The organism is Haladaptatus cibarius D43 (genome assembly GCF_000710615.1).
Taxonomy (GTDB): domain Archaea; phylum Halobacteriota; class Halobacteria; order Halobacteriales; family Haladaptataceae; genus Haladaptatus; species Haladaptatus cibarius.
This window is the reverse complement of the sequence record NZ_JDTH01000001.1, coordinates 668,083-886,329: the sequence shown is the minus strand read 5'-3', so window position 1 is coordinate 886,329 and position 218,247 is coordinate 668,083. Positions and strand designations below refer to the sequence as shown.

Here is a 218,247-nt window from a genome sequence, read left to right as displayed (position 1 = left end):
GTGGCGCGTGCGTCAGCAGGGCTGAGGGTTCCGAAGCCTTGCTGACTATCGCGCAAGCGATGAGTATCGCAGGGAGCGGAGCGACCGAGAACCGCAGTCGGTTGGGAGGGTGTGGCTGTGGCGGTTTCTTGGCGGATGAAGGGCGAGCGAAGCGAGGGCTTCGTTTGTTGTCGTGATTTGCTTCGACATAGTCTTCTCAAACAGGAGTGAGCAAATCACGACAATAATGAAAACCGCCACCGCACACCAACCGCACCACGTCCTCCCCAACCGATTCGCTCACTCGCTACGTTCGTTCACTCATCCCTCGCGCGTTATTCGCGCGCCGAGCAATTAGTACAGATTCAGTATGTCACAGACACCATAGCAATTGCGCTGCTTTCGACGTAACTCCGTCTCGAAAATCAAATCAGGTGGAGTCAGGTAGTCCGTGAAATCGAGCGGCGCGGGGTTAACTCTTGAACACGCGCCGAAGTTTGCTCACGATACGTCGCCTGAACCGTCGTGGCAGGCGTCGCCACGTAAACATTGCTTTTCGGAACTTGCCCATGGTCAAACACCTCGGTTACCGCTCATCCCCTGTAAGGGGGAGTAAAAATAGGCCGCGAACAGTCTTAACCGTGATGGCTGCTGGCGCGAAAGCCGGGACATACAAACCGACGGCGCGTGGATAATGTGATATGAACCTCGCCGAACTCACCGAGGAGTACGACGACCGACTCCGGACGAGCGATTTCGCGGACGTGGACGCGAGCGCGAACGGATTACAGGTCGGCCCGGACGAAAAAGAAGTAGAGCGCGTTGCCTTCGCCGTGGACGCCGCGGAGAAGACCATCGAGGATGCCGCGAAGTGGGATGCAGACACGCTGGTCGTCCACCACGGCCTGTCGTGGGGCGGCATCGAGCGCGTGACGGGGCGCGACTACGACCGAATCGCATCGCTCATCGAAAGCGACGTGGCGCTGTACGTTTCGCACCTGCCGCTGGATTCGCACCCGGAACTCGGCAATGCGGCGGGAATCGCCGACCTCCTCGAACTCGATTCCAGAGAACCCTTCGGGAGCATGGGGCCGGAGCACATCGGCCAGCGTGGACGCGGCAAACTGACGGTCGAGGAAATCCGGGAGCGATTGGCCGACGAACTCGACACCGGGGGACAAGCGATTCAGGTGTTCGATTTCGGCCCCGAAACAGTCGAGGACGTGGCCATCGTCACCGGAAGCGGCGTGGATTGGCTGGACGAAGCCATCGACGTGGGGGCTGACGCGCTGATTACCGGCGAAGGAAAACAGAAGGTGTACCACGAGGCGCGAGAGGCCGGGCTCAACGTCTTCCTCGCGGGACACTACGCAACCGAGACGTTCGGCGTGCAGTCGCTCCAGTCGCTCGCGGAGGAATGGGGGCTGAAAACGACGTTCATCGACGAACCGACGGGACTGTGACTGCGAATCGATCGGAACATCTCCACTGCACTCCCGAGAATGACTTCCATACAATGACCACCACAGCGCCATAGAATGACCGCCGTAGAATCGTGACTGAACTACTGTACGATGGTGACTGAACTACCTGATTTTTCATCCTGATTTTTCGAAAATCGTCATACGATTTCGTGGAAACAGATGGTATTAAAAGGGGGGACGACGAGAGTTTGGACGTGTCCTGCGGGTTTCAACGGTTCGAGAGAACCGCCGGGACTATCGGAGTCACGTCCCGGTCTTGCAGGAGACGGGCCGCCGCCGACCGGCCCCGACAGCCGAGCCTTCGGGTTGCGGCTAATCGAAGCGTCTCTGGCGTCTGACTTCGCGTCACGCGCGCCCTTCGTGGCAGTCGGCAACACAGTTTCTCAAGCGATAACGGCGTGAAAAGAGCTAGCATACAGCTCGAAATTGGGATTATGCAGGAAGACAGACTAGCGTATTCGAATGAGTTTCATCGTCGAAATCGAAATCCCAGTGGACGAATTTCCGTTAGGAGAACTCGTCCAACGGTATCCGGACGCACATATCGAACTCGAACAGTTCGTCCCCGCGGACGACGGCTTGCTCCCGTTTTTCTGGATTCGAAACGTCAGTGCGGGCGAAATCGCCGAAACCGAGGAAGAAGAGCCCGCACTCGAATCCGTCACCGTCCTCGACGATACTGGCGAGGGGTTGCTCTGCCGAATGACTTGGAATCGCGACCAACCCGGATTACAGGACATCATCGTGGATGGGCAGACGACGCTCCTCGGGGGCTGTGGGTCGTCCGACGGCTGGTATTTCCAGTTCCGATTTACTACCCACGCCGCCGCGAGTCGGTTGCGTGAGAAACTTTCGGCGCGGTCGATTCCCTTCGAAGTGATGCGCGTTTATTCGGTACAGGAGATGCGCGAACGACAGTACGACCTCACGTCCGAGCAGTACGACGCGCTGGTTTCGACGCATCAAGCGGGCTTCTTTAGAACACCACGTCAAGCGACGTTGGCGGAGGTCGCACAGGAACTCGACATCACCCCACAGGCGTTGTCGGCCCGGTATCGGCGCGGATTGGATTCGCTGCTCGAAAGTACGCTGTACGAAATCGATGATGACTCTGCATCGGACGTATAAACCCCCCGAACTCAGTAACCCAAAGCGACTGGTGTTCGGCTATCTCGGTCACGACGTGACCGTAGAGCGCGACGGGCGCGTCATCGTGGAATAATCGCGGCGTTCAAGCCGATATCTCACACAGGGTGGGACATAAGCGACCACGGCGACGATTACGCTTCCACTCGTGGTTGCGGCGGCACGCGAGCGAATCGAGTAAGTTGGTAAGAAGACGCTGACAAGTAGTTCAGTACCGCGTGAACGTTCCCGACCCGATTTCGATTTTGACGAGCGTATTGTCGGGATAGGCGGTTTCGCTTGCTCCGTAGCGAGGATTGATTTTGGCGGACGCTTCGTGGGTTTCTTCTTCGTCCTCGATTACGGTGGCTGTGCCCTGCACGGTCGCCATCCACTCCGCGTTTCCGTCGGTGTCCTGTTGGAACGAGACGGCGACTCGCGGGTTGTTCCTGATGTTCCCCAGTTTTCGGCCGCCCGTGAGAATCGAAATGACTCCGTCGTCGTAGTGGTACCAGACCGGCGCGACGTGTGGCCGGTCGTCGGAACTGGTTGCGAGATGGGCCATGACGGATTCTTCGGTGAGAAGGGTTTCCGCTTCGTCGGGGAGTGGGTTTGACATGGGAGATAGAAGGTGGCTGGCGGCAAGTGTTTTGGCGTGACTTTTTGCCCTCCGGTGTGTAGCGTGGCATGGCCGATGACGAAAACAGGCGTTCCGAGCTAGTCTGGCGGCTGGTGGTGACGAACCCTATGAGTGCCGAGGCCACCCGATTACGAAAGCACGAGACTATCGTTTCGAAGCTGGTCAGTAGTGAGAAACAAGAACATGGCACAGTATCGAGATGAAAGCTGTGGATAGTACGGAATTTTCCCTTCGTTGTGTCGGATAGAGCAGTATATCAACGTAAAACCTCTCAATGATAACCAAATGGCCATCCAAAGCCCATTAATCAGTACATTCGTACAGTAAAAATCCTGTTTTGAAAACGAATGCGGAACCCTTAACCGTGTCCCTCATCAGTATTTGATTGTAATGGCAAACGGTAAAGTTGATTTCTTCAACGACACAGGCGGCTACGGTTTCATTTCGACTGAGGATGCTGACGACGACGTGTTCTTCCACATGGAAGACGTTGGCGGTGAGGATCTGACGGAAGGTACGGAAATCGAATTCGATATCGAACAGGCACCAAAAGGACCACGCGCGACGAACGTCGTTCGTAGCTAAAATTTCGCACAGGCGATATAGCGTCACCTTATTTCTTTCAGCGTACTACGTCTCCGAAAGCCATGGCTCCGGGATACAACCGACAGTATAGACAACTGAAGCAGATGGTCGATTTACGGAGTTCATGTTCACCGTGTTCAGGCCGGTTATGCAGTGGCTGATGGCGCGACAACTTCGGAAGGAACTACGCGAACTGAAATCGGTGCTGGAGGCGGATGAAGAACCGATTTCGGAAGTGAATCAGGCAGGGCCTTCCGGGGTGTGAATAGTGTGCAATAGAACTGCCTGAACTGCGCTTGTACGGCAAAAATCCACAAATGTTTACTCACTTCCGAAATCCAAAATCCGCTAAAAAGCGTGTTATGACACCACTAAGGCCGGTGTAAACCGTGCATAATTATGGTCGTCTATGCCGGCCTCATTAGTACGATGTCAGACAGTGGGCAGGCAGTCCGACCCCTGAAAGAGACGCTCCCTAATCCGGTAGAGGCAGACAATGTCATCTACAATCCGTCACTTGAAGAGCTACGCGAATTTTCGCGCGAGCTCGAAACCACGGCGGAGTTCGGTTCCCCGTCCTACGTGAGCAGAGAACGCTCGCGCAATTCGGATAAAACGAAAAACGCGATAGACAATGGATTTGGTTCAGAGGATTACGGACATATACAAGACGCACTCGACTACGCACAGGAAGAAGAAATCCTCTGTATCGACCGGCAGATGGGCCGCCATGCCGAGCACTCCTACCGATGCAGATTGTACGTTCCGAAGGAGTACGGTCGCATCGCCCTCGCATGGGCGAAATTGTTCGAACCCGCTGAGGGAGAGGGCGAACCGGATTTCGTCACCGTCCAGATTCCGGAATGGAACGAAATCGCGGTTCGAATCCTTCCCGAAGAAGGTCTCACTGCGGTTCTCGGAAGCGATTACACCGGCGAGGCGAAAAAGTCGTTCCTCCGTTTGTTCATGTTCCACGCCAAGCAAAAGGGCGGCCTCGGCCTCCACGCGGGAAGCAAGCGTGTCACGCTCCGCGACGACGACGGCGAGCAAACAAACGTCGGACAGGCGTTCCTCGGCCTCTCCGCGACCGGCAAATCGACGCTGACCGCTCACGGCCTCTGGCTCAACGAGGACGAGGGCGAGACGGCGACGATGCTTCAAGACGACGTGTGCGCCCTCCTCCCCGACGGCTCCATCGCGGGCAGTGAAGGCAACGGTCTGTACGTCAAAACTATCGGACTCGATGCAGAGGAACAGCCTGCCATGTACGACGCCGTGACCCACGACTCCGCAGTCCTCGAAAACGTGGACGTGGCGGACGACGGCACCGTGGACTTTGACAGCGACCGCCACACCTCGAACGGTCGGGCAATCATCCTCCGCGACTATCTCTCGTCTTCGGGTGAGGACATCGACCTTGATGGGGTTGACCAAGTGTTCTTCATCACCCGCAATCCCGTCATGCCGCCGGTCGCCAAACTCACCTCGAAAGAGGCCGCCGTGGCGTTCATGCTCGGTGAATCCATCGAAACCAGCGCTGGCGACCCGTCGAAGGCTGGCGAATCCATCCGCGTGGTCGGCACCAACCCGTTCATCGTCGGGTCGAAAGGCGAGGAAGGAAACCGCTTCCGAAACCTCATCGACGACCTCGGCGTAGACTGTTTCGTCCTCAACACGGGCCACCTCGGCGGCAAGGACATTGGCGTCACCGAATCGGTAACCCTGCTACGAGAAATCGCCCGTGACACCGTCGAATGGACGACGGACGACGCGACGGGGCTTACGGTTCCGAGTTCGGTGCCCGGCATCGACATCGAAGAGTTTGGCGTTGCCGACAACGTCACCGACTACGAGGCCGAACTGGAGAACCTCCGCACCGAACGGCAGGTACATCTCGATACGTTCGACGACTTGGACGAAGACATCAGAGACTCGGTCTACTGAACTGCCCATTCACGAGGTTTCGAGCTGAAATCGGTTTTCGGTTGCTTTTGAGAATAAAAAGTCGTATGTAACTGTTGTGCCGGACGACTGACCATCCGAGAATCGACTATCGTCTTCCACCCCGTCTATAGCATGTGAACGTCCATTTCGAGGATGCCACCTTCGACTACCAGACGCTCAGGGCGATGAGTTACGCCACTTACGGCGGGGCCGAATCGGGCGAATGTCTGACTACGGTCGAAAACATCGGCGAGGGAAATTTCGAGGAGTGGTTTATCGAATGACGGCGAACCGCCGACCGAGTCGCCGAAACGGCCCGTGATGCACTCGACGGAGAACACCACGAAACCGCGCGAGGGGCATTCTTCCGAGCGCACAACTACTATCGAACCGCGGAGTTTTTCCTCGGTTCGGACGACCCGAGACGGCGTCCGACGTACGAGCGGAGCAGGGAGACGTTTACGAGTGCGCTCGACCTGCTCGACAGAATTGTCGAGCAGGTCGAAATCCCCTACGAAGACACCGCCCTTCCGGGCTACTGGTTCGCTCCCGAAACGGGCGGTGATGACGACGATGATTCCGAACAATCGTTTCCGACCGTCGTCTGCCTCGGCGGGTTCGACTCGATTGCCGAGGAACTGTATTTCCTCTGTGGCGTCCCGACGGCGCTCTCGCGGCTATGCCTGTCTCGTCTTCGACGGGGCGGGACAAGGTGCACCCCTTCGACTCGAAGGACGTCGGGCACGCCCGGACTGGGAAGCAGTCGTCGGCCCTGTCCTCGATTTTCTCGGGGAACGACCGTCAATCGGCGTTTGCCTCCCGAACAAGTGCGTCGAGTGACGGTAACACGTCGAGTTGCTGTAACAGGCCGACCGTGTCGTAGTTCGTCCACATCTCGGCGATTTTCCCGTCCTCAACGCGATACATCTCCATTCCGGAGACGGTTACCCGCTCGCCGGTCGGTTCGATATCCATGAGTTCGCCCTCGTGGGTGCCGCGAGCCGTGTACCGAACCGATACGAAATCGTCTTCGGCAACCTCCTTTTCGACCGTGTACTCGGCGTCGGGAAAGGCCCGGCGGTACGTTTCCACGTACTTACGGTAGTCATCCCGTCCCCTTCTTCGCCCGGTGACGACGGGTCGTGAAGAACCAAATCCTTATCGAATATCTCGTTGATGACTTCGGTGTTCCCCTCCGACCAGATTTCCTCAGCGTCGCGCCGGACGAGTTCCGTGTTCGATTTCGTGGACATTCTATCCCCTTCCAGAATCGACGGGCAGTCTAATCAAATGTCGAGCCGATGCACACCGGGCACGGGTTCGGCGGCCATACAGGTCGCGCGACCGAAACGTTCTTATCAGTGGTCGAATAAGTTCGCGCTCCCGTTCGAAGATGGCAGATACAACAAACGCGATGAACAGAATCGTGGTTCTCGGCCCGCCGGGTGCAGGGAAATCCACGTTCGCCGCCCGGTTGGGTGAAATCCTAAACAGACCGGTTACGCACCTCGACACCCACTTTTGGGAACCGGGGTGGGAAAAACCGGATAGCGACGACTGGGAGAAAACGCACCGAACTCTCATCGAACGACCGAACTGGATACTCGACGGAAATTACGGAAGCACCATCGACGCGCGACTCGACGCCGCGGACACCGTGATTTTGCTGTCCGTCTCGCGGTACGTCTGTCTCTACCGAGTCATCAAACGATGGCTCGGAAATTACGGCCAGACGCGCCCCGATATGGCCGAGGGGTGCGAGGAGAAAGTCGATATGGCGTTTCTCCGCTACATCTGGAACTTTCCCGCGGAAAAGATTCCGGCGATGGAACGGAAATTCACGGAGTTGGACGAGGAAACGACGGTAATCAGACTGGATTCGAATGCGCAACGGGATGCGTTTCTCGCGCAACTCGGCAAGAAATGAACTGAAACGACGGGCTACACGATTCGATTGACCATCTCGTCCACCCTGTCCGACGCAAGTACCTCGTAGTTTTCCACGATGATGTCTCGCCAGCGTTCCGCTTTGTGCGGCGTCGAACCGGCCATGTGTGGGGTGAGCACCGCGTTCGAGAGATTCCACAGTGGCGAATCGGACGGAAGCGGTTCCGTCGAAAACACGTCAAGTCCGGCACCGCGAATCAGGCGGTACTGGAGCGCGCGTATCAGGGCGTCCTCGTCAACCACGTCGCCGCGGGCGATGTTGACGAGGACAGCGTCGGGAAGCAGTTCGAACGTTTCTTCCGGTGTTCGCGCCCGAGCGAGGGCACCGTCGGGAAGGTGGTCGTCGAGTTCAGCCTGGAGATCGGACGCGATGTCGGGTGTGAGGCGATGCGTCAGTAGGAGCGTGGGTGTGGACATACTGCTCACGACGGAGGCCTGCGTGGTAGTGTTTTACCTCGCGGAAGTCCGGATAAAGCGACCGTTATGAACGTCGTAACCGGATTTTTGTTGAGGATAGGTCGAAATTCGCGGTCGGATCGCCTCAGTTCAGCGCCTCCACTTCGTTCGTCAAATCCCGCGGTTCATCGACTGGGCCGTTGATAAACAGGCCGTGGCCGATAATGGCGGACGCAACGAGTCCCGCGCCGATAATCGCCACCGGGAGCGAAACCGAGGTGAGAAATCCGACACCCGCCCCGACCGACATACTGACGGCGATACCGAGCAGGACGAGGTCGTAATACTGCCATTCGTATGCCATACGATACTGTTGTTCGTCCAGCCACGAAAATGTGTGGCAAATAGTCGGAAAATAGACAAAGAGCTATTTCGCAAACGGATTTGCCGGGTTCGGGTTACGTCGGCACTGTTCCGCGTAAAACTCCAAATCGAACGAGACGGAATCGCTTTGGATTTCGTTGTCCACCGTCTCCGGCACCCACCAGCGGAACCCGACGTAGTACGTTCGCCCGGGCTGAAGGCCGCTTGTTCCGGGCGTTTTCGGCGCATCGTCAAGCAAGTGGCCGCCCGAAGTCGAGGCGAGCACGTCGCAGAGCCTTCCCTGCGCGAACGGTTCGAACTCGCCGTGCGGCGAGTTCTCCGGCGTCGAATCGCGGACGAACGTCCGGGCCTCGGCTTCCGTCTTTCCATCGCAGTTATCACAGTCTCCCAGCGGGAACAGCGTAAACTGAATCGCGTCCGCGAGTTCACCGTGGCCCTTTCCGAGACGGCCGTCGGTTTCCACTTCGGCCTCCGGTTCCGGTTGGTTATTTCGTCGTTAGCGAGAAGCGACCCGCTCAACCACACCCGCGCGGGCGATCCGCGGAGGTGAATCCCGATGCATCCCCCGCCGTAATCGCCGGATTTGAGGTCTGCGAGGGTAATCATCGGGCCGGAGTTATCGGACGCTGGCTGTTCATCTTCGGTCAGACAGCGACCGCGATAGAAGACCCACCAGTCGAGTGCGAGGTCGAGTTCGTCCGCGGTGAACCCGGCACCGGTTTTTGCGGCTCGGTCGTCGGTTCGGGCCTGTATGCCCGAAATGTTTAGCACGCCACCGACACCCAGTGCGCCGCCGAACCCGAGGGTGGCCAGCGAGGCGAGCACGCTCCGACGCGTCGGGTGCGGTTCGTGTGACATGAGTAAGCAGGATACTTTGTGAAGGCGGTGATGGGCGAACCTCGTGAGCGACGAAATCCGCCCTCGACGGACACCGCCCGCTATCGCGGTAGTTCAGTTCTCCGATTTCCACGGATTCTTCGGACGTTCGTTGTGGCGGTACTGCTCCGCGTAGAAGTCCAAATCGAACGAGACGGAGTCGGTCTGGATTTCGTTGCCGACGCCCTTCGGAATCTTCCAGCAGAAGCCGTAGAAGCACGTGTGGTTTTTGTCGTGCCGACCGAGGTTGACGCCGCCTCCCAACCCGTCGATTGCCTGCGCGAGCGTTCCCTTGGAGAAGCAGTAACGGCGACCCGACGTTTTCGCTTCAGACTCGCTCGTCGTCCACTCGTCCAAATCGACCGGTTGTTCCCTGTGGTCGCCGAGGGCGCGAATGGAGTCGTCTTCGTCCGTTTCGCGTTTCTTGAGACAGCCGAGTGGAGCGGCAATCCAGTGGATGCTGTCGTCGAGTTCGCCCGTTCCGTCGGCGTCTTTTCCTTCGGCTTTCAGCTCCGGTTCGTTCTGTCCGTTTTCTTTGTCCATCGCGTTGCTCAGTCGGAACCAGACGTGTGCGGGATTGTCGTGGACGTGGACGCTGATGACGCCACAGCCGTAGTCACCGGGTTTCACGTCGCCCAACTGAATCATGGGGCCGTCGAAGTTGTCGTCATCGTCGAGCGGTTGGTAGTCCGTTTCCCATTTTCGCCCTTTGTAGAACCACGCCCAGTCGAGTTTGAGGTCGAGTTCGCCAGCCGTAATCATATTTTCCTCGATGGATTCGGGGTCGTTGAGCCACGCCATCGTGCCCGCGCCGCCGAGTGCGGCACCGGCACCGATGCCGCCGAGTCCGAGAAGCGCTTTTCGCCGAGTCAGGTTGTACGTTTTGTCAGACATGATTGGTTCGTAATCCTCGTGCCCGACGACTTCGCCCAGAAGCCCGTGTCGGCCGAGGACAACGAATCATCATTCAGCGGTAGGGGGCGTATATATACACTCGCTGATGGTTCCATAGACGACGTATTCGGGAGCCATAGAGAGAGTATATGTGTTTTCTGGCCCTCAACGACCGGTTCTCAGGGTTGATAGCAAACGATTTCACTCGGCCATGGGGCGATTGCACTCGAATTATGGCGAATACGTTTCCGTTGGGAAAAAACGAAACCGTCTCCGGCAGGGACAGACCACCGTCGGCCACGACGAGAAAACGGATTAGAGAGCGTATAGCTAATGTCCTGTTCACCCATCCACGTGTGTGACTATTGAATGAACAACCATGATAAAACGGGCTGGAACGGACATAGAGAGCGATGAGCGCGACTGCCGTTCAGCAGGCGCACTCGCCATCGCTCGACGGTGATTCGACCGACTTGACGCAGGATGTCGCGTTCCGGGTGTTGAGTTGCCAGCGACGGCGATACGTCATGCATTACCTCCTCCAGCAGGGCAGTTCCGTCTCCCTCCACGAGTTGTCGAAACAGCTCGCGGCGTGGGAAAACGACGTTCCGGTGGCGGAAGTCACGTACAAACAGCGAATCCGGGTGTACACGGCGATTCGACAGTCGCATCTCCCGAAGATGCACGACAGCGGCGTCGTGGCATTCGACGCCAACGCGGGCACGGTGTGTCTCACGGACGATGCGACGAAACTGGAAGTCTACTTGGACATCGTTCCGCACGACGGGATTCCGTGGAGTAGCTACTATCTCGGCCTCGGCGCGCTCTCCGCGAGCCTCGTGGCGATTGCCGGGGTCGGGCTGTTTCCGTTCACGCTCCTGCCGGACATCGCGTGGGGACTCATCGTCACGACGCTGTTCGTCGCGTCCGCAATCGCGCACAAACGCCACGATACGCGGAACCGACTCGGCAGGGAGGGAAAACCACCGGTATGAACCCCATCGCTAATCCGGAGATACGCCGGGCCGCCAACGTCGGTGGGTTGACACTGCTCGCCGTTGCAGTGCTTTCGATGGCCATCGTCGCGTTTCCGCAAGCTATCGGCGCGAACCACAGCTACGTCGTCGTTTCGGGGAGCATGAATCCGACTATCGACGCAGGGGATGTCGTCATCGTCCGTGATGTCGCCCCCGAATTCATCGAATCGGGAGACGTCATCACCTTCCAGCGCGAACAGGATTCGGTTCCGACGACCCACCGCGTGGTCGAGGTGATTCACGCTGACGGCGAACCGCAGTTTCAAACCCAAGGTGACGCCAACGAGGAACCCGACCAGCAGTTAGTGTCGGCAGGCGAGGTCACCGGAGCGGTCTGGTTCCACATCCCCCTCGTCGGCCACTTGCTGAGCTTTGCCCAGTCGAAACTCGGCATTCTCGCGCTCATCATCGTCCCGGCGGTGCTCCTCGTGATTTCTGAGTCACACTCGCTTCTCGGGGTCGTGAACGAGTCAAAAGAGGAGGGAACTGAGACGCCGGACGAAATCGAATCGGAACCCGTGGAGGGGACTCGATGAGCCAAAAAACAAAATTCGCCGTTCTCGTGTTAGCGGTACTGCTCGCGCTTGGAGCCTCGACAGTCGATATGTCACTCGGTGTGTTCTCCGACAGCGAAACGCTCGATTCCGGCGACATCGGTGCCGGAACGTGGACGAGTACCGAATCGGCCACCGAAGTCGTCGCCGCGAACCCGACCGCGACTTCGGAAAAAGGGAATTCGACTGTGGAAAATGCGACGACGACGGAGAGTGTGAAGAATACGACGGCGACGACAGAGAGTACGACGACTATCGAAAGGACGAATTCGAGTGCGGCGCACTCGTCCGCCAAGAGCTAGTATCACGAGATTCGGCTCTGTTGAAATCCTCTGTCTATGATACGAATGATGTGCTGAATACAGAAGAAGAGTTCAACAGGCTGTATCCGAGGCCGAGTAGTAAATCGCTGGCTGCTCACGTCAATATCAACACAAAACTGATACAGATTGAATAGTACGTTCAGCTATGGACATTCGACCTATTGCCCGCGGATTAGCGTTTTATACTGTACTTGCGGGAGCTATCACGGTCGGTGGCGTCTATTTCCTGACTTACTCGGGACTCTACACGTTAGTTGTCACGGGTGTCGGTTTGCTTTTCATAGTGCTCGGAGGCGCAGCGAGCGGGCCAGTGGGTGCATCCGCTGTCGAGACAGGAGACGCAGAAATTAGCGGGATGATGGTCGAGGATACGCAATTGCTTCCGTCTCCGGGGGAATTTGGCGCTCGTGCGATTCTGCTTTTCTATGGGGCAGGACTGGTTCTGTGGTCAGTTATTGTTCTCACCTTCTTTCAGTCGGGATTACAGTAAGAGAAGTACACGACCGACCGACTATTTGTCCCAGACAGACCGGAGAACAGTGACTGTTTGCTGAATCCGCGCGATGTATTCAGCAAAGCACCAAAATCATATCTCTATTTGAGACTCTCGACGAGTCCCGAGATTTCCGTCTCTTCAAATCTGGCAAAAATCCCCGAAATCACCCTCGGAGCAGTTCCCGAATTTCCCGAAGCCCCTGCACCTCATACGTTGGGTCAACCGAAAGGTCGTACTCGGAACGATGCGGTCTGCGAATGAATACCGAATCGAGGTCGGCGTTGTGGGCCGCGACCACGTCGCTTTCGCTGTCACCGACGAAGAGGGCGGAGTCCACACCGAGGTCGGCGAGGGCTTGTTCCAAGAAATACGGTTCGGGCTTTTTTCGGTGGAAGGCGTCCAGCGTCGGCGGTCTACCGTAGTACGTTTCGAAATGGCGACCGAGGTCGAAGTGGTCGAGCATGAACTCGATAGTCGCGTGCTGGTTCGAGCTGACGATTCCCATCGGGCGGGGAAACGACTTCAGCGCGTCCACGTCGTCGTAGGTCGTGGTACGGCCCGCCTTGAGTTCGCGCAGTTGCGCGTTGGAGGCCGCGGTGTCGCGGGCTTCCCAGAATTCGGCCGGGGCGAAATCGTAGGCGTCACACACCCGTTTCAGGTCGTCGGGAGTAACGCTGCGCGAGACGGCAGCCAAATGGTCGTCGTCGGGTTCGACGCCGAACTCGGCAAACGCGGACAGCGCGGCCTCGCGGAGGGCGGTTCCGTTCGGCGGTTTCACTAACACACCGTCGTTGTCGAACAACACCGCATCGTAGCTCATTTTCGAAGCGATTGCACGGAGAAAAGTTATCGCTGGTGGTTTCGATATTGGGGTACGGATTTCGGCTGTCTTTTCATTCGACCGACACGACATTCCACTCGTCGTCGGTGAGGCGCTGTTCTGCGAGCGTTTCGCCGTCGCCGAGCAGGCGGAACGAAAACCCTTCGCCGTTCCGTTCGGTTTGGAGTCGAGTCGTCATCACGTCGGCCGTAACTTCGGTTCGCCGGTCGTCCGGAATCCAGTCGTCGCGTACCGCGGTCAGTCCGTAATCAGCGTACGCGACACTGGTCGATTCCTCGATTGTGCCGTCGCTTCTGACCTCCGCGACGATTTCCTCGGCCGGTTCGGTTTCCCGAATGACGAGCGTGTAGGTCGTTCGTGACATACGAACTGCTTTCGTGCAGTCGTCTATCCGCGTCGGGGTTGCATTCGCAGGTCGTTTTTATTCCACTCGTTCGAGGACGATTCCGTTGGAAAACCCGCCGCGCTCGTCGGCTTTCTCGGCCCGAAGTCGTTCCAGTTCGTCGGGCGAAACATCCACACAGTCGGCCAGCGCGTACACCACTTCGAGTACGTCCGCCAGTTCTTCCGGGTCACCTGATTCGTGGAACTCCGCGACTTCTTCGTCCAACTTTTCGTCGAGTCTGCGCTCGTACTCATCGTTATCCACGACGTGCGTTTTCGGCGTATCTCCGTTTTCCTCGATTATTTCGGGGATTCGGTCGCGGACGAGTTTGTCGTAGTTCATGTGAAAAGTAGCTGAACGAACGATAAAAATCCCCTACCGTTCCACACCATCGTCCGCTATCGTTGCGGTTCGAAGGCGTAGAAACTGTCGTCGTCGCTACCGGTGTAGACGCGCTCGTGGCTTGCGGCAGGACGTGTTCTTACTGCAGCCATCGTTTCGAAACGGCTTCGTTCCGTTCCGTGCGTCGAATCCAGCAGGTAGACGCGGCCGTCACTCGCACCGACGTACACCGTTCCGACGACGGCCGTCGGTTGTGTGAGCAGGCTTTCGGTCTCGGCGGTGAACGTATCCGGTTGGAACACCCATTCCATCGTTCCATCCCACGGCGACAGCTTTCTGAGTCGCTGGCCACGGGTTTCGGGGTGGCCGTATCGAGTGTCGCAGACGGCGTAGAGCGAGGCGTTCGTCACGGTGAGATGTACAACTGCTTCGTCACCACGGGTTCGAGTTTGCCAGAGGACGCTCCCGTCCATGCCGAGAGCGTGGAGATTGTACCCGGCGCAGGCGGATTCGGTGCCACTGCCGACGTACAGGCGACCGGTTTCGAACGCGAGCGATTCGACGCCGCAACCGGGGTCGAACGACCATTCGAGGTGACCCGATTCGCCGTCGAGTGCCCACACCCGGCCGTCGCCAGCAGCGTAGGCCCGCAGTTCGCTGGCCACGACAGTCGAGCAGGCCGGGCCGTGGAACCGCCAGCGTTCGTTGCCGGACTCGCTGTCGAGGGCGACCAAACCGGTTTCCGTGCCGACGTAGGCCGTTTCGCCGACGATGGTCGGACTGGTCGTCGTGGAACTATCGAGCACGGTTTCCCAGCGTCGTTCTCCCGTCTCCGAATCGAGAGCGAACACGCGGTCGTCACTGACGACATACAGGTCGTTACGGAAAACGAGGTCTTCCGTAACAGTTCCATCTGCGTGATGCCGCCAGCGGAGCTGTCCGTCTTCGAACGCGGAGATTCGTCCATCTTCGTTCGCGGCGTACACCACATCGTCGGTTCCGACTGTGGGTGCGGCGGTAACCGGACTGCCCGTATCGAAGCACCACGTCGGTGCGGAGAGTGTCGAACGAGAGGAAGAGACGACTTCCGAGATACCGGCGACGCCGACCGTGTCGAGAAATGACTTTTGAGTATTATGAGACATGCTACCAACTAAAAATTGGTTTGACTCGAAGCTACTTTATTATCGCATGCCAAAACGAGATTATACGGCGGTTAAACGGATTATTTGACAGTCAAATCGGTTATTCGGCGTTCGACCCTTCGAACTCCGCTTCGGCATCGTCCGCGGCAATCACCCTGAACTGGAGTTTGAACACCGCGCCGTCGTCGCTGTTTTCGACCCAGATGTCGCCGCCGTACTTCTCCAGCAGACGGTCGACGAAAAAGAGGTCGAGGCCCTGTCCGTGGTGAAGTGGGCTGATTTCCTCCCGACCGAAAATCAGGTCGCGTTCGTCCGCCGAAATTCCCGGGCCGTCGTCAGCAACCGTCAGTGTGGCGGCCGACTCGTCGCCGTCGAGTTGGACTGAAACGGTTGGTACTGACGAATCGTTGTGTTCGACGGCGTTTTCGAACACGGCCTCGATTGCAGTTCCGATGGCAGCATCGGCGGCGACGAAGACGGGAGCGGAACCCAGTTCGGCAGCGAACTCGGCCTCCGGATACCGTTTCCGCGCGGCACGGAGTTCGGCTCGGAGGAGTTCGTCAAGGCGAATGGGCGTAAGCGATGGGTCAGTTCGCTCGGAGAGCAGTTCATCCAGATTTCGGGCGGTTTCCGCGTACTTGACGATGGAATCGATACGTTTGCGGGCGGTCGAAAGGGATTCCACTAATTCCTCGTCCTCCAGTTCGTCGGCCACTATATCCACGTGTCCGAGGACGACGTTCGCATCGTTTCGTAGGTTGTGCCGGAGGACGCGGTTCAGGATTCGCAAGCTCTGTTCGTACTGGCGGCGCTCGGTGAGGTCTGTGAAGAATCCGGCGTATCCACGCAGTTCGCCACCAGTGTGAATCGGGACGCACGACCCTCGACCGTAAATCATCCGTCCGTCTTTCATCGTCGTCTCGAATCCACCGACCCACGGTTCGCCCTTCGACAACGATTCTATCATTGCTTCGTACACGGCTGGTTCGCTAAACAGACTCATCGGCGTGTCCCCGACGAGTTCGTCCCTGCTGTAGCCGGTGAAATCGACGCAGGCCTCATTTACATCCTGTATGACGAAATTCGCGTCGGTGATGACGGCGGGATTTCTCGTCTCCCGAAACGCGGTCTTGTAGATGGCTGGGTCGGAGGACACCATGTCTCGATAAACAGTCGAGAGGCTGACCATATATTTGTACCGAGAGTAGGCATCTTTTAGACAATTCTTAGAAAATGTAGCAGAAGTGTTTTTATTATCCATACAGTAAAGAAGACACGAGAATGCCCCGCCAACAGCTCATCGACGAGCTACCAATTCCTTCAAACCATCTGACTGAGATTGCGGCGGTGACGCTTCCCGAGCCGATTGCGGCGCTATCGAAGGAATACGACACTATCGTTGGTGACCGAGACGAGTTCCTCTGGCAATGGATATACACGCTGTTTCCATCGTTTACCCTTTCGTCCGTTCCGGCGGAATACGCGGAGACGGCCCGGACGCAGAAGACAATTCTGACGATGTTCGTGACCCTATTGGACGACCTCGCGGAGAAGGGCAACGACCGAGAAACCTTCGAAGAGGCGTGTCAGATTCCGTATCGTCCCGAAACTGTGAACCCCGGCAGAGAGGGGGTAAAAACGGAGCAGTTACGGTTCATCAAACGCGTTTGGGCGGCGTTCGAAGAAGGTATCGAAGTTGCACCAAAACACGACGAGCACAGGGACATTTTCGACTGCGACCTCCGCCAAACACTGACTGCTATCGACTACTCTCGCGTGTTGAACGACCACGTCGAAATCGCCAACATGGCGGGAATAGAGCATTATGATCCGCACAACATGTTGATGTTTCCGTACGCTGGCGTCGATTTGATGTTCTCGCCGTCGTTCGACGCGAACGACCTTTCCACACTGCGGTCGGTCATCTGGGAGTTACAGCGGATGGCCCGAATCGGCAACTGGACGACGACGTGGGAGCGCGAACTCGGCGAGGGAGATTACACGGCCGGGCCAGTCATCTACAGTCTGCAAGAGGGTTTCATCTCGTTGGAAGATTTAGATGCCACCGACGACGACGCCATCGAACGAGTGACCGAACAGATTCGGTCACACGACATCGAAGACCAGTTTATAAACGAATGGGAACGGCGATACGAGGCTGTGCGGGAGCGACAGGAACAGGCGGACAGCATCGACCTCAATGCATTCGTCGATGGGATGCGGACGGTGCTGGCGTACCAACTCGCGGCGCGCGGTCGAAAGTAAGAAGAACAGCAGTTCACGCGTCTGTCACGCTGTTTCACTGCGAAACCATCGTACCGCGTACCACGGTTTTGGTTTGAGCATACTTTGTTATCTTTTACTGAACTCCCTTTTTCACTGCGCGTTGATTCGGTCGTTATTTCAATTTGTTGAATAAAATTGGTAAGTTTGACATGAATAATTGTTTTTAACCATGCCCTGTGTACGCAATTGGCATGGCATCGGAATTTGGAGCACTGTCGCTGGTACCGCCGCTACTTGCCATCGTACTGGCCGTCGTCACGCGCCGAGCGATGCTGTCGCTGTTCATCGGCATCTGGGTCGGCGCCATCATCATAGTCAACGAAGTCAGCTTCGTCGGTGGTTTCCATTTCGAACCCACAAGTCCGGGGGTCGCGCAGATGTTCGATTGGGTTATCAATTCGATCGGCAATAGTACGTTCAACGCGAAAATTCTCGTCTTTACCCTGCTGATAGGGGCCGGGATTGCACTTATCTGGCAATTGGGTGGTGCGTTTGCCATCACGCGATTCGCCACTCGGCGAATCGACTCGCATCGTAGGGCGGGAATTACGACGTGGCTCCTCGGCCTTCTTTGGAACTTCGACGATTACGCCAACAACGCCATCGTCGGCAGTTCGATGAAGGACATCGCAGACGAGATGAAGATGTCTCGCGAGAAATTGGCGTACATCCTCGATTCGACCGCCGCGCCGATGGCGACCATCGGACTTTCCAGTTGGGTGGCGTTCGAAATCGGACTGATACACACCCAGTACGAGGAACTCGGCATTCAGGGAGAGACACCCACCGCGGCCACGACGTTCCTCCAGAGCATCCCCTTCAATATGTACGCGATTCTCGCGCTGGCGATGGTCGGTATCATCGTCATCACACAGCGCGATTTCGGCGAGATGCTCACCGCCGAAAACCGCGCTCAGCAAACTGGAAACGTCATTCGCGAAGACGCCCAGCCACTGCAAAGCATCAAGGAGGATTTGGGCGAACCCGCACTCGAAAACGCACCCCTCAGGATGTTCGTTTTGCCGGTCTTTGCGCTCGTCAGCGTCGTCATCGCTGGAGCCGTGATAACGGGATACGCCCCCGGGCGGACACCGGTCGAGATGTTCGAAAACACGGACGTCGCTGGCGCGCTCGTCTGGGGTTCGTTCGCCATGGTCGCGACGGGCATCGTCCTGTCGCAGGTTCACGGCGCGATGAGTTTAGACGAGACGATGGAAACCGTTCTCGACGGATTCGGGACGATGCTTCCGGCAGTCAGTATCCTCGTGTTGGCGTGGTCGATTGGTTCTGTCGCCACCGCGCTGGAAACCGGCGCGTATGTCACGGCATACGCGGAAGGAGTCGTCTCGCCGCTCATGCTTCCGGTCGTCATCTTCCTCATCTCCGCGTTCATCTCCCTCGCAATCGGTACGTCGTGGGGAACGATGTCGATAATGACGCCAATCGTGGTTCCGATGGCGTGGAGCATCGGCGGCGAGTCGTCGCAACTCATCGCAATGGCCGTGGGTGCGATGTTCAGCGGCGCTATTTTCGGCGACAACTGCTCGCCCATTTCCGACACCACTGTTCTCGCATCGACGTTCTCCGGGTCTGACCACATCGACCACGTTCGTACCCAGATGTACTACGCGGGAACCGTCCTCATCGCAACGGCGGTCATGTACCTGTTGTACGGACTCACGAACATCAATCCGCTCATCCTGCTTCCGGTCGGTGTCGTGGTGCTGGTCGCACTGGTCTACCTGTTTTCGGAGTGGGACGCAAAGCGCAAGAACGTCCCGTCGAAACCGGCGGCAAAGCGACAGTCGAGGCCGGACGTGACCAGCGACGACTAGGCTGGTTCACTCCGCAGTTCGGAGTGACAGTTTATCTGAAAGTTGTTTGCTCACTCCCGAGAGATACGCCGTACCCCAGACAGCGACGACGAGCGCCCCCATCGTGTTGTAGAACAAATCGAGGACGGTGTCGTCCAATCCGTACTGGGTGAGGATTTTGCCGATAGCGAGCAGACGCCCGATTTCACCGACGAAGAACTCGATGAGTTCCCAAACGACACCGAACGCCATGACGAAGAGCAGCAGGTAGACGAACATGAATTGCGGCGTCAGGTTCAGTCCCTCGGTGTATCCGTCGATTGCTCTGGCCGTAGCGTAGGCAGTCGCCGCAACGAGCGAGGACGACAGGGCGTGTGTCATATGGTCCCACCACCAGAGCGATTTGTACGGGCTCAGGTCGATGATTCCGGGAATTTGGAGCGTTCCGAATGCGTGGAGGAACATCGCAGTCGTAATCCATAGCACAAGACCAACGTCCATCGTGATGCCGTAGTCGCGCTTGAGCAGGGCGGGCAGTTGTGTGACCACTAACCCGACGAATGCGTTGACGATGATTCCGGTATTCCTCTCCCAAAGTCCGGCGATGAAGATGGCGACGAGTCCAACCTGCATCACACGAACCAGTTGGGACTGTCGTTTCTTCGAGAGGTGGAGATGGTCGCGGATTTTCATGCGTACTTCGCCTCCTCTGCGAATCGGGCATCCGCACGCTCGCGCCGCCGGAAGTACCAGCGGAAAACCCCGCCAGCGACGAGTCCGCCCGCAGTCGCAGCGATGAAGACGTACATCAACTGCGTATTCGTCCGGACGAACGGCGTTCCCCACATGCCGTGAGCAAACCCGGCTCCGACGGCCCAGAAGCCCGCGACTGCCATCGTCGTGATGACGACGAAAAACACCGCGAACCACGGCGTCATTCGAACTTCGGTGAGCAGATGCAGGTCAACGACGAGGAGCAGTGCCAGCGTTGCGATTGACAGCGCAGAGACGAACTCCGTGGCGAAATCCGGTTGAAAAACGCTGACCGCGAGCGGAAGCGCGGCAACCAGCAGGAACGGAAACGGAAGCATCTCCCGCCACGACCTGCCCGAAAGTATCGGTGCGATTCCGACTCCAACAACCGCGATTGCGAATCCCGCGGTGACCAGTTGCTCAAACACGATGCTCGTGATGGCAAACGAAATGACGATTCCCAACAATAACCACGCCAGCGCGGCGTTCGTTGCCGTATCCCGGACAAACCAGTTCTCCAATTGTGTCATCTTTTCCCCCAAACAAGGATAGCTACACCGCTCGGCGGATTCTGTACCCTTCCGGAGAAACACGACGAGTGAACGTATAAATCGAATGTCACTCGATTAGTGAGGTTGCTCGGATGCGATATTCCGTGTCGGCAGCGAAAAGAGACAGAGACGAAAATCGAGAGCGTGTAACTAACCCAGCAACACGTCGAGAACGAGCATCACGACGATGCCGAACATCATCCCGAGGGTGGCCGCACGCTCGTTTCCGCGAGCGTGCGTTTCGGGGACGATTTCGTCGCTGATGACGAACAGCATGCCGCCTGCGGCGAACCCCATCGCGTAGGGAAGCATCGGCGTGGCGACCTGTACCGCGAAGGCACCGAAAACGGCTAGCGGAATCTCGACCAGTCCGGTTCGGATGCCCGCGATTGCGGCGTAAAAGAGCGACTCGAATCCGGCGTTTCGCGCCGCGACGGAGACGGCCAACCCCTCCGGAACGTTCTGAATCCCGATTGCCAGCGTCAGCGCGAGTGCATCGCCGAGATTGCCCGCACCGAAGCCGACACCGACTGGAAACACGCCACCAATCTCGATGCCGGGGAGGATGAGGCTCGTGAAACTCGCGGAGAGTATGACCCCCGCGGCGAATCCGAGCGCCGAATCCAGCGAGCGTTCCGAGGGGTTTTGCCAGACCAGAACGAGCAGTGCACCGAGCGTGTTGAGCGCCGCGATAATGAGGCCACCAGCGAGTCCCCACAGGACACGGTTTTGCCCCAGGATTCGAACGAACAGCTCTTCCAGCATAGCGCAACTCGTCCTGTCAGACGAATCGAAAAAAACAAAAAGCCGCGGTCGAAACGCCGCCATTTCGGGCGTGGACGGGCAGGGGGATTGAAATTCACCGAGGTTGACGGGCGTGTATGGGATTTTGTGACATCTGCGAAAAACGTAAATCGAAGGGGACGCAGTTGGTCGGGCGAACAGGGGAGTTGTGGGTGTGTCGCGGCTGTATGATGCGGGCCGTCACCGGCAAGAAAGAGGAACTGTCGTTCATGCACTAAGCCGAGTTTTATGTCGTTCGTCACCGTGGTGAAACGCAATGACGAGCACACGGGCACGCGGGACGTTCGAGGAGTCGTCGGAGGAACCCGAACTGTCGCGGTTGCGGTACGCGAAGAACGACGCCGATTTCGAGAGCGAGGGAACGCGCTGTGCCGGATGGCTGTACACGCCGGAAGGTGAAACGAAACCGCCGGTTATCCTGATGGCCCCCGGGTTTGGCGCGGAACGGACGTTCGGCTTGCCGGAAATCGCAAAGCGGTTCGTCGCCCGCGGATTTGCAGTGTTTCTGTTCGACTACCGAAATTTCGGCGACAGCGACGGCGAACCGAGAACCCTCGTGCACTCCTCCCGACATGTCGAAGATTGGGAAGCGGCCATCGACCACGTCCGGGGACTCGACGCCATCGACCGGCGGAAAATCGCACTGTGGGGAACGTCGTACAGCGGTGGCCACGTCATCGAAGCGGCGGCGGACGACCACCGAATTTCCGCCGTCGTCGCGCAGACTCCCTTCCTCGACGGGCGAGCAGTGACGCGGTCGGCAGGAATCAAGAAGTCGCTTTCAGGGACGATTTCGGGAGTGCGCGACCTCGTCCGAAAGTACACGTTCCGGAGCCCGCGAACCGTCCCAATCGTCGGCGACCCTGACGAGTTTGCAGTAATAAACGCGCCGGGTGCAAAAGCGGGATACATGGACATTGTCCCCGACCCGCCGGTGTGGGAAAACGAGGTTCCGGCGCGCGTGTTCCTCGATATTCCGCGTTACCGCCCGATTTCGGTTATCGAGGATGTGCCATGTCCACTATTCTTGCTGGCGGGGCGGGACGATGAAGTCGTCTCCGCCTCCTCGGTACAAGAAGCCGCGGAGAAAGCCGACGCGACCTACGTCGAACTTCCAATCGGTCATTTCGACGTGTACGATTCGGCGTCGGAGGAGGTTCTGGGCTACGAAATGGCGTTTCTCGACCAACATCTTCGTGATTGACAACGCGGGTGACTTTCTCCGGGAAAAATAGATTGATTTTATATCGTATGGTGTTGTCTTGGATAATACCCGACAATGCAGATATCAGGCTCACTAAACAACTGTGAAACGGTGGATGGACAAATCCTCTCGGTGGAACATATCTTCGACGTTCTCACTGCTCCGGAACGGCGCGCAGTGCTGTACGTCCTGTGCAAACGAGAGAACACCATGAGTGTAGACGATTTGAGTAGTTACGTGGCGTCGGACGAAATCGATTTCATACAGGATTCGTCGGAACAAATCGCTACGTCCCTTCATCACCTCCATCTGCCAAAGCTCGAACAGTTTTCGCTCGTCGAGTATGACCGCGATTCGAACACGGTGACGGCAAATGGACTACCACGGCGACTCAAGCGGTATCTTCAAATCACGGCGGCGGACGAAATGGAAGCGTGTTCAGAAGACGCAACTACGTCGGAGCGGACTGCTTAGCCGACGATAGCCCCTCGATTCTTCCTCGTCCCGACATCCCTCAGCCGAAAGCGTGGCCGAGGAACCACGCGCCAGTGATGATGACGGTTCCGCCCGCGAACAGCAGGTAGTTCGCCTTCGTGTCGCTGGCCAGCGTGATGTCGAGCGTGAAATGCCTGTCCGAAACCGGCCAGAACGGGCGAATCCCCATCGGCGTCAGCACGTCCGCGAGGAGGTGGGAAACGATGGCGAGCGTCCCGACCAACAGTCCGAATCCGGCAAACCACAGTCCGGCAGAAGCACCAGCCTCGATTCCAGCGAGAACGCCCGCCACAGCACCCAAGAGTAATCCGACGAGGAGCGCGAACGGAATCGAATGTGTGGGGCCGCGATGTTGGAGTCTGCTCGTCTTCGAATCGAGGTCGGGAAGCATCGCCAGCGAAAGAGAGAGGCAGACACCCAAAAACGCGTGGTTTGGCAGTCCGGCGGCGACAAGAACACCGCCAATCGGCGCGTAGAGCGCGAGTGCGACGCCGAAATGACCCGGTTGGTACATAGTTTTTGCAGGTACCGAGCAGGGTTAACTCCGACGGAAACCGGTTTCACGAACCCACTCGTCAGACCCAGCATGGACGGATTGACGGCGGTCGTCACGGGCGGGACACGAGGAATCGGTCGGCAGGTTGCACGCACATTTGCGGACGAAGGTGCGAACGTCGCCCTCTGTGGGCGCGAGGCGGATGCAGTGGACGAAACCGTCGCCGACATCGAAGACGCGGGCGGGAGCGCCGTCGGCCTCCGGGCCGACGTGCGCGACGAGTTCGACGTGGAGCGACTGATGGAAACCGCGGCCAGATTCGAAAACGACGGTATCGACATCGTCGTGGCGAACGCCGGAATTTACCACGGAGCGCCGGGTGAGACGCCGCTCACCGCCGAACCCTACGCCGCGTTCGACGACACGTTCCGGACGAACTGCCGGGGCGTGTTCACCACGATTCGGGAGTCGCTCCCCCATCTCACCGAAAACGCCAGAATCGTCGTTCCGACTGGCGGAATTGGCCACAAAACGGAGGCCGGATACGGTTCTTACGCTGTCTCAAAAGCCGGGGCAGAGGCAGTTGTTCGCGGGTTTTCCGCGGAAATCGACCAGCCAGTCATGGGACTCGACCCCGGTGTCGTCGCCACGAAAATGATGCACGGAGAGGGCCGCGACCCCGAGGAAATCACGGGGATGTTCGTCTGGGCAGCAACGGACGTGGAGGACGTGACCGGCGAAATCGTCGGGCTGAAACAGTGGCGAGAAGCGACGAGATAGGGGAACCGGACGAACGAGAGCCGAGGAAATCGGAGATTTTCACAGGTGAACAAACGCTTTGCGTTTGCGAGTTACGGAAACCAAGGATTGTCAGGTACCGCGAAACTTCTTCTTTCGGAGGCGTGGCCTGCGCCTAACAGTAGTAATCAGTACAGTAGCAAGCCAACCTCTGCACCGAGTTATCGACACCGTCGTTCTTCGTTGCCCCATTACAACCACGCAAATGGCAGAATAGTTCCTTAATTTGCATTCGGTCACATCATTCAGAGCCGAAACGTTAAGTCAGCAGTGTGAGAAATAGTGTCTACCTGATGGCGAGTGAAGATGTGGGGAAGACGCACACGCCGGAGTTGCCCGATTCGGTAACTCGGTGGCTGGACGAGAAAGCCGACGAACTCGACATTTCGCGCCAGCAACTGCTCTCGGAACTGCTTACTGCACATCGCGCTCTGGACGAGGACGACGATATTGACGGCGAACTCGACACTCTTCGCGAGGAGTTCATGTCGAAACTGGCCGACGTGCGAGAGCGCGTCGTGCAGGTCAAACGCGAAACGGACAGGAAAGCATCCGCCGACCACGACCATCCCGACCTGCGAAACGAACTGGCCGACATTCAGCGCGCGGCCGAGGAACTTGACGCCCTGCGCGAGCGCGTTGCGGAGAACCGCGAGCGCACGGACGACGGGTTCGAGAACTACGAATCGGTGCTGGAGTACCTCACCGAGACGACCGACGAGTTGGAAAACCGTCTCGACGTGCTCGCTCGCGCGCTTGTCTCCGTCCGCGGTCAGACGCGCACGCTCGCCACGCAAAACGCGACACGGGCCGCGACCGCGGAACTCGCTCGCACGGCGAACCGAAACGGCATCACGAGCGCCAAATGCGGCGAGTGTGGGACGGGCGTCACCATCTCGCTTTTAACCGAACCGTCCTGTCCCCACTGTAGCGTGACGTTCGAGGACGTCGAACCGAAACAGGGCTTTTTCGGGTCGAATCGACTCGTCGTCGGTCGGCCGCCTGCAATCGAAGGGGACACGCTCGATTCCGACGTGGACGAACTGGTGGATGAAGTCGAGGCGATGAGAGACGCCGAAGAAATGAGCGAGGACGAATAGATGACGGACAGAGGGCCTCCGGAAGACGAAACGAGCAAGCGGGACGAACCACTCTCTGACCTCGCTGAACGAGTAGAGTCGCGCCGGAATCGAAATCCGGGCCGCGACCGCGGCGAGTTGGACGACGCGTTCACCCAAGAGAGCGTCGGCGACGTGGACGTGGGCGACATCTGGGCCGACTTAGAGGCCGAGGACAGCGGCGAACTCGTCGTTTCCGCATCGCAGGAAGAGAGCGAGGACGACCGCGACGTTCGCACGATTCCGAAATCAACCTGCCACGGCTGTCCGAATTTCGGCGACCCGCCGAGCGTCCACTGCACGCACGAGGGAACGAACGTCCTCACGATGGTCGATACGGAACAGTTCCGCGTAGCCGACTGCCCCATGGTCGTGGACGAAGAAACCCCACTTACCGAATGAGTGGACTCACCGAAACGGCTCTGTCGCTCATCCAGCAGTACGGCTTCCTCGCCGTCTTCGTGTTCGCGTTTTTAGAATCCTCGATGCTGTTTCCGCTCTTCCCGAGCGAATTTGTCGTTCCAACGGCGGCGGGACTGCTCGTCCGCGACCCGGTTTTGTTCGCCCTGTTCGTCATCGCGATGACGGTCGGAACGGTCGTCGGCAGTCTATTGCCGTACTTCGTCGGCCACGAGGGCCACGACGCGATAGACAAGTACGGTCGCTATCCGTGTTTCGCCGGACGAAACCGACCGTGCGAGTCGCTGGTTCCGTAGATGGGGCAAACACTCCGTCCTGTGGGGGCGACTTCTGCCCGTTTTGCGCTCCGTCATCTCGATTCCCGCCGGATTCGCGGAGATGGAGTTCCGGAAGTTCGTCGTCTACACGACGGTTGGCGCGCTCGCGTTCAATTTGCTGGTCACGGGATTGGTGTACGTTGGCCGGGACGACCTCCTGCATCTGCTTTCGGTGCTTCCGTAGGCTGCCTGTTTCCAGCGATTTCACACTCCCGCAGTACGTGGCGCTTTTGAACCTCCACGCGCTACTCCGGGGTATGCAATTCTGCGACGACTGCGGCTCCATGATGAAATCCATGGGGTCGAAGATGGTCTGTGCGAACAGCGACTGTCAGGCGACCACCGCAAAGGACGAAGAGCGCGCGAAGGAGTTCGTCTCCACGGAAGAACAGGGCGATTCGGAAATCATCGAAACGGAAGAGGGCGCGGATTTTGAGGGCAAACCGACCGCCACGGACATCACCTGTGACAAATGCGGCCACGGCGAAGCGTGGTACACCATCAAACAGACCGCCTCCGCCGACGAACCGCCGACGCGATTTTTCAAATGTAAGGAGTGTGGCTATCGCTGGCGGGGATACAACTAACTTGCACAGTTCTCGCAGTTTTTGACTCCAGACCGACGTTTTAGGTATTGCCACGACGACGGTATGGTATGCGATTACATACCCGCGACGTTAGCCAAGACGTACGCGAACTCGGCGGTTTGCTCGGTGACGTGCTTTCTCGGCTTGGCTCGGAGGAAGCGTTCGAGTCGGTCGAAACCCTGCGAACCGAATCAATCGACTACCGGCGTGGGGAAACCGATTCCCGCGATGCGGTTCGGGGCGAAATCAGTGGGCTGTCGCCGGAACTGTCGGGGCACGTCGCCCGTTCGTTTGCGACCTACTTCGAACTCATCAACCTCGCGGAGGAGCGCCAGCGAGTCCGCGCGATTCGGGAGGGAACGCAGGAAGGCACCTTGGATGATAGCCTTCGGGCGACCGCCGAAACGCTGGCCGAGGAGGATGCCGACCCGGAAACCGTCCAGCGGGTGCTTGCGGACGTAGCGGTCGTTCCGACGTTTACCGCCCATCCGACGGAAGCGCGCCGGAAGACGGTGAAGGCGAAACTGCGGTCGGTTGCGAGCCTGCTGTCCGAGTTGGACGAGCGCAGACTGACCGACAGGGAGCAGGCGAAACTGGAGCGACAGTTGGAAAGCGAAGTGACCGGACTGTGGGAAACCCGCCAAGTGAGAAAGCGCAGGCCGGATGTGACCGACGAAGCGCGAAACGTGCTCTGGTATCTCGAAAACGTCCTGTTCGACATCGTCGGTGAGGTGTACGACGAACTCGATCGCACGGTCGGCGAGGAGTTCGACACCGACGTTCCGGAGCTATTTTCGTTCCGCTCGTGGGCCGGGAGCGACCGCGACGGCAACCCCTACGTCACGCCCGAAATCACGGCGGAGACGCTTGCCAACCAGCGCGAGGTCGTGCTGGAACGCTACCGCGACGAACTGAAACGACTTTCTGGGGTGCTAAGTCAGGACGGTGACCGAGCCCGGACGAGCAATGAGTTCAAATCGAGCCTCGAAAGCGACCGGGAGCGATTTCCCGCCATCGCCGAGCGGGCGACCGACCGCTATCCCGACGAACCCTACCGCCAGAAACTCGCCCTGATGCGGGTTCGAATCGACCGCGTGGGCGACGTGCGACCCGGTGGCTACGCCGACGCCGAGGAACTGCTGACCGACGTGACCGTCATCGCGGACAGCCTCCGCGAAAACGGCGGAGAGGCGGTCGTCGAGACGGAAGTTGACCCACTCTTGCGGCAGGTCGAAACCTTCGATTTCTCTCTCGCCTCGCTGGATTTGCGCGACCATCAGGAAAACCACACAACGGCGATTGCGGAGGCGCTGGCCCGCAAGGGCTTCGACTACGATTCGATGAACGAGGAGGAGCGCGTCGAATTGCTCACGGACGCGATTTTGCAGGACGAACCGATTATCAGCCTCGACCCGGAGGGGCTTTCGGAGACGGCTGGTCGGGTGCTGACGCTGTTTTCGGAAACCGCGAACTGGCAGAAGGAGTACGGACAAACGGCAATCGACACCTACTGCATCAGCATGACCGAAGAGGCGAGCCACGTCCTCGAAGTGCTGTTTCTGGCAGACCAAGCCGGAATCGTTGATTTGCCCGGCTACTCCGGACTGGACGTGGTTCCCCTGCTCGAAACCGAGTACGCCCTCTCGGGTGCCCGGCGTATCATCGGGACGCTGTTCGAAAACGAAGCCTACGCCGCGGCATTGGAGGCCCGCGGCGGCAGTCAGGAAATCATGCTCGGCTACTCCGATTCGAACAAGGAAAACGGCTTTTTGGCGGCGAACTGGAGCCTCTACAAGAATCAGAAGCGACTCGCCGAAATCGCCGAGGAGTACGACGTGACCCTTCGCCTGTTCCACGGGCGCGGCGGGTCGATTTCCCGCGGCGGCGGGCCGATGAACGAAGCCCTGCTCGCGCTTCCGCGTGAAACTGTCTCCGGACAGGTGAAGTTCACCGAGCAAGGCGAGGCCATCGCCGAGAAGTACGCCAATCCTGCGATTGCCGAGCGCAACGTCGAACAGATGTTGGACGCCCAGATTCGCGCGCGCTACGACGCGATAGACGAAGGCTCCGAATCGCTTCCCGAGGAGTGGACGGAAACGATGGACGTGGCGGCGGATACGGCCCGTGACGCCTACCGCGACCTGCTCGAATCGGAGGGATTCGTCTCCTACTTCGAGCAGACGACGCCGATTCAGGTCATCGAAGACCTGAATCTCGGGTCGCGCCCCGCCTCCCGTTCCGGCGAGCGAACCGTGGAAGACCTCCGGGCGATTCCGTGGGTGTTCTCGTGGACGCAATCGCGCTGTATCCTGCCGGGGTGGTACGCCCTCGCGGCCGGATTGGACTCCGTCATCGAGGACGGAAAGATGGACACTCTGAAAGAAATGTACGAGGAGTGGCCCTTCTTCCGCACGACGCTGGACAACGCCACGTTGGCGCTCGCCCGCACCGACCTCGAAATTTCGGCGGAGTACGCGACCCTCGCGGAGGACGACCTGCGCGAGGAGTTCTTCCCGCGATTGGAGGCGGAACACGAGCGTTGTGTCGAGCTCGTTACGGAAATCACAGGCCGGGACGAACTGCTCGAACGAGAGTGGCTTCAAAACAGCCTCGAACGGCGAAATCCCTACGTTGACCCGCTCAACCTGCTTCAAGTGAACCTCCTTCGTCAAACCCACCTTACCGAGACGGAGCGTCGGGCGCTCCGTCTCACGGTAACCGGCGTTGCAGCGGGGATGAAAAACACAGGATAGTTGGAGGAAAGAAAATAAAATTGTAGCCACCTCGAATATGGCCGTTTCAATCGGTGCTATCGAGGTTACACTCTATTGATGTCGCTATCGCTTTCACCGAGATAGGTGACGATTTCGTCCAGTTCCTTGATGGTCATCGCCTGTTCCTCGTTCGTGCCCGCGATGGACGATACCTCGTTCGACACGCGAGTCGCCGTCTCTGAGGCATCGTCTATCATCGTTGCAACCTCTTGCGTACTCGATGCCTGTTCGTCCGTCGCGGCGGTTATCTCTTCCATGCCGATTGCGGTTTCGGTGGCCGAATCCACGATTCGTTCGAGTTTTTGGCTGGTTTGCCGGACGGCGGTGACCGTTTCGCTGATACTGGTTTCGCTTTCGGCGAGACTGTCGAGCGTGCTTGCGGTTCGGGATTCGATGCGTTCGACCATCGATTCGATTTCCGAGGCGCGAACTTTCGACTCCTCGGCGAGCGATTTGACCTCTTCCGCGACGACGGCGAACCCGTTGCCCGCTTCTCCGGCGCGAGCGGCCTCGATGGACGCGTTGAGCGCGAGGAGGTTCGTCTGGTCGGCCACGTCGTTTATCATATCGACCGCGTCACCGATTTCGTGAACGGCATTCTGGAGTTCCTCGGCATCGACGACCATGCTCTCGCGGGCGTCGTCGGTGGCTTTCGACGCGCCGATGGCCTGCTGACCGAGTTCTTGGCCCTCCTCGGCGAGTGACTGGGATTCTCGGCTCTGCTTTTCCACTTCGTTCGCGCTGGCCGCGATTTCCTCGACCGTCGCGCTCTGAGTGGACACTTCGCTGGCGATTCGCTCCATGTTGTCTGACATCTCGTCGGTGAGCAGGCTGATTTCTGCCGAACTCTCCGCGACTTCTCCGGCGGATTCGTGCGCATCCATGACGTGGTTTTCGGTCGATTGCCTGAGTCCACGGGAGCGTTCGATTTCCCGCTTCATCTGCTGGCTATGGGAATGAACGTAGGTGTCTGCCGTGATTTGCATGTCGAGATTGAGAACCCGGAGGACGGACAGCACGTCCTCGAAACTGTCCTGTACGGCGTCTTGCACCGAAGACACCAGTTCGTCAACGTCGTTTTTCGGTTTGGCAAGTTGTCCGCCGTCGGTCGCCGCGGGCGACACTCGGTCACGAATCAGAGATTCCATGTCGTCTTCCAGTCGCTCGCTCAACACGGAGGAAATGAGGTCGTAGTAGACGCCGTACTGGCCGAGATAGAAGTTGAGCGGCATATCCAGCATGTCGTGGAGTTTGCCGATTCGCGCCCGGTTTTTCACGTACTCCTCACCGTAGGTACCGTCCGCGAGCGTGACGAGGTACTCGCTTTGGGTCGCTTTCAGCGACTCGATGTCTCGCGTAGAATCAGCAAGAATCTCGCTCGTCTCCTCGTGTTTCAGTACGTTTTCGTAGAACCGGTCGGCGATTTCCTCGCGGTTGGCTTCAAACGCCGGGCGAAGCGACGTGAGTCGCTCCGCGTCTTCGCCGTCGAAATCCAGCAACGATTTTCGTCGGTCGATTTCCGCCGCATCGATACCCATTTCGGCGAGTTGCGCGTCCATGTCCACCTGTGCGCCGAGTTCCGAATTGCCAAATATTTCGTCCGTGTCGTCCATGTTCGAAATTCGGTCGAACGTCTTTAAGTTACTACCGTTCTCATCAATGAAAATTACGGGGCAAACGTTAGGGGTGTTCGTGCCGTGCGCTGGTTCGGGAAAGTATGGACGGAGTCAACAGACGACGATTTCTCGAACTAGCGGCAGGAACGGTCGGACTCGCTGGCACTTCACACGGAGCGACCCAAGGGGCGTTCCGGTTCAATCGGAGAATGGTGTTCGAAGACCCTGACGTGCTGTCGGATGCGTATTTAAACCGCATCGTTCTCGTCACGGATACGTCGGAAGCCGAAGCGAACGTGCCATCCGTCGGTAGGTGCGGATTCGACGACCCGTGGCCGCCGGAGAACGTGGACGCATTTCAGGGCCTGGTAGTGGAGTGGCGAAATCGGGACACGGCCAGATTGTTCGGGACGGATAGACGAGTTCGGGCGGAAAAACTCGTTCGACGCCACCTCTTTGTCGAACGCCGAGAAACGCCGGTCGAACTCGGCACGCCGTTCATCATCAGCAACGTCGTTCGCTGTCCAGATGGGTTGGTGGGCGTCGAAGCGAATCAGATTCCGGGGATTCGAATCGAGACGCCTTCCGGCAACGAGGAGGGCGTGGGATGAAAGAGTTGTTTCCCTGAAAGTATTTATCCGATGGCGCGCGAAACGACGTGTGAAACGCCGTCGTTTGCTCTCCAGTGCCGCATTCGCACTCTCCGGTTGCGCCAGTCTGTCGACCGACAGGAAAGCGACGGGAACCACACGGACGACGAATACGACCCCCAAACCGAATACGGTAACGAACACGACGAAGGAGACAGAAACGACGATTTCTAAATCGTTCAGTCGAACTGTCGGCGAGACGATTTCCGCGGAATCCGGACTGAAACTCACGATTTCTGACTGCTGGATACAGCACTCGCTCATCTGGGCAAACTTCCCCGACGCACTGACGGTTACTGCACACGAGGGGAAGCAGTTCGTTTTCGTCCTCGTTTCGGGGACGGGCGACGTGCCACCGCCACGGTCTGCGTTCACTCTTTCACTCGACGGGACGACCTACTGGCCGAAATCGGAGTTCGAAAACGAACCCCTCGAACTGGTCGATTCCGACCACGACGAGAAACCGTATCAGACGCAAAATGAAAGGCAGAGTAGCTACGGCAACGGATGGCTCCTGTTCGAAATTCCCGACGAGACAGCGGGAGAGATGGCGATTGGATGGGAGGGTGAGGATGCCACCGCCGAATGGTCGCTAACCGACAATCAGGTTTCCGCATTCACCGCACCGCGTCCGAAGTTCGAAATCGTCTCGTTCGACGTGCCGGGGCGCGCCGAATCCATCCCGTTCGAAATGAGCGTAACTGTTCGGAACGTCGGTGACGGAGACGGGTCGTTTCGGGGCGTGTTGAATCAGCGCGGCAACATGGTACTGACGTGGTTTACGCTTTCTGTGCCCGCCGGAGAAACCCGAACGTGGCGGTACGATTATCGTCACCATGCCGAAAAACTGGCTCTCGTGTGGGAAGATGGAACTATCGACCGCGATGTCGAAATCGGATAGAAAACAGATACGGTTTAGGGCTGTGCGATGGTTAACCAGAAGACGAAGACGACCACGCCGCCGAGCGTCGTGCTGGCGACGGCGTGGGTACGAAGTTTGTCGAGCAGGTGGTGTGCGTCGTCAGAGAGTTGTGCAACTTCGTACACCTCGCCGCCGAGTTCACAGCGCGGAAGGAAGTCCATCGCAACGTGGAGGAAGACGCCCGCGGCGAAGCCGAAGACGATGCCGTTGACCGCGTCGCTGGACGGAACGTTGAGAAGCGCAGAAAGGATTGCCGTGATGCCGACGCCCGCCGCGGGGAGCAGGAGAACCGAGACGGGTTTGCCAGCGCGCTGGAGGCGGTGGGCCGCGACGTAGCCTGCCGGGCCTTTGTGGGAGACGATGGCGAGTCCGAGCAGGAGGCCGAGGCTCGGCATGTTGCCGTACACGAGTCCGATGATGGCCCCTGCGGTGAGCGAATGGGCAGTCAGTTCGAGCGCGGCGTGGTCGAAGGGAACGTCCAAGTGCATCAGTCGATGGCCGATGGTGTGCGCGCCGAAGCCGGTCAAAATACCGAAGGCGATACCGAACCCGCCGAACTGTGGATGGTGGCCGATTGCGTTGGGAACGAGGAACACCGCGGCGCTAGTTATCATCGCGCCGCTGGCTAGACCGAACGCCCAGACGAGTTTTCTCGCGTGCGTAGACTCGCCCGAACGCGACCCGAGCGCGGCGGCCCCTGCCATCGCGGCGAACGCGACCCACGCGATTGCGAGCACCTTGTCCAACTCCGCGGACACAGCAAAGCCCGACAGCACGACGAGGGCGAGAAATCCGAGGAGTCCGATTCGAGACAGCCGTGACATGGTTATTAATCTTTGACTGAATCTTATTACACCGTCGGTTTTCGGCCACAACACTAATTTATTGTGACATACTCGGCACGAGTAATGCAGACGAAGACGGTTCGAAACACCCTTCCCCTTCCTGCCGGTCGTGCAGTGCAGGTGCTTGTCATGGTCGCCCTGTTCGCGGTGACGATGCCCTTCGCGGACGCAGTCGTGTCCGGAACGCTCTCGCGCCTCGGATTCTCCGTGGCTGGCACTGGTTCGCTTCAGGCACTCCAACTGCTGTTCATCGGGGGAATGTCCGCCAGCGTCGCGCTCTGCTGTTTCGCCTGCTGGCGCGTCGTGCGGTCGTAAGGTCATGCGTGCGTTCCAGTTTACGTGGCAGGATTGCCTGTTCGTCCACTGGCCGGTCGAACGAGATGCGCTTCGAACCGTCGTCCCGGATTCTCTGGCGCTCGATACCGACGAGGGACAGGCGTGGGTCAGCGTCCTCGCTTCCACCATCGAAAACGCCAGACCGCCGGGTGTGCCAACCAGATTCGGAATGACGTTCCCGCAGGTCAACTTCCGAACCTACGTCCGCCTCGGTCAGACGGCAGGCGTCTATTTTCTGAGCCTCGACACCAGCAGTCGCCTCGCGGTTCGTGTCGCCCGGTCACTCTACCGACTGCCGTACTACTACGCGGACACCGTCGTGGATTCCGGGTCACGCCACCGATTTCGGAGTCGGCGCATGCAACGCAGCGCACCCCCAGTCGAGTTCGAAGCGACCTACGAACCGGAAGGGTCTGCAAAGACGCCGGAATCGGGGACGCTCTCCGCGTTCCTCTCGGAACGCTATCGTCTGTTCGTCCCGCAGGCGGGACTCACGACCAGAATCGAGCACGACCCGTGGTATCTGTATCCCGCGACTGCCGACGTGAGCGCGGAATCGCTGTTCGAAGCGGTTGGACTGTCCGAACCGAACCGGGAACCCCGAGTTCGGTACTGTCCACGAATGGAGTTTCAGGTTCGGACACCGACGCGAATCGAGAAGTAAGTTGGAGTAAAAACAGGGTTCGGGATACGTGTCAAAGCGTTCTCAAAAGTCGTCTTCGACCGACTCTTCTTTTTTACCAAGAAACTTCGAACGTTCGCTCGGTCGCCGTCTCGTCCTCTTCGACTTGGACGAACGCGCCGCTGTCATTGAACTTCTTGACGATTCCTTCGACGATTCCTTGATCCATCGACGCTGGATATGGCGTTTCGCACACCATTCGGCCGCTGGTTTCGCCGGTTTTCTCGAAGTCGTAATGACCGACATCGCCTCGGTGGTGCATCTGGTACACGTCGTCGAGCGCCGTCAAGGCGGTTTCGACGTTGTCGATTGCTGGCGGCCATTCGACGGTTTCCGGAATCTCTTTGCCAATCGTTTTCACGGTTCGCGGGCCAATCGCGTCCACGAGTTCATCGAGCGCGTCAATCGCGTCTTCGAGGGAGTACCACTCGCCTTGCTGTGGTTCCGGAATTCCGTGACTGTCGAGTACGTCGATAACGCGCTTTCGATACGCGTCCGATAGTCGTGAGACGCCCTCCACGAGGGATGAGAGTGAATCACCTTGTACTTCTGTACCTGCTGTTGCCATCTGAGCCATAAAAAACCTGTCTCGCACGTATATTAAATAGGTTACTATTATCAGTTTAAATAATTGGAGAAGGAGTTAATAGATTGGCGGGAAAATACCAGAGGTAGACGACGACACCGTCGTATATCCGCCAGAAATGTTTAGTTAGTTATTGGTAAATCGTGTCGTATGTTACCACCCATAAGTTTATTATTTTTAAACTATTGCATCTAAATATGAGCGTCGAAGACAAATCTTCCGAATCCGAAACAGCGCACGAAACCTACGAAATCGAGGATGTGGCTTTCATCGGTCGCACACTCGAAGAGTACGTGCGTATGTTCGACCTCGACTTAGCGGAACTCGATGACGCCGCGATTCTCGACTGTCCGTCGGGTGCCTGCGCGTTCGTCGCCGAGGCGACCAAACGCGGCATTTCCGCGGTCGGCGCGGACGTGATGTATCAGTCCGACTACGGCGACCTCGACGAACGCGGCGAGGTGGATATCGAAATGGCGCTCGACGGCTTCGACGGCGTCGAAGACCTCTTCGAATGGGAGTTCTACGGCGACGTGGATGGTGTTCGAGAACACTGGACGAACGCTTACGAAACGTTCCTCGGTGACTACTCCGCAGGGCTTTCCTCTGGTCGGTACGTCCCCGCGAAACTTCCGAACCTCCCCTTCGAGGACGACGAGTTCACCCTCACGCTTTCGGCACACTTGCTGTTCCTGTACGCCGGGCGACTCAGCCACGAGTTCCACGTCGAATCCCTGCGCGAACTCGCTCGGGTCACCGAGGACGAAGTCCGCGTTTACCCCCTCGCAGACTTCGAAGGCACGCCGTATCCGCGACTGGACGAGATTCTCGAAACACTCGCAGAAGACGGTCACGGCGTCGAAATCGAATCCGTCCCGTTCGAGTTCCAGCGCGGTGCCAGCGACATCCTCGTCATCGACTGCGCTTGAGTTCAGTTACTCGTCTTTCGACTGGTTCCCGTTGACGCACTCGCCTCCATCCCCCATCGATTCTATTGTCTACTATTTATCCACTGCAATCATAAAATCCAAATATACTTGCCGCGGCACCGTAGAGAGTTTTCCATGAGTCGGACCGTCGCCGTCGCACATTATCCGGAGGGTGCTGGTCACGCGACCCGGATGCTCGCCGTGGCACAAGCACTGGAAGGGCCGGAAACAGATGTCGTCCTTGCCGGTGGGGGTCCCGGGTCGCAGTTCATCGAATACAACGGCTACGAGGCCTACCACCCCGCGACAGTCGATTACATCGGTGATTACCAAGGAGGCTCTCTTTTCGACGTGCTTACACGGAGCGTTCCGAACAGCGCGAAACGGGTGTTCGATTTCGCTCGATGGCTTCGACGAGAAGACCCCGCCGCGCTCATTACGGACGACATGTTCGCCGCGATGGCCGCCCAACTGACCGATACGCCACTGTACGTGCTCACCCACAACGCCGCGTCCTACTACGACGCCGCGGTCGAACAGGCGTTCACGTGGTTGCTCAACCGATACCAACTGTCGGTGGCCCATGCGTTCCTCTATCCTGCAGTTTGGCCGCCAGACAGGGGCGACCCACCGGGCGTCGTCCACATCCCTCCAATCGCGCTCGAACCGAACGGCGCTGAGGCACCGGACGACGTGGGCGTCCTCGTGGTTCCCAGTACGTACTCAACGAACTTCGACGAACTCGCGCGAACGCTTCGGGCGGAAGGCCACACCGTCACGCTCGTCGGCGACGACAACTGGGAGTGCGCCGCCTCGCTCCTGCCGTGGATTCGGTCGGCCGACGTGGTCGTCTGTTCGGGCTACTCCACCGTGATGGAGGCCGCCGTGGGCGGAACGCCCTGTATCATCTATCCCTTCACGGACGAACAGCACGGCGTTTCGCGCGTCATCGAGCGCAGAGGGCTTCGCGGGTTCCAAGTCGAACACTCGATTCCGCACGTCGTCCGTGCTGTGCGCCACCCGCCGGAATCGCCCAGCCACGAAAACGGAGCGGAACGGGCCGCGGAGTTCGTCCTCGACCATATGGAACGAGAAACGGCCCCGATACCGCGGTAATTTGCCACTGCCGAAATCGGCTTTTTTGCCACCACTGACCTGTACGTATGGCACAGGTGACGGTTGGCGCGCGACTCCACTTCGGATTTCAGAACCTCTCGCTCGCCTACGAGCGACTGTACGGCGGGCTTGGAGTCGCACTCGAATCGCCGACCGTCTCGGTCGAAGCCCTGCCCGCGGACGAAATACGATGCGAGGATTTTCGCGAGAGAGAGTACGCACGCTGTGCGACGGATATTTTGGGCGTTCCGGGTATCGACCTGCAAGTCCGAGAAACCCTCCCGGGTCACGTCGGACTCGGAAGCGGAACGCAACTCGCGCTTACCGTTCTCGCCGCAACTGCGCGAGCATACGATTGCCGACCCGAAATCCGCGACAACGCGCCCGCACTCGACCGCGGCGGGAGAAGCGGTGTCGGCGTTTCGACGTTCGAGCGGGGCGGATTCGTGGTCGATGCAGGACACCCTACCGAACGGTTCACCACCGACCGTCCCTCCCGCGGCGAGTGGTCGGTTCCGCCCGTCGTGGCCCAGCACACGATTCCCGAGGCGTGGCGCTTCGTGGTCGTGCTTCCGGAGGCGGAACCCGGACGAAGCGGCGACAACGAGGACGAAAGTATGCGAACGGTGGTCGAACGAGCAGACCCCGCGATTGCGGACGATATTTCGGCCGTACTGCTCCGTCAGGTGCTTCCGGCAATCGCGGGAGATGACCCGGAGACATTCGGGGGCGGAGTCGCCGAAATCGGGCGATTGAACGGCGCGTGGTACGCAGACGAGCAGGGAGGCGTCTATCGACCGCCAGTCGGCGAACTCGTGACCGAAATGGAAAAATCACCCGCAATTTTCGGCGCAGGGCAATCTTCGTGGGGGCCTGCCGTGTACGGCGTAACGACGAAAAAAGACGCAGACAGCGCGGTTGAGGCGGCGGAAATGGCGCTCGATTCCGCGAGCGTCGGCGGTGACGTGTTGGTCGCTCGGCCGAGAAACACGGGTGCGAGCGTAAACGGTAAGCAGTAGGCCCGAGTGTCACCGATATGAACCGAATCCCGTTCGGCGTCTCCCAGTTCGATTCCCTTATCGGCGGCGGCTCCCCGCCGGGGAGCGTCGTCCTGCTGGCGGGCGACGCCGGGGCGGGTGCGCGCGAGTTCGCGTACACCAGCGCGACGATAAACGCTCTCGGACACGCCGACACCGACCAGTTCGACCTGCACTACGGCGAAGTTGATTCCCGTGCGAACCTTCCCGAGGAGATTCATTACGTGTCGTTCACCGCCAGCGCAGAGGAAATCCACGCCGAAATCACGCACGCCATCGACGAGGAACTGGTGTCGCCAGCATCGGAACTGATGGCGTTCGAAGACCTCTCGACCGAATACTTCCAGTTGAGTCCGATTCCCCACGACTGGTACGTCGAAAAGCGAAGAACCATCACCGACCTCGGGCAGAGTCACAGTCGTCGGGACATCCTCGAAGCCCTCGGAGAGTACCTCACCGACCACGCCTCGGGTAACCTCGTCGTCATCGACTCGCTCACCGACCTCATCTCTCTGCCAGACGAACAGGCGGACTGGCACGAAATCTCGATGTTGTTGAAAGGGATGAAAAAAGCATCCCAATCGTGGGGCGGGCTGATTCTCGCCCTCGTAGACCAAGAGAGCATCACGGACACGCAAATGGGAGAACTGATGGGCGCGACGGATGGTACCATCAGCTTCGAGTGGGAAAGCGGCGGCAACGAGCGCGCCCGAACCATGTTCGTCCGGGAGTTCCGGGGCGTCCTCTCGCGCATCGAAGACGAGAACATCATCCGCTTCGAAATCGAGATTCAAGGCGACGGGTTGGACATCAGCAACGTCCGAAAGATTCGATAGTTCGTTTTCGAGGTGGGAGACGGGATTTGCTATCGCAGATTCGACCTCAGCGCGGCGACGTGTACTCCATGCCGAGGAACTCCCGCGCTTCGTCGGGGTCGGTGATGACTCGCCGACCGAGCATCTCCGCGAACTCCACGGCGAGTTCGATGACCTCGGAGTTCTTCTGAATCACCTCGTCGCGGTGCGGATACTTCCAGTAGGCGTCCTCGATACCGACGCGGACGACGTTTGCGCCAGCGAGCAGGCCGAGAATGAGCGTCGGAAGCCAGTTTCTCCCGCCGGGGTTGACGCCGACGATGGAGTCCTCAATGGTTTCGCGGGTGTTGTAGATAGAGGAGATGACGTTGAGATACGACCACGGGTCGTTGTTCGTCGTCTGCGCGTGATGCGCGCCGAGGTAGAGGTTGAGCATGTGCGAATCTTCGTTCATCTCCTCTTTGTCGAACAGTCGGTGTTTCAAATCGTAGAGAACGTGCGTATCGTACAGTTGGAACACCGGTTTGATACCGTTCTCCCCGAAGAATCTGACCCCTTCCTTGATGGACGACGGAGAGTGGTAGGTGCCAGCACCGAACAGTCCTATCGGGAGGACGACCGACCCTTGACAGTATTTGTTGCCCTCGCCCAGTCGGAGCAGTTTCTCCGTCGCCGTGACGTAGTCGGCGTGCGGCCCGGTCGTCCACGTCTGACTCGTCGTGACGACTTCGCCGCATTCCTCGAACACGGGGTCTAAAATCTCGGCGAGCAGTTCCGGGTCTTCCCACTGCGGGCGTCGTGCTTCGTTTCGTGGGTGGACGTGTACCGCCGCGGCACCCGCTTCCACGCTTTCGACGAGTTCCACACTCTGTTCTTCTTTGGTGTCCGGCACCGCCGGATAGTGGTCGCCACCTGCCTGCCACCCGGGATAGGCGCATTCGATGATGACCGGACCGTCCATCGTGTCGATGGAATCTTCGCGGTGAACCGGGAAGAACTCCTTCGCCATTTCCGGCGTGAACGTCGAGGAGGATTCCAGTTCGTTGAACGCGAGGTCGTCGTAGAGATTCTGATGGAGAGCGTCGCGCCGACCGGCGTTTTCGGCCGTCTTCGCAGTTTTATTTCCAGACATAAATACTAAAAAAGAGCACCATTACTTCAACCTTTGTTTTAAATTATAACTTTTGAATATCTGCCCACACAAAACATGAAGGTTAACGAATTATTTATTAATTGTTTTCAACAGAGTCGTACATCGTGGCGCGATTTTATCCACAGATGCGTGGTTCTCATTGGGTTTGCCACGTTCGGTGTTCGACTGATTTTTCTCTTCATGTCCGTTCACCGTGACTTCGCACGCTCGTCACGAGAGTTCACTCACTACGTTCGCAAACCCGTCGCAAAATCATGGGACTACCGGAAGACGACCGACGCTGACCAGCGTCGGTCGTCTTCCGTCATCCATTTTACTTCGTAAAAGTGGGACTACCGGAAGACTCGCTTCGCTCGCCATCCATACTCCCATTTTTGCTCCGCAAAAAGTGGAACCGCCGAGAGTCGAACACCGTCGTTCCGCTTCGCTCCACGACGAGCTTCGGACTCGCTACGCTCGTCCGACATCGCGCAAGCGCGAATGCGACGCTCGGCGCTCGACTGATTTTTCTCCTCACGTCCGTTCGTCGTAAAATCATGGGACCGCCGAGAGTCGAACTCGAGTCCTACGGACCCCATCCGCAGAGGATACCACTACCCCACGGTCCCGCGCATTTCGGAAAAGGCGAGTGCGTGAGTTAAGCCCTTCGTTTCACTCCTGTTCTCGCGGGACGACGAGGTCGCCGTCGTCCCGCACCGCGAGGCTGGCCAGCGGGTCGTTTTCGTAGGCCGAAACGCCGTGATAGCGCCCGACCACGTAGCCGTCGTGGTCGCTCTCGACCGTCGCCTTTTCCTCGCCGTGTGGCGTTACGATGTCCGCGATAACGTCACCCTGCTCGAAGGTGTCGCCAGCCTCGACGCGATGGCGGACGATTCCTGCCGTGTCGGTGTGTGGATGAACCGCGCGCTTGACCGGGAAATCGACGGGCGCGGAGAGACCGGTCGGTTCGGGGTCGCCGGGGAGCATATCCAATTCGCGCATGACGTTCAGCAGGCCGATAACACCCTTCTCGCGGGTATCCTCCTCGACCACTTCGAAGCCGCCGAGTTCGACCGTGAACGCGGGGATTCCGGCGTTGTTCAGCGCGGCCCCGGCGGTCGAACGCTGGAGGTTCTGCTCGACGTACTCCTCGGCGGCGTACTCGTTGATGAACGGGAAGTCGTAGGCATCCACCAATCGTTCGAGTTCGTCCGCGAGTGCGTTGGCTTCCGCCTCGGTTCGCTCGCTTCCGTAGAGCACTCTGTCCCGAATCACGAACGGAATCGACCCGACCTGTGCGGTGTGGAGGTCAACGAGCGCGTCTGCGGAGTCTTCGAAGGCGTCGTAAATCCTCCCGTCGATGAGTTCTTGCACGCGCGGCGGACGCGACCCGTCTGCGTCCGGGTCGGGAAAATATCGATTCGGGTCGTCGCCGTGGTAGTAGGAGGTTCGGGACGTTTGGCGCAGACCGGCGGGGTTCAAGTTCGGAAGACAAACTACGGAACCCCGAATTTCGGATTCGAGGTTCTCCTGCATCACGTCCTGTGCGGTGGCGAGGGCGGTGACCTCGTTACCGTGAATCGACGCCGTAATCCAGAGCGTCGGGCCGTCTTCTTTGCCTTCCGCGATGAGGACGGGGAGTCGTTCGGGAGTGCCAGTCGGGAGGTCGGTTACGTCGAACCACCCGGTGACGAGTTCGCCGGGGACGGATTCTGCAGTGCCGAGTTTCATACCGAGAGGTGTTCGGCAGGTGGTAAAAACTCGCGTGTATCAGCAATGTGTCGAAGCCAACTCGCCACGATTCGAAACGAGTGGAGCCACGAGTTCGACATCGTGGATTTCGAAGGGGGGTCTCTACGTAGTGTCCATCTCCGACCCCGTCGTGGAATCGAGACACGACGCCTGTGTCGTCGAGAGACTCGACCGAATCGCTCCGTAATCGAACATGCCGATTTGTGTTTGAGACTGGTCACAGTCGAACAGTTGCGACGGAACCGAAAGCGAATCCTCCGCACCCGTGTCCCACACTCGAATAGACAGGTCGTATGTGGACGGTTCGTAGAACGCGATGTCCACCACCGAATCCGTCGGAAACTCGAACGTCCTGTCGAGCACCATTTCGTCGGTTTCGAGGTCGGTGACCACGATGACGGCGGTTCGAAATCGGATTCCCGCGTTCCAAATACTCACTGTGTGAGGTGGAGAGTCGCCGTCAAATCGCCCGATTTCCACGGGTCGAAGCGACATTCCCGGGTCGTACTTCCCGAGGTTACCTCTGGCAATCGACGGGGTTTGATGGTCGGTGGTCGCCGCGGTGAGGGCACCGACGCTAAAACAACCGACAATCGTCGTCACCACGGCGGGAAGTCCGGCGAGGAATGTCCGACGATTCATACTACCATAAATAATATACATAGATAAGCCGCTTTTGGCGGATTGAGACAGCGTTTATCAGTGTAGTACGCCATTCAATGACAGAGTATTCTCATTCAGAACGAGGAACAATACCGCAAGAGCGGTTGTGAGAAGAGGAGAACTCGTGCCGCGAAGAGACATCAACTGTGAACGTGTCGAATCCAGAAATCAGACCAGTACGCGTTCCAACGAAACGACTTTGCCAGTTTCCGCATCCGAATCGCCGACCATCTTTCCGAGACAGGCCGCCGACCCGTTCGGCGTGAAGCAGGCGACGAGCTGATTTTTCTCTGCCTCTTCCGCGTCAATGACGCCGGGAGCGTACACCGGCGCACCGTTTGCCACTTGTTCGGCCGCGTTCGGTGCGATGGTGACCCTCGGAAGGTGTGTCAGTGCGCGTTCCGCTGGCTGGACGATTTCGCGCAGCCAGTCGTCGTTGTCCTCTTCGCGCCATCTCCCAAGAGCATCCGAGAGGTCGTGTAAGGTGACGAGGTCGGTGTCGTCGAAGGGGTCGGTTCCGGTTCGACGGAGATGACCCATGTGCGCGCCGGTTCCCAGCGCGAGTCCGAGGTCGTGACAGAGCTTTCTGATGTAGGTGCCGCTCTCACAGCGAATCCGGAGAAGCGCCTGTCTGTCCCGGACTTCGAGCACGTCCAATTCGTAAATCTCGCGGACGCGAAGGCGGCGCGAAACCGCGCTCTTTCGCGGCGGTTTCTGGTACAACGGCGCTTCGAATTCGGAGACGATTGCTTCGATGTCCCCCGGCGGTTCGTCGTGGAGTTCCAAAACGGAGACGTACTCCTTCGACCCTTCGAGAAACACCTGCGAGAGGCGGGTGGCCGTGCCGGTCAGCGTCGGCAGACAGCCAGTGACTTTCGGGTCGAGGGTTCCCGCGTGGGCCGCCTGCTCGACTCCACAGAGGTCACGAACCCACGCCGCGACTTGGTGGGCCGATGGGCCGGGCGATTTGTCGAGGTTGATGACGCCAAATTCGAGCAGTTCGTCGGGCGAACGCTCGTCTGGTGGGCCGCGAAGCGTCATCAGAAATCGTATGAGACGCCGGTAATCGGATACTTGCCCTCGTCGGCTTCCGGGTCGTAATCCTCGACGGCCGTCGTCAGCATGTCGAGTACGTCCTCGGGATTCCACCGCGCCGTGTTGACGCTCAGGTCGTAGATGGTGAGGTCGGTGATGTCGATGCCGTAGTACTCCTCGTACCGCTGGGCCTCACTGCCTGCTCGGGCGCGGGTTTCCGTCGCGGCTTGTTTCACCGTCTTTTCCTCGCGGTCGGCGATTCGGGCCGCACGAACGTCGAGTGGAGCGTCTAACCAAATTCTGAAATCGGCGTGCTCACCGGCAAGCCATCCCGCGAGGCGGGATTCGAGGACGAGGTCGTCCCGTTCGACGGCGATTTCGCGGAGTCGCCTGTCCAAATCGCGGTCGATTTCCTCGTCTTCCTCGGCGAGTTTGTTGAACTCAAGCGGCGTCAAATCGCGCTCCGCGGCGAGTTCGCGGAAGATGTCGCCGCCGCTCACGTGTTCCAATCCGAAAATATCGGCGAGTCCCTCGGCAGTCGTACTCTTTCCACTCCCCGGTGGACCGGAGACTGTCAGTAACATATTCCCTCTCGAACGGGCACCAAGAAAGAGGTTTTGAACTTACGTCGGCGTCGTCTGGATGTTCAGCGCCTTGCGGATGAGTTGCGTGAACGCCATCGAGCAGAGGAAATACCAGATGATCCACGCCTGCATCGGGCCGAGGATGCCCTCTTGCCATGCGAGTGGGCCGCCAGCCATCGGAATGATGATTTCCTGCGGGACGACTGCACCGGTACCGATTCGCCAGTACATCCAGAGGAAGACTGGGATGGTCAGGAACATCGTCCAGACCATCGGACGGAACTGCTCTTTGAACATGCCCATCTGGTCGCCCATCGCGTCCATCTGCTCTTCGCGGATGCGCTCCATCTCCTGCTCGTCGCCCTTCTCGCGGGCTTCCTTCTGACGCTTCTGGATGTCCTTCATCCGCTGTTGGTACGCACCCATTTTGTCCATATCCATCAGGTTGTCCTGCAAGAGCGTGGAGTACAGTCCCGTCAGCATCGCGAGAATCATGATGACGACGTAAAACGGAACCGCCGATTCTATCGGGCCGATGAATACGTCCACGGCCCCGCCGACGACACTGCGAACCGATTTGATGGAGTACCCTGCGAACAGGCCGATGCTGGCCACTGCCGCGAGTTTGTCCCATTTCGACCACGTCGTGCCATCCACGTCGTCCACGTCGGCGGACGAGGTCGCGGCAGTGGTACCCGTCGAATCGTCGAGCGCGCTCTCGACTGCATCGGGGTTGGCGAGTTCGAATCCGTGAATCCCGTCCACAAGGATACCCTTCTCTATCATGCGACCCCACTGTCCGCTCGTGATGTCGTCGCTTACGTCACCCCACTCGACCTCGTCCGACCCTTCGTCGGTTCGTTCGTAGACGACCGAGAGAGCGTCGGCCATCGCCGAATCCTCGGCGATAAGCGATTCCACTTTCTGCGCTGTCCGTGCCATTACGTCGAATTTGACGTTCGCCATTAATCAACCTTCGCCATCGACACGAGGAGACTGGAAGTTGTGATTTTGGCGGCGAGGAACAGCAGACCAGGTACATAACTGATTGTGAGAGAAAATGAATCGTGAGGAAATCACGACTTCAATGAAACCGCACGCCCCGCACCCACCCGCACCCACCCGCACCCACCCACACACCTCCCCAACCGACTCGCTTCGCTCATCCCTCGCGCGAAAACTGGCAGGCCTTCGGAAGTGAACTCCTCAGGCCTGCCGACGCACGCGCCACGAGGGTTTGTGTCGGTTTCGGAATCCGAGAAATCCATATGGCGCGCGAAGGCGGCCGTCAGGTCGCCCGCGCGAGGGATGGGCGAACGAGCGCCAGCGAGTGAGCGAATCGGTTAGGAGGGGTGGCGAACGAGATTTCTCCGAAATCTCGATGGCGAGCGGCACCGCCGGGAGCGCGGCGGGGGTATATGTTGTCGTGATTCGTCCACAGAAATCCATTCAAACGCAACTGCACCATCCAGATGTTACCGAAATCCACACGCAATCCCGAATCGTTGGTAACCAAAACTTTTTGTCGAATTCACATTAACTGTACGACATGAGCGGTACGTTGAACCAACTGCTTCCCGAAGACGACTTCTGGCGGACGGCGACGTTCTGCGTCTTCCTCGTCTTTCTCGTCCCCCTCGTTGCGATTACGGGTGCCTTGGCACCGGAAGCACTCGTCTTGGGTGTCTTTCTCGCATTCGTGGCGTGGGTGGTCGGTCAGTGGAGCGACTCCGCCGACGAGACGGCGCAAATAGAAGACGAACAGGAGTTGGACGCACTCGAAACACTGCGGAAGCGCTACGCCAACGGCGACATCGGCGAGGCCGAGTTCGAACAACGACTGGATAGACTCATCGAAACGGAATCACCTGTGCCGCGCGAAAAAGAACTGTCGTTCGAATAGCAAACCGCTTTTGCTTCGTCAGGCTTCGCGTTCGACCGTCTCCTTAATCTCGTCCCACACTTCGTCAGGCGTCTGCTCACCGTCGATGCGGACGAGTTCGCCCGTCTCTTCGTAGTGGTCGATGACGGATTCGGTGTTTTCGCGGTAGACGCGCAGTCGTTCTCGAACCGTCTCCTCGTCGTCGTCGTCACGCTGGATGAGTCGTGCTTCGACTTCCTCGTCTTCCGGTGGGTTGTACTCCACGTGGTAGACGTCGCCCGTTTCGGGGTCAAGTCGGCGGCCCGTCAGTCGGTGGACGAGTTCCTCCTCGTTTACGTCCAAGTACAGGACGACGTCGAGGTCTGTGATGTCGTCCAGATACTTTGCCTGCGAGATGTTTCGTGGGTAGCCGTCGAGGACGTAGCCGTCGGCCTCCGAGAGTGCGGCGTTGACGATTTCGTTGACCACTGGGTCAGGGACGAGTTCCCCGGCGTCCATGAAACTCGCGGGAGTTCCGTGTTCCGTCTCCATGTGTTTGTTCTCGCGGAGCGCGTCGCCCGTTGTGACGTGTTCGACACCGAACTCGTCGGCGAGTCGCACGCTCTGAGTTCCTTTCCCGGCACCGGGCGCACCCAGAATCAGGATATTCGGATTCATGCTCACACCTCCATCGCCATCGCATAAAGGCTTAAAGAAACCGTCCGAGCGTTCGGGTTTTTGGTGTCGGGTCACGAACTCCCGATATGAGCAGATTCAGCGCCGACACGCCGAAAGAACGCCGAAAGCTCGTTATGGATGCCATCACCGCCCACCGAGAGCGCGGCAGTCCGTTCTGCACGCTGTTGGCCGAATACGATTTCGAACCCGCCGAAATGGAAGGCGAACCGGAAAGTGACGATGAGTGGGAAGGTGAAGATGAACGGGACAGTGAAGACGACGCCGAAGTCGAGGAGGCCCCGCCGTGGATACAGTTCGGCGACCAAACGCTCAATCTCGATTGCACCGACGAGGAACTCGACCGTCTCAAAAACCTCCTGCGCGAGTTCCCGGCGTTCAAAATCGAGCAGTTGGAAAGTCCGGAAGAGGCGGAGGGAACGAACGTCCGCATCAGCGCGAAGGCCGACGTGAACAGAATTGCACAGTTCGTGGAACAATCACTCCAAACGGTGTACGAATGTCCAAAATCAACGACGGTTTGGGCGGTCGAGGTGTAACGAACCGCCACGATTTTCGTAGCTGTTATGAATATCGGACGCAACTACTGCGCCACATGACGCACAGACACGCCATTAGAGATTCCCTTGACAGAGAACGATGGACGGATGCGATTCAGCGGCATACAGGACAGATAATCGACACTGGGTGGTACGTCACATGAGCCTGTTAGAGCGCGTCGTTATCCCAGTCGCCAGCGAGAAAGACGCCGAATCTACCTGCGATGCCGCACTGGAGCGAGTCGAGTCGGCAGGCGGTCGGGTTATCGCCCTCCACGTCGTCGAAAAAGCGGGCGGTGCACCGGACAAGGCGTCCGTCGAACAGCGCGAAGAACAGGCGGACGAGATTTTCGAAATCGTTACGGAACGCTGTGATGCGCTCGGCGTTCCGGTCGAGACGAAAATCGCATACAGCACTAACGTGGCGGACGCTATTTTCGAAACTGCCGACGAGGTCGAGGCTACGGCAATTGCATTCACGCCTCGCGGCGGTAGTCGCTGGATGAAACTCCTCACCGGGGACGTGGCACTCTCGCTCGCCACGAAGACGAATCGGCCAGTCGTTATTCTTCCGGACGGAGAGGACGACTGATGGCGGACGAGGAACTCGCCAAAGACCTCGGCCCGCTGGCCGCCCTGACAATCGGTATCGGGACGATGATTGGTGCGGGGATTTTCGTCCTCCCCGGCGAGGCCGCGCAGATGGCCGGGCCTGCAGTCGCCCTGTCGTTCGTCATCGGCGGCGTCATTTCGCTGTTTACCGCGCTCTCGGCCAGCGAACTCGGGACGGCAATGCCGAAAGCCGGTGGTGCATACTACTACATCAATCACGCGCTCGGCCCGCTGTTCGGTTCCATCGCCGGACTCGGCAACTGGATAGGACTCGCCTTCGCCTCGGCGTTCTACATGCTCGGTTTCGGGGATTACGTGAAAACGCTCATCGCAGTGCCATCACTGTGGATTCTCACTCCCGACCAAGTGGGTGCACTTATCGCTGGCGCGCTGTTCGTCCTCGTCAACTACGTCGGTGCGAAGGAGACGGGACGACTCCAGAACATCATCGTCATCACGCTCGTCGGTATCCTCACCGTGTTCTCGATACTCGGCATCACGCAGGGCGATCTTTCGACGCTCCAACCGTTCGCCCCGCGAGGAACTGACCAAATCATGCCCGCGACTGCGCTCATCTTCGTCTCGTATCTCGGCTTCGTCCAGATTACGACTGTCGGCGAAGAAATCAAAAATCCGGGACGAAACCTCCCGCTCGCCGTCGTGGGAAGCGTCGTCATCGTGACTATCATCTACGCCATCGTGATGGTGGTGCTGATGAGCATCGTCAACTGGACGGAACTCGTTCCGGACGTGACCGGAACCCCGGTTATCGACGTAGCCGAAATCGCCTTCGGCACCGTCGGGCTTGCCGCCCTCGGTGCCGGACTCATCACGTTCGGTGGCCTGTTGGCGACGGCGTCCAGCGCGAACGCCTCGATTCTGGCGTCCTCGCGCATCAACTTCGCCATGGGTCGTGACAAACTCGTCACCCCGTGGCTGAACGAGATTCACGAAAACTTCGGAACGCCGTACCGTTCCATCGCGGTGACGGGTGGCATCATCCTCGCGCTCATCCTCATCGGGAACGTGACGCTGCTCGCAAACATCGGGAGCATCCTGCATCTCATCGTTTACGGCCTGCTCAACATCGCCCTCATCGTGATGCGCGAGGCAGACGTGGACGAGTACGAACCCTCTTTCCGGGTGCCCCTCTATCCGATAACGCCGATTCTGGGCGCCATCCTCTCGTTCGCGCTCATCGGGTTCAACGACAGGGATGTCGTCATCCTCGCACTCGCGTCGATTCCGGTCGGAATGCTCTGGTACTTCTTCTACGCCAGAGAGAAAACCGACAAACAGGGCATCCTTAGCAAGTACATCCTTAGCCGTTCCGAACAGATGCCGGAACCCGCAGTGTCCGCGGCATCGTCGGTCAAACCGGACGGCGGCGACTACCGCGTGATGGTTCCGCTGGCGAATCCGAAAAACGAAAAAGACCTGATTTCGCTCGCCAGCGCGGTTGCGAGCCAACGCGGCGGCACCGTCGTTGCAACCCACATCGTGCAAGTGCCAGACCAGACGCCGCTTGCGAGCGGTGCCGAACACGTCGAGAAACTCGATTCAGAGTCCAAGGAACTGCTCGAAAGCGCCCGCGAGGACGCCGAAACGTTCGGCGTTCCGGTCGAAACTCACACCATCCTCTCACACCGCTCGTTCGAAGAAATCTTCGACGCCGCCCGAAGCCACGATGCAGACCTCGTGGTCATGGGTTGGGGCAAAGACAGTCACGGGTCGCCCGGACGTGCAGAAAGCGCCATGGACGAACTGACGAACGACCTGCCCTGCGACGTGGTTGTCTACCGCGACCGCGGATTCGACCCCAGCAGGGTGCTCGTTCCGACCGCCGGTGGGCCGGACTCCGCCCTCAGCGCCGCAATCGCGCGAATGCTCCGGTCGGAGTACGACTCCGAAGTGTCGCTTCTCTACGTCGCCGACGACGGCGAAGAAGACGGCGAGCAGTTCCTCGCCGACTGGGCCGACGAACACGAATTGGCCGACGCGAACCTCATCGTCGAATCCGGCGATGTGGAAGCAGCAATCGAACGGGCCGCGCAGGACTGTTCGATGCTCATCATCGGCGCAACCGAGGAAGGACTGCTCTCGCGCCTCGTCCGCGGGTCGCTCGCGCTCGACGTGGTCAACGACGTGGACTGTTCCGTTCTCCTCGCCGAGAAAGCACACTCGCGGTCGCTCCGAGAGCGACTGTTCGGCTAAGCAACCGAACGGTTTTCTGTCGAACCACTTTCTCCGTCGAGATCCACGGACGCCATTTTTGACCGACTCAATTACTCGTCGGCGAGTTGGTTTGCGCGAACGATGACGTAGATGAGAACGATTCCAGTTCCGACCGCGAGGATGAACTGTGTCGCAAGCGTGAACAGGAGTCCGAACACCGGAACTAGTCCGAATACCTCAATCAGAAAGAATTGCAAAAGCATTGGTATAAGGGCAGCCACGCCAACCGCTCCGATGAGTTTTGCAAGCGGGAGTGCTTCATTGAGTATCTGCGCTGTATCGAGTTCATCCGGGGAAAACGTGAAAAACGGTCGAGACGACATTATCAGATGGTGTACTTTCTCTCGTATTGACTTTTGTGTGTCGTTGCTCGAAACTGTCTCGGTCGAATGATCACAGATTTCGACCGAGTCGAAACCGGCTCACGACCGCCAGTAGGCGGGCGTCAGCAGAACCAACACCGGCAGGATTTCGAGTCGGCCAATCCACATCAGCGCGACCATGAACAGTTTCGAGGTGTCCGAAAACGGCAGATAGCTGTTCATCGGGCCGAGCAGTTGGAAGCCGGGACCGACGTTGCCGAGCGTGGCGGCAACCGCGGACAGCGCCTCCAACGTGTTCAGATTCGGCCCGCCAGCGCGCTCCGCGTTGAGAAACAAGAGGAGTGCACTGACGAAGAAGATGACCATGTAGAGCAGAGTGAAGACGTAAATGCCGCGGACTGCGCGTTCGTCCAGCGCGCGTCCGCCGAGACGGAGCGGTCGAACCGCTTCGGGATGAACCGTCGTAAACAGTTCCCGGCGAAGAGATTTCAGAATCACGTACCAGCGAACGATTTTGATTGCGCCGCCGGTCGAACCGGCGCTCCCGCCGATGAGCATCGCCGCGAACAGGAGGTACTGCGCGGAACTATTCCACGTGTTGAAGTCCATGCTCGCGTATCCCGTCGTCGTGACGATGGAAGCGATTTGGAAGGCGGCGTGTCGAAGCGACGATTCGAAGTTACCTGCGACGGGCGCACCGCCGGGGACGAACACCAATTCCTGATGCGTGAAGAGCAGGGCGGTCAAAATCGCGGAGAGGACGGCCATCACGCCGACGTAAAATCTGAACTCTGCGTCACGAATCAATTTTCGCGGGTCGCCGCTCAAAACGTGCCAGAACAGCGCGAAGTTCGTCCCCGCCGCGACCATGAAGGGGATGATGAGCCACTGCACCACTGCGGAGAACGCCTCGATGCTTCTCGCCTCCGGCGAGAAGCCGCCGGTAGACATCGTCGTAAAGCCGTGCGCGACGGCGTTGTAAAGCGTCATGTTGGGCGCGAGGGGTTGTCCGACGAGTGGGCCGAGAAGATGGAGTCCGTACAGCAGGACGATTTCCAGCGCCGTGATACCGAGATACGCTTTCCAGAGCGCGCGCGCGGTTTCCGCGATTTTCGGCGTGAGCTTCTGGATGCCCGGGCCGGGCGCTTCCGCCTCCATCAACTGCGCGCCACCGACCGACAACTCCGGGAGGATGGCGACGGCGAGAACGACGATTCCCATCCCGCCGAGCCACTGGGTCAACTGCCGCCACATCAGCAGTGCGCGTGAGTGTGTTTCGAAGGAGATGTCGCCCATAACGGTCGCTCCGCTGGTCGAAAAGCCGCTCATGCTCTCGAACAGCGCGTTGACTGGATCTGCGAGCGTCGAGGGGCTGGAGACGACGTTGATGAACGGGAACTGCCCGAGAAGGGTGATTTGGTTCCCAGCGATGACGTAGGGAAGGCCACCGACGATGGACACTGCGAACCACGTCAGCGCGACCATCAGGAAACCCTCGCGTGCACCGAGGTCGGGGTCTGGTTCGAGACGTTCGAGCGAACTGCCGACCACCAGTGCAATGACGATGGTCGTCACGAAGGTTCGAATCGCATCCAACTCGCCGTAGTAGGCCGCGATGATGAGCGGAAACAGAAGCGGTACCGAGAGCCATTTGACGACGGTGCCGACGAGGCTCACGCTGGCCCGCCAGTTGACGCGGAGATTCATATCACGTCGTTTACTTCGTTCAGGACGTTCGTATCGACGAACAGCACGATGTGGTCGTTTTCCTGCACGACCGTATCACCGCGGGGAACGACGAACTTCCCGTTCCGCGTAATCGCGCCGATAACGACGCCCGAGGGAAGGTCTGCGACCGCCTCGTGAATAGGGCGGCCGGTGAGGACGCTGTCGGCGTCGATTTCGATTTCCAACACCTCCGCGCGGTCGTTCTCGATGAGTGCGATGTTTTCGGCACCGTCTTCGCGGGTGAAGCGCGTGATTTCTTCGGCGGTTACCTCGCGGGGGTTGATTGCCACGTCGATGCCGACCGCCTCGAACAACGAGACGTATTCGGCGTCCTCGACGATTGCAATCGAGCGTTCGGCACCGAGTTGCTTTGCCAGCACCGAGACGAGGAGATTTTTCTCGTCGTTTTCCAAGGCGGCGACGACCACGTCCGCCTCGTCCACGTGTTCGCGGGCGAGGAACTCCGCATCGGTCGCGTCGCTCGCCATGACCATGGTTTTCGGGAGGTCTTCGGCCAATTCCCGCGCGCGCTCTTCGTCTTGTTCGATGAGTCGTGGGCGCAAATCTCGCTGTTCGAGCAGTCGAGCAGTGTGAAAGCCGATTTCGCTCCCGCCGATGACGACCAGTTCCTTGTCTGCGTCCGGCGTTTCATCGGGCGCGACTTCGAGCGCGAACTGCTGGACGCTTTCCGGACTGCCGATGACGACGACCTTGTCGTCGGCCTGAATCACGGTTTCTCCGCCCGGAATGTCCACGTCGCCGTTTCGGATAATCGCGGCGAAGGTGAGCGATTCGAAGCGGTCTGCTTCCCGCACTGTCTGATTTGCCACTGGACTCTCGGCCCGAACTTCGAACTCGGCCATCTGCACTTCGCCACCTGCGAAGGGGTCTACGTCGCGCGCCGCAGGCAGGCCGATGACGCGGACGATGTCCATCGCGGTGAGAAGATTCGTACAGACCATGAAATCGACGCCGAACGCGCCCTGTTCTGCGTGTTCCCACGTATCGAGGTAATCCACCTTCTTTGCCCGTGCGATGGTGAACGGGTCGTCTATGGTTTTCGCCGTCCCGCAGATGACGAGGTTCGTCTCGTCGTCGTCAGTGCTGGCGATGACCATGTCCGCTTCTTCGATGCCCGCCTCTTGGAGCGTGGCGAGCGAAGTCCCGTCGCCCTCGATTGCGAGGACGTCGATGGAGTACGTGAGCGAGTCCACACGCTCTCCGTCTCGGTCTATCACGATCACTTCGTGGGAGTCGGCGAGACTTTGAGCGATGGACGAACCGACCTCACCGGCACCGACGATGATGACGCGCATGCGTTACCCTCCGTATCATTCTTGTCGAGGTGTTTTCACCCACAGCGTAAGGATATTTCTCTTTGGAAGGAGCCAGAGTCACTTTTCAGCAATTCGACCCAGAGAACGGCGATAGCTCGGTTTTGCTGTTCATCGGGTAACAGTGCCGGGTATGGTCGGGTAACAGTATTGGGTACGGTTGCTTGCACATTCAGCTCCAACCCTTCTCCACCTCGGAACGGTACGATTCCGGATATGGCAGAGCATACCCGCACGTTGGGGTTCCGTGTTGCTTTCGCACTGGGATTAGGGACGATGATTGCCGCGGGTATCTTCTCGCTCTCGGGAACTGCAATCGCCCAAGTCGGTAGTAACGCAGTTATCTCGTTCGTCATCACGGCGGCGATTGGGGGCGTAACTGCGGCCTCTTACTCCGAATTTGCATCGATTTACGCGGAAAACGGCGGCGGCTACCTCTTTTCCTCGCGGACGTTCGAGGACGACCGCCTGCTCGACACCCTCGGCGAGGCGAACCTCGACGTGGACTACACCGTCGAAGGACACATCTGTCGGAGCGTTTCCTTCGACATTCTGAACACTACTCGTGAGGACGAGGCCGACCTCATCCTAATGGGGTATCCGAAAGAACACGAGGACATCGCGGAGGCCGTGGAGTACGACTCGCCCTGCGACGTGCTGTTCGTGGACGGATTCGGCGAAGAAGCGCCGACCCTCGACAGCGTCACGGTCGGAACCGGCGGTGGGCCACACCACCAATCCGCGCTCTCGCTCGTGAACGAACTCGGACGAAGCGGTTCCGAGGTTCACGTCACCAACGTGACCCCGGGAGGTGAGGGTGGGACGGCGGAAGACCTTGACGGGACGCTGTCGGAACTCGGGGACGTTCCGGCCGTGGAGACACACGATAGGCAGGCCGACACAGTCGCCGAGGGGTTGGTCGACGCCGCCGACGAACACGACAGCGTGTTGGTCATCGGCGCGTCCCGAACCCGCCTGCTGAAACGTCGGGTGTTCGGCAGTACGCCCGACCGCGTCGTCTCCTACGCTAAACTCGCGGGCGTTCCGGTCATCGTCTGTTCGCACCCGACTGGCGTTTCGGGACGACTGGAGGACGCGCTGTTCCCGGTCTATCGAACGCTCAAAAAATTCCGCCGTGGTCACGCACCGAAACCGAGTTCGAACTGAAAACGGAGTTCGAATCGGTTTTCGTTTCGATTCGAGCGAATCGGGTCGAGATTCGGCTTAAATTTCCTCGTGAATCCAGTAGTGGGCGATGTGGCTCGCGTCCACCCAGTGAACCTCGTCGTCGGCCTCGATTTTGATGTACGGGTCTTCCTCGAACTCAACGTTGTGGGTGTGGAGTTCGAGTTCCTCACCACCAGCCGTCTTCACCATGATTTCGCCCTTTTCTTTCAGCTCCGACTCCAACCGCTGGTAGATTTCCGTCATTCCAGTGGAATCAACGGGGGGATAAGCGAAATATTTTGTTGCCAACGAGATACGGAGAATGGAGAAACGAGATTGTTCAACTGGGGAGAATGTAGTCATGCATGACGAGTGGGACAGAAACAATTCGGCGCGCGCTGGTGCGAGCCGAAGGGCATCTCGCCCGGAGGCTTGCACTGACAGCGTGCGAGGGATGACCGACTGAGTGTCAGCGAGTGAGGAAATCGGTTGGGGAGGCGTGTGGCCGGTTGCGGTGCGGAGGTGGTGGCGGTTTTCAGTGGTGTCGTGATTTGCTGAAACACAATCTAGTCAAATGGGAAGAAGCAAATCACAACTCCAAACGAAGCCACCGGAAGAGCTTTGCTCTTCCGAGGCACCGGAAAACCGCCGGTTTTCCGTGGCTCGCAAACGCTTCGCGTTTGCTCACCCGTGAAAATCTTCGATTTTCTCCATCCCTCGCTTCGCTCGCCCTTCATCCACCGAGGAACCGCAACTGACCACGCCCTCCGACTCGCATCAAGTGTGCGCCACATGGTGCTCGTAAATCTCCAAAAATCCGATTTCCATCAAATTTCTACAACACACCAGTATCCCGAAGCAAGTCAGCAAGAATGTGAAAGTAGAGGACGACAGCCGAAAACACCGCGACTGCTGGCGAAACGAAGACCAAGAGTGCCACCAGAACACCCCCGAGGAGAACGTGCGACAAGATACGTTCGTGCTCTAAATCCGTGCTATCCACGTCCTCGAACACCCAGTCTTGGTCACCGAAGGCGGCGACCGGGTTTTTCAGGCAGGCCGCGAGATGTCGCCAACTCCCGGTTCGAATCCGGGTGAGGACGAAGTGGTCTAAATCGATGAAAACGGAAAGAAGGACGCCGTAGACGAATAGTCCGGCGAGAAGCGTGGTTCCGAACCGCTCCGAAAGGGGTACGAGGAGAGGGCCCGACACAACTACGCCGATGAGGAAATGCTCCCGCGAGTACATCTATCGAATCCGATACGGCGACGGGAGTAAAAGGTAGCGTCCCGCCGCGAATTCGGGACGGTTTTCTCCCCCCTGTTCACTTTCACCAGATGGCTCGGATTTTTATACTAAATCTATCGATTCGTTCGTTACCCCGAACACCTTGCGTGTGAATCACTTTCGAAGTTCGGTACGTTCATACTGCCTCCACCGCAGTAGTTTACGCGATGGCAGGACACAGCGCGGAACGCGTACCGCTCGCTCGACTCCCTTCCGGCGTCGAACTCGAAACGACGGTTCACACCTACGATGGCGCGGACGACGGCCCGACCCTGTACGTGCAGGCGGCACAGCACGGCCGGGAAATCAACGGGAGTGAGGTGCTTCGGCGCTTCCACGAAGCAATCGACCCCGACGAACTCGCCGGAAAAATCGTCGCAGTCCCGGTCGCAGACCCCCTCACGTTCGACCGCGTGTCCTACACCACGCCCGAGCAGTTAGACAGCATCAATCCGAACATGAACCGGGTCTGGCCGGGTGACGAGGAAGGCACTCTCCACGAGCGCATGGCAGCAACCCTCTGGGAGTACGCGACGGGAGCGGACGCCATCGTAGACCTCCACACGGGCAGTCCGAACATGATGCCTCACGTCGTGTTCATGGAGGACGACGCGGAATCGCGTGCGCTGGCGGAAGCGTTCGGTACCGACCTCCTCCTGTCGGAGCAGGCGGGCGACGACGCCGACGTAGAGTGGAGCGAGCGCGATTTCGGCGGAAAGTTCCGCGTCGCGGCCACCCGCGAAGGAATCCCCTCGATTACGCCGGAACTCGCGCACAACAAGGAAATCGTGGAGGATGCGGTCGAAACCGGTCTGACCGGCCTGCTGAACGTCTGCCGAGAACTCGGTATGTTCCAGCGGTCGCCCGTCGAAAACGGTGATTGGGAACTCGCGCGAAACCACCTCGGTCGGGTGGATGCCACCGATTCGGGCCTGTTCGTGGTCGAATCGAATCACGAACTTGGCGACGAAGTGGCCGCCGGGGAACGAATCGGAACCCTCTACGACCCGGCGACGTACGAGGTGTTGCAGGAAGTCGAAACCGACCGCGCTGGCGTGTTGTACGCGCTGACCCGCGAAGCGACGGTTTGCGGCGGCGGCAAACTGCTGAGCGTTGCCTTACTCCGGGACTGAGTGGCGAGCGTTGGGTGTTCCAAGGCTTCTGGAGATTCCGGAGAAAGGAATCCCGGCGCGACAAAGCCCGGTACTATCTGTTTGATTTTTCCGAGTCCGGGAATTCGGGTGACGGCGACGCCGACAATCCATTGGGGACGCACCGGTTTCGAAATCGTGACCGCTTGGTCGTAGTAGCCGTTAGCGTCGCCTTTCGTGATGAATCCGGAATGTGGTGCCGGGCAGTTTCTCAGTTCGGCGCAGTTGTCCGCCTGCGCGAGATATGCCGGATTCGCCTTCCCGTACCAGTTTTCGCCCCTTTCGACCCAAAATCGGGCGCGATGAAGAATCGGTATCGCGGAATCGTCGCCGTTCGGTTGGAAGACGAGCACGTCGCCCGAATCGCCGAGCGAGCGGTAACTTTGGTTCCTGCCAGCACGAGCGGAAACGACGCCGGAGCGACTCCCGGGCGGCGTCACCCGATGTTCTTCCATGACGACGACGACGTCCGTCTGTTCGATGTTCGGGGCCATGCTCCCGCTAATGACCGTGTAGGCTGGCGGCCAGACACCCATCATCGCCACGACTAACAGGCTAACGACGAGGACGACGGTAATCGTGTGCGCGACCAATCTTCGGAACCTGAACACGACCCATCGAAACGGAGTGTGTCGGCTTTGTTATCGACCGCCTGTGAACTGGAAAGCACTGCTTTCCTGCGGATTCGGTGCCGAACAGTGGATTCGTACCAACCGTTTTGCTCTGTCAGGTTCGACAAAAATCCGCGCTTGTGTAGGAGAAATTTTAGACGACGGGTTACCTAGTCCTCCACGAGGCCTGCGAACTCCTCCACGGGCACGATTTCCATCGTTTGCGTGTCGAGGCCCTGATTCTCGATGGCTATCGACGCCCGGAACGCGGCGTTTCTGTCCGGCGCGTCGAAGACGACCATGAAGTCGTACTCGCCGAGAATCGCGTAACTCGCGTCGATTTCTGCCTCGTACTCCTCGACTTCGCTGGCGAGGTTTCCAAGCGACGAGGCCAATTTCTGGGCGTTCTGTACGGAACCGCGGATTTTCACCAGTGAAACGTATTTTGCCATCGAACGAGTGACGGGGGTCACCGGCAAAGCCGTTGTGGCAACTACGTTACCCCTGGCGGAGAACTTACACACCATCGCTTTTTATACGGAGACGAATCAGTCCCGGTATGACCAAAGACGACCTCCGCGAACGAATCTGGACGCAGTTGGAAGACGAGGGTGTCGCGCGATTTCCGTTTCCGCCACACGGTCGAATTCCGAACTTCGCAGGTGCGAAGGAGGCAGCGGAGCGACTCGCTGAACTGCCGGAGTGGAGGGAGGCGAGCGTGATAAAAGCAAATCCGGATTCGCCACAACTCCCCGTCCGGCGGCGCGCGCTCCGCGAAGGAAAAGTCGTCTACATGGCTCAGCCGCGACTGCGGGACGAAAAACCGTTCATGAAACTCGACCCGGCGGAAATCGAGGACACCGATTCTGCCGCCACGGTTTCGAAGATGGACGACTACGCCGAACCAGTCGCCCCGGAGGAGATGCCGTCAATCGATTTCGTCGTTTCGGGAAGCGTCGCAGTGACGGACGACGGCGCGCGAGTCGGGAAGGGAGAAGGGTACAGCGACCTCGAATACGCGGTTTTACACGAGATGGGATTGGTGGACGAGCAAACGACGATTGCCTCGACGGTTCACGAGATGCAGGTGGTCGAAGACGAGATTCGACTCGAACCCCACGACGTGCCGATGGACGTACTCGTCACACCTGACCGAGAAATCCGCACGGAAACGCCGTTTCCGCGTCCGTCGGGAATCGACTGGGAGTCGATTCCCAAGGAGAAAATCGAGGAAATTCCGCTTCTCGGGCGACTGCAATCGTAAGCAGACGGCGACTACTTGGGGGCGACAACCGCGGAAACGCAAACGTATCCCCCGACAATCGAGAATACCGACACGATTGGGGCGAATAACGAACTGCGAGGGTCACGAGAACCGAAGCATGCGAACAGTTTGGGTCGTCCTTTCGGTCGTGCTGGCGTTCACACTGGTTCCGGGTATCGGCGGGACAACGGGCCAACAGGCCGCTGTCCCGCAGCACGCCGACTCCGTGCGCGAGCACGGAGCGCAAACTGGTGACTCGGTCACCGCAATCGATTCCTGCACGACGATTTCGAATCCGGGTCGCTACGCCCTGACGAGCGACGTGACGAACGCGACGGTGGACACCTGTATCCGCATCACGGCGAACGACGTGGTGTTCGACGGGCGAGGAAACGACATTGACGGCGTCGGCGCGTTCGGTTCCGCTGGTGTCCTCGTCACGAGCGGCGAAAACGTGACCGTTCGGAACGCGACCGCGACCGACTGGGACGACGGGATTCGATTCACGGGAATACAGAACGCGACCGTCCGGGATACCACGACGGCCCGAAACCGCGTCGGCCTCTCACTGGTTTCGCTTCGCGGCGGAACCGTCCTGAACAACACCGCCCGAGAAAACGCAGTGGCTGGCGTCTTCCTCGTCGGTGCGAGCGAGAACAACACGCTCCGGAACACGACGGCGAACGAGAACGCGCTGGTCGGCGTGCAACTCGTCGAAGCGCAGGGGAACAGCATCGTCGATACGGTCGCCCGCGGCAACGAGTTCGGAGTTGCCCTGCTCGGTGCGAGCGAGAACACGGTTCGCGGAAGCGTGGCGAGCGAAAACGAAATCGCGGGACTGTGGCTTTCGGCCGCCGCCGACAACCGCATTCGCAACAATCGAGTGACGAACCGATTTTACGGAATTTATCTCGCGGACAACGCGCGAAACAACACGGTCGAATCGAACACCGCACTGGGGAACTCCGTAGGCGTTCGCCTCCGGGCGAGCGACGAAAACGCCGTCCTCCGCAACCGCGTTTCGAACAGCAGCGACACGGGAATCCTGCTCATTTCGAGCAACAACAATCGCGTCGTCGGCAACACCGGAGCGAACAACCGACGGGACATCATCGTCTCGGAGTCGTCGCAGGGTAACACCCTCTTGAACAATTCGGTGGGGGAACAGGGATAACTCGCCGTAGAAGCGGGACTCACACCCGAGGGGCGTATTCGCGGGCGAACACCGTGACGAGGGAGCGAAATACGCCGAGAACGATTGGGCCGAAAAAGAGGCCCATGAAGCCGAACGCGTAGACGCCGCCGAAGATGCCGACGACGAGTAGGCCGGGATTCAGTCGCGCCTCGCGGCCGCTGACCACGGGGCGCAGATAGTTGTCGGAGAGACTGATGACGAGCGTTCCGTAGACGAACAGAAACAGGGCGGGTATCGGGCGGTTCACGACGAACAGATACCCCGACGCCGGAAGCCAGACGACGGACGCGCCGATAATCGGAAGGAGCGAGAGAAGCGTCGTGACGACCGTCCAAAACACGACGCCCGGAACCCCCGCGATGGCGAGGCCGATACCCGTCAGCACGCCTTGCACGACCGCCACGAGGACGTTGCCGACCAGCACGCCCCACATGACCTGATTCATCTCGCCGTACAGTTCGTCCTGTACCGACGCCGGAAGCGGCGTGCTTCGGCGAATCCAGCGGAGCAAGGTTTCACCGTCTACGAGGAGGTAGTACAGGAGAAACGCCAGAATCGTGATTCCGATGAGGGCGTCCGAAATCCCGCCGAAGATACTCATCGCGTTGTCCACGATTTGGGACGTGCTATCCTCCGGAATGAACTCCCGAATGTTTCGCCCTTCGATGGTGATACCGGTGTACCGTTCGAAGAGGTCGAGCAGTTCGAAGACCTGCGGGTCGCCGCGGAGGATTGCCTGAAGAATCGTTGCCGCTTGCTGGGCGGCGATAGCGAAGAACGTCGCGATGGGGACGAGTATCACGAGCGTGGTCGTGACGAGAAGCAACAGCGCCGAAATCCGCGGGCCGATTCGTGGCGCGAGCCGTTTTTGGAGCGGATAGAGAACGTAGCTCAGGAGAATTGCGGCCAGTACGAACTGGAGAAACGGCTTGATGAGGAGTCCGGCGAGGAGGCCGAACACGGCGATGAGGAACAGCAAAAACCCACGTTCCCTGTTCATAGGAGTACGACAGCGCGATGGCGCATAAATCGACGCCCTCGAATTTTGATGCGACCTACTCGTTCCGTCCCCGAGTGTCGCCGAATGCCACCTCGATACCGCTCTCTAACTCGTCTACGTTCCGAATCAGTGCGGCCACTTCCTGTCCTTTCTTCCGCCGCGTCGATTTGAGCGTTCGTGCGATTTCGCGTATTTCACCGTTGTCGAGGTCGAAATCGAGGGCGGACGCGACGACGTTATCGATGTCGTCGCGTCCACGTTCGTCGCCACCTGCCAGCGTTTCGAATCCGTTCCGAACGGTCTCCTTTTGCTCGTCGGTCAAGCTGTCCGGGTCAACGACGCGAAGTGTGCGAAGGTCGGAACTTGAGAGGTTTATCGCGCCGCCGCCGGTAACCCTGCCGTGGCTTTCGATGACGATTTTCGAGAGACTGGCGTTCAGCAGTCCGAGGAGGAGCGTCGAATCGACCGTCGTCGGTCGCACCAACAGAAACCGGTTGCTGGCGACGATTTTCTCGTCGGTTCGGGCGAAAAACCGGTGCGTGTCCATCGCCTGCGGACAGACGATTGGGGCGGTGTTGTCGTCCAACGAACCCATATCGAACCACGGGTCGTTGAGGTTCACCGACTTGTTCGACCGAGCAGGATGTGTCTCTGCCCAGCGAAGATACGACAGCACGCCGTCGTAGCCGTCGCGCTGTAGTGCAGACACGACGTTTTCTGCGAGGTCGTTCGTGGTTTCTCCCGCCGATTCGGCCGTGGCTTCAATATCGGATTCGACCGCCGAAACGTACTCGCTCATGTCGAGCATCCACTGTTCTGCCTCCGTTGCCGTCTGTTCGTACCCATCGACCTCCTTCACGCTCTTTACGGCGGGCCGCAGGAATCGGTCGTCGATGGTTCGCGCACGAGTGGTTTCCGCATCGAGGATGAAAATCGGGTTCGCACCCGTTTTCTTCCCGCGCGTTATCGTAGCGACGTCGGACAGCGAAACCGTATTGTCGTGTTCCAAAACCGCCGTGTAAAGCGTCGGGGCAGTGATGTACTGCTGGAGTTTCGCTTCGGGATAGTTCGCCAGATACGACTGTGAGATAGTAATCGTTCGATACGCCGAATCCCCTCGAATCGTCATGTAACTCCCGTCCGGAACGTCCTCGGTTCTGTCGATGAGTGCCAACACATCGTCTTCGTCCATCCGTTCGTTAAGGCGGATGAACTTCGTCTGCGTGTTTCTGCGCGCCGTCGCGTCGTCCGTTCGCTCCATCAGCAACAACACCGTATCGACCAATGCGTCCTCGAAGAGGCGGTTTCGGAACCCGACCACCGCTTCGACTTTGTACTGGTCGTAGAGAAATCGACGGAGCGACGGGCCGTAATCCGCGGACATCCACTTCGTCGGAATGACCCACGCCAATCGCGCCCCTTCGCGGAGAAATCGGGTGACGTTCGTGAGGAAGTAGCAGTAGAGGTCGCTTCGCCCGTCGATTGCTCTCTCGCCGTCGGAGTAGTTTCGCGCCGAATCCGGTTCGAACCGTTTCAGATGGTCGCGGAAATGGTCGCGGTTCGGGTACAGAAACTCCTGTCGGACGTAGGGTGGATTTGCCACCGTCGCGTCGAACGTCCCGATCGGGTCGCCCGCCGTGGGTTCTTCCTCGTTTTCCGTCGCTCCTCTCCCCCTCTCCACTGTATTCGACCGGCTCGCACCCGGTTCGAGGTCGAAGAAGTCGGCGTGGTACGCAAATCGTTCCGTCGTCGGTTCGCGGACGTTCCGAGTCGCGAGGTTGAGCGCGGTGAGATGGAGCGGAAATTCGTTTATATCGACCGCCGTGATACGCCGGAGAATCTCCTGATGGGAAAGAGTTCCCAACTCGTCCAGTCGTTTGTACGCCTCTATCGCAATCGCTCCGGAGCCACTGGCCGGGTCGAGAAATCGGTCGTCGGGTGACCGAATCGCCCACCGAGAAAGCAGTCGCCCGATTGCATCCGGCGTGTAGAACTGCCCCAATGTTTTGCGCTCCTCGACTGGAATGAGTTGCTGGTACAACTGCCCGACGACATCGGTGTCGATGGCCGAAAACGGCTCTTCTTCGATACTGTTGATGAAGTCGAACAACCGTTCCCGCGTTCGGTCGTCGTTCGGAATCGCGGCGAAAAATTCGCTATCGGTCTCGAAAAGTGGGTCGAAGCCGTGTTCGCCACCCGCTGACTGAACGCACCCCGAAACCCGTTGGTCGAGGGACTGCATCGATACATCCGGCGCTCGGTTATCGCCGAACTCGGCCGCACGGCCGAGTTCGGCGAACACGGTTCGGTTCAGCAGCAGATACGCGTACTGCTGGGCGGCGATTCGGAACGTCTGGTTCAGGTCGGGAAATTCGAACGGATAGTCGTTTTTCCGCGCCCACTCGACCAACAACTCCCGAAATCGGTCGCAGTCATCGAATTTCTCGCGGATGAGCGATTCGTACAGCGGAAATATGCTAGTGTGAAAACTCCGGAGACGGAGGACGACGATATCGTCGAATGTGGTGGAAACTTCGGAACCGTCCTGCAGTTCGACGACGTCTGCAATGAATTTCCCGACGAACTCCTCCACGGATTGGGTGCGAAGGTCGTAATGTCGTCGGGCAAATTCAGTTTCGTCGGTAGTAGATTCGACACCATCCGTCGCGGATTCGGTTCGCCGAAACAGGAACGCGTCGTGTTCGTTCGCCGTGACGAACAGGCTCGCACCGTTTTTTCGGGCGTATCGGTCACCCCGTCGTCGCACGTCCACAGAGTGCGGGTCTACAGTTTTGTCAGTAATCTCGATAGGGATGCCATCGCGCGAGGTGGAGGGAACGAAGATGCCAGTTGCGTCGTTTGGTTCTTTCTCTCTGCCGGGCGTCTCGAAGTGAGTGTCGTGTGTAGAGACGTGTTGCTCTATCGCCGAACAAAGACGTGCGTGGAAGGAGGACTTCGACGGCATATTCCGTGGCTCAAAGGTCTCACTCAAGACCCTTCTGTGATTCGGATAGCACGACCGCGAAAAAGGAACGAGTGTGTTTCGTGGAGATTATCCGCCGAACATCTCGCGCATCATCGGATGCATCTCCATCAACTGCTCTTCTGCGATTTCCTCGTAGAGCTTGTACGTGATGGACACTGTCAGCAGGAGTCCGGTACCGGACACTGCGCCGATGGTGCCGAGCATGTTCGCCATGACGGCCAGCAGGCCGACCAGCGCGCCGCCGAGGACGGTGACTTGCGGAATGTACCGCTCCATCACTTTCTCGATGACGCCAGTGTTCTGACGGAAGCCGGGTATCTGCATCCCGGAGTTCTGAATCTGTTTTGCGGTCGCCTCCGGCCCCATGTCCGTCGTCTCGACCCAGAAGATGGCGAAGATTGCGCCACCGACGACCATGAAGCCGAGGTCAACCGCGACGCGGAGGAGCACTTGCCACGCCTCGTGTGTCGCAGCGGGACCACCAGCCCACCACATCCAATCGCCCGGTTGCTGGATGGGTGCGAGATAGTAGAAGAACCCACTCGTGGGTTGTCCGTTGGTGTAACTGCCGAGCCATGCTGGAAGACTACCGAGTTGATTGTAGAGGATGCGCCCGAGGAACTGGATGTTCGCTTGCAGGGCGCGGACGAGGATCATCGGCAGGACGCTCGCGTAGATGAGCTTCACGGGGAAGCGACCGCGGGCACCCTTCACTCGCGCGTGGCTAAGCGGAATCTCGACGCGCACGCTTTCTGCGTACACGACGATGGCGAAGATGAACAGCGTCGTCGCGAGGGCGAGCAGACTGCCGCCGCCGAACAGGAGATACTGGATACCTTCACCCGTCAACAGCGACGGAATGTTCTGCGCGCTGCCGGTGATGATGGCAATCCACTGCGGGATGATACCCGTCTGTCCCTCCATTCCGGGCGAGATGAATCCGCCGACGAGGCTCTGGCTGACTCCGGCGATGATGAACAGCCCGATACCGCTCCCGACGCCCCATTTGCTCACGATTTCGTCCATGAACAGGATGAGAATCGCGCCGACGAATATCTGCCCGAAGATGAGCCACTGCACGGCCATCGTGGAGCCAAATGCGGCGACGAGCGCTTCCTGTGGCTGGAAGAACCCGCCGACGAACACCATCGGCAGGCCGGTCAAACAGATCATCACGATCACCAGCAGCTTCTGGAGGCCCTGATACAGTACTTGGTCGCGCGGGTCGTTCGTATCGAGTCCGAGGAGGTCGGCACCGCCGAGCAGTTGGAGGACGATGCTCGCGGTGACTATCGGCCCGATACCGAGGTGTAACACAGACCCCTGTGCGCCCGCGAGTAGCGAGCGGAACTGACCGAAGAGGTCTGTACTCGTATCCACTCCATACAGAGTGACGTTCGTCAAGAAGAAATACAACACGAGAACGCCTGCCGTCCACGTTAGCTTGCGCTTGAAGGGGACGTGCCCCTCCGGGCGCTGGACGGTGGGCATCCGTGTTAAAACCGGTTCTGCGGTTTCTTTCCAACCCATTGACTATGCCTCTGACTTCATCACACGTATCTCCTTCGACTTCGCAATGTGACAGTCAGCGGAGTTTCCCCTGTTTTCTCGCGTCGAGCGAACGTTGTCCAACCGGGAACGGAAAATCAAAATCGGAATCACGGGAACGTTTCAGTCGTCCTCGACCAGTCGAGGACGACCGTCGAATCGATATGTGTCCGTCAGTCACATACTATCCTTTTCAATGACAGTACAATTTGTCAGTTCGAACAAGACAGCAGAGTAAACAAACCAGTCGGTAGCAAAGAAATCGGCGTCAAGAAACGGAATATGTTCGGGGAAGATTACTCGGCTTCGTCTTCGTCGTCCGACTCGTCTTCTTCTGCTTCGGCGCGGTCGCTAAGGACGGCGTCGCCGTCCGCTTCCTCGATGAGTTCGACTGCGGATGCCGAAAAGGCGTCCGCGGTCACGTCGAGGCTGTTGCGAACCTGACCGCCGCCGAGCACCTTGACGGCGTCGGCGTCCCAGCCGTCATCGACGACGTCGCGTGCGTCGATTTCGTAGCCGTCGTCGGTTTCCTCGGCAATGCCCTCTGCCGCGAAGAGCATGGCGTCTTCGTCGAGTTTCTGCACGGACACGGTGAGCACCGTCTCCTTTGCGTCTTCGGGTCGTTTGAACCCGTGCTTTCCGAGCGGTTCGTAGTTGTGGAACTCGTGTTTGGCGCGGCCTGCGCGTCCGCGTCCACCGCGGTTACCCGCACCGCGGCGGTTCTTGTGCGTCCCGCCGCCGTGCGTGCGCGAGCCACGTTGGCGTCGTTTCTTACTCATGGTTATCGCATCGACTTGAGGAGTTCGTTGATTTCCTCAGTCGTGTGTTTGCCGAGTTGGCCGCCCTCTTTCGTGGGGTGTTTGATGCCGTCGTGACCACCGCGTGGCGGGTGGAGTCGAAGGACGGGCGTCAGTCCCTGTTCTCGGAGCGTCGTCTCCTCGTCGAGGAGCGCCTCCGCGAGTTCGGCGAAGTCGGCGTACTCTGTGTTCTCTGCGAGCCATTCCTCGTCAACGTCCTCGTTTCCGTCGAGCACTCGTGCGCGCTTCGACAGAACCGTCTCGAGAACGTCCCGTTCTGGTTCGCCGTGTGCGACCCAGTCGTTGACCTTCGTCACCATGCCGCGGTAGGTTTCCGTCTCCGGAACCAGCGCGCAGTGGTTGACCTTGTGGAGGTTGAGCATGCTCAGCGTGTCACGGACACCCTGCGTCATGTCTACCTCGCCGCGAATCTGGACGACTGCTTTCATCAGTCGGCCACCTCCGGCTCTTCATCGGGGCGGGCGCGCGGGCCGCGTGCCTGCGATGCGTTCTCCAAGGCGTTGTACGTCGCCTTGGCGAGGTTGAGCGTCGTTCGCGTGTTGCCGTGGCTCTTCGTCCATGCGTTCTCGATACCCGAGAGTTCGAGGATTTTACGCACGGTGTCGGTCGCCGCAAGCCCCAATCCGGCCGGTGCCGGAATGAGTTCAACTTCCACACTGCCCGCCTTGCCGGTCGTCCGGTGGGTGAGCGAGTGCGGTCGGTCGCTGCGGTCTTCCCACGAGCCTGCGCCGCGAGGAACGTTGACGATGTTCAGCTTCGCAATCTCGATTGCTTTCTGGATTGCGCCGCCGACTTGGTCGTCTCGTCCTTCTGCGTAGCCGACGAACCCGTCGCGGTTGCCGATTGCACAGACACAGCGGAACTTGACACGCCGCCCGGAGTCAGTCATGCGCTGAACCATGTTGATGTCCAGCACTTCGTCTTCGAGTCCGGGAAGGAGCTGGTCAACGAGTTCCGGCTCCTTCAGCGGGAGTCCGGAATTGAGGGCGCCTTCCATCGTGTCGATTTCGCCCTCGGCGACCTTACGGCCGAGACGGGTCTGGGGTTCCCAGCCGTCGTTGTAGTTTGCACACATATTATTCGTCCTCCTGGAGGGTAGAGAGCACTTCGTCGAAGTGCTCAGGTAGTTCGGTGGCGTCGAAATCGCCGCCGTACAGCGAGTCGTCTAGCTGTTCTGCGTACTCGGCGATGTGTTCGCCGCGGTTACGCGACCAGTCAGCCAGCACGCTGTCGTTGTGCGGGATGTCGAGGCCAGCGTCGATTGCACCTTCCTGTACTGCGAATGCCTTGCTACCGGGGGTTGCCGTGTTGAGGCCGATGTCGAGGACTGCTTCCTCGTAGTCGGCGTCAAGTGCGCGTTTGCCGAGCAGGTATCCAGTGAGGTACGCGCTGGGGAGGTTGCCCGTCGGGGCTTCCCAGCCGTACTCCTCCAGATCGCCGGAGAACGCACTTGCAACCGTATTGTCGCCGTCGGGACCCATCGTGACCAGCTGCGCCCTGACGTGCTGGTTGCTCTTCCGAGCGACCAGGCGGGGCTTGCCCGATTTCAGCAGGCGCAACCTCTGATGGTAGTCAGTTCGGACCTCGCGGCGTCGGCGCATCGGCACCTTGTATCGTGGTCCAGTTGCCATTGTTAGTAGTTGTTCTCGATGTAGTTGAGCAGATACTGCACGCTACGGAACTCGCCACCCTTGGACTTGTCGTAGAGGTCGCGGTACTGCGACTTCGTGATTTCGCCCTCGGAACGGAGTTCACGCAGTTTGCGTCTCTGCGCGCGGATTTGGTTCTGCCACTCCTCTTTGGAGTCCTTGCGGCCGCCCTTCTTCCCCTTCCGGGTGCCCGGTCCCTTGCGGTGACCGTATTTGCGCTTCGCTTTGCGCTCGCGGGCGCGGCCGCGGGAGTTGCTCTTTGCGTCTTTCGCCTGAATCGACCCGTCGTCGACGAGTTCGCGGATGTCTTCGCGGGTAATCGCGTCCGCGATGGCACCCTGCGCGTCGGGGTCGAACCAAACGCGGTTCTTCCCGACGTCGAGCACGTCAGCGGCGAGTCGCTTCTGTGCACTCAGGTCACTCATTCTTCTACCTCCACTTCGACGTAGGTCGGGTTGAGGACACGAATGCCCTCTTCCTCGGCGACTTCCTCGATACGCTCGCGTTTGCGAGCACCGACTTTCGAGGCGATACGAACCGCTTCCGTGTCGCCGTCCACGCCGTCTAAGTCGTCGACGTTGTGGACGTGAACCTCGTCGAATCCGCTCGGGTGTTTGCCCCGGACGGATTTCGGCGTGCGGTAGCCCGCCTCGACCATGTCGCCTTTGCCCTTGATGCCGCGGCGTTGCTTGCTCAGCGCACCGCGGGGCTTGCGCCACGATTTGGGCGTCCGCTTTTTCTTGTGGTAGTCCTGTCGATTGAACTGCGGTTTGCCTTCGCGTTTGCGCTGTTGGAGAAGTCGCGCTTCCTCGTCTTCGAGGCTTGGCGTCTTCTCGGTCAGGCCGCGTGGTTGCAGTTCGGTTTCGACATCTTCGTCCGGTTCCTCTTCCTCTGCCTCGTCGTCCTCGATTTCGGCTTCGGTTTCCTCTTCGACTTCGAGGGCACCGACGTCCGCTTTGATACGGGCGGCGAGTGCGTTGCCGATTCCATCGACTTCGGCGAGGTCGTCCTGACTGGCACTGGCGATGTCCTTGACGGACTCGTAGCCCGCGTCGCGGAGCGACTCGGCCTTGCTATCGCCAACACCGCTGACGTCTTCTATCTGTTCTGGTTCGTCTGCCATCTATCAGGCACCTCCTGTAGACGGCTTTTCCGTGATGTAGACGCCGTCTTGGAACACGCGCGTGTCTTTGCCGCTCACGCGAGTGAGTTGTTCGATGTCCGCGGCGGTCTGGCCCACGTCTTCGATGCTGGGGCCGCGCAGGGAGAGTTCCTCGTCGCTGACTTCAACGGTGGTGTCCCCGTGGATGTTCGTCTTACGGGGCGCTTTCTCACCGAGGAAGTTCTCGATGACGACTGCGTCGCCCTCGGAACGAACCTGCATCGGGAAGTGAGAGTAGAAGACTTCCATCTTGTACTCCCACTCCTCGGACACGCCGTGAATCATGTTTCGTGCGTGGCTCTCGAACGTTCCCATCGTCGCCTTCGTTTTGGCGTCGGTGGAATCGCTCTCGATGACTACTGCGTTGTCCTCAACGCTGACAGTGATGTCTGGGTACCAGAGCCGTCGCGTAACGGTTCCTTCCGGTCCATCAACGGTCAGGTCGAGGTGGTCTACGTCAGCGGTCACCTCGTCCGGAATTTCGATTTCTACTCGTGGCATGGTTCTAGTAGACGTAGGCGATGACTTGGCCACCGATTCCCTGTTCGCGGGCCTCGTAGTGGCTCATGACGCCGTGGCTGGTCGTGACGACGAGTGACCCGTAATCTTGGGCCGGGAGGAATCGTTTCTCCCACTTCTCGAAGTCGTCTTTGCCCGCGGAGTACCGGGGCTTGACCGCGCCACATTCGTTGATTGCGCCTTTTAGTTCGACCTCGAAGTGACCGGCTTTGCCGTCGTCGACGAACTCGAAGCCGTCGATGTACCCGTGGTCGTAAAAGACCTCAAGTACGCTGCCGATCTCGTTCGAGGCGGGCTGTACCGTGTGGGACAGATGACCGACACTCTCGGCATTGTCCACGCCTGAGAGTGCGTTGCTGAGTGGGTCGTTTCCTGCCATGGTTATCGGTACTTCTTGAATCCCATGTCGCGTGCAATCTCGCGGAAGCACTGGCGACACAGATTGATGTCGTATTTTCCGACCAGACCTTGCTTTCGACCGCAGCGCTGGCACGTTTCGATTTGTCCAGTGCGTTTGGCCGTCTGCTCGCCGGTCGCGTCGTTCTCACTTTCGCTCATTCGTCCACCTCAACGTCGAAGTTGGCTTCGATGAACGCCGTTGCGTCCTCAGCCGTCAGTCGGTGGTTCGACGGAATCTGGCGGGACACCTTGTCGCGCTTTGCGACGCGGTAGCCCGGTCGGACGAGGTTGACGGTCACGTCAAGCCCGTAGATTCCGACGTTCGGATCGTATTCCTGACTCGGGAACTCGGTGTGTTCATCGACACCGAAGCTGAAGTTCCCTGTCTCGTCGAACTGCGATTTCGAGAGACTGGAAAGCGGCAGTGCAGTGTCGAGGAACTCGTGTGCGGTTTCGCCACGAAGCGTGACCTTCGCACCGATTGGGTCGCCCTGACGGATGCCGAAGTCCGGAAGCGTGGAGTTCGCCAGCGTGCGGACGCTCTCCTGTTCGGTCACGTCTTCTAAGATTTCCTCGGCGTTGGCGAGTTCTCGACCACCTTCACCGACGCCCATGTGGACGACGACTTTCTCCACTTTCGGCTCTCGCATCTCGTGGAAGTCGGCCTCGGCTTCGCTCATTCGTCATCACCCGTGAAGTTCTCGTCGATGACGACGAGGTACTCTTCGACGGTTTCGAACGTGGCGTCGTCACCGTCGACGGTGACGGTGTTCGAACCGCTTCCGGGCGTCACCGTGATGTCGGTGACTTCGCCGATTTCGCCCGCGTGCTGACCGCGGACGGCAGTGACGAGACAGCCTTCCTCGTATGGGAAGTGAGCGAGAATGTCTTTCTCCTCGGTTCCCACGACGATGGAGTCTTTCGTGCTGTAGTCGTCGGCGTCGTCCACGCGGAGATTGCTTCCGTCGTGGAGGTTGAGTTGCGTTTCGCCACCGGACACCTGCGTCTTGTCGTCGATTTTCGCCAGTCGGCCGTCCGCCGCATCTGCGTCGATGGGGGTCAGCGCGAGGCGTCCACCTTCGTCGGGGAAGACGCGGTAGTACTCTTCGCGTTCGGTGAACGCGATGATGTCGAACATGCCGATGGGTCGCTGTTCGTCGCTGATTGCCTCGCCGTTCACGAGAACGGAATCCTGGTTGAGCGCGTAGCGGGCTTCCTTCTTCGAGTTCGTGTAGCCCAGTACGTCCCGCAGAATGATGAGGAGCGGGACACCGTCACGCCCGTGCGGGCCAGCGCCGGCCTTCACGGTGAACGTGGCGGTCTTTCGTTCGACCGGCCAGGAGTTCGGAACGGAGAGTCGTTTCTGATGGTTGCTCATTCGGTATCACCTTCCAGACGCGCCTCGCGGCGGTCGTCTTCGAGGTTGAGGTCGGTCACGCGAACGTTGCTCGTGTCGAGCGGACGCGGAACGTCCTCGCCGTCTGCTTTTTCGAGGATGACTTCCTCGACGTGGATGACTGAATTCTTCATATCCACTTCGAGCACTTCGCCCTCTTCGCCGGCGAAATCGCCGCGCATGACCTCGACCGTGTCGCCCGCGTTGACGCGGACGCTTCGCTGACCGTACTCCTCGCGGAGGTCGTCGGACAGCGTCGCTTTGACCTGCTGATGCCGCTGGTGAAGCGGGGCGCGTTCGGTCTGGTTTCGCTGTTTGCGTGGTTGTCGGGTCATACTATCATCGTAGCTGTGCTTGCAATACTTCCGAACCGCTCGGCGACTTCTTGCGCGATGGGACCTTTGATCTCCGTCCCTCGCGGCTCTTCGACGTCGTCGATAACGACGGCAGCGTTGTCTTCAAATTTGACACGCGTGCCGTCCGGTCGGCGGATGGATTTGCGCTGTCGAATGATGACGGCTTCCAGCACCTGACGCCGCATCTCGGGCGTCCCCTTCGTGACGGACACGGTGATTTTGTCACCGATGCCTGCCTTCGGGTGGCGGCTCTTCGTGCCGTGGTAGCCGGAGACGCTGATGACTTTCAGCTCGCGTGCGCCGGTGTTGTCGGCACAGTTGAGCAGGGAGCCTTTCTCGACGCCCTGCGTCACGTCAGCTTTCAGCGCTTCCATTAGTTGTCACCTCCCTCCGTGGCGTCGTCCGCCACGGTCTCGATGACGACGTGTGATTTCGTCTTCGAGAGCGGTCGGGTTTCTGCGATACGAACCGTTTCGCCGACTTCGAGAGTCAGGCACTCCGGCGCGTGGGCCGGAACGCGGGAGCGACGTTTCATTTGCCGGTCGTATTTCGGCACTGTAACGTCGTACTCTCGCTCGACGACAACGGTCTTTTCCATGTCGGTGGAGGCGACCTCTCCTTCGAGAATCTGTCCGCGCACGGAAAGCGTTCCGTGGAACGGGCAGTCCTCGTCGGAGCATGTCTCCTCCGGTTCTGGTACGTTCAATCCTAACGCCATTTCGAATTACCTCCTGCTTCGGTACGCAATGCGGGTCGTGAGAGCAGTGTGAATCCATCCACCGTAACGTAGGCTCCGCCCTCGCAGAAGCCAGACTGACCGGAGTTCCCTCCGGCAGTTTCCGACTCCCGTTTGGACGGAGTCCCCGTTCCTTCGCAGGAAACGGCGGCTTCATCTGTGAGTCTGAACTCGAATCTCGTGCCCTGCTTTGGTACCTGCCACGACCGAGACGCAGACTCGACGGTAAGCGTGCGCATCGTTTCGGACACGACCTGACCCTCGATACCTTCGAGAGCGGGATTCGTGGCTGAAACGACTCGCACGGGTAGACCGGCGAGTTCGTGTTTCGTGAGCGTCTCGGCTGTCAGTGGCATGGTTACTCTTCCGTAGAGTCCCCTTCTTCTTGCTGAATCGTCTTGATTCGAGCGATAGTTCGGCGAAGTTCCTTGATGCGACCCGGATTTTCGGGTGCACCACCCGCGGCCTTGACTGCCTTCGTGTTGAGCAGTTCCGTCTCGAGTTCTTCGAGTTCTGCTTCACGCTCGGCAGGCGTCATGTCGCGGATTTCTCCAGTGTGAAGAATCGCCATTATTCTTCACTCTCCTCGTCTTCCATCTCTTCGAGCAGTTCCTCGGCTTCGGCTTCGACTTCCTCTTCGAGTTCGTCGAGTTCTTCTTCGACGGACTCGGGTTCGGAGTCGTCTGCCTCTGCCGACTCTTCCTCGATGACTTCTTCGACGATTTCTTCGTCAACTTCGGTTTCGCCGGGTTCCGGCGATTCCTCGTCGGCTTCGAGTTCTTCGAGGGTTTCCTCGTCGGGTTCCTCGATGAGAGTCGCTTGTTCGTTTGCCTCGACGGCTTCCGGGACGAGTTCTTCTGGGTTCGCACCCTCCTCGATGTGGAAGTCGTCGGGCAGGTTGGCTCCCGGCGGGATGATTTTGACGTCCACGCCGATGGTGCCGAGTTTCATCACTGCGACGCCCTGACCGTGGTCGACGATTTCCTGTGCGGGTTCACCGTTGTGTTTGATGTAGCCACGGTTGAACTTCTCCACGCGCGAACGTGCGCCCGTGACTTTCCCGGACAGGACGATTTCGGCACCAAGTGCGCCGGAATCCATGATACGGTCGATGGTCGTGTGACCTGCCTTCCGGAAGTACCAACCGCGTTCGAGCGCGTTGGCGAGTCGGTCGGCGACGATTCGGGCGTTCAGATCCGGTTCGTCAACCTCTTGAACGTCGATCTGCGGGTCGTCGAGATTGAACCGCTCGCCGAGTTCTCGGGTGATCTTCCGGATGTTCTTTCCGCCCTTTCCGATAACCATACCGGGCTTTTCGGCCTTGAGAACGATCTGTGTCCCCATCGGCGTCTTGGCGACATCCATGCCGCCGTAGCCCGCGCGACCGAGTTCTTCCGAGAAGAACTCGTCTATCTGCGAGCGCTGAAGCCCGTCTTCGATGAATTGATGTTCGTCTGCCATTATTCTTCGACCTCCTCAAGGATGAGTTCGACATCCACTTCAGGGGTGTTCCAGGCGCTTGCACGGCCGAATGCGCGAGGCTTTCGGCCCTGCACTTCGCCGACCTTATGGGCGGCGACGTGCATGATTTCCATCGACTCGCCGTCGAAGCCCTGCGCATCCGCGTTGGCGGTGACGTTGTCGAGGAGTTCGATGAACGCCTTGCTCGCCTTCTCTGGGTAGCGACCTGCGTCCCAGCCGTCGATGTCCGAGCGATGGCCGACGCCGCTGTTGTGCTGCTTAAACGGCACCGACCGCTCCTCGTTCACGACCTGCTGGAGGTACGCTTTCGCGTCCTCGGCAGTTTTGCCCTTGATTTCGCGGGCAATCGCCTTGCTGTGCTTGTGGCTCATATGCCGCTCCCGAAGCATCCCTTTCGCGGTGGTGTCCGGGTCGGCATCGACGCTGTAGCTGATTCCCATGGTTTATTTGAGTGGCACGAACTTCGAGGAGCGGGTCGCACCGATTCCTGCTTGTCCGTGTTCAACTGAATTGCGGGTCAGCTGGAACTCGCCGAGGTAGTGGCCCAACATCTCCGGCTCGATGCGGACACGTTCGAACTCACTGCCGTTGTAGACGGCGAACGTCTTGTCAACGAACGATGGAAGCACCGGCATGTCGCGCAGATGCGTCCGAATCGGGCTGTTTGCCGATTCTTCCTCGGTTTTGTTCCGGGCCTTTTCGAGCAATTTCTCCTGCTCGACGGTCAACCCGCGAAGGATGCTTCGCCGCTTGCGTGCGGGGAGCAGTTCTGCGACTTCCTCCAGGCTCATGTCCTGCAGTTCGTCAAGGTCGTAGCCGCGATAGGTGAACTCACCTTCGCGTCCGGTTCGGTATTCGTTTCCGCTCATTTGTTACCTCCACGTCCGGTTCGTTTGGACGCGATGTCTCCGACCTTTCGTCCCGGCGGGGCATCCCGCGAAACGCTTTTCGGTCGGCCGGGGTGCTGGCGGCCACCGCCACCGAATGGGTGGTCAACGGCGTTCATCGCCACACCACGCACGTTCGGCCACTTCGTGCCGCGTGCTCGCATTTTGTGATGTTTGTTACCGGCCTTGACCATCGGTTTCTCCGTTCGTCCGCCACCGGCGACGACGCCGATGGTGGCGCGGCAATCAGGCGACAAGCGCTTGATTTCGCCGCTCGGGAGTTCGACGACTGCGGCCTCTCGGTCGTGCGTGATGAGATCCGCGCTGACGCCGGAGGCGCGCGCGAACTTTCCGCCGTCACCGGGCTGGCGCTCGACGTTGCACACCGGAACCCCTTCCGGGATTTCGGCGAGCGGGAGCGTGTTGCCGGGCTTGATTTCGGCGGAGACGCCGACCTGAATCTCCTCGCCCACTCCGACGCCTTCCGGCGCGAGGACGAGTCGCTGGTCGCCATCGTCGAATTCGATGGCCGCGACTGGGGCACTGCGAGCAGGGTCGTGTTCGATGCCGACGACCGTGCCAGTGACCAAGTCGTTGTCTTCGTTCTGCTTGTGGCTCAGTTCAGCCTTGTATCGGTGCGACGGTGCGCGGAAAGTCGGTCCACCGCGACCACGTCGCTGTCCCTGAATCCTTCGTCCCATTGTCAGAACACCCCGATTCGGGAGGCGACGTCCTGCGCGTCGTCATCGTCCGACAGCGCGACGGTCGCCTTCTTTTTCCCTTTCATCGTCACTTGGGTGTTGATTTTCTCGATGGTGACTTCGTAGCGCTCTTCGACTTCGTCTCGAATCTCTGGCTTCGTGGCGTCGAGCGAAACGATAAACTGGAGCTTGTTGTCGAAGTCCATCTTGTTCATCGCCTTCTCCGTAACCCACGGATACTCTATTACGCTCATCGGTCAGCCACCTCTTCGAGTGCGCTCTCCGTCCAGACGGTGAGTCGTCCTGCTTGCGTGCCGGGTGCGAGGTCTTCCGCGTTGACCTCACGCGCCGTCGCAACGTCAGCGCCAGCGAGGTTGCGCGCCGCGCGCGATGGTTCTTCGCTGGTGACGAACAGAATCGACTTCGGCGTCTTGTACTTGCGGCCACGGGTCGTCCCGCGCCCTGCGCGAATCGTCTTGTTTTCTTCCGCGCGCGTGACGTCGGCATCAATGCCGACCGCTTCGAGGAAGGAAACGACTTCCTGCGTCTTGACGAGGTCTTCGAACTCATCGCTCACGACGAGCGGCAGTTCGGTGTCCTCGTCGAAGCGGTGTCCGCGCTCGGAGACGCGCTCTGCATCCGTCGTCGCCGCGATGGCGCCTCGGATTGCCTGCTTTCGCTCTTTCTTGTTGATGGAGAGCGTTCGGTCTTTCTCCGCCTTTGGCGGGTGTGCGACACGCCCGCCCACGGTGAATGGAACGCGAGCGGCCTTTCCGTTCGTTCGCGGGACGTGGGCCATACCGCGGCCACTGCCCGGCGACTCGGCGGAGGTCCGCATTCCGGCGTGCGGGTCGGTGCCGTAGTCTTGTTTCCGGTTTGCCTGTGCGGCGAGCACTGCACGCTTGATGAGATCCGTCCGGACAGTCGTGTCGAACACGTCCGGAAGGTCAACCGTGTCAGCTTCCTCGCCATTCAGGTCACGTACTGTTGCCTGCATGGGTTATCCCTGGTTAGACTCCGTGCTTACGTAGCGCACCTCGGGGTCGAGGCGCGGTTGGTCAGTCGGTCGAATCGCAGGGCGGAAGCGCACGAGGCGCTTGTTCGGCCCCGGAACCGAACCCTTGATGAGCGCGTACGAGCCATCGACCTCGCCGTAGTTGACGAATCCGCCGTCGACGGAGGCTTCGTCGTCGTCGCCGAGGGAGATGAGGCGCTTGTTAAGTTCGGTGCGCTGGTGGTAGCCCATCTGACCCAGCTGTGGAACCGTCGAGCGAACGCGCGACGGATTCCACGGGCCGAGGTTCCCGATGCGGCGTCTCCAGCCTTGGCGGGCGTGTTTGCCCTTCCGCTTCTGGACGCCCCATCGTTTGACGGGACCCTGCGTTCCTTTACCTTTCGTGACGCCACCGATGTCGAGGTACTCGCCTGCGCGGAACACGTCAGTGATGTCGTGTTCCCCGCCGTCTTCGAGTACGTCGAGCGCAAAGTCGGCGCGCTCCGTGAGGGAGCCGCCGCCGATGCGCGTTTCCATGACGTCCGGTCGTTTCTTCGGTACGTTCTTCAGCTCGCTTGGGACGGTGTGGGTGATGACCCGGAGGTCTGCCACGTCGCCTGCCTCGATGGCGGTGCGGAGTTCGTCCTCCGCGGAGTCGGCGTCGTGGTTTTCCGGCACGTTGAGCGTGCGGTCGAGTTCGTCGTGGAACTCGCTTCCCCACACTTCCGTCAGCGGCTTCTTCCCGTATGGCGTGTCTTCGTAGGCTCGGAGAGCGACGGCCCGCATTGGGGGCGTCTCGACGATGGTGACGGGAACGGTTTCCTCCATCCCTTCGCGGGGGGAGTTTGCTTCGTCGTTAACCATCACCACGTGGGTCATTCCTGCCTTGTAGCCCGCAAAGCCTTGGAGCGACGGCTGACCGTCGCTGTCGGGCCATGAGTTGAAGCGTGGAACCTCGCTGGTTGCACGCTTACGGGGGCCGAAGCCCAGCGAACCTTTTCGTGGTCTGCTTGTTTGTGGCATCGTATCACTCGCTGTTGAGGTTGAGGCAGGCGAGGGAAGCGAACATCGCTTCTTCAGTTCGTATGACCTCGCTGCCTTGGTTCGGAACCGTATTCAGCCAGAGGTCGAACCGGGCTGGTACGCCGGATTCGACCGCGGAGATACGCTCGGGTTCAACCCCGAGTATCTCCGGCAGTCCCCGACCGGGCGAGCCGAACACGACGGTCATGCCGTCGCGTTCGGTTTGCGCAACGATTTCGTCGAGTCGCGCCACGGAGAGCGATTCTCCGAAGCGAGACGTGGCGATTCGAACGCCAGCATCGTCGCGGTCGAGGGCCGCCGAGAGGTTCATGCGCATCACTGTGTAGCCCGACTGCGGGGCGTCCACGAGCTTCGCACGAACCGGTCTTCTCGAAGAGATCCTGACGGTAACGCGCTCCCCCTCGCCGACCGTCATTTGCGACGGGACGACGAGCGAAATCGGGTGTTGCAATCCGCAATTGACCCGGACGCGCCCTTCAGGTCCGACCTCGGTCACGATTCCCTGTCTTAACGACCCCGAATCGTCGGATTCGGAGCCGGTCTGCGATGGTGCGCGGAGCGGCGGTAGGACGCCAACATACTCCAACTCGTCTTGCTTCCCGAACGCCTCCTTTCGGAGGTATGGCGGGGTTGCGGCGTACCGGAGTACGGTTTCGACGAATCCGCCGCCCCATTTTCGCTCGCCTTCCGAATCGGGGAAGACGATGAGGTTATCTGCCCGGAAGATGGTCGCCGCGCGGGCGACGTAGCCGATTTTGCGAGTTGCCTCGCGTTTGTCTTCGGCTTCCCGGACGAGGGACGACGGGACGAGTATATTGACGGTCATACCGTGACGCTTCGACGCCTCATCACTAGACTGTAGCGAAATTTTCTCAGTGATGGTTAAAAGGGTGACGCTTCCGATTCGGGAGCGTGACGTATTCACACGCCTGAAACCCTCCGAATCAAGAGAAGTGAGAGAGTGATTCCCACACGAAGGCATTCTGACTCGCAAGTCTTATACTGTAGTCGGGAATACGAGGAAGTGCAAGCAACCTGCGCTGGTAGTGTAGTGGTATCACGTGACCTTGCCATGGTCACAACCTGGGTTCAAATCCCAGCCAGCGCATTTCTCACTGACGCAAACTCATGAGCGACGCCGCTAAGTGTCGTTCGCTACTCGCGTCAGTGGAAATCGTCCTGTGGATTTGAGCAGACAAGTCACAGCCCGCGCAGGCGAACGAAGTGAGCCGAGCAGGAATGTCTTGACGAGTTCAAATCCCTGCCAGCGCACTTTTCCCGAACATAAACCGTTGAGCGACGGCTGACCGTCGCTCGACTTCGTGTGATAATCATCCTACAGTCACCCGCGCGCGAGAACAATTAAATTTATTCTCGGCTTGCTCTCGCCACCCCGCTTGCGTAATACATTTATACCCAGCCGTGGCAAGATTGTATTGTCGAAAAACACCACGCGCTGGTAGTGTAGTGGTATCACGTGACCTTGCCATGGTCACAACCTGGGTTCAAATCCCAGCCAGCGCATTTTTGCGAACTCACAACGGCGAGCGAAGCGAGTTGTCTGTGCGCATTTCTCAACGGGACAAGTTCGTGAGCGACGCCGGTCTGCGTCGCTCACGAAACGGTTTTTCGCCACGAAAATCACCCAACATCATCCAGAACACATCCTGAAACGCACCGATTCGTTTTCTATCGGCGCGTCGTACAGCCATTTATGCAGGGGCTTCGGTGGGTGCAGATGACGGACGAAGCGGTGAACGACTTTCTCGGCGACGGCGGCACGGGCGTCATCTCGTTTTCGACGCCCGCAGACGACCCGCCGTTTACGCTCCCGGTGTCGTATGGCTACTACGAGGACACGAGCAGTTTCTACTTCCGACTCGCGTTTCCGGAGGGAAGCGGGAAGGAAGCCCTGCTCGACGACCCGATTTCGTTTGTCGTCCACGAAAAAACGGACGCAGGCTATCGGAGCGTCGTGGCGAGTGGCCAACTCGAATTGGTAGACGAGTTGCCATACGACTCCGCCGCCGCACAGCGGCTATGGGGTGTTCAAATTCCGGTGGTGGATATATTCGACCAACCGCCGGAGGACGTTCCATTTCGGCATTTTCGACTCGTTCCGGACGAACTGAGTGGCCGGAAGGAAGTGCAGTCGAACGACTGAATTGTGGTGGCAGTTACGCGTATCCACGTCCCCCACGACCCGCCCGTGACTTGTCGGGACTGCCGCCCGCATTCGTGTTGACCGCGAATTATGGCTTCTTGCGCGACGAAGGACGACAACGAGGGTGACGATGTGGTTCGTCCGCCGAAATCCTCTTGCCGGAATCCGCCGTCCAGAGCATGAGGTGGGGAGAATGAGCCGACCAGAAAACCGACCGGAGAGAAGATCGAATCGACGCGAGAATCGAGCAGACAACCAGACTGCCCGGATGTTTTTTACGCAGAACGACGTTCCCGACGACGACAGACGGGCACTCGTAGAACTACTGAATCAGGAACTCGCGGATACGACCGACTTGCTGACCCAGACGAAGTACGCACATTGGAACGTCAAGGGGATGCAGTTTTACCAACTGCATCTGCTGTTCGACGAGTTCGCAGACGTGCTGTTCGAACACGGCGACGAACTCGGCGAACGAGTGGCCGCACTCGGCGGCGAAGCGCGGGGAACGGTTCGGATGTCGTCCGCGAACTCCCGGATTCCCGAGATTCGAACCGACGTGGTCATCAGCCCGCAGTACGTCGAAGCGCTGGCCAACAACGTGTCGATTCACGCCGCGAACCTGCGTGGGGGCATCGACGCCGCGGAGACACACAACGACCAAGACACGGCCGACCTGCTCACGGAGTTATCCCGCGAAGTAGACCAGTACCTCTGGTTCCTCGAAGCGCACCTCCAGCGGGAGCCGATTCAACCCGCGGCCGAGGAGCGCGGCGGCAGGTCGGAAAGAGAGACGACACAGAACCACGGCGAACGACCGCAACGGTATCAACAGGGGACGACGCCGACGCGACAGCAGTGAACAATCCGACAGAAACCACCCACGCTTAGGTAACCGACAACCGACGAGGAGAGTATGACAGTAATCGCGCTCCTTTCAGTCGCGCCGGTCACCGAGGACAGCATGGCGGGCGAAGTCGCAAAGGCGGTGGAAGCACTGGACGAGTTCGACGTGTCCTACGAGACGAATCCGATGGGGACGGTCATCGAAGCCGATTCCACCGACGAACTGTTCGCCGCCGCACAGGCCGCACACGAGGCGGTCGATGGCGACCGGGTGAGTACGGTGTTGAAAATCGACGACAAGCGCACGAGCAACCAGCGCGCGCAGGAAAAAGTCGATGCCGTCGAGGACGTACTGGGGCGGGAAGCGAAACGCGAGCAGTGAGCGGAGACGGATCGGTTCGGCCGTCTGTGAGGGCCAACCTGTGACAATCGGCCCGAGTAGTCGGGTGTCTGCGACAACCGACTCACCCGACCCAACCGACCGTCTTCACGTTCGCCAGTAGGCAGGGGTGAGCAGGACGAGCACCGGAAGTATCTCGATTCGCCCGACCCACATCAACACGACCATCACGAGTTTTGCGGAATCCGAGAACGGCTCGTAACTCCCGAACGGCCCGGCGACACCGAATCCGGGGCCGATGTTGAGGAAGGTGGCTGCCGCCGCACCCATCGCGTCGAACTCGCCGATGTCGGGGCCGACGCGGGATGCGTCCAGCACCAAGAAAACCGTCGCGGCGGCGAAGATGACGAGAGAAATGAGCGTGTAGGCGTAGATACTGCGAACGGTCTCCTCGTCAACTGCATCGCCGCTGAGCCATACGGGACGAATCACGGATGGATGCGTCGCGGTGAACAAGTCCCGTCGAAATGCCTTTATCACGACTAGCCAGCGCAACGTCTTGATGGAACAGGTAGTGCTCCCGGCCATCCCGCCGATGAACATACAGATGAACAGCATGTGTTTCGCGGCGGCAGACCACACGTTGAAATCCACCGTCGCGTATCCCGTCGTGGTCATGATGGAGACGACCTGAAACGCGGCGTGGCGAAGTGTTGCTTCGATAGTACCGTCGAAGTCGGGGTCGTTGACGAGCAAGACACTAACGACCACGGTGAAGAGGCCGAGCAAGAAAACGTAAAATCGGAACTCCTCGCTTTGGCGGAGACGGCTAGTATCGCCCTGTAGGGTGAAATACAGCAGAATGAAACTGGTCGCACCGAGCGCCATGAACGGAATCGTCACCCACTGAATCACTGGTGAAAACGCGCCAATACTCAGCGGTTGCGGCGAAAATCCGCTCGTAGATACCGTCGTCAGCGGATGGGCGACCGCGTCGAAAAGCGTCATGTCGGGTGCGAGACCGACGATGTGGAGGCCGTAAAAGAGCGCCATCTGAAGGACGGTCAGTCCGACGTACAGCGACGACAGCAGTCGGGCGGTTTCCTCGATTCGAGGGGTCAGTTTGTGAACGTCGCGGGTTCGCGTCTCGGTTTCCATCAACTGTGCGCCACCGACGCCGAGTTCGGACAGCACCGCAGTCGCAAGGACGAGGATTCCCAATCCGCCGAGCCACTGGATGAGTTGCCGCCAGAGCATAATCGACTGTGCGTGAATCTCGAAGTCGGTGATAACCGTCGCTCCCGTCGTCGTAATTCCGCTGGTACTCTCGAACAGCGCGTTCACCGGGTTGGCGAGCGCGCCTTCACCCGCCGCGATGAACGGAATCGCCCCGATGAGCGCGATGGAAAACCACGTCAACGCGACCATCAGAAACGCTTCCCGGTGGCCGAGTGTTCGCTCCTCGGTGAGGTTTTCGAGTCCAATGCCGAGAACGAACGTGACCCCAATAGCGAGCAAGAACGGAACGAGCGATTCAGCGTACAATAGCGCGACGACGGCGGGAAGACAGAGCGGCACGGACAACCATTTCAGTATCGTTCCGACGAAACTGCAACTCGATCGCCAATCGACCCGCACCCGTACCATCGAGTTCGCGTTATCAACCCAGCATGAAAAACAATCCGAGATGCGTTCAAGCGAGCGGGCGGAGAACCGATAAACGGTTTACCGGATGCCGACCAACTCGGAGGCATGGACAGTCTCAATCGAATGGCACTCGAACTCGTGGACGAGGCCATCGACTTCGCGGGGGAACTGAACGTCGCCGCCTACGAACTGGACAACGAGGCGACCGTCCTCGATTTCGGTATCAACGCGGACGGCGGAACGGAGGCCGGACTCCTCCTCGTGGAACTCCAGACCGCCGGATTAGCCACGGTACAGACCAAGATGGGCGACGTTGCGGGCGCACCGTTTCCTTACGTCGAACTATCGACCGACCAACCCGCGCTCGCGCTTCTCTGTTCGCAAAAAGCGGGGTGGGAACTCACCGTCGATGAGTTCGACGGACTGGGAAGCGGCCCTGCGCGCGCGCTGGTCGCGGAGGAAGACGAATACCAGCGCATCGGCTACGCCGACTCGTTCGAGTTCGCCGTCCTCGCCGTCGAATCCGACCGACTTCCGGACGAGAAGGTCACGGAACACGTCGCCGACCTCGCGGGCGTCGAACCGAACGCGGTGTTCCTGCCGACGTTCGCCACGGGAAGCGTCACCGGCAGTGTCAGCGTCGCATCACGCGCCGCCGAACTCGCCGTTTTCCGACTCAGCGAACTCGGATACGACCCGTTAGACATCCTCTCCGTAAGAGGGTCGGCCCCGGTTGCGCCGGTCAGTCACGACGAAGCGACCGCCATCGGGCGGACGAACGACGCGCTGGCCTACGGCGGTCGGGTGCATCTCACCGTCCGCGAGGAGTTCGACCGATTCGACGAGCTCCCATCGACCGCGAGCGACGAGTACGGGACGACGTTCCAGACGTTCTTCGACGACGCGGAGTGGGATTTCGAGGCGATTCCCGAGAGCGTCTTCGCTCCGGCGCAGGTGACCGTTGATGTCGTAGACGGCCCGACGCACGTCCTCGGCGAGACGAATCACGACCTACTGGCGGACAGTTTCGACCTGTGAAATTCAAACTCGTTCCCGAAGCGCCCGCGGAGTTCGATTTCGTGGCGGACGCACAGAAAGCGGTGCCGCTGGTTCCCGGCACGGAGGACGACTGCTGTGCCCGCCTGATGACCCGACTCGGCTTTCAGAGTCGGGATGTCGCCCGGACGTGGCTCACCTTCCTCCGGGCGCTCGAACTGGCCGAAGAGACGCAGTCGGGATTCGCCCGACTGCGTCGTGACCCGAACCGGGACGAACTGGCCAAATCGTTCGAATCGCGGGTGTACGGCGTTTCGATTGTCCTGTCCGTGCTGGACGAACACGGCCCGCTTTCAGAGCAGGCCGTGTTCGAGAAGTTCCGCGAAGAGATTCCAACGTGGGAGCGCCACAAAGACCCGAGCAGGGTCGAGGACGTGTGGCGTGAGCGAGTCGAAAATATGCTGGACTGGGCGGTGCTGTTGGGCTTGGCGGAGCAGGTGGATGGCGATTATCGGCGGGTGTAGTACTGTCAGGTACGACCGATCGGTTTCGCCGACCGGTCGGAGTGGTGGAGCGCATCGAACCGAATTGGTTCTATCTTCGAATATAAACGCTCACCGACGCATGATTTTTGTCAGCACAACTCTTTTTTGTGCGATGGATATCGACACGGTTCTCTTCGACTTGGACGACACACTCTTGGAGTACGAACAGGATTCGCGGGACGTGCTTTCGTCATCGTTCGACCGGGTCGGCGTCGAACCGTTCTTCGACATCCCGGCGTACCACGCCCGATACGACGAGTTTCTGGAGCGCGGAAAAAGCGTGGACGAACAGCGGTCGAACTGCTTTGCGGCGATTGCACGCGACACAGAGTACGACCCGAACGTAGGTCGGACGGTCGCAGAGGCCTTCGCCGAGATTCGTGACCAGTCGCGGGTGCGCTACCTTCCGGGCGCATCCGCGACGCTCGAAGCCCTCGCGCGCGCCAAACCACATCCGGAACCGTTCGAATCGGTACTGGCGGAACTCGATTCGACAGCAGACAGGGCAGTTCACGTCGGTAATTCGCTCACCACGGACATTCCCGGCGCGAAGGCCGCGGGACTCGGTGCGGTGTGAGTGCCCGCAAATCCCGAAATCACGCCCGACCCGGCCCCGGATTTCGCCTTCGAAACACTCCATCCGCTCGCCGAGCGTCCGTGGCCGAGCGCGTAGATTCATACGTCAAAAGGAAGCAAGTTCGGTGCGATGCGTGAACTCGTCGCTTCGATTGCTCGCTGGCTTGTAGCCTGCGTTTCCGCTCACTCTCCTGCCTGCATGTACTGATACCCTTGGAGAACGAGCATCACCGACCCTGCTACGCCCAGCATCAGGGAAAACTGGTCGCCACCAGCAAGGAAGTAGTTCGTCAGCGACCAGACGACGATACCACTGAAAAACGCCACTCTCCACCGAGCAGTTTGCGTAATATCGCGGAAGACGCCGATAAAGAGGACGCCGACGAGGTACAGGATAGCAAGGCCTTCCAGCAATCCACCAACTCCTTGTTCGAAAACCAACCTAACGACCGAGACGAGTGCGACCAGCAGAAGAAGCGCGGTGAACGCCTTCGTCCCGGTGGTCGCATCGAATCGCAGTTTCGACATGGGCGAAACTGCGGGCGAGGGGAAAATAAACCTACTCGACTGACGTTGCGTCGGTGACGGTGCCGACGCCCTTGCTCTGGCCCTCGCGGAAGACGAACCGAGGGAAGCGATCGGTGTCGATTGTGAGTAATTGTACTACTATTCTAAACACACAGCAATAAACAGACCTGGTGAATCGGCATTGACTTATGCCTTATCCACTTTGCTGGGGGAGAGTGAATACTGTGGGATGTCCATATGTGTAAATTGTAGTAGATAGTAAGTACCATCTCTCTCTACATACCGGTCACCAAAGTCAAATTCCCATAGATTGCCACCAGTTAACTCAAAGGATCCATTTTCAAGCGCATAATCGAAGATCTGTTGCGCAACTGCTGGTAGTCGGCTATACGACGAGACAGCATCGGATTCGATGTCACCCTCGGTCTGGATCTCCATCGGGCGAATGCGGTTTTTGTGAATATCACGGTACTCGAAGTTGAGTGCGTATATCTCCCCACCAGATTGTACATATTGATTTGTGCGGAGTGGTTTTGGAAGTGACCGTCGCTGGGTGTATGAACCCTGCAACAACGAAGTTTCGAGGATGTTCTTTGACTTCTCGGAGAGTTCAGAGGTATTTACAGTATTTTCTTCTCGCGGTTCAGACGAGGAGGCTGCGCTCACGCGCGTAGCTCCGAATCCGAACAGCGATACCGACAGGCCTAGTGATTGCAATACTTTTCTTCGGTTGAGTTCTGCATTTATATGTTTTTTATACATTATGATCACTGATCCGTAAGGTATCCCTGTGCGCAGCCGTAGTACGTCAGATCCCACCATGTATTGCCCTGATATGAACCGTTGTGCCATAGGCCACACACTGTCGTTGAACCGTATTTCGTCTGCGCAGGTGTTCGATGGTATTCGTTGTTATTGTCCTCCCAATACTGACCGATGCAAGAAGACCCAGTCGGTGCATCAAGGGCGTGGCTTAGTTCGTGCAGTCCGTTGTAAATATCGTGATAGTGTTCCGACTTCCCTTCGGTTTGAGTACCTTGGATTCCAAGCAGGTCTTCGGCACCGAGAAGAGTCATGCAACCGTCAGTCGTTGTATTTGGGTTACGACCACTTCCAAATGTTACTCCACCTTTATCAAACATAAGAAGAATGTTTGAATCTTCGACATATGCGTTGTTGTCATTGAGCCACTTATCCCACGCATCAGAGTTTTCGCTATCGTACAAGTTGATGGGTTTAGGCATATCCGGTATCTCACTCGTGATTATACTCACATCATGTGACATACTTGCGTCATCTAATGCTTGTTCAATGTGATTTCGAACTGCCACCATACTATCTTGCCAATCACTAGTGGCTTCTGTGTACGAATACTCACACCATATTTTTATCTTTACAGTCATTACAATATATATTTTTGCAGGCCGGTTGTAAATGTTTTTTAAATCCGCATATTCAGAAAGTATTTAACATCCCATTCATCAAGGAAGGAACAATGAGAGTGAAAGTCATTAGTATACTACTGGTACTAATGGTAGCGATTTCTGGGTGTGCGAGTATGCAGTCTGATAATGGCAACTCTAGCACACCGAAGGAGACAACAGTCCCAGATAGTACGGCACAGCAAACAACATCAACTAGCAGTCAGGAAACCACACAGAAAGGGGCAGACCTCCTGTCCGTCTCTAAGATTAGTGCAGATACAGCTTCAAAATATAATGAAAGCAGACGGATCTCATTTGGGAATCTTTCTGAGAAGCAAACGGAGGTATTTACTAAAGCACTCCAATGTGACTGCAACGTGAACCAAGATGTATTCAGATTCAACGATGAAGACAGAATGAAAGTTGTTGAGTATAACGACAGATTCTATTATCTTCGCGTTTCGGCTGTATGAGTGCTACTCGACTCGCCGTACCGCGGTCACGGTGCCGACGCCCTTGCTCTGGCCCTCGCGGAAGACGAATCGCTGACCTTCTTCGACGAGGTAGGGTCGGAACTTGAACCTGACACTCGTCGTCCCCTTGTCGCCGGGCAGGAGACGGCCTCCCTCGGGTTCGAAGACGGCGGTTTCGCTGATGGTTTCGAGGTGAACGACGGGTTCGTAGCCGGTGCCGATGTTGGTCGGATGGTTCAACACCATCACTTCGGCGTCGAACTCCCAGACCGCGTTCGGTTCTGCTCCCGGTGGAACCAGAACCATCCCGCGTTCGATGTCTGCCTCTCGAACACCCTTCAGCGCGATGCCGACGATTCGGCCCGCCTTCGCCTCATCGACGCGGTGATAATGCATCTCGATGGAGCGAACCTCCACCTCGCGGAACTCGCCGTCCGGCATCGGCCCGAGGAGGAGGTCGTCGCCGGCCTCCACCTCGCCCGAATTTATCGTCCCGCTGGCGACTGGGCCGACGCCAGTCACGCTGTAACTGCGGTCGATGTACATCCGGAACTCGCCGCTGTCAGCGGTCGTTTTTGGCAACTGCTCGAACATCGTGTCCAAAGCGTCCAGCCCTTCCATCGTGACCGCGCTGGTCATGAGGATGGGGACGACGTTCGTGTCCACCTCTTCGATGGCAACTTCGACGCCGTGGCGTTCGACCCGGAGCGGTGTCTTGCCGACTTCGCGGAGCAGTTGCTCGACTTCGCGTTCGACCTCCATCGCGCGCGCTTCGTCCACCATATCGGTTTTCGTAATGGCGACGATAGTCGGCAGTTCGGTGGCCAGCAGGATGCCGAGGTGTTCGCGCGTCGTCCTCGTCGGGCCGTCGTCCGCGGCGACGGTCAGCAGGCCGTAGTCGAGTTTCTGCCCGACGAGGCCGCGAATCGTCGTCCGAAGCCACGGTTCGTGACCGACGGTGTCCACAAAGGAGACGAGTCGGTCGCTCTCCTCCACGATTCGCGCCCGGTCGGTCTTTCGATGGGGGTTGTCCATGTGAACCGGGCCGTCGTCGTCGAACCCGTACACTGCGTAGGAGAGGTCAGCGCTGAGGCCGCGCTGAACCTCGTGCGGTTGCACGTCCAGATAGCCCCGGGTTCCGCCTTCGCCGTCGTCAGACTGGCCGGTGACGAGACTGCCGACGAGCGTGCTCTTTCCGTGGTCTACGTGTCCCGCGGTTCCGACGACGATGTGTTCGCTGTCGGTTTCGAGGACGGCACCCTCGCGGATGGTGGCGACGCCGACGATGCCGCCGTTTCCGTTTCGGGTCGAAGCGCGCGTGCTCGTCTCCGTGGCGTCGATACCCCACGTCTGTACGTCTTCGATGTGCGCGCCTGCTTCCTCGGCGAGAAACGAAAGTACGTCCATCGATTCCGAAAAGAGTTCGGGGTTGATTCCCGCCAGTCCGCCGTCGTCGGTGACGCCGACCACATAGGTCGCCTCGCCGTCCCCCGAGAGGACACGGTGGCGTAACTGCGCGGCCAGACTCTCCATTCGCCCTTCGGCAAGGTGGATTTCCTTCGTCAGTCGTTCCTTGAACTCCACGCTACCGCCTTCCTGCTCTCCCCGGTCGAGAGCCTGCTGTAAGGCGGCGCGGTCAGCGCTCATAAACGCGAGTTAGGGACGGTCAGTCAAAAGGTTTGCCCGCGTTACAAGACTGTTAATAGCGGTCAGGTATAGTGATCTCCGGACTACTATTTACGGTTCGACGACCAAATTTGAATCCTTCTCGAACGTCATCGAAATCCCGCCGTGTTTCGCGCGGTCACTCACGACGAGAGTTGCGTCGGTGGCGTCAGCATCGATCGAAACCAGCGTACTGAAGCTTTCCGTCTGGCCCTCTTCGATGACCATCGGGCTGAAATCGGTCACGTTAGTCAGCGGTTGATAGCCGTAGAGCGTTCCGTTCGAGCGAACGCCGAAATCCTCTGGTTTGAGTCCGACCGAATCGTTGCCCTCGTTCGTGACGTTCATCGTAACGAGGAGGAACTGTTTGCCCTCGTCCGGTTTGTACACGCCGGGGTCGCCGGAGTCGAGCGAATCCGAGTCGAGTTTCGAAATGCGCTTTGCGTTCCATTGCACTGCCAGCGAGTCGGTGGAATTGTTTGCGGCCGTGGACTGTGCGGTCACGTTCCAGTCCTGCGTTTCGACCTGCCCGCCGGTTCCGAGAATCATCGGCGCGACCACGGCCGCCCCGACGAGTCCGAGAAGGAGCACGACGACACCGGCCACGAGTTTCGGCTGGACGGGAAGCGAGTCCGGCACTGAATCCGGAAGCGAAAACGGGAGGGAAAAGCCGTCTTCGTCGGAATCGACCGATTCCGACGCGGCCGTTCCATCCCCATCGCCGTCGCCATTCGCGTACTGCCCGACGAGGTCGTGGAGTTCGCGCGCTTCGATGATGGTTTTTAGTTTCTCGCCATCGACCACCTGCACGCCCGCCTGCGAACCGATTTTTGCCGCGTCCTCGGAGAACGTCCCCGAGGTGACGACTGCGCCCTCGCCGACGCCGTACTGCTTGCACAGCATGACGAACTGCTGGAGTTCCTTGCCGCTGACGCCCTCACCCGTCGCTGGTCGCGCCCAAATTAAGCCCTCCGCGCCCTCTCGCTGAAGCGTAACAAACGATTTTCCTTTCTTCGTCGTCACCTGCGTTTGCCAACCCTGTTTCGTCCAAAGGGCGGCGACGAACTCGGCGAACTGGGACTGTTCCATTTTTCGTATCATGGTCTGTGTGGGGGAGAGGGCGATCCGTTCGTGCTGGTATCTTCACTCATCCTATAAAAATTATCGCACATATTCATCGTGAGCGGCGGGCGACGAGGAGCGCGGTGGCGAGAAGCGCCACGAGCGCGACGATTACGTTGAACCCGGGCAGACCACCCTCCGAGACGGTCTGCGCTGAAATCGGCTGTTCGGTCGGAATCGGTGTCGGCGGTGCTGTGGTGGTCGTCGTTGTCGTGGTGGTTGTCGTCGTGGTGGTTGTCGTCGTGGTGGTTGTCGTCGTGGTCGTGGTGGTTGTCGTCGTCTCCGGCCTCTCCGGTTCAAGCGTCGGCGCGACGATGCCGCGAATCTCCTTTTCTTGGTCACGGAGTTCGACCATGAACTCGGTGCCCGACGCGAGGTCGCTGAAATCGAACGTCGCGCTGAACGTTCGGTTGTCCGTGACGACCGGCGCGGGGTCTGCGTGCCAGATGAACGGGTTCGTTCCTTTGTCGAACACGCTCACGTTGATGGTCGTGCCCGGCGCGAGCGTCGTGTCGCTCCCGATGGTCGTCTCGTTTGCCACGACCATCACGTCGCCGGTGTAATCGACAGACACCCGTCGTTCGACCACCGAAAGGCTCGTTTCCGCGATTTCGGATTTCGAAACCATCGGGTTGTCCGCGCCGATTTCGAACGTCACGTCGTACTCCTCGCCGACTTCGATGTCGTGGCTCGCCGTGTCAGAAATTAGATAGAGCGTATCAGTCTCTTCGTCAAGCAGTAGACGGTCTGCACTGCTTGCAGTTACGTCCTCGCCGGTGAACTCCTTCGGGGTCGTGTTCCGGCCGTTGTTCGACTCCCGGAACGTGACGGATACGTCCTCGGCTCCATCAGCCAGATTTGCGTTTTCGACAAACCCGCCGAGTCCGGAGGCGTTGAGTGCGAAGACGAACTGGTCGCCGCGCGCAATCGTTCCGTTGGCGTCGGTCATCGACGCGGCCTCCCGCAGGTCGGCCGCCGGGTCGTCCGCCGATTGGATTTCCGAAAGGTCAGTGTCGGCGGGAAGAACCATCGTGCGTGCATCGCGCGTCTCGCGCTCTTTCACCGTGAACGTCCCCACGTCCTGCCTGACGCCATCGACCGTGACGTTCATCTCGTACTCGCCGGTTTGGAGCGGGCCGGTTTTCGACGGCACGATTGCGTTTGGAGTACCTCTGAGACTTCCCTCGGCCAGCGAAACCGAGTCGTTCTCGTCGGCCCGGTAGGTGTTGACGGCGAGGGTCGTCGTTCCTTTCGTCACGTTCGCCTGCACCCAGAATCCGTTGGCTTCCGACCCGATGTTGACCGTCGCGGCGTCGTTCGTTGTCACCGTTATCTCGATAATGTCGCCGCGGTGGTCGCTCACCGTCGCATCCTCGAACGATGCACTCTTTCCGCTTGCGATACCTCCCGAAATAATCGGCGTGGCAACGGTCGAACAGAGGAGAATCACAACGAATACCACGGTCGATTTCCTACCACGTCTCATTGATTGACACATTTCTGATAGTATTGGGAGACCGATTCCTGAAACCGAATATTCCGCACTATCTGGGCGTCGATAGCCGGGGGCGATACTGTCGGCATGAGTTACTAAGAAGAATGTTATGAACCGACTGTAATAAATTCGTCCGTCAGTACCGCGACTGATAATCGGAGTCAGAGTCGGAATCGAAATTCAGCGGTCGCTCCGAACCCGTTCGTATGCGCGATTGACGCGCTTGAACGCCTCTTCGTTTCCGTTGGCCCGGTCTGGGTGAACGTCTTTTACCTTTTCGCGGTACGCCTCCCGAACCGCCTCGTCGTCAGCACCGGCATCGAGGCCGAGGATTCGGTAGGCTTCCGCCGGACTCGGGCCTGACGAACCGTTGACGGTCGCCCGTCTGCGGTCGCCCTCCCGCGCGTCCCACCGGGCCTGTTCGCGCGCCTGCCATCGCGCTCGTTCCCGGGCGCGGGAACTCGTTCCCGAGCGTGACTGACCGCGGGTTCGCTGTCGCGTCCGCCGTCGGCTCCCACCGCGAGGCGACCCGAACCCACGATTCGGGTCGCGGTAGGCGGCCTCTCGCTCGACTTTCTTCTGGAGTCGGCCCGTCGCGTGGTACCAGAGGATAGCCGTCGTGATACCGAACGGTATCGCAAAGATCACCAAAAACAGGTTGTACCAGAGCCCGAGAATGGTGAGGGAAACCGTAATCCCGGCGAAAACCGCGGAAAGACCGAGCAAGAGGCGCGACCTGAGCACGTTCTGCGCTACGGGAGGATGGGTGTTAAGCCTCTCGCCGCCCACAGACTGATAGCCGTCGGCGATAAACGAGAAGACATGAGCGTCACTGGCCTGTGTCAAATCTGTGAGACGGCGAAAGCGACGCACGACTGCGACCGCTGTGGTGCCCTCGTCTGTGACGACGACTGGAATCGGGACACCGGTTTCTGCGTCGAATGTGCGGCGGAAATCGGTGGCGGGAGCGGCGACGGAAAACGAACGCCGGAGGGCCCGGGAAGCGAGGACATTCGACCGCCGGACACCGACGACGAGACGCATCAGTTGTAGACGGCGACCGCTTTCTGGGAACGATTTCGCCCTACAGATACTGATTCAACTGCTTTTTCAGTTGCTTCGCCGCCTGTCCGGAGGCTTTGTGGAAATCCTCGCCAGCATCCTCGCCCGCGAAGATGATTCCCCGCGAGGAGTTGACCAGACCGGCACCGCGCGCGGTGGCGTAGGTCGCCGCCGCTTCCGCGTCGCCACCCTGTGCGCCGACGCCGGGAACGAGGAACGGGAGGTCGGGGACGCGCTCACGGACTTCCTCCAGTTCGTCGGGCGTCGTCGCGCCGACCACCAGTCCGACGTTTTCGTTCGCGTTCCAGAGGTCTGCGAGCGAAGCGACCCACTCGTACAGCGATTCGCCGGAAGCGAGTTCGAGGTCTTGGATGTCGGTGCCGCCGGGGTTCGAGGTTCGACAGAGGACGAACACGCCCTTGTCCTCGCGCGAGAGGAACGGGTCGAGCGAATCGCGACCCATGTACGGATTGACGGTAATCGCGTCGGCCATGTCGAGTAGGTTCGCGTACTTCCGGGCCGTGTTGCCGATGTCGCCTCGCTTCGCGTCCAGTAAGACGGGGACATCCTTTCCGTGCGCATACGCGATGGTTTCTTTGAGCGCAGCCCAGCCGTCCCCGTCCTCGTAAAACGCGACGTTCGGCTTGTACGCCGCGGCGTGTTCGTGGGTCGCGTCGATGATTCGGCGGTTGAACGCCCAACGGGGCAAATCGTGGTCGTGGAGGTGGTCGGGGATTCGGTCTACGTCGGCGTCGAGTCCGACCGAGACGATGCTGTCGATGGCCGCGATTCGTTCCCCGAGGCGGTCGAAGAAGTTCATACTGCGAACTTTTCGCGGTGGGTCATGGATGTATCGAACTGATAAAGAGCACTCGGCTCGTAGACGTATCAAATGCGCGTGACCGCTGTGGGTTTTGACCTCGACGATACGCTTGCGGTGACTGACCGACCGCGAGCGACGCTTCTCTCGGACGCGACAGAAGCGGTGAGCGCCCCGTCGCTCTCGCGCGAAGACTATCTCGCTGCCCACAGTCGGCATCTCGCAACCGAAACGCGGGAGCCGATTTTCGCGGACTTGCTTCCGGAGGAGAGCGAAATTTCGTCCGAGACGCTGACGGAAGCCTACCGGAACGCGATTCTCGACGCGCTTACGCCGCTCACTGGTATCCCGAACATGCTCGATACGCTCCGGCAAAACTACCGCGTCGGCCTGCTCACGAACGGCCCGGTCGTCGCCCAGCGCGGAAAAATCGCACAACTCGGTTGGGAACCGTATTTCGATACGACCATCGTCACGGGCGAACTCGACGCGGGCAAACCCGACAGTCGGGCGTTCGACGCACTCTGCTCCGAACTCGGATCGCCACCGGAAGAAACCGTCTACGTCGGCGACAAGCCCGAAATGGACGTTTTGGGTGCGAACAATGCTGGAATGATGACCGTGCAAGTCCTGTATCCCGACGGCCCGGAACCGGAACCGGTGGCCGACGCCTACATCGACCGCGACGAACTCGTGTTAGGGCTTCCCGATTTGATTTCCTCACTGTAACCGTCTAACTGCTGTCGAGTCCGGCAATCAGCGCGTCAACGGCGCGTTTGACGTGTGCACCCTGCTCCACGAAAATGAGAACGCGGGGCGGTTCGACCGCTTTCGGGCGAACAAGCAAATCAGCTTTGCGAGCGGTTTTTTCCGCCGATTCGATTCCCTCCGTGAGTTCCATCCGAATTCGGTCGGGGTGGACGAACACGCTCGCCACTCGCTCATTGCCCCCCTGCTCACTCCGCTCGACTTCGTAGGCCAGCGTCCCGTCTTCGCTGGGTTCTACGTCGCGGTTCGCATTTATCACGGCAAGCGAATCGAGCGGCGGGTCTTCGCGCCCGTCGAGTTCCGAAGAGAGAAGTTGTGCGATGCGCACGCCGTCGGTGGTTCTGTCCTCGACCATATCCGGATTTTGGCGAAGCGCGGGTTTACGCTTTGAGGTCTTCGAGTGCTTCCTCGGCTTCACCGCTCACGTCGATTCCCTTCCGGCGCGCGTAGACGATGGCGGCGGCTTCGACGGAGATACCCGCCTCCTGTTGCAGTTCGTTGATTTCGGCGACCGCGGTCTGTTTCGTCGTGCCGTGCGCGACCAGTTTGTCGAGCACCTTCTCGAACGTCGATTGCTCCTGTAGTAGACTTTCGTCCGGTTGGAACTCGTCCGGAATTTCGATGGTGGCGGGGTCGAACTCCGCAACGAGCGTTTCGTCTTCGTGCGAGAGGAGTCCCTGTCCGCTGGCGACATCGACGAGGCGCTTCGCTTGGTCGGGGGAAAACCAGTCTCGGTCGAGCGAGAGCGCGACGACGAACTCGCTTTCACGCATTCTCTCGCGTCCGTTTTGCTGGAACGGCGCGGCGACGGCTATCCGCAAACTCATGGTCAAGCAGAACTGGATGTGGCGGCCTAAATCTGCCGATGTCGAACCACGAATCGAGCCATTGAAGTATTTCGTGGGCGACCCTCACGATATGAAAGACCAAGGACGCTCCACCCGAAAGCGAACCGGCGGCCGACTGAAGCCCCTCCGAAAGAAAAAGAAGCACGAACTCGGCCGTCAACCGACCGAAACGCAGGTCGGCGAACCGCGCTTCCGCACCACGGACGCCCGTGGCCGCAACGCGAAGATTCGCGCGCTCACCACCGACGCCGCCAACGTGACGACGGGCGACGAAACCGTCAGCGCGACGATTCAGGACGTGCTCGAAAACGGCGCGAACCCGAACTACGCCCGCCGAAACATCATCACGAAGGGCGCGGTCATCGTCACGACCGAAGGCAAAGCGCGCGTGACCTCCCGTCCGGGTCAGACCGGTCAGGTCAACGCCGTCCTCGTGGACGACGAATAATCGAATCTCGATTTTCGATTCGCCGATTTTGCGGAGCGACAAGCTTATCAGACAAATTCATATTTTTTAATATATGTCAGAGAAGTCCGCCCAAACCTCCCTCCACGATGTCGGATACAGACGAAGCATCCTCGCCCTCGGTGCCTGTTGGGGTGCGGCCCCGGCACTGAGTTACGGATGGAATTCGCTCTCCCTGCTGTCGTCTTCGCACGAGATGGTTGCCGTCGGCACGCTCATGATGCTTTCGCTCGGCGTCGTGTACGAACTCGACAGCCGGACGCTCGACCGACACGGCAGTGGTGTCCCGCTGGCGTGGTCGTACGCACTCGTCGTCCCGATTTCAGTAGTCGGATGGGAGATTTTTGGCCCGCTGTTGGGACGAACGCCGTTCGGTTTGTTGGGAATCCTCGTCGGGGCGCCAGCGTCGGCACTGCTCTACGTCTGGCAACGCGGCCGATGCGCAAGCGTCAGCGAACCCGACAGCAAGTGAAAAATCGGTTCGTTCGGTTTCAGGGTCGCGGTGCGGCCTTCTGGAGCGCTGTCTCGGCGATGTTGCCGCCGTAGTCGGCACATCGGGAGAGCGAGTCAACGACGAGGCCGAGCGACTGGGCCTGCTGTGGGTCTTGTTCGCGGAGCAACTTGTCGATGGAACGCGCGTGTTCGTCGATTTCTAAAATCGCCTGCCGTGCTTCGTTTGCGAGTTCGGTCGCTTCGTCGTTGTCGGCGGAAAAGAGGGCATCCATCGAGGTGTCGATAACGTCGGTGGCGTCGTCGTGGAGTTCTTCGAGGCTCTCCATCACTGCCTCGGGAGGTGCCGACGACGTCTGAAGCGTGAGCCGACCGATTTTGGCGGCGTGGTCGGCGATGCGTTCGAGTTGGCGCGCACTGGAGTGGTAGTCGAAACACACCTCGCGGGACATGCCGAGTTCTTCCGTCGCTTTCGCGGTGCGAAGTGCGGCCCGGAAGATTCGGGAGACGACGTACCACAGACGATCAACGTCCTCGTCGCGGGTGATAACGTCGCGCGCGATGTCCTCGTCGTTCTCGGCGAGGGCGGTGATTGCGTCGTCCAGCATCGAGAGCGCGATGAGGCGCATGCGCGTGACCGCGTTGTGAATCGACAACTCGGAGGAGTCGAGGAGGTCTTGGATGACGACCTTGTTTCCGGTTTCTTCCAACACTTCGAGTCCGACCAGCCCTTGCGTCGCCGAACTGATGGTTCTTCGCTGTTCGGTCGTGATGCGATTGGCTTCGAGCGTGATGATGTCGAATCCGCTCACGTACATCGTCATGACCGCGCGATTCAACTCCTCATCCTGTAGGTCGCGGATGTCGAGCGTTCCTTCCAGTTGGTCGCGTTCGTCCTTCGGGGTGAGTAGTAGCGAATCCGATTCCGGATAAAATTCGACGACGCTTCCGGCTTCGATGCCGTTGTCGGTTGCCCACGTTTTCGGGAGCGAAACGGTGTACGTCGAACCGCCAGTGACCTGCACCTTGCGCGTCTCCATGTGTTCGTATGGTTCCGATTATACTATAAATCCACCTATCTCTATATACGTTTTCGTGAAAACCACTATCCTCGCGGATAGTATGGTTCTCGCTCATATGAGCGATGGAGATGCAAAATATGGCTTCGAGAAAGGGGGAAATTAGGCGGAGAATACGTCGGATAAATTGAAGCGTATCGCCCCAGCTCCGCTACAGAGGATATTTAGCGCCGTACAAACACCGGATGCCACACATGACCAAACGTAGAACAATAGCATATTTAGGAATATATAGAAATAATAGCAACGTATTATTACGTTCTGTCCCTCGAATTTGATGATGTCTGGTAAGTCGTCAAGCGGCGTTTCGCGGCGGAAATTCCTCATGGGAGCAGGTACATCGGGAGCAATCGCGCTCGCGGGTTGTACGAAGAATCCCGCGGCGGGTGGCGGTTCCGGAGGTGGCGGCGGCGATGGCGGTGGACTGAGCGGGTCGATTAGCATCTCCGGTAGTTCGACGGTGTTCCCGCTGGCGCAGGCGATTCAAGAGGAATTCAATAAAGAATACGAGGACGTGAGCATTCCCATCAAATCGACCGGAAGCGGTGGCGGGTTTGCAAACCACTTCTGTCCGGGCAAAACCGATTTCAACAACGCGTCTCGACCGATACGGGAGGAGGAGGTGGCGGCGTGTGAGAACAACGACATCACACCCGTCGAACTACAAGTGGCGACGGACGCGGTTACAGTCGTCGTCAATAACAACAATGACTTCGTCGACTGCATGACCGTCGATGAACTCAAACAGATTTGGCAGGGTGGCAGCGACAAAGTCACCAACTGGAGCGATGTGAACTCCGACTGGCCGGACGAGAAAATTCAGCTCTACGGCCCAACGGAAGCCTCCGGAACGCTCGATTACATGCATGAGGCCGTCGTCGGCGAGGACAACGAACACCGGATGGATCATCAGGCGAGCGAGAAAGACCAGAATATCATCAACGGTGTCAAGGATAGCAAGTTCGCGCTCGGATACCTCGGCTTCTCCTACTACAGCGAATCCACAGACGAGGTAAAAGCACTGGGCATCGACAACGGCAACGGCTGTGTCAAGCCGTCGCTCGAAACCGCCAAATCCGGCGAGTACAAACCGCTTTCGCGGCCGCTGTTCACCTATCCGGCACAGTCGGCGTTGAGCGAAGACCATGTCGCCGAATTTGCGAAGTTCTGGGTAGAAAGCACCACGAGCAAGGAACTCGTGGCGAACCGCGTCGGATACGTCCCACTTGACGATTCGCAGAAAGAAGAGCAGATGAACACACTCGAAGAAGCCATCGAGAAGGCGAACGGTAACTGAAGCGACTGAATCGGTAAACGAAGGCCTTTTCGAATACGACTGAGGAATACGAACAATGAGTACTGATCGGATAACACAAAATCTTACAAGACGAACAGGCAATTCGTCGCGGGAGCTGTTAGCGCGTCTATTCTTCTTCACGTGCGCGCTCCTGTCGATAATGACGACCGTCGGTATCATACTGTTATTAGTCAACGAATCGCTACGGTTTTTCAGCGAAACAGCAGGACTGTTGGGGGTCAGCGGGGAAACAGCGTCTATTCTTGACTTCTTCACTCATACGACATGGCGGCCCAGCAACGGCGAGTTCGGCGTTTTGGCACCGCTGACCGGGACGCTCATGGTGACGATTGGGTCGGCAATCATTGCGTTACCACTCGGCGTCGCAACCGCACTCTATCTCAGCGAGTACGCGAGTTCGCGCACGCGGTCAGTGTTGAAGCCAGCACTCGAAATCCTCGCAGGAGTGCCGACCATCGTGTACGGGTTTTTCGCACTCATCTACATCACACCGTTCCTCGACATCTTCATCGACATGCAGTTTTTCAACATGATGTCGGCAAGCATCGTCGTCGGTATCATGATTATCCCGATGGTCGCGTCTATCAGTGAGGACGCGATGAGTGCTGTTCCCGACGAACTCCGTCAGGCAGGATACGGCATGGGTGCGACGAAGTTCGACGTTTCTGTCGGCATCGTCATTCCTGCGGCGATTTCGGGGATTTTCTCGTCGTTCATCCTCGCACTGTCGCGTGCAATCGGTGAAACGATGGCGGTGACTATCGCGGCAGGGAGCGTGGCGTTCCTACGGAACCCACTCAACCCAATGGAGTACACCAATGCAAACATGCCGATGACGGCGGCAATCGTGAACAATCTCACAGGTGACTTCGCCGGTGGCGGACTCGCATACCGGAGCGCGTTCGCCCTCGGTCTTACCTTGTTCGTCATCACGCTCGTGATGAACGTCATCAGCGACCTCATCGCGGAACACTACCGGGAGGAATACTAAGATGGCAACAGACACCGGCGGACTCGAATCGACGGAGCAGTTTTCACGGATTAGCCGAACCACTGGAACGATATTCAAGTACACTCTGTTGGCCGGAACCCTCGTCGGAATCGTCGCGCTCGGCATCCTACTGTTGTACGTGGCGAACGACGCCATCCAACCGCTCACCGCCGACCCGGGCTGGTATCTCGTCTTCTTCGCAACCTTCGTCCTGCCCACCGTCGCCGTCGGTTGGTATCTGAACCAAACTAGCGGAGTCGCATTTTCGACGGGGATAACCACAATCGGGATGCTCCTCGTCGGGACGATATTCGCGGCGGGTATCTCGACCGTCTTCATCGACGTGGTGTACCCGCTCATGTGGTTCGCGTACTTCGTCGCGTTCGCCGTCCCCATCGCGTTCGCCATCGGATTGAGCAGAAGCGATTTCGAAATCCCGTTCCTCGGCTGGTTAGGTATCACGGTGCTCACCTTTGGCGCATCGTTGGTACTCGTGCCATACGGCATCCTTCGTCTGCTCTACATCCCGACGAACGGCATGTCGATTGCACTCACCTTCGGTTCGGTGGCTGCACTCGCCGGAAGAAGCTACGTTAGCAAACGGTGGGACGAGGAACGAACCGCGAATATCGCGGCCGGAATCATCCTCCTCGTGACGATACTGTCGCCGTTTGTCGGTGCTTTCACCGGCATTGGGGCGGTTCCCGCACCGATTCTGACGACAATGGCCCTTGTCCCGGTCGGACTCTACGTCGCCGACACGGTCGCTCATCGACCGGAAAACAATGTCGGGCTCGCATTACCAGTCGCCATCATCGGCGGTGCGCTCCTCGGGGCGTTCCTCGTTGACGTGCTTTCGTTCGCCGGGCCGCAGTCGTGGCTCGATTGGGGATTCGTCACGGGCAACAGTTCAAGCACTGCCGCAGACGCGGGTTTATATCCCGCAATCGTCGGTTCGGTGCTGTTGATGTTCGTAGTCTCCCTCGTATCGTTCCCGCTCGGCGTCGGTGCCGCGGTGTACCTCGAAGAGTACGCCCCGGATAATAAGCTAACGAGAATCGTCACAATCAACGTCTCGAATCTGGCGGGCGTTCCAAGTGTCGTATACGGCCTACTCGGCGCGGGTGTCTTCGTCACGTATCTTGGCCCCGGTATTCCAGTGCTTCCCCCAGCGATTGCGAACCCGCTCGGTCTTACACCGATATACGTCGCCGGGAACCTGTTCGGTTCCGGAACAATCGTCGTGGGGGGATTGGCGCTCTCGCTACTCATCCTTCCCATCATCATCATCTCGTCGCAGGAGGCGATTCGAGCGGTGCCGAACAACATGCGACAGGCGTCGTACGGTATGGGAGCGACCCAGTGGCAAACGGTGAAAAACGTCGTTCTGCCCCGAGCGTTCCCCGGCATCCTCACCGGAACGATTCTCGGACTGGGACGTGCAGTCGGTGAAACTGCACCCCTCATCATGATTGGTGCGGCGGCCATCGCCCCTGTCCCGCGCACGTTCGAGTCGGTCGTCGCCGCAATGCCGATGCAAATCTACGTGTGGGCAGGGGAGTTCGCCACGCCGGAGTTCTTCAACCGAGTCGTTCCGGCGGGTGTCATCGTCCTGCTCGTCGCCATGCTGGCGATGAACTCGGTGGCGATTGCACTGCGGAACAAGTATCAGAAGGAGGGATAAACTATGAGTCAAGAAAACATGCAGAACGAGGAAACGAGTGACAGAGCGCATGCGGAAGAGCCATCAAATTCGATGTCAGACGACATGGTAATCGACACCGACGTCGATTCGGGAAGCGTCAATCGTGCAGACACGCAACCAATCATCACGTCGAAGGACGTGAAGGTCTGGTACGACGGCGACCAAGCACTCCAAGGAATCGACATGGAGATTCCGAAAAACCGCGTCACCGCGATGATTGGCCCGTCTGGTTGCGGGAAATCCACGTTCCTCCGGTGTATCAACCGGATGAACGACCTCATCGATGCCGCAACTGTCGAAGGCGAACTCTCCCTGCGCGGGAAGAACGTCTACGACAACGACGTTGACCCGGTGGCGCTCCGTCGCCGCGTCGGAATGGTGTTCCAGAAGCCGAATCCGTTCCCGAAGAGCATCTACGACAACGTCGCCTACGGACTCAACATTCAGGACAAAGACGGCGATTACGACGAAATCGTCGAAGAGTCGCTGAAGCGCGCCGCGCTGTGGGACGAGGTAAAAGACCGACTGGACGAATCCGGCCTCGAACTCTCCGGCGGACAACAACAGCGTCTCTGCATCGCCCGCGCCATCGCACCCGACCCGGAAGTCCTGTTGATGGACGAACCCGCGAGCGCGCTCGACCCCGTCGCAACCTCGAAGGTCGAAGACCTCATCGCCGAACTGGCGGAAGATTACACCGTCGTCATCGTCACCCACAACATGCAGCAGGCGGCGCGTATCAGCGACAAAACCGCCGTCTTTCTGACGGGCGGCGAACTCGTGGAGTTCGACGACACGCAGAAAATCTTCGAGAATCCCGAACACGAACGCGTCGAAGATTACATCACCGGCAAGTTCGGATAAGATTCATACCGACGACTCTCGAACACACAACTACCTCAGATTCAACTTATGGCACGCAAAAGTTACCAACAACAGTTGGCCGACCTCCGTGAGAACGTTCTTTACATGAGCGAAGTCGTGATGGAGCGACTTCGTCTCGGACTCAACGCACTCGAACAGAAAGACCGCGAACTCGCCAACGAAGTCATCGAGGGCGACGACGAGGTGAACGAACTGTACCTCGACTTAGAACAGGACTGCATCGACCTGCTTGCGCTCCAGCAACCGGTCGCAAGCGACCTCCGGATGATTGCCGCGTCGTTCAAAATTATCACCGACCTCGAACGAATCGGCGACCTCGCGGTGAATCTCGGCGAGTACACGCTCCAAGCCGACCACGACGTGTTCCCCGAAGTCGATATTCAAGAACTCGGAAACGTCACTCTCGACATGCTGGAGGAGACAATGGACGCCTACGACGAGGACGACACCGACGCCTGTTACGCCGTCGCCGACCAAGACGACGATTTGGACGACCTCTGTGAGCGCGCCAGCGCGCTCGTCGTCCGCGACCTCATCGAGACAGAACTCGAAGAGAACACGGAACAGGAAATCGAGCGTCTGCTCCAAGACGTTTCCCGCCTGCTGCTCACCATCCGCGACTTGGAGCGTATCGGCGACCACGCAGTCAACATCGCCGCCCGCACGTTCTACATGGTCGAGAACGACGACGAACTTATTTACTAGCACCTTTTTCTGCGGTCGGGAGCCGGGACGAACGCCGCGCGGCGTTCGTCTCGGCCTACCTCCCTGGAAAAATCTGCACCAAAAGCACTGCGTCACCCCCTCCGTCGCGTCGAAAACTCGCGGTGCTCGTTTTCTTGCTCCGTCGAAGGTTTCTTGGCCCGGAAAATCGGAGATTTTCCGGAGAGTAAACTGGCCGCCAGCGGTTGTGTAGTTTGCTGATTTTTGCCGGTTGTGTCACCGGCCTATCGCTCGGGTTGCTCGCTATCCTACGCTAGTGACCGAAGCTCTCATAAGCGACCATCGGGAGCGATAGGCAGGCCTACTTTTCACAGCGACAAGCACACCCTCCGCGAACGAATGGCTCGTCAGAGCTTGCCTCTGACGGTGCTTTTGGTCCAGCTTTTACAGGGAATGCGAGATAGCGAAGCTATCTCGTTCCTTCACGGGCGACGCCCGTGAAGAAGCCAGCAAACGAGACGACGGCTGCCGTCATCTCGCTTGCCTGCGACCGTCGTAAAAGCTGGTAGCTAAAACGTTCTATTGGAAACCGATTCTGCCGCCAGTCTGGCGCTGTGGGCCGGACGACCCACCCTTGAAGTCCTGTTCGATTTGCGTGTAGTAGTCGAGCAGGTCTTCGGTGATGGTGGCGCGCACGCCCTCCATCGCCGCGCGGAAGTGGCGCATCTCGACCTCTTCTGCGTCGTCGTCCTCGCGCAGGGCCTCGATTGCGGCCTCGCGTGCGATGGATTCCAAGTCGCTGCCGACGTAGCCGTCGGTCATCTCCGCGAGTTCGCGCAAGCTCACGTCGGGCGCGAGCGGAGTTTCCTCGGTGTGGATTTTGAGGATTTGCTCGCGGCCTTCCTCGTCGGGTTGGCCGATCATGACGAGGCGGTCGAAGCGACCCGAGCGGATGAGCGCCGGGTCTATCATGTCGGGGCGGTTGGTCGCGCCGATGACCATCACGTCGCCCTTTTCTTCGAGACCATCGAGTTCCGTGAGCAGTTGGTTGACTACGCGCTCGGAGACGTTGCTGCCGACCTCCTGACTTCGGCCGGGGGCGAGGCTGTCCAACTCGTCGAAGAAGATGACCGTCGGACTGACCTGCCGCGCTTTGCGGAAGGTCTGACGGATGGCCTTCTCGGATTCGCCGACCCACTTCGACAGCAGTTGCGGGCCGCGAACGCTGATGAAGTTGGCGTTCGTCTCGTTGGCGACTGCCTTCGCCATCAGCGTCTTCCCGGTTCCGGGCGGGCCGTAGAGCAGGACGCCGGACGGCGGGTCGATACCCATTCGGTCGAACTTCTCGGGGGAGGTAAGCGGCCATTCGACGCTCTCTTTGACCTGACTTTTGGGGTCTTCGAGGCCACCGACATCGTCCCACGAAATCTTCGGCAGTTCGACAAGCACCTCGCGCATGGCCGAGGGTTCGACCTCGTTCAGCGCACCCTTGAAGTCCTTCCGCTTCACAATCATCCGGTCGATGAGCGACGGCGGGATGGACTCCTCGTCCAAGTCGATTTCCGGCAGGTAGCGCCGGAGTGCCTTCATCGCGGCCTCCTTGGTCAGACTCTCGATGTCTGCCCCGACGAAGCCGTGGGTGTCGTTCGACAGGTTCGGCAGGTTCACGTCGTCCGAAAGCGGCATTCCGCGGGTGTGAATCTGGAGGATCTCCGTGCGGCCTTCCTCGTCCGGCACACCGATTTCGATTTCGCGGTCGAACCGTCCGGGGCGTCGAAGCGCGGGGTCAACCGAATCGACACGATTCGTCGCCGCGATGACGATGACCTGTCCGCGCGCTTCGAGGCCGTCCATCATCGTCAGCAGTTGCGCGACGACGCGGCGCTCGACTTCGCCGGTTACGTCCTCGCGTTTGGGCGCAATGGAGTCGAGTTCGTCGATGAAGATGATAGATGGCGACTCCTCGGCGGCGTCCTCGAAGATTTCACGGAGTTGCTGTTCGGACTCGCCGTAGTATTTCGAGATAATCTCCGGGCCAGCGATGGAGAAGAAACTTGCGCTGGTTTCGTTGGCGACTGCCTTCGCCAGTAAGGTTTTTCCGGTACCCGGCGGCCCGTGCAGAAGCACCCCTTGTGGCGGCTCGATGCCGAGTTTTTGGAAGATTTGTGGATGCTTCATTGGGAGTTCGACCATCTCCCGCACGCGCTGGATTTCGTTCTGCAGACCGCCGATGTCCTCGTAGGTGATTCCGCCGCCGGTCTTCTCGAAGCCGGAAATCGGCTCCTCGCGCAGTTCGACTTCCGTATCCTCGGTGATGAGACAGACGCCTTGCGGATCCGTCTCCACCGCAATCAGCGGGATTGCCTGTCCGGGCGAACGCATGAACGGATGGTTCGTACTCGACATGACGGGCACGATGTCGCGCTCGACCACGGGACGTTTCAGAATCTGGCGCTTGACCATTCCTGCGGCGTCGCTTCCGAACTGGACGCTCGCCTCCTCGGGGGGAGCGAGCACCAGTTTGTCGGCCTTTTCGGCTTCGGCCTTGCGGATTTCGACGCGTTCGCCGATGCCGACATCGGCGTTCTGGCGCGTGAAACCGTCGATGCGGACTGTATCGGTGTTCCAGTCCTGCCGATCGGCGCGCCAGACTTTCGCCGCCGTCGTGTCGCCGCCTTCGATTTCGATGATGTCTCCGGGGCTCAGCTTCAGATGCAAGAGCGTGTCCGGGTCGAGACGGGCGATGCCGCGTCCCGAATCGTTCGGATACGCTTTCGCGACCTCCAGTTGCACTTCGTTCATGATTGTTCAGTCACGGGGATGGTTATGGGTGATAGTTCGCGGGGCATAAGTCCTTTGCTACCGGGGTTTTCGGCCACGCTGTCTGCCGATATTGTAGGGCGGTGCCCGCGTGCGATGGTTGACACTACGGGATAACAGTACAAAGGGATAGTGGTGCCGACACGACCGGTGGGATTTTCGCGTTCCGGCCCTCCTTGGGACGTATGAGGACGCTTGCGTTCGACGGACGAATGGGGGCCAGCGGCGATATGATTCTCGGGGCACTGCTCGATGCCGGAGCAGACCGAAGCGCGCTCGAACCAGTGGAAAGCGCGCTCGACGTGGAGTATTCGGTCGAAGAAGCGGTGAAAAACGGTATTTCTGCGGCGCGGGTTCGCGTGCTGTTGACCGGCGATTCGTCGGACGACGGGGACGAAGACGATCATCACCACGATGACGAAGACGGTCACGAACATGCTCACGAACATGGACATCAACACGATCACGAGCACAAACACCACCACGACCATTCTCATGCCCATCAGCACGCGGAAGGTTCCGGCCCGGCGCGAACCTACCGAGAAGTAATCGACCTGCTGGAGTCGTTGGAACTCGACACCGCGGTCGAATCCGACGCGAAAGCCGTCTTCCGGATTCTGGGCGAAGCGGAGGCGAGCGTCCACGACACCGACCTCGATTCGACGCATTTCCACGAAGTCGGCGCGGACGACGCCATCGCGGACGTGGTCGGTTCCTGCCTGCTGTTCGCCGACTTGGAGGCAAAACGAGTCGTGACGACCCCACTCGCAACCGGCGGCGGACAGGTCGAGATGAGCCACGGAACCTACCCGATTCCGGCCCCCGCCGTGGTCGAAGTTGCGACGCAGGCCGACTGGTCGCTCGCTGGTGGGCCTATCGAGGCCGAACTGCTAACACCGACGGGAGCCGCGATTCTCGCACACTTCGCAGACGGGGTCGAAACGGTTCCAACGCTGAACGTCGAACAATTGGGCTACGGCGCAGGAGGATTCGACTTCCCCGAACATCCGAACGTTCTCCGCGTCCTTGCTGGCGAATCTGGGGAGGGCGGCGGTCTTATCCGCGACGACATCACGGTTCTCGAAACGAATCTGGACGACGCGCCGCCGGAAGTTCTCGGCGGCCTTCAGGATACTCTCGCGGATGCGGGCGCGAGAGACGTGACGATTCTTCCGGCGACGATGAAGAAATCGCGTCCGGGCCATCTTGTGAAGGTCATCACGAAACCGGAGGATGCGGAGCGAGTCGCCCGGAAATTGGCCGAGGAAACCGGAACCCTCGGCGTTCGCACGTCGGGCGCGAGTCATCGTTGGATTGCCCGTCGGGAGTTCGAGACGGTGACGCTGGAAATCGATGAATCGGAGTACGACGTGACCGTCAAGATTGCGAGCGACGACTCCGGGTCGGCGTACGATGTGAGTACCGAATTTGACGACGCACTTGCTGTGGCACAGGAAACCGGGATTGCGGTTCGTGAGGTGATGCGGCGGGCGGAAAGGACGATACACGAAAATCTATAACTATCGACAAATCGTAGGAGAAATATGGTTCTCGTCCGCGTTCAATGCCCCTTCGACGGCTGTGACGGAATGGGTGAGTTCGAAACCGACCCCGAGGGCGAAATCGTCGCCCGCGAGAAGGGGTACGTCGAACTCGATAAATTTCAGAAAGTCGGCAAACAACTGATGACCGGGTCGATTGTCAAGGAAGAACATCTCCAGTGCCCAGTGGACGAGATGCACCAGTACACCGTGCTGGTCGAACTGTAGCCGGGCAATCGCCGCTGTGTCCTACTCCTCACGATGTTCAGCGAGCGCCTCCTCGATGGTCAACTCGCCCGCCGCGACACGGCGGGCGAGTTCCTCGTCGATTTCGCGATTGTCTTCCGACCGCTCGCGCGACCGACGTTTGATGACGCCGAGTTCGCCCTGCGTCGGTTCAATGTCGCGTTCTTCTACGACTTCGCCCTCCAGTCGCGCGATGTTGACCGCCGCGAGCACGTCGCCCATGCCGCGTGCGCCGGTGCCGAGGTAGGGCGTCGTTCCGGTTTCGTCCACGAGTTCAATCAGTACGTCTTCGAGTTCGCGGATGAGATGTGCGCCTTGTAAGCGCGCGCCGTCACCGATTCGAACCACGGGGTCGATGGCGTCTTCGACCTCCTCGCGGACGACTTCGGCGGCGTCGGCAAGTGGGACGTGAAACGCAGAGATGACGAAGTCACCCGAGAGAACCGCGATACCGGGGCGGGTTCCGGGGTCGATGCCAATAATGGTTCTCCCAGATTCACCGCGAAGGATGGCGAGCGCCTCCTCGACCGCTTTTCGAGGATGTTCCGAATCCGCGACGACGACGGGAAGGTCGGCCTCCGGATTGATGTCGTCCCCTTCTCCCCGAATGCAGATTCGGGCGTGTTCCGGAAGGTCGTCGCCCGGTTCGATAGTCGTGAACCGGACGCCCCTGTCGCGCAGTTCGTTCACCACGTCGTGATACACTTCGAAATCCGCTGTCGCAACGACGACTGTCACTGTGTTCCCTTCGCAGGGGTGGAACAAAATCGCCACGGTCGAAAACGCATCACAGTCGGGCTAAAACCGGAACTTTTTGCGTGAGAAGGGCCAAGACCGCATGTGACCGACGCCGAGAAACTGACGACCGGGTGTCCGCCCGTGGACGACCTACTCGGAGGGGGAGTTGAACGAGGAACCGTGACGCAGGTGTACGGGCCGCCCGCGGCAGGAAAGACGAACGTTGCGCTTGGAACCGCAGTCGAAACCGCGCGGGACGGCGGCACCGTCGTCTACATCGACACCGAGGGCCTCTCAGTCGAGCGATTCGAGCAAGTCGCCGAGGCGAGGGTGAGCGACGTGGACGAGGTCGCGTCCCGAATCATCATCAAGGAAGCCCTCGATTTCGCGGAACAGGAGGCCGCAGTCAAGGACGTGAGCGAGTTCGCCGACCGCGCTGACCTCGTCGTCCTCGACAGCGCGACCGGATTTTATCGCCTCGAACGAAGCGAGGACACGAAGGGCGGGGAAGCACTCAGAAGCGTGGCCCGGCAAGTAACCCATCTACTTTCGTTGGCGCGAAAGCACGACCTCGGCGTTCTCCTGACGAATCAGGTGTACACCGACCCGGATTCGGACGGCACCCGACCCCTCGGCGGACACACGCTGGAACACTGGACTGGCGTCGTCCTCCGGGTAGACCGATTCCGCGGCGGTAACCGCCGGGCGACCCTCGAAAAACACCGGTCGAAATCCGCCGGAGAACGCGCCCAGTTCCGAATTACGGACTCCGGATTGGAAGGCATGGAAGAGACGGTTTGAGGGTGAATTTAGGGATTCATTTTTCGGTTCGGAATTGCTGTGACTGCTGTGCTGTGTTCTCGAACGACGATTGTTGTACAATCACTTTGCGGGCGAGTGCACCGCACTCGCCCGCCTCCGAGTTCGCAACGATGTCCCATTCTCCAGTTCGAAACTCACGGAGTTACGCAAGATAGTTGAATCCGCTCCCCCGAAACACGGGTATGACCGACTATTTCGAGGTTCACGACCGGGATGGGGCGGCCCGAATTGGGGAACTCCGCCTTTCCGAATCCGTGACCACGCCCGGACTCGCTGGCGATGTCGTCTCCGACGCGGGAAGCCTCTGGTTCAAAGAGCGCGAGATGCCCGCGGGTGACGAGTCGCAGTTGACCGTTCTCCCCCATCGCGCATTTCCGCGCGGCACCGACGAAGAAGTGATGGAATCCTTTGCGGTGGACTATCCCGACGTGGAGTTCCCGAGTGCTGCCGTAATCGCACCCGAAACAGCGGAGGATTTCGGCACCGACGCCTACATCCTTTCTGGCGCGCAAGGCGTCGTCGGCCACGGAGCGGGGTTCAAAGAGGCAATCATCGAAACGCGCGAGGCGATTCCGTCCGACAGCGCGCTCTTTTTGTCCGGTGTCGCCACGCCGAAAAACGTCGCTACGCTCGTTTATTCGGGGGTTGACCTCGTGGACGCAGACTGCGCCGTCGTCAAGGGAACGCAAGGAAAATACCTGACCACCGAGGGAGAATACTATCTCGAAGACCTCCAGGAACTCCCGTGTTCCTGTCCGGCCTGCCAGCGTCCAGTGGAGAAGTTCACCCGCGAGGACTGCGTTGCCCACAACGTGAACGCACTCCGGGCCGAATTGGCAGTCGTCCGCCAACGAATCCGTGCGGGCCGACTTCGGGATTACATCGAGGGACAGACCCGCCACGAACAGTGGCTTACCGCCGCGTTCCGCGAGTTCGACCAACAGTGGAGTTACGTGGCGGAACGAACGCCGGTTCTCCGGAACACGGAACTTGCCGCCGCAACTTCCGACTCCCTGCGCAGGGTCGAGATTCAGCGGTTCGCAGACCGCGTGACCACGCGCTATCAAGGTCGGTTCGACAATCCATTGGTTCTGCTTCCCTGCTCCGCGAAAAAGCCCTACAGCGAATCCCAAAGCCACGGCCAATATCACGACGCGATTCAGTTCCGCGCGCACAAGGTATCGATGACGAGTCCCATCGGCGTCGTACCGCAGGAACTCGAACTGACCTATCCCGCCCAGCATTACGATTCCGTCGTCACGGGTCGCTGGAGCGAGGACGAAAAGCAGTTCGTCGCCGAAGTTCTCCGGCGGTATCTGGAGCGAAACGAGTATCCCCGCGTCATCGCACACGTTCCGGAGGAAGGCTACCGCGACGTGTGCGAACGAGTCGAGGACGCCCTCGACATGGAGTTCGAGTACACCGTGGAAGGACACCCGACCAGCACGGAATCGCTCGCCAACCTCGCCAGCACGCTCTCGGGCGAACTGAAATACGGCAAGCGTGAGCGTCAGCACAACACGGTTCGCGGCATCGCTGACTACCAGTTCGGCGAGGGTGCGGGCAACGACCTCTTTTCATCCATCAACATTGAGAGTCGCTACCCGAAACTCCGGGTTCACGACGATGACGGCGAGCAGTTGGCCGCGATGGTTCCGCAGTACGGGATGCTCTCGCTCACCCTCGCCGGGGCGCGCCAGTGGGTCGAAAGTGACGTACCCGAAAAACGAATCGAAATCGACGCCTTCGCGCCGCACGGAAGCGTCCTCGCGCCGGGTATCGTGGACGCGGACGACGACATCCGCGTCGGCGACGAAGTCGTCATCGAAGGGCCGAAAGCGTTCGCCATCGGCCGCGCCGAGATGTCCGGCCCGGAGATGGTGGAATCGACGCGCGGCGTCTCCGCGGACGTGCGACACGTCGAAGAGAAGTGATCTGCTGAATTACCCACCCGATAAATTCGAAATCCGCAGTCGCTCTGCCGTGGGGCGAAATTAGGCGATAAATAATAACCTTCTCCGCGTTGGTAGACTCCAGTATGGGAGTACCCGCTACCATCGAGTTCGACGACGCGATTCAACAACGCATCTACGACGAAGTCGAACGCAACGGTTCCGTCTCCGTCGAGGAAGTTCGCGACCAAGTCAGAATCGACTCACCGTCCGGGTCGAAACCGGCCCGCTCAGGAACCGCGGAACCGCAAGTCCGGATTCCGCCGGAAGAGTTCCAGCAGTACGTCTCCGCGCTGTTGGACGCGGGGCACCTCATCGAAGAAGAAGGAGAACTCCACCTCGCGCTCGACAACGACGTGGAGGAGTACGAAGAAGAGGGGCTTTCGTACCGAATTCGGCAAGCCCACCAGTTCGACCGCCGGGGCATCGAAACCGCGATTCGTGAAGTCGCCGACGAGGGGGCGTCGATTTCCGCGGAGCGAGTCGCCGCCGACATCGACGACGAGGGGGCCCTGCTCCGCAACAACGACCGACGTTCGCGGATGTTCTACGTGGCAACCGTGAGCAGTGGCGAGAACGAGGGGGAAGTCGTCGGATGGGTTCACCTCGATGCACCGGAACTCGACAAACTGCGCCACACCGCCGAACTGACCGTGGGCGTCCGCGGCCCGTACCGCAAACACGGCATCGGAAGCCGACTGCTGGAACGCGCGATGGCGTGGGCGAACGACGCCGGATACCAGAAAGTATACCAGAGCCTTCCCGCGACGAACGAGACAGCAATCGACCTCCTCGAAGATTTCAGTTGGGAAACCGAAGCGGTGCGAAACGACCACTATCTCGTCAGCGACGAGTTCGTTGACGAAGTGATGATGGCTCGAAAGCTCTAACGGGAGGGTTTGAGGTTTGATTTTCTGGGCCTGCGAATCAGTATCATAGCGATCGTTTGATAAAACCGTGCTGAATACCGGGCGCGTATCGATCACGGACTGAGGCAAAATTTGTCCGGTCTAAAAGACGTAGCTCACAGATTGATATTTCTCAACTATTTCGATATGCACCATATCTGAGTACCGGAGACGTTTTATAGCGATAGCAGAAAGAGGAAGAAGACGGCATGGTCAGGCAGCTACCTTTCAACTCACGTGGTTTCCACGTGTAGTTACCGCTGGCTGGCCTACCCCGTCTCTATAACAACGACGAGCGACTGCTATTTCATAACCAGAAGATACCGAACCGAGAGCGTGAGGTTCGCACGTCTATCGATCTGGAATTTCGTAACTGATGAGGGTGGTGAATACACCTTCTCCGTTCAGCACGCCATTCTTGTCGATTTGTAATATCTTCAATAAAGCCATTTTTCGTATCTTTTCCGCCGAAACCGATTTCTGGGACGTGCTGACTGGCGGTTTCGGCCGTGACGTGGAGTCGGCAACCGGAATCAGAGTAACATCCTCGACCAAAAACCCCCTTCGTCACTCCCTTCCACGTCGTCCGCGAATTAGCGACCACATCGCGTTCAGCAGCAAGCCGCCGAGAAACAACAAGAGAAGCGGCCAGAGGACGACCGGGCCAGCAACCGCAATCGGTGCGACGACTGCCAGTTTTCCCGCGATAGTCATCGACGCACCTCTGTCGGCGCGTCGATGGCAATCCACTGGTCTGTACGCTCCGGATTCCGGAGTTCGACCCACCCATTCGGACAGAGTATCGTCTCGCACTGCCCCCGTGCGTTCGTCATCACTCGGGACGGTCGTCCGTGTCCATTCACCTCACCAGTCCGATTGCTAGATGCGTCCTTAGTTATCCGCGCCGTAGCCGGAATAAGACCGGCCTGACTACCGCGCCAGTGGGAGACTATAGCTCTTCTCACGCTCCATGACGGCTTCCCACGTGTGCTCGCACTCGCAGGTCACTTCGTCGAACACGGAGGGGTCTTGCCGGAGGTCGAAATCCTTGATGGCCTTCTGGGCGAGGTCGTCGCAGTCGCCGCAGTTGTGCGCGCCGCGGTCGGAGCCGTGGCCGACCGGGTCGGAAATGACGATTGCAGGCGCGTCAGCCGTCTCCTGTAGCACTTCACAGACGCTCCAGAGCCACGGCGGTCGGTAGCCGTTTCGGAAGTAGAGGTCGTCTACCATGGTGTATCGCTGAACGTTCGTCGGGTTCATCGACACCGTGTGGGCGTACTCGGCGCACTTCCGAATCGACTCCTTCATGTCCTGCACCGCATCGGCCTCCGAGAGGAACGGCGGTTTCATCAGCAGGTAGGCTTTGATGCCCGCGCCGACCGATTCGGCGTGTTCGCTGGCTTCGATGAACTGCTCGAAGTCGAAGTATTTGTTCACGCAGTCCTTTCGAACGCGGTCGTTCGCCGTCTCAAGTCCGATTGCCACGTCGGTTTCCAGACCGACGCCGGTGAAGTCCTCCAACTTTTCCTGTTCCACGAAATCCGGCAGGCTCTCGACGACGATTCGGTCACGGTCGGAAAACGTCTCTGCGATGGCTCGTCGGGTTTCGGCACCGACTTCGCGCTCGTCCAAAAACGACCCGGAGGTGTAGATTTTGATGAGGCCGCTCGTTTCCTCTGCGTTCTCGCGCTCGTGGTCGAGACAGACCTCGATTTGGTCCATCAGGGCCTCGTGGGCGACGCTTCCACCCTCGACGGATTCGGCGACGTAGCCACACATCGTACAGCCACCGGCCCGCGCCCAGCGACAGCCACCCGTGTTGAGAATGATCGTGAGACTCTGGTAGACGCCATCCGGCGTGTTATCCTCGTCCAACCACACACGCGTCGGTTCGTGTGGGTCGTAATGCTTCTCCTTTTTCGCGCGAATATCGCGCATCACGGAGTTGTGGGCATCCATCCCCTTGCCCTGTTCGTAGCTCTCGGGAGTCGGCGTACTCATTATCGAGAAGAGCGGTTACGCGCGTAAATCGCCTTCGTCTCGTCCGGCGACGAGCCGCCACGTCGTGACCCCAACCGTTGCCCCGAATGCGTTCGCAGTCGCGTCCCCGATTCCGCCGTGGCGAACCGGAACAAACGTCTGGGCGATTTCCATTAGGATTCCGAAACCGGTCGCTCCTGCGATGGCCACCAGCGCGATTACGATCGCGCTGGTGGCTTTATCGGCCTCCCCGTCCCCACTCGACAGCGCGATTGCGAGCAACACGCCGAAAACGCCGTAGCCAATCCCGTGATACCACTTGTCCATTCCGACGAGTCCGAGCGGGGCGAAAGAGGAAACACCAGCGTCGGGAGTCGAGAATACCGAAAAGTAACAGATACCGACCGCGAAGGCGAGGACGGCGGCCCAGTTTCGCATGGTCGGTTTGTCGAGGGGAGCGGACATTCGTTCGCCAAATAGTAACAGGCAGTGTAAAGGACGACGATTACCGATTGTTTGATAGACGGTATATGCAGTATCATGAATCTTTCCGACCGAATATAATTCTACGAAATACAGTACAGAATCTACTCATTAATTGATTTATTATCTGATAAATAGAGGTCTGAAATCCATCTTCGGGGGTTGCTATAGCGATATTGGTCGATTGGACGTGATGTAGTATTTCTTACCTATAAAATCACGAAAAACGACTGAAAAGAATGTTATGAAGCCGATAGTGAATATAACTGTGTCACATTTTCCTTCTGCATGTCGAAGAATACACGCAGAACGTTCCTGAAGACGGTCGGCCTCGCGGTCGGTACCGCTGGTGTCGTCGGTGCGACCACGGCCACGAAAAACCGTGACGAACCTCACGCAGTACAAAACGAAGTTGCGGACACGGATTCCGTGGAAACACACGCAACTGGCTGGACATTCGGACCGGTCGGGAGAATGAGTTCCTCTCCAGCGGTCAGCGATGGACTGGTCTACATCGGGCCGGACGATGGTACACTCCGTGCTATCGACTGTTCGACCGGAACCCTCACATGGGAGAACGATTCCGCCGGAACAAAAGACCATCTCGGTCTTACCTACTCGGACGGCTCCGTGTACGTCGGTGGAGAATACGACGATGACGAGTTCCGACTGTCCAGTTACATGGGTGAAACCGGCGAACTCGATAACCAGAAGCTAGTTCAAAACGAACCGGTACAGACACCGGTTGTCGCCGACGGAACCGCCTATTACCCGACCGAGAATCAAGCCTCGCCGACAATCCTGTACGCTGTCGATACTGAAACGGGTGAGACGAAATGGACATTTAGTGGCGAGGACTGTGGCACCGGCGCAACCAAAGCTATCGCGGAAAAAGATGGTCACATCTTCATCGCTCAAGATCGGACGATTTGGTCACTCGACGCGGAAACCGGTGACGTGCAGTGGTCGTACGAAGACACCAACTATTCAGCCATCAGCGACCTCTCGGCTCACAACGATATCCTTTACGTCGGCCTGTCACGCGATGAAACCGACCCCGAATCGCCGAACATCCTCGCGCTCGACACCGAAGATGGAGACACCCTTTGGTGTGAACCGATAGGCTACCACGAGAATGCCCAACACGTGACTGCGACCGACGACCACCTCTTCGCCAGTATGTACTCCGATGGGAGTTTCTATCTCACCGCAATCAGGACGCACGACGCACACGAAGAATGGGAGTTCAGAGCCGAGGACGGCAACTTCGTGCCAGAATCGACCGCCAAAGACGGAGTCGTGTACGCCGGACACGGTTCGCAGGTCACTGCCTTCGATGGCGCTACTGGTACCAAACGGAAAACGTGGCAGACAACTGGTGACGCCTACGGTGCACCCGTCGTCACCGACAACGCACTCTATCAAAACACGAGAGACGGCTACGTTCACAAGTTCGACCGTGACGAGTAGGTCGTCAAAGCTCGTTTTTTGCGGAGCGCGGCGACAAGCAGCCCATTCCGAAGCATTATTACTATTCGACACATGCCAATAATGGCCGATGCGATACGCTCCAGCAGGCGATGATGGAACTATTTACTCTGGAAGCGGAAACAACGTGCAGTCGTTCGGCCGAACTCGGTAGCGTCCTCTTTCGATTTTTTGGCGAACCGTGCTGATTCCACTTACGTAACCAAAATAAGTTACATCTTTGTGGCAACGGCTAACACGATAGCGACCTAATATAAACGTTGGAACTTACCATGACCGATTTAGGCGGTTTTCATGACCACGTCGCTCGCGTCGATCTCTCGGACGGTTCGGTGAACTACGAGGGCGTCGATGACGACGACGCGAAGAAATATATCGGGGCGCGGGGCCTCGGCGTAAAGTACGTGTTCGACCAAGGGGCGGACGTTGACCCGCTCGGGCCAGACAACCTCTTGGCGTTCATGAACGGGCCGCTCACGGGGACGCAGGTCACGATGAGCGGGCGAATCGCTGTCTGTACCAAGTCGCCGCTGACCAACACCGTGACGGACTCGCATCACGGCGGCTGGTCGGGGGCACGACTGAAATGGGCCGGGTTCGACGGCCTGCTGTTCGAAGGCAAATCCGACGACCCGGTTATCGCCGTGGTCGAAGACGGCGAAATCGAACTCCGCGATGCATCACACCTCTGGGGCAAGGGCGTCCACGAAACCCGCGACACCTTGGAGGAGGAAATCGACGGTGCCTACGGCAAGAACCTCTCGATGATGGCAATCGGACAGGCGGGCGAAAACGAAGTTCGCTACGCTTGCATCATCAACGAAGACGACCGAGCATCTGGCCGTGGTGGCACTGGTGCCGTGATGGGGTCGAAGGGTCTCAAAGCAATCGTCATCAAATCCACGACGAAGATGCAGAAGCCTGCCGACCAAGAGACGTTCCAACAGGGCCACAAGCAGGCGATGCAGGCGATTCAGGAATCCGACGTGACGGCACCGAACGAAGGTGGCCTGTCGCTGTACGGCACGAACGTCCTGATGAACGTCACCGAGGAGATGGACGGGCTCCCGACGCGGAACGCACAGCACACCAGCACGAGCAGCGAGGCTGAGGCGGGACACTCACAACCGAAAATCGACGCCGAAAACGTCTCCGGCGAGAACGTCCGTGAGAACATCCTCGTGGACGAACCGACTTGCCACTCCTGCCCGGTTGCCTGTAAGAAGGAAGTTGAGGTACAAGTCCACCACAAAGGCGACGACATGAACGTTCGGATGGAGTCCTACGAGTACGAATCGGCGTGGGCGCTCGGCCCAAACTCGATGACCGACGACCGGGACAAGGTCGCGCTGATGATAGACCGCTGTAACGACGTTGCCCTCGACACCATCGAGATGGGCAACACCATGGCGATGGCGATGGAAGCCACCGAGGAAGGCCGATTGGACGAGGGCCTCGAATGGGGCGACGTGGACACGATGGTCGATATGATAGACCGCGTGGCTCACCGCGAAGATGAACTCGCCGACCTGCTCGCGGAGGGCGCGGCTCGCGCCGCAACCGAACTCGGTGACGAGGAGATGGCGCTGGACGTTAAAGGCCAGACGATGGCCGCATACGACCCGCGAGCGATGAAAGGAATGGCAATCGGCTACGCGACCAGCAACCGCGGTGCCTGCCACCTGCGCGGTTACACCCCTGCCGCGGAACTCCTCGGCATTCCGGAAAAGGTTGACCCGGCAGACTGGGAAGGCAAAGGCGAACTCTGTGCCACCTTCCAAGACATGCACGCCATCAGCGACTCCTTCGACATCTGCAAGTTCAACGCCTTCGCGGAGGGCGTCGAGGAGTACGTCCTCCAGTACAACGGCATGACCGGTCTCGACGTGTCCGAAGACGAACTGATGGAAGCGGGCGAACGAATTTACAACCTCGAACGCTACTACAACAACCTCGTCGGCTTCGACGGCGACGACGACAGCCTGCCCGCGCGATTCGTTGAGGGCCACCCCGACGCAATCCCCGGTGAGGGCGGCTCGGAAGGCCAACTCGCGGAACTCGACAAACTCAAAGCAGAGTACTACGAGGTGCGCGACTGGGAAGACGGCGTCGTTCCGGACGAAAAACTGGACGATCTCGGCATCGACATCGGGCCGGGAACCGGCGTGAGTTCCGGCAGTGCCGCGGCATCGGGTGACGACTAAGCTAGCGTTTCGCGGTTGCGTTTCGTATTTTTCGGTGGGGGCTGCGAGAATTTGTGGACAGTTGTAGAGAGGCTTGAGTATGTTCAACAGTACTGCTAGATACTTCCGACAACACATGACCGCCACCGCCCACACGCCACCCCAACCGACTCCCCCACTCACTGGCGCTCGTGTCGGTCGCCCCTCGCGCGCTTCACCGACAAGCCTCCGGGCGAGATGCCCTTTGGCTTGTGTCAGCACGCGTTACATTCCTAATTCAGGTTCGTGAACAGACACAAACGCTCCGGCGCGTGCGTTGGCAGGCCTGAGGGCGTCCCGAAGGCCTGCTGAGTATCACGCGAGGGATGACTGAGCGCCAATAGGCGCGAAGGAATCGGCTGGGGAGGTGTGTGGGCGGGTACGAGATTTCAGAGAAATCTCGATTGCGAGCGGTGCAACCGCGAGCATGCCGAGCGGTGGCGGGTTCATTGGGATCGGCTACTGAAATAATCTCATAGGAACACCAAAAGTCGAGAACCGAACAAAGCTCTCATGTTCAAAGCCGATTCGAAAAACGATCCGCAAAAAGCGTCTATGGCGCGAGTGTGAATCGCTTCGTACCGGTCGTCCCCTCACCGTCGTCCAGATAGTAATCGACGACGAACGTCACACCTTCATCAACCATGTCCACGGCGACACCGTCGTCCTCGAACTGGTAGAGGTAGACCCACGCGGTCGTTCCGGAGGAAAGGACGGCCCAACGTTTGTCGCTCTCGGAGTGGCCGTCGTTTTTCAGGTCGATGGAACCCGGCAGAGTGAGGCCGTCGTTTACGTCCACCGCGCTGTCTTGGAGGTCGGCATCGACGTACAGTTCACTCTTCCATTTCCCCTCCTCCATCGTGTGGTCGGAGAGTTCGTTGATGGCCGGATTCGCCGTTTCGATGGTCACGTCCGTGATGTTCAGGGTGACGCCGTAATCGTTAGTCACGCTGAACTCGATTGCTGACTGTTCCCCATTTGAATCGACCGAGGCATCCACGGCGGTCGCATTACCATCATAACTAAGGTTGCTGCCGTCGCTCGGCGCGCCGACGCCTGCTGGCGGTTCCGACTGGCCGTAGTGGTTGTCGTACACGTCGGTCGTTCCCCAGTCCGCCGTCACTTGATTGATGGCGGTTCCCTGTTCTCCGGTCGTGTGACTGCTGTCCTCGGCCGTGTAATCGTTGTGGAACCAGTTGTGATGAATGTCACAGTCGTATTCGGGCATGCCGCGGATGCCGATGGACGAAGAACGCTCGCCGTCCTTGTCCCGATAGACGTATTTGAAGGTGTTGTTGTGGATTCTGAGGGTGCCACCGGCGGTACCGCCCGTTCCGCCGGAACCGGTTCCGTGCATGTCGAAGGTGTACAGATAGTTATCCGGGCCTTGAATGTTGTAGCAGGCGGTGTAGTTCGACTTCGCACTGCCGTTGCCCGCGATGGAGTGGCGGTTTCGGTTGAAGTAGTTGTACTCGATGAGACAGCCGACCCTGCCGTGATAGCTCGACAAATCGGTGTTGACGGTGGCCCACCCGACGACGACGCCGTAGCCGAGTTGTTGCATCGCGTTGTGGTGGAACGAGCAGTGATGGATGTGCGTGTTCACCGTCCGTACTTCGTTGTTGAGGTGGCCGACGCGAACGCCCGCGTTCGTGAATCCCCAAAACTCGCAGTTGTCGATTTCGACGCCGGTTCCCTCGACGAACACGCCGACGACTGCGTCCGTCCAGAGGTCGTTCGGGCTATAATGCTCGATGGACGGCCCTTCGAACTGGACGCCGGTGATGCGCACGTTGTCCAGCGCTTGGAGGACGCCGACCGCAGATGTTTCTGCGCCAATCAGAATCTTCCCACCGCGAGAACCATCCCGTCCGCGGTCGCTGGCAATCGTCACACCCGCGGGAACGTTTTTGGCGTACACGTCGGTGATGTCGGCGGTCACGCCGGAGTCTATCCAGATGATGTCGGAGGGAGATGCGTTGTCGATGTGATTTTCGAGTTCGTTTCCGGCCGTTACCGGGTCACTCGACGTGACGTAGCGGTTCGCGTCGCTTCGCGTCACTTTGTTGGTGTATGATTCGCCCCCGCCGACTTCCGACCGTGCTGGTGACGGGTCACCGGGATCGGTGGATGCGGCTTGCGTTGTTTCCGAAAGCGCACCCGTCCCGAGTGTCGATGCACCCACAACGCCCATCGCACTGGCTTTCAGCCACGCTCGCCGACTGACTTTGCTTTTCGTAGTGTTTTTTGCCGACTCATCGGCCATCTCATTTCGATTCTGTTGCGACATCGGGATGTGATTTCAACAGTTTATAAAAATATTTTTTGCTGGATGAAGTTTAATAATATCAGATACTATTTTCCTAGTCTGATATTTGTTATCATTCAAACTACACTAGTTCCATTCGATCGCCCCTTTCTGCTCCGCGCGCGAGCGAAACAGCGTCCAATACCCATCGTCACCGTCCTGAGTTTAGCCAAAACACGTTTGAAAAATTTCATTCGGATGCTTCACAATAATTTCCCGCCGAACACCATTCTTTCGGCGCATGGCAACGCCTGCCGCATCGAAAGTTTCTAACTATCCTCATCGAACGTGAAGATGGCATGACTGACCGCCCCGGCGACACAGACAAATTCGAAACGATGGCCGTGACCCACGCGGAGCAACCATCGCACGACGACCGAACGGGCGACGTGACGATGCCGATTCACCTCGCATCCACCTACGAGGTCGGCGGCATCGACCCCGATATTTCCCTCGAAGAGTTAGACCCCGACAAAAACCAGTATCTCTACTCGCGGCTTTCGAACCCGACCAGACACGCTCTCGAAAAGCGACTCGCGGCGCTCGAAGGCGGCGACTACGGGATGGCCTTCGCCTCCGGAACCTCCGCAATCGTGGCGACAATCACCGCCTCCGTTTCACCCGGCGACCACGTCGTCGCCTTCGACGACCTCTACGGCGGGACACAAACGATGCTCAAGGAACTGTTCCGCGAGCGACTGGACGTGGCCGTGGATTTCGTTGACGCCCGCGACACCGACGCCGTGTCTGATGCCGTCCGCGACGATACCGCCCTCATCTGGATGGAGACGCCGACGAATCCGCTCCTCCGACTCTGTGACATCGAGGCAATCGCCTCCGTCGCGGAATCGGTCGGCGCGACCCTCGGCGTGGACAACACCTTCCTCTCGCCCTACTTCCAGCAACCGCTCGAACTCGGCGCGGACGTGGTCGTCCACAGCACGACGAAGTATCTGAACGGCCACAGCGACTCCATCGGCGGCGCGGCAGTCACCAGCGACGAGGAACTGGCGAACGAAATCGGCTTTCTCCAGCAGGTCGGCATGGGCAACATGCTCGCGCCGTTCGACGCCTTCCTGACCCTTCGCGGTCTGAAGACGCTCCCACTGCGGATGCGTCAGCACGAGACCAACGCCGCCGAAGTCGCGGCCTATCTGGACGAACACGAGGATGTTGCTACCGTGTACTACCCCGGCCTCGAATCGCACCCGCAGTACGACCTCGCCAAGCGTCAGATGGACGGCGGAGGCGGCCTCGTTTCCTTCGAACTCGACGGGGAACTGGAAGCCGTGGAGCGATTCGTCGCCGAACTCGACCATTTCGCACTCGCGGTCAGTCTGGGCGGCGTGGAGTCGCTCATCGAGCATCCAGCGAGCATGACTCACTCGCCGCTTACGCCCGAAGAGCGCGAGGAAATCGGGATTTCCGATTCCCTCTTGCGAGTTTCGGTAGGTGTGGAACATCCGCGGGATTTGCTCGCCGACTTGGAATCCGCGTTCGAGAGTTTGGAGTAGCGAACGGGAGGAGACGACTGTTCAGGCGCTGTTTTTTAGCTACTATCCCCTACTGTTTGCAAGTTCCGACACCACTAAACCGCAATCATGAAACCAGTGATACGCGATTCGAACTGGCACGATTCAAACTGAGGTAGTATCACGCGACCTTTCGCAAACACGGTGGCACGCGCTGTCACAGGCCTGAAGACACCCTGCTCGGAGGCGCACGCCGACACCGCCAGAGCGATGAGTTCGTCCACTCTAATTTATAATATGTTGGCCACAATTTCGTCGTCGAGCATACGGAATCCTATTCATCAGCACGAGTTAAATTGTGCTTTGAATATCTAATTGGCCAAAAAACAAATATCATTGGGAAGGAGTCTCCCCATATGGCAAGCCTGAGTGATGAAGACGAAGGAAAGTTTCTGATGGACGCTGAAGGAGAGCAGTTGGGAATCGTGAGTGAAGTCGAGGGAGACACGGCGTTTGTTGACCCGGATCCGAACATCGCCGAGGCTTGGCTTGAGGTGTTTGGGTGGAGTAGTGCTGATGAAGATGACCTTTCCGTTCCTGCTGATGCGATTGAAACGGTAACAGATAAAGAAGTCCGTCTCCGAGAAAAAATAGAATAATTACTCTTAGAGAGACAGCTTCATAAATTGTATTATTTGTAAAGATTAGTGGTTTTCTTTATTAGAAATGATGCCGAGACAGCAGTCTCTATCCGACAGGCGTTGACATACGACCCACTACAAAAACCTCGATAACCGCACCACTCACACGCTACTTTCGGGTCCCAATCACGACGGATTCCCGAATCTCAAGCGCGCTATCGAACTCCGACCGGCGACGTTCTCGCCGCCCGATTCGGAACAGTTGTTGTTCGTGCGCGCGCCGAAGCCCGTCCCACTCCCGCCGCCCAAATCCAAGCCGGTTGCCGACGGTTTCCCAGTGACCCTCCTCGACGAGAAAGACGCTTTCATCGGGCGTTTCGTGGATGCACTCGTATCGCTGTCGGTACTCGTCAAACCGCCCGCCGAGGTCGGCCTGCGTCTCGGTGAGCAGTTCGGACAGATGTTCGAGGGGCACGCTAGCCTTTGCGCCCGCCATCAGTACGATTTGTCCTTCGATGGGATGGGTGGGTTCGTCGTCGGTCATTGCATCGGTTCTCCTGTTCTCTCGCCCCAACTTCATCCACCCGCACGCATCGCCTTCTGCGAGAACTCGTCCACGAGCGAATCGAGGGTTTCCTCGTCACCCTCGAAGACGACGGTGATTTCTGTTAGTTCGACCGTCGGCCCGATGCTGACTTTTTCGGAGGACAGTGAGGCTTCCCACCCGTCTCCCGACACGTCGCCGTCTTCTTCTACCTCGCCGCCGAGGTTTTCGAGGTAGACGCGCGCGAGTCGTTCGTTGATGCCCCGGAAGGATTTTTCGCGCCGCATCTATCCTCCTGCGACCGGCGGGAAGATGCTGAGCCTGTCGCCTGCCGCGAGCGTGGTTTTCGTGCCGTCGAGATGGACGACGTCTTTCCCGTTCTTCATGATGGAGACGTGCGGTCGCAACTCTCCGTCCTCGAACACGTCGATTCCGTACTCCTCAGAGAGGGATTCTAACACCTCGCCAACGTTCGCCCCGGACGAAAACTCTCGTTCGAGTTCCTTCTGCCCGACGTCTTCGCGGAAATTTGCAAAGAATCGGAGCGTGAGTTCCATACGCGAAGATAGCCCGCTGTGATTATAAACGCTCAGACTGCGGAACGCTTTTCGACGTGTTCAGTTCGCCCCGGACGCCCCGCCGACGATTCCGGCGAACAGGAGGAAAACGATGGCTCCCGCGAGCACGGGCGAACCGGCGACCAGTCCGAATCCCTCCTCGGGTGCGCCGACTAGCATTCGACTGAACTCGGCCACTGCCCGGTCTGTTCCGACGAGGACGACTGCAGACGCCCCGAGCGCGATGAGGGATGCGCCCGCCGAAAACACGCCGTGAAGTCCGCCGCGTTCCCAGTCGGTTCCGGCGTAGCGTCCGGCCATGTAACTCCCGAACGGAAACACAATCGTGCTGGCAAGTGCGGCCAGACGGACGAGAGATGCCGACGTTTCGAGGAGCAACAGCAGGGCCGGGAGGAGATGGGCACCGAGCGTGACGACCATTCCGACCGCAATCGCGCCGCCGTCGATGCGGGAGGTGGCCGACTGCTGACTTTTCGCCCGTCGAACGCGGGACAGTGGCGGGTCGTCGCCGCTCATCTCCCGAATCGAATGCCGTCGTTGACGATGCGGGCGTTTCGCTCTCGGTCGATATGCGCGGAGAGGTCGTCGTTGTCGTACAACTGCTGGACGAGCGCGGCGTGGAGGTCGCGCCACGCCATCGCGTAGATGGGCGATTGGCCCCACGCGCGCAGTTCGGCGACGAAATCGTCGTACTGCTCCCAGCGGGTTTCGAATCGCTCGATAACGTCAACCGCGGCGCTGGCAACGTCCTCGTCCGACTCTTCCTCGACGAGTCTATTCAGTCGCGCTTCCCACCCGGCGACAGCCTCTTGCATGTCGTGCGCCGCGCTGTCGCCATCTTCGGGAAGCGAATTGACGATAGCCTCCGGAACCACGAGTGAAATTTCGTCCATGCAGGAGGTTGTTCGCAATCCGTCAAAAACGCTTGGCTCGGCGGCGAAAATTCGAAGCCGTCGTTTACTTCGCGTCGGCCAGTCGCTCGAACTGCTCGTTGGTAAGCGAAACGGCGGTTGCGGCGAGGTTCTCTTCTAACTGCTCGACGGTGCGCGCGCCAACAATCGGTGCCGTCACCGCGTCGTGTTTCAGCAACCATGCGAGACTGACCTTTGCAGGAGTGGTTCCGACTTCCTCCGCGACGGCTTCGACTTCTTCCAACACGTCGAAGTTCTCCTCGGTCAGGTAGGAATCGCGGAACTGCTGGTCGTTCGCGCCACGAGTTCCCTTCGGCGGTTTTTCGTCTCGGGAGTATTTGCCCGTCAGGAAGCCGCCAGCCAGCGGCGACCACGGGATGAGTCCGATGTCGTACTCTTCGCACATCGGCAGGTAGTTGGATTCGATTTCGCGGTTGACGAGATTGTATCGCGGTTGGGCGAGGCGAAACGGTTCGTACTCCATCTCGTTCGCCTTCACGACCTTCCACGCGTTCGGGTCGAGCGTCGAGGTGCCGATGTAGTTCACCTTGCCGTCTCGGACGAAGCCGTCGAGCGTACGCATGAACTCCTCTGCGGGCGTCTCGTCGTCCCAGCGGTGGATGTAGAGCAGGTCGAGATAGTCGGTGCCGAGACGGTCGAGAATGAGGTTCATCTGCCTGCGCAGGTGTTTGCGCGAGAGGCCGCGTCCGTTCGGGTCGTCCTTTCGGGTCGGCCAGTAGATTTTGGACGCGATGACGAAATCCTCGCGGTCGCGGTCTGCGAGCCAGTTGCCGATGTAGCGTTCGCTCTCACCGTCACCGTACATGTCGGCGGTGTCGATGAAGTTGCCGCCAGCGTCGGCGTAGGCGGAAAGCAGTTCGTGGGCGCGTTTCTCGCCGATTTCGACGTTGCCTTCGTCGTTTTCCCGGCCGAATCGCCACGTTCCGAACGCGATTTGGCTCACTTTCGTGCCGGTACTGCCGAGCGACACCGTTTCGAGTCCCATATGTACTCGTTTTCGAGGAAGAGGTTAAATCGACCGAAGAGAACCGAAAATCTGCGGGAAGGCAAAAGGTATCGAAGTGGAGCGACTACTCCTGTCCGTAGGAGTGTCCGGCGAAGAGGGCGACGACGTGACAGGCGAGCAGGGAGAGGAAAACCGTGATTTCTGCGCCAGCGAGACCGTCCATCAGAAGTGGAACGTAGAGAAACGGCAGTACGACTGCCGACCAGAAACTGACGAACTGGAGCGGTGTCGTCAGCGCGTGTTCTCGATATTTCGCGTGGAGTGCAGTGAGTTTCTCGCGTCCAACAGCGGTGCGACTGATATCGTCGCCGTCGTTTTCGAATGGAGTGGTTCCCGACATTGTAGCACACCCGTGCCCGACTAAGTCGTAGACAGGGGCAATCTTATACCGTAAGGAGCGTTGGGATGAATTCACACCGTTTACGGACAATGAACAGACCTGTTCATTCGGTCACAACTGGCTAAAAACCATCAAAACGATTCAAAATCGTTTTTGAGTCCGTCTAACTGAAATCGGTTCTTCGAAATACGGGATAAATTCAGAGTAGGCTCAGAAGGTGAAATTCAGACGAATGCGAGCGGAACCATCAGGAGAATCCCGGCGGAAAGTCCCGAGACGAGTTCGCGGTAGCCACCACCCGGCAATCCCTTGCCGACTTCGAGCGCTTCCGGAATGAACTCAGAGGTGACGAGATATATCATGGCTCCTGCTGCAAAGCCGAACCCGATAGGAAGAAGCTCCCGTGCGGTTCGAACGAAATAGAACGCGATGACTGCACCGATTGGCTGGGGCAAGCTCGAAAAAACAGACCACCAAACCATGCGCCAGTTGCTCACCCCCATCGAACGAAGTGGAATCGAGATGGCGACACCCTCCGGAACGTTGTGAATCGAGATGGCGACGGTCATGAAGATGGCGAGGAGTGGTATCGAAAACCCGAGGAATGCGATTCCGTCGATGGTTCCGAGGTTCAAATCGGCGAACGAGACACCGATTGCCACGCCTTCCGGAAAACTGTGGACGGTGAGAATACCGAGGATAAGCACCAGTTTCTTGAAATCCGCTTCTTCGTACTTTCGCGGACTGACTTCCATGCCGGAGAGGACGTGGTGACTCACGACGACGAGTCCAGCGCCGACCAGTAAGCCAACTCCGACACCGACGAAACTGCCACCGTTCGCGTTCGAAATGCCCTCGAATATCAGACCGAAAACTGACGCGGAGAGCATGATTCCTGACGCGAGTCCCCAGAGGACGACGTTCCAGCGGTCGCTCACGTCGTTGACGAGAAAGAAGGGGAGAGCACCGATTCCGGTTGCGAGAGCCGTAATAAGACCAGCGACAAAGACCAGCGAGAGATTTCCGAGGACGCCCATATATCGTCGTTGGGTGTACGCGAGGATAGTTCTTATCACAACACCAACTATTTTGGCGTGCCTAAAAACGAAACGCGGGTTCCAGCAAACGAATTTTGGAGATTCAGGGCGACGTTCGTTCGACGCTCGTCGTCGAGGAGGGGGACTCAGTCGAGGTTGTAGCCGTGACCGACGACGATAGCGACCATATTCAGGGCGAGGAGCAGGGCGAACGTCACGGTCGTCGCGGACACGTAGCCGTGGTACAGCAGTGGTGGGTAGGCGAACGGGAGCGCCACCGCAGTCCAGAAGCTCAGGAACTGAACCGGGGTGAACAGCTTTCGGGCCGTACTTTCGACGGCGTTGCGGGGGACTGGAAGTTCGAAATCCGATGCGCGGTCGTTCTGTATCGTTGGAGGACTCGACATGATTATTCTGGGATGTATCTCTCGCTACGACTGGAGGGGTCATATAACGGGGAGAGTATACAGTGAAATTCACGCGATTTTACCACTCCAATTCTGTTTGCCGACATTTCATAAATCCCTTAGAAACGATTAGACCTTTTACGAGCTATTTTGAGGTCTTTTTCCCATGTTGATGCTTCGAACGTGTCCGACGACACACCATAGCGTAGAAATCTAGATTTCAATTTCAGATTATCGAGGAGTTTTCGCTTTAGCCATTCAGTTGTCTGTTCGCGCTCTTCGACATAGTTTGTGTTTCGACACGGGCTTCGATACAAACAGAGTCGCGCCGTCGGAGTGGAAACAGGTGACAGTTCCAACCACGGGGACTGTTCCGTCTTGCCTTCGGCTCAGTTCGTTCGCCGAGCGTCCAACTACAGGCGTTGCTATCGAGATGAATGAACGGAAAATGCCCGGGGAGGGCTCCGAACCCTCGATCTCCGCATGTCCCAGGTTCGAGGCCTGGCGGGGCCTCACGGGCGCATGGGAGGCTTCCAAGGCCTGAGCGCCAAATCTCAGAACCCTATGAGTGCGGCGCTATGTCCAGCTAAGCCACCCGGGCTCAACTACGGGTAGGCATGTCCCACTCTTTAAAGTTCTCATCTTGCCCGATGAATGCCACGGGGATGCACGCTACGACGGCGACGCCGTCTCCCGACTTGCATCCCGTTCGGTGATGGATTTCTTACTGGTTTTGTCTGTGTCGTGTTCACCCGGCGGTTTTAAGATACGGGCCTGACCAGTTTCCTGCATGAGCGTACCGGGAATCGTCCAGTCCAGTCTCGGAGACGAACACGTCGCCGCAAAAGTACCACTTGGCGGGGAGGACACCCTCTTCGTCACGCCCTCTCGAACACTCATCTACCGCGCCGACGGTCTGTTGAGCGACGAATCGGTCGAAGAGTATCCACACGATGCAGAGCGGATTTCCGTGTCCGAGGGACGACGGAAATCCACCATCACCCTCGATTACGGTATCGACGGCGAAGATTCCTTCAAAATCCCGTCGAAACGCCTTCACGATGCACTTCACCCCGTTATCGCGGGCGTCTTGAACGGTGCGGGCATCACCGACGCGAACGAGCAAGTCACCCAGACTTACCAGTTCAGCGAACTTACCCTCGTCCTCACTAGCGCGCGCGTCGTCAAACACGTCGGAGAAGCGATTTGGGACCAAGATTTCGAGCAGTTCCACTTCGCCGACGTGACCAGCCTCGATGTCGAAGAAGGAACCGTCTCCTCCCAAATCATCATCGAAGCGAACGGTCGCCCACAGCGAATCAAAACCCCGAGCGACCGAACCCGAGAAGTCCGCGAGCGTCTCGAACAGTCGCTTCTCGCCTACCACGACGTCGGCAGTTACGCCGAGTTCGAGGAGACGGTTGCACCCGCCGAGGAACCCGAACCGGAAGCCGACGAAAACGTCTCGTTCACCGAGGACGACGACGTGTTCGGAAGCGGTGTCGAACCGCTCAACGCGAATCCACCCGAACTCGACGACAGCGGGAAAATCGTCGAAGACCCGCTCGGCGAGGACGAAGCAGAACGTGTTTCTGCTGAATTGGAAGACACAGACCACGCGACGACCGAATCCACAGCCCCATCGGGGGGAGCGACGGCAGAATCACGACCTGTTTCCTCCGGTTCGGCGACCGATTCGGTTGCCGAACCGGAACCCGAGCCACGAAAAATCGAACAACGAGAAGCCCAAACGCAGGAATCCACATCCGTCGGAACCACCGCACAGGAATCCGAAGCCACGACCGGTTTTGCCGACTCCGGCTTCGAATCCGCGAGCGAGCGGTTGGACGACCCGGTGGAGGCACAACTAACCGCGCTCACCGAAGTAGTCGAGCGACAGAACGAACTGCTCGAACAGCAACAGCGCACCATCGAGCAACTCATCGAGGAACTGTCTCACGGTCGATAGCGGTTCTTTGCGCCCGGAACTCACTCTCGCCCCGTCACCTTTCGAATACAGGACGAGCCGAACGGCCCGTGTTCGCCCGCATCGAGTTTCATGAAATAGCCCGTCGAAATCCCGGTGCCACAGCGCCGACAGGAAAAGTCACCTTCCTTGGTCACCACGTCACTTTCGAACCGGAGATAGCCACCACCCTGCGGTCGGATGATTCCGTTTTCGCGCTCGATGACGCCGCGTTTTTCGGCCTCGTCCAAAATCGTCCGGGTCAGGGCGGGATTGGTAGTTACCGTCTCGATACGGTCTACCGCCTCCGCGACGGACAGTTCGGGATGTTCCAGTTTGCTCAACAGTTCCACCCCCAGCGCGACGGTGTCCTCGTCCATCGATTACGAATCCCACACGAAGCGGATTAAACGTTGCGCGCTCGGGTGGAAAGAACTTAGCCCTCTCCCCCGCTACCTACGGGGAAATGGCGTTTATGAAGAGTCGTCGGCATCTCACTGCATTCGCAGTCGTCGGGCTGGTGGTTCTGGCTGGCGTTTCCCTCTCGCCGACGGTCGTCTTCGAGCAGGTCGAGCGCGTGACCGCAAATCCGTTTCTCGCTGGCGGGTTCTTTCTCGTCGTCTACCTCATCCGCCCGTTTTTCGCGTGGCCGACGACCGCGGTCGCGGCGGCGGTGGGCTACGTCTACGGGCCAGTCGTCGGGATTCCGGTCGCGCTCGCTGGCGCGACCATGAGTTCCTGCGTTCCGTTCGCTGGCGCGCGGTACTTCGGCATCGAGGGCGGCATGTTCGGACGTATCGGCGAGTCCGGCGGCCGCTTTTTCGAGACGACCGGCGACCTGCGCGGGATAATCGTTTCCCGACTCTCTCCGGTGCCCGCCGACGCCATCTCGGCGACAGCGGGCTTGTCCAACGTTTCCCCGCGGGCGTTCATCATCGGGACGACAATCGGCGAAGCGCCGTGGATGGTCGCGGCGGTGCTCGCCGGGAGTTCGTTGGATTCGCTTTCGGTGAACGAACTCGGAAAGAACTGGCCCCTCATCGCGGCGCTGGGACTCGTCGCGCTTCTCCTGTTGGCCGGGCCAGCATACCGGCATTTCAAGGATAACTGAAGAGATACTGGATGAACGCCGTAGAACAGTGAAATCAGTAGAACGTATCAGAGCAGTCGTAGACGACGCCGTGTTGCGGACAGACGTACTTACAGTGGCGGTGGAACATCGACTCGCCACAGAGCGGGCAGGGTCGCCCGTTCGTTTTTTCTGCCATAGAAAAACTATCGGATTCGACTGATTTGACTGTTTTGTTCGCCCGTAAATCGGCTTTTTAGCAGTAACACGCCGCCGACAATCCAGCACCCAACCGCCACGAGGATGGCGAGGACGTGCAGTTCGGTCACCCAAAACGGGAGCGGGACGACGTGGTACGCCCCCGTGAGCAGTGCGGTGAGGAGCGGAATATCGGTTCCACCGTGACCGAGGATGTCGTTTCCATCGTAGGGCTGTCCGGCAGACTCGCCAAATGGCACACGGTCTGCTTCGTAGGGGAGTGCCGCTACTTGATAGCTAGCGACCAAACTCCCGTTTTGCGTTATCTCGACCACGCGATTGTTCCGACTGTCCGTGATGAGCGTGTTCCCGTTCGGCAACCGGTCAGCATCGCGGGGCCAATCGAGAGCGACTCCCTGCGCCGCGTACACCGTCCACGCGACGTTCCACCGCCCCGTGGACTCGTTTTTGTGGAGTTCGACTACGCGGTCGTTTTCCGAGTCGGCGACGAGGACGGCACGCTCCGAAAGCCACTGTGGATTGTGCTGTTCGTTCAGCACGTCCGGGTCGCGGTCTTCGTTTATCACTTCGACCACGCCCTCTCCGCGTTCGATGACGAGCAGTTGGTTCGTGTTCCGAACCGAGACGAGGTAGCGACCGTCGCCGATTCTATCCACGTCGTTGATGTGGAGCCAGTCGGTTCTGGTCGGGTCGGGCGGTTCGTCGTAGTACTGACTGGCGTTCCACGTCCACGACCGCTCTCCGGTCGAGAAGTTGTACGTGTAGATGCTTTCGTACTCCATATCCGCGACGAGCAGTTCACCCGATGGAGTCATCTCCGCGTCGTGAATCTCGCTGTCTTTCCGGGTTCGAACCGGGTAGCTCCACTCGCCGACGATTTTCGGATTTGGGTCTGGGTCGATGAACCTGACGCCGGTTCGTTTGCAGGGTGCGGGAAACTGACCGCACCGCTGGTAGTTGCCGTCCGCGTGGGTCGCCAGCACGGTTCCGTTGTCGAGCATCGACACGTCCTGATAGCTGATGGCGTTCCCGATTCGCCACATGGCCGTTCCGTTGCTGTCGAGTTCGACTACACTTCCGCCCCATCCCGGCCCCTGCACGCCGACGAGTGTGGTCGTCGTCGCGTTCGAATCGGACGTCGGTACGCTCGTGTTCGGGGCGAGTGCCCAACTCGCCCCGAACGCCAATCCGACGAGTAGAACGCCGAATACCACGAGAAAGAGGCCATCCCGGAAATCACTCCGAAATTTCATTCCACAGTCCTCGCTTCTGACACCGCCTTCGAGATACCATCCACTCCGTTCCCCTGCATTCGTCCCCCCGTGTAACTCTCTTTTAGACAGTGTCTCTACACTTGTGGATTCCGGCCGTCTCGGACACGCGTGAACCGGAAAATCCCAAAAACATAAAAAATGAAAAGACAGCAGAAAACTCGAAATCGGTTAGAAAGACGTTACACGCCGTTTACGAGCACTCGCTCCAGCCACAGGATTCGCAGGTCTTACAGCCTTCGGAGAAGTAAAGCGAGAGCGAACCACATTCCGGACATTCCGGACTCTCACCCGCGTCGATGAGCGACTGGGAGGCGTCTTTTTCGGTCTCGACCGCGCCGCCGTCGGTTTCGCCCTCGTCAGCCGTCTCTTCGAGCGTCTTCTGCTGTGGGATGCCCGTTCGCTCGATTTCGCCGTCGAGGTAGCGTCGCATCGCCACGCCGATTGCGTCAGGAATGGAGTTGATCTGTTCGCCCTTGTCCCACGCGACTTTCGGACTGCGAATGCCCTGCAAGTCGGACGCGATTTCGTTCGGGTCAACGCCGCTTCGGAGGGCGTAGCTGATGACCTTCGCCAACGCTTCCGTGAAGGAGTTGGTGAACCCACCGGAGTTGCCGATGGTGGCGAACAGTTCGAACGGTTCGCCGGATTCGTCCTCGTTGATGTTCACGTACATCTTGCCGTAGCCGGTGTCGATGCGCTGAGTGACGCCGTGGAGCACGTCCGGACGCGGACGCTCTTTGGCGTAGGCACCGCCGGTCACACCGCCTTCGGTCAGACTGGACAGTTCGTCGCCGAGTGCGGCCTGCACTTCTTCGTTCTCGATGAAGCCTTCGATACCGCCGAAGACCGCCTCGATTTGTTCGGCGATGGTTTCCGCAGCCTCGTCCTCGTCGGCGAACTCGGCGTTGTCGGCGCGCGTGGTGAGAACCTGTTTCGAGCGCGTGCCGTCGCGGTACACCGTGACGCCTTTTCCGCCGTGGTCGTAGATGTAGCGGTACACCTCGTCCATGTCCTCCTTGCTGGCGGAGTTCGGGAAGTTACAGGTCTTCGAGATTGCCGAGTCGACGCCCTGCTGGCAGGCACACTGCACCGCGGCGTGCTGTTTGCCGGTGAGGTCGCCCGTCACGACGAACAGTTCGCCGATGGCGTCCGGGACGGTTTCGAGTCCTTCGACGCCAGCGAACTGATTGTTCGCCATCTGCTCTTGGGCTTCCTGCTTAACTGCAGCCACTTCGATATCGTTGGCCTCCAGCGTGCGGAGGAAGTAGTCGTCGAACTCCACGAGCATCTCGTCGCCCTGCACGTCGTCGGAGACGTTCTTGTAGTAGGCGACGTTGTAAATCGGCTCACAGCCGCCCGTGGTGTTGCCGACCATCGAGGTGGTCCCCGTTGGCGCGATGGTGGTCGTGTTGTGGTTCCGAACCGAGAAGCCGTCCTTCCACTTTTCCGGATTGAGTCCGGTCTGCTTTTCGAACCATTCGGGGTACTCCGTCGGGTTCGCGTACTTCGAATCCGACCAGTCGTTGAACGAGTCGCGTTCCTCGGCGAGTTCGTGGGAGGCCCATTTCGACTCGTGATTGATGTGGGTCATCAACTGCTGGGCGATTTCGTTGCCCTCGTCGCTTCCGTAGCGAACGCCGAGTTGGATGTACAACTGGGCGAGTCCCATGATGCCCAGTCCGATTTTCCGCATGTCCCGAACTTTCTGCTCGATTTTCTCGACCGGGAAGTCGGACATCGTGACGACGTTTTCGAGGAATCGAGTCCCGTAGTCGATGCGGTAATCGAACTCGTCCCAATCGATGGCGTCGCGGAGGAAGGCGTTCACGGCTTCCGACAGCGACCCGTAACTGTCGCCGTTCTGTTCGTACCAGACGCGCCAGTCCGGGGCGTCCGTGTCGGCCAGCGTCGAGAGGTTGATGTGGCCGAGGTTGCAGGCCTCGTACTCTTCGAGCGGCTGTTCGCCGCACGGATTCGTCGCCAGAATCCGGTGGTCTGGGTGTTCTTCCACATCGAAGGAGTGTTCCTTGTTCACCCGTTCGAGGTAGATGACGCCGGGTTCGCCGTTCTCCCACGCACCCTCCACGATGCGATTCCAGAGAACGTCGGCGGGAATCGACAGCACTTCGCCCGGCGTGACGTAGTCGCCGAGGCCGAACATGTCGTACATCTCCTCGGTGTGTTCGGTGGCGACGTGCGGTTCTTCCGTTCGCGGGTTGGTGAAGACGAACTCCTCGTCGTTGTAGAGCGCGTCCATGAAGTCGTCCGTGACGCCGACGGAGATGTTGAAGTTAGAGAGATGTCCCTCGGCGGCGTTTCGGAGGTGTTTTGGGACGCGTCCGTCGTCATCGATGAGTTCGCGGGCCTCTTTGAGCGCGTCCTTGAACGACGTGTGCGTGTAGTCGTCGGGGTCGTTCAATCGGAGCGAGTTGGCGAGGCTCACGTCCTTGTTTTTCGCGTGGATGAACTGGATGACGTCCGGGTGTGAAACGCGCATGACGCCCATCTGTGCGCCGCGCCGGGCACCGCCCTGCGCAATGGTTTCGCACATCTGGTCGTAGGTGCGCATGAACGTAATCGGGCCGGAGGCGATGCCGCCCGTCGAACCGACTGCGTCACCGTACGGTCGGAGTTTCCAGAATGCATAGCCCATGCCACCGCCGGACTGGAAGACCTCCGCGGCCTCCTTCGCGGTCTGGTGGATGTCCGTGATGTCGTCGCCCGGCGAGTCAACGAAACAGGCGGACAACTGCTGGAGTTCGTCGCCAGCGTTCATCAGCGTCGGCGAGTTCGGGATGAACGACAGGCCTTCCATCAGGTCGTCGAACTCGTCGCGGACGGATTCGACGTGTTCCGCGATGTCCTCGGGGATCTCCGGAACGACCGTGTCGTAGGCGAACTTGTTGACGTTGTAGACCGAAAGCGTCGTTTCCGCGTCGTCCTCGGTGGTCGTTCCCTTGCCGAACACTTCGGCGGCGAGTTCGTCGCGGCGAGGGTGGTCGGGTTTCAGCTGCTCGGGCGTAACCGTGATTTCGGTGCCCTGCTTTTCGGCCTCGTAGACCGCTTCCGCGAGCGCGATGTTTTTCGCAACGCGCGGGAACAGGTCTTCCTGTGACTCGACGAGATTGCCGTCGGCGTCCTTGCGGAGATAGCGCGCCGGGAGGATGTTCTGGTAGGCGTTGCCCGTCATTCGGTCTTCGAGGGTGTCGCCCTTGGTTCGCTTGACCGGGAGGGTGACTTCGTCGGCGTCCGTCTCGTGCGCGCCGCTCATACGAGCGTCACCACCGCTGTTTCGCTGCTCTGCGTGGCGATTCGCCACTCGTCGTGTGCGTAGAACCGTTTCATTCGTAACGAAGAATCCATTTGACCCATCCCCAATTAAGTTTACTTTCTTTATCCCAAGTTTGTTTGTACAGTGACGCCTCTGGAGTCCGTTTTTCGCCTGTTACAGAGTAAGACGCCAAGGACTATAAGAGTGTTCAGACCGGAGCGAAAGTGACCGATATGATTGAATTTCTCACGGTAAGGCGTGCTTACTCGGCCGCCGTTATCTGATTTTCCACCGCAATCGAACCAGACACCACCGATACGTTTACCATTCAGTACGCAGTCATTTCGGATATGCTACCCCTCGCAATCGAACCAGTCGGCATCGTCGCTGTGGTTATCGGAATCATTCTCCTCATCGTCGCCGTTCGCTTCGCCGTCGCGCTCATCTGGCGACTCGGCGTTATCGCCCTCCTCGTCGTCGCCGCGCTCTACGCGGCGGGCGTGTTGGTGTAACGCGCAAGGAAGTTCTCGATTATCTCCCGCCCACACGCAGTGAGCACACTCTCCGGATGGAACTGGACACATTCGATTGGGTGTTCGCGGTGGCGAACACCCATCACCAGTTCGTCGCCGTCGTGGGTTGTCGTCGCGCTCACGTCGAAGGAGTCCGGAACCGCAGTCGAAACGAGCGAATGGTACCGGCCCGCCTGAAAACCCTGTTCAAGGCCGTCGAACGCGCCGGTTTCGTCGTGGTCGACCGGAAACGCCTTGCCGTGAATCGGTTCCGGCGCGCGTCCAATCGTCCCGCCGTAGACGTACACCGCGGCTTCCAAACCCAGACAGACGCCCAGCGTCGGGATTTCGGGTGAGAGTTTGCGCAGAATGTCGTTCGTAACGCCCACGTCTCGTTCGTTTTCCGGATGCCCCGGGCCGGGACTGATGATGATTACATCCGGATTTTTCTCCCGAATCTCGTCGAGCGAGGCGGTGTTTTTCACGACCTCGGTTTCGACTGCTGAAACCGAATCCGCACCGGATTCTTGCGCCCTGAGCGCTTCTTCGGCGTACTCCACGAGGTTGTAGGTGAACGAATCGAAGTTGTCCACGAACAGCACGCGAGTCATCGGGACACCTCCATTTTCTGCTGAGATTCCGGTTCACGTTCCATCGTCTCCAGCGCCGACAGCACACCACCCATTTTCTGTTCCGTTTCCTCGAACTCGGACGTCGGGTCGCTGTCCGCGACGATTCCCGCGCCCGCCTGTACGGTAACTGTATCCCGCTCGCCCGCTTGCCCGTGCTCAATCGTCGCGGTTCTGATGACGATGGCGAAGTTGGCGTCACCAGTCCACGAGATATAACCGACGCCGCCGCCGTACACGCCTCGTGAAGTTTCTTCGAGGTCGTGGATTATCTCCATCGCGCGGATTTTCGGCGCGCCGGTTAGGGTTCCTGCGGGGAAGGTCGCCCGCACTGCGTCGAAGGCGTCACAGTCTTCTGCCATGGTTCCCGTGACGGTGCTTTCGATGTGCTGAACGTGGCTGTACTTGATGACGTTCATGAACTCCTCGACGCGGATGCTACCGGACTGTGAAACCCGGCGAACGTCGTTGCGGGCCAAATCTACGAGCATCGCGTGTTCCGATCGCTCCTTTTCATCCGCGAGGAGTTCGCCCGCCAATCGCCGGTCTTCCATCGGACTCCCGCCGCGCGAACTGGTTCCGGCGATTGGGTTCGAGACTATTTTTCCATCCCGAACCGACACCAACGTCTCCGGACTCGCGCCGACGATGGTTCTGTCCTCGTAGCCGAGGAGGTACATGTACGGCGAGGGGTTCACCTCGCGCAAGGCCGAATACAACCCCCGCGGGTCGATTTCGCCCCGAATCTCTCGCTTTCGAGAGATGACACCCTGATAGATGTCGCCAGCGGAAACGTGTTCTTTCGCCCGGCGCACTGCGTCTTCGTACTCGTCTTGCGCCCCGGCAATCTCTTCGTCCGGTCGATATCCGCCGAAGTTCGGTTCGTCCGCGGATTTGAGCGTCTCGGCGATGCGATTCGCTTCCGCGACCAGTTCGTCGTACACCTCACTCGGCTCGTCTTCCGGCGACACGACCGGCGTACACACCAACGAAAGCGAGTTTTCGACGTGGTCGAAGACGAGTGTCTTGGTGTTCAGGACGAACTGCGCATCGGGAAGTTCCGTCTCGGGATGCTCGATTCCCTGTTCTTCCAGCCAGAGGTCGTACACCGCGTCGTAGGCCAGAAACCCGACCAGACCGCCGGAAAACCCGTCCACGTTCGGGAATCCTCGTCGCTCCACGTCCGGAAGCGAGTTCCGGAGTTTGTCGAGAATATCGCCCTCGGCGTCCTGTTCGCTGGCTACCACATGGTTCCAGTCGTCGTCCAGCACCTGCACCTCTGTTTCGTCCGATTCGACAGACACGACCGCTTTCGGGTCATAGCCGACGAAGGAGTAGCGCGCGCGTTGGTCGGCGGTTGCGGTTCCAGCGGGTTCGAACGCCCCGTCCGGGTCGGAGGACGCGACCTTGTCGGCACTTTCGAGGAGGAAATCGTACTCGTTTCCGCCGAGTGCGGAGTAGGCGGTCAACGGGTCGATGTCCACGTCCAGTTCGGTTTCGACGTGAACCACGACTGGCTGATCGCTGTCGGCGTGGGCAACGAACTCGTCTCGCTTCATCGTTGTAGAACTGGCTCCGATTTCTCGTGTGGTGCTTTCGCGTTCCTGATGAACGATTCGACCGCGGAGTGGTCTTTCTGTCCGCCGCCCGATTCGACCCCGCTCGCAACGTCCACGGCGAAGGGTTCAACCGCTTCGACCGCATCGCCGACGTTGTCCGGACTTAGTCCTCCCGCGAGGATGACTGGCGAGTCGAGAGAGTTCACGAGCTCCCGTGCGCGCTCCCAGTCGTGAGTTTCGCCGGTTCCGCCCGCTTTCCCGGCGTCGAGGAGGAGTGCGTCGGCAACCGTGTCGTAGCGTTCCGGACTTTCGGTCGTCGCGTCGATGGCTCGAATGACGTTCCCGTCGATGCTGGACGATAGATAGGCGAGGTCGCCGACGCCCATCCCGTGAACCTGCACGGCGTCGGGTTCGACGATTTCCGCGATTTCGACCGTCTGTTCCGGCGTTTCGGGCATCGTCACGAGAACGGTCGTCACGAAAGGAGGGACTTCCCGTGCGAGTTCGGCGGCCCGTAGTGGGCCGATTTCCCGCGGCGAATCAACTGGCACGTCCACGAGTAAACCGATTGCGTCCGCGCCTGCTGAGATGGCCGCGTGGAGGTCGTCTTCCGCCGTCAGGCCGCAGATTTTCGCTCGGGTCATGCCGAGATGGCCCTCGTCATCAAGTCGAGTTTTTCCTCTGCATTCCCGGAGTCGATTGCCTGCTCGGCCTGCTCAACGCCGTCCTCCAGGGACGAGGCTCGGCCGGAGACGTACACCGCGGCCCCGGCGTTCGCCAGAATGATGTCCCGTTTCGCGCCGCCGACTGTGCCCTCCACGATACCGCGGAGGTCACGGGCGTTCTGTTGAGGCGTACCACCCGCGACTTTTGTCACGTCGTAGCGACCGACGCCGAGGTCTTCGGGCGTGAGCGTGTACTCTTCGATGAAACCGCCCTCGACTTCCGCGACCGTCGTTTCGTCGTGGATGGCGATTTCGTCCATTCCCGACCCGTGAACTACGAGAGCGTGGGAAACGTTCATGTGGGCGAGTGCGCGGGCCAGCACGGGAACGAGGTCGGGGTCGTAGACGCCGACGACCTGCGCGTCGGCCCCCGCCGGGTTCGTCAGCGGTCCCAAGACGTTGAACAGGGTTCGCATGCCGAGTTCCTTGCGCGGGCCGATGACGGCCTTCATCGCGGGGTGGAAGACGGGCGCAAGCATGAAGCCGATTCCCTGCTGTTCGATTGCGCGTTCCACTGCGGGCGGTTCCGAATCGACCACGACGCCGACTTCGTCCAGCACGTCGGCACTGCCGGAGGAGGAAGAAACCGAGTAGTTGCCGTGTTTGGCCACCGGGACGCCCGCGCCGCTGGCGACGATTGCGGAGGTCGTGGAGACGTTGATGGTGTCGTAATCGTCGCCGCCCGTGCCGCAGGTGTCCACCAGCGGCGTTCGGTCGGGAGAAATCGTCCGCGCGGCGTCGCGCATGCCCTGCGCGAAGCCCGCGATTTCGGTTTCTGTCTCCCCTTTCGCGCGCAGTCCGGTGAGGAGCGCGCCGATTTGGGCGTCGGTCGCACCGTCGAAAACGGTGCTCGCCGCGTCTCGGGCCTGCGTGAGTGTGAGGTCGTGTCCGGTGGTGACGTGTTCGATGTAGTCCTGCATAGTGGAACACCAATGAACTGATTCGTGTTGTAATGCACAAATCCATACAATCACTTAAAGCTGTCGCCAGCCGTGGGCGAAATAAAACCGGGATACGGCGTTCGATTTCGAAACCTTCAATTACCCATGCAGCCAACGAAGAAATGCGCACAGAGGCCGACTGGGTTTGTGGTCTAGTTGGTTATGACACCTCCTTGACATGGAGGAGGCCGGCAGTTCAAATCTGCCCAAACCCATACTTTTCCGCGCTACTAATTGACGAGCGAAGCGAGGAGCCACATCGCCAAAATGAGTGTTTGGCAGTTTGAACTAGACGAGACGCACGCCCGCGGAACGGAGCGAAGCGGAGTGAGCAGGAACGTCTCGGCGTGGTTCAAATCTGCCCAAACCCACTCAATTTCTGCCGACGTAACGTGACGAGCGATGTGAGTCGCCAACACATTCGAACAGTCCGTCAATAGCTCGCGACTGGTCTCGCTACTCGCCACCTTTCGCCGATGGGTAGGATTTTACGGCGCGGTTCCCGTTTTCGAGCTGCTGTTTAGGCCGTGATTCACTCACTCGACAGCCACCGCTCTCCGAACACGATTTCATAAAAAGAGATTCCCGGAACTATTCGCCTGAAATATCCGGTGCCTGTTCGCCTGTCGAGGGCGCATGTCGGGCGTCGTAGGTGTGGGCAACTGCGACGAGCGTGAATGCGACGACCACGAGCAAGGCGAGGGCGATGTCGGCGATTCCGGCGAGAAGCGGTAGTTCGAGCCATGCTCCGGTAAGCACGGCGAATCCGGCGACTGCGATTCCGAGGTATCGTTTGCACCACGAGATGTCGTCCCGTGTGTTGGTTTCGAGATAGGGGTCGAGTTGGTCGGCGGCAGTGGCGAGTTCGACGATTCCCCGGTTTTGGTTGTAATCTACGATTCCTGCATCATCGAGTTTCGGGAGGTGGGATTGGTAAAGAGCAGTGTAGACTCGTTTTCGTTCGGCGGCGGAAATGGCATCAACTGTGGTATCGTTTTCCCACGCCGCGACCTGCTCCGCAAGGTCGCTCAACTGGACGGTTTCCTCGGCCTGCTTCAGATAGTGCAGGGCATACCGTCGTCGCTGATTTTTCAGTACGTCGAAGACCATATCGCGGGAGAGGGGAGCGTCCCGTTGCTCCCGTGACCCATTCGATTCGAGTATGTCTGAAACGTGTTCGGCCACCGTTGAGTCCGATTCGCTCGATTGATTATTGGTGTCGCTGCTCCCCGTGCCAGAGGAGTCACCGATTGTGCTCATTACTTCGCCACCCCTTGCTCGTAACCCAGCATGGATTGGAACATTGCCGGGTTTGTTCTTTGTTATTCACCATTTACCAGCCGTAAACGAGTGGTTACGAAAGACAGCATTCCGTTCGTATCTCGCCGCATTCAGGCGGTAACCACCGATTACTGACCGGTTTCCGCCCGTTCCGTTGTCCGGTGCAGATTTTCGTGCACGCCGATGACGAGTGCGGGCACTACAATGATGAACAGATGTTCTTCTATCGGAATCCCAGCCACCTCGATACCGGTTCGGAGCGGAATGGAGAAGACACCGATGGTTAGCGTGTACCAGTCCCAAACGTAACCGAGAGGATACAACGCGATAATCGTCTTGCCTGCACGGGACAGTGCGTCGGCCCGAAGGAGTAACCAGAGCGCAACCGACCCGAAAACGACCTCGGTGGCGAGATAGGTGTACGAACCGAACACCGCGCCAATGTCAGGAAACACAGGAAATCCCTACGCGTTGTATCTCTAAAAAGCCACCAGAAATGCCCGTTCTGCGACAAAGTTCAAGAGCAATGACCGCGTCATGGAAACTGCCGATGGATATCTCTGACATTGCGACCACCGACTACTTCGAAATCGAGGCCGAAGAGCGACTCGGGAAAGCGCGCTCGATATTCGAAGAGGAAAACCCAAAGGGCATCGTGGTCACCGAAGCGGGAGAGTACGATGGCGTCATCACGCAGAAACAGCTTTTGCAGTCACATATCGAAGACCAGACCAAAGTGGCGACGCTGACGAAACCCGCGCCGAAAATCGACCTGCACGACGACGTGCGCGAAGTCGCTCGCGCCCTCGTCGAAGGCGGGAGCAAGGTCGCACCTATCTTCGAGGGGGACACCGTCTGGGGGATCATCGACGAGGACATGATTCTCGACGGCGTTCTCGACAACTTAGACGCACTCACCGTCGAGCAGATTTACTCCGAGAACCCCGTCACGATTCCGGAGGACGCAACCCTCGGGCGCGTCATCAACCTCATGCGCGAACATAGTGTCTCCCGTCTCCCGGTCGTGAACGATGACGGTTTCCTCACCGGCATGGTCACGACCCACGACATCGTGGATTTCGTCACCCGGAACGAGGACAAGCCGACGACGGGCGAACGAACCGGGGACAGCGACCGAATGTTAGACCTGCCGGTGTACGACGTGATGAACAGTCCCGTCGAATCCATCTCGCTCGATATGACGGTCGAGGACGCGGTCAAGAAGATGTTCGAGATGAACTACGCCGGACTCGTGGTTACGCCGGACGACGACCGCGTGGTGGGCGGCGTCGTCACGAAAACCGACGTGCTTCGCGCGCTCACCTACACCGAGGAAGACCACATGGACGTGCAAATCACGAACATCAACCTCCTCGACACCATCTCTCGACAGACCATCCGAGAGAGCATCCAAGAAATCACGGACAAATACAAGGATATGCAGGTGCGCCACGCACACGTTCGCTTCCACGAACACAAGGAGAAACTCCGTGGCACGCCGCTCATCCAGTGTAAGATTCGTCTCCGAACCAATCGCGGGCAGGTCGCCGGATCGGGCGAAGGCTACGGCGCGGAACAAGGATTCAACGTCGCCCGCGACACGCTCGAACGCAACGTCCTCGAACTGAAAGGTGTCCAGAGCGACCGCGAGTACGAAGGCCAACTACTCCGGAAACTAAACGAACTGTAACGACGTGGGTCAGGTCGAAGACGGTTCGTTCGGGAGTCGAACCGATTTTTCTGTTCTCGTCTTCTAGGCTACTCTCGTAGGTATTCGTCCTCGTCGAACACCTCGTCTTCGCCTTCCACGCCGATTACGTCCAGTGCGGTCACTTCGGCACCCACATCGAGTAAACCCGCCAAACTCGGTTCCGTCCGACCTTCGTCACCACTCACGAGTTCCTTGATGTAGAGACCACCTTCGCCGTGAATCTCAATTTCGCCGTGGGTTTCGTCCTCCAGATGGCCGTCGATGTCGTACACTTCGCGCACGCGAGTCAGGTTTGCTCGGCGGTGGTCAACCCGGTTCGGGGTGTACTGTTCGACGGTCGTGCCGTCCAGCTCCTTGATTGCACCGTTGAGTTCGCCCTCGGTGACGGGTGCGTCGAACTCTACCTGCGCGCGGTAGGTCTTGCTCGCGTCGAGTTCCTTCACACGTTCGACCATCTCGTGCGTGGCGAGGCGAAGCCCTTCGACTTCGGCCTGTCCATCCGCGAACTCGTTGATTGCTGCTTCGAGCGTCCCTGTGTCGGGGGTGCGTTGTTTCGGTTTCTTGATTTCGATGACGAACGGGCGGCCTGTCCCGAGCATCAGAGCGTCCACGTCCTCGCGGCCCGCGCCGTGGAACAGCGCCTCTTTGCCGTCCATCGCGTCGAGAACGGGGGGCGTCGTCAGTTCCTCCACGCTCTTGCTGTAGAGGTAGCCGTCGCCGCCGCAGTAGTCGCAGGGTTCCTCGCCGCCGCCTTCGGCGAGTTGCTTGCCCGACCCGCCGCATTCCCGGCAGGGCCACTCGGTTTGTGGAATATCGCGCTCCAGTTTTCGGTAGCGTCCGAAGACGAATGCGGGATTGATTTGCACGTCCACATCGCCGCGTTCCAGATTCAGGAGGGCGAGAACGTCCGGTCGCTCGAAATCGACTTCCGTCCCTGTTAGCTTGCCGACGCGCTTGCCGACCTCGCGGTTGTACTCGGATTTGAACAGTTCGCCGGTGGCCTCGGGCAGGTCGGCCAAATCGCGGAGCAGCGACTCGTTTTCATCGATGAGCGGCGGGGTGCGCGTCCCGACTTGGTACGTCTCGAAGTCGATACCCGAGAGAGCGTCTGCGACTTGCTCTGCGTATGTTTCGAAATCGTTCGTGAGTCCTTCACAAACCCAACACTCCTCGCCCGATTTTTCGAAGCCCTCGAAATCCTCGTCGTCCTCCAGTGCGACCGCCATGCGGAGCGAGTGGCCGCGTTCGGTGTTCGACAGGCCGAAACTCCGGTCTGCGAACTGGCGACCGAGGCAGGCGTCACACACCGGCCCCTCGTCGATGACTCGCCGCGCCGCGGAAAGTACGTCCATGTTGCTTCCGTGGGAGTCACGCGGTAAACCGGTTTCCGATTCAGTCGGCGTCAACAGTCAACGTCTGATTTAGTCGAACAGTCGTGTACAAGGAAAGCACCCGCATCGAGTGTCGCTTGGCTCGGCCCTCCATCGACCGAACCGATGCGGGTTTGGCGGTCTGTTCCTGTTGTGGATGGACAGGTGGACAGACGACACGCGCGGAGACAGACACCGATTGTGATTGAGTGGAGTGGTGGTGCATTCCCATGTCGTCTCTCGACGACCTGTCTCCGCATTCGACTGTTCACAGTTTGGTAACTTATAGATTACTTCTAGGAACTTATACATCCCCAGACGGTACAGTGATACTGCCGCCACCCACTGTCGAAGGTATGCGACGACACGCGGAGTGGATGGCACACGCTGACGAGCGAATCATGGAGTTTCTTGCCGACTACGGCAACCACCAGCCGTCACAGATTACCGACGGCTTGGCCGAACTCGGCCCGGAGATGGACTATCACCCAAAATACGTCGGGCGACGCTGTCGCACCCTCACGGCCTACGGCCTCCTGCGAAACCTCGGCAACGGACTCTATCAGGTCACAGACGAGGGAAAATCGTACCTCGCGGGCGAGTTGGACGCGAGCGAACTGACCCGAAACGACGAGTAAGTTCGCCGGATTCGTCCGGATTCGTCCGGATTCGGCGTGACGTGAGCTATCCATTTCAGAGAAATAGTCGTTATTGACTACGAAGGAAAAGCTGGCGAATATTTTGTAGTTCGAGGGGTTTCGAACTACGCGTCTCTGCTATTTGCGGGTTCGCTTGCTGTTTCACTTGCGGTTGCAGTTTCGGTTTCGTCCCTGTTCTCTTCGTTTCCGCACTCCCCTTTTTCGCCTTCTTCGTTCCCATTCCCTTCGTTTTCGGCTCGTTCGTCCGCCGTGGTCGAATCCCCATCTGCATCCGAACCTGCATCGACACTTGCACCCACACCTGCACCGTGGCGGGTGTACCCCGGCATGACCGCCGCCGAGTTCCACGACGGCGTTCGGTTCTCCGAATCCTCCCACGGCGTCGTTTCGGCGCACAGTCGCGCCAGATACTCCTCCGTGACGTACTGCAAATCGAACATCAACTGGCGCATCGTCTCGACCTGCTCGGGTGCGAGTTCGTGGCTCCAGTACACCGCGTCGGCGGCCTCGTCAATCGTCAGCTCGCAATCCTCGCCCATCTGAGAGAGCGCCTGCCAGAGCGTCTGGCGACCGATTCGCTCCCAATTTTCCATCTCGTCAGTCATCGGTTGCCTCCCCCGCGTTCGAGTTGATTTGGGATGGTTCGGTCAGGGTGGATTCGGTAGCTCGATTCGGCCCTCCGACGGTTCGCTGTGTGAATGAGTTCGGTCATGGATTTCACTCGAAAGCACCGCCCCGCGAGTCCTGAGCCGCCGAAGGGGTTTCATCATCGGACTCTTGGAAGCGTCTGCTTCCATTTGATTGTCATTCCATAGGAATATAAATATTTGCGTTCGCAAATTTTCGTAGATTTGTAAAGACCTATTTCAATGTGCACCGGAGATGTTAAGCGTACTTTCTGCCGGAATTACCTCATGCGCCAGCGCGCGGACTGGATGAAACCAGCAGACGACGTGATTTTGGAATATATCCACGATGCTGGGGAAGTACCTCCCGCAGTTGTCGCTCGAAACATCGACATTCATCGAAACTACGCCGGGGCGAGATGTCGAGAACTGACAGGGTATGGTCTTCTCGAAAAGCGGGAGGGTGGCTACTATCGAATCACCAAACTCGGCGAGCAGTATTTAGATGAAGAACTGGATGCCGACGAACTCACGAAAGCCGAGTAGCTGAATTTTAAATACAAAAACGTGGGCAACTTGCGTCACCTGTGAGAACAATATTTAAATAGACACAACCATTGTCACATACTATGTCTTTCCAGTCGATGACTATCGCTAATGCGGTTCGTAATCTAAATACATCTACTTTTTTGCCGGGTATACAACGTGAGTTTGTATGGAATAATGGCCAAATCCGTCGTCTTTTCGACTCTGTACTCAGAGGTTATCCAATTGGTTCGCTTTTGTTTTGGGAAATACGAGGGGAATATGCTAAAAATCAAATAAAGTACAAATTTATAGAGCATTATATTGAAGATAGCATTCATCCAGAGCAATTTTCAGATAGACATTATCATAATCCAAAAATTAATGAAGAGTTTGAACCATCATTTCCGGATGAAATAACGTTAGTCCTTGATGGTCAACAACGGTTGACTGCATTCCTTATTGGGTTGACTGGGTCATATACAGAGAAGGAAAAATACAAAAAGAGAAAAGACCCTGATGCTTGGGAGCGTAAAAAGCTCTATATGAATCTTTTATCCGACCCAAATTCAATCTCAGAAGATGAGTTACAAGCAAAATACGAATTTAAATTTTTGAGTGATCCTTCCCCTTCAACAGAGGAATACTGGTATGATGTGAGTAAGATTCTATCATTTAACGAGAGGGACGACGTCTATGAAGAGTCAGGAGAGATTGATGAAAGAATTTCCGACTTGGGCTTGGGTAACGATCAATTCCGAAAAATATTCCATAATCTAGAGTCATTATACGATGCGATTCACGAAACAAATACTATAACATATCACACCGAGACAAAGGAAAACCACGACAGAGTTTTAGACATATTTATTCGTGCGAACGAAGGAGGAACACAACTTAGCAAAACAGAGATATTACTATCAATAATTACCTCACAGTGGGCGGATGGTAACGAAGATGGGATTGATGCTCGTGAAGAATTGACACATTTCGTAGACCGACTTAACGACAGACACGAAGAAGCGAATTTCAAATTTGACGTTAGTTTAGTGTTACGAGGTCTACTCCTTCTTTCAGATGTTTCGGCAGGATATAGTCTGAAAAGTTTTGACGAGGAGACTGCTCAAGTGATGAAAAATCACTGGGAGCAAGGAGGCGTTCGGGAGGCCTTAATACGAGCGATTGATCTTCTCGTTGAGTTTGGTTTCAACAAGCAAAGATTGACTAGCATTCGAGCACCACTCCCAATCGCCTACTATTTCTACAAGAATGGTAACCCGAAATTAGTTGACGGCTCTGAAGTGAAGAAAGAGACGAGGCGGAATATTCTATTCTGGCTCTGTTCGATGATTGTTAATGGAACATTCTCGATTGGCGAGGAACCGATAGTGGGTACACGTCGAGCATTGCAGAGGGCAGAAAATGATGAATTCCCTATTGAGGAAATTAATGAAGAGTTGCGTGGAAACGGAAGACCCGTCGGGTTAGACGAAGATACAATTCGAAGTCTGCTCCGGAACAGGAGTATGAAAGGTTTCTCGCTCCTCCTCTTGATGCACTACCCGCATACAGCACGACGTGAGTCTCAGTATCATGAGGATCACATATTCCCAAAGTCAAAGTTGAAAATAAAGACACTGATGGACGATTATGGACTCACCTACGAACAGGCACAGAAGTGCCACGAACTCCGGGACAGTGTTGCTAATAAACAGCTATTGACGGATACAGAAAATGCTGAGAAAAGTGACTTAGATTTCAAAGAGTGGATAAAAACGCGTGACAGTGAATATTTCGAGACGCATTTGATTCCAAGTGAAAGCCGACTCTATGATTATGAGAACTTCCCAGAGTTCGTTGAAAGAAGGGAAGAACTAGTAATCAAACATTTGAAAGAAAAGTTCGACGTATAGCCTAATACTCAGAAATTTGTTCGTTGTCTGAACCAGAGCGTCCGTACTGCGAGTGGTATTTCTGAAGATAGCGAACTTCATCTTTGGAGAGATCATATATCTCTCCAAAAATTTTCTCTGCCTTATTGATTGTCGGCTTGAGTGGCTGGTAGTTGAACTGATTCAGTTCCTTGTTGAATCCCTGTTTCATTCCTGTCCAAAGTTCTTCAGAGAGTTCAAATATCTCTTTTTCATGTTTCTCAAGCTCTTCATGAGACGGGAATGGGAATGCTTCTATCTGACCCCAGTTGAGATGGTGCATATTTCCGTAAACAACCCAGTACAGATAGAACAGTGAAGAGCTAATAAGCAAGAATCCACCTCGTTGTTCAAGCTCAGTTTCGAAGTACATCGGTTTGACTTCACGAGCAGAATACAGTTCCCCCAACATTGGATTCGTCCAGTAGTCAAGACCTTCACGTCGCCAAACGACATATTCGGTTTCATCATCCAATATCCTCTCGCGGAAAACGGTGCTTGATTGACCTCTTGAGTTTTCACGAAGTTTGAGAAGGATATTTCGAATCATTTCATTCCCTATCTTCGGGAGAACTTCGTACTTGCCTGAGCTGCCGCCAATTTTATCCCGAAGAATCAGACCATCCACATCTTGATATTCCAGAATTGAGAAGCGCTCATCTCTGTCGTTTTTGCTAAATCGGAGATATTCGCTTGTGAGAATATCCCCCTCTTCTATATCTGCTTTTTTGCCAGTAATAATCGCAATTCGAACCTCCGCACCTTCGAATACTTTTGTGGGACGTTTGGCGAAACAGGCGATTTTTGATTCAGGCATATTCTCTCGCAGTAGGTCATGGAACTCTTCCATCGAACTCTGATACACCAATCTCAGCGTCGTCACGTTCCCGAAGTACCCACCATCCTCAAGCAACTGCAACTGTCGTTCCACGAAGTTCGCGGAGATGTCGTTGATGTCGCTGGTTTCGTAGGTGGAGATGAACATCTTCTCTTCGTCGCTCAGCAAGTCCCCGTAGGGTGGGTTGCCCAGCACGATGTCGAAGTCGATGGCGGCCGAATTGCCGTTTCCGTCGGCGACTTCGGGGAACTCCGCGACCCAGTGGAACGGCTTGCCGAGGATGTCGTCCAAATCGCAGTTGAGGGGGCGGCGCTGGACTTCCGAGAAAACGTACTCGCCCTGAATGAGGTCGCGGAAGGTTTCGATGGAGTCGCTTACGTCGTACTCCTCGCCCTCGTTGGTGGCGATTCGCTTCTGCGTACTCTCCCACTCCGACAGGTCGATTTTGGCACTTTTCGTGTACACCGAAAAGCCGATGTCTTCGAGAGTTTCGGTTTCGTCCTCCCCGAAGGCGTCGCCGTCCTCGCGTTTGACTCGCAGGAGGGAAATTGCGGGGTAGAGGGTGTCGTCTTCGAGCGACTGCATCACGCGCTCGAACTCCTCTTCGTCCTCGATGCTGGTTTTGACGGGTTTGGTGAACAAATCGAGGTACTGCTGGTTCAGTTCGGGCCGAACCTCTTCGTCCATGAACGCCTCGATTTCGCGGGGATCACCCTCCCCTGTTTCCTTGTATCTGATTCGCTTTTCCTCGACTTCGGTCATGTCGTCCGTCCAAGCGTGGGTGTCGTCGAACGACCCCGTCATGGGGAGTCCGACCAGCGAATTTCCGTCCGTGATGTTCACGTCGATGTTCGGCAGGCGACCGAACGCCTCTTTCCAGCCGTTGTCCTCCACGATTTTTAGCCAGATGCGAAGCTTTGCGATTTCCGCCGCGACCTTGTCCACGTCCACGCCGTAAATCGAGTGAAGCGCGAGTTGCTTCTTTTCGCGGAATCGGTCTTCCGCCTCCGGGGCATCACCGTCGTTCAGCCCTCGCAAAAGCGACTCTTGTGCGCGATGGATTTCGTCCATCGACGTGGTGAGGAAATGGCCGGAACCACACGCCGGGTCGATGACCTTGAGTTCGCGCAGTTGCGCGAGCGCGGTTTCGAGCGTGGATTCGTCCCCGAAGTCGATTGTGGTCTGGTTCTTCCCCGGATTGAGGACACTTTCCGTTCCTTCCTCCACGTTCCAAAGCACGTCCGCGAGGGAGACACCGTCGAAATATTTCCGTGCTTGCGTAATATCCTCCTCGTCGTCTCCGACACTCTCGGCGAACACCTCGGCCAGTACGTCCTTGATTTTCGGGTCAACCGACTGCTCGGTGACGATTTTCGTCACGTCGTTCGGCGTGTAGTACGCCCCGATGTCCTTCTGGGTTCGCTCCTGTTCGATGTGGTTGATGGTTTTCTCGAACACGCTCCCTAAAATCGCGGGGTCGAACTCCTTTCCGTCCAGTTCGAGGTTGCTCCCCTCCACGAGGTCGGTGATGATTTCGGGGAGGATTCGATCACGAACGGTGAATTTCCCCTCCTGCGGAATCGTCTCTCGGAACAGACCGCCGTTGAGGTACGGCACCTCGTCAAACCACGAATCCGGGTTCCGATGCTTCGTGAGACGGCCGTCTTTGTCCGTGTTCAACAGGTCGTAGAACAGCGGTTTGAGCGCGAAATCATAGAGTGAGTCAGGAATTTCTTCGACGTTTTCCGAGTAGAACTGTTCGCGCTCGCGCAGGAATCCGTCGTCCAGAATGTCGTTTTGTTCGAGAAACTTCACGAACAGTAGGCGGTTCATCAGCGAAATCGCAAAGAGACGTTTGTCCCGTTCGGTCGTCCCCGGCGGTGCTTCGATGTCGTCCATCAGGCATGTCTCATACTCCGATTCGTGCTTGTCACTCTCACCAAACAACAGTTCGATGTAGAGTTCGTAAAACGCCTCCACGTCGCGTTTTCGTTTGTCCCGAATCTCTCGCGGCGCGGTCTGGGACAGTCGATGATTGAACGAATCTCGACCGAACGTTTCGGCAAACTCCGTGACCGTATCATCAACATCGACGGGAGAAACATCTCGTGAACCGATGTACTCCTTCTCACGAGCAATCGAAAGAATCGCCTCGCGGAGGTCGATTTCCTCGACATCCGGATACTCCGTGAAGTCGCCACCGAGTTCGATTTTTTTGACATACCACGTAAATCCGTCCGTGACGATACCGTACTCCGCTCCGATGGATTTCCTGTCGAGATAATCCTTGAGTTCTGGGACTCCTGTTTCTACTTCGTTCAGTTTCTTGTTCTCACCGATAACCAACGTGTCGAGATTCATCAGCGAAAAATCCGGCCACGCGGCCTGTCCGCCTTTTTCCCCATACGGCTGTTTTTCAACCGCTAATCCGACCGCTTCGAGGAGTGGATAAATCAACTTCTCCTCGGCGTGCGTTTCGGGTTTCATCCCGAGATGCTTGCTCGTGAGGTTCCCAAACGAATCCTGTAAAACGTCTTCCAAATCGTGCGTCGAAAGCCGACCTTCCAAATCGTCAAGGAACGATTCGAGAACGCGTTTGACTTCCGGAGATGCGTCCACCAACTCAGCCATGTTTAGTTAGGAAAACACAGTCAGACCGGGGATAAATGTGTACCGCTCTCTAGAACAAACTCTGACGTCGAAATCGAATTCCTTTCCATTCCCACCGACCACATCAACCTAATGTCGAATCGGTCGCTCGTCGCCCTCGTCGCCAGTGCCGCCGTCGGCTATCACATTATCGATGGCTTGCTTCGGGTGGTCGAACAACTCGCCTTTTGCGGCGTTTGGGTCGGCCTCGGAGCGCTGGCGGTGTTGAGTGAGCTTATCGTCGCGGCGTGATTTTTCGTTCATTTTAATGCCATCTTAACGCGAACGCGCCGAGAGTGCGCCCCGAACGCTGAAATCGGTGGTCGTTGACTTTGCTCTCTATGACAGCCAGTTCTGCTGTCGTGTTGGCGGCGGGGGAAGGGAAACGACTTCGACCACTGACTCGACACCGACCGAAACCGATGCTTCCTGCGGCGACTCGTCCGATACTGGAACACGTTCTCGACGCGCTCGTGGAAGCTGGAGTGAGACAAATCCATCTCGTGGTGGGATACCGCGGAAATTGCGTGCGCGACCACTTCGGCTCGGAACATCGCGGAGTGGGAATCAACTACGTCGAACAGGACAAACAACTCGGGAGCGGGCACGCGCTTTTCGCCGCCCGCGACGAGGTAGACGACGTCTTCCTCGTCGTTGAAGGTGACAAGATAATCGACTCGAAGACGGTTTCAGCTGTTCGTGATGCATTCGCGCGCGCTGACTCGACTGCCGCAGTCGGCGTCGTGGAGCGCGACACCATTGGCGAACACGACGCCGTTCTACTGGATGGAACACGCGTTCGGAAAATTGCGGAATCGCCCGACAACGAGCACCGACTGCTCAATTCTGGCGTCTACGCCGTTGACGAGCGAATCTTCGAGGCCATCGAAGCCACGCCGACCGTCGCGGGCGAGGTATCACTGACGGACACGCTTTCTCGCCTCACCGATGCGGATGTCGAAATCCACGGTGTCCGAACCGACGGTCTGTGGGTCAATGCAACCCATCCGTGGAAGTTGCTCGACCTAAACAGGGAACTGCTCGTTCGAAAACAGATGAGCAACCCGCAAAGCGGAGCGCACCGAGACGAACGCGTTTGGGTCGCGGACACCGCACGAGTTCACGATTCGGCGGTGCTTCAACCGCCGGTCGTCGTCGGTTCCGACTGCGACGTTCGTCCCGGTGCGGTCGTCGGCCCGTTCGTCTCGCTCGGCCAGCACACGATAGTCGGTTCGAACGCCGTCGTCCAACATTCCGTTCTCGATAGCGATACACGGGTTGGTGCGAACGCGACACTCGTGGACTGTGTCACCGGCCAAGGCGTCCGTCTCGGTGCAGGATGTACGATACCCGGCGGGCCAACTGCCGTTCAGGCGAACGGCAGTATCTACGAAGACCAACAACTCGGTGCGCTCCTCGCTGACCGCGTCCACGTCGGAGGCAACGCGAGCTTCGAACCGGGGACGCTCGTGGGGTCTGGCGTGCGTATCAACGCCGGAGTTTCGGTGTCCGGAACCGTAGAAGAACGGGCGACGGTCGTCAATTAGTGACCGTTACCTGCCACAATTTTTATACTCGGTTCCGGAGTAGCGTCGTCTACAATCAGGTCCGAATTGGGTCGAAATCGGGTACCGGGGAGCGACTGCGGTGCGGTAGCGTGTTACATGATACGAACACAGGACGGACGAATCGGGAACCAGCGTATCGACGATGAGCAACAGGAACAGGACAGCATATCACGAAACGTTCATTCTGACGACCGTGTGCCGAGCGGACACGTATCAGGCGTCACGAGTCGCGTGTTTACGGAACCGAAGGGGCTATAAGCGTGCTAGAACAGTCTGATGATATGGCTTCCGAGCGGCCGTTTGTCTCTGTCATCATCCCCGTATACAACGACCCGAGGGGGATTCGGATGACTCTCGATGCTGTCACGAATCAGACGTATTCTCCCGAGGGATACGAGATACTGGTCGCCGATAACGGATCTACTGACAACACCAGAGATGTCGTGCGGAAATACGCAGAACGGTTTCCCGACCTCGTGAATCTGCTGGTCGCAGACGAAGTACAAGGCCCTGCGGCCGCACGCAACGCCGCAATCCCGCAAGCGAAAGGGTCGCTGTTGGCGTTTATCGACGCCGACATGACCGTCGAGGAGACGTGGCTCGAAGACGCCGTTGCATCCATGGAGTCGAACGATTGGGATTACATGGGCTGTAACGTCGAAATCTATATCGAAGACGGCAAGGAAACGCTCACCGCGAAGTACAACCAGATATTCGGATTTCCGATTCGAAGATATATCGAGGATAAACATTTCTCGGGAACCGGTTGTCTCGTCGTTCGGGATACGGTGTTCGACGAAGTTGGGGGCTTCGACGAACGACTGTTCTCCGGCGAAGACCAGGAGTTCGGCAATCGGGTGTACGATGCCGGATTCGACCAGCATTACCAGCCTGCGATTACGATGTACCACCCTGCTCGGTCGTCGCTACTCGAACTGCTGAACAAGCATTTCCGACTGGGGCGCGGTCGCGCCCAGATGCAGCGATACCATCCCGAGCGCGTCGAAAAGCCGAGTCTGTTGAATCCGCGAAACTACCTTCCACCGCACCCAGTTCGATTTTACAAACGCATCACTTCTTCGGCGTCACTGGCGTTGCACGAAGTCGTCTTACTCTTCCTCATTGCCTATCTCAAACGCTTTGCCGCCACGGCAGGATGGGTGTACGAGCACTTTAGCGAAGACGACGGGTAGACGCGAACCGATTCCCGACCGGGATTCAGCAAGCGACTTACGCCGTCGTGTTTAGGATTCGACCATGCGACAGTTCATCGTTCTCGGCCACGACGCCCCGACGACACCCGATTTCTCCTTGGACGACCTCGCCGGTTCGGCGGGGCGACTCGACGCCCTCTGTCGATGTGTCAACAGTGCGTTTTTCCTCTCCCACGATTTCCGCAGTGGCGTGCGTCTCTTTCTCGTCCTCCAAGACGAACTGGCGATTCGATTCGAGGGGAGCGAACTCCGCCGACTCAACCCCGACGAGCGAAGCACCGCGGCCCTGATTCGGAAAGCGTTGGAGGCGAAATCGGAGGCTATCGGCCATATGGAAGCAGAGAGCACGCCCGGCGTCTACATCTCGAAACGCGATTTCGAAGCGGTTCTCGACACGGCCAGCAAAAACGCCACGATCGTCGAACTGCACGAGGAGGGTAGTCCCGTAGTCGATGTCGAACCGCCGGAAAATCCGCTGTTCGTCCTCTCCGACCACGGCGATTTCACCGACGAGGAGGCCGACCTGCTGGCGGAACAATCCGACCAGCGCGTTCGATTAGGGGCGAAACTTCTGCACGGAAATCACGCGATGACGGTCGCGCATAACTACCTCGACACCGCGGGATACGCCGACTACTAGCCGATACCGGCGACAGACACCATAATTCCGGAACCGTTAAAGGCGGCTATCGCCATTTCCCAGTTGCGGGCCGGTGGGGTAGCCTGGTATCCTTCGGCCTTCGGGTGGCCGTAACCGCGATTCGAATTCGCGCCGGCCCATTTCTACCTCACGACGCTATCTGACGAGCGAAGCGAGTCGCCAGCGTCGTGAGTCGAAATTCAGAGGCGCGATTCGAGCCAGCAAGACGCACGCCCGCGGAACGACCGAAGAGAAGTGAGCAGGAACGTCTTGCCCAGTTCGAATTCGCGCTGGCCCACTTTTCTCGCATTCTCGACACACCGAGCGACGGCGAGGAGTCTCCCAACCAGAGACACCACCGTTATCTCTCGCAGGTTCCTACCCAAACAGAATGACCGAAGGAATCGACTTCGACATCGCGGAAACCGCCCGCGTCGCCGAGGAACGGGACGCAGTCGTCTCGGCGGTCACCCAACACGCTGGTGGAATCGCGCGCGAACTCGCGCTCTTGCAGGGCGGCGATTACGGCCAAGCGACCTTCGACACGAACGCCGGGGAGTGGACGGTAAAGTACGAGGCCGGCGACCTTCAGTACCTCCGATACAAGGGAAAGTCGGGCGGCGAAACCTACGTCGTTTCGGCCAAACAACCGCCAGACCCGGACGACCTCGCCGAGGCGATGCTGGATTACGAGGCGTTCGTGCGAGCGTACAACCGCCACGTCGAATCGAAAGAAGGCGTGCTGGACGGCGTAGAAACCGACTTTCCGCCGGTTTCCACGACCGATTCGGTCGTTTCGGAGCGCGACCGTATCGTCGGTCGAATCCGCGACATCGCCGACACGATTGCTGGCGAACTCCACCGATACGACGGCGTGGATTACGGAACGTTCACTACCCGAGTCAGCGGCCAACGGTGGGAGTTAAAGCGCGAGCACAGTTCCGTCTCCTATCTCCGCGTCGGCGGGCAGAGCGGCACCTACCTCGTTTCGCAGTACGAACCGCCGTCCGCGCCGGACGTCCGCGAACTCGTGGACGATTTCGGGGGCTTCGTTGAGGCGTACAACGACCACGTCGACGAGTTGGAAGCCGACCTGTCGAAAGTTTCTCTCTGAGTCGGAGAGCAGAGAGCAGAATCAGAAACGGCCGATTTTCGCCCGTTTCCGAACGAACAAGCAGACACCCACCGATTCACCGGTATGACCGAACAAAAAGTCGCCATCGTCACCGCGGCGGGTCGCGGAATCGGTGCGGAGTGCGCTCGAACGCTCGCAGACGACGGATACACGCCCGTTTTGCTGTCGAAATCCGGGTCGGCGGTCGATGTCGCGGAAGACGTGGGCGGCGTCGGATTCGAAGGGTCGGTGACCGACTCGAACGACCTCTCTGCACTCGTGGAGGCCGCGAACGAACGATACGGCCGTATCGACGCCGTGGTGAACAACACGGGCCACCCGGCAACTGGCGACCTGCTGGATATTTCGGACGAGGAGTGGCACGACGGACTTGACCTCGTGCTGTTGAACACAGTTCGGATGGCGCGCTTGGTCACTCCAATTATGAAACAGCAAAGTGGTGGCGCGTTCGTCAACATCTCCACGTTTTCGGCGTTCGAACCGAGCAGTGACTTCCCGGTTTCGTCGGTGCTTCGCGCGGGCCTCGGCAGTTTCACGAAACTCTACGCCGACCGATACGCCGAACACGGGATTCGAATGAACGCCGTGCTACCCGGATTCGTGGATAGCTACGAAGTCGATGCCGAGACGAAAGACCGGATTCCGATGAGACGACCCGCGGCAACCGCCGAAATCGCGGATACCGTCGCATACCTTCTCTCCCCCGCGGCGAATTACGTGACCGGGCAGAACATCCGTGTGGACGGCGGTCTTACTGACAGCGTCTGATTGTTACAGCCCTTCGTCACGTTCGAAGACCCCGACGGTAACCGTCTGATGGTTTGCCAGCAAAACGAAGGCGAAAGCTACTCCGACTCGTTTCCTGACGCAGTTTCGTTTTCACCGCTCCCGACGGTATCGGTTTCCGGTTCGGGCGTCGGTTCCGACTGTTCAGTCGGCGGAGATTCCTCCGTCGTCGGTGCTGGCGCTTCCGTTGCAGGTTCCGACGTTTCCGCAGTCGGTTCCGCGGTGGATTCTTCAGGCGGTTCCGCGGTAATTTCTGGCTGTCGCGCTGTCGTGTCGGTTTGCTCTGTTTCCGGGGCGGGTTCGTCCGTCGCGGCTGTCGTCCGCTCGCTCCCTCCCTGCTCTGCTGTCGTTTCGCTCGTCGTCTCGGTTCCGTCGTCCGGGCGAATTTCCTGCAAACAGGCGTCCAGATTCGGCGGTCGCTTCGAAATCGTCGGTTCGGTAGCGTTCGCTTCGAACGCGCTTATTTCGGTGATTGCGAAACCAGCGACACCCGCCACGTCGCCGACGTTCGATTCGTCGATTTCGGTTCGGCCGCTCACCGGCCCGATTTCGTTGTAGGAAGTCGCAACGCCGTCTGACGCGTACCACGTCGTGCTGATGGCGATTCGTTCGAACTCGCCGGTCACCCGCGCTCGGTCGCAGGCGAGAAATTCGATACGCCTCGCTTGGTCGTTGTCGTCTTGGGTCGGTTCGCTATCGTCTTCTGTCGATTCGTCGCCGTTTTCCGTCGGTTCACCGTCGTCGTCCATCGGTTGATTGTCGTTACCTTGGTTCATTTCAAAATCGTCCGGATGTCGCCGCTGTCCGTTCAAAAACACTCTCGCGCCGCGACCGACTCTGAATCGTTCTATTTGGCCGGAGAATCGGTAGGCATCACCGCCGCCAGCGACCGCACCGCGGACGCGGCGGCCCGAAATTCGATCTGTCCGGTCGATAGTAACGTGGCGATTCGCAATTGGTGCACCGCCGCTGTCTCGCGTTTTTTCTACCTTCCCGCCGACGACGAACTCGTATCGGGCAGGGTTTCGGGCTACCCCTCCGATAATGACGAGGTGGTTCGGCAGGTCATCATTCGGTGGTTGTTCAGTTGGCGGTTTTTCGGTCGTCGTTTGCTCCGGCGCACTTCGCTCCCGACACCACGGCCCCGCGAAGGGGTTGTCCGCGGTGAACTTCGCGGTCTGTCCGGGCGTCCGTAATTCCCGTGTATCGACGCTCACCGAGTCGATGGCGAACGGATAGGGTTCGTGTTCCGCTCGCGGGTTGAGAAGCGTCGTTCCGCGAATCGGGCCGTCGAAGAGCCAGTTGGTTCCGAGGCCGTCCTCGTCCCAGAAACTCGTGTGCAGTCGGACGCTGCGGAAATTCCCCGTCACGCGTGCCGTGGTGCAGTTTAGAAATTCGATTGGCGTGTCCGCCTCCGGGGCGTCCCCGAGGTCGGCGGGTCGCACCCGCCGACCGTTCAGAAACACCGAAACGTCGTTCGTCCGACTCGCCGACAGCGAAACTCGGAACCGGGTGATTCGGCCGGTGAACCGATAGGCGTCTCCGCCACCGGCAATCGCCCCGCTCGCGTGAGTTCCGCCGCGGGAAATCGTATCCTCGTCGTCGATAGTGACGTGGCGGTCGCCGATTGGTGCACCACCGCTCTCGTCGCTTTTTTCGAGGCGACCGCTCACTGTCAGCCCGTACTCGATGACGTTCCGCGGACTGCCGCCGAAAACGACGATATGGTTCGTTTCTTGCTTGCCCGTCCGGATTCCGCCGACGCTTACGAGGCCCGCCGTCGCCGAGAGGACGCCGCGACGACTGACGCGAGATTCCATGAGTCGTTCCGAGTAATCCACTGGGAATCGGCATAAAATGCGAGAATCGTTCGACTCCACGACTCGGTAGCAACGTCGGATTACTGGGTCAACGAACCGACACGGATGGAGTACGTCACACCTACCGAGTCCACAGGTGACAAACGAGACGAAGACCGGTGTGCCTTTGCCGCCGGTCGAAAAGGGTTCATCATGGCCGAAGACGACCCCCTCGCGTGGGAGACGCTCGACTCGGAAGTCGCCTACTCCTGTCCCGGTTTCGACATCTATCACGAGGATGTTCGCCTCCCGAATGGAACGAAAACGGATTTCGACTACCTTACGGAACCCGAAAGTGTGGCTATCCTGCCGTTTACCGAGGACGGCGACGTGGTCGTCATCGAAGAGTGGCGGCAGGCCGTTTCGCGCATTTCTCGCGGCCTGCCCGTCGGCGGCGTCGAACCAGAAGACGAGAACCTCGAAGCGTCCGCACACCGAGAACTCACCGAAGAGACGGGGTACGAGGCAGACCGCGTCTCGCATCTTACGACCGTTGAACCGGCAAACGGAATCGCCGACTCCGTGATGCACTACTTCGTGGCACGTGACTGCGTTCCAACCGGCGAACAGGAACTCGACCACAACGAGAGCATTCGTTCGATGACGACCACGTACGACGCGCTGAAAGAGGAAATCACCGCAGACGGCGTTTACGACGGTCGAACAATACTCGGTGTGAGCTACTACGAAACGTTCGGCTCAGACGAGTGAGCCTGACCCAGACGATAATTCCTTATGGACATACTCATTACCTTTTCCATGAACTAGGGTTATAAATATCGGTATTGAGTGGATGGGAGACACATGGCACTGCTACCTACCCCGCTGGTCGCATTCGTCGTCGGTGTCGCAGTCGTCGTCCTCCTGCTCGTGTACTTGGATTTGCCCGCCTTCATCGGCCTGCTGATTGCGGCGTTCACCGTCGGACTCATCGCCCCGGAGATTCCCGCCGGGGAAGTTCCGGCAACCGTCGCAACCACATTCGGTGAGGAGATGGCCGGAATCGGGATACCGATTCTGATGGCCGCAGTCATCGGAAAGTCGATGATGTCGAGCGGCGCGGCGGAACGCGTCGTTCGCGGCTTCGTCTCGCTGACCGGACGGGACAATGCCGAGTACGCGCTGTGGGGAAGCAGTTCCCTGCTTTCGATCCCCGTCTTCTTCGACAACGTGTTCTACCTCATGGCCCCCTTGGCCCGGTCGATGCGGAGTCGCATCGGGAAAAACTACACCCTCTTCCTCGTGGTCGTCGGCGCTGGCGCGGCGACGACCCACGTTTTCGTCCCCCCGACGCCCGGCCCGTTGGCGGTGGCGAGCGAAATCGGCGTCAATCTCGGCACGACGATTCTAGTCGGACTCGCGGTGGCCATCCCCTCTGCACTGGTCGGGGGACTCGCCTACGGCCACTGGATTAACGCGCGACTCGACATCCCGCTCCGAGATTCGATGGACACGGAAGGGTCTGATTTGGCGGAACTCTCAGAACGCAAAACGAGCGCCCTCCCGGGGATGTTCGAATCGCTTCTGCCCATCCTCCTCGCGGTCGTTCTCGTCGGGTCGAACACCATCACGACGACCCTGCGGGAATCCTACGGCGAACTCCCCGGTTGGCTCACATCGGCGATTTCTCAGTCCGCGCTGAACGAAATTGCACCCGTGACGAACTTCCTCGGGAATCCCAACTTCGCGCTGACGGTGGCCGCCATCGTCGCCGCCGTGACGTTCCTCCGTTCGCGCGACCTCGGGCAGAAGCTGTGGTCGGACGAACTCACGGACGCACTGAAAAACGGCGGTAACATCGCGGCAATCACCGCGACCGGCGGCGCGTTCGGTGGAATGCTCGCGGCGGCGGGCGTCGGCGGCTACATTTCCGGCGCGCTCTCGGGACTCGACATCGGGTTGCTCGTCACGGCGTGGGTCATCGCGGCAACGATTCGAATCGCACAGGGTTCCGCGACGGTCGCCATGCTGACCACTGCGGGTATCGTCGCGCCCCAGACGGCCCAACTCGCGGTTCACCCCGCCTACCTCGTCATGGCCATCGGCGCTGGTGGAAACATCTGCTCGTGGTACAACGACAGCGGATTTTGGCTGGTCAAGGAAATCGGCGGACTAACACAGAGTGAGACGCTGAAAACGTGGACTGTCCTGACGACACTTATCTCCGTGACGGGAATCGTCACCGTCCTCGTTCTTTCCTCGCTCTTCCCGCTGGCCTAACAGCGCAATTCTTACACCGCCACCGTGGCAACGACGCGGTAATGGAACGAGATATTTTCGAACTCCGCGCCCAAGACGGGGCGGGTCGAATCGGGGACCTCACCGTCCCGCGCGCTGGTGTGACGGTCGAAACCCCTGCACTTTTGCCGGTCGTCAACCCGCACGTCATCACCGTCGAACCCTCCCGACTCCAGTCCGAGTTCGGCGCGGAAATCCTCATCACGAACTCCTACATTCTCTACAAGAGCGACGAGTTCCGCGAGGAAGCCCTCGACGTGGGACTGCACGAACTGCTCGATTTCGACGGTGCGATCATGACCGACTCCGGGTCGTTCCAACTCGCAGAGTACGGCGAAATCAGCGTGACGACCGAGGAAATCCTCCAGTTCCAACACGACGTTGGGTCGGACATCGGAACTCCGGTGGACATCCCGACGCCCCCAGACGTAGACCGCGAGCAGGCAGAAGACGAACTGGCAACCACGCAGGAACGCCTCGAACTGGCCGAAACCGTCGATGTCGGCGACATGCTCGTCAACGCGCCGGTACAGGGTTCGACGTACCCTGATTTGCGGGAAGACGCTGGAAAACACGCCTACGGAACCACGCTGGACGTGTTCCCGGTCGGCGCGGTCGTTCCCCTGATGAACGAATACCGGTACGGCGACATGGTAGAGATGGTCGCGGGAGCGAAGCGCGGACTGGGTGCGGACGCCCCCGTTCACCTGTTCGGAGCGGGCCATCCAATGATGTTCGCGCTGGCGGTTGCGATGGGCTGTGACCTGTTCGATTCGGCGGCGTATGCGCTTTACGCCCGCGACGACCGCTATCTGACGGTTCGCGGCACCGAGCAGTTGGACGACCTCGAATACTTCCCCTGTTCGTGTCCCATCTGTGCAAACAATACGCCCGAGGAAATCCGGGAGTTAGGCGACAGGGAGCGCGAGGAACAACTCGCGGAACACAACCTTCACGTCACCTACGAGGAGATTCGCACCATCAAGCAGGCGATTCGGTCGGGCAACCTGCTCGAACTGGTGGAAAACCGCGCCCGCGCTCATCCCGCCATGCTGGACGGCTACCGCGCGCTGGTCGAACATTCGGAACAACTCGAACGCGCCGACCCCGCCTCCAAAGGAACCTTCTTCTACCTCTCCAGCGAGAGCGCCTACCGCCCCGAAGTCGTGCGCCACCACGAACGACTGTCGCGCCTGAATCCCGAAGGCCGAGTCCTCCTGACGGAGGGCAACCCGAGCAGTCGATACGACGAATCGTGGAACGTCGTCCCGCCGTTCGGGCCGTTCCCCCGCGCGCTCTCCGAGACGTATCCCCTGACGGCGGAGGTTCCCGACCGGGTGGACACGGATGCCTACGAATCCGCGGCCCGCGGCGTGGTTCGACTGGTCGAGGAAAACCCCGAAACCGAGTTTACGCTGGCCCATCGCGGGTGGCCCGAATCGGCGGTGAAACTGATTCCGGAATCGGTTCATCTGGTCGATTTGGACGACGTCTAGACCGCGCCAGAGGATTTTGTCTGTCGGCTTTTCTCGGTGGATTTGTGGGTTTTTGAGACTAAATCGGTTGTGAAGACAATGTGGTTGCAAATCACGACGACAAGCCACGCCCGAACGTGGTCAGTCACTCGTGGCTTCGCCACTCGTTCATTCCAACGTTCGCCCGTTCCCGGCCAAATCCGCGGGCGGGCGAGTGCGGCGCACTCGCCCGCCAAGTGACTGGACGAACTGACCACAGCTTTCAGAAGGACGAATTTCCACCGAAAAACGGCAGGCCAAATTTGGTTTGGCGGGCAGGCCAGTGGCCTGTCCGCCCTGCGGTTGGGTCGTTTCAAAATCGCGGAGCGATTTTGAAGCTCTTCCGGTGGGAACGGGCGACCGAACGAGCAGACCGAATGCGGCGCTTCGCGTCTGCGAGCGACGGAAACCGTTGGTTTTCCGGTACCGCGAAAGACGGATTCTTTCGCAGGCGTGGCCTACGACTCGTGATTTCTATCACACCAGTCTTGTCACTGAGTCTGTCACGCTGTCGGCTCAAAACTCCAGAAACGTAGCAACTACCACGTCCCATCCAAATCAGAAACGCCCATGTAATTCCCCGCCAACCCTCTACCCGTGTTCGGGGTAGACGAAGCGGGCAGAGGGCCGGTGTTGGGTTCGATGTTCGCCACGGCGGTCAAAGTCGAAGACGAGATAAATCTCCCGTCGGGAATCGGCGATTCGAAAACCATCTCACCGGAGCGCCGGGAGGCGTTCGCGGAGCAGTTCCGAGCGGACGACACAATCGAAATCGGCGTGGCCGAAATCCCGACCAGTCACATCGACGACCCCGAGACGGACATGAACACGCTAACTGTCGAAGCCCATGCAAGGGCAATCTCGCAGGTTGCGGACGAGGGAGCGACGGGAATCGTGGACGCCTGCGACACCAGCGAATCGCGGTTCGCGCGGCGGGTTACCGAGGAAATCGGCCATCCGATCGAAATCACGGCAGAGCACGGCGCGGACGAAACGCACGCAATCGTCGGCGCGGCCAGCATCGTCGCCAAAGTCGAACGGGACGCCCATGTCGCCGAACTCGCCGAAAAACACGGCGAGGTCGGAAGCGGCTACCCCAGCGACCCGAAAACGCGGGCGTTTCTTCGGGAGTACGTCGAATCCCACGGCGAACTGCCGGATTGCGCTCGCGCGTCGTGGCAGACCAGCAAAGACGCGCTGTCGGCCTGCGAGCAGTCCGCGCTCGACCAGTTTTGAGGATTGTTTTTTCGAACCGTCGTGGTCGAACGCGACGACTCAGGGTGGAGAAACAGCAGAGGAGCGAATCGTAAAACGCAGTTGTCCGGTTATTTGTCCGTCAGCAGGTACCGCAGGATGTCACCGTAGGCCGGGCGGGTGATGAGCACCCCGATGAGTACACCGAGGATGGTGATGATGGCGAACCCTTGGAGGTCGCCGAGCGACAGCACTGCAAGCGGACTCATGGCGATGATGGTCGTCGCGGCGGCGGCCCCGATGACCCAGAACGCCTTGCGGAAGCGCGACTGGAAGACGCGCGAGGAGTGGACGTTACCCTCGCTCATCACCTCGTCGGCGATGATGATGAGGTCGTCCACCCCGGTTCCGATGACGGCGATGAATCCCGCGATGTGCGACAGGTCGAGCGGTAACTCGATTGCCGCCGCGATGCCGAGGAGGATGACCACCTCTGAGAGCGCGGTGACTATCATCGGGAGCGCGACTTTCGGTTTTCCGTACCGGAGGAACACCGTGCCGCTCACGGCCAGCACTGCGGCGATGCCCGCGACGAGCGAGTACAGTTTGAACTCCGTAGCGAGGCTCGGCGCGAGGTAGGTGGTCGTTCCTTCCTGCGTGTCGAGGGCCGCCGGGAGCGCACCAGCGCGAAGGTTAATCTGCAGTTGGCGAGCGTCGGAAATGTTGTTCGTCGTCATCGTAAACGATGGTTGTTGCTTGAACTCACCGTTTCGGATGGACGGTGCAAGGTCGTCGCTCATCGATGCACCATAGACGACTTCACCGTCTACGACTGTGTATAGGCAGTACCCGCCTTGACTGGCGTCCTCTTGTGGATAGTTACAGGCGTAAATTCCTTCGCTACTGGTGAATCCTCGCTCGTTCATCAAGCGGGTAAATTCCTCCGCGGCGGAATCGGTGAGCGTAACAGAGACGAACGCACCATCACCATCTGGGCTTTCCTCCGCTTGACCGATGTTCGTCATGGACTCCTTCTCAAGCACCGTCGTGTTGTTGTAGCTTCCGTTACCGGTCGGGTAGTGAGCGACGACGGTCACTTTACCGCGTTCCGTGACCAAGTCGTTCATCTCCGACTGGTCCGTGTTCGGCATCTCGATTTGGATGAAGTGGTCGCCGGACGAGGTCACTTCTTGAACCCGACCACCGGCAAGCCCGGACTCCGAAATCTTGTCTCGCAAAGTGCGAACGATTTCGTCGCGGGTCGTCTGGGTCACGCCCTCACGAACCGTTCCGTGTTCGATGCCCGCTTCGTCGAGCGCGGATTCCAGTTGGTTCACCGTGACGTTGTTCGTGAGCACTTCGACGGTGATTCCGTCTTGGCTCTGGCGAATCATCACGTCGCTTTGCTCTGCGTTGGCGATGTTTCCGGCGACGGCTTTCTGAATCTCGGATTCGCTCGTTCCGTTCGAAAGCTGAACGTCCTCGGCGGTGACGCCGTGAACCGGCGCTCGGATTCGCGTTCCGCCTGCCAGTTCAAGCCCGTATTCTAAATTGGTCGGGCCGTCGTCCGTCGTCAACGCCTCGTTTTGACTACCGCCGGAGACGGTTCCCTGCGGTGCAAACAGCGCGAACGCGCTTCCCAGTAGGAGGACGACGAGGAAAATGACTCGCCACTGTTCTCGAAGACTCATCGCGCTATCCCCTCGTATTTGTACCAGCGAAGGAGACTCAAGTTGAGCATGTAGGTGTTCATTAGGTCAGTTGCCAGTCCCAGCACGAGCACCACGCCGATGGACGTGAGCAGGTCGATGCCGAAGAAGAACGCCACGAGCGCCATTACGGTCATCGCCGAGATGGAGGTGAGCGTCATCGTCACACCGGTTCGCATCGCGCGGTAGGTGCTTTCGTAGAAGTCACCCGACCGCCGCAGGATGTGGTTGTTGAGTAGGATGTCGGAGTCCACGCTGTAACCGATGAGCATCAGTAGCGCCGCGACGGTACCCAACGAGAGTTTGATACCGAAGATGTTCATCAGCGCGAGCGGAATCACGATGTCGCTGAACGCCGAAATGACGATTGCGATGGACGGGACGAACGTCCGGAACATGAGAAAGACGAGGATGCTCATGCCCACGAACGCGGCGGCGAGGCCGTACAGCGCGAGTTCCTGTGAATTAGCGCCGAAGCTCGCAGAGGTGCTTTGTACCGAAGTCACCTCGTAGCCCTGCTGTTGGGCTTGCGATTCGAGCGCCTGCGTGTTCGTCTCTTGGAACGTTACGATGTAGACGTTGTCCGCCGATTGGGCGGGTGCAATCGAAACGGGATTCAACGACTGTTCTATCTCCGCTTGCGATGCAGTCGTCTGAATCCGCATCTCGGTGCCGCCCGTGAACTCGATGCCGGGCGTCACCGGCGCGCCGGTGGTCAACCACCATCCGGCGAGCACGAGGAGGGCCAGCACGAGAACGGCGAGCGGCACCGCCGCGAGTTGCCGGTTCGAGTACCGGGTGTAATCGACCTCCGGTACTTGAAACTCTACCATGATGGATGGGTGCGTGATGACCCTGAATAAGCCTTCTTAATTACTGTGGCCAGACCTGTCGCGTGAAAGCGGAAAGGCCGGAAATCGACGCGGTGTGAAATCCACCAAACCCGCAAAAACCGATATACGTCCCCGCGTCCTATTCGTTCGCATGACGACCGAAGCAACCGTACCGACGGGCGAGACGGCGACCCGGGTCGCCGTCTCGTACCCCGAAGACCTGAGCAGTTGGGGCGAGTTCCAACTCAACGAACGTCCGTTCCGCGCCTACCTCAGGAAGACGAAAGGCGAGGTTCACGAGGGCGACGTCTGGGAGGAGTTCCTCGATGTTGGCTGTTGTGGCGATACGTTGGACGTTCCGCTCCGCGTGGAATCGGTCGACGGCGGCGACAGAATGGGAGACGAAACCGAAATCGTCTACGAAGTTCGAGAGGCCTGCGGCATTCGAGGAGGATGGTTAGTTCAGAGCGCAGACGGGCCGACTGACTTTTAGCCCTGCTTAGAATCGCCGGAAAACTGCTCGTCGAGGAACCGTCCGACGCGTTCTTTCGTCGGTGCGGTGCGAGCGCCGGGTGCCATTGACGCGAGTGCACCGCAAGCGTTGGCGAACTCCAACGCTCGTTCGTAATCCGCCGAATCGAGGAACGTGGTGATGAATCCCGCGGCGAAGGCGTCACCTGCGCCGGTCGTGTCCACCGATTCGACACCGAATCCGGGATGCGTGTAGACGCCTTTCGTCGTGTCCACTCGCGCGCCGTCGCTTCCGTGCTTGATGACGACGACGCGGCCGTGAAGTTCCGATGACGGGTGTTCTAAATCCTCGTCCAGCAGGGTTTTCGCCTCGCGGTCGTTCAGAAAGACGATGTCGGAGTAGGCGAGTGCCCGTGAAAAATCCCGGTCGGTGAGTCTGCGCCCCGGGTCGAAACTGACTGGAACTCCCGCTTCGGTCGCAATTCGGGCGAGTTCCGCCGCGCTGTCCGGGCGCTGACTGGTCAAATGGAGGTGTTTCGCGTTTTGAACGTATGCTTCGTTTACGTCGCCCGGTGAAACTGCTTCGTTCGCGCCGTCGTTGCCGAGCACCATCAGTTCGCCCCCCTCGTCCACGATGAGGTACTTCGTCGTCGTTTCTTTCCCCTCGACTTCGAGGACGTGTTCACAATCTACCCCCTCCGCTTTCAGTTCCCGACGGACGAGCAGTCCGTGTTCGTCGGTGCCGACGCTCCCGACGAGTCCAGTAGAAACGTCCATCCTCGACAGCGCAACGGAGACGTTTGCGGCGCTTCCGCCCCCGGAGCGTTGTTGGGACGTGATGCGCGCCTCGCCGTCGGAGACGGGAAGGGCGTCCACCCGAAGCGTCACATCCCAGTTGACGTGGCCAGCAGTTACGACTCGAACCAAAGTAGTTCCCCCTCGCGGTTCGTGGACGGCATACTGCTTCGATAGACGGTACTAGTAAAAAATCCTGATGATTGTGCCGGAATCGGCAAAGAAGACCCCTTATCCCGTGATAGCGAACAGAATGAGGTTGTGCGCACCCGGCCCCAATCCCACCGCGGCGACGACGCCAAGGAGGAGATAGCCTTCCGCCGGTTCGTCCGCGACGTAGTCGGCAAACAGAATCACGACGAACTCCGCGATGGCGAGTTTCACGAGGATGAACAACCACCCGACGCCGATAGCGTCGGCGGTCGGAAGCAGTTCCGCAAATTCGAGGATGGCGCGGGAGACGGGCGTTCGCTCACCGAAGTTGAGAACGTCGATACCGACCGCGGTCGAGACGGAATCGAGTGCGTGGCCGAACAGCGTGAGGACGCCGACAGCGCCGGTGATGACGGCGACGTGGGGGTAGAAAAACTGCGTTCCGGCCCAGAGCAGGCCGGTCAGCACCACGGCGACGACGAGCGCGACGAAGGGCCAAAAGAGGCGAAGGCTATCGTTTTGAACCCCGTACCAGAGCGCGACGGCGACGACGAGGAGAATGGCCGCAGTCCCGACTCCTGCGAGCGTCTGTGGAACCGAATTCTTGCGTCGTCGGAGAGAAAACAACCAGACAACTCCGGCGACGACGAACGTCGTGAGATACACCGAGGGCGTTCCGAGTAAGGGCGCGAGGCTTTCCGGAACGAACCGGACTTGATAGAGTGCGTGGAGTCCTGCTCCGACGACCATCCACGGGGCGAGTGCGACGACTGTCCGTTCCGAAATGGTCGGTTTCACGCGCCAGAGCGCCCACGCGACGGAACCGACCGCCAGTAAAAGCGGGAGAAGATAAACCAGCGATGGGAGTGCAAACCCTTCCGGCAGTACCATACACCGACAGGTGAACGGAGGTGTGGAAAGGTTTGCGGTCTGTCTGCACCCCTCGTGATAGTTTGACGGCAGTGACCAGTTCGACGCCGACCTATCGCTCCCACGGTTCGCTGGCGTGGTAATCGCCGAACAACTCGCGCATCAGCGTCACGACGCTTTCGGGCGGGAACTGGCCGCGCTCCGTGACGATTGCGTCCACGTATCGCGGCGGTGTCACATCGAACGCCGGGTTTTCGACGGTTACGTCCCCGATTTCTTCGCGTTCGTCGTCCGGCAGAATTTCCGCCTCGTCCCGCATCTCTATTTCGACGGTGTGGCCCGTCATCGTCCCCGGATGGAATTTCAGAGTTTGGGCCGCGACCATAATCGGAACGTCGCGTTCGCGGGCGTTGACCGCCAGTCCGGAGGTTCCGACTTTGTTGATGACGCTTCCGTCCGCGGCAATCGAGTCCGCGCCGACGAGGACGTGGTCGGTGTCGTCCAGATACCGCCGGGCCGCATTGTCCACGATGAGCGTGACCGGAACGTCCCACTCGCGGAGTTGCCCCGCGGTGATGTGGCCCTGCTTTCGCGGGCGCGTCTCCTTGACGATGGCGCTGATTTCCTTGCCGTCTTCTAGGGCGTGACGAACGCAGGAGAGGGCGTCAGTCGAATGGCAGTGCGTCATGATGGTGTCGCCGTCTCGCAGGCGGTTCGCTCCGATTTGGCCGAGGTTGTCCTGCGCGTGGTCAAGTTCTCGACGGAACTCGACCACCCCCTCGATGACGCTCGCTCGGAGTTCGGAGACGGTTTCGCCGCGCATTCCGCGGAGGACGTATCGGAGGGCGTTCGGCAGACTCACCGCAGTCGGGCGGGTTTCGTGGAGTTCGCGGGCCGCGGTTCGTATTTCCGCGCGGAACGCCTCCGGGGTTTCGGCCTCGCTCGCCTCCGCCTGTTCGCCGAGCGCCGCCGCGGCGGCGTCGGCGATCGTCGCCGCACCGCGAATCTCCATGTCGGCGATGTCGTCCGCGGCGTCGGTGACGGCGGGGTGAATGTCGCGTTCCATGGGTTTCGGTACGATGGTCACGAACAAAAAGATAGTCCGGCGAAACGTCCGCGGCGGTGGCAGTTATCGAAACGTCGGGAATCGCAAATTCCCGTAGTCCATGCCCGGTCGATAGCGGGATTTTTACCCCGCCGGTTCATCCGCCCGCTATGAACGAAGCCGAACTCGCTGGCGCAATCGACCACACCGTTCTCGGGCCGGAAACGACGCTCGAAGCTGTCGAATCAGTCCTTGACGAAGCAAAAGAATACGGGATGAACGCTTGCATCCCACCATGCTACGTTTCGGAGGCGGCGGAGTACGCACCGGACGTGACCCTCGCAACGGTCGTCGGGTTCCCGCACGGACAGCACGCAATCGACGCGAAACGCGACGAAGCGGTCGGCGCGTGGGATGACGGCGCGGACGAACTGGACATGGTCATCAACGTCGGGCGACTGAAGGCGGGCGACCACGACGCGGTGAAAGCCGACATCGAGGAACTCGTCGCGGCGGTGCCGATTCCGGTGAAAGTCATCATCGAAACCGCATTGCTCACTGACGAGGAAAAACACGACGCCTGCCGATTAGCCAAGGAGGCAGACGCCACGTTCGTCAAAACCTCGACTGGCTTTGCGGATGGGGGGGCGGAAATCGAGGACGTAGAACTGATGGCGGAGTATCTCCCCGTCAAAGCGAGCGGCGGCATCGGCGACTACGAAGAAGCGCAGGCCATGCTCGACGCGGGCGCGGAGCGAATCGGTGCGAGCAGTGGTGTCGAAATCGTGGAAGATTTTCGCGGGTAGTTTTCGAATCGTTTCTGCTGTTTTTAGTCGTCGTCGCTGGGTTGCGGACTCGGCGTGCCCTGACTCGCACTGCTCATCCAGCCGTCGATGTGGTTTGCGACGTAGTCCCGGCCACCCCAGCCGAAGGCGACGCCGACGCCGATTGCGACCGCGGCGGCGAGACCCCACGCGAGTGCTCGCGCGAAGACGTACAGGATGCCGACGTCGATTCCCATCGTATCCAAACCGATGACGATGGCGGTGAAGTACAGGAACATCCGAGTTCCCGAAGCGAACCAGTTGGTGTACGCGGTGTGCGTCGCCGCCCGGGTTCGCATGATGGCGTCTCCGATGAAGTCGGCGACGACGAAGCCCAGCACGATGACGAGCAGTCCCGCGATTAATGCTGGCAGGTACGAGACTGCGGTTGCCACCCATTCGGACAGCGTTGCGATTGCGAGGACGTTCGCCGCGGCGAGAATCGCCAGTGCGTAAATGAACCACGCGGCGAGTTTCCCGAACGCGCCGGATACCGCGCTCTCGGTGCCGCCGAGCATCCTGCCCAGTGGCGTATCGAGCACCATCCTGTCGAGTTCGATTCGGTCGGCAACTCGGCGGACGACCGCCGCCACGCCGCGACCGATTACCCAGCCAATGAGCAGGATGACGAGTGCGCCGACGAGTCGCGGGAGCAGTGCGATAAATCCGGAGATTGGGTCTTGTAACCATCCCGGGAGGCCCCCTAGTTGTAGTACCGTGTCCGTGACTAGCGTGTGTTGAGTCATTGGTTTTCTCCCCCACTACTGCGTGGGCACCGGAAGAATGGACTACAGCCAATTTGTTGTTGGCCGCCTAAACCGAATCAGCAATCGGGTAACGACGAATGATACTGTGTTTATTTTTCTTTGAAGAGATATGAATGTATACATCCGGGAGACGGGTTATGACGGAATCGTTACTATCTTCGAGAATCACAGTAGCAGGGAAAACGTGACGCTCCCACCACAGAGCGTACTTTTCGAACGAAAAGACACGAACCGTTAAACAGTATTACAAAATTTCTGATACGATTTTACATCTGTCCGGCGCGAGAGCGCTCGGTAGTATCTATGCTTCTTCGAGTGCGTACAGCACACTCGGCCCGCCAGCCGGTTCGGTGGTCGCAAAGAGCGTCCCATCCGCCAACAATCGTCGCCCTTTTGCCCGCGTAGGCGAAACCGAACACCGAATGGCCCGGTATCACATCGAGACGTATGGGTGTACCTCGAACCGCGGCGAGAGCCGTCAGATAGAGTCCGCGCTCCGTGACGCGGGCCACTATCGCGTGGGGGCACCCGAGCAGGCGGACGTGGCAATCATGAACTCCTGTACGGTGGTGGAGAAGACGGAACGCAACATGGTTCGCCGGGCCAAAGAACTCGAAGCGGAAACGGCAGACCTCATCATCACGGGCTGTATGGCGCTCGCACAGGGCGACGAGTTCGAGACGGAGGGAATCGACGCCCAAATCCTTCACTGGGACGACGTGCCGACGGCGGTGACGAACGGCGAATGTCCGACTCCCGGCCCGGGCGTCGAACCGGTTCTGGACGGCGTGGTCGGCATTCTCCCCATCGCTCGTGGCTGTATGTCCGACTGTTCGTACTGCATCACGAAGCATGCGACCGGAAAAATCGACTCGCCCTCCGTCGAGGAAAACGTCGAGAAGGCCCGCGCGCTCGTCCACGCAGGCGCGAAGGAACTCCGGATTACCGGACAGGACACGGGCGTGTACGGCTGGGATACGGGCGAGCGAAAACTACACGTCTTGCTCAACCGCATCTGCAACGAAATTGACGGCGACTTTCGGGTTCGCGTCGGCATGGCGAATCCGAAAGGTGTTCACGGCATCCGCGAAGAACTCGCGCACGTCTTCGCCGAAAACGACGAACTGTACAACTTCATCCACGCACCGGTGCAATCCGGGTCGAACGACGTGCTCGGCGACATGCGCAGACAGCACCAAGTCGGCGAATACGTCGAAATCGTGGAGACGTTCGACGAGCATCTGGACTACTGGACACTCTCGACGGACTTCATCGTCGGTTTCCCGACGGAAACCGACGACGACCACGAACAGAGCATGGCCCTTCTGCGCGAAACCCGGCCGGAAAAGCTCAACGTCACCCGATTCTCGAAGCGCCCGAACACGGACGCCGCGAAGATGAAGGGTTTGGGTGGAACCATCAAAAAAGAGCGCTCGAAGGCGATGTCCGAGTTGAAGATGGACATCGTCGGGTCGGCCTACGAAGACATGGTCGGCACCGAAAAGCGCGTGATGGTCGTAGAGGAGGGAACCGGCGATTCGGTAAAATGCCGGGACGAGGCGTATCGGCAGGTCATCGTCCAGAACGCCACGGACTACGGCATCGAACCCGGCGATTTTCTCGACGTGGAAATAACCGGCCATCAGACGGTGTACGCGTTCGGAAAGCCGGTTTGAAGGATTTTAGCGGGTTCAGAAATCGAGTGATTTGGGAGGGCCGAAACAGGATTTTTGGGATGACGAACGCCGACTATTCGACGATTATCGTTCCTTTTTCTCCGACGGTTTCGTGGGGTACACAGTAGTATTCGTATTTTCCGGGCACCTCGAAGGTGTAACAGTGCCCGTAGCCAGCGTCAAATACCGTGTTTTCGCTGTCCGGCGTTCCGTCCCAGTTCGCACCCTCTGGTTGGCTTTCGACGGCGATGTTGTGCGAATCCGACTTCCAGACGAAGGTGACTTCGGTTCCTGCTGGAACTTTGACCAAGTCAGGGGAGAACTCCAGATTCCCGCCCGGGCCGACTTCTATCGGGAGGTCGTCTTCCGTCGCTGGCGACTCTTCGTCCGGGGTCTCCGTCGGTTTCTCGGTCGTCTCCTCTGCCGGTGCGACAGTTACTTTTCCAACCATTCCAGCGGACTGGTGAGGTTGGCAGTAGTATTCGTACTCACCGAGCGTTTCGAAGGTGTGGGTGTGTCGATAGCCCGTGTCGTACACTTTCGATGCGGGGCCGGGCGTGCCCTTCCAATTCGCCCCGTCTGGCTGATTTTTCACCACAATGTTGTGGGTGTCGGACTTCCACTCCCACGCGACGGTTTGGCCGGGATGGACGGTGATGTCGTCGGCGACGAACGCCAACTCCCCGGCGGGGCCGACTTTCAGCGTCCTATCCGCCCGAACCTCGTCGTTCGTTTTCGCATCGTCATCGGTTTGTGATTCGCCACCCGACTCGAGTCGTCCACCTGCGATACATCCGGCGAGGGAACCAACCGCGAGTGTCGCGCCGGTCGCCTTCAGCAATGTCCGTCTGTTGTGTTGGGAGGTCATGGGAACCTGCATCCTTACCTACAACACCGTGGTAAAAAATACCGGGATCCGATTCTCACCATCTGAAAATGGCGTGCTACCGGCCCTCACTGTCTCGAACTGGCGTGTCAGCCAAGCGGTCAGCTTCGTCGTCCATTTTCCACTCGCCGAGTTCCTTCGGGTCAACGTGGACGAACACGTCGTCCACCTCGGAAATGGCCTGAATCGAATGCATCACCGCCGTTTCGATGTCGTGGGCCTCGATGAGCGTCCTGTCGCCCTCGACTTCGATGTGCATGCTCACGTCGATTTCCGGCCCGACGTAGTGGGCGACGACGTCGTGGACGCCTTCCACGTCGGGATGCACGAGCGCCCGCTGGACGATTGTCGCCCGAAGGTCTTCCGGCGGGGCACGTCCGACGAGGTAATCCACGTTGCTCTCCACGATTTCCCACCCGGTGTACAAAATGCCGAGCGAGACGACGCCCGCCGCGAGCGGGTCGAGTTCCGGAACGCCAACGGACGCACCGAGAACCCCGACGAGGGCCGCTCCCGCGGTGAGGATGTCGTTGCGGTTGTCCAGCGCGATTGCTTCCACCGCGGGCGAGTTGGCATTCCCGCCGATTCGGAGACAGTACCGGTACAGTCCGTATTTGACGATGGTCGTCCCGGCGAGGACGCCGACGGCCAGCAAACTCGTCGTCGCCGAAACGTCGCCCGAAAGGAGGGAGGTAGCGGAGCGCCAGAGAATCAAGCCACCCGCCGCGAAGACGCCGAGAGCGACCAACAGCGAGACGAACGGTTCGATTCGTTCGTGTCCGTGCGGGTGTTCGAAATCCGGCGGTTGCGTCGTCAGGTAAAGTCCGGCGAGAACGACGACGCTGTACACCGCGTCCGAGAGGCTGTTGACCGCCTCGGAACCGACCGCGAGGCTCCCGGTTTGAAACCAGACGAGTCCCTTCGCAACCGCAAGCAGGAGATTCGCCGAGAGAACGACGATTCCCGCGGTGCGGACGGCGGACGAGCGGTTCATCGAAGTAACCGTTCGCACTCCAAAGAAAAGGGCGTATCGTCTCGGTCAGTTGCTCAACAACACTCAGAACAGCAGTCACGATCCGTACAGGAGGTTCCCGCACAGCAGTTGACGATAACGACCGTATCGGCGTCTGTGCAGCAGTCTGACACACAGCAGTGGTTTGACATCACACTCTATCGTAGGCACCCATCGAGGATAGTAATATCAGTTTCCGTACCAATAGGTAGTTTCTACAGCGAAACCACCCACGTACGCTTACATCTACGGCGTTCTAATCAGACAGCAATGACTGACGACTGGCAACGGACGTGGCACGCCGTCCGGAGCGTTCTCGGGTCGAAGTGGGCATTTCACGTCGTCCGGGCGCTCTCGGAACGAGAACAGGGGTTCAACGACCTCCGGCGGTCGCTCGGTGGCGTCAGTGCGAAGACGCTCTCCGAACGACTGCGAGAGCTGCGGTGTTTGAATTTCGTGGAGAAGGAAGTTCACGCTACGTCACCGCCGACGACGACGTACCGACTCACCGACCACGGAACGTCACTGGCGGCTATCATGTCGGACGTAGAATCGCTGGTCGAACCGGTCGAGTGTCCCGACGGGGACTGCCCGGTACCTGCCGAGATTGCACCCGAATGTGTATGCTCGAACTCGGTCGAGGGTGCGGCGGAATCGACTTGCGACTTGTAGCGACTCGCGTCAGAAGCGCACGGCTTCGTCCTCGTCGGGAACCGTCGCCCCCTTCTGTTCCGCGAAGGCGCCGTGAATCCGTTCGTAGGTGTCTTCGAGCGCTTCCACGATGACCTTCGTGTCGGAGAGCACCGGCATAAAATTCGTGTCGCCCTGCCACCGCGGGACGATGTGCGTGTGGAGATGGTCGATGGAACCGCCACTTCCCTCGCCGATATTTAGGCCAACGTTGAAGCCGTCCGGCCCGATGGCGGTTTCCAGTGCGTCGAAGGTTCGCTGTTTGAGTTTCGCGTGCCCGAGTAGGGCCTCGTCCGTCAACTCCCGGTAGTCCGCGGTGTGCTGGTTCGGAATGACCATGACGTGGCCCGGATTGTAGGGGTAGTTGTTCAGCATCACCACGGCGTGGTCGTTTCGCGCCACGACGAGAAATTCCCGGTCTTCACCGCGGTTCGGGAGTTCACAGAAGACACAGTCTTCGATTTCGACGTCGTTTTCGTCACGTTCGACCCATTCGATTCGCCACGGCGCGAACACCTGTTGCATGCGTGGATGTGTGGTTTGAAGGGGTTTATTTTATGAGGTTCGTGCCACGTGGCGGAGTTTTGTGGGAATTGACTCGATGAGAGTTTCCAGAATACCGTGGCAGGAAATCACAACAACACAGACCCGCAACCGCTACCGCAGGCCGCACGCCTCCACAACCGATTCGCTCCCTCGCTAGCGCTCGTTCACTCACCCACCGTCAGAGCTTTGCTCTGACGAGCCGTTCGCTCGCTTCGCTCACGAAGACCTCGCGCAGTAATCGGCAGACCTGATCGGCGTCCCGAAGGTCTGCCGACGCGCGCGCCACGATTTTTGTGTCAATTCGAGAAACTCACCGAACCACCACGGCGCGCGCTGGTTCCTCATACTGAATTCCCACAACAAACTCAGAACCCGAAAAACAGCCATTACGGCGTTTTTAACGACTTCATAACCGTGATTAAACGGTTACCTACCGGAATTGCTCACAACCCGACACACCCACACGATACCCTCGTTCCACAACAATATCTTTTCAAACGCTGACTTCGCAGGGGGAACAACGAATGTATCTCATTATCGTCGGTGCGGGCGACATCGGCTCGCAACTCATCAGCATTGCGACCCAGAACAGCAACGACGTGGTGGTCATCGAGAAAAATAAAGAACGCGCGGAACGCGCGTCGATGGAGTTTGACTGTCTCGTCCTCCACGACGACGCGACGGTACTCGACACCTTGGAAGAAGCAGGTGCAGACCGCGCGGACGCCCTCATCAGCACGACCGACCAAGACGCGACGAACATCATGGTCTGTCTGCTGGGACAGGAGATGGAAGTGCCCTCGCTCATCTCGGTCGTTCACAATCCCGAACACATGAACATCTTCCGCCAAATCGGGGTAAACGTCATCGAGAACCCCCAACGCCTCATCGCGGAGTACCTCTATCGCGCCGTAAAACGCCCGTCCATCAAGGACTACATGAAGGTCGGCGAGGAAGCGGAAGTGTTCGAAATCACGGCCGATTCCTATGCGCCGGTTTCGGGCCTCACCCTCTCCGAAGCGGCGAGTGAGGGCCTGTTCGGCGACGGAATATTGGTCGTCGCAATCGAGCGCGACGACGAAGTCATCACCCCGCGCGGGAACACGAGAATAGAAAGTGGCGACCTCATCACCATCTTCTCCGAAAACGGTGCGACGCCGGAGGTAACCGACGTTTTCGGCCATTACGAGAACCACGACTGATATGCCACGTCGCCCAACGGTTGCCGGGGTTCCGGCAGACCTTGCGGTCATTCTGCGAGACATCGGTGCGCTCGTGCTGATGCAAGCGACTTTGATGACGTTCACCGTCCTCTTGGCACTCGTATTCGGGGAGTTTTACGTGGCACTCGCGTTTCTCATCGCGGCCGGAGTCACGGCGGGAGCGGGCGGTACTGCCCGGAAACTATTCGCAAACGCGCCGAATCCGGTGATGAAACACGGGATGGTCATCGCCGCAGGCGGGTGGTTCGCCACCGCGATTTTCGGGGCGATTCCGTTCTTCCTCGCCGCGCATCTGACGCCTGCGTCTGTGATGAACAGCTACGTTCCGGCGGGCGCGAACTACGAACCGATTCGAATCGGCGGGGAGACGACGTTCTCCAGCCTCGCCTACTACGGCAATCCCCTCCATGCAGTGTTCGAGAGCATGTCCGGATGGACGGGAAGCGGCCTGACGATGGCGGTTCACGAACCGTCGCTCCCTCATGCGATTCAGTGGTGGCGGTCGCTCATCCAGTGGGTCGGCGGCGTGGGCGTTATCGTCCTCACGACGGCGATTCTCGCCCGTCCCGGAAGCGGCAGTTACGCGCTCTATCGAGCAGAAACCCGAGAAGAGCGAATCCATCCGAGCATCATTCACACGGTGCAGACGGTGTGGCGAATTTTCCTGCTTTACACCGCGATTGCCGTCGTCCTCTTGTTCGGGGCTATTTGGTGGAGCGAGCCACAACAGGGTCTGTTTGAAACGTTTTGGCAGTCGTTAAATCACGCGATGACGGCGCTTTCGACCGGTGGGTTCAGCGTCACGGACAACTCCATCCAGTCGTATGACTCGCCGCTGGTCGAGGGTGTTTTGCTGCCAATCATGGCGCTCGGAGCAATCGCGTTCCCGATTCATTATCTGGTGCTTCACGACCGGAATTTCGACGAACTGTTTTCCGACCTCCAAACGCGCTGGCTGTTCGTCCTCTTCGTCGCCGGAAGCCTCGTGCTGTCGGTGCAGAACATAATCGCGCTCCCGGTTGCAAGCGAAGCGTTCACGCAAACCGGTTGGATTGGAACACAAAACCTCGGAATGTCGGCGGTGGCGGGCGATGCGACTCGGGACTCCGTCTTCCAGTTCGTCAGCGCCCTCACCTGTACGGGCTTCCAGTCGTCGGACATCGGCAACTGGAGCGCAGGCGGCAAACTCATCATCAGCGGCGCAATGGTGGTGGGCGGTGCGGCAGGGAGTACGGTCGGCGGTATCAAAATCATTCGCGGCTACATGATAAGCAAAGGCATCCAGTGGGAGTTCTCGCGGGTGTTTCTCCCGGCATCTGCGGTGGTCAACACCCGAGTCAACGGGCGAAAACTCGACCGAAACCAAATGTACGAGGAGTTCAGCGAAGCAACAATCGTCAGTATGCTCTGGATTATTCTGCTGATTACGGGAAGCGTCGTCCTCGTGAACGTCACCCCCGGATTTGGCTACGCTGATGCCCTCTTCGAGGTCGCTAGCGCACAGGGCAACGTCGGACTTTCGACCGGTATCGTCGGGCCGATGATGTCGCCCCTCGGTGAGGGGATGCTCGTTCTGAATATGTGGGTCGGACGCCTCGAAATAATCCCTGTGTTGGTCTTCATCCGGTCTGCTCTGTTCGGACTCAATCCCTGAACAAGTATATAAAGAATTCGGCTGTTGTAGAGCGTTCCGCCTTCATTAACGGTTGAGAGGCCACGATAAACGAAGTGGGACGCTCTCGTCGCTCCAAATGGCAAAATCACAAGACTGCGGCCGAATAAACGGTTCGAACGTCTCCCAACAGAGAGGGGTTTTTATGCACGTGTCAGCGGTTGTATGGACTGAGCAGGAAGTCACCATGGCAACAAAAAATCAGGGGTTCCAAGCAATGGTAGAACTGTGCGACAACTGCGGCCGTGAAACCTCACACGAGGTATCAGTCGAAATACGTACCGAGAGCAAAAAGCGGGAAAACGCCGAGTTCTCGCGTGAACCGTACCGTATCACGAGTTGCGAAATGTGCGGTGAAGAGAAGAGCCAGCGGATGAACAACGCGTAACCTGTTCGGTATACCTGTCAGCTATTCTCGTTCTCAAAGAGGATTCGTTACCGAAGTATCACTAAAACATAGTTGATATTTCGAGCCGACTATCTCGTGAACACTTCACAGCCGTCTTCGGTGACGATGACCGAGTGTTCTTTCTGACTGACGAGGAAGCCCTCCTCTTCTTTGAGCACTGGGTAACCGTGAATGACGTTCTTCATTTTCAAACGGCGCAGTGCCATCTCGGGACGGGAACTGTCCAGCCACCGGGTTGCGAACGGGAGCGTTCGGAACTCTTCTGTAATCTGGTCGAGTGCCTTTCGAGCGCTTCGGTCGCGAACCGAGGCTTCGCGTTCGAGGGAGAAAATCTCCTCCTCTGCACCTTCTCGAACTTTCCCACTGCCATCGGTGGCGAACGGTTCGATGGCGACCACGTCGCCAACCTCTAACTCGATTCCCTGCGAAACCGCGCGATTCGGAATGTTCGGTTCGGTGTGCTGTTCGTAGTGGGCCAGTCCGTGGCCAGAGAGGTTGACGACCGGATTGTAGCCGTAGCCGTCGATGACGGATTCGATTTCGGCACCGATTTCGCCCGTCTCCACGCCGGGTTCGACTAGTTCGAGCGCGGCGTCCAACGCTTCCTCGCTCGCCTCCGCGAGGTCGTCGTGGCCCGAGAGGTCAACCGTAATCGCGGTGTCGGCGAGCCAGCCGTCTATCTGAACGCCGATGTCGAGGTTGACCATGTCCTCGCCGAACGTGCTTTCGTCGCCGATGCTCGGCGTCGCGTGGGCCGCTTCTTCGTCGATGCTGATGTTGACCGGGAACGCCGGTTTCCCGCCGAGTTCGCGGATTCGGTCTTCCGCGTACTCTGCGATGTCCAGATGACTCGCACCGACTTCGACGCGCTCCGCGGTTTCCGTGCGAACCTGTGCGAGGATTTCACCGGCCTCCCGGTGTTTTTCGTACTTCTCCGCCGAGAGGTCGATTGACTGGTCGCTCATGCCACGGTGTTCGCCCGAATGCCGGAAAGAGTTTGCGTTACGCGAAAATGCGGCGGGATGGACTGACCCAATCCGAATTTCCCATTACCGACTGATGCCGATCTGCATCGCGTCGCTGTTGAACGCGCTTCCGGCGTTTCCGTCGTTGTCGAGGACGATGACGCCCGCAGTCGAACCGGTGAGTTCGGCAAACTCCTCAATTGCGCGGTCTGCGGCCTCCTGTGCGTCGTAGCCGGATTCGAGGTGGCGAACCGCTCTCCGGGTAAGCGTCGATTTGGCGATGTCTTCGCCCGCACCCGTGGAACTGGCCGCACCTGCCGGGGCCGCGTAAAAGCCGCTCCCGATTTGCGGTACGTCGCCGACTCGACCCGCGAGTGCGAGCCACCGTCCGCCGGTCGAGGTTGCGGCGGCGAACTCATCGCCGTCGTAGGCGACCGCGCCGACGGTATCCGCCCCGCCGAATTTCTCGCGGAGCCATTCTACGTGCTCGCTCGGCGTTCCGTCGGGCGCATCGTAGTCGTTCCACCGCTCCTCACTCGTTTCCGTCCAGAGGTCGATACCGGTTTCGACGCCGAAATCGGCCGCCAATTCGACTGCGTGGTCGCCGCTGACGAGGACGTGCGGCGTTTCCTCCATTACGACGCGGGCCGCGCTGACGGCGTGTTCGACGCCGGACATGGAGCAGGCCGCGCCCGCTTCGCGGTCGCTCGTCATGATTCCGGCGTCGGTTCGAACCTCGCCGTCGCTCTGGACTGCACCGCCGACACCCGCGTTGAATCGCGGCGACGATTCGAGGACGTGAACCGCGGCCTCGACCGCATCGACGACCGTCTCCGCCTTTCCGCCGGTTTCTGCGGCCTCATCGAGGACTGCCTGTCGGAGCGTCGGTTCGTCGGGTTCGCCGCCAGCGCCGCCGTGTACGATGACTTTCATGCCGACTGCTCTCGTGTGAGACGGCTTAAATTCACGTCAAACGGCGATTCGGACGAACTAATGATGTGTCGGCTTCAGTGATCAAGACACGGAGCAGTTTTCGGTTTTGGAATTGGGAATTGAAAACGAACGGTAGTCACCAATTGGACGGCGTCACCAGCCACAGTTCAGGATTTGAGAGGGGAGTGAGTCGAATACCGACCCCATTTAAATATAACTTCGTAGACTACGTAAAAATTATACGAATGGTTTCGAACAGTGTTCGTTTAAATGATTATTAGTTAGCTGTTTCTCTTGATAATAGGAAATATAAAATCGATAACCATGATTCATAGTTCACTATTTCTAACCGTATCATGGCCGAAAAACCAGCATTCAGCCGCCGAACGATGCTCTCGTTGACCGCCGCCGGTCTCGTCGGGAGTGGTACCGCCATCGCCGCACAGTCCTCCGATGATGCAACTGTAACTGAGTACGACACGGACGCGAGCGTAGATGTTGACAATACCTCGTGGCCGATGCCAAACCACGACGGGGGCAGAACGAAGTACAATCCCAATGCGAGCGTTCCGACCGGAACGTTGTCCCCCCGATGGAAGCATTCTGGTTCGATTGGCGTGCCAACCGTCAGCAACGGCGTCGCTTACTACACAAGGGGACGAGTTCCCGACGACGTTCCTCCTGAGGAAGTGACGCGGACGCTTCACGCGATTGACGTAGACAGTTGGGACTCGCTGTGGGAAACGGAGCTTGGAACGCCCGATGAGTGGCACAGCCATCGGCTCGCAGTCGCTGACGATGTTGTGTACGCGAGCCAACGCAGTCACACACAGGCGTTCGATGCGACCGATGGTTCCGAACTGTGGTCCGCCGATACGGGGGGCTATGGGCCTGTCGTTACCGACGAATCGCTCGTGGTTCACGGTGGACAGATAGAACGACACTGGTCGGACGACCTCGTCGTCCTCTCCCGCGATGATGGAAGTGTCCGCTGGCGGATGGACAGTGTTGCCAAACCGGTCGTTGTGAACGGGTCGGTGTTCGTGTTGAAAAGTGGCGAAGACGACTCGGGGATATATTCATTAGACGTCGAAACCGGGGAGACGCAGTGGAAACGAGAGCTGTCGGCTGTCGTGTCCGTCGCAACGGAAAGCGAACTGTACGTTGACCAAGACAATGTTCTCCTCGCGCTAGACCCTGAGACAGGTGAAACGAAGTGGCAGTACAACTTCACGGAAGTCATCGAACCACCGAACAGCAACGAGTGGGGATGGGAGATTACCGTACACGTAGCTGACGAGGAGAGAGTCTACGTCGATTGTAGCGGCGATTTCTTCGCACTCAATGCGACGACGGGCGAGAAGGTATGGCGAAACGACGAGGTAGATGCACTTCGACTCGTCGGCACGAGCGACGGATTGTATCATATCGTGGACGAAGGGTGGAGAGACGACAAGCCGGGATGTCTCATCCGTCGGGACAAGGAAACGGGCGAGAGTATCACTAAACAAAAGATAGTCGTCAGCCAAGCCCCTGTCAACAGCGAACAGTTCATCATCACGGACGGACGGGTCTATACGACTATCGGTCGGTTCGATTCGAGGGGAACTGTGGCACTAGTTGGTGACGAAAATGGAGGCGACGATGGGTCTGACGACGATTCAGACGATTCAGATGACTCGGACGACAACGACGACTGCTGACCGCATCAGCAACCGAACCCACTCAATTCTTTAAGGGAGTATAAGGCTCATACGAGGGGGAAACGGCAGGGCTTTTACCCTCCTCGAAACATCGTTCGAACGATTATGAGCTACGAGTACGACAAGGTGGAAGTACCTGCGGAAGGGTCTCAAATCACGCACGACGAGGAGACGGGCGAGTTGGAAGTTCCCGACGACCCCATCATCCCGATTATTCACGGCGACGGTATCGGAACCGACGTCGGCCCGGCCGCACAGAAAGTTCTCGAAGCCGCAGCAGAGGCGACTGGACGCGAAATCAACTGGATGCGCGTCTACGCCGGAGAAAGTGCACGCGAAACCTACGACGAGAATCTCCCTGACGACACAGTCGAAGCAATCAAGCAGTTCAACATCGCCATCAAAGGGCCGCTCACGACGCCAGTCGGCGCAGGATTCCGTAGCCTGAACGTCGCGCTTCGCAAGACGCTCGACCTGTACGCGAACGTTCGACCAACGTACCACCTCGACGGCGTTCCGTCACCCGTCAAGAACCCCGGTGCGATGGACATGGTCACCTTCCGTGAGAACACGGAGGACGTCTACGCCGGTATCGAGTGGGAAGCAGGAACCGACGAAGTCGAGCAAGTCAAGGCGTTCGTCGAGGACGAAATGGGCTACGATTCGACCATCCACGACGGCCCGGTCGGCATCGGCATCAAGCCGATTACCGAGTTCGGAACGAAACGCCTCGTCCGCGAGGCAATCGAGTATGCCCTCGAAAACGGCCGTGACTCCGTCACGCTCGTCCACAAGGGCAACATCATGAAGTTCACCGAAGGCGCGTTCCGTGACTGGGGTTACGAACTCGCAGAGGAGGAGTTCGGCGACGTCACCATCACGGAAGACGAGCTTTGGGACGAGTACGACGGCGAACAGCCGGACGACAAACTCGTCGTCAAAGACCGCATCGCGGACAACATGCTCCAGCAGATTCTCACCCGTACCGACCAGTACGACGTCGTCGCCACGATGAACCTGAACGGCGACTACATGTCCGACGCCGCGGGTGCCCAAATCGGTGGCCTCGGCATCGCACCCGGTGCGAACTTCGGTGACCACCGCTGTCTCGCAGAGCCGGTTCACGGTTCCGCACCGAAATACGCAGGCGAGGACAAGGTCAACCCGACCGCGATGATTCTCTCCGGCCGCCTCATGCTCGAATACATGGGCTGGAAGGACGCAGGCAAACTCGTCCGCGACGCCGTCGAAGAGACGATTTCCTCCGGGAAGGTCACCTACGACCTCGAACGCCAAATCGAGGGCGGCGAGAAACTCGCAACCAGCGAGTACGCCGACGCCATCGTCGAAAACATCCACAACCTCGCGTAAGCGAGTCGTGGGTTAACTGCGCTTTGCTCGGTGCTATCGAAAAGCTGTCGTGGAGAGTTTTTCGACCCACCACTGCGACTCCGCGAAAATAGTACGATTTCTCGAAGAATCTGTTTCCACGACGAACGTAGTTCAGCCGAATTTATACCTCGTTACTTCCACGGCACGTCCAGTCGCGGCGGACTGAAGATGTCGATACCGCGAACCGGTTCGTCACCCTCGTTTTCAGCGGAGTGTGGTTCGTCCCCCGGAATCGCGTAGGAGTCACCCTCTCCGAGAACGATTTTCTCACCATCGACGACGAACGTCAACGCGCCGCTGTGGATGAAACCGGTCTGTTCGTGTTCGTGACTGTGTTCCGGCACCGTCGCGTCGGGTTCGATGTGAAAGTGCTGGATGCTCATCTCCTCTCCGGCGGCCAGTTGCGCGAGATGGACGCCATCGACGGCTTCAGTTGGCTCGTGGTCTGAAAGGGAATCTCTTTCCATGAAAGACACTCTCAGGCAGAGACGGTAAATCTCCCGGTGAGCATTTAAATACGAAGACGGAACCAGTTCGGCACGGTGACAGTCCAACTTGCGAGCGAGCGCAGAGTTAAACACGGCGGCAGTCGGAGACAAGGACATGTACAGCGTCGTCGGGTGTAGTGCATGTAGCAACCTGTGGATAGTCGATGGAAATCCGGAGACGACGCAGTGTTCGCGCTGTGGCAAGCGGAAGAAATTTCGAAAGCTCAAAAAGTTCGTCGAAACCGAGGACGAAGACCAAGCCAGAGAGATTCGCGCGTCCATGATCGCCAACCGACAGGGACACGGCGACGCGTTCGCGGAACTCGATTCGTTCGCCGAGATGAACGCCCAAATCGACCACGCGGGAATGGACGACGAGGAGTATTTAGACCGCTCCGGAATCGACACCGAGGAAGTGTCCGCCGTCGAGGAGCGCTCTCGGCGCGGGACGACGAGCAAGGACAAAAAGCAAATCGTGTTGGACGCGCTCGAAAAACTCGATAGGCCGGAGGAAAAAGCAGTCGTCGCCTACGCAAGTGAACGCGGTGTTTCTCGGGAGTACGTGGAAAAATCTCTCCAAAAACTCGTGCGGCGTGGTGAAGTCAGCGAAAGTCAGGGGCGGTATCGTCGCCTGTAAAAATGGAAGAAATGACGCTACTTACGGGAGCGCACCGTTCAGTCCTTTCCATACGGCGACGACCAACGTGATAACGGTGAGCAACAGTTTCAGGAACTGAAGCACACGGTATGCTCGGGAGTCCGTAATCGGTGCGTCCTTGTCGGAGGATGCTGTCGCCATTCAAGGTCACCATCGGACGGCACGATGCGAGCAATTCCGTCAATCGCACGTGCCAGTTGGATAGTCTCTGCGTTCCGTAATAAAATTCTAGTAAAATTGTTTTGGATTTTAATTGGTGGCGGAACGCTTACCGACCGAGTTCTTCGTGCGCACTGGAGAGGTGGCGTGATGCGAGCGCCGCGAGCAGGGAGAGTTCTCCCGCGAGCGCACCGACTGCAATGATTTCCGCGAGCGCATCCGCGTTGCTTCCGGCAGGGTGGCCGCCGCCGCGGAGTCCGAGTACGTCGAGGGCTTCCGATTGCGTCGGGAGTTTCGTGCCGCCGCCGACAGTGCCGACTTCCAGACTGGCGATGCTGACGCTTGCGTACAACTCGTCCTCTCGTACTTCGACGGTCGTAATCGCGTTGCTCCCTTCGACCACCTGCGCGGCGTCCTGTCCGGTTGCGAGGAACGCCGCGGCGATGATGTTCGCGGCGTGGGCGTTGAACCCGAGGCTTCCTGCCTTCGCGCTTCCGACGAGATTCTTTCGCGTGTTCGCCTCCTCGATTGCTTCCGGGGTCGTGTGCAATCGTCCTTCGACCGTTTCGCGCGGGATTCGAACGTCCGCCGTGACGCTCCGCCCACGTCCCTCCACAGCGTTGATTGCGGCGGGTTTCTTGTCCGAGCAGAGGTTGCCCGAAAGCGCGACGAGGTTTGCAGGTGTTTCTTCCTCGACCAACGACGCGGCTTCGCCGGTCGCAATGGTCGCCATGTTCATGCCCATCGCGTCTTTCGTGTCGTAGACGAATCGCAGGAAAACGGAGTCGCCGACGACGTAGGTCGTCACGTCTTCGAGTTCGCCGTGGTTGGTCGTGGCTTCCGCGACCCCCGCAAGTTCGTCGCGGTTTTCACGAACCCAGTTCACGACTTCTTCCGCTTCGGCGATGCCCTGTACGCGGAAAACCGGGGCGCGAGTCATTCCGGTCTTCGTGACGCGGGCGTCCGCGCCTCCCGCGGTACTGATGACGGAGCAACCGCGATTGACGCTGGCCAGCAGTGCCCCCTCGGTTGTTGCGAGTGGGAGGTAGTAATCGCCTTCCGCTGACCCGCCGTTGACCGCGACGGGGCCCGCGACGCCCATCGGAATCTGAGCCGTCCCCATCATGTTCTCGATGTTAGGTTCGGCCATCTCCGCGTCGAAGGCGTAGTCGCCGACCGTGTCGAGGGTCGCGTCGGTTTCCGATTCGAGGAGGTTTCGGCGCGCCTCGGCGGCGGTGTCGTGGTCGGCGTGGTCTTCGAGTTCGTGGAGGTGCAGGTCGCCCGCCCGAACCTGTTCCGCGAGTTCGTCTGCGTCGGACATGGTTCGGAATTTCTCCCGCGCCCCCTAACAGTTGCCCATTTGTACGAGCCATCAAGGATTTCTTCACCCTATGAGAATAGTAACCATGGAAACGAGGGGCGTGACAGCAAGCGACATCCCGGAAATTCGTCGCGTTTCGCACGAAGCGGTGGACACGGCATACGACTTCCTCCCCGAGAAAGAGCGCGAAGCGACCGTGAGGGAGCGGTTCAGCGACGACCGCTTCCAAACCGCACTGGCCGACAACGACGTGATACTCATCGCCGCAGTCGGGGACGGGGAACTCGTCGGCTACGCGCACATCGAGGCTGTTAGTCGGGCGAACGCGGTCGGTGAAGCGGCGATTCGAGGAATCTACGTCGAACCAAATCGCTGGCGCGAAGGCATCGGAACCATCCTTCTCGATGCCACCGAAAGAGCGGTTCGAGAGCGCGGATTTACGCAACTATCGATTGGCGTTCTCACCGACAACGAACAGGGGAGACGATTTTTCGAATCGAACGGGTTCGAGCGCGTGGAAGAAAGAGTCGAGGATTTGTTTACTGGCGGAACAGCGTACCAGCAGGTGTACTATCACGATTTCGCGTAGCAACTACTCCGAATCGAAATTGACAACTATGTGAACTTCAGTAGACGAGTATGGTCGAAATTACGATGTCCGTCTATTTGGCCGTCCCGCTCGCCCTCCTCGGTTCCGCGTGGATATACCACGATGCGAAAAAGCGGAAGATGGACACCGTCGATATGTGGGCTGTGGGATTTTTTGTCGGCTTCTTCGTCCCGCCGTTCATCGGGGCAATCGCAGTGTACGCGTTTTACATCCAACGGCGAAATCGCAGGGGCGGGTCGTTACACGCAGTTCCGTCAGAATAACTGCGGTTTTCGGTCGGTGAGGCGGTTTTCGGTCAGTTCGCTTTCGACTCACTGACTTGTGACATTCTCCCGGTGGACGACCTCACCGTCGTGAACCACCGCCAGCGTGAATGTTTTGTGCGGGCCACCGTCCGGAATCCGGACGGTGGCAGTGTAGTTCGCCAGTCCCACGCAGTCCCGTTGCGGTTTCTCGGTCGTTCGATTGCTGGACACCCGGAGCGTGTAGTTGCTCCACCCTGTTTCGACCAGTTCCGGACGTTCGAGCGAGTAGGCGGCGTCGGGGACGCTCACGTTTCCGGTGACGACGAGATGGCTCCCTTCGTTCTCGGTTCGCTTTGTCGTCTGAACTCGGTTTGTAGGCGAATCGACACAGCCACCACCGGTCAGCACCGCACCAACGAGTTTCGGCTCTTCGGGCTTTTTCTCGGTGACGACATCGGTTTTTCCGCCGAGGAATCCGGCGTCGGAACACCCGGCGAGGAAGACGAGCGTGGCGACGAAGAGTGTGAGAACGGAACGTTTCGAGGGCATCATTCGTGTAATCACAACGAATTGTCAAAATCGTTCTGCCGCTCCCCGAACAGTTATCGCCGTCGGACGACACCACGAAAGCATGACAGCGCCAGCGGATGTGATTTTCACGAACGCCGAGGTCCACACCCTCGCTGAACCCGACGAGACGGCGGACGCGGTGGCCGTCCGCGACGGGGAAATCGTTCGTGTGGACAGCGCCTACGAAGTGGACTTCTTGGAAGGCGTCGAAACCGACATGGTAGACCTCGGTGGGCGCGTTCTCCTGCCGGGGTTCATCGACGCCCACACCCACCTGATGATGGTCGGAAACTATCTCGTCAACGCCGACCTTTCCGTCGCCGATTCGCCCGACGACTGCGTGGAACTGCTCGCCGAGTTAGACGCCGACCGCGACTGGATTTTGGGCTATGGATTCGACGAAAGCACGTGGGAGGAGTCGCGCTATCTGACCCGCGACGACCTCGATTCAGTGAGCGAAACGCGGCCCGTAGTCGCGTTTCGTGAGGACATGCACACCGCCTCGGTCAACAGCGAGGCCCTCTCCCGACTCCGCGACCAAATGCCGGACGAGGACGTCGAAACCGAGGGCGGCGAACCGACCGGCGTTATCGTGGAAGAGGCCGTCGATGCCATCTACGAGGCCATCGAACCCGACGCAGAGACGATGCGCGAACTCCTGCTGGCGGCACAAGGAGACGCCCACAAAAAGGGAATTACCGGCGTTCACGACATGGTTCGGCGCTCGCGGGCACCCGAAGTGTACCGGTCGCTCGAACTCGACGGCGACCTCGACCTGCGCGTGCGCATCAACTACTGGAGCGACCACCTCGACGCAGTCGAGGAAATCGGCCTCCAGACCAACCACGGGAGCGAGTTCGTCCGAACCGGCGCGATAAAATCCTTTACAGACGGGAGTTTCGGCGGTCGAACCGCGAAACTCACCGAACCCTACGCGGACGGCGACGGAACCGGCCAGTGGGTCGTCCCCCCGAAAGAACTGAACGAAATCGTTTCACGCGCAGACGACGCCGGATTGCAGGTCACGGTGCACGCCATCGGCGACGAAGCAATCGAGGAGACGCTCGACGCCTTCGGGGAAACCGACGACCCCGGCGCGATGCGTCACCGCGTCGAACACGTCGAACTCGTGACCGATGAGCAGATAGAACGATTTGCAGAAACCGGCATCGTCGCCTCCGTCCAACCGAACTTCCTGAAGTGGGCGCAGGAGGGCGGCCTGTACGACGCTCGACTGGGCGAGGAGCGAAGAAAGCAGACGAACCGTTTCCGAACCCTACTCGATTCCGGCGCACACCTCGCGTTCGGAAGCGACTGCATGCCCCTCGACCCACTGCTCGGGATTCACCAGACCGTCAACGCGCCCGTCGAAGCACAGCAGTTGAGCGTCACCGAAGCCCTCCGCGCATACACGCACGGGGCGGCCTACGCCGGATTCGATGAAGACCGTCTGGGGACAGTCGAGAAAGGCAAAAAGGCGGATTTCGTCGTCCTCGACAGTTCCCCGTGGGAAGAGTCAGACGACATCGAAACCATCGACGTGGCGATGACGGTCGTAGACGGAAAAGTCGTGTTCGACGGGCGAAACGATTAAACAGCGGTTTTACATTTTCACGGTTATGTTTCCGAGCCTTCTTAGCACCGCATTCGGCGGCGTGTTCGTCTTATTTTTCCTGTTCGCAATCGGCGCACCACTCGTCCTCTGGATGCTCATCGAATCGGAAGGCGACCGGGAGCAAGCCCAACACAGCGATTGGGAAAACGCCGAGCGTTCCGCTCGGCGCGACACGCGCGATGAGCATATTCAATCCTTGTTTGCGAATTCTCTGATTTCGGAAGCCACTATTGAAGAGAAAATATTTTCAATGGCGCGTGTCGTCGGCTAGTGTATTCACAGGTGTGTAATTGTGGCAAAGATGAAGACTACAAACCTCGAAACGGAGTTGAGCCTCTTCAAATACGATAGTTTGGAGCAGTTACCCGAAGAATATCGGACGCTGAGTGAACACGAGCGAACGGAGCGAATCGAGCGTTCGCTCGACCAGTTGGACGACGACGTGGTCGTTCTTGGCCACAACTACCAGCGGCGCGAAATCGTCGAACATGCGGATTTCGTCGGCGACTCCTACCAGTTGAGCGTCGAGGCCGCGAACGCGGACGCAGAATACGTCGTTTTCTGTGGCGTCACCTTCATGGCCGAATCGGCGGACATCATTACCGACGACGACCAGACGGTCATCCTCCCGTCGATGGAGGCGTCGTGTCCAATGGCCGGAATGGCGGAAGCCCTGCAAGTCGATTCCGCGTGGGAGAAAATCGAGTCTTCAGCACCGGACGCAGAGATCATTCCGATTACGTATATGAACTCCTACGCCGACCTGAAAGCGTTCTGTGCGGAACAGGGCGGTGCAGTGTGCACGTCTTCGAACGCCCATCGGGTGTTCGAGTGGGCGCTGGAACAGGGGGACAAAATCCTCTTTTTGCCGGACAAGCACCTCGGCGAGAACACCGCCCACCGACTCGGGTTGGAGGGCAGCACCGCGGAGTGGAATCCGTGGAATGCCGAGGAGCAGGACGGAAACGCGGTCGCAGAGAGCGACATCATCCTCTGGGATGGCTACTGCCAAGTCCACGAGCGATTCACGGTTGACCACATCGAGAGCGTTCGTGGAGACCACCCCGAGGCGCAGGTTGTGGTGCACCCGGAATGTCGCAGGCAAGTCGTGGAATCCGCCGACGTGGTCGGTAGCACGGCGACGATTTGCGAGACGGTGGCCGACGCTGACCCCGGCGAAACGTGGGCAATCGGGACGGAAATCCACCTCGTTCGGCATCTCCAACGCTGGCACCCTGAAGTTTCCGTGGTTCCGCTCTGCGGCGATGCCTGCATGGACTGTAACGCGATGCGCCAGACCGACCCGAACTACCTGACGTGGGTGCTCGAAGAACTGGTCTCCGGTCGGGAGCGAAACGTCATCGAGGTTCCGGTGCAGGAAAAAGAACTCGCCATGCTGGCCCTCGACAGGATGCTCGAACTATGACGGGGACGGAAAAAATCGAGGAAGCCAGCGAAGCGAGAAAGCCAAACGAAACGGACGTGCTCGTCGTCGGAAGCGGAATCGCGGGATGCAGTGCGGCCCTCGCCGCCGCCCGCGCCGGAGCGTCCGTTCTCGTCGTGACGAAGGCGACCCGCCCGGAAAGCGCCGCGACACACTGGGCGCAGGGTGGAATCGCGGTTACACGCGATGCTCCGGAATCCCTCCGGAGCGACGTGATGACCGCGAGTGCGAACACCGCGAACCCCACTGCTATCGACGTACTGGTCGAAAACGCGGGTGAGGCGGTAGCGGACGTTCTCATCGACACGCTCGGGATTTCCTTCGACAGGGAAGGCGACAAGTTCGATTACGGCAAGGAAGCGGCCCACTCAGAACCCAGAATCCTGCACGTCGATGCGAGTACCGGCCAACATATCCTCGGACCGTTCTGTTCGTATCTCGATTCACACCCTCGCGTGACGATGCTGGAAGACACCGCCGCGCTCTCGCTTCTCACCCACGAGGGTCGCGTCCACGGCGCGACCCTCGAACGCGATGGAAAGACGTGGGCAACCATCGCGGGAACGACGATACTCGCAACCGGCGGAATCGGCGCACTCTACGGAACGACGACGAACCCGGGTTCAGCGACGGGGGACGGCATCGCCATGGCCGCACTTGCCGGGGCGGAGACGGAAGATATGGCCTACGTGCAGTTCCATCCAACGGCGTATGCAGGCGACGATTTGTTCCTCGTCAGCGAGGCGGTTAGAGGCGAGGGCGCAGTGCTCCGGAACGCGGACGGAGAGCGATTCATGCCGGGCTACCACCCAGAGGCCGAATTGGCCCCACGAGATGTCGTCGCTCGCGCGGTTCAGCGCGAGCGCGACGTGACGGGGGAAGTCACACTCGATACGACGCCACTGGACTTTTCCGGGACGTTCCCCGACCTCGCCGAAAAATGCGACGAGCGCAGTGTGCCACACGACTCGATTCCGGTCGCCCCGAGCGAACATTTCCTCTGTGGCGGTATCGCGGTGGACGACCGCGGACGGACGACGCTCGACCGTCTGTTCGCCGTCGGCGAATGCGCCCGAACCGGCGTTCACGGCGCAAATCGACTGGCTTCGACGAGTCTCCTCGAAGGGTTGGTTTGGGGACTCCGGGCGGGAGAATCGGCGGTCGGATTCGACGCCGACTCCTCGGCCCTCGAAATGCCGACCGCGCTGAACAGCGACCCCGCGCTTCCGCCCGAGTTCGCCCGCGACAAATTCGTCCGGCTTCAGAGGGTGATGGACGAGTGCGTCGGCCTCAGTCGGAACCAGACCGACTTGAGACGGGCGACATCAGCCTTGCGACGACTGAAAGGCGAAGTCGATGCCTACGTCAGAACACGAACGAGTCGCGAACTCTACGAACTCAGGAACGCGAGCATCGTCGCGCTTCTCGTCGCACGCGATGCGCTGGATGCCGAACCAGTGGGCTGTCATCACGTGGAGGAAGTCGATGCAGACTGACCGCGACGTGGAGCGATGGCTCCGCGAGGATGTGGGACATCACGACGTGACGAACCACGTTCCGGGTGAAACGACCGGACGACTCGTCGCTCGGGAGTCAGGCGTCTGTGCCGGACTCGATGCCGCGGTTGCCGTGTTCGAATATCTCGGCTGCGAACCGAGGCGACTGATAGAATTCGGCGAGCGATTCGAGACAAACGAAACGATTCTCGAAGTAACCGGGCCAGCAACCGACGTTCTCCGCGGCGAACGGGTCGCGGTCAATATCACGGGTCACGCGTCCGGCATCGCAACGAAAACCGCGACGGCGGTTTCATCAGCACGCACCGTCAGCGACGAGGTTGCAATCGCGGGAACGCGGAAGACGACGCCCGGTTTGCGCGGCATCGAAAAACGAGCGATTGCTGCGGGCGGCGGCGACACCCACCGACTCACCCTATCGGGCATGGTGATGGTCAAGGACAATCACATCGCAGAGATGGGATTGGTTGGTGCAGTCTCTCATTTCCGCGAAAGGGCATCGTTCGCCACCAAAATCGAGGTCGAAGTCGAACGGCCGCAGGATGGGGAACGGGCCGCCGAAGCCGGTGCGGACATCGTTCTGTTCGACAACTGCACCCCCGCGGAAATCGAACGCGGCGTAAAACTGCTTCCCGACGGCGTTCTCGCGGAGGCCAGCGGCGGTATCGAAATCGAAGACGTTCCCGACTACGCCGCAACCGGCGTGGACGTGATTTCGTTGGGAACACTGACCCACTCGGCCCGGAGTCTGGATTTCTCGTTTCGAACCGGATAACTTCGCGGGAGCGGTGACCGAAATCACGCGAACCGAGAACGGTTTTACAGCTGAGTGAAACGTAGTCGTATGGACTCGTTCGAGAAGACAGCAGTGGAAGCGTGTCGAGTCGCAGGCGAGTACCTCGTCTCGGAGTTCGAACGCGAATCGCTCGACGCGGACTACGGGCCGGACGACGTGAAGGCGGTCGCAGACCGCGGTTCCGAGCGGCAGATTTTGGATGTCCTTACGACGGCCTATCCCGACCACGGGGTTTTCGCGGAGGAATCCGGCAAGCGGGTCGGCGAGAGCGACTATCGCTGGGTCGTAGACCCGTTGGACGGAACCAACAACTTCTGTTCGGGGATTCCGTACTTCGGAGTCGCGGCCGCGCTTCTCCGTGGGAACGAACCGATTCTGTCCGTGATTCACGACCCGCTTCACGACGACACCTACGTCGCAAAGCGCGGCGAGGGAGCGACGCTGAACGGCGAACCGATCCGCGCCGAAAGCGCCGTAACGAGCGACCACGCGACGGTTGCCTACGCCGTCGGCATCAACGTGCTTCGGGACGAGGAGTTGAAAGCGCAGAGTGACGAACTCGAATCGAACCTGTCGGGGTACGGAAAACGCGTTTGGCGGAGTTGGGCACCGGTTCTCGACTGGGGACTGCTGGCGCGCGGGAAACTCGAAGCCGTCGTTTGTTTCCATCCGGACGACGTCGAACAGCACGCCGGTTGGTTGCTCGCTGAAGAAAGCGACGCGCGACTGGCAAACGAGGGCGACCTGTTCGTTGCGACTGCGAGCGACGACCTGTTCACGGAACTCGAATCACTGTTCTGATGGCATTTCCTCGACAATCGTCACCCGACCAACTCACACATTCTGAACAATCGTTACAATTATTGTCTGTCGTGCCATATGCTACCATATGGCAGCCAAACAGGGTCGTTCACCGTTCGAGAGACTTCGGAAACATTACGAAAAGACGGAACGACGGTGCGCAGAGTGCGGTTTCGTGGACGACGAGGGCGAGTGGCGCGTTACTGCGCGTGGTGGGGAGTTGCATTTCCAGCACATCTGCCCACGGTGTGATGCCATCGACACACGAGTACTTCGGTACGGTCGCTAGCGAAGCAGTGACTCGCCCGTCATCGCTTCGGGCTGTTCCACCCCGATAACCGACAACAGCGATGGCGCGAGGTCACAGAGCGACCCCCCTTTCCGAATCTCTTTTTCTCCACCGTCGCCCTTTGGCGAGAGGTAGACGAGCGGAACCTCGTTGTAGGTGTGGGCCGTGTGCGGGTCGTCCGGCGTTCCCATGTCGTCCGCATTGCCGTGGTCTGCCGTGATGAAGACGTGTGCGCCGTGATTTTGGAGCGTTTCCACGAGACGCCCGAGTTGTTCGTCCACCGCTTCGACGGCGGCGACCGCGGCGTCGAAGTCCCCGGTGTGGCCGACCATGTCCGGGTTCGCGTAATTCAGCACGAGCACGTCGGGGTCGTCGGAGTCGATGACCGAAATTGCCGTGTCGGTCACTTCTTTTGCACTCATCTCGGGTTGTTGGTCGTAGGTCGGCACGTTCGGACTCTCTACGATGCGCCGGATTTCGCCGTCGAATTCAACCTCACGCCCGCCGTTCAGGAAGTAGGTGACGTGGGCGTACTTCTCCGATTCCGCGAGTCGAAGCTGTGTCTTGCCGTTGTTTGCGAGGACTTCGCCGAGCGTGTCCTTCGGCTGATCCGGCGGGAACGCAACCGGCAAGTCGAACTCCGCGTCGTACTGCGTCATCATCACGAAGTCGATTTCCGGCGGGTTCGTTTCGAACACCCAAACGGGGTCGATGTCACAAAGCATTCGCGTCAACTGTCGGGCGCGGTCGGAGCGGAAGTTGAAGAACACGACTGCATCGCCGTCCTCCAGTGCCTTTCCACCGGAAATCAGGGTCGGTTCCACGAACTCGTCCGTCTCGCCGCGCTCGTAGGACTCGCGAACGGCATCGACCGCAGTTTCGGCGACGAACTCGGTTTCCCGGTTTACGATGGCGTCGTAAGCGCGTCTCGTGCGCTCCCAGTTCTGGTCGCGATCCATCGCGTAGTAGCGGCCCGTGACCGTCGAGACGTGTCCCGTTCCGTTCTCCTCGATGACGGCTTGCAAGTCCGCGAGGAATCCGGCCCCGCTTTCCGGCGGCGTGTCGCGCCCGTCCGTGAAGGCGTGCGTAACAGCCTCGATGCCGCTGTCTCCGGCAAGTTCGATAAGCGAGTAGAGGTGTTCCTGCGCGGAGTGAACCCCACCTTCGCTGACCAATCCCAGGAAATGAACGCGACCGTCGTGGTCGTTCGCGTAGTCGAAGGCGTCGCTGATAGCTTCGTTCTCGCCCAATTCGCCCGCTTCGATTGCGTCGCTGATTCGGGTGTACTCCTGTCTGACGACGCGGCCCGCGCCGATGTTGAGGTGGCCGACCTCGCTGTTTCCCATCTGTCCTTCTGGGAGGCCGACCCTGCGACCCGACACGGTGAGGGTTCCGTATGCACCTGCTCCCGCGAGTCGGTCGAAGTTCGGCGTGTCGGCGGCCTCGATGGCGTTTCGCCCGCCGTCTTCGTTTCCAAGTCCCCACCCGTCGAGAACGATGAGTCCCGCTTGCATGGGCGAACCGTCGTCGCCGTGGGGTAATTACCCTTCGCCCGATGGACGATATTCGGGAAAATGCGGGTACATCTCTGGGGAGGGGACGGCGACATCGCTCTCTGCACAACCTATTTGGTTTCGGCGGTGAATCGAAACACGATGGAAGTTCCCTTCGATACCGGCGTGCTCTGGATTGCGCTCTGGTTCGGTATCGCGTCGGTTCTCGCGGTGTTCCTCATCTGGCAGTACCGAACCAGTGGCCGGATTAATTACCAGGTTCTCAGTGGGGTCTTCGTCTGTTCCGCTGGCGGTGTCGAACTCGGCATGGCACAGAGAACAGTTCCGGATAGTTTCGTTCCGAACGCGCTCGTCATCGTCTGTATCGGGATTGCAATACTCTCGTTCGCACGCGGCGTTCTGGTTCACCGAAAGCGAACGGAGCGCGCGATGCAGTCCGAATAGTTCACCGGGTAGTTCACACCTACTGCCCGCGGTTTCGAAAGGTGACCTTTTTTCCGGGTGCGACGGGATGGGGCGTGCATGACCTTAGACCCCGTCCACTTCGATGGCATCGCCACGTTGGCGGACGAGATAGAGTACGAGGGCGAAGAACGCAACCATCAGGAACTCGCCCGGAACGTCTGGGAAAACTACCTCGACCCGCTGTATCACGAGGGGACGAAGGTGCTGGAACCGCTCGGAACGCTGGAACGACGGCAGGCGAACATGCAAGACCTCGCGCTCGAAGACGACCGATTCGAGACGATGCACGGACTCGACTCGGGAACGACCAACCCACTGCCGTTCAAAAACGGATTGGTGGTGGACGTGGCACACGCCGCGATGAGTTCGTCGCCCTCCGACCTCGATCTGCACGATTCGCGGACTGTCGTCAAGGCGGTTCACACGAACGACGTAGAGCGCGATTTCGGCAGCGAGTGGAAACCGTATGCCAAGAACAGCAAACGCAAAATCGTCCATGTACCGCGCCGCGATGACTTCGAAGAGGACATCGTTCACGCGCTGGCGCTGTACCGCGCCGAGAGTCGCCACGCACTCGACCACGCCGATGACGTGTCGGATTTCCTCTTACTGGACGGGCCGATGTATCCCAAGGGAATCCTCCGGTGGCGAGACCGCGGTTCCGTACTTCCCGACCTGTTCGAGAACTCCAAAGCAGTTGAGAAAATCCTCCAAAACTACGTCCGACTGGTGGAGCGGTTCGCCGAGCGCGACGTTCCCCTCGCGGGATTCGTCAAGAACATCTCCGCGAAGTCGATAATTCGAACGCTTCGGAAAAAAGACGGCGTGAACGCGCCGTGGGCGCACGACGCGGCATTTTTCTCGCAGGTTCTCGAACGCGGAGAGTACGAGAACGGCGAGTACGAGCGATTGACGGACGATTTGACGCTGACGAACTGGTTCGTCTCCCGAGCGGGATCTGATTCCTTTTTCGGAAGCAGGGAAGCAGACCACCACGTCGAACGCGAGTTCGCGCCGGAACAGTACGAGGTGACGTTTTGTGTCATCTACGACCCGCGGCGTGATTTGTTGTACAAGGTCGAAGCACCGCGAATTTTCACCGAAGACGAAACCTGCCGCGAAAAAATAGAGCGCCAGATTTTGAAGGAAATCGCCGTCGCAAACGGCCCGCCGGTTGCCATCTCGAAAGCGGATTCGCTCGCCAAAATCGGACAGCAGAGCACGGGGTCGTTGGTACGGAGTTTCGAGCGGTCGTTCGACAGCGAGTTGGATGCGAACTACAACGCGGTTCGCTGGGGCCGAAACTACTGAGGGTCGTTCTTTTCGACGGAAATCTCTACGTCGTCCATCTCGACGCCGATGCGGGCGAACTGCGTTCTGATGTGCTCTTCTGCGGCGTCTATCGCCTGCTCGCGGGTGTCGAATCCACGGGGCATCGGCGTCTCGAAGGCGACGTGAACCTCCTTTCCGGAGACTACTTGCGCGGTGCCGCCGCTTTCGACCTGATAGAACTCGTCGCACACCCACACGTAGGGGGCGTCTTCGTCCGGTGCACCCTTGAACGTGGGAGCGCGCTCGCCGCGTTCGTACAACGACCCGGTGAGGGTGGTTCCCCCTGCTTCACCGCGAACGAGTAACATAGGCTGAAATACGACGTGTGAACATAAAAGGAACGCGGGAGAACGGGTATGACAAACAAAGTCATGGGGAGGAAGTCGGGGTACGATGGCTTGTTTCGATGGCCCGAACGATGGAGACAGATACCGTATTTCGTATATCTCAGCCGATGCAGTCGACGCTCGGTAACGTCCTCGGTTGGAAACTCGTTTCCGTCCTCTCGGAACGAATCGAATAGTCAGGTGTCGAATTTCGGGCGTCTCGAAAGCGACGTGCGAAACACGTTTTACGCACGCTTGAGATGACAGGCCCATGAGCGAACTCGGGGATTTTTCAGAACAGGGTTTCGATTCGGGCGACGAATCGGGGAGCGATGAGTCCGCCGCAGAGACGGAATCGAGCGGGATGAAAACCGACGATTCGGGAACGAAAACCGGCAACGGCGATTTTAGCGAGATGGAACTCGACCCGGTCGGCGACGACCACGGAATCGGAAGCCTCGCCGTGTCCGAGGGGTTGGCAATCGGTGAGGACGAGGACAACACGCGACTCCGGGCCTACGTGACCGCGCCGAATCGAGCCGACGTGCGAATCGGAAAGTATCTGCTCGTTCCCTATCCTGACGGCGAGAAACTGTTCTGTCGGATTACGACCCTCGAATATGCACAGGAGTTTCACAGCGACGACGCCACCGAAATTCACGCGCGTCGGGCCATGCGAAGCGGGCCGATAGACGAGGCAGATTACAAATTTATGGCGACGTTAGAGCCGATTGCTGTTCTGTTTGAAGACGACGGCGACTTGAAGCGACGAATGACCGACCGCGTTCCGAAACCCGAAACCGTCGTCACGCAGGCCCGCGACAAGCGCGACATCAAAACCGGGCTGAAGATTCCGGAAGACGGCGTCTTCCTCGGCCACCTCTCGGTCGGTGGCGAGAAAGTCAGAACCGCGGCTGAGCCGCCGACCATCGACTACCGCGTGAAAGACGATTACGAGTCGGGCGACCCACTTGTTTTCCGCCACACGCTCGTCGCGGGCGGAACCGGGTCGGGGAAAACCCACGGCGCGAAGAACATGCTTCGACAATACCTCTCCGAACAGCGCACCTATCCGATGGAGGACGGGCGTGACGCTCGGATGGCCGTCGTACAGTTCGACCCGCAGGACGAGTACGCCCAGATGCACGACGACAATCCCGAGGTGGAGACGGAAGACGAGCGCAGGTGGGAACGCGAGGGAGTCGCCCACGGTGGACACACGGAGACGAAGGCGTTCGTGCCGAAGGTGAGCGGCGTTTCGTACTCCGCCAGTCACCACAACGCGGAGCAGATCGAGTTCACGATTCCGTTCTCGATGGTCGGCGACAACCCGTGGCTCGTTGCGGGTGCGAAACTCAACGACAACCAGTATGGGGCGCTCACCTACCTTCTCAAGCGATTTTTCCGCAGCCGGGGAGACGACGGAACCTATCAGGAGTTTCTCTCCTATCTGGACGATCCGGCGCTGCGCGAGGAGTTGGACGAAAGCGGCAGGGTTCACGAGGCGACGTTCGACGCAGTCAAACGTCGCGTTCGGTCGGTTCCGAGCAGTGTGTTCGACCAGTCGGCCGAACCGATTACCGACCTCGTCCCGCGATTCGTTCGCTCGGGGCGGTTGTCGGTGGTTCCGACGTACCACCTGCCGACGAGTCGGGCGAAGGAGATGGTCGTCCTCGCGGTGTCGAGTCTGCTGGTCGATGAAAAGCTGTCGAACTCGCCAGACCACCCGGCAATCAAGGAAACGCCGTTGGTCGTCGGGATGGACGAAGCCCACAACTTCCTCTCGGATGCCGAAAGCGTGCAGGCCCAGAAGGTCATCGGGAAGTTCACCGACGCAGCGAAACAGGGACGGAAAGAACGACTCGGCCTGTTCCTCATCACGCAAGACCCACAGGACATCGCGGATTCGGTGTTCAAGCAAATCAACACGACCGTGGTGTTGAATCTGGGCGACGAGGACGCAATCAAGAGCGTGAACATTCCGCCGAACTTGGAGAAGAGGGTGCCGTACATGGAGAAAGGCCAGATGGTCGTTTACTCCCCGGACAACTCGGAACCGGTCGAACTCATCGGCCTTCCAAAATGCGTCACCCGCCACGGACGGGATTGAGCAATCGACGTACAGATATGTTCTCGGTTTTAACCAACTCCTGCTAGTAGTTATCACAGCGCAGTACCACTTTCTTTACTCGTGAACTCGTTGCTGCAATTTGTTTCGTATTTGTATTATTTAGATAAATTGAAGCTATAGTAACAAATAATATTTGATGTACTATGAACCAAACGGCACTGACGGAATATCTCGAATCGCATCCACGAATGATAGGCGTCCTGTTCTCGGCGAGTCTGCTGTTGATGCAGGCCGGAACAGTTCTCGCGTGCTGTGGTGACTCGACGAACGGCCCCTAACGGAGGTCAGCCGCAGTTATTTCGTCGCTCCAATACAGTTCGTTTGCGAAGGTGACCGGCAACACGCCACAGTTGAGATACTCATCGAGTTCCGCTTCGGACACGACCCAACTGTCGAGCACTCCCGAGTTGAGGTACTGCGTATCCTCGTCGTTGAGATGGGGTCGAAATAAAGCCCCAATACGACGGATTTGCGAGGGATACACCATAATATCGACTTCGAAGGAATCCTCACTCTCGCGCCCCACTCGGAGGTGCATCGGACACCCGCTTTCACACTGCACCAGCGCCAGTCCACCGTCTCCGACCGTGATGTACCGGTAGCCGGTCAAAATCTCGTTTTTCGCTATTTCGAGTCCAGTTCGGAGCGAAAATCCGATGTTGAGCAGACGAGCGAGCGCCCGTCCGACTTTCGTCGCACTGACGTTCGCAATTTCCGACAGCGTGACGACGCCGCCCCGGCTTCCCTTCTCGACCAGCGCCATGCCCTGCTCGTACGAGCGACAGGCGTTGAGCAAAAACGCCTTCGTGCGAACCACATCGAGCGTTCTAACGTCGAGATAGCCGTCGGAACACTGCATCCCTTGGTCATCGACGTGGCCGATGTAGTGGACGAAATCGAGGGGACGGGCGAACAGTTCCGCGAGTTCGTCCGTCGTCAAATCGTAGGAGATGCCCACGTCGAACTCAAGCAGGTCGCGGAAGCCGTAGAACTCGTTGACGACGCCCTCCTCTTTCATTCGCTCGTCGTTACAGACGACGTGAATCTCGATGTTCGAATCGTCCGGCGCTGTTCCTTCGATTCGACGGCGACAGGATTCGACGGTCGTCTTGTTGCTTCCGAGCGGGTAACCGTCCCCTATCCACGCGTGTTCGACCGAGTTCGAGGGGTCGGGTTGCACGATGTCGTTCACCGACGCGGTGTCGCCGGTACTCCGAACGAAGTCGGCTCGATAGAACTCCGTCAGCGGTTTGGGCTGTGACCGAACCGTCCGCGTGGCCGGTTTCGGCGGACACCGAACCAGTGACAGGTCGTTCGCCACGAACGGAAGACTCTCGGTGTTATTCGCCGTCGGCATCACGTCCGTCGTGAGATGCCAGTCCGGAAGGTGCGGTTCGAGCGTCTCGAACGGTACTGAGAGATACGCCGCCAGTCGCTCCGCGAGCGATGCATCGTAGAGCGCGGCGAAATTCAAATCGACCAACGGCTCTACCTGCTGGCGCTCGTGTAAATCGACTCGGTAGTAGCCCTCCGTTCGGACGAGACAGTCGAGGAAAAACACCTGCTGGAGCGTGTTTGCGACCGTGTTGCCGAAGCTATCGGAACTCGCAAGCGACCGTTCGAATCCGCTTGCGGTGAGGCGTGGCGACTCCCCCGGAACGACTTCCGCACCGAGGTAGTACGCGAGCGGCGTCGCCGTATAGACGGCGGCGCGCTCTCGTGGCACGACGAGTGAAACGCCCGTCTCGGGACGCTCGATACCGTCAGGAACTGAAAATTCGTCACCTCGTTCGATGAGTGGCGGATGTCCCCGCAGGGTCGGAAACGAGCGTTCCGGACTCGTCGTTTTCAGCGCCGACCCGAACAGAGAAATCGCCCGCATCGAATCCTCGATGTCGTCCGTAACCGTGATGGTTCCCGCCGGTTGTTCGTGAAACGAGCGCGCGCCGACTCGAACCGGAACCCGTTCGTCAAAGTCGAGGACGACCGATTGGTTTCGTTTTTCGATGCACACCCCACTTTCGACGGCGAGATACAGCTTCATTGGTGCCGTGTTGAGTTCGAGGTTGTACGCACCAGCCGAAACCGTCGTGCCGTCGTCCGTGACGCTGTAGCTCGCCGTGAGGTCGCCGTCCTGTGTTCGGACGTACACCCCCGTCAGCCTCGGAATTTCTATTTTCTTGGTTTCAAATTCGACGGCGGCATCGACCGGAAAATGAAACCCCTCCGGGTCGGCAGGGCAAAGCGGCGACTGGTCGGGCGTGTACAGAGCGAACCTGACGCTCTCGATGGGGTCGTTGATGAGCAATCCCGGTCGGTTCGGTGGTGGTTCGAATGCTGGTTGCATCGTCTCAGAGTCGTACCCAGTTGGTACTTCGTTCGTATGCAGGCACGTGCCATCGTTGTTCCGGCACCAATCCATCACGTTGGCGGAGTTCGATACGCGCGTCGAACAGGGGCGACAGTTCCGTCACGAGCGGGTCGTCGTCCGCTATCGGCAGGTGGTAGTGGCCCATTGCTCGCACGCCCCGAATAATCGCGGTGAGCATCCGTAAGAAACACTCGAACTCCGTGCGGGAGTGCTGTTCGGCCAGAAAACTCAACGAATCGACCGACAGACGGAGTCCGGCCGGTTCCAGTCCGCCCGTCGTCGTGTCGAAAAAACCGATTGCGAGAACGATTTCCTCGGCGAGATTCCACAGTTCGTTTTGGCCATCCCGTCGAGACGGAAGTTCGACGTCTGCAACGCTGGCGCTGGTCGGTATCGACCGCTCGCCGTTTCGCTGGTCGATGACCCAGACGTTGGAGCTGTCGAGTCGAACTCCGGTCGGCAGACACGGTTCGACGCGTCGCGTCGTCGAATCGGTCAGCGCCACAATCCGTTTGCGGTCGGCTGCAGGGTCGCCAAGAAGCGTTCGCGTCGCTCGCGCACTGACACGTTCTGACACCGGTCCAGTGATGAGGAGGTTGCATCCGCCTGTTTTGAGTTCCGCGAGCAGATTCGAGAATCCGGGGACGCTTTCGTCGCCGCGAAACTCGATACCGTCGAGCCCCATTTTACCCTACTGATGATAGTAATAAGATAAAAACACTCGGGTTGTGATTGTGTCGTGAAGCCCTCCCACGGGTGAAATACTATGACAACGCCACTCGTGGATAGTCGCATGGGAAAGCGGATTCTCGTTCCAATCGACGGGTCAGAGCAGTCCACGAAAGCACTCGACTACGTACTGCGGGAGTTTCCGGACGCCGAAACTACCGTCATCAACGTCATCGACCCCATCGACGTGGGGTACAGTTCGACGGTCGGGATGCCCGGCTATTCCGAGGAGTGGTACGAAGATTCGAAAACGCGCGCGGAGGCACTGTTCACGGAGGCGCGGGAAACCGCGGAGGAACACGGTGCGACCCTCTCGACGGCGACGGAAGTCGGACGCCCGTCGCAGGTCATCGTGGACTACGCCGAGGACAACGATTTCGACCACATCGTGATGGGCAGTCACGGCCGCTCCGGCGTCTCCCGAATCCTTCTGGGAAGCGTCGCTGAAACCGTCGTTCGACGCTCGCCGATGCCCGTGACCGTAGTTCGATAACCGAAATCCAACCACGATTTTTTTGGACAGCGACCGGCGAAGACGAGCGGCGCGAGTCGTTCGCCGGGAGAGATAGGCAAACGACGCAACCGCCAAAGTCAGCTATCGACACAACCGCCGAAAGCGAGAATGTACGCAACCACCAGAAACGAGCAACCGACACAACCGCGAGAGGTAGTGACTCACCGCGAACGAGGAACGCAGTGACGAGTGAGCGGGCCGACGACCGAGCGGAGTGAAACGAAGCGAGGAAGGAGTGCTTTTGGTCGAGCTTTTACAGGGAGACGGACGAAGCCAGCGCGAATCGCGCTGGCTTCGTCTCTCGACCGTCGTAAAAGGTCGTTTAGAATAGATTCGCCTGCTGATACACGCTGATTCCTTCGTCGGTGATGTCGTAGGGTTTGATTTCGCGGGAGTGGTTCGCGTCCCGAATCTTCTGAATTTCGACGGCGAGTCGGGTTTCGCGGAAATCGTCCGTGCTTCGGACGTACTGGAGGACGAACACGGCGTCGGTGAGATATTCGATGATGCCGTGACGGGAGGCGTAGGGGTTGTCGTCGCTGGCTTCGCTCGTCAGCATGGTCGTGACGCCCGCTTGCTTCAGACTCCGGGTGAAGTCGTAAATCTCGTTTCGACGTGACGACTGCGCTTCGTACATCATTTCGAGCAGGGAGACGGAGTCGAGAACGAGGCGGGTCGCGCCGAAATCACGGACGAGGCCGGGGAGTTCGCTCTGGATGCTCGACAGCGAGTTGGCCATCTCGATTGGGTCTAAATCCACGATTGCGAGCAGGTCATCTTCGACGTACTCGTCGTAGGGCCAGCCTTTCTCTGTCGCGCTGTTGACGATTCGCTCGTGGCTCTCCTCCAGCGTGACGTAGACGGCGCTTTCGCCGCGCGACAGTGCGTGGTCTAAAAACTGGAGTCCAAAGGTTGTTTTCCCGGTTCCGGCGTTGCCGATAGCGACCATCAGGGTTCGTTCGGGGACGCCGCCCTGAATCATGCTGTCGAGGCCGTCGATGCCGATGTCGGTTCGGGGGATGTCCGATTCGAACGCTTCGTCGTCGAAGCCGCCGGTGTCGAACCCGCCGCCGAACCCACCATCGAAACCGCCGCCAGCATCGAAACCGCCATCGCCGCCGCCGAACCCGCCACCGAAATCCGATTCGTTGCTGGGGCCTGCGCCGGGTGCGCTCGAAAATGCGGAAGCAAAGTCGTCGTCGAACAGCGACTCGCTGTTCGATTCGTCCGTGTTCGACTCGTCCGGCGTTTCGGGAGGTTTCGTCTCTTGGTCAGCACTGGGTGTCGCCATCTCGTCCGCGCCGAATCCCGGGTTGCCTGCGGGGGAATCTTCGCGTTTCTCGGTCGGGAGTTCCGACGAATCGGGCGCATCGGGGAAGTCGGGCGAATCCGGCTCATCTGTTGGCTCGTCGTCAGTACTGTCTTCCTCCCCATCGTCGTCACGAAGTGCGGCCTCGAACCAGTCGTCTTCCTCGGTCACGCCATCACCGCCGTCAGGATTCGAAGGCGTGGAGTCCGGTGCGCACTCGCTTCGCTCGTGCGCACCGAAAACGGGGTTCGAGCGAGAGTTCTCATCATCCTGTCACTGGCACCCGACGCAAATTAATGTTCGTGTCGGCGGCTTTTTGAGCGCCCGGCGAGAACGGAGTCGTGATGAACGTCGGTATCGTCGCGCAGAGGGGAAACGAACGGGCCGCGACACTCGCAGGGCGATTGCAGGAGACGCTTACCGAGGAGGGCGTCACAGTTCGAATCGACGCCGCGACCGCCGAGCAGTTGGGGATTGACGGGGTCGATGTCTCACGAATGACGGAAAACGACCTCGTCGTGAGCATCGGCGGCGACGGCACCTTCCTCTTCGCTGCCAGTGGAGCAGGCGGAACGCCGATTCTGGGCGTGAATCTGGGAGAGGTCGGCTTTCTCAACGCTGTCGCGCCGGAGGAAGCAGTGGACGAAGTCCGCGCAGTCGTGGCGGAGTATCACGAAGACGGGAAAATTCCGTCACGGGCAGTACCACGTCTTCGCGCGAGCGGAGACGGCGACTGGTCGGTTCACCCCGCGCTGAACGAAATCGTGATTCAGGGCGCACAGCGCGGCCACGGACAGGGACTCGACTACGAAGTACACATCGACGGCGTGGAGTACGGCGAGGGCCACGCCGACGGCGTACTGATTTCGACGCCAACGGGGAGTACGGCCTACAACCTCAGTGAGGGTGGCCCGCTGGTACATCCGGGCGTCGATGGACTGGTGTTCACCGAAATGTGCGCGCAAAACCCCATGCCACCGCTCGTGTTCGACCCCGACCACGATGTCGTGATTCGCGTCGAAAATGCGCCGTTTGCTGTCGTCGGAAGCGACGGAACGCAGGTTCGAATCGAACCGCCGGAGACGATTACGGTGTCACTCGCGCCGGAACCGGCCCACATCGCCGGGCCGTCCACGAACTTCTTCGGGGCGCTTTCGAAGCTGGACTGAGGGAGCAGTCAATCCGATTGACTGCCGAAACGCCTCGGGAAAGAGTGCCGGAAGCGGAAGCCTCTAATTCTGTTGCTCACAACAGAGGGACAATGAAACAGCAACTCCCCGACGTGCAGGCTACGGCACCCGACGTGACGGTCGGGTTGAACCGAGTTGGCGTAACCGGCGTGGAAAAACTGGTCGAAATTGCTCGTTCCGACAAACGACCCTACGTGCTGACCGCCGAGTTCGACGTGCTCGTTGACCTTCCGAGCTGGCGCAAAGGCGCGGACATGAGCCGAAATATGGAAGTCGTAGACGAAGTCCTCGAAGACGCCGTCAGCGAACCGACCTACCGCGTCGAGGACGTGTGCGGCGACGCCGCCGAACGATTGCTCGAAAAACACGACTACACGACCAAGGCCGAAGTAAGCATGGAAGCGGAGTTCATGGTGCGCGATACGACGCCCGAAAGCGGTCGCCCGACGCAGGCAACCGTGGACATCATCGCCAGCGCAACCGCGAGCGAAGAGGAAGAAACGAGAGAAGAAATCGGCGCGCGCGTAACCGGCATGACAGTCTGTCCCTGCTCGCAGGGCATGATGAGCGGGAGAGCGAAAAAGAAACTCCTCGACCTCGGCGTCGGCGAACAGGAAGTCAAAGAGTTCCTGCGCGAAATCCCGCAAGCGGGCCACTCCCAGCGTGGGCACGCAACCCTGACAGTCGAAAGTACGGGTGCGCCGGAAGTGGACCTACACGAACTCATCGAGGTTGCTCGAGATTCCATGAGCGCCCGAATCTACAACCTCGCAAAGCGCCCCGACGAAGACCACATGACGTTTCAGGCGCACGCCGACGCGAAGTTCGTGGAAGACTGCGTGCGCGACATGGCCCACGGCGTGGTCGAGCAGTTCCCCGACCTGCCGGACGACGCCGTCGTGACGATGAAACAGAGCAACGACGAGTCCATCCACCAGCACAACGCCCACGCGGAGCGTGTGGCCGAAGTCGGGATGTTGCGCGAGGAAGTTGCTGAATCGCTAGACGAATAAGCGACGTCCGTTTTTCCGATTTCTATCGAACCCGAAGCCCACCGACGTACAATCCGTTGCAGAGAATGAACACGCCGATGGTACCGTAAAGCACGGTTCCGGTGGAAGTGGTCAATGGGTCGATGGCCCAATCGATGATGCTGAACGCGACGAACGCGAGAACGAGGCCGAGTAGTTGGCCTAGGACGGAGGTGCTGACCACATGAATATGGCCGAAGATATGTCGAGCGGGGGCGTTGTCGGAGGACATCGTTTATACCGTAATTCGTTATGTTAAAATAGCTTGATCATTCACCGCCCATCGTTATCGGCACAGTTCGGGTGTAGAGGCGTTCGAAACACGACGGAGACTGCAGTTCGCCGCCGTATGCACCTACCTCGGATTTCGTGCCGTTCTCACGTTGACTCTCCAGCCGAATTTTTCGAACGGGACTCCCATATCAGACTCATTTTGGACAGCAAGGAGGTCGCACCGAGAACAGGTGGGTGAGCGTAGCGATATCTGTGGCTTACCACGCTGGTTACCCTAGTTAGTTCTACAGAGCTGTCACAACCGGCGGTAGTTCTATCGAGTACTGCAATCACGACAACAAATGACCGCCACCGCAGGCAAACGAGTGCGCCGACCGCTGGCGCACTCGTCCTTTTCGTCCCCCGCCCTCCCCGCATGACTGGACGCCTCGCCGACCGCTGGCTCGGCGTCCAGCCGGTGCGTCCCGTGGATTGGTCGGTCTGCTGTTTTCGAAATTTACACACCCGGCTTGAGGACGCGGATGCGAACACCTGAGCCAACGGTCGGCGAGGATGTTCGCGTACCGGGTGGTCAGGGGACGCAGCGGAGTGTCGTGCCAGCGGTCGGCATGACGCTCCGCGGGCGGTTTTTGGCCCTAGCAACTGCGGTCGTAGTCGTGGATTCGTTGACATTCGCGGCCTGCTCCGAAAGACAGAACAACGGAGAAACGACCAACACCTCATCGTCGAAGCCAGTTCAACAGTCCGAAGCTATCAAAACGCGCGGTCGTAACACGTATTCCACGGGGCGACGAACCTGACTGTCATGATAGGTATCGTCGGTGGGGGAATCGCCGGATTGGCCGCCGCCTACCGCCTCCAGCAGCACGACTACGACGTGCAAGTATTCGAAGCGAGCGACGACCTCGGCGGACTCGCCGCGACCTACGAGACGAACGGCGACCGAATCGAGAAGTTCTACCACCACCTCTCTGCGTCCGAGGAAACCATCATCGATCTCATGGATGAACTCGGACTGGGCGACGATTTGGAGTGGCCCATCGGGAAAAACGCCTACTACGTCGATGGCGTCGTCCACCCGCTCGACAAGCCGTGGGAAATCCTCGCCTACCCGCACATGAGCGCCTACGACAAGTTCCGGTTGGCCCTGCTAACGCAGGAAATCGACGTTCGGGGCGGCATTCCGAAGTTCGACACCTACGAGCGACTGGAGGATTTCGAGGACGTGCCGATAGACGAGTTCCTCGTAGAACACACCTCTCGAGGAGTTTACGAGAACTTCTTCGGCCCGCTTCTGGATGCGAAGTTCGGAAGCAGAAAGGAAGACGTGAGCGCGGCGTGGCTCCTCGGCCGCATCAAATTCCGCGGCGAGCGCGACCTGCTCCGTGGCGAACCACTGGGCTACCTCCGCGGCGGCTTCGGTCGTCTCATCGACGCACTCATCGAGGAAGTCGGCGAGGAGAACATCACGACCGGCGTGCGCGTCAGCGACATCGACACCGAAGGCGGGGAGGTTCGGTCGCTTACGACCGAAGCGACCCCCACGGCGAAAGCCGCCACCGCAGATGGTGGAACAGTGGACGAAGAAACTGCGACCGAAACGCACGACGTTGACGGCGTCGTCGTCGCGGCGATGCCCAACGTTCTGGAGGGACTCACGGGATACGAATGCGACATCGACTTCCAAGGGGCGGTCTGTGCCCTCGTGACGATGGACGAATCGCTGACCGACACCTACTGGCTCAACATCGGCCACGAGGCACCGTTCGGCGCGCTTATCGAGCATACGAACTACATCCCGTCGGAACGGTACGGCGGCGATCACTTGCTCTACGTGGCAAGTTACATTCAGGACTACGAGGAAGAGCTGTGGCAGATGGACGACGACGAAGTAGAAGACCTGTGGCTCTCCCACATCGCGGAGATGTTCCCCGACTGGAACCGCGACTCGGTGAAGCAGTTCCGTCTCGCGCGCAACCCGCGCGCCGCACCGGTGTACGAACGCGGCTATCTCGACATGGTCGTGCCCTACGACCTCGGCGACGACATCGCGGAGGGCATCTACTACGCCGGAATGGCGAGCAAGGCCCAGTACCCCGAGCGCAGTCTGAACGGCGGCATCGTCGCCGGCTACGAATGCGCCGACAGAATCGCGGGCAGAAAACAGATTATCAGTCCTCAGTAAGCTACTGACGACCAGACGTTAGCGTCTCGGTTGGGCGATGCCATGGCCATGACATCGCCCTCGATTTTTTCGGAATGATTTTTCACACCGGTTGCCCACTCCGCAAACACGATCTTCACCACGCAAATATGAAATCGTACGTGAACTTTTGCCCGTTCGTCGCTAGTACGACCTATCATGGTGGGAGTCGAACAGATAGCAGTGTTGAGCGTCGGTGCGGTGGCGAGTTTCTTCATGGCGTGGACAGTCGGGGCGGGATGGACTCCCTACGCCCCCAGCGTCGGCGCGCGAACGATGACGATTATGCGCGCGGCCTTCTTCACGGGACTGTTCGGCATCGCGGGGGCGGTGTTGCAGGGCGCGAACGTCACGGAGGCGATGGCCGCCGGACTCATCGAGGGTGTCTCTATTTCGCCGATTGGGGCGGTCATCGCGCTCACGGTTGCGGCGGGATTGGTCGCAATCGGCGTCTTCCGCGGCTATCCGCTGGCGACTGCGTTCACCGCGACAGGAGCGATTATCGGCGTCGGACTGGCATTGGGGGGACAGCCAGCCTACGCGAAATACCAACAAATCCTCTTGCTGTGGGTGCTGACGCCGTTTCTCTGCGGCGGCACCGCCTACGGACTTGCGCGACTAATTCGCCGAGATGACGTGCCCGACGAGTACACGATTCCGCTGTTCGGTGGCTTGGTGGGACTCATCCTCGCAAACTCGCCGTTTACCTTGCTCGCGCCCGAGCAGGGCGGAGCGTCGATTGCGGCGGTTCTCTCCGAGGAACTGCCGCTTTCGCCACTGCTCGGCCTCGCTGTGATGAGCCTGCTTGTCGGCCTAATTCTCGGCGGAATCCTGCTGCTAGAAGTTCGGTCGAGCGTCAGGCGAGGCCAACGCCATCTGCTGTTCGGCATCGGCGCGCTCGTTTCGTTTTCCGCAGGGGGTAGTCAGGTCGGACTCGCGGTTGGCCCGCTCGTCCCGATGCTCACGCCGCTCGAACTGCCCATTCTCGTCGTTCTCGTCTTCGGCGGTCTGGGCGTCATGTTCGGTGCGTGGATGGGCGCACCGCGGATGATAAAGGCGCTCGCGCGGGATTTTTCGTCGCTCGGCCCGCGGCGAGCCACCGCCGCGCTGATTCCGGCGTTCGCTATCGCTCAGACCGCGGTGTTGTTCGGGATTCCCGTCTCGTTCAACGAAATCATCGTGAGCGCAGTCATCGGAAGCGGCTACGCCGTCGGCGGGGAGAAAACGAGCACCGGAAAAATCCTCTACACGGTTCTCGGATGGATCGTCTCATTATTCCTCTCGTTCGTGTTGGCGTTTGGACTGTTAACGGGTGTAGAGATGCTGTAACACTATTTTTCGGGTGGTGGCCTCCAACCACTATTTTCGCAGTATTTCCAGTTTGCACCAATCTGCAGTGTTCGATTCAGTGTCAGAAATGTAGATGGCTGTTGGTAGCGTTTTACATAGTATGGAGGAGAGTGTCGCGGGGTTCAAAGAACAGGGGGATTGGGTCACCATCGTCGAACACGGCGAACGAATCACGGAAGCCCTAACCGAGGAAGGTGTCGAAGACTCCGACTCGGACTTCGAGGAGTGGAACGACTGGCGGCCGAAAGTTCACGAGCGTCTCCGGGAGGACGTAAAAGAGAAAACCGCGGAGCAGGCGAGTCCGTCGGAAGGAGAAGGCGAAAAGGCGGGAAAATCCCCGACCGAGGACGTGGATGCCGCGGGAGACGAACTGAAAGATTCGATGTCAGAACTCGCAGACGGGGACGTAGAAGACGCAGTGAAGGAGGGCCAAGAATCAGTCGAGCGTGCGACTCGCGCAGTTGATACGGCGGGGCGCAAAGCACTGCGAGCGGTGGAGGAGACGGTGTACAAACACGTCATGACGAAGGTATCGCCGGTGTACTTCGACAATGAACTCGTCAGCGCCAACGTCGAGCGAACGCGGGACGCAGACCAACGATACGTCTTCGAGGTGAACGTCAATCAGGACGACCTGAAAGACCGCGTCCGCGACCGTCTCGAAGAGTACGAAGAGAGAAAGCGATGGCGCGGAGAGGCAGAAAAAGAAACCGAATCGGTGGAGGCCGCGGAGGGAACCGAATCGCCGGAGTGAGTGGCCGAAAGAGTCGTCCAAGATGAAAATCGAATTGGTTCAACGCCACACCACTCCGGTCAAATACACGACAATCCTATGCGGGATTGTCACGAATGAGTACTGATGTACGAACGAATACTCATCCCAATCGACGGGAGTGAAGCGGCGGCAAACGCGATTCCACACGCGCTGAATTTGGCCGAAACCTACGGTGCAGGACTCTACACCGTCTCCGTTGTAGACACAGACGAAGCAGACGAGAGCGAAACGCGCGAAGCGATGTTCGACGAGTTCGAAGCCGAATCACGGGAAATGGTCGAAGACGTGATTCGGCGGGCGGAAGAGCGCGACATCCGAACGACTGCCGGTTCGATTGCCGAGGGAAAGCCACACCGGGCGATTTTGGATTATGCCGATGTTCGAGACATCGACCTCATCGTCATGGGGACGCACGGTCGCGGCGGTATCCGGTATCCGCTTCGCCGCAGTGTCACCGAAAAAGTGGTTCGGCGGACGCCAGTTCCGGTGGTGTGTGTTCGACTCGGGAAAGGGGAAGCGGTCGGGGAACGCGGGAACGGAGAGGAAAACTGATTTTTACGCTTCGCCTTCGTCTACACCGACCGCATCCGAGATGTCCACGTCTTCGGGTTCGTCTTGGCCGCCGATTCTGACCTCGCCGTCGTCGCCTTCGACGTACACGTCGTCCGCGAAGCCACCTTCGGCGTGGGGGTGTTCGGGGTTATCCAATTTTTCCGGCGTCGATGGTGCTTCGGGCATCTCCTCCGGTTCGAACTCGCCGAGTGGGTCGGCGATGGTGATTCCGTATCGTTTGAAGAACGTCTCGTAGCGTTCGTAGTGGTCTTCGAGTTCGTCGCCGGGGAACTCCATCATCTCCGTCCAGCCGTGGTTGTAGAAGTCGAAGTTGGCCTGAATATGCGTGATTTCGCGGGCCTCGGCTTCCGGGGCACCTTCCTGCAGTGCGGCGAGATAGGAGTCCATTGTCGCGCCGAAAAAGGCGTCGAGGCGTTCTCTGCGTTCTTCCTGATGCTCCGGGTCTGCCTTCTTCAGGAAGATTTTCGTGTGCAAGTCCACCAGTTTCGACTTCACCACGTCGCTCACGACGGGGAGTTCGAGCGCCTTTCTCGACGCGAAGTGGCGGGCGTTCTGACGAATTTTCATAGACGAGGCTTGGAACGCGAGCGTCTAAAACGTCCCGGCATACTCGTCGGGGTGGCGAGTGAGATAGGGTGGAATCGAGACATCGTTCCGCGACGAAGGCGAGCGTGTTGGCGTTTGGCACCAATATCGAGATAGCAATCCACTTTAACCCTGACGCAGAACTTCTCCCACATGAGCGAATCGTACGTAATCGTCGGTGATGGTATCGCGGGCAGTTCCGCGGCGGAAACCATCCGCGAAGCCAAACCCGACGCTGACGTTGCCGTCATTACCGACGAGGGCGAAGCCCTCTACAACCGGATTCTTATCAAGGAGTTCGCCAAAGGCAAACTCCCCGAAGCACCGATTTCCATTCACGAAGAAGACTGGTACGACGAGCGAGACATCGACCTCGAACTGAACACGTTCGTCACGCACATCGACGCAGACGCACACGAAGTCCACACTCACGACAGCGGTACCTTCGCGTACGACAAACTACTCGTCGCCACGGGCGGCACGCCGACCCAACTGCCGGTAGACAACAGCGATGCTGACGGCATCCACCACTTCTGGACGTTCCAAGACGCTCGAGCAATCGCGGAGGGTGCGGAACAGGCGGACACCGGCGTCGTCGTCGGTGCCGGTCTGCTCGGTATCGACCTCGCGGCGATTTGCGGTGAACAGGACGTCGACGCCCACTACATCATGCGCGGTAATCGCTGGTGGCGCTACGGTCTGAGTCTCGACGGTGCGGAAATCATCCACGACGCGCTCGAAGAAAAGGGCGTCACGCCGGTTCTCGAAAGCGGCGTCAACGGGTTCAAAACGGACGACGACGGCAACGTGGTCGCCACGCTGGACGCCGAGGACAACGAGTACGAAAGCGAGTTCGTCGGCATCGCAATCGGTCTCAACTTCAACACCGAGTACCTGCAAGGGAGCGGTGTGGAGACGGACAGCGGCGTCGTCGTTGACCAGTACATGCAGACCAACGTTGACGACATCTACGCCGCTGGCGACATTACGCGCTACTACGACGTGATTTTGGACGAGTACGCCCAGAACGGGTCGTGGGGCAGTGCGAAACAGCAGGGTGCGGTCGCTGGCAAAAACATGGTCGCAGATTCCGACGAGGAAAAAGAGGAGTTCCGCTGGGTGTCTTCGTACTCCATCACCCACTTTGACTTCCCGTTCCTCTCCTTTGGCTTCCCGACGATGGGCGACGACGAATGCGAGGAAAAGTACAGCGACACCGAATGGCGGCGTCTCGCGTTCAAAGACGGCAAACTAATCGGCGGCGTCCTCATCGGCGACATCGCGCCACAGGGCAAGTACAAAGACCTCATCCGGAACGAGGTCGAGGTCGCAGACCAGAAGGACATCCTGCTCGAAAAGGAGTTCGACCCGGACAAACTCGCACTCCCGCAGGAACAGTAGAGCCGATTCAAGTTGGTGGATTTCGGTGCGGTCGGTTTTTGAAGCGTTGTTTTGAAGAAACACCAGTCACGACTGGCAAAATCGCGCTTGTTCAGTGGAACGGAAGCTGGAAATAGTTGTCACGAGGTGAAGATTTAAGAACTGTCGTGGTAGTTGTTATCAAAGGCCAATCTGGTCTAGTGATGTCGTGAACCCAACGATAACAGTCAAACCAGCAAATACGATTCCGAACGACGCGCATGTCAGGCACTACGACGAACTCGACAAGAGTGCCAAACAGCAGTTTCCCAGTGTGGTGGAACGTGGCGAACGAACCCTCGACGCGAAAACTGCACTCCAGTTCAGCGACGGTGAATTCGTCAAATACGTTGGATACTATCAAATATCCCTATCATAACTAATTTTTTATTATTTTCATGTAGTATCTGCCGCAACGTTTAAGAAGTACCACGACATTTGGTATCATATATCAATGGCTTCGAATACGACAACTAGCGTTGACGCCGTGCCGAGTGGTGGAGCGAACAGTCTCGTCGTCCGACGAACCGAAACCGTGGCACCCGAGACGCGAGTCCGGCATTTCGATGAACTAAGCGAGGAAGCACAGACCCTGCTGACGGAGTTCGATGGCGAGGAATCAGTCGTGCCAATCACGCGAGCGTTGGCAGACGACATCAACAGGGATACGACCGTCGTGTTCAACGACTACTACCGAATCGACCTCGCATAAGCCAGCCACGACGGAACAACCGAAGCCGTTTTCTCCGGCAGGACGGGATGTAAAGACATGAACGGAAGCGGAGAGATGACGCTGGCGTTCGAACTGTCGGCGCTCAAAGCACTGGCAAGTCCCGGCACGGTGTTCGACGACGCCCGCCGCTGGACGCAGTACGTCGGCGTCATCTCCGACCAACCGACTTACGTGGTGACGAACTTCACCCGAAAGAACCGCATTCGGCAGGATTTCTTCTCCGGGCCGAAAGGAAAAGCCGAGAGTTTGGACAGCGTCCGGTCGCAGTTCGACACCGATCGCCACGTCTTCGTCGGCATCACCGACGACGACCGCGAACTCGCAGAAGACCACAACTGGGAGTTCCTGCACGTCGAGGACGCTGCGGAGGCCGCCGAATGGACGCTCGCATCAGATGACGACGGCGACGATGGTGGAGTCGAAGAGGACGTTCGTGACGACTGGCCCTAACAATCAGGTTTTGCGGAATTTTCGACAGATTTGGCGAGATAGTGATTGCTAACTCACAGTCACAGCAGAAAAATAACGTCCATAGCGTGCACCCTTCTACAACGACTGTCGTCCTCGTTCGGTAATCTCGTAACAACACCAGTTCGAGTTCCGGACGAGGCCGCGGTCGGCGAGCACCTGACAGCGTCTCGCCGTCAGCAAACCGGGGAGGGAAAGCCGTCGCTCGATGTCGAGTCGAACCTGCACGCCCTCAATGTCGAGGAGTCGGAGGATTCGCTCGTCGGTCGATTGCAGTTGGTCGGGAACCTCGCTTGCCTGTGCCATGGTGCGGGGTATTTTTTCCACAATCAAATAGTTCGCTAAGATGGCAATATATTCCGCACCGTTCGAACCGAGGGATATTGTTCGCTACCTCTACGGTCTGTTTACGTGTTCGGATGGAAACAAAGCAAGGACGAACGACAATCACGTCGTTTAAACTCGTAAAGGACAAACGGGAGGCTATGGCAGAACCGCGCGTACCGGGAGGCAAGGGTGCGAGGCTCGACCTCCCATGTGGCGAGTCGGTGGCCGTCCACGAACTCGACATGGGAATGCGCGAGTACGACTGCGACTGCGGCGACTCCCACGCAGTCGTAATGGACATCCACCCGCCCTCACGATTCGTTCCGGAATTTCTCGTGGACATCCTCCGCGAAACCGTCGAAACGACGGACGATGCCGGGGAGTTCGGAACCCTGCACATCATGGGTGTCGTACTGGAGGAGTTCCCGAGCGAGGTCGTCGCCGAGGACATGATGGAAAACCCCGAGGTCGGTTACGGAATGGTGTGGGTCACCGATTTCGATTCCCGACGACTCCACGAAATCGTCGTGGAACTCATCGTGGAACTGATGGAACACGCCGTCAGCCACGCCGAGGACGAGGACGCGATGAGCAAGTTCGAGGCCGATATGCTCAACTTCGACGTAGCTGAGTTCGTAGACCAGTACCGAAAAGAGCGAGATTTCACCGGACCGCACGACCGTCCTGCGTAACGTCAGTCTCCAAGGAATTTATTTCGATCTCCGAAGAGGGGGCAGTCAGACGCGCGTCTGACTGAAGATTAAAGTCGATACATAACCAGTATGAAATATGTACGTTCGTGGGCAGGAGTTCGACCGGATTCAGGCGGTCATCGCGGATGCCGGAACCGACCAGCCCCTCACTGCGCGTGAAATCCTCACGCTGCTCGATGAACACGGCGAACACGACGAAAACCACGTTGGAACGTTCGAGAGCGCGCACGAAGTCGCAACCGTCCTCGGGCGACAGGCTCAGTACGGCGATGTAACTGTGATTCGCTCCTCACCGTACCGGTACCAAATCTGCGGAAATCTGTAGCAGTTTCTTCTGCATCGACACACCAAACTACAAGAGCGTAGCCCACGCGCTTCGAATCGATGTTGGACGAGTTGCTCGGGCGCGCGGAGTTGAAAGAACGGATCGACGCGCTCGAAGAAGAGAAACACCATCTCGAACGACAACGGGACGCAGAAAAAGAGCGCCGAGCGAAAGCGGTCACCGAGCGACAACAGGCGGAGGAGCGAGTCAACCACCTCGAAGACAGAATCGAGGAACTGGAAGACCGCGTCAAACGATTACAGGGCGACGACGACGATCTCGATTTTCGCGGCGTCGAAACCCTTCGCGGAAAGCGACTCGATTCGGTTCTCTCCCGACTCAGTTCGGTCGAGGCGGCACCGGAAGGCGCGCTGACGGCCATGGTCGATGGCGACCTTCCCAAAGAGGTTCGGGAGTCGTTCGATGACCATGCACCACTCGTTTCTCGTGCGGTTCCCGGCGTTGTCGTGACCGACGACGCCGGACTCGTCAGTGGCGTCCTCGCCCCGCCGAATCCCCCGGAATCGTTCGTGGCATGGGGCGACAGCTTCGAGTTCGAAACCGACTGGTTCCGACCGGAAGGCAAATTCGCGCTGGCACTCGTTCGTTCCGACCTGTTCGCCATCGGCGAGTATGACGGGCGCGAACGGCGGTCGGTTTCGGGCTTCGAAAGCGACGTGAAAAGCGACCACTCGAAAGGCGGGTTTTCACAAGGACGATTCGAGCGCAGACGGGACGCCCAGATAGACGAGCATCTGGAACGCTGTCGGGAGGAAATAGAAAACCGGGAGGCAAAGGCGTTGTACGTCGTCGGCCAGCGAACACTGCTTCCGGAATTTCGACAGGAAGCTCGGATGACGAAACCGGTCGATGCGACTGGCGACCCGGAGGATGCACTGGAAGATGCGTTTCGGGAACTGTGGACGACGCGCCTGTATCGGATTTAGCTCGCGCTGGCTACTCGATTTCGGCGTGGAACAACAACCGGCCGCATTCGGGGCACATTCGCGTTCGAACGGATTTCGATTCGTTCATTCCGAGCGACCCGAGCAAACCCTCTTTGCGCTCGTTCGTTTTCACGTGCGGTTTCCACGCGTCGTTCATCCCGAATTTGACCGATTCGA

At 58.8% G+C, this 218,247-nt stretch carries 246 protein-coding genes and 6 tRNA genes (1 of these 252 only partly in view); 123 read left to right on the top strand and 129 right to left on the bottom strand.

Annotated elements, in window-relative coordinates; genetic code table 11:
* The first annotated feature begins 680 nt into the window (after window positions 1-680).
* A complete protein-coding gene (locus tag HL45_RS04695; protein ID WP_049969928.1) occupies window positions 681-1,442 on the top strand; it encodes a Nif3-like dinuclear metal center hexameric protein in 762 nt (253 codons plus the stop codon).
* Between the two features lie 229 nt (window positions 1,443-1,671).
* On the opposite strand, the gene HL45_RS20730 is transcribed toward HL45_RS04695, so the two are convergent.
* On the bottom strand, window positions 1,672-1,812 hold the full coding sequence (locus tag HL45_RS20730) for a hypothetical protein (protein WP_158413660.1): 141 nt from the start codon (window positions 1,810-1,812) through the stop codon (window positions 1,672-1,674).
* 113 nt (window positions 1,813-1,925) lie between these two features.
* Between HL45_RS20730 and HL45_RS04690 the strand changes: the two genes are divergently transcribed.
* Window positions 1,926-2,591 carry a helix-turn-helix domain-containing protein gene (locus HL45_RS04690; RefSeq protein ID WP_049969927.1) on the top strand — a complete coding sequence of 222 codons (666 nt, stop codon included), beginning with the start codon at window positions 1,926-1,928 and terminating at the stop codon, window positions 2,589-2,591.
* Between the two features lie 226 nt (window positions 2,592-2,817).
* On the opposite strand, the gene HL45_RS04685 is transcribed toward HL45_RS04690, so the two are convergent.
* The gene (locus HL45_RS04685) at window positions 2,818-3,207 is read right to left on the bottom strand and encodes a pyridoxamine 5'-phosphate oxidase family protein (RefSeq protein WP_049969926.1); all 390 of its coding nucleotides are present in this window, start codon (window positions 3,205-3,207) and stop codon (window positions 2,818-2,820) included.
* A 411-nt stretch (window positions 3,208-3,618) separates the two neighbouring features.
* Here HL45_RS04685 and HL45_RS04680 point away from each other — a divergent pair, with 411 nt between their 5' ends.
* The 4 genes from HL45_RS04680 (at window position 3,619) to HL45_RS20720 (ending at window position 6,041) form a co-directional block, all read left to right on the top strand.
* Window positions 3,619-3,813 (top strand): cold-shock protein, encoded by a 195-nt coding sequence (locus tag HL45_RS04680; RefSeq protein WP_049969925.1) that lies wholly within the window; start codon window positions 3,619-3,621, stop codon window positions 3,811-3,813.
* A gap of 124 nt (window positions 3,814-3,937) precedes the next feature.
* A complete protein-coding gene (locus HL45_RS20725) occupies window positions 3,938-4,078 on the top strand; it encodes a hypothetical protein (protein WP_158413659.1) in 141 nt (46 codons plus the stop codon).
* A gap of 164 nt (window positions 4,079-4,242) precedes the next feature.
* The gene (locus HL45_RS04675) at window positions 4,243-5,757 is read left to right on the top strand and encodes a phosphoenolpyruvate carboxykinase (ATP) (protein WP_049970088.1); all 1,515 of its coding nucleotides are present in this window, start codon (window positions 4,243-4,245) and stop codon (window positions 5,755-5,757) included.
* Window positions 5,758-5,891: 134 nt separating this feature from the next.
* On the top strand, window positions 5,892-6,041 hold the full coding sequence (locus HL45_RS20720) for a hypothetical protein (protein ID WP_158413658.1): 150 nt from the start codon (window positions 5,892-5,894) through the stop codon (window positions 6,039-6,041).
* Between the two features lie 251 nt (window positions 6,042-6,292).
* Here HL45_RS20720 and HL45_RS20280 read toward each other — a convergent pair whose 3' ends face one another.
* Together HL45_RS20280 and HL45_RS21365 are read right to left on the bottom strand one after the other, a co-directional pair.
* Complete coding sequence (locus HL45_RS20280) at window positions 6,293-6,562, bottom strand: hypothetical protein (protein ID WP_144240002.1); 270 nt, start codon at window positions 6,560-6,562, stop codon at window positions 6,293-6,295.
* Window positions 6,559-6,849: an ester cyclase gene (locus tag HL45_RS21365; RefSeq protein WP_211250823.1), complete on the bottom strand. Its 291-nt coding sequence runs from the start codon at window positions 6,847-6,849 to the stop codon at window positions 6,559-6,561. Before HL45_RS21365 ends, HL45_RS20280 begins: the two co-directional genes overlap by 4 nt.
* Before the next feature lie 301 nt (window positions 6,850-7,150).
* On the opposite strand from HL45_RS21365, the gene HL45_RS04660 reads away from it, so the two are divergent.
* Window positions 7,151-7,684 carry a P-loop NTPase family protein gene (locus tag HL45_RS04660; RefSeq protein WP_084156793.1) on the top strand — a complete coding sequence of 178 codons (534 nt, stop codon included), beginning with the start codon at window positions 7,151-7,153 and terminating at the stop codon, window positions 7,682-7,684.
* A 14-nt stretch (window positions 7,685-7,698) separates the two neighbouring features.
* Here the strand turns inward: HL45_RS04660 and HL45_RS04655 are convergent, their stop codons facing one another.
* The 3 genes from HL45_RS04655 to HL45_RS04645 all read right to left on the bottom strand — a co-directional run bounded on the left by HL45_RS04655 (window position 7,699) and on the right by HL45_RS04645 (window position 8,947).
* Window positions 7,699-8,121 (bottom strand): NAD(P)-dependent oxidoreductase, encoded by a 423-nt coding sequence (locus HL45_RS04655; protein WP_049969923.1) that lies wholly within the window; start codon window positions 8,119-8,121, stop codon window positions 7,699-7,701.
* A gap of 124 nt (window positions 8,122-8,245) precedes the next feature.
* Window positions 8,246-8,464 carry a hypothetical protein gene (locus HL45_RS04650; protein ID WP_049969922.1) on the bottom strand — a complete coding sequence of 73 codons (219 nt, stop codon included), beginning with the start codon at window positions 8,462-8,464 and terminating at the stop codon, window positions 8,246-8,248.
* Window positions 8,465-8,527: 63 nt separating this feature from the next.
* Window positions 8,528-8,947: a hypothetical protein gene (locus HL45_RS04645; RefSeq protein WP_049969921.1), complete on the bottom strand. Its 420-nt coding sequence runs from the start codon at window positions 8,945-8,947 to the stop codon at window positions 8,528-8,530.
* A gap of 83 nt (window positions 8,948-9,030) precedes the next feature.
* Between HL45_RS04645 and HL45_RS20275 the strand changes: the two genes are divergently transcribed.
* Window positions 9,031-9,252, top strand: a complete 222-nt coding sequence (locus HL45_RS20275; protein WP_144240001.1) for a hypothetical protein — start codon at window positions 9,031-9,033, stop codon at window positions 9,250-9,252.
* Window positions 9,253-9,435: 183 nt separating this feature from the next.
* Here HL45_RS20275 and HL45_RS04640 read toward each other — a convergent pair whose 3' ends face one another.
* Window positions 9,436-10,254, bottom strand: coding sequence for a SipW-dependent-type signal peptide-containing protein (locus tag HL45_RS04640; protein ID WP_049969920.1), 819 nt, complete (start codon window positions 10,252-10,254; stop codon window positions 9,436-9,438).
* 413 nt (window positions 10,255-10,667) lie between these two features.
* Here HL45_RS04640 and HL45_RS04635 point away from each other — a divergent pair, with 413 nt between their 5' ends.
* The 4 genes from HL45_RS04635 (at window position 10,668) to HL45_RS04620 (ending at window position 12,658) form a co-directional block, all read left to right on the top strand.
* Complete coding sequence (locus HL45_RS04635; RefSeq protein ID WP_049969919.1) at window positions 10,668-11,249, top strand: DUF7344 domain-containing protein; 582 nt, start codon at window positions 10,668-10,670, stop codon at window positions 11,247-11,249.
* Window positions 11,246-11,827 (top strand): signal peptidase I, encoded by a 582-nt coding sequence (locus tag HL45_RS04630; protein ID WP_049969918.1) that lies wholly within the window; start codon window positions 11,246-11,248, stop codon window positions 11,825-11,827. The genes HL45_RS04635 and HL45_RS04630 overlap by 4 nt, the downstream gene beginning before the upstream one ends.
* Window positions 11,824-12,147 (top strand): hypothetical protein, encoded by a 324-nt coding sequence (locus HL45_RS04625; protein ID WP_049969917.1) that lies wholly within the window; start codon window positions 11,824-11,826, stop codon window positions 12,145-12,147. The genes HL45_RS04630 and HL45_RS04625 overlap by 4 nt, the downstream gene beginning before the upstream one ends.
* 166 nt (window positions 12,148-12,313) lie before the next feature.
* Window positions 12,314-12,658, top strand: coding sequence for a hypothetical protein (locus tag HL45_RS04620; RefSeq protein WP_049969916.1), 345 nt, complete (start codon window positions 12,314-12,316; stop codon window positions 12,656-12,658).
* A 169-nt stretch (window positions 12,659-12,827) separates the two neighbouring features.
* Here HL45_RS04620 and HL45_RS04615 read toward each other — a convergent pair whose 3' ends face one another.
* The 5 genes from HL45_RS04615 to HL45_RS04595 all read right to left on the bottom strand — a co-directional run bounded on the left by HL45_RS04615 (window position 12,828) and on the right by HL45_RS04595 (window position 16,536).
* Window positions 12,828-13,484 (bottom strand): HAD family hydrolase, encoded by a 657-nt coding sequence (locus HL45_RS04615; protein ID WP_049969915.1) that lies wholly within the window; start codon window positions 13,482-13,484, stop codon window positions 12,828-12,830.
* Window positions 13,485-13,557: 73 nt separating this feature from the next.
* Entirely contained in the window at window positions 13,558-13,869 is a 312-nt protein-coding gene (locus tag HL45_RS04610; RefSeq protein WP_049969914.1) for a hypothetical protein, read from the bottom strand.
* Between the two features lie 57 nt (window positions 13,870-13,926).
* Complete coding sequence (locus tag HL45_RS04605) at window positions 13,927-14,232, bottom strand: nucleoside triphosphate pyrophosphohydrolase (protein WP_049969913.1); 306 nt, start codon at window positions 14,230-14,232, stop codon at window positions 13,927-13,929.
* Between the two features lie 56 nt (window positions 14,233-14,288).
* Complete coding sequence (locus tag HL45_RS04600; RefSeq protein WP_049969912.1) at window positions 14,289-15,377, bottom strand: outer membrane protein assembly factor BamB family protein; 1,089 nt, start codon at window positions 15,375-15,377, stop codon at window positions 14,289-14,291.
* Window positions 15,378-15,477: 100 nt separating this feature from the next.
* Window positions 15,478-16,536, bottom strand: a complete 1,059-nt coding sequence (locus HL45_RS04595) for a sensor histidine kinase (RefSeq protein WP_158413657.1) — start codon at window positions 16,534-16,536, stop codon at window positions 15,478-15,480.
* Between the two features lie 122 nt (window positions 16,537-16,658).
* Here HL45_RS04595 and HL45_RS04590 point away from each other — a divergent pair, with 122 nt between their 5' ends.
* Both HL45_RS04590 and HL45_RS04585 read left to right on the top strand, forming a co-directional pair.
* Window positions 16,659-17,642, top strand: coding sequence for a hypothetical protein (locus tag HL45_RS04590; RefSeq protein WP_049969910.1), 984 nt, complete (start codon window positions 16,659-16,661; stop codon window positions 17,640-17,642).
* A 212-nt stretch (window positions 17,643-17,854) separates the two neighbouring features.
* Complete coding sequence (locus HL45_RS04585; protein WP_049969909.1) at window positions 17,855-19,498, top strand: Na+/H+ antiporter NhaC family protein; 1,644 nt, start codon at window positions 17,855-17,857, stop codon at window positions 19,496-19,498.
* Window positions 19,499-19,504: 6 nt separating this feature from the next.
* Here the strand turns inward: HL45_RS04585 and HL45_RS04580 are convergent, their stop codons facing one another.
* The 3 genes from HL45_RS04580 to HL45_RS04570 form a co-directional block, all read right to left on the bottom strand.
* Complete coding sequence (locus HL45_RS04580) at window positions 19,505-20,170, bottom strand: hypothetical protein (RefSeq protein ID WP_049969908.1); 666 nt, start codon at window positions 20,168-20,170, stop codon at window positions 19,505-19,507.
* Window positions 20,167-20,760: a hypothetical protein gene (locus tag HL45_RS04575; protein ID WP_049969907.1), complete on the bottom strand. Its 594-nt coding sequence runs from the start codon at window positions 20,758-20,760 to the stop codon at window positions 20,167-20,169. The genes HL45_RS04580 and HL45_RS04575 overlap by 4 nt, the downstream gene beginning before the upstream one ends.
* Window positions 20,761-20,931: 171 nt before the next feature.
* Window positions 20,932-21,546 (bottom strand): ZIP family metal transporter, encoded by a 615-nt coding sequence (locus HL45_RS04570; RefSeq protein ID WP_049969906.1) that lies wholly within the window; start codon window positions 21,544-21,546, stop codon window positions 20,932-20,934.
* 116 nt (window positions 21,547-21,662) lie between these two features.
* Between HL45_RS04570 and HL45_RS21090 the strand changes: the two genes are divergently transcribed.
* The 3 genes from HL45_RS21090 to HL45_RS04560 all read left to right on the top strand — a co-directional run bounded on the left by HL45_RS21090 (window position 21,663) and on the right by HL45_RS04560 (window position 23,263).
* Entirely contained in the window at window positions 21,663-21,803 is a 141-nt protein-coding gene (locus HL45_RS21090) for a hypothetical protein (RefSeq protein ID WP_162833843.1), read from the top strand.
* Window positions 21,804-21,841: 38 nt separating this feature from the next.
* Window positions 21,842-22,789: an alpha/beta hydrolase gene (locus HL45_RS04565; protein ID WP_049969905.1), complete on the top strand. Its 948-nt coding sequence runs from the start codon at window positions 21,842-21,844 to the stop codon at window positions 22,787-22,789.
* A gap of 111 nt (window positions 22,790-22,900) precedes the next feature.
* The gene (locus tag HL45_RS04560; RefSeq protein ID WP_049969904.1) at window positions 22,901-23,263 is read left to right on the top strand and encodes a DUF7344 domain-containing protein; all 363 of its coding nucleotides are present in this window, start codon (window positions 22,901-22,903) and stop codon (window positions 23,261-23,263) included.
* Window positions 23,264-23,303: 40 nt separating this feature from the next.
* Here the strand turns inward: HL45_RS04560 and HL45_RS04555 are convergent, their stop codons facing one another.
* A complete protein-coding gene (locus HL45_RS04555) occupies window positions 23,304-23,798 on the bottom strand; it encodes a metal-dependent hydrolase (protein WP_049969903.1) in 495 nt (164 codons plus the stop codon).
* Between the two features lie 72 nt (window positions 23,799-23,870).
* Here HL45_RS04555 and HL45_RS04550 point away from each other — a divergent pair, with 72 nt between their 5' ends.
* The 7 genes from HL45_RS04550 (at window position 23,871) to ppc (ending at window position 29,773) form a co-directional block, all read left to right on the top strand.
* Window positions 23,871-24,560 (top strand): SDR family NAD(P)-dependent oxidoreductase, encoded by a 690-nt coding sequence (locus tag HL45_RS04550; RefSeq protein WP_049969902.1) that lies wholly within the window; start codon window positions 23,871-23,873, stop codon window positions 24,558-24,560.
* A gap of 311 nt (window positions 24,561-24,871) precedes the next feature.
* Complete coding sequence (locus HL45_RS04545) at window positions 24,872-25,678, top strand: coiled-coil domain-containing protein (protein WP_049969901.1); 807 nt, start codon at window positions 24,872-24,874, stop codon at window positions 25,676-25,678.
* The gene (locus tag HL45_RS04540) at window positions 25,679-26,098 is read left to right on the top strand and encodes a hypothetical protein (RefSeq protein ID WP_049969900.1); all 420 of its coding nucleotides are present in this window, start codon (window positions 25,679-25,681) and stop codon (window positions 26,096-26,098) included. It begins immediately after the preceding gene.
* On the top strand, window positions 26,095-26,412 hold the full coding sequence (locus HL45_RS04535) for a DedA family protein (protein WP_049969899.1): 318 nt from the start codon (window positions 26,095-26,097) through the stop codon (window positions 26,410-26,412). The genes HL45_RS04540 and HL45_RS04535 overlap by 4 nt, the downstream gene beginning before the upstream one ends.
* Window positions 26,363-26,617, top strand: a complete 255-nt coding sequence (locus HL45_RS19825) for a DedA family protein (RefSeq protein WP_084156791.1) — start codon at window positions 26,363-26,365, stop codon at window positions 26,615-26,617. The genes HL45_RS04535 and HL45_RS19825 overlap by 50 nt, the downstream gene beginning before the upstream one ends.
* A gap of 73 nt (window positions 26,618-26,690) precedes the next feature.
* A complete protein-coding gene (locus HL45_RS04530) occupies window positions 26,691-27,020 on the top strand; it encodes a transcription factor S (RefSeq protein WP_049969898.1) in 330 nt (109 codons plus the stop codon).
* Between the two features lie 68 nt (window positions 27,021-27,088).
* The gene (gene ppc, locus HL45_RS04525) at window positions 27,089-29,773 is read left to right on the top strand and encodes a phosphoenolpyruvate carboxylase (RefSeq protein ID WP_049969897.1); all 2,685 of its coding nucleotides are present in this window, start codon (window positions 27,089-27,091) and stop codon (window positions 29,771-29,773) included.
* A gap of 65 nt (window positions 29,774-29,838) precedes the next feature.
* On the opposite strand, the gene HL45_RS04520 is transcribed toward ppc, so the two are convergent.
* Window positions 29,839-31,407 (bottom strand): globin-coupled sensor protein, encoded by a 1,569-nt coding sequence (locus HL45_RS04520; protein WP_049969896.1) that lies wholly within the window; start codon window positions 31,405-31,407, stop codon window positions 29,839-29,841.
* 104 nt (window positions 31,408-31,511) lie between these two features.
* On the opposite strand from HL45_RS04520, the gene HL45_RS04515 reads away from it, so the two are divergent.
* Window positions 31,512-32,021: a hypothetical protein gene (locus HL45_RS04515; protein ID WP_049969895.1), complete on the top strand. Its 510-nt coding sequence runs from the start codon at window positions 31,512-31,514 to the stop codon at window positions 32,019-32,021.
* 49 nt (window positions 32,022-32,070) lie between these two features.
* Window positions 32,071-32,961, top strand: a complete 891-nt coding sequence (locus HL45_RS04510) for a hypothetical protein (protein WP_049969894.1) — start codon at window positions 32,071-32,073, stop codon at window positions 32,959-32,961.
* A gap of 14 nt (window positions 32,962-32,975) precedes the next feature.
* Here the strand turns inward: HL45_RS04510 and HL45_RS04505 are convergent, their stop codons facing one another.
* A complete protein-coding gene (locus HL45_RS04505; RefSeq protein WP_049969893.1) occupies window positions 32,976-33,806 on the bottom strand; it encodes a ZIP family metal transporter in 831 nt (276 codons plus the stop codon).
* An 84-nt stretch (window positions 33,807-33,890) separates the two neighbouring features.
* Between HL45_RS04505 and HL45_RS04500 the strand changes: the two genes are divergently transcribed.
* Window positions 33,891-34,142 carry a hypothetical protein gene (locus HL45_RS04500; RefSeq protein ID WP_049969892.1) on the top strand — a complete coding sequence of 84 codons (252 nt, stop codon included), beginning with the start codon at window positions 33,891-33,893 and terminating at the stop codon, window positions 34,140-34,142.
* 4 nt (window positions 34,143-34,146) lie between these two features.
* Window positions 34,147-34,827, top strand: a complete 681-nt coding sequence (locus tag HL45_RS04495) for a YqjF family protein (RefSeq protein WP_049969891.1) — start codon at window positions 34,147-34,149, stop codon at window positions 34,825-34,827.
* Between the two features lie 73 nt (window positions 34,828-34,900).
* Here the strand turns inward: HL45_RS04495 and HL45_RS04490 are convergent, their stop codons facing one another.
* Window positions 34,901-35,422: a hypothetical protein gene (locus tag HL45_RS04490; protein ID WP_144240000.1), complete on the bottom strand. Its 522-nt coding sequence runs from the start codon at window positions 35,420-35,422 to the stop codon at window positions 34,901-34,903.
* A 206-nt stretch (window positions 35,423-35,628) separates the two neighbouring features.
* On the opposite strand from HL45_RS04490, the gene HL45_RS04485 reads away from it, so the two are divergent.
* The 4 genes from HL45_RS04485 to HL45_RS04470 all read left to right on the top strand — a co-directional run bounded on the left by HL45_RS04485 (window position 35,629) and on the right by HL45_RS04470 (window position 39,349).
* Entirely contained in the window at window positions 35,629-36,360 is a 732-nt protein-coding gene (locus HL45_RS04485; RefSeq protein ID WP_049969889.1) for a hypothetical protein, read from the top strand.
* Between the two features lie 135 nt (window positions 36,361-36,495).
* A complete protein-coding gene (locus tag HL45_RS04480) occupies window positions 36,496-37,476 on the top strand; it encodes a glycosyltransferase (RefSeq protein ID WP_049969888.1) in 981 nt (326 codons plus the stop codon).
* Window positions 37,477-37,523: 47 nt separating this feature from the next.
* On the top strand, window positions 37,524-38,495 hold the full coding sequence (locus HL45_RS04475; protein ID WP_049969887.1) for a beta-ribofuranosylaminobenzene 5'-phosphate synthase family protein: 972 nt from the start codon (window positions 37,524-37,526) through the stop codon (window positions 38,493-38,495).
* Between the two features lie 17 nt (window positions 38,496-38,512).
* A complete protein-coding gene (locus HL45_RS04470; RefSeq protein WP_049969886.1) occupies window positions 38,513-39,349 on the top strand; it encodes an RAD55 family ATPase in 837 nt (278 codons plus the stop codon).
* Between the two features lie 46 nt (window positions 39,350-39,395).
* On the opposite strand, the gene HL45_RS04465 is transcribed toward HL45_RS04470, so the two are convergent.
* The 8 genes from HL45_RS04465 to HL45_RS20270 form a co-directional block, all read right to left on the bottom strand.
* Window positions 39,396-40,460 (bottom strand): 3-keto-5-aminohexanoate cleavage protein, encoded by a 1,065-nt coding sequence (locus HL45_RS04465; RefSeq protein ID WP_049969885.1) that lies wholly within the window; start codon window positions 40,458-40,460, stop codon window positions 39,396-39,398.
* 558 nt (window positions 40,461-41,018) lie between these two features.
* Window positions 41,019-41,089: transfer RNA gene (locus tag HL45_RS04455), tRNA-Pro, on the bottom strand.
* Between the two features lie 43 nt (window positions 41,090-41,132).
* Complete coding sequence (locus HL45_RS04450; RefSeq protein WP_049969882.1) at window positions 41,133-42,191, bottom strand: succinylglutamate desuccinylase/aspartoacylase family protein; 1,059 nt, start codon at window positions 42,189-42,191, stop codon at window positions 41,133-41,135.
* Window positions 42,192-42,314: 123 nt separating this feature from the next.
* Complete coding sequence (locus HL45_RS04445) at window positions 42,315-42,854, bottom strand: hypothetical protein (RefSeq protein WP_049969881.1); 540 nt, start codon at window positions 42,852-42,854, stop codon at window positions 42,315-42,317.
* Window positions 42,855-43,043: 189 nt separating this feature from the next.
* On the bottom strand, window positions 43,044-43,916 hold the full coding sequence (locus HL45_RS04440; protein ID WP_049969880.1) for an RNA-guided pseudouridylation complex pseudouridine synthase subunit Cbf5: 873 nt from the start codon (window positions 43,914-43,916) through the stop codon (window positions 43,044-43,046).
* A complete protein-coding gene (gene cmk / locus HL45_RS04435) occupies window positions 43,916-44,494 on the bottom strand; it encodes a (d)CMP kinase (protein ID WP_049969879.1) in 579 nt (192 codons plus the stop codon). Before cmk ends, HL45_RS04440 begins: the two co-directional genes overlap by 1 nt.
* Before the next feature lie 39 nt (window positions 44,495-44,533).
* A complete protein-coding gene (locus HL45_RS04430; protein WP_049970086.1) occupies window positions 44,534-45,436 on the bottom strand; it encodes a DUF106 domain-containing protein in 903 nt (300 codons plus the stop codon).
* Between the two features lie 264 nt (window positions 45,437-45,700).
* Entirely contained in the window at window positions 45,701-45,943 is a 243-nt protein-coding gene (locus tag HL45_RS20270; protein ID WP_144239999.1) for a hypothetical protein, read from the bottom strand.
* A gap of 100 nt (window positions 45,944-46,043) precedes the next feature.
* Here HL45_RS20270 and HL45_RS04425 point away from each other — a divergent pair, with 100 nt between their 5' ends.
* Window positions 46,044-46,397 (top strand): SHOCT domain-containing protein, encoded by a 354-nt coding sequence (locus HL45_RS04425; protein ID WP_049969878.1) that lies wholly within the window; start codon window positions 46,044-46,046, stop codon window positions 46,395-46,397.
* An 18-nt stretch (window positions 46,398-46,415) separates the two neighbouring features.
* On the opposite strand, the gene HL45_RS04420 is transcribed toward HL45_RS04425, so the two are convergent.
* Window positions 46,416-47,033, bottom strand: a complete 618-nt coding sequence (locus HL45_RS04420; protein ID WP_049969877.1) for an adenylate kinase — start codon at window positions 47,031-47,033, stop codon at window positions 46,416-46,418.
* 86 nt (window positions 47,034-47,119) lie between these two features.
* Between HL45_RS04420 and HL45_RS04415 the strand changes: the two genes are divergently transcribed.
* The 3 genes from HL45_RS04415 (at window position 47,120) to HL45_RS04405 (ending at window position 50,416) form a co-directional block, all read left to right on the top strand.
* Window positions 47,120-47,590: a hypothetical protein gene (locus tag HL45_RS04415; protein ID WP_049969876.1), complete on the top strand. Its 471-nt coding sequence runs from the start codon at window positions 47,120-47,122 to the stop codon at window positions 47,588-47,590.
* A 160-nt stretch (window positions 47,591-47,750) separates the two neighbouring features.
* Entirely contained in the window at window positions 47,751-48,182 is a 432-nt protein-coding gene (locus tag HL45_RS04410) for a universal stress protein (RefSeq protein ID WP_049969875.1), read from the top strand.
* Window positions 48,182-50,416, top strand: a complete 2,235-nt coding sequence (locus tag HL45_RS04405) for an amino acid permease (protein ID WP_049969874.1) — start codon at window positions 48,182-48,184, stop codon at window positions 50,414-50,416. The genes HL45_RS04410 and HL45_RS04405 overlap by 1 nt, the downstream gene beginning before the upstream one ends.
* A 71-nt stretch (window positions 50,417-50,487) precedes the next feature.
* On the opposite strand, the gene HL45_RS04400 is transcribed toward HL45_RS04405, so the two are convergent.
* The 3 genes from HL45_RS04400 to trkA all read right to left on the bottom strand — a co-directional run bounded on the left by HL45_RS04400 (window position 50,488) and on the right by trkA (window position 53,804).
* Window positions 50,488-50,760, bottom strand: a complete 273-nt coding sequence (locus HL45_RS04400; protein WP_211250822.1) for a hypothetical protein — start codon at window positions 50,758-50,760, stop codon at window positions 50,488-50,490.
* A 99-nt stretch (window positions 50,761-50,859) separates the two neighbouring features.
* Window positions 50,860-52,467, bottom strand: coding sequence for a TrkH family potassium uptake protein (locus HL45_RS04395; RefSeq protein ID WP_049969872.1), 1,608 nt, complete (start codon window positions 52,465-52,467; stop codon window positions 50,860-50,862).
* Window positions 52,464-53,804: a Trk system potassium transporter TrkA gene (gene trkA / locus HL45_RS04390; protein WP_049969871.1), complete on the bottom strand. Its 1,341-nt coding sequence runs from the start codon at window positions 53,802-53,804 to the stop codon at window positions 52,464-52,466. The genes HL45_RS04395 and trkA overlap by 4 nt, the downstream gene beginning before the upstream one ends.
* Window positions 53,805-54,038: 234 nt before the next feature.
* On the opposite strand from trkA, the gene HL45_RS04385 reads away from it, so the two are divergent.
* Window positions 54,039-54,989, top strand: a complete 951-nt coding sequence (locus HL45_RS04385) for a universal stress protein (protein WP_144239998.1) — start codon at window positions 54,039-54,041, stop codon at window positions 54,987-54,989.
* A gap of 57 nt (window positions 54,990-55,046) precedes the next feature.
* Here the strand turns inward: HL45_RS04385 and HL45_RS04380 are convergent, their stop codons facing one another.
* Together HL45_RS04380 and HL45_RS04375 are read right to left on the bottom strand one after the other, a co-directional pair.
* On the bottom strand, window positions 55,047-55,253 hold the full coding sequence (locus HL45_RS04380) for a hypothetical protein (protein ID WP_049969869.1): 207 nt from the start codon (window positions 55,251-55,253) through the stop codon (window positions 55,047-55,049).
* Window positions 55,254-55,824: 571 nt separating this feature from the next.
* Window positions 55,825-56,238, bottom strand: a complete 414-nt coding sequence (locus HL45_RS04375) for a hypothetical protein (protein ID WP_049969868.1) — start codon at window positions 56,236-56,238, stop codon at window positions 55,825-55,827.
* Between the two features lie 206 nt (window positions 56,239-56,444).
* Between HL45_RS04375 and HL45_RS04370 the strand changes: the two genes are divergently transcribed.
* Window positions 56,445-57,410 (top strand): succinylglutamate desuccinylase/aspartoacylase family protein, encoded by a 966-nt coding sequence (locus HL45_RS04370; RefSeq protein WP_049969867.1) that lies wholly within the window; start codon window positions 56,445-56,447, stop codon window positions 57,408-57,410.
* Between the two features lie 799 nt (window positions 57,411-58,209).
* Here HL45_RS04370 and HL45_RS04365 read toward each other — a convergent pair.
* The gene (locus tag HL45_RS04365; protein WP_049969866.1) at window positions 58,210-58,491 is read right to left on the bottom strand and encodes a GYD domain-containing protein; all 282 of its coding nucleotides are present in this window, start codon (window positions 58,489-58,491) and stop codon (window positions 58,210-58,212) included.
* 107 nt (window positions 58,492-58,598) lie between these two features.
* Between HL45_RS04365 and HL45_RS04360 the strand changes: the two genes are divergently transcribed.
* Entirely contained in the window at window positions 58,599-59,303 is a 705-nt protein-coding gene (locus HL45_RS04360; protein WP_049969865.1) for a 5-formyltetrahydrofolate cyclo-ligase, read from the top strand.
* A gap of 118 nt (window positions 59,304-59,421) precedes the next feature.
* Window positions 59,422-60,477: a right-handed parallel beta-helix repeat-containing protein gene (locus HL45_RS04355; protein WP_084156790.1), complete on the top strand. Its 1,056-nt coding sequence runs from the start codon at window positions 59,422-59,424 to the stop codon at window positions 60,475-60,477.
* A gap of 19 nt (window positions 60,478-60,496) precedes the next feature.
* Here HL45_RS04355 and HL45_RS04350 read toward each other — a convergent pair whose 3' ends face one another.
* The 27 genes from HL45_RS04350 to HL45_RS04220 form a co-directional block, all read right to left on the bottom strand.
* Window positions 60,497-61,498 carry an AI-2E family transporter gene (locus HL45_RS04350; protein ID WP_049969864.1) on the bottom strand — a complete coding sequence of 334 codons (1,002 nt, stop codon included), beginning with the start codon at window positions 61,496-61,498 and terminating at the stop codon, window positions 60,497-60,499.
* Window positions 61,499-61,553: 55 nt separating this feature from the next.
* Window positions 61,554-64,463, bottom strand: coding sequence for an HsdM family class I SAM-dependent methyltransferase (locus tag HL45_RS04345; RefSeq protein ID WP_049969863.1), 2,910 nt, complete (start codon window positions 64,461-64,463; stop codon window positions 61,554-61,556).
* Window positions 64,464-64,550: 87 nt separating this feature from the next.
* Window positions 64,551-66,014 carry a preprotein translocase subunit SecY gene (gene secY / locus HL45_RS04340; protein WP_049969862.1) on the bottom strand — a complete coding sequence of 488 codons (1,464 nt, stop codon included), beginning with the start codon at window positions 66,012-66,014 and terminating at the stop codon, window positions 64,551-64,553.
* Window positions 66,015-66,328: 314 nt separating this feature from the next.
* Window positions 66,329-66,811, bottom strand: a complete 483-nt coding sequence (locus HL45_RS04335; RefSeq protein WP_049969861.1) for an uL15m family ribosomal protein — start codon at window positions 66,809-66,811, stop codon at window positions 66,329-66,331.
* Between the two features lie 2 nt (window positions 66,812-66,813).
* Window positions 66,814-67,278, bottom strand: coding sequence for a 50S ribosomal protein L30 (gene rpmD, locus HL45_RS04330; RefSeq protein WP_049969860.1), 465 nt, complete (start codon window positions 67,276-67,278; stop codon window positions 66,814-66,816).
* On the bottom strand, window positions 67,278-67,925 hold the full coding sequence (locus HL45_RS04325) for a 30S ribosomal protein S5 (RefSeq protein WP_049969859.1): 648 nt from the start codon (window positions 67,923-67,925) through the stop codon (window positions 67,278-67,280). Before HL45_RS04325 ends, rpmD begins: the two co-directional genes overlap by 1 nt.
* 1 nt (window position 67,926) lies before the next feature.
* Window positions 67,927-68,481 (bottom strand): 50S ribosomal protein L18, encoded by a 555-nt coding sequence (locus HL45_RS04320; RefSeq protein WP_049969858.1) that lies wholly within the window; start codon window positions 68,479-68,481, stop codon window positions 67,927-67,929.
* 2 nt (window positions 68,482-68,483) lie between these two features.
* Window positions 68,484-68,924: a 50S ribosomal protein L19e gene (locus HL45_RS04315; protein ID WP_049969857.1), complete on the bottom strand. Its 441-nt coding sequence runs from the start codon at window positions 68,922-68,924 to the stop codon at window positions 68,484-68,486.
* On the bottom strand, window positions 68,921-69,622 hold the full coding sequence (locus HL45_RS04310; protein ID WP_049969856.1) for a 50S ribosomal protein L32e: 702 nt from the start codon (window positions 69,620-69,622) through the stop codon (window positions 68,921-68,923). Before HL45_RS04310 ends, HL45_RS04315 begins: the two co-directional genes overlap by 4 nt.
* Window positions 69,623-69,625: 3 nt before the next feature.
* Window positions 69,626-70,162: a 50S ribosomal protein L6 gene (locus HL45_RS04305; protein ID WP_049969855.1), complete on the bottom strand. Its 537-nt coding sequence runs from the start codon at window positions 70,160-70,162 to the stop codon at window positions 69,626-69,628.
* 4 nt (window positions 70,163-70,166) lie between these two features.
* Complete coding sequence (locus HL45_RS04300) at window positions 70,167-70,559, bottom strand: 30S ribosomal protein S8 (RefSeq protein WP_049969854.1); 393 nt, start codon at window positions 70,557-70,559, stop codon at window positions 70,167-70,169.
* Window positions 70,560-70,561: 2 nt separating this feature from the next.
* On the bottom strand, window positions 70,562-70,738 hold the full coding sequence (locus HL45_RS04295) for a 30S ribosomal protein S14 (protein WP_049969853.1): 177 nt from the start codon (window positions 70,736-70,738) through the stop codon (window positions 70,562-70,564).
* Window positions 70,735-71,259 carry a 50S ribosomal protein L5 gene (locus HL45_RS04290; RefSeq protein ID WP_049969852.1) on the bottom strand — a complete coding sequence of 175 codons (525 nt, stop codon included), beginning with the start codon at window positions 71,257-71,259 and terminating at the stop codon, window positions 70,735-70,737. The genes HL45_RS04295 and HL45_RS04290 overlap by 4 nt, the downstream gene beginning before the upstream one ends.
* Window positions 71,256-71,957: a 30S ribosomal protein S4e gene (locus HL45_RS04285; RefSeq protein ID WP_049969851.1), complete on the bottom strand. Its 702-nt coding sequence runs from the start codon at window positions 71,955-71,957 to the stop codon at window positions 71,256-71,258. The genes HL45_RS04290 and HL45_RS04285 overlap by 4 nt, the downstream gene beginning before the upstream one ends.
* On the bottom strand, window positions 71,954-72,310 hold the full coding sequence (gene rplX, locus HL45_RS04280) for a 50S ribosomal protein L24 (RefSeq protein ID WP_049969850.1): 357 nt from the start codon (window positions 72,308-72,310) through the stop codon (window positions 71,954-71,956). The genes HL45_RS04285 and rplX overlap by 4 nt, the downstream gene beginning before the upstream one ends.
* On the bottom strand, window positions 72,307-72,705 hold the full coding sequence (locus HL45_RS04275) for a 50S ribosomal protein L14 (protein ID WP_049969849.1): 399 nt from the start codon (window positions 72,703-72,705) through the stop codon (window positions 72,307-72,309). The genes rplX and HL45_RS04275 overlap by 4 nt, the downstream gene beginning before the upstream one ends.
* Window positions 72,705-73,049 carry a 30S ribosomal protein S17 gene (locus HL45_RS04270; protein ID WP_049969848.1) on the bottom strand — a complete coding sequence of 115 codons (345 nt, stop codon included), beginning with the start codon at window positions 73,047-73,049 and terminating at the stop codon, window positions 72,705-72,707. The genes HL45_RS04275 and HL45_RS04270 overlap by 1 nt, the downstream gene beginning before the upstream one ends.
* Window positions 73,040-73,423: a ribonuclease P protein component 1 gene (locus HL45_RS04265; protein WP_049969847.1), complete on the bottom strand. Its 384-nt coding sequence runs from the start codon at window positions 73,421-73,423 to the stop codon at window positions 73,040-73,042. The genes HL45_RS04270 and HL45_RS04265 overlap by 10 nt, the downstream gene beginning before the upstream one ends.
* Window positions 73,424-73,425: 2 nt before the next feature.
* Window positions 73,426-73,638: a 50S ribosomal protein L29 gene (gene rpmC / locus HL45_RS04260; protein ID WP_049969846.1), complete on the bottom strand. Its 213-nt coding sequence runs from the start codon at window positions 73,636-73,638 to the stop codon at window positions 73,426-73,428.
* Window positions 73,638-74,528, bottom strand: coding sequence for a 30S ribosomal protein S3 (locus tag HL45_RS04255; protein WP_049969845.1), 891 nt, complete (start codon window positions 74,526-74,528; stop codon window positions 73,638-73,640). The genes rpmC and HL45_RS04255 overlap by 1 nt, the downstream gene beginning before the upstream one ends.
* Window positions 74,528-74,989, bottom strand: a complete 462-nt coding sequence (locus HL45_RS04250) for a 50S ribosomal protein L22 (RefSeq protein WP_049969844.1) — start codon at window positions 74,987-74,989, stop codon at window positions 74,528-74,530. The genes HL45_RS04255 and HL45_RS04250 overlap by 1 nt, the downstream gene beginning before the upstream one ends.
* 3 nt (window positions 74,990-74,992) lie before the next feature.
* Entirely contained in the window at window positions 74,993-75,418 is a 426-nt protein-coding gene (locus HL45_RS04245) for a 30S ribosomal protein S19 (RefSeq protein ID WP_049969843.1), read from the bottom strand.
* Window positions 75,415-76,137, bottom strand: coding sequence for a 50S ribosomal protein L2 (locus HL45_RS04240; RefSeq protein WP_049969842.1), 723 nt, complete (start codon window positions 76,135-76,137; stop codon window positions 75,415-75,417). The genes HL45_RS04245 and HL45_RS04240 overlap by 4 nt, the downstream gene beginning before the upstream one ends.
* Before the next feature lie 2 nt (window positions 76,138-76,139).
* Window positions 76,140-76,391, bottom strand: coding sequence for a 50S ribosomal protein L23 (locus HL45_RS04235; RefSeq protein ID WP_049969841.1), 252 nt, complete (start codon window positions 76,389-76,391; stop codon window positions 76,140-76,142).
* On the bottom strand, window positions 76,388-77,134 hold the full coding sequence (gene rpl4p / locus HL45_RS04230; protein WP_049969840.1) for a 50S ribosomal protein L4: 747 nt from the start codon (window positions 77,132-77,134) through the stop codon (window positions 76,388-76,390). The genes HL45_RS04235 and rpl4p overlap by 4 nt, the downstream gene beginning before the upstream one ends.
* 3 nt (window positions 77,135-77,137) lie before the next feature.
* On the bottom strand, window positions 77,138-78,154 hold the full coding sequence (locus HL45_RS04225; protein ID WP_049969839.1) for a 50S ribosomal protein L3: 1,017 nt from the start codon (window positions 78,152-78,154) through the stop codon (window positions 77,138-77,140).
* A 4-nt stretch (window positions 78,155-78,158) separates the two neighbouring features.
* Window positions 78,159-79,001, bottom strand: a complete 843-nt coding sequence (locus HL45_RS04220; RefSeq protein WP_049969838.1) for a putative RNA uridine N3 methyltransferase — start codon at window positions 78,999-79,001, stop codon at window positions 78,159-78,161.
* A gap of 211 nt (window positions 79,002-79,212) precedes the next feature.
* On the opposite strand from HL45_RS04220, the gene HL45_RS04215 reads away from it, so the two are divergent.
* From HL45_RS04215 to HL45_RS04195, 5 genes are all read left to right on the top strand, one after another.
* A tRNA-Gly gene (locus HL45_RS04215) sits at window positions 79,213-79,283 on the top strand.
* 345 nt (window positions 79,284-79,628) lie between these two features.
* Window positions 79,629-79,699: transfer RNA gene (locus tag HL45_RS04210), tRNA-Gly, on the top strand.
* Window positions 79,700-79,889: 190 nt separating this feature from the next.
* Window positions 79,890-80,339 (top strand): pyridoxamine 5'-phosphate oxidase family protein, encoded by a 450-nt coding sequence (locus HL45_RS04205; protein ID WP_049969837.1) that lies wholly within the window; start codon window positions 79,890-79,892, stop codon window positions 80,337-80,339.
* Between the two features lie 193 nt (window positions 80,340-80,532).
* A complete protein-coding gene (gene dps, locus HL45_RS04200; protein WP_084156789.1) occupies window positions 80,533-81,201 on the top strand; it encodes a DNA starvation/stationary phase protection protein Dps in 669 nt (222 codons plus the stop codon).
* A gap of 54 nt (window positions 81,202-81,255) precedes the next feature.
* Complete coding sequence (locus tag HL45_RS04195) at window positions 81,256-81,567, top strand: MTH1187 family thiamine-binding protein (RefSeq protein ID WP_049969836.1); 312 nt, start codon at window positions 81,256-81,258, stop codon at window positions 81,565-81,567.
* Between the two features lie 105 nt (window positions 81,568-81,672).
* On the opposite strand, the gene HL45_RS04190 is transcribed toward HL45_RS04195, so the two are convergent.
* Window positions 81,673-83,172, bottom strand: a complete 1,500-nt coding sequence (locus HL45_RS04190) for a TrkH family potassium uptake protein (protein WP_049969835.1) — start codon at window positions 83,170-83,172, stop codon at window positions 81,673-81,675.
* Between the two features lie 105 nt (window positions 83,173-83,277).
* On the opposite strand from HL45_RS04190, the gene mch reads away from it, so the two are divergent.
* The 3 genes from mch to HL45_RS04175 all read left to right on the top strand — a co-directional run bounded on the left by mch (window position 83,278) and on the right by HL45_RS04175 (window position 85,290).
* A complete protein-coding gene (gene mch, locus HL45_RS04185; protein ID WP_049969834.1) occupies window positions 83,278-84,210 on the top strand; it encodes a methenyltetrahydromethanopterin cyclohydrolase in 933 nt (310 codons plus the stop codon).
* Window positions 84,207-84,692: a hypothetical protein gene (locus HL45_RS04180; RefSeq protein WP_049969833.1), complete on the top strand. Its 486-nt coding sequence runs from the start codon at window positions 84,207-84,209 to the stop codon at window positions 84,690-84,692. Before mch ends, HL45_RS04180 begins: the two co-directional genes overlap by 4 nt.
* A gap of 133 nt (window positions 84,693-84,825) precedes the next feature.
* Window positions 84,826-85,290, top strand: a complete 465-nt coding sequence (locus tag HL45_RS04175) for an HAD family hydrolase (protein WP_049969832.1) — start codon at window positions 84,826-84,828, stop codon at window positions 85,288-85,290.
* Window positions 85,291-85,472: 182 nt separating this feature from the next.
* Here HL45_RS04175 and HL45_RS04170 read toward each other — a convergent pair whose 3' ends face one another.
* From HL45_RS04170 to HL45_RS04135, 7 genes are all read right to left on the bottom strand, one after another.
* Window positions 85,473-85,817, bottom strand: coding sequence for a hypothetical protein (locus tag HL45_RS04170; RefSeq protein WP_049969831.1), 345 nt, complete (start codon window positions 85,815-85,817; stop codon window positions 85,473-85,475).
* 186 nt (window positions 85,818-86,003) lie between these two features.
* Complete coding sequence (locus tag HL45_RS20260) at window positions 86,004-86,483, bottom strand: hypothetical protein (RefSeq protein WP_144239997.1); 480 nt, start codon at window positions 86,481-86,483, stop codon at window positions 86,004-86,006.
* 101 nt (window positions 86,484-86,584) lie between these two features.
* Complete coding sequence (locus tag HL45_RS04160; RefSeq protein ID WP_049969829.1) at window positions 86,585-87,220, bottom strand: hypothetical protein; 636 nt, start codon at window positions 87,218-87,220, stop codon at window positions 86,585-86,587.
* Window positions 87,221-87,717: 497 nt separating this feature from the next.
* Window positions 87,718-89,361, bottom strand: a complete 1,644-nt coding sequence (locus tag HL45_RS04150) for a GTPBP1 family GTP-binding protein (protein ID WP_049969827.1) — start codon at window positions 89,359-89,361, stop codon at window positions 87,718-87,720.
* 90 nt (window positions 89,362-89,451) lie between these two features.
* Complete coding sequence (locus HL45_RS04145) at window positions 89,452-90,468, bottom strand: restriction endonuclease (protein WP_233274682.1); 1,017 nt, start codon at window positions 90,466-90,468, stop codon at window positions 89,452-89,454.
* An 85-nt stretch (window positions 90,469-90,553) separates the two neighbouring features.
* Window positions 90,554-91,963, bottom strand: a complete 1,410-nt coding sequence (locus HL45_RS04140) for a BGTF surface domain-containing protein (protein ID WP_233274681.1) — start codon at window positions 91,961-91,963, stop codon at window positions 90,554-90,556.
* A 213-nt stretch (window positions 91,964-92,176) separates the two neighbouring features.
* Window positions 92,177-92,740 carry a J domain-containing protein gene (locus HL45_RS04135; protein ID WP_233274680.1) on the bottom strand — a complete coding sequence of 188 codons (564 nt, stop codon included), beginning with the start codon at window positions 92,738-92,740 and terminating at the stop codon, window positions 92,177-92,179.
* A 78-nt stretch (window positions 92,741-92,818) separates the two neighbouring features.
* Between HL45_RS04135 and HL45_RS04130 the strand changes: the two genes are divergently transcribed.
* Complete coding sequence (locus tag HL45_RS04130; RefSeq protein WP_049969824.1) at window positions 92,819-93,049, top strand: hypothetical protein; 231 nt, start codon at window positions 92,819-92,821, stop codon at window positions 93,047-93,049.
* A gap of 31 nt (window positions 93,050-93,080) precedes the next feature.
* Here HL45_RS04130 and pyrF read toward each other — a convergent pair whose 3' ends face one another.
* On the bottom strand, window positions 93,081-93,878 hold the full coding sequence (gene pyrF / locus HL45_RS04125) for an orotidine-5'-phosphate decarboxylase (protein ID WP_049969823.1): 798 nt from the start codon (window positions 93,876-93,878) through the stop codon (window positions 93,081-93,083).
* Window positions 93,879-93,950: 72 nt separating this feature from the next.
* Here pyrF and HL45_RS04120 point away from each other — a divergent pair, with 72 nt between their 5' ends.
* The gene (locus HL45_RS04120; protein WP_049969821.1) at window positions 93,951-94,607 is read left to right on the top strand and encodes an HAD family hydrolase; all 657 of its coding nucleotides are present in this window, start codon (window positions 93,951-93,953) and stop codon (window positions 94,605-94,607) included.
* Window positions 94,608-94,611: 4 nt separating this feature from the next.
* Here the strand turns inward: HL45_RS04120 and HL45_RS04115 are convergent, their stop codons facing one another.
* Entirely contained in the window at window positions 94,612-95,001 is a 390-nt protein-coding gene (locus HL45_RS04115) for a hypothetical protein (RefSeq protein WP_049969820.1), read from the bottom strand.
* A gap of 25 nt (window positions 95,002-95,026) precedes the next feature.
* Window positions 95,027-95,473 (bottom strand): DUF2240 family protein, encoded by a 447-nt coding sequence (locus HL45_RS04110; RefSeq protein WP_049969819.1) that lies wholly within the window; start codon window positions 95,471-95,473, stop codon window positions 95,027-95,029.
* A 91-nt stretch (window positions 95,474-95,564) separates the two neighbouring features.
* Between HL45_RS04110 and HL45_RS04105 the strand changes: the two genes are divergently transcribed.
* Window positions 95,565-95,942 (top strand): 30S ribosomal protein S8e, encoded by a 378-nt coding sequence (locus HL45_RS04105; protein ID WP_049970083.1) that lies wholly within the window; start codon window positions 95,565-95,567, stop codon window positions 95,940-95,942.
* 73 nt (window positions 95,943-96,015) lie between these two features.
* Window positions 96,016-96,432 carry a hypothetical protein gene (locus HL45_RS04100; protein WP_233274679.1) on the top strand — a complete coding sequence of 139 codons (417 nt, stop codon included), beginning with the start codon at window positions 96,016-96,018 and terminating at the stop codon, window positions 96,430-96,432.
* 19 nt (window positions 96,433-96,451) lie between these two features.
* Here HL45_RS04100 and HL45_RS04095 read toward each other — a convergent pair whose 3' ends face one another.
* Window positions 96,452-97,450: a phosphate uptake regulator PhoU gene (locus HL45_RS04095; RefSeq protein ID WP_049969818.1), complete on the bottom strand. Its 999-nt coding sequence runs from the start codon at window positions 97,448-97,450 to the stop codon at window positions 96,452-96,454.
* A gap of 319 nt (window positions 97,451-97,769) precedes the next feature.
* Here HL45_RS04095 and HL45_RS04090 point away from each other — a divergent pair, with 319 nt between their 5' ends.
* The 5 genes from HL45_RS04090 to phoU all read left to right on the top strand — a co-directional run bounded on the left by HL45_RS04090 (window position 97,770) and on the right by phoU (window position 103,093).
* On the top strand, window positions 97,770-98,786 hold the full coding sequence (locus HL45_RS04090; RefSeq protein ID WP_049969817.1) for a phosphate ABC transporter substrate-binding protein PstS family protein: 1,017 nt from the start codon (window positions 97,770-97,772) through the stop codon (window positions 98,784-98,786).
* A gap of 55 nt (window positions 98,787-98,841) precedes the next feature.
* Window positions 98,842-99,798 (top strand): phosphate ABC transporter permease subunit PstC, encoded by a 957-nt coding sequence (pstC, locus tag HL45_RS04085; protein WP_049969816.1) that lies wholly within the window; start codon window positions 98,842-98,844, stop codon window positions 99,796-99,798.
* A 1-nt stretch (window position 99,799) separates the two neighbouring features.
* Window positions 99,800-101,482 (top strand): phosphate ABC transporter permease PstA, encoded by a 1,683-nt coding sequence (gene pstA, locus HL45_RS04080; protein WP_049969815.1) that lies wholly within the window; start codon window positions 99,800-99,802, stop codon window positions 101,480-101,482.
* A gap of 84 nt (window positions 101,483-101,566) precedes the next feature.
* Window positions 101,567-102,367 (top strand): phosphate ABC transporter ATP-binding protein PstB, encoded by an 801-nt coding sequence (gene pstB, locus HL45_RS04075; RefSeq protein WP_233274690.1) that lies wholly within the window; start codon window positions 101,567-101,569, stop codon window positions 102,365-102,367.
* Between the two features lie 48 nt (window positions 102,368-102,415).
* Window positions 102,416-103,093 (top strand): phosphate signaling complex protein PhoU, encoded by a 678-nt coding sequence (gene phoU / locus HL45_RS04070; protein WP_049969813.1) that lies wholly within the window; start codon window positions 102,416-102,418, stop codon window positions 103,091-103,093.
* Window positions 103,094-103,630: 537 nt separating this feature from the next.
* Here phoU and HL45_RS04065 read toward each other — a convergent pair.
* The gene (locus HL45_RS04065) at window positions 103,631-105,853 is read right to left on the bottom strand and encodes a CDC48 family AAA ATPase (RefSeq protein ID WP_049969812.1); all 2,223 of its coding nucleotides are present in this window, start codon (window positions 105,851-105,853) and stop codon (window positions 103,631-103,633) included.
* Between the two features lie 203 nt (window positions 105,854-106,056).
* Here HL45_RS04065 and larC point away from each other — a divergent pair, with 203 nt between their 5' ends.
* Window positions 106,057-107,391 carry a nickel pincer cofactor biosynthesis protein LarC gene (gene larC / locus HL45_RS04060; RefSeq protein ID WP_049969811.1) on the top strand — a complete coding sequence of 445 codons (1,335 nt, stop codon included), beginning with the start codon at window positions 106,057-106,059 and terminating at the stop codon, window positions 107,389-107,391.
* A gap of 24 nt (window positions 107,392-107,415) precedes the next feature.
* Entirely contained in the window at window positions 107,416-107,640 is a 225-nt protein-coding gene (locus HL45_RS04055; RefSeq protein ID WP_049969810.1) for a hypothetical protein, read from the top strand.
* 21 nt (window positions 107,641-107,661) lie between these two features.
* Here HL45_RS04055 and HL45_RS04050 read toward each other — a convergent pair whose 3' ends face one another.
* A complete protein-coding gene (locus HL45_RS04050; protein WP_049970081.1) occupies window positions 107,662-108,396 on the bottom strand; it encodes a hypothetical protein in 735 nt (244 codons plus the stop codon).
* Between the two features lie 102 nt (window positions 108,397-108,498).
* Here HL45_RS04050 and radB point away from each other — a divergent pair, with 102 nt between their 5' ends.
* The 3 genes from radB (at window position 108,499) to HL45_RS04035 (ending at window position 112,060) form a co-directional block, all read left to right on the top strand.
* Entirely contained in the window at window positions 108,499-109,197 is a 699-nt protein-coding gene (radB, locus tag HL45_RS04045) for a DNA repair and recombination protein RadB (RefSeq protein ID WP_049969809.1), read from the top strand.
* 203 nt (window positions 109,198-109,400) lie between these two features.
* Window positions 109,401-111,152 carry an archaeosine synthase subunit alpha gene (gene arcS, locus HL45_RS04040; RefSeq protein ID WP_049969808.1) on the top strand — a complete coding sequence of 584 codons (1,752 nt, stop codon included), beginning with the start codon at window positions 109,401-109,403 and terminating at the stop codon, window positions 111,150-111,152.
* A 104-nt stretch (window positions 111,153-111,256) separates the two neighbouring features.
* On the top strand, window positions 111,257-112,060 hold the full coding sequence (locus HL45_RS04035; protein WP_049969807.1) for a GNAT family N-acetyltransferase: 804 nt from the start codon (window positions 111,257-111,259) through the stop codon (window positions 112,058-112,060).
* Between the two features lie 585 nt (window positions 112,061-112,645).
* Here the strand turns inward: HL45_RS04035 and HL45_RS21085 are convergent.
* The 4 genes from HL45_RS21085 to HL45_RS04025 all read right to left on the bottom strand — a co-directional run bounded on the left by HL45_RS21085 (window position 112,646) and on the right by HL45_RS04025 (window position 114,523).
* Window positions 112,646-112,792: a hypothetical protein gene (locus tag HL45_RS21085; protein WP_162833842.1), complete on the bottom strand. Its 147-nt coding sequence runs from the start codon at window positions 112,790-112,792 to the stop codon at window positions 112,646-112,648.
* On the bottom strand, window positions 112,789-112,911 hold the full coding sequence (locus tag HL45_RS21765) for a hypothetical protein (protein ID WP_267879582.1): 123 nt from the start codon (window positions 112,909-112,911) through the stop codon (window positions 112,789-112,791). The genes HL45_RS21085 and HL45_RS21765 overlap by 4 nt, the downstream gene beginning before the upstream one ends.
* 97 nt (window positions 112,912-113,008) lie before the next feature.
* On the bottom strand, window positions 113,009-114,079 hold the full coding sequence (locus HL45_RS04030; protein ID WP_049969806.1) for an archaeosine biosynthesis radical SAM protein RaSEA: 1,071 nt from the start codon (window positions 114,077-114,079) through the stop codon (window positions 113,009-113,011).
* Window positions 114,080-114,094: 15 nt separating this feature from the next.
* Complete coding sequence (locus tag HL45_RS04025) at window positions 114,095-114,523, bottom strand: VanZ family protein (RefSeq protein ID WP_049969805.1); 429 nt, start codon at window positions 114,521-114,523, stop codon at window positions 114,095-114,097.
* 306 nt (window positions 114,524-114,829) lie between these two features.
* On the opposite strand from HL45_RS04025, the gene HL45_RS04020 reads away from it, so the two are divergent.
* Entirely contained in the window at window positions 114,830-116,011 is a 1,182-nt protein-coding gene (locus HL45_RS04020) for a PQQ-binding-like beta-propeller repeat protein (RefSeq protein ID WP_049969804.1), read from the top strand.
* A 290-nt stretch (window positions 116,012-116,301) separates the two neighbouring features.
* Window positions 116,302-118,233: an aldehyde ferredoxin oxidoreductase family protein gene (locus HL45_RS04015; protein WP_049969803.1), complete on the top strand. Its 1,932-nt coding sequence runs from the start codon at window positions 116,302-116,304 to the stop codon at window positions 118,231-118,233.
* 571 nt (window positions 118,234-118,804) lie between these two features.
* Here HL45_RS04015 and HL45_RS04010 read toward each other — a convergent pair.
* Entirely contained in the window at window positions 118,805-120,541 is a 1,737-nt protein-coding gene (locus HL45_RS04010; protein WP_049969802.1) for a hypothetical protein, read from the bottom strand.
* Window positions 120,542-120,858: 317 nt separating this feature from the next.
* On the opposite strand from HL45_RS04010, the gene HL45_RS04000 reads away from it, so the two are divergent.
* Window positions 120,859-122,073 carry a trans-sulfuration enzyme family protein gene (locus HL45_RS04000; protein WP_049969800.1) on the top strand — a complete coding sequence of 405 codons (1,215 nt, stop codon included), beginning with the start codon at window positions 120,859-120,861 and terminating at the stop codon, window positions 122,071-122,073.
* 374 nt (window positions 122,074-122,447) lie between these two features.
* Window positions 122,448-122,690, top strand: a complete 243-nt coding sequence (locus HL45_RS03995) for a hypothetical protein (protein ID WP_049969799.1) — start codon at window positions 122,448-122,450, stop codon at window positions 122,688-122,690.
* Window positions 122,691-122,841: 151 nt separating this feature from the next.
* Here the strand turns inward: HL45_RS03995 and HL45_RS03990 are convergent, their stop codons facing one another.
* The 10 genes from HL45_RS03990 to HL45_RS03945 form a co-directional block, all read right to left on the bottom strand.
* Complete coding sequence (locus HL45_RS03990; RefSeq protein ID WP_049970080.1) at window positions 122,842-123,216, bottom strand: hypothetical protein; 375 nt, start codon at window positions 123,214-123,216, stop codon at window positions 122,842-122,844.
* 32 nt (window positions 123,217-123,248) lie between these two features.
* Complete coding sequence (locus HL45_RS03985; protein WP_049969798.1) at window positions 123,249-123,503, bottom strand: hypothetical protein; 255 nt, start codon at window positions 123,501-123,503, stop codon at window positions 123,249-123,251.
* Window positions 123,504-123,773, bottom strand: a complete 270-nt coding sequence (locus HL45_RS03980; protein WP_049969797.1) for a ubiquitin-like small modifier protein 1 — start codon at window positions 123,771-123,773, stop codon at window positions 123,504-123,506.
* 60 nt (window positions 123,774-123,833) lie between these two features.
* Window positions 123,834-124,310, bottom strand: a complete 477-nt coding sequence (locus HL45_RS03975) for a hypothetical protein (protein ID WP_049969796.1) — start codon at window positions 124,308-124,310, stop codon at window positions 123,834-123,836.
* On the bottom strand, window positions 124,307-124,687 hold the full coding sequence (locus tag HL45_RS03970; RefSeq protein WP_049969795.1) for a hypothetical protein: 381 nt from the start codon (window positions 124,685-124,687) through the stop codon (window positions 124,307-124,309). Before HL45_RS03970 ends, HL45_RS03975 begins: the two co-directional genes overlap by 4 nt.
* A gap of 64 nt (window positions 124,688-124,751) precedes the next feature.
* Entirely contained in the window at window positions 124,752-125,711 is a 960-nt protein-coding gene (locus HL45_RS03965) for an aldo/keto reductase (RefSeq protein ID WP_049969794.1), read from the bottom strand.
* Window positions 125,712-125,796: 85 nt separating this feature from the next.
* Window positions 125,797-126,072: a hypothetical protein gene (locus HL45_RS03960; RefSeq protein ID WP_049969793.1), complete on the bottom strand. Its 276-nt coding sequence runs from the start codon at window positions 126,070-126,072 to the stop codon at window positions 125,797-125,799.
* Between the two features lie 224 nt (window positions 126,073-126,296).
* A complete protein-coding gene (locus HL45_RS03955; protein ID WP_049970079.1) occupies window positions 126,297-127,109 on the bottom strand; it encodes a ZIP family metal transporter in 813 nt (270 codons plus the stop codon).
* 146 nt (window positions 127,110-127,255) lie between these two features.
* A complete protein-coding gene (locus HL45_RS03950) occupies window positions 127,256-127,516 on the bottom strand; it encodes a hypothetical protein (protein WP_049969792.1) in 261 nt (86 codons plus the stop codon).
* A 449-nt stretch (window positions 127,517-127,965) separates the two neighbouring features.
* Window positions 127,966-128,117: transfer RNA gene (locus tag HL45_RS03945), tRNA-Met, on the bottom strand.
* Window positions 128,118-128,306: 189 nt separating this feature from the next.
* On the opposite strand from HL45_RS03945, the gene HL45_RS03940 reads away from it, so the two are divergent.
* Entirely contained in the window at window positions 128,307-129,485 is a 1,179-nt protein-coding gene (locus tag HL45_RS03940; RefSeq protein ID WP_049969791.1) for a DUF7115 domain-containing protein, read from the top strand.
* Between the two features lie 20 nt (window positions 129,486-129,505).
* Here HL45_RS03940 and HL45_RS03935 read toward each other — a convergent pair whose 3' ends face one another.
* Window positions 129,506-129,862, bottom strand: a complete 357-nt coding sequence (locus tag HL45_RS03935) for a DUF5830 family protein (RefSeq protein ID WP_049969790.1) — start codon at window positions 129,860-129,862, stop codon at window positions 129,506-129,508.
* A 95-nt stretch (window positions 129,863-129,957) separates the two neighbouring features.
* Between HL45_RS03935 and HL45_RS03930 the strand changes: the two genes are divergently transcribed.
* Window positions 129,958-130,593, top strand: a complete 636-nt coding sequence (locus HL45_RS03930) for a TVP38/TMEM64 family protein (RefSeq protein WP_233274677.1) — start codon at window positions 129,958-129,960, stop codon at window positions 130,591-130,593.
* A 34-nt stretch (window positions 130,594-130,627) separates the two neighbouring features.
* Here the strand turns inward: HL45_RS03930 and HL45_RS21760 are convergent, their stop codons facing one another.
* The 3 genes from HL45_RS21760 to HL45_RS03920 form a co-directional block, all read right to left on the bottom strand.
* A complete protein-coding gene (locus tag HL45_RS21760) occupies window positions 130,628-130,750 on the bottom strand; it encodes an HVO_2523 family zinc finger protein (RefSeq protein WP_267879581.1) in 123 nt (40 codons plus the stop codon).
* A gap of 7 nt (window positions 130,751-130,757) precedes the next feature.
* Window positions 130,758-132,023: an aryl-sulfate sulfotransferase gene (locus HL45_RS03925; protein WP_049969788.1), complete on the bottom strand. Its 1,266-nt coding sequence runs from the start codon at window positions 132,021-132,023 to the stop codon at window positions 130,758-130,760.
* Between the two features lie 211 nt (window positions 132,024-132,234).
* Entirely contained in the window at window positions 132,235-135,315 is a 3,081-nt protein-coding gene (locus tag HL45_RS03920; protein WP_049969787.1) for an adenosylcobalamin-dependent ribonucleoside-diphosphate reductase, read from the bottom strand.
* Between the two features lie 350 nt (window positions 135,316-135,665).
* Here HL45_RS03920 and HL45_RS21080 point away from each other — a divergent pair, with 350 nt between their 5' ends.
* The gene (locus HL45_RS21080) at window positions 135,666-135,827 is read left to right on the top strand and encodes a hypothetical protein (protein WP_162833841.1); all 162 of its coding nucleotides are present in this window, start codon (window positions 135,666-135,668) and stop codon (window positions 135,825-135,827) included.
* Here HL45_RS21080 and trpG read toward each other — a convergent pair.
* The 4 genes from trpG to trpD are packed head-to-tail and all read right to left on the bottom strand — an operon-like array spanning window position 135,803 to window position 139,660.
* A complete protein-coding gene (trpG, locus tag HL45_RS03915) occupies window positions 135,803-136,438 on the bottom strand; it encodes an anthranilate synthase component II (RefSeq protein WP_049969786.1) in 636 nt (211 codons plus the stop codon). The genes HL45_RS21080 and trpG overlap by 25 nt on opposite strands.
* Complete coding sequence (gene trpE / locus HL45_RS03910; protein WP_049969785.1) at window positions 136,435-138,015, bottom strand: anthranilate synthase component I; 1,581 nt, start codon at window positions 138,013-138,015, stop codon at window positions 136,435-136,437. The genes trpG and trpE overlap by 4 nt, the downstream gene beginning before the upstream one ends.
* The gene (locus tag HL45_RS03905) at window positions 138,012-138,659 is read right to left on the bottom strand and encodes a phosphoribosylanthranilate isomerase (protein WP_049969784.1); all 648 of its coding nucleotides are present in this window, start codon (window positions 138,657-138,659) and stop codon (window positions 138,012-138,014) included. The genes trpE and HL45_RS03905 overlap by 4 nt, the downstream gene beginning before the upstream one ends.
* Complete coding sequence (gene trpD, locus HL45_RS03900) at window positions 138,656-139,660, bottom strand: anthranilate phosphoribosyltransferase (RefSeq protein WP_049969783.1); 1,005 nt, start codon at window positions 139,658-139,660, stop codon at window positions 138,656-138,658. The genes HL45_RS03905 and trpD overlap by 4 nt, the downstream gene beginning before the upstream one ends.
* 162 nt (window positions 139,661-139,822) lie before the next feature.
* Here trpD and HL45_RS03895 point away from each other — a divergent pair.
* Both HL45_RS03895 and HL45_RS21755 read left to right on the top strand, forming a co-directional pair.
* Window positions 139,823-139,896: transfer RNA gene (locus HL45_RS03895), tRNA-Val, on the top strand.
* Between the two features lie 52 nt (window positions 139,897-139,948).
* Window positions 139,949-140,077, top strand: a complete 129-nt coding sequence (locus HL45_RS21755; RefSeq protein ID WP_267879580.1) for a hypothetical protein — start codon at window positions 139,949-139,951, stop codon at window positions 140,075-140,077.
* A gap of 195 nt (window positions 140,078-140,272) precedes the next feature.
* Here HL45_RS21755 and HL45_RS03890 read toward each other — a convergent pair whose 3' ends face one another.
* Window positions 140,273-140,941, bottom strand: coding sequence for a DUF7344 domain-containing protein (locus HL45_RS03890; RefSeq protein ID WP_049969782.1), 669 nt, complete (start codon window positions 140,939-140,941; stop codon window positions 140,273-140,275).
* A 149-nt stretch (window positions 140,942-141,090) separates the two neighbouring features.
* Window positions 141,091-141,417, bottom strand: a complete 327-nt coding sequence (locus tag HL45_RS03885) for a lycopene cyclase domain-containing protein (RefSeq protein ID WP_049969781.1) — start codon at window positions 141,415-141,417, stop codon at window positions 141,091-141,093.
* A gap of 95 nt (window positions 141,418-141,512) precedes the next feature.
* On the opposite strand from HL45_RS03885, the gene HL45_RS03880 reads away from it, so the two are divergent.
* Complete coding sequence (locus tag HL45_RS03880; RefSeq protein ID WP_049969780.1) at window positions 141,513-142,652, top strand: CBS domain-containing protein; 1,140 nt, start codon at window positions 141,513-141,515, stop codon at window positions 142,650-142,652.
* Window positions 142,653-142,720: 68 nt separating this feature from the next.
* Here HL45_RS03880 and HL45_RS03875 read toward each other — a convergent pair whose 3' ends face one another.
* Complete coding sequence (locus HL45_RS03875; RefSeq protein WP_049969779.1) at window positions 142,721-144,025, bottom strand: tRNA pseudouridine(54/55) synthase Pus10; 1,305 nt, start codon at window positions 144,023-144,025, stop codon at window positions 142,721-142,723.
* Window positions 144,026-144,399: 374 nt separating this feature from the next.
* Between HL45_RS03875 and HL45_RS03870 the strand changes: the two genes are divergently transcribed.
* The gene (locus tag HL45_RS03870; protein ID WP_049969778.1) at window positions 144,400-144,681 is read left to right on the top strand and encodes a hypothetical protein; all 282 of its coding nucleotides are present in this window, start codon (window positions 144,400-144,402) and stop codon (window positions 144,679-144,681) included.
* 125 nt (window positions 144,682-144,806) lie between these two features.
* On the opposite strand, the gene HL45_RS03865 is transcribed toward HL45_RS03870, so the two are convergent.
* Window positions 144,807-145,307: a hypothetical protein gene (locus HL45_RS03865; RefSeq protein ID WP_144239996.1), complete on the bottom strand. Its 501-nt coding sequence runs from the start codon at window positions 145,305-145,307 to the stop codon at window positions 144,807-144,809.
* A 309-nt stretch (window positions 145,308-145,616) separates the two neighbouring features.
* On the opposite strand from HL45_RS03865, the gene HL45_RS03860 reads away from it, so the two are divergent.
* On the top strand, window positions 145,617-145,874 hold the full coding sequence (locus HL45_RS03860) for a hypothetical protein (protein WP_049969776.1): 258 nt from the start codon (window positions 145,617-145,619) through the stop codon (window positions 145,872-145,874).
* An 83-nt stretch (window positions 145,875-145,957) separates the two neighbouring features.
* The gene (locus HL45_RS03855; protein WP_049969775.1) at window positions 145,958-147,766 is read left to right on the top strand and encodes a DUF262 domain-containing protein; all 1,809 of its coding nucleotides are present in this window, start codon (window positions 145,958-145,960) and stop codon (window positions 147,764-147,766) included.
* 1 nt (window position 147,767) lies between these two features.
* On the opposite strand, the gene HL45_RS03850 is transcribed toward HL45_RS03855, so the two are convergent.
* The gene (locus HL45_RS03850; RefSeq protein WP_049969774.1) at window positions 147,768-151,253 is read right to left on the bottom strand and encodes an Eco57I restriction-modification methylase domain-containing protein; all 3,486 of its coding nucleotides are present in this window, start codon (window positions 151,251-151,253) and stop codon (window positions 147,768-147,770) included.
* A gap of 111 nt (window positions 151,254-151,364) precedes the next feature.
* Here HL45_RS03850 and HL45_RS20715 point away from each other — a divergent pair, with 111 nt between their 5' ends.
* The 8 genes from HL45_RS20715 to HL45_RS03820 all read left to right on the top strand — a co-directional run bounded on the left by HL45_RS20715 (window position 151,365) and on the right by HL45_RS03820 (window position 156,596).
* Complete coding sequence (locus tag HL45_RS20715; protein WP_158413656.1) at window positions 151,365-151,523, top strand: hypothetical protein; 159 nt, start codon at window positions 151,365-151,367, stop codon at window positions 151,521-151,523.
* An 89-nt stretch (window positions 151,524-151,612) separates the two neighbouring features.
* The gene (locus HL45_RS03845; RefSeq protein WP_049969772.1) at window positions 151,613-152,818 is read left to right on the top strand and encodes a sugar phosphate nucleotidyltransferase; all 1,206 of its coding nucleotides are present in this window, start codon (window positions 151,613-151,615) and stop codon (window positions 152,816-152,818) included.
* A 117-nt stretch (window positions 152,819-152,935) separates the two neighbouring features.
* Window positions 152,936-153,097, top strand: coding sequence for a hypothetical protein (locus HL45_RS20710; protein WP_158413655.1), 162 nt, complete (start codon window positions 152,936-152,938; stop codon window positions 153,095-153,097).
* Window positions 153,098-153,120: 23 nt separating this feature from the next.
* Complete coding sequence (locus tag HL45_RS03840; RefSeq protein WP_084156788.1) at window positions 153,121-154,032, top strand: glycosyltransferase; 912 nt, start codon at window positions 153,121-153,123, stop codon at window positions 154,030-154,032.
* Between the two features lie 64 nt (window positions 154,033-154,096).
* Window positions 154,097-154,693, top strand: coding sequence for a tRNA (pseudouridine(54)-N(1))-methyltransferase TrmY (trmY, locus tag HL45_RS03835; protein ID WP_049969770.1), 597 nt, complete (start codon window positions 154,097-154,099; stop codon window positions 154,691-154,693).
* 67 nt (window positions 154,694-154,760) lie between these two features.
* A tRNA-Pro gene (locus HL45_RS03830) sits at window positions 154,761-154,833 on the top strand.
* A gap of 251 nt (window positions 154,834-155,084) precedes the next feature.
* The gene (locus tag HL45_RS03825) at window positions 155,085-155,807 is read left to right on the top strand and encodes a hypothetical protein (protein ID WP_049969769.1); all 723 of its coding nucleotides are present in this window, start codon (window positions 155,085-155,087) and stop codon (window positions 155,805-155,807) included.
* Window positions 155,808-155,891: 84 nt separating this feature from the next.
* The gene (locus HL45_RS03820; RefSeq protein ID WP_049969768.1) at window positions 155,892-156,596 is read left to right on the top strand and encodes an SDR family oxidoreductase; all 705 of its coding nucleotides are present in this window, start codon (window positions 155,892-155,894) and stop codon (window positions 156,594-156,596) included.
* A gap of 77 nt (window positions 156,597-156,673) precedes the next feature.
* On the opposite strand, the gene HL45_RS03815 is transcribed toward HL45_RS03820, so the two are convergent.
* On the bottom strand, window positions 156,674-158,434 hold the full coding sequence (locus HL45_RS03815) for a hypothetical protein (RefSeq protein ID WP_144239995.1): 1,761 nt from the start codon (window positions 158,432-158,434) through the stop codon (window positions 156,674-156,676).
* A gap of 192 nt (window positions 158,435-158,626) precedes the next feature.
* Here HL45_RS03815 and HL45_RS03810 point away from each other — a divergent pair, with 192 nt between their 5' ends.
* From HL45_RS03810 to rnhB, 4 genes are all read left to right on the top strand, one after another.
* The gene (locus tag HL45_RS03810; RefSeq protein ID WP_049970078.1) at window positions 158,627-159,184 is read left to right on the top strand and encodes an NUDIX hydrolase; all 558 of its coding nucleotides are present in this window, start codon (window positions 158,627-158,629) and stop codon (window positions 159,182-159,184) included.
* Window positions 159,185-159,277: 93 nt separating this feature from the next.
* Window positions 159,278-160,693 carry a GntP family permease gene (locus HL45_RS03805; RefSeq protein WP_049969766.1) on the top strand — a complete coding sequence of 472 codons (1,416 nt, stop codon included), beginning with the start codon at window positions 159,278-159,280 and terminating at the stop codon, window positions 160,691-160,693.
* Between the two features lie 41 nt (window positions 160,694-160,734).
* The gene (tgtA, locus tag HL45_RS03800; protein WP_049969765.1) at window positions 160,735-162,207 is read left to right on the top strand and encodes a tRNA guanosine(15) transglycosylase TgtA; all 1,473 of its coding nucleotides are present in this window, start codon (window positions 160,735-160,737) and stop codon (window positions 162,205-162,207) included.
* 615 nt (window positions 162,208-162,822) lie between these two features.
* Window positions 162,823-163,461 carry a ribonuclease HII gene (gene rnhB, locus HL45_RS03790; RefSeq protein ID WP_084156787.1) on the top strand — a complete coding sequence of 213 codons (639 nt, stop codon included), beginning with the start codon at window positions 162,823-162,825 and terminating at the stop codon, window positions 163,459-163,461.
* A gap of 89 nt (window positions 163,462-163,550) precedes the next feature.
* Here the strand turns inward: rnhB and HL45_RS03785 are convergent, their stop codons facing one another.
* Window positions 163,551-165,110 carry a preprotein translocase subunit SecD gene (locus HL45_RS03785; protein ID WP_049969762.1) on the bottom strand — a complete coding sequence of 520 codons (1,560 nt, stop codon included), beginning with the start codon at window positions 165,108-165,110 and terminating at the stop codon, window positions 163,551-163,553.
* Window positions 165,107-165,961 (bottom strand): protein translocase subunit SecF, encoded by an 855-nt coding sequence (gene secF, locus HL45_RS03780; RefSeq protein WP_049969761.1) that lies wholly within the window; start codon window positions 165,959-165,961, stop codon window positions 165,107-165,109. The genes HL45_RS03785 and secF overlap by 4 nt, the downstream gene beginning before the upstream one ends.
* Before the next feature lie 151 nt (window positions 165,962-166,112).
* Between secF and HL45_RS03775 the strand changes: the two genes are divergently transcribed.
* Window positions 166,113-166,454, top strand: coding sequence for a hypothetical protein (locus tag HL45_RS03775; RefSeq protein WP_049969760.1), 342 nt, complete (start codon window positions 166,113-166,115; stop codon window positions 166,452-166,454).
* Here the strand turns inward: HL45_RS03775 and HL45_RS03770 are convergent.
* From HL45_RS03770 to HL45_RS03760, 3 genes are all read right to left on the bottom strand, one after another.
* Window positions 166,451-167,359 carry a carbohydrate kinase family protein gene (locus tag HL45_RS03770; RefSeq protein WP_049969759.1) on the bottom strand — a complete coding sequence of 303 codons (909 nt, stop codon included), beginning with the start codon at window positions 167,357-167,359 and terminating at the stop codon, window positions 166,451-166,453. The two genes, HL45_RS03775 and HL45_RS03770, sit on opposite strands and share 4 nt — an antisense overlap.
* Before the next feature lie 99 nt (window positions 167,360-167,458).
* Window positions 167,459-168,271 carry a DUF63 family protein gene (locus HL45_RS03765; RefSeq protein ID WP_049969758.1) on the bottom strand — a complete coding sequence of 271 codons (813 nt, stop codon included), beginning with the start codon at window positions 168,269-168,271 and terminating at the stop codon, window positions 167,459-167,461.
* Between the two features lie 91 nt (window positions 168,272-168,362).
* A complete protein-coding gene (locus HL45_RS03760) occupies window positions 168,363-169,316 on the bottom strand; it encodes a ribose 1,5-bisphosphate isomerase (RefSeq protein ID WP_049969757.1) in 954 nt (317 codons plus the stop codon).
* Window positions 169,317-169,465: 149 nt separating this feature from the next.
* On the opposite strand from HL45_RS03760, the gene deoC reads away from it, so the two are divergent.
* Window positions 169,466-170,101, top strand: a complete 636-nt coding sequence (gene deoC / locus HL45_RS03755) for a deoxyribose-phosphate aldolase (protein ID WP_049969756.1) — start codon at window positions 169,466-169,468, stop codon at window positions 170,099-170,101.
* A gap of 23 nt (window positions 170,102-170,124) precedes the next feature.
* Here the strand turns inward: deoC and HL45_RS03750 are convergent, their stop codons facing one another.
* Window positions 170,125-170,865, bottom strand: a complete 741-nt coding sequence (locus HL45_RS03750) for a mechanosensitive ion channel family protein (RefSeq protein ID WP_049969755.1) — start codon at window positions 170,863-170,865, stop codon at window positions 170,125-170,127.
* A gap of 443 nt (window positions 170,866-171,308) precedes the next feature.
* Here HL45_RS03750 and HL45_RS03745 point away from each other — a divergent pair, with 443 nt between their 5' ends.
* On the top strand, window positions 171,309-172,562 hold the full coding sequence (locus HL45_RS03745) for a tRNA (N(6)-L-threonylcarbamoyladenosine(37)-C(2))-methylthiotransferase (protein ID WP_049969754.1): 1,254 nt from the start codon (window positions 171,309-171,311) through the stop codon (window positions 172,560-172,562).
* 73 nt (window positions 172,563-172,635) lie between these two features.
* Here the strand turns inward: HL45_RS03745 and HL45_RS03740 are convergent, their stop codons facing one another.
* Window positions 172,636-173,430 (bottom strand): plastocyanin/azurin family copper-binding protein, encoded by a 795-nt coding sequence (locus HL45_RS03740; RefSeq protein ID WP_084156805.1) that lies wholly within the window; start codon window positions 173,428-173,430, stop codon window positions 172,636-172,638.
* A gap of 76 nt (window positions 173,431-173,506) precedes the next feature.
* Entirely contained in the window at window positions 173,507-174,442 is a 936-nt protein-coding gene (locus tag HL45_RS03735; RefSeq protein WP_049969753.1) for a cation diffusion facilitator family transporter, read from the bottom strand.
* Between the two features lie 288 nt (window positions 174,443-174,730).
* On the opposite strand from HL45_RS03735, the gene HL45_RS03730 reads away from it, so the two are divergent.
* Window positions 174,731-175,132: a winged helix-turn-helix transcriptional regulator gene (locus tag HL45_RS03730; protein ID WP_084156786.1), complete on the top strand. Its 402-nt coding sequence runs from the start codon at window positions 174,731-174,733 to the stop codon at window positions 175,130-175,132.
* A gap of 9 nt (window positions 175,133-175,141) precedes the next feature.
* Here the strand turns inward: HL45_RS03730 and HL45_RS03725 are convergent, their stop codons facing one another.
* Window positions 175,142-175,675, bottom strand: coding sequence for an HIT family protein (locus HL45_RS03725; protein ID WP_049969752.1), 534 nt, complete (start codon window positions 175,673-175,675; stop codon window positions 175,142-175,144).
* Window positions 175,676-176,220: 545 nt separating this feature from the next.
* Here HL45_RS03725 and HL45_RS03720 point away from each other — a divergent pair.
* The 3 genes from HL45_RS03720 to HL45_RS03710 all read left to right on the top strand — a co-directional run bounded on the left by HL45_RS03720 (window position 176,221) and on the right by HL45_RS03710 (window position 178,979).
* Window positions 176,221-176,898: a potassium channel family protein gene (locus HL45_RS03720; RefSeq protein ID WP_049969751.1), complete on the top strand. Its 678-nt coding sequence runs from the start codon at window positions 176,221-176,223 to the stop codon at window positions 176,896-176,898.
* Window position 176,899: 1 nt separating this feature from the next.
* Window positions 176,900-178,573, top strand: a complete 1,674-nt coding sequence (locus HL45_RS03715) for a TrkH family potassium uptake protein (RefSeq protein ID WP_049969750.1) — start codon at window positions 176,900-176,902, stop codon at window positions 178,571-178,573.
* Between the two features lie 205 nt (window positions 178,574-178,778).
* Complete coding sequence (locus HL45_RS03710; RefSeq protein ID WP_049970076.1) at window positions 178,779-178,979, top strand: DUF7835 family putative zinc beta-ribbon protein; 201 nt, start codon at window positions 178,779-178,781, stop codon at window positions 178,977-178,979.
* Between the two features lie 89 nt (window positions 178,980-179,068).
* Here HL45_RS03710 and map read toward each other — a convergent pair whose 3' ends face one another.
* On the bottom strand, window positions 179,069-179,965 hold the full coding sequence (gene map, locus HL45_RS03705; RefSeq protein ID WP_049969749.1) for a type II methionyl aminopeptidase: 897 nt from the start codon (window positions 179,963-179,965) through the stop codon (window positions 179,069-179,071).
* Between the two features lie 84 nt (window positions 179,966-180,049).
* Complete coding sequence (locus HL45_RS03700) at window positions 180,050-180,898, bottom strand: isoaspartyl peptidase/L-asparaginase (protein WP_049969748.1); 849 nt, start codon at window positions 180,896-180,898, stop codon at window positions 180,050-180,052.
* A 356-nt stretch (window positions 180,899-181,254) separates the two neighbouring features.
* Between HL45_RS03700 and HL45_RS03695 the strand changes: the two genes are divergently transcribed.
* The gene (locus HL45_RS03695) at window positions 181,255-182,601 is read left to right on the top strand and encodes an outer membrane protein assembly factor BamB family protein (RefSeq protein ID WP_049969747.1); all 1,347 of its coding nucleotides are present in this window, start codon (window positions 181,255-181,257) and stop codon (window positions 182,599-182,601) included.
* 105 nt (window positions 182,602-182,706) lie between these two features.
* A complete protein-coding gene (gene icd / locus HL45_RS03690; protein ID WP_049969746.1) occupies window positions 182,707-183,972 on the top strand; it encodes an isocitrate dehydrogenase (NADP(+)) in 1,266 nt (421 codons plus the stop codon).
* A 152-nt stretch (window positions 183,973-184,124) separates the two neighbouring features.
* On the opposite strand, the gene HL45_RS03685 is transcribed toward icd, so the two are convergent.
* Window positions 184,125-184,460, bottom strand: a complete 336-nt coding sequence (locus tag HL45_RS03685) for a cupin domain-containing protein (RefSeq protein ID WP_049969745.1) — start codon at window positions 184,458-184,460, stop codon at window positions 184,125-184,127.
* Between the two features lie 136 nt (window positions 184,461-184,596).
* Between HL45_RS03685 and HL45_RS03680 the strand changes: the two genes are divergently transcribed.
* Complete coding sequence (locus HL45_RS03680) at window positions 184,597-185,118, top strand: DUF5817 domain-containing protein (RefSeq protein WP_049969744.1); 522 nt, start codon at window positions 184,597-184,599, stop codon at window positions 185,116-185,118.
* A gap of 21 nt (window positions 185,119-185,139) precedes the next feature.
* Here HL45_RS03680 and HL45_RS21075 read toward each other — a convergent pair whose 3' ends face one another.
* Both HL45_RS21075 and hmgA read right to left on the bottom strand, forming a co-directional pair.
* Entirely contained in the window at window positions 185,140-185,280 is a 141-nt protein-coding gene (locus HL45_RS21075; protein WP_162833840.1) for a hypothetical protein, read from the bottom strand.
* 127 nt (window positions 185,281-185,407) lie between these two features.
* Window positions 185,408-186,619: a hydroxymethylglutaryl-CoA reductase (NADPH) gene (gene hmgA, locus HL45_RS03675; RefSeq protein ID WP_049969743.1), complete on the bottom strand. Its 1,212-nt coding sequence runs from the start codon at window positions 186,617-186,619 to the stop codon at window positions 185,408-185,410.
* 85 nt (window positions 186,620-186,704) lie between these two features.
* Here hmgA and HL45_RS03670 point away from each other — a divergent pair, with 85 nt between their 5' ends.
* Both HL45_RS03670 and HL45_RS03665 read left to right on the top strand, forming a co-directional pair.
* The gene (locus HL45_RS03670) at window positions 186,705-187,208 is read left to right on the top strand and encodes a GNAT family N-acetyltransferase (RefSeq protein ID WP_049969742.1); all 504 of its coding nucleotides are present in this window, start codon (window positions 186,705-186,707) and stop codon (window positions 187,206-187,208) included.
* A gap of 50 nt (window positions 187,209-187,258) precedes the next feature.
* Window positions 187,259-187,492: a hypothetical protein gene (locus tag HL45_RS03665; RefSeq protein WP_049969741.1), complete on the top strand. Its 234-nt coding sequence runs from the start codon at window positions 187,259-187,261 to the stop codon at window positions 187,490-187,492.
* Between the two features lie 48 nt (window positions 187,493-187,540).
* On the opposite strand, the gene HL45_RS03660 is transcribed toward HL45_RS03665, so the two are convergent.
* Window positions 187,541-188,023 carry a hypothetical protein gene (locus HL45_RS03660; RefSeq protein ID WP_144239994.1) on the bottom strand — a complete coding sequence of 161 codons (483 nt, stop codon included), beginning with the start codon at window positions 188,021-188,023 and terminating at the stop codon, window positions 187,541-187,543.
* 82 nt (window positions 188,024-188,105) lie between these two features.
* Between HL45_RS03660 and HL45_RS03655 the strand changes: the two genes are divergently transcribed.
* From HL45_RS03655 to HL45_RS03625, 7 genes are all read left to right on the top strand, one after another.
* A complete protein-coding gene (locus tag HL45_RS03655) occupies window positions 188,106-189,638 on the top strand; it encodes an amidohydrolase (protein WP_049969739.1) in 1,533 nt (510 codons plus the stop codon).
* A gap of 25 nt (window positions 189,639-189,663) precedes the next feature.
* On the top strand, window positions 189,664-189,930 hold the full coding sequence (locus tag HL45_RS03650; protein ID WP_049969738.1) for a hypothetical protein: 267 nt from the start codon (window positions 189,664-189,666) through the stop codon (window positions 189,928-189,930).
* A 21-nt stretch (window positions 189,931-189,951) separates the two neighbouring features.
* A complete protein-coding gene (gene nadA / locus HL45_RS03645) occupies window positions 189,952-191,085 on the top strand; it encodes a quinolinate synthase NadA (RefSeq protein ID WP_049969737.1) in 1,134 nt (377 codons plus the stop codon).
* Entirely contained in the window at window positions 191,082-192,599 is a 1,518-nt protein-coding gene (locus HL45_RS03640; RefSeq protein WP_049969736.1) for an L-aspartate oxidase, read from the top strand. Before nadA ends, HL45_RS03640 begins: the two co-directional genes overlap by 4 nt.
* Window positions 192,589-193,395, top strand: a complete 807-nt coding sequence (nadC, locus tag HL45_RS03635; RefSeq protein WP_049969735.1) for a carboxylating nicotinate-nucleotide diphosphorylase — start codon at window positions 192,589-192,591, stop codon at window positions 193,393-193,395. Before HL45_RS03640 ends, nadC begins: the two co-directional genes overlap by 11 nt.
* Window positions 193,396-193,464: 69 nt before the next feature.
* Window positions 193,465-194,217 carry an inositol monophosphatase family protein gene (locus HL45_RS03630; protein WP_049969734.1) on the top strand — a complete coding sequence of 251 codons (753 nt, stop codon included), beginning with the start codon at window positions 193,465-193,467 and terminating at the stop codon, window positions 194,215-194,217.
* 88 nt (window positions 194,218-194,305) lie between these two features.
* On the top strand, window positions 194,306-194,506 hold the full coding sequence (locus tag HL45_RS03625) for an HVO_0649 family zinc finger protein (RefSeq protein ID WP_049969733.1): 201 nt from the start codon (window positions 194,306-194,308) through the stop codon (window positions 194,504-194,506).
* Here the strand turns inward: HL45_RS03625 and gpmI are convergent.
* The gene (gpmI, locus tag HL45_RS03620; RefSeq protein WP_049969732.1) at window positions 194,503-196,020 is read right to left on the bottom strand and encodes a 2,3-bisphosphoglycerate-independent phosphoglycerate mutase; all 1,518 of its coding nucleotides are present in this window, start codon (window positions 196,018-196,020) and stop codon (window positions 194,503-194,505) included. The two genes, HL45_RS03625 and gpmI, sit on opposite strands and share 4 nt — an antisense overlap.
* 60 nt (window positions 196,021-196,080) lie before the next feature.
* Here gpmI and HL45_RS03615 point away from each other — a divergent pair, with 60 nt between their 5' ends.
* Together HL45_RS03615 and HL45_RS03610 are read left to right on the top strand one after the other, a co-directional pair.
* Window positions 196,081-196,464, top strand: a complete 384-nt coding sequence (locus tag HL45_RS03615) for a hypothetical protein (RefSeq protein WP_049969731.1) — start codon at window positions 196,081-196,083, stop codon at window positions 196,462-196,464.
* 78 nt (window positions 196,465-196,542) lie between these two features.
* On the top strand, window positions 196,543-197,796 hold the full coding sequence (locus HL45_RS03610; protein ID WP_049969730.1) for a DNA double-strand break repair nuclease NurA: 1,254 nt from the start codon (window positions 196,543-196,545) through the stop codon (window positions 197,794-197,796).
* On the opposite strand, the gene HL45_RS03605 is transcribed toward HL45_RS03610, so the two are convergent.
* Complete coding sequence (locus HL45_RS03605) at window positions 197,790-198,125, bottom strand: DUF7113 family protein (RefSeq protein WP_049969729.1); 336 nt, start codon at window positions 198,123-198,125, stop codon at window positions 197,790-197,792. The genes HL45_RS03610 and HL45_RS03605 overlap by 7 nt on opposite strands.
* 289 nt (window positions 198,126-198,414) lie before the next feature.
* On the opposite strand from HL45_RS03605, the gene HL45_RS03600 reads away from it, so the two are divergent.
* Window positions 198,415-200,253 (top strand): ATP-binding protein, encoded by a 1,839-nt coding sequence (locus HL45_RS03600; RefSeq protein WP_049969728.1) that lies wholly within the window; start codon window positions 198,415-198,417, stop codon window positions 200,251-200,253.
* 164 nt (window positions 200,254-200,417) lie between these two features.
* A complete protein-coding gene (locus HL45_RS21750) occupies window positions 200,418-200,552 on the top strand; it encodes a DUF7503 family protein (protein ID WP_267879579.1) in 135 nt (44 codons plus the stop codon).
* Here the strand turns inward: HL45_RS21750 and HL45_RS03595 are convergent.
* The gene (locus HL45_RS03595) at window positions 200,549-202,621 is read right to left on the bottom strand and encodes a lyase family protein (protein ID WP_049969727.1); all 2,073 of its coding nucleotides are present in this window, start codon (window positions 202,619-202,621) and stop codon (window positions 200,549-200,551) included. The two genes, HL45_RS21750 and HL45_RS03595, sit on opposite strands and share 4 nt — an antisense overlap.
* Window positions 202,622-202,625: 4 nt before the next feature.
* Entirely contained in the window at window positions 202,626-203,330 is a 705-nt protein-coding gene (locus HL45_RS03590; protein ID WP_049969726.1) for a DUF7504 family protein, read from the bottom strand.
* A gap of 108 nt (window positions 203,331-203,438) precedes the next feature.
* Between HL45_RS03590 and HL45_RS03585 the strand changes: the two genes are divergently transcribed.
* Window positions 203,439-203,867 (top strand): universal stress protein, encoded by a 429-nt coding sequence (locus HL45_RS03585; protein WP_049969725.1) that lies wholly within the window; start codon window positions 203,439-203,441, stop codon window positions 203,865-203,867.
* A gap of 343 nt (window positions 203,868-204,210) precedes the next feature.
* Here the strand turns inward: HL45_RS03585 and HL45_RS03580 are convergent, their stop codons facing one another.
* Window positions 204,211-205,368 carry a KaiC domain-containing protein gene (locus tag HL45_RS03580; protein WP_049969724.1) on the bottom strand — a complete coding sequence of 386 codons (1,158 nt, stop codon included), beginning with the start codon at window positions 205,366-205,368 and terminating at the stop codon, window positions 204,211-204,213.
* Between the two features lie 173 nt (window positions 205,369-205,541).
* Here HL45_RS03580 and HL45_RS03575 point away from each other — a divergent pair, with 173 nt between their 5' ends.
* Complete coding sequence (locus HL45_RS03575) at window positions 205,542-206,366, top strand: NAD(+)/NADH kinase (protein ID WP_049969723.1); 825 nt, start codon at window positions 205,542-205,544, stop codon at window positions 206,364-206,366.
* A gap of 92 nt (window positions 206,367-206,458) precedes the next feature.
* The gene (gene mptA / locus HL45_RS03570) at window positions 206,459-207,400 is read left to right on the top strand and encodes a GTP cyclohydrolase MptA (RefSeq protein ID WP_049969722.1); all 942 of its coding nucleotides are present in this window, start codon (window positions 206,459-206,461) and stop codon (window positions 207,398-207,400) included.
* A gap of 22 nt (window positions 207,401-207,422) precedes the next feature.
* Here the strand turns inward: mptA and HL45_RS03565 are convergent, their stop codons facing one another.
* A complete protein-coding gene (locus HL45_RS03565; protein ID WP_049969721.1) occupies window positions 207,423-207,650 on the bottom strand; it encodes a hypothetical protein in 228 nt (75 codons plus the stop codon).
* 807 nt (window positions 207,651-208,457) lie between these two features.
* On the opposite strand from HL45_RS03565, the gene HL45_RS03555 reads away from it, so the two are divergent.
* The 4 genes from HL45_RS03555 (at window position 208,458) to HL45_RS03540 (ending at window position 212,532) form a co-directional block, all read left to right on the top strand.
* Window positions 208,458-209,837 carry an NAD(P)/FAD-dependent oxidoreductase gene (locus HL45_RS03555; protein ID WP_049969719.1) on the top strand — a complete coding sequence of 460 codons (1,380 nt, stop codon included), beginning with the start codon at window positions 208,458-208,460 and terminating at the stop codon, window positions 209,835-209,837.
* Window positions 209,838-210,014: 177 nt separating this feature from the next.
* Window positions 210,015-211,184: an inorganic phosphate transporter gene (locus tag HL45_RS03550; RefSeq protein ID WP_049969718.1), complete on the top strand. Its 1,170-nt coding sequence runs from the start codon at window positions 210,015-210,017 to the stop codon at window positions 211,182-211,184.
* Window positions 211,185-211,305: 121 nt separating this feature from the next.
* Window positions 211,306-211,959, top strand: coding sequence for a DUF5828 family protein (locus tag HL45_RS03545; protein WP_049969717.1), 654 nt, complete (start codon window positions 211,306-211,308; stop codon window positions 211,957-211,959).
* A gap of 105 nt (window positions 211,960-212,064) precedes the next feature.
* Entirely contained in the window at window positions 212,065-212,532 is a 468-nt protein-coding gene (locus HL45_RS03540; protein ID WP_049969716.1) for a universal stress protein, read from the top strand.
* 3 nt (window positions 212,533-212,535) lie between these two features.
* On the opposite strand, the gene HL45_RS03535 is transcribed toward HL45_RS03540, so the two are convergent.
* Window positions 212,536-213,120, bottom strand: a complete 585-nt coding sequence (locus HL45_RS03535) for a DUF6149 family protein (protein WP_049969715.1) — start codon at window positions 213,118-213,120, stop codon at window positions 212,536-212,538.
* A gap of 171 nt (window positions 213,121-213,291) precedes the next feature.
* On the opposite strand from HL45_RS03535, the gene HL45_RS03530 reads away from it, so the two are divergent.
* The 3 genes from HL45_RS03530 to HL45_RS03515 all read left to right on the top strand — a co-directional run bounded on the left by HL45_RS03530 (window position 213,292) and on the right by HL45_RS03515 (window position 215,740).
* Window positions 213,292-214,539, top strand: a complete 1,248-nt coding sequence (locus HL45_RS03530; protein WP_049969714.1) for an NAD(P)/FAD-dependent oxidoreductase — start codon at window positions 213,292-213,294, stop codon at window positions 214,537-214,539.
* Window positions 214,540-215,011: 472 nt separating this feature from the next.
* Entirely contained in the window at window positions 215,012-215,269 is a 258-nt protein-coding gene (locus HL45_RS03520; RefSeq protein WP_049969712.1) for a hypothetical protein, read from the top strand.
* Between the two features lie 57 nt (window positions 215,270-215,326).
* A complete protein-coding gene (locus tag HL45_RS03515; RefSeq protein WP_049969711.1) occupies window positions 215,327-215,740 on the top strand; it encodes a DUF7124 domain-containing protein in 414 nt (137 codons plus the stop codon).
* 96 nt (window positions 215,741-215,836) lie between these two features.
* Here the strand turns inward: HL45_RS03515 and HL45_RS03510 are convergent, their stop codons facing one another.
* Window positions 215,837-216,064, bottom strand: coding sequence for a hypothetical protein (locus HL45_RS03510; RefSeq protein WP_233274676.1), 228 nt, complete (start codon window positions 216,062-216,064; stop codon window positions 215,837-215,839).
* 179 nt (window positions 216,065-216,243) lie between these two features.
* Between HL45_RS03510 and HL45_RS03505 the strand changes: the two genes are divergently transcribed.
* From HL45_RS03505 to HL45_RS03495, 3 genes are all read left to right on the top strand, one after another.
* Entirely contained in the window at window positions 216,244-216,777 is a 534-nt protein-coding gene (locus HL45_RS03505) for a DUF5815 family protein (RefSeq protein WP_049969710.1), read from the top strand.
* Between the two features lie 97 nt (window positions 216,778-216,874).
* A complete protein-coding gene (locus HL45_RS03500) occupies window positions 216,875-217,123 on the top strand; it encodes a hypothetical protein (RefSeq protein ID WP_049969709.1) in 249 nt (82 codons plus the stop codon).
* A gap of 59 nt (window positions 217,124-217,182) precedes the next feature.
* Window positions 217,183-218,070, top strand: coding sequence for a Vms1/Ankzf1 family peptidyl-tRNA hydrolase (locus tag HL45_RS03495; protein WP_049969708.1), 888 nt, complete (start codon window positions 217,183-217,185; stop codon window positions 218,068-218,070).
* Between the two features lie 10 nt (window positions 218,071-218,080).
* On the opposite strand, the gene HL45_RS03490 is transcribed toward HL45_RS03495, so the two are convergent.
* Window positions 218,081-218,247 carry the 3' portion of a hypothetical protein gene (locus HL45_RS03490; RefSeq protein WP_049969707.1) on the bottom strand. The gene runs 40 nt beyond the window's last position, so only the last 167 of its 207 coding nucleotides appear in the window; its start codon lies beyond the right edge, outside the window — the gene reads right to left on this strand; it ends in the stop codon at window positions 218,081-218,083.

What these genes read in the sequence shown, in the direction of transcription:
- HL45_RS03970 (WP_049969795.1), bottom strand. Translation starts at nt 124,687, where the DNA reads ATGGACGAAATTTCACTCGTGGTTCCGGAGGCTATCGTCAATTCGCTT.
- HL45_RS04150 (WP_049969827.1), bottom strand. Translation starts at nt 89,361, where the DNA reads ATGAGCGCTGACCGCGCCGCCTTACAGCAGGCTCTCGACCGGGGAGAG.
- secY (WP_049969862.1), bottom strand. Translation starts at nt 66,014, where the DNA reads ATGGGTTGGAAAGAAACCGCAGAACCGGTTTTAACACGGATGCCCACC.
- HL45_RS20725 (WP_158413659.1), top strand. Translation starts at nt 3,938, where the DNA reads ATGTTCACCGTGTTCAGGCCGGTTATGCAGTGGCTGATGGCGCGACAA.
- HL45_RS03820 (WP_049969768.1), top strand. Translation starts at nt 155,892, where the DNA reads ATGACCGAACAAAAAGTCGCCATCGTCACCGCGGCGGGTCGCGGAATC.
- HL45_RS04610 (WP_049969914.1), bottom strand. Translation starts at nt 13,869, where the DNA reads ATGTCACGAACGACCTACACGCTCGTCATTCGGGAAACCGAACCGGCC.
- HL45_RS03865 (WP_144239996.1), bottom strand. Translation starts at nt 145,307, where the DNA reads ATGACTGACGAGATGGAAAATTGGGAGCGAATCGGTCGCCAGACGCTC.
- HL45_RS03500 (WP_049969709.1), top strand. Translation starts at nt 216,875, where the DNA reads ATGTACGTTCGTGGGCAGGAGTTCGACCGGATTCAGGCGGTCATCGCG.
- HL45_RS03765 (WP_049969758.1), bottom strand. Translation starts at nt 168,271, where the DNA reads ATGGTACTGCCGGAAGGGTTTGCACTCCCATCGCTGGTTTATCTTCTC.
- HL45_RS04170 (WP_049969831.1), bottom strand. Translation starts at nt 85,817, where the DNA reads ATGTCGAAACTGCGATTCGATGCGACCACCGGGACGAAGGCGTTCACC.
- HL45_RS04540 (WP_049969900.1), top strand. Translation starts at nt 25,679, where the DNA reads ATGACGGACAGAGGGCCTCCGGAAGACGAAACGAGCAAGCGGGACGAA.
- HL45_RS03670 (WP_049969742.1), top strand. Translation starts at nt 186,705, where the DNA reads ATGGAAACGAGGGGCGTGACAGCAAGCGACATCCCGGAAATTCGTCGC.
- HL45_RS03810 (WP_049970078.1), top strand. Translation starts at nt 158,627, where the DNA reads ATGGCCGAAGACGACCCCCTCGCGTGGGAGACGCTCGACTCGGAAGTC.
- HL45_RS03940 (WP_049969791.1), top strand. Translation starts at nt 128,307, where the DNA reads ATGAGCGTACCGGGAATCGTCCAGTCCAGTCTCGGAGACGAACACGTC.
- HL45_RS03585 (WP_049969725.1), top strand. Translation starts at nt 203,439, where the DNA reads ATGGGAAAGCGGATTCTCGTTCCAATCGACGGGTCAGAGCAGTCCACG.
- HL45_RS04600 (WP_049969912.1), bottom strand. Translation starts at nt 15,377, where the DNA reads ATGTCTCATAATACTCAAAAGTCATTTCTCGACACGGTCGGCGTCGCC.
- HL45_RS04550 (WP_049969902.1), top strand. Translation starts at nt 23,871, where the DNA reads ATGGACGGATTGACGGCGGTCGTCACGGGCGGGACACGAGGAATCGGT.
- HL45_RS20710 (WP_158413655.1), top strand. Translation starts at nt 152,936, where the DNA reads ATGATACGAACACAGGACGGACGAATCGGGAACCAGCGTATCGACGAT.
- HL45_RS03740 (WP_084156805.1), bottom strand. Translation starts at nt 173,430, where the DNA reads ATGACCTCCCAACACAACAGACGGACATTGCTGAAGGCGACCGGCGCG.
- HL45_RS04405 (WP_049969874.1), top strand. Translation starts at nt 48,182, where the DNA reads ATGGCGGACGAGGAACTCGCCAAAGACCTCGGCCCGCTGGCCGCCCTG.
- HL45_RS04470 (WP_049969886.1), top strand. Translation starts at nt 38,513, where the DNA reads ATGAACCGAATCCCGTTCGGCGTCTCCCAGTTCGATTCCCTTATCGGC.
- HL45_RS03995 (WP_049969799.1), top strand. Translation starts at nt 122,448, where the DNA reads ATGGCAAGCCTGAGTGATGAAGACGAAGGAAAGTTTCTGATGGACGCT.
- HL45_RS04535 (WP_049969899.1), top strand. Translation starts at nt 26,095, where the DNA reads ATGAGTGGACTCACCGAAACGGCTCTGTCGCTCATCCAGCAGTACGGC.
- icd (WP_049969746.1), top strand. Translation starts at nt 182,707, where the DNA reads ATGAGCTACGAGTACGACAAGGTGGAAGTACCTGCGGAAGGGTCTCAA.
- HL45_RS20270 (WP_144239999.1), bottom strand. Translation starts at nt 45,943, where the DNA reads ATGGATTTCTGTGGACGAATCACGACAACATATACCCCCGCCGCGCTC.
- HL45_RS21765 (WP_267879582.1), bottom strand. Translation starts at nt 112,911, where the DNA reads ATGACGAACGCACGGGGGCAGTGCGAGACGATACTCTGTCCGAATGGG.
- ppc (WP_049969897.1), top strand. Translation starts at nt 27,089, where the DNA reads ATGCGATTACATACCCGCGACGTTAGCCAAGACGTACGCGAACTCGGC.
- HL45_RS04505 (WP_049969893.1), bottom strand. Translation starts at nt 33,806, where the DNA reads ATGTCACGGCTGTCTCGAATCGGACTCCTCGGATTTCTCGCCCTCGTC.
- HL45_RS04055 (WP_049969810.1), top strand. Translation starts at nt 107,416, where the DNA reads ATGGTTCTCGTCCGCGTTCAATGCCCCTTCGACGGCTGTGACGGAATG.
- HL45_RS03825 (WP_049969769.1), top strand. Translation starts at nt 155,085, where the DNA reads ATGACCGAAGGAATCGACTTCGACATCGCGGAAACCGCCCGCGTCGCC.
- tgtA (WP_049969765.1), top strand. Translation starts at nt 160,735, where the DNA reads ATGGAACGAGATATTTTCGAACTCCGCGCCCAAGACGGGGCGGGTCGA.
- HL45_RS04235 (WP_049969841.1), bottom strand. Translation starts at nt 76,391, where the DNA reads ATGAGCGTAATAGAGTATCCGTGGGTTACGGAGAAGGCGATGAACAAG.
- HL45_RS03730 (WP_084156786.1), top strand. Translation starts at nt 174,731, where the DNA reads ATGACTGACGACTGGCAACGGACGTGGCACGCCGTCCGGAGCGTTCTC.
- HL45_RS04695 (WP_049969928.1), top strand. Translation starts at nt 681, where the DNA reads ATGAACCTCGCCGAACTCACCGAGGAGTACGACGACCGACTCCGGACG.
- HL45_RS04625 (WP_049969917.1), top strand. Translation starts at nt 11,824, where the DNA reads ATGAGCCAAAAAACAAAATTCGCCGTTCTCGTGTTAGCGGTACTGCTC.
- rpmD (WP_049969860.1), bottom strand. Translation starts at nt 67,278, where the DNA reads ATGAAAGCAGTCGTCCAGATTCGCGGCGAGGTAGACATGACGCAGGGT.
- HL45_RS04500 (WP_049969892.1), top strand. Translation starts at nt 33,891, where the DNA reads ATGCAGACGAAGACGGTTCGAAACACCCTTCCCCTTCCTGCCGGTCGT.
- HL45_RS04110 (WP_049969819.1), bottom strand. Translation starts at nt 95,473, where the DNA reads ATGAGTTTGCGGATAGCCGTCGCCGCGCCGTTCCAGCAAAACGGACGC.
- HL45_RS03600 (WP_049969728.1), top strand. Translation starts at nt 198,415, where the DNA reads ATGAGCGAACTCGGGGATTTTTCAGAACAGGGTTTCGATTCGGGCGAC.
- HL45_RS03590 (WP_049969726.1), bottom strand. Translation starts at nt 203,330, where the DNA reads ATGGGGCTCGACGGTATCGAGTTTCGCGGCGACGAAAGCGTCCCCGGA.
- HL45_RS21090 (WP_162833843.1), top strand. Translation starts at nt 21,663, where the DNA reads ATGGGATTTTGTGACATCTGCGAAAAACGTAAATCGAAGGGGACGCAG.
- HL45_RS04000 (WP_049969800.1), top strand. Translation starts at nt 120,859, where the DNA reads ATGACTGACCGCCCCGGCGACACAGACAAATTCGAAACGATGGCCGTG.
- HL45_RS03695 (WP_049969747.1), top strand. Translation starts at nt 181,255, where the DNA reads ATGGCCGAAAAACCAGCATTCAGCCGCCGAACGATGCTCTCGTTGACC.
- HL45_RS03545 (WP_049969717.1), top strand. Translation starts at nt 211,306, where the DNA reads ATGGAGGAGAGTGTCGCGGGGTTCAAAGAACAGGGGGATTGGGTCACC.
- larC (WP_049969811.1), top strand. Translation starts at nt 106,057, where the DNA reads ATGAGGACGCTTGCGTTCGACGGACGAATGGGGGCCAGCGGCGATATG.
- HL45_RS04175 (WP_049969832.1), top strand. Translation starts at nt 84,826, where the DNA reads ATGGATATCGACACGGTTCTCTTCGACTTGGACGACACACTCTTGGAG.
- HL45_RS04310 (WP_049969856.1), bottom strand. Translation starts at nt 69,622, where the DNA reads ATGGCAGACGAACCAGAACAGATAGAAGACGTCAGCGGTGTTGGCGAT.
- HL45_RS04530 (WP_049969898.1), top strand. Translation starts at nt 26,691, where the DNA reads ATGCAATTCTGCGACGACTGCGGCTCCATGATGAAATCCATGGGGTCG.
- HL45_RS04205 (WP_049969837.1), top strand. Translation starts at nt 79,890, where the DNA reads ATGCAGGGGCTTCGGTGGGTGCAGATGACGGACGAAGCGGTGAACGAC.
- HL45_RS04360 (WP_049969865.1), top strand. Translation starts at nt 58,599, where the DNA reads ATGACCAAAGACGACCTCCGCGAACGAATCTGGACGCAGTTGGAAGAC.
- HL45_RS04580 (WP_049969908.1), bottom strand. Translation starts at nt 20,170, where the DNA reads ATGAAAATCCGCGACCATCTCCACCTCTCGAAGAAACGACAGTCCCAA.
- HL45_RS03805 (WP_049969766.1), top strand. Translation starts at nt 159,278, where the DNA reads ATGGCACTGCTACCTACCCCGCTGGTCGCATTCGTCGTCGGTGTCGCA.
- HL45_RS04115 (WP_049969820.1), bottom strand. Translation starts at nt 95,001, where the DNA reads ATGGTCGAGGACAGAACCACCGACGGCGTGCGCATCGCACAACTTCTC.
- HL45_RS04545 (WP_049969901.1), top strand. Translation starts at nt 24,872, where the DNA reads ATGGCGAGTGAAGATGTGGGGAAGACGCACACGCCGGAGTTGCCCGAT.
- HL45_RS04305 (WP_049969855.1), bottom strand. Translation starts at nt 70,162, where the DNA reads ATGCCACGAGTAGAAATCGAAATTCCGGACGAGGTGACCGCTGACGTA.
- HL45_RS03920 (WP_049969787.1), bottom strand. Translation starts at nt 135,315, where the DNA reads ATGAGCGGCGCGCACGAGACGGACGCCGACGAAGTCACCCTCCCGGTC.
- HL45_RS03515 (WP_049969711.1), top strand. Translation starts at nt 215,327, where the DNA reads ATGAACGGAAGCGGAGAGATGACGCTGGCGTTCGAACTGTCGGCGCTC.
- deoC (WP_049969756.1), top strand. Translation starts at nt 169,466, where the DNA reads ATGAACGAAGCCGAACTCGCTGGCGCAATCGACCACACCGTTCTCGGG.
- HL45_RS04605 (WP_049969913.1), bottom strand. Translation starts at nt 14,232, where the DNA reads ATGAACTACGACAAACTCGTCCGCGACCGAATCCCCGAAATAATCGAG.
- HL45_RS04555 (WP_049969903.1), bottom strand. Translation starts at nt 23,798, where the DNA reads ATGTACCAACCGGGTCATTTCGGCGTCGCACTCGCGCTCTACGCGCCG.
- mptA (WP_049969722.1), top strand. Translation starts at nt 206,459, where the DNA reads ATGAAACAGCAACTCCCCGACGTGCAGGCTACGGCACCCGACGTGACG.
- HL45_RS04295 (WP_049969853.1), bottom strand. Translation starts at nt 70,738, where the DNA reads ATGAGCGAAAGTGAGAACGACGCGACCGGCGAGCAGACGGCCAAACGC.
- HL45_RS04585 (WP_049969909.1), top strand. Translation starts at nt 17,855, where the DNA reads ATGGCATCGGAATTTGGAGCACTGTCGCTGGTACCGCCGCTACTTGCC.
- HL45_RS03905 (WP_049969784.1), bottom strand. Translation starts at nt 138,659, where the DNA reads ATGACCCGAGCGAAAATCTGCGGCCTGACGGCGGAAGACGACCTCCAC.
- HL45_RS04615 (WP_049969915.1), bottom strand. Translation starts at nt 13,484, where the DNA reads ATGAGCTACGATGCGGTGTTGTTCGACAACGACGGTGTGTTAGTGAAA.
- HL45_RS03595 (WP_049969727.1), bottom strand. Translation starts at nt 202,621, where the DNA reads ATGCAACCAGCATTCGAACCACCACCGAACCGACCGGGATTGCTCATC.
- HL45_RS03925 (WP_049969788.1), bottom strand. Translation starts at nt 132,023, where the DNA reads ATGAAATTTCGGAGTGATTTCCGGGATGGCCTCTTTCTCGTGGTATTC.
- arcS (WP_049969808.1), top strand. Translation starts at nt 109,401, where the DNA reads ATGACCGACTATTTCGAGGTTCACGACCGGGATGGGGCGGCCCGAATT.
- HL45_RS03860 (WP_049969776.1), top strand. Translation starts at nt 145,617, where the DNA reads ATGCGCCAGCGCGCGGACTGGATGAAACCAGCAGACGACGTGATTTTG.
- trpE (WP_049969785.1), bottom strand. Translation starts at nt 138,015, where the DNA reads ATGAAGCGAGACGAGTTCGTTGCCCACGCCGACAGCGATCAGCCAGTC.
- HL45_RS04195 (WP_049969836.1), top strand. Translation starts at nt 81,256, where the DNA reads ATGACAGTAATCGCGCTCCTTTCAGTCGCGCCGGTCACCGAGGACAGC.
- HL45_RS03960 (WP_049969793.1), bottom strand. Translation starts at nt 126,072, where the DNA reads ATGTCGGGAACCACTCCATTCGAAAACGACGGCGACGATATCAGTCGC.
- HL45_RS04485 (WP_049969889.1), top strand. Translation starts at nt 35,629, where the DNA reads ATGAGCGTCGAAGACAAATCTTCCGAATCCGAAACAGCGCACGAAACC.
- HL45_RS04025 (WP_049969805.1), bottom strand. Translation starts at nt 114,523, where the DNA reads ATGTCCGCTCCCCTCGACAAACCGACCATGCGAAACTGGGCCGCCGTC.
- HL45_RS03680 (WP_049969744.1), top strand. Translation starts at nt 184,597, where the DNA reads ATGTACAGCGTCGTCGGGTGTAGTGCATGTAGCAACCTGTGGATAGTC.
- HL45_RS04655 (WP_049969923.1), bottom strand. Translation starts at nt 8,121, where the DNA reads ATGTCCACACCCACGCTCCTACTGACGCATCGCCTCACACCCGACATC.
- HL45_RS03555 (WP_049969719.1), top strand. Translation starts at nt 208,458, where the DNA reads ATGATAGGTATCGTCGGTGGGGGAATCGCCGGATTGGCCGCCGCCTAC.
- HL45_RS03975 (WP_049969796.1), bottom strand. Translation starts at nt 124,310, where the DNA reads ATGAGCGGCGACGACCCGCCACTGTCCCGCGTTCGACGGGCGAAAAGT.
- HL45_RS04240 (WP_049969842.1), bottom strand. Translation starts at nt 76,137, where the DNA reads ATGGGACGAAGGATTCAGGGACAGCGACGTGGTCGCGGTGGACCGACT.
- HL45_RS04030 (WP_049969806.1), bottom strand. Translation starts at nt 114,079, where the DNA reads ATGAGTACGCCGACTCCCGAGAGCTACGAACAGGGCAAGGGGATGGAT.
- HL45_RS03495 (WP_049969708.1), top strand. Translation starts at nt 217,183, where the DNA reads ATGTTGGACGAGTTGCTCGGGCGCGCGGAGTTGAAAGAACGGATCGAC.
- HL45_RS04630 (WP_049969918.1), top strand. Translation starts at nt 11,246, where the DNA reads ATGAACCCCATCGCTAATCCGGAGATACGCCGGGCCGCCAACGTCGGT.
- HL45_RS04365 (WP_049969866.1), bottom strand. Translation starts at nt 58,491, where the DNA reads ATGGCAAAATACGTTTCACTGGTGAAAATCCGCGGTTCCGTACAGAAC.
- HL45_RS04160 (WP_049969829.1), bottom strand. Translation starts at nt 87,220, where the DNA reads ATGACTGTAAAGATAAAAATATGGTGTGAGTATTCGTACACAGAAGCC.
- cmk (WP_049969879.1), bottom strand. Translation starts at nt 44,494, where the DNA reads ATGTTACTGACAGTCTCCGGTCCACCGGGGAGTGGAAAGAGTACGACT.
- nadC (WP_049969735.1), top strand. Translation starts at nt 192,589, where the DNA reads ATGCAGACTGACCGCGACGTGGAGCGATGGCTCCGCGAGGATGTGGGA.
- HL45_RS04410 (WP_049969875.1), top strand. Translation starts at nt 47,751, where the DNA reads ATGAGCCTGTTAGAGCGCGTCGTTATCCCAGTCGCCAGCGAGAAAGAC.
- HL45_RS04445 (WP_049969881.1), bottom strand. Translation starts at nt 42,854, where the DNA reads ATGAATCGTCGGACATTCCTCGCCGGACTTCCCGCCGTGGTGACGACG.
- HL45_RS03685 (WP_049969745.1), bottom strand. Translation starts at nt 184,460, where the DNA reads ATGGAAAGAGATTCCCTTTCAGACCACGAGCCAACTGAAGCCGTCGAT.
- HL45_RS03630 (WP_049969734.1), top strand. Translation starts at nt 193,465, where the DNA reads ATGGACTCGTTCGAGAAGACAGCAGTGGAAGCGTGTCGAGTCGCAGGC.
- mch (WP_049969834.1), top strand. Translation starts at nt 83,278, where the DNA reads ATGGACAGTCTCAATCGAATGGCACTCGAACTCGTGGACGAGGCCATC.
- HL45_RS04515 (WP_049969895.1), top strand. Translation starts at nt 31,512, where the DNA reads ATGGACGGAGTCAACAGACGACGATTTCTCGAACTAGCGGCAGGAACG.
- HL45_RS03875 (WP_049969779.1), bottom strand. Translation starts at nt 144,025, where the DNA reads ATGGACGTACTTTCCGCGGCGCGGCGAGTCATCGACGAGGGGCCGGTG.
- HL45_RS04400 (WP_211250822.1), bottom strand. Translation starts at nt 50,760, where the DNA reads ATGTCGTCTCGACCGTTTTTCACGTTTTCCCCGGATGAACTCGATACA.
- HL45_RS04465 (WP_049969885.1), bottom strand. Translation starts at nt 40,460, where the DNA reads ATGTCTGGAAATAAAACTGCGAAGACGGCCGAAAACGCCGGTCGGCGC.
- HL45_RS03750 (WP_049969755.1), bottom strand. Translation starts at nt 170,865, where the DNA reads ATGACTCAACACACGCTAGTCACGGACACGGTACTACAACTAGGGGGC.
- HL45_RS04685 (WP_049969926.1), bottom strand. Translation starts at nt 3,207, where the DNA reads ATGTCAAACCCACTCCCCGACGAAGCGGAAACCCTTCTCACCGAAGAA.
- HL45_RS04620 (WP_049969916.1), top strand. Translation starts at nt 12,314, where the DNA reads ATGGACATTCGACCTATTGCCCGCGGATTAGCGTTTTATACTGTACTT.
- HL45_RS04325 (WP_049969859.1), bottom strand. Translation starts at nt 67,925, where the DNA reads ATGTGTGCAAACTACAACGACGGCTGGGAACCCCAGACCCGTCTCGGC.
- HL45_RS21760 (WP_267879581.1), bottom strand. Translation starts at nt 130,750, where the DNA reads ATGGCAGAAAAAACGAACGGGCGACCCTGCCCGCTCTGTGGCGAGTCG.
- HL45_RS04255 (WP_049969845.1), bottom strand. Translation starts at nt 74,528, where the DNA reads ATGGCAGACGAACATCAATTCATCGAAGACGGGCTTCAGCGCTCGCAG.
- HL45_RS03980 (WP_049969797.1), bottom strand. Translation starts at nt 123,773, where the DNA reads ATGGAACTCACGCTCCGATTCTTTGCAAATTTCCGCGAAGACGTCGGG.
- HL45_RS04010 (WP_049969802.1), bottom strand. Translation starts at nt 120,541, where the DNA reads ATGTCGCAACAGAATCGAAATGAGATGGCCGATGAGTCGGCAAAAAAC.
- HL45_RS03605 (WP_049969729.1), bottom strand. Translation starts at nt 198,125, where the DNA reads ATGTTACTCGTTCGCGGTGAAGCAGGGGGAACCACCCTCACCGGGTCG.
- HL45_RS04320 (WP_049969858.1), bottom strand. Translation starts at nt 68,481, where the DNA reads ATGGCAACTGGACCACGATACAAGGTGCCGATGCGCCGACGCCGCGAG.
- HL45_RS03845 (WP_049969772.1), top strand. Translation starts at nt 151,613, where the DNA reads ATGACAGCCAGTTCTGCTGTCGTGTTGGCGGCGGGGGAAGGGAAACGA.
- HL45_RS04415 (WP_049969876.1), top strand. Translation starts at nt 47,120, where the DNA reads ATGAGCAGATTCAGCGCCGACACGCCGAAAGAACGCCGAAAGCTCGTT.
- HL45_RS04680 (WP_049969925.1), top strand. Translation starts at nt 3,619, where the DNA reads ATGGCAAACGGTAAAGTTGATTTCTTCAACGACACAGGCGGCTACGGT.
- HL45_RS04480 (WP_049969888.1), top strand. Translation starts at nt 36,496, where the DNA reads ATGAGTCGGACCGTCGCCGTCGCACATTATCCGGAGGGTGCTGGTCAC.
- HL45_RS03660 (WP_144239994.1), bottom strand. Translation starts at nt 188,023, where the DNA reads ATGCCCTCGAAACGTTCCGTTCTCACACTCTTCGTCGCCACGCTCGTC.
- HL45_RS03990 (WP_049970080.1), bottom strand. Translation starts at nt 123,216, where the DNA reads ATGACCGACGACGAACCCACCCATCCCATCGAAGGACAAATCGTACTG.
- HL45_RS04520 (WP_049969896.1), bottom strand. Translation starts at nt 31,407, where the DNA reads ATGGACGACACGGACGAAATATTTGGCAATTCGGAACTCGGCGCACAG.
- HL45_RS04675 (WP_049970088.1), top strand. Translation starts at nt 4,243, where the DNA reads ATGTCAGACAGTGGGCAGGCAGTCCGACCCCTGAAAGAGACGCTCCCT.
- HL45_RS03950 (WP_049969792.1), bottom strand. Translation starts at nt 127,516, where the DNA reads ATGTCGAGTCCTCCAACGATACAGAACGACCGCGCATCGGATTTCGAA.
- HL45_RS04595 (WP_158413657.1), bottom strand. Translation starts at nt 16,536, where the DNA reads ATGGTGTCCTCCGACCCAGCCATCTACAAGACCGCGTTTCGGGAGACG.
- HL45_RS04350 (WP_049969864.1), bottom strand. Translation starts at nt 61,498, where the DNA reads ATGAACAGGGAACGTGGGTTTTTGCTGTTCCTCATCGCCGTGTTCGGC.
- rpl4p (WP_049969840.1), bottom strand. Translation starts at nt 77,134, where the DNA reads ATGCAGGCAACAGTACGTGACCTGAATGGCGAGGAAGCTGACACGGTT.
- HL45_RS04565 (WP_049969905.1), top strand. Translation starts at nt 21,842, where the DNA reads ATGACGAGCACACGGGCACGCGGGACGTTCGAGGAGTCGTCGGAGGAA.
- HL45_RS04495 (WP_049969891.1), top strand. Translation starts at nt 34,147, where the DNA reads ATGCGTGCGTTCCAGTTTACGTGGCAGGATTGCCTGTTCGTCCACTGG.
- HL45_RS04345 (WP_049969863.1), bottom strand. Translation starts at nt 64,463, where the DNA reads ATGCCGTCGAAGTCCTCCTTCCACGCACGTCTTTGTTCGGCGATAGAG.
- HL45_RS04335 (WP_049969861.1), bottom strand. Translation starts at nt 66,811, where the DNA reads ATGAGTAAGAAACGACGCCAACGTGGCTCGCGCACGCACGGCGGCGGG.
- HL45_RS04035 (WP_049969807.1), top strand. Translation starts at nt 111,257, where the DNA reads ATGGGAGTACCCGCTACCATCGAGTTCGACGACGCGATTCAACAACGC.
- hmgA (WP_049969743.1), bottom strand. Translation starts at nt 186,619, where the DNA reads ATGTCCGACGCAGACGAACTCGCGGAACAGGTTCGGGCGGGCGACCTG.
- HL45_RS04300 (WP_049969854.1), bottom strand. Translation starts at nt 70,559, where the DNA reads ATGGCAGGAAACGACCCACTCAGCAACGCACTCTCAGGCGTGGACAAT.
- HL45_RS04290 (WP_049969852.1), bottom strand. Translation starts at nt 71,259, where the DNA reads ATGAGCGAAGCCGAGGCCGACTTCCACGAGATGCGAGAGCCGAAAGTG.
- HL45_RS04020 (WP_049969804.1), top strand. Translation starts at nt 114,830, where the DNA reads ATGTCGAAGAATACACGCAGAACGTTCCTGAAGACGGTCGGCCTCGCG.
- HL45_RS04490 (WP_144240000.1), bottom strand. Translation starts at nt 35,422, where the DNA reads ATGGCTCAGATGGCAACAGCAGGTACAGAAGTACAAGGTGATTCACTC.
- HL45_RS04065 (WP_049969812.1), bottom strand. Translation starts at nt 105,853, where the DNA reads ATGAACGAAGTGCAACTGGAGGTCGCGAAAGCGTATCCGAACGATTCG.
- trpD (WP_049969783.1), bottom strand. Translation starts at nt 139,660, where the DNA reads ATGCAGGACTACATCGAACACGTCACCACCGGACACGACCTCACACTC.
- HL45_RS21085 (WP_162833842.1), bottom strand. Translation starts at nt 112,792, where the DNA reads ATGACTATCGCGGGAAAACTGGCAGTCGTCGCACCGATTGCGGTTGCT.
- pstC (WP_049969816.1), top strand. Translation starts at nt 98,842, where the DNA reads ATGAGTACTGATCGGATAACACAAAATCTTACAAGACGAACAGGCAAT.
- HL45_RS04475 (WP_049969887.1), top strand. Translation starts at nt 37,524, where the DNA reads ATGGCACAGGTGACGGTTGGCGCGCGACTCCACTTCGGATTTCAGAAC.
- HL45_RS03550 (WP_049969718.1), top strand. Translation starts at nt 210,015, where the DNA reads ATGGTGGGAGTCGAACAGATAGCAGTGTTGAGCGTCGGTGCGGTGGCG.
- HL45_RS03520 (WP_049969712.1), top strand. Translation starts at nt 215,012, where the DNA reads ATGGCTTCGAATACGACAACTAGCGTTGACGCCGTGCCGAGTGGTGGA.
- HL45_RS04395 (WP_049969872.1), bottom strand. Translation starts at nt 52,467, where the DNA reads ATGAATCTCCGCGTCAACTGGCGGGCCAGCGTGAGCCTCGTCGGCACC.
- HL45_RS04370 (WP_049969867.1), top strand. Translation starts at nt 56,445, where the DNA reads ATGGCAGGACACAGCGCGGAACGCGTACCGCTCGCTCGACTCCCTTCC.
- HL45_RS04100 (WP_233274679.1), top strand. Translation starts at nt 96,016, where the DNA reads ATGTCAGAGAAGTCCGCCCAAACCTCCCTCCACGATGTCGGATACAGA.
- HL45_RS21075 (WP_162833840.1), bottom strand. Translation starts at nt 185,280, where the DNA reads ATGGCGACAGCATCCTCCGACAAGGACGCACCGATTACGGACTCCCGA.
- HL45_RS04145 (WP_233274682.1), bottom strand. Translation starts at nt 90,468, where the DNA reads ATGGAACAGTCCCAGTTCGCCGAGTTCGTCGCCGCCCTTTGGACGAAA.
- HL45_RS04270 (WP_049969848.1), bottom strand. Translation starts at nt 73,049, where the DNA reads ATGGCGTTAGGATTGAACGTACCAGAACCGGAGGAGACATGCTCCGAC.
- HL45_RS04275 (WP_049969849.1), bottom strand. Translation starts at nt 72,705, where the DNA reads ATGGAAGCGCTGAAAGCTGACGTGACGCAGGGCGTCGAGAAAGGCTCC.
- HL45_RS03775 (WP_049969760.1), top strand. Translation starts at nt 166,113, where the DNA reads ATGACGACCGAAGCAACCGTACCGACGGGCGAGACGGCGACCCGGGTC.
- HL45_RS03745 (WP_049969754.1), top strand. Translation starts at nt 171,309, where the DNA reads ATGGCCCGGTATCACATCGAGACGTATGGGTGTACCTCGAACCGCGGC.
- HL45_RS04450 (WP_049969882.1), bottom strand. Translation starts at nt 42,191, where the DNA reads ATGAAACTCGGCACTGCAGAATCCGTCCCCGGCGAACTCGTCACCGGG.
- HL45_RS04375 (WP_049969868.1), bottom strand. Translation starts at nt 56,238, where the DNA reads ATGTACTCGCGGGAGCATTTCCTCATCGGCGTAGTTGTGTCGGGCCCT.
- HL45_RS04420 (WP_049969877.1), bottom strand. Translation starts at nt 47,033, where the DNA reads ATGAATCCGAATATCCTGATTCTGGGTGCGCCCGGTGCCGGGAAAGGA.
- HL45_RS21750 (WP_267879579.1), top strand. Translation starts at nt 200,418, where the DNA reads ATGAACCAAACGGCACTGACGGAATATCTCGAATCGCATCCACGAATG.
- HL45_RS04285 (WP_049969851.1), bottom strand. Translation starts at nt 71,957, where the DNA reads ATGAGCAACCATCAGAAACGACTCTCCGTTCCGAACTCCTGGCCGGTC.
- HL45_RS03985 (WP_049969798.1), bottom strand. Translation starts at nt 123,503, where the DNA reads ATGCGGCGCGAAAAATCCTTCCGGGGCATCAACGAACGACTCGCGCGC.
- HL45_RS03565 (WP_049969721.1), bottom strand. Translation starts at nt 207,650, where the DNA reads ATGTCCTCCGACAACGCCCCCGCTCGACATATCTTCGGCCATATTCAT.
- rpmC (WP_049969846.1), bottom strand. Translation starts at nt 73,638, where the DNA reads ATGGCGATTCTTCACACTGGAGAAATCCGCGACATGACGCCTGCCGAG.
- HL45_RS03850 (WP_049969774.1), bottom strand. Translation starts at nt 151,253, where the DNA reads ATGGCTGAGTTGGTGGACGCATCTCCGGAAGTCAAACGCGTTCTCGAA.
- HL45_RS04690 (WP_049969927.1), top strand. Translation starts at nt 1,926, where the DNA reads ATGAGTTTCATCGTCGAAATCGAAATCCCAGTGGACGAATTTCCGTTA.
- HL45_RS03625 (WP_049969733.1), top strand. Translation starts at nt 194,306, where the DNA reads ATGGCAGCCAAACAGGGTCGTTCACCGTTCGAGAGACTTCGGAAACAT.
- HL45_RS03890 (WP_049969782.1), bottom strand. Translation starts at nt 140,941, where the DNA reads ATGAGCACAATCGGTGACTCCTCTGGCACGGGGAGCAGCGACACCAAT.
- HL45_RS04265 (WP_049969847.1), bottom strand. Translation starts at nt 73,423, where the DNA reads ATGCCACTGACAGCCGAGACGCTCACGAAACACGAACTCGCCGGTCTA.
- HL45_RS04015 (WP_049969803.1), top strand. Translation starts at nt 116,302, where the DNA reads ATGACCGATTTAGGCGGTTTTCATGACCACGTCGCTCGCGTCGATCTC.
- HL45_RS04385 (WP_144239998.1), top strand. Translation starts at nt 54,039, where the DNA reads ATGGCAGAGCATACCCGCACGTTGGGGTTCCGTGTTGCTTTCGCACTG.
- HL45_RS04380 (WP_049969869.1), bottom strand. Translation starts at nt 55,253, where the DNA reads ATGACGGAAATCTACCAGCGGTTGGAGTCGGAGCTGAAAGAAAAGGGC.
- map (WP_049969749.1), bottom strand. Translation starts at nt 179,965, where the DNA reads ATGAGCGACCAGTCAATCGACCTCTCGGCGGAGAAGTACGAAAAACAC.
- HL45_RS04570 (WP_049969906.1), bottom strand. Translation starts at nt 21,546, where the DNA reads ATGCTGGAAGAGCTGTTCGTTCGAATCCTGGGGCAAAACCGTGTCCTG.
- HL45_RS03880 (WP_049969780.1), top strand. Translation starts at nt 141,513, where the DNA reads ATGGATATCTCTGACATTGCGACCACCGACTACTTCGAAATCGAGGCC.
- HL45_RS04635 (WP_049969919.1), top strand. Translation starts at nt 10,668, where the DNA reads ATGAGCGCGACTGCCGTTCAGCAGGCGCACTCGCCATCGCTCGACGGT.
- HL45_RS03615 (WP_049969731.1), top strand. Translation starts at nt 196,081, where the DNA reads ATGCGGGTACATCTCTGGGGAGGGGACGGCGACATCGCTCTCTGCACA.
- HL45_RS03640 (WP_049969736.1), top strand. Translation starts at nt 191,082, where the DNA reads ATGACGGGGACGGAAAAAATCGAGGAAGCCAGCGAAGCGAGAAAGCCA.
- HL45_RS03505 (WP_049969710.1), top strand. Translation starts at nt 216,244, where the DNA reads ATGGCAGAACCGCGCGTACCGGGAGGCAAGGGTGCGAGGCTCGACCTC.
- pstB (WP_233274690.1), top strand. Translation starts at nt 101,567, where the DNA reads ATGGTAATCGACACCGACGTCGATTCGGGAAGCGTCAATCGTGCAGAC.
- HL45_RS04090 (WP_049969817.1), top strand. Translation starts at nt 97,770, where the DNA reads ATGTCTGGTAAGTCGTCAAGCGGCGTTTCGCGGCGGAAATTCCTCATG.
- HL45_RS04425 (WP_049969878.1), top strand. Translation starts at nt 46,044, where the DNA reads ATGAGCGGTACGTTGAACCAACTGCTTCCCGAAGACGACTTCTGGCGG.
- HL45_RS20715 (WP_158413656.1), top strand. Translation starts at nt 151,365, where the DNA reads ATGTCGAATCGGTCGCTCGTCGCCCTCGTCGCCAGTGCCGCCGTCGGC.
- HL45_RS03535 (WP_049969715.1), bottom strand. Translation starts at nt 213,120, where the DNA reads ATGAAAATTCGTCAGAACGCCCGCCACTTCGCGTCGAGAAAGGCGCTC.
- secF (WP_049969761.1), bottom strand. Translation starts at nt 165,961, where the DNA reads ATGGTAGAGTTTCAAGTACCGGAGGTCGATTACACCCGGTACTCGAAC.
- pyrF (WP_049969823.1), bottom strand. Translation starts at nt 93,878, where the DNA reads ATGAACTTCTTCGACCGCCTCGGGGAACGAATCGCGGCCATCGACAGC.
- pstA (WP_049969815.1), top strand. Translation starts at nt 99,800, where the DNA reads ATGGCAACAGACACCGGCGGACTCGAATCGACGGAGCAGTTTTCACGG.
- HL45_RS03575 (WP_049969723.1), top strand. Translation starts at nt 205,542, where the DNA reads ATGAACGTCGGTATCGTCGCGCAGAGGGGAAACGAACGGGCCGCGACA.
- HL45_RS21080 (WP_162833841.1), top strand. Translation starts at nt 135,666, where the DNA reads ATGCTACCCCTCGCAATCGAACCAGTCGGCATCGTCGCTGTGGTTATC.
- HL45_RS04095 (WP_049969818.1), bottom strand. Translation starts at nt 97,450, where the DNA reads ATGGAGACGCGCAAGGTGCAGGTCACTGGCGGTTCGACGTACACCGTT.
- HL45_RS04355 (WP_084156790.1), top strand. Translation starts at nt 59,422, where the DNA reads ATGCGAACAGTTTGGGTCGTCCTTTCGGTCGTGCTGGCGTTCACACTG.
- HL45_RS03840 (WP_084156788.1), top strand. Translation starts at nt 153,121, where the DNA reads ATGGCTTCCGAGCGGCCGTTTGTCTCTGTCATCATCCCCGTATACAAC.
- HL45_RS04105 (WP_049970083.1), top strand. Translation starts at nt 95,565, where the DNA reads ATGAAAGACCAAGGACGCTCCACCCGAAAGCGAACCGGCGGCCGACTG.
- HL45_RS03930 (WP_233274677.1), top strand. Translation starts at nt 129,958, where the DNA reads ATGAAGAGTCGTCGGCATCTCACTGCATTCGCAGTCGTCGGGCTGGTG.
- HL45_RS03710 (WP_049970076.1), top strand. Translation starts at nt 178,779, where the DNA reads ATGGCAACAAAAAATCAGGGGTTCCAAGCAATGGTAGAACTGTGCGAC.
- HL45_RS04650 (WP_049969922.1), bottom strand. Translation starts at nt 8,464, where the DNA reads ATGGCATACGAATGGCAGTATTACGACCTCGTCCTGCTCGGTATCGCC.
- HL45_RS03655 (WP_049969739.1), top strand. Translation starts at nt 188,106, where the DNA reads ATGACAGCGCCAGCGGATGTGATTTTCACGAACGCCGAGGTCCACACC.
- HL45_RS03715 (WP_049969750.1), top strand. Translation starts at nt 176,900, where the DNA reads ATGCCACGTCGCCCAACGGTTGCCGGGGTTCCGGCAGACCTTGCGGTC.
- trpG (WP_049969786.1), bottom strand. Translation starts at nt 136,438, where the DNA reads ATGACTCGCGTGCTGTTCGTGGACAACTTCGATTCGTTCACCTACAAC.
- HL45_RS03720 (WP_049969751.1), top strand. Translation starts at nt 176,221, where the DNA reads ATGTATCTCATTATCGTCGGTGCGGGCGACATCGGCTCGCAACTCATC.
- HL45_RS04590 (WP_049969910.1), top strand. Translation starts at nt 16,659, where the DNA reads ATGCCCCGCCAACAGCTCATCGACGAGCTACCAATTCCTTCAAACCAT.
- HL45_RS03700 (WP_049969748.1), bottom strand. Translation starts at nt 180,898, where the DNA reads ATGAAAGTCATCGTACACGGCGGCGCTGGCGGCGAACCCGACGAACCG.
- HL45_RS03815 (WP_144239995.1), bottom strand. Translation starts at nt 158,434, where the DNA reads ATGGAATCTCGCGTCAGTCGTCGCGGCGTCCTCTCGGCGACGGCGGGC.
- HL45_RS03735 (WP_049969753.1), bottom strand. Translation starts at nt 174,442, where the DNA reads ATGAACCGCTCGTCCGCCGTCCGCACCGCGGGAATCGTCGTTCTCTCG.
- HL45_RS21755 (WP_267879580.1), top strand. Translation starts at nt 139,949, where the DNA reads ATGAGTGTTTGGCAGTTTGAACTAGACGAGACGCACGCCCGCGGAACG.
- HL45_RS03760 (WP_049969757.1), bottom strand. Translation starts at nt 169,316, where the DNA reads ATGGAACGCGACATTCACCCCGCCGTCACCGACGCCGCGGACGACATC.
- HL45_RS03650 (WP_049969738.1), top strand. Translation starts at nt 189,664, where the DNA reads ATGTTTCCGAGCCTTCTTAGCACCGCATTCGGCGGCGTGTTCGTCTTA.
- HL45_RS04225 (WP_049969839.1), bottom strand. Translation starts at nt 78,154, where the DNA reads ATGCCACAAACAAGCAGACCACGAAAAGGTTCGCTGGGCTTCGGCCCC.
- trkA (WP_049969871.1), bottom strand. Translation starts at nt 53,804, where the DNA reads ATGCGCGTCATCATCGTCGGTGCCGGTGAGGTCGGTTCGTCCATCGCT.
- HL45_RS04220 (WP_049969838.1), bottom strand. Translation starts at nt 79,001, where the DNA reads ATGACCGTCAATATACTCGTCCCGTCGTCCCTCGTCCGGGAAGCCGAA.
- HL45_RS04430 (WP_049970086.1), bottom strand. Translation starts at nt 45,436, where the DNA reads ATGGCACGGACAGCGCAGAAAGTGGAATCGCTTATCGCCGAGGATTCG.
- HL45_RS03610 (WP_049969730.1), top strand. Translation starts at nt 196,543, where the DNA reads ATGACCTTAGACCCCGTCCACTTCGATGGCATCGCCACGTTGGCGGAC.
- HL45_RS04575 (WP_049969907.1), bottom strand. Translation starts at nt 20,760, where the DNA reads ATGACACAATTGGAGAACTGGTTTGTCCGGGATACGGCAACGAACGCC.
- HL45_RS03725 (WP_049969752.1), bottom strand. Translation starts at nt 175,675, where the DNA reads ATGCAACAGGTGTTCGCGCCGTGGCGAATCGAATGGGTCGAACGTGAC.
- HL45_RS04245 (WP_049969843.1), bottom strand. Translation starts at nt 75,418, where the DNA reads ATGAGCGGAAACGAATACCGAACCGGACGCGAAGGTGAGTTCACCTAT.
- HL45_RS04250 (WP_049969844.1), bottom strand. Translation starts at nt 74,989, where the DNA reads ATGGGAATCAGCTACAGCGTCGATGCCGACCCGGACACCACCGCGAAA.
- HL45_RS04660 (WP_084156793.1), top strand. Translation starts at nt 7,151, where the DNA reads ATGGCAGATACAACAAACGCGATGAACAGAATCGTGGTTCTCGGCCCG.
- gpmI (WP_049969732.1), bottom strand. Translation starts at nt 196,020, where the DNA reads ATGCAAGCGGGACTCATCGTTCTCGACGGGTGGGGACTTGGAAACGAA.
- HL45_RS03540 (WP_049969716.1), top strand. Translation starts at nt 212,065, where the DNA reads ATGTACGAACGAATACTCATCCCAATCGACGGGAGTGAAGCGGCGGCA.
- HL45_RS03965 (WP_049969794.1), bottom strand. Translation starts at nt 125,711, where the DNA reads ATGGGACTCGAAACGGTGTCGCTCGGCAGTACCGGCACGAAAGTGAGC.
- HL45_RS04130 (WP_049969824.1), top strand. Translation starts at nt 92,819, where the DNA reads ATGAGCGTCACTGGCCTGTGTCAAATCTGTGAGACGGCGAAAGCGACG.
- HL45_RS04120 (WP_049969821.1), top strand. Translation starts at nt 93,951, where the DNA reads ATGCGCGTGACCGCTGTGGGTTTTGACCTCGACGATACGCTTGCGGTG.
- HL45_RS04190 (WP_049969835.1), bottom strand. Translation starts at nt 83,172, where the DNA reads ATGGTACGGGTGCGGGTCGATTGGCGATCGAGTTGCAGTTTCGTCGGA.
- phoU (WP_049969813.1), top strand. Translation starts at nt 102,416, where the DNA reads ATGGCACGCAAAAGTTACCAACAACAGTTGGCCGACCTCCGTGAGAAC.
- HL45_RS03510 (WP_233274676.1), bottom strand. Translation starts at nt 216,064, where the DNA reads ATGGCACAGGCAAGCGAGGTTCCCGACCAACTGCAATCGACCGACGAG.
- HL45_RS03955 (WP_049970079.1), bottom strand. Translation starts at nt 127,109, where the DNA reads ATGGGCGTCCTCGGAAATCTCTCGCTGGTCTTTGTCGCTGGTCTTATT.
- HL45_RS03935 (WP_049969790.1), bottom strand. Translation starts at nt 129,862, where the DNA reads ATGGACGAGGACACCGTCGCGCTGGGGGTGGAACTGTTGAGCAAACTG.
- HL45_RS03785 (WP_049969762.1), bottom strand. Translation starts at nt 165,110, where the DNA reads ATGAGTCTTCGAGAACAGTGGCGAGTCATTTTCCTCGTCGTCCTCCTA.
- trmY (WP_049969770.1), top strand. Translation starts at nt 154,097, where the DNA reads ATGCGACAGTTCATCGTTCTCGGCCACGACGCCCCGACGACACCCGAT.
- HL45_RS04440 (WP_049969880.1), bottom strand. Translation starts at nt 43,916, where the DNA reads ATGACGCTTCGCGGCCCACCAGACGAGCGTTCGCCCGACGAACTGCTC.
- HL45_RS03870 (WP_049969778.1), top strand. Translation starts at nt 144,400, where the DNA reads ATGCGACGACACGCGGAGTGGATGGCACACGCTGACGAGCGAATCATG.
- dps (WP_084156789.1), top strand. Translation starts at nt 80,533, where the DNA reads ATGAGCCGACCAGAAAACCGACCGGAGAGAAGATCGAATCGACGCGAG.
- HL45_RS04640 (WP_049969920.1), bottom strand. Translation starts at nt 10,254, where the DNA reads ATGTCTGACAAAACGTACAACCTGACTCGGCGAAAAGCGCTTCTCGGA.
- HL45_RS03665 (WP_049969741.1), top strand. Translation starts at nt 187,259, where the DNA reads ATGGTCGAAATTACGATGTCCGTCTATTTGGCCGTCCCGCTCGCCCTC.
- HL45_RS03855 (WP_049969775.1), top strand. Translation starts at nt 145,958, where the DNA reads ATGTCTTTCCAGTCGATGACTATCGCTAATGCGGTTCGTAATCTAAAT.
- HL45_RS03530 (WP_049969714.1), top strand. Translation starts at nt 213,292, where the DNA reads ATGAGCGAATCGTACGTAATCGTCGGTGATGGTATCGCGGGCAGTTCC.
- HL45_RS04315 (WP_049969857.1), bottom strand. Translation starts at nt 68,924, where the DNA reads ATGAGTGACCTGAGTGCACAGAAGCGACTCGCCGCTGACGTGCTCGAC.
- rplX (WP_049969850.1), bottom strand. Translation starts at nt 72,310, where the DNA reads ATGACCCGACAACCACGCAAACAGCGAAACCAGACCGAACGCGCCCCG.